This window comes from Paenibacillus sp. FSL H8-0079, assembly GCF_037991315.1.
GTDB lineage: Bacteria > Bacillota > Bacilli > Paenibacillales > Paenibacillaceae > Paenibacillus.
Map to the genome: position 1 here is coordinate 2364534 of NZ_CP150300.1, position 230686 is coordinate 2595219.

A 230686-nucleotide genomic window follows, 5' to 3' on the forward strand; every position below is an offset into this window, starting at 1 on the left:
TCTGGGTGGCAGGTTCTTGCAGGGAATAGGCGCAGCCGGCGCATTTCCTATTGTCATTCCATTGGTTGGAGATATGTTCAAAGATGAGAACGAGGTAAGTAAAAGCCTGGGAATCATCGAGACCTCGAATACGTTTGGTAAAGTCATAAGTCCGATTCTGGGTGCAGCGCTGGCGGTCTGGTTGTGGTATGCGCCATTTATGGCTATCCCTGTACTTTGTGTGCTTTCGTTGATCCTGGTTATTTTCTTGGTCAAAACACCCAAGAAAAAAGAAAAACCGCCTACCTTTACGGAATTCGTGGCTTCCATTCGTGACGTACTGAAAGAAAAGGGACGCTGGTTGTATGCGCTGTTTGCAATCGGCGGTATTTGCATGTTTGTCATTTTTGGCGTGCTTTATTACCTATCCGAGACGCTCGAAAGCGAATTTGCCTTGAAAGGTGTTCTTAAAGGGCTTGTTCTTGCTATTCCGCTGGCAGCGCTATGTCTGTCTTCATTTCTGGCAGGGAAGTGGATTGGCAAGAACAAAACGCGAATGAAATGGCTTGGCTTCACAGGGCTTGCGCTTCTGACGGTATCCCTTGGCGTTATAGGTTTATTCGATAATATCTATGTTGTAGTAGGTCTTTTCACATTGGGAAGTGCCGGAATAGGTGCAACGTTGCCGTGTCTGGACGCCTTGATTACAGAGGGAGTGGACAAGAAACAGCGGGGCACGATCACAGCTCTATTCAGCAGTATGCGCTTCATTGGCGTATCTCTCGGTCCACCTGTGGTGTCTTTGCTAATTGGATCTCATCATTTTCTGCTTTTTGGTGTGCTCGCCGCTTCTGGTGCAGTGGGCGGATTACTCACTTTGTTCGCAGTCAAGCCAGATCACGGCGACCAACCTACTTCAGGAAGCGAGCCAAAACAGGATGAAACACCTATGGATGTGATCGAGACGAGTAGAGGGTATGCTCCAATAGGTCGCAAAAAAAGTCCATTCTAGATAGAAGGTTTCTGATAAGCCATGTTCATTCCAATGTTGCCTTAAGGTTAAACAACCGAATCTGTTCCGATAAAAAAACGCGTTTACGCCAAAGAAAGCAGATATTTTTGCTTTCTCGGTGTAAACGCGTTTCTCGTTTCTATGAGTAGAATGATTAACCAATCATTCGTGTCTGCTTTTATTCGGATGGCTCCCTTCAGTGTTGCTGGTTCCAGATTGTGAATTCTTGGATTGATCTTGGTCTGGCTCATGTTCCGTTGCAGGGATATGAGTATGAGCGAGCAGTGCATGAGGTTCAATGGAGAAGCTGCCGCTTCGTTTGCCCTGAATCAGATATATAAGCAAGAACAGAATCATGAACATCACGGAGTAACGATACATATCGGTATAACTGGTTATGGACGCAATGGCACCGAGCAGAAGTGCGCCAGTTGCAATACCCAGATCGAGCGAGTTTAGAAACATACCGTTAGCCATACCCCGCTGAGAAGGAGATACAACCTGAATCATCCAGGTCTGCAGAGACGACTGCATGGAACCATAGCCAATCCCGTAGATAAAAGCAGCAATGAACAGGGTGGACATGGAGGTTGCGTATGAGAGCAGAATGAGCCCGATAGCAATAAATATGGCCCCTGGAATTAACAGTGCTTTTGGACCTTTGTTATCATAGATTCGTCCTGCAAATGGTCTAACCAGTAGCACAGCGAGTGCATTGAACAAAAAGAACAGCGCAGGATTGGCCAGATTGGCCTCCTTACCATACAAGACGATGAATCCGACAAGCCCGCCATAGGTGATGGACAAAAGGCAATTCAACACACTGGGCAGAATCAGCTTGCGGTTGAAAGGCGTCTTCTGCTTTGGTTGCGAACCTGAGGCACTTGCTGTAGCCTGTGGCATAATGGTCGCACTGTTATCGGTTCTGGCAGCTTTTTTGCGTGTCAGCGTATAACTCAGTGGATAGATGACAACGAGGACACCCGCAGTACATAACATCAGGGTTATGAATCCTGCACCCTGGAGCAGAGTGACCCCTATAATTGGACCCATAGACATAGCCAAGCTAGTCGAGAGCCCGAAGTAACCCATACCTTCACCCATTCGTTTAACGGGCACAATGTCCGAGGCCATCGTTGGAAAAGCGGTACTACTCATACCAAACCCGATACCAAACAACATTCTCAGCAACAAGAGCACAGCTATACCCGCAGCAAAATAATAGCCGAGCGTTGCCAGCAGGGCTATGGACAGGCCTATATAAATCATGGCGTTACGAAGGCCCTTCTCTAGTGCTTTGGCGGAATAAAGACGGGCTGCAATGGCACTTAGTGCAAACAGACAGGTGAAGAGACTGACCTCAAACGCATTCGCGTGAAATCGTTCCTGAACGTAGGACGGAAGTGGAGAGACGATCATGTGCAGCTGCAAGAATAGCAAAAAGTTGCACAGCATTAGCAGAATAAAATCGGTGGTCCAGAGTCTAACTTGTGTGGATTGTTCTTTCATGATGATGTATTCCCCCTGAGTTGTGATTCATTACAGATTGCGGTTAATGAGGGAAAGAGTATGTTTAAATGCTTCCATCTGGTCTTCCGATACACCTTCAGCAAGTTCTTTATTCATTTCTCTTTCGATCGGAACGAGGATATCAATTAACGCTTTGCCTTCCTTGGTGAGATATAACAGATAGGCTCTGCGATCCTGTTCGCTGGTCCGGCGTTCTACCCAACCCTTTTTCTCAAGCAGATCAATAATCCGGGCAGTGGTGGGTTGGTCTTTGAAGACACGTGCAGCGAGCTCCTTTTGATTCACACCTTCACCTCGGTCAACATTAAAAAGGACAGAAAATTGCTCTGTCGTAATATCATAAGGTTTGAATCGCGTTGCAAGTAAAGCTGATGCTTTACGATGTGTGAAACCTAGCATGAATCCAACAGATTGCTCCAGTGTATAATCCATGTAATTGTGAGACCTCGCTTTCCGTCATAAAAATGTTCCAATCAATTAGTTGTTATAACAACTATATGGCAAACAAGTATTTTTGTCAAAATGAAATATTCTCATATCGAACCAACGTGTACGCTGTGCAATGATCCAAAAATACTGTTAGAATAGTAATGAAACCGCTCCTATGGAATCAATGTCCAGAGTGCTTCAAGAATGGAGAAAACCAATTCGCTCTAACCGATGTTGGAGATGACCAAGGAGAGCTGTGCATGCTAAAAAATATTCCTGCAATAATCCCTCCGGAGTTACTCAAAATCATGTCTGAAATGGGGCATGGAGACGAGCTGGTTCTGGCTGATGGCAATTTCCCGGCAGCCAGTCATGCCAAGCGACTGGTACGCTGTGATGCATTGGGAGTCGTTGAACTATTGGAAGCCATCCTGCAATTATATCCACTGGATACCTATGCCGAGCGTCCCGCTGCTGTCATGCAGGTTGTGGAAGGGGATCAGGTGATCCCGATCATATGGGAAGACTACCGCCGGTTGATTGAAGAATACGAAGGCATTACGGATGCGTTCGATCATGAAGATCGATTTGATTTTTATGAACGTGCTTCGCGTGCCTATGTGATTGTTGCAACTGGTGAGCGCGCGCAATATGCCAATCTGATTTTGAAGAAAGGCGTCATTTTCCCCGATGCTGATCCTGGTCAGGAACAGCAAAATGCTGGATCGAACTCGAACTGAAGAATTAGGGCGACGGAGCAGCAGATGCTTTGGTCGCCTTTTTATTTTTATTTTTGCCAATACGAAGTCAATATAACAATTGTACTTAATTTCCATGGACTCGATAAGCAAGATGCAAATTGGAAGGGCGTATGAATGAATAGCCAATCAATGTCCAAGATACTACAAACTTTGATGCAGATGATGAATGGGGAAAGGGAAGGGATTGTTTTACAATAGAAAGGCACACAAACGATGAGACGATCGGTCTCTATCCCAAAGGAGTTGAATGATAGTGCAGCACCGAATCAGACATGCAGGTCTTGCGGATCTTAACGAAGTGGTACGATTGTTCAATGAGTACAGGATGTTCTACAACCAACATGCTGACATTGAGGCAGCATGTCAGTATATTAAAGAACGAATGGAACGCGATGAATCAGTAATTTTGGTAGCAGAAACAGATGTGGTAAGTGATCAGGGGGCAGATGAAAGTAACGGTAGATCACTCTCGAATAGCTTTATTTGTACTGGATTCGTTCAGCTATATCCCAGTTTCAGTTCGGTATCGATGGGGTCTGTCTGGGTGCTTAATGATCTATATGTGCATCGGGATTATCGTCAGCAAGGTATTGCCAGGAAGCTCTTGCAAGCAGCCAAGCAATTGGCATCTGAGCGAGGAGTTCTTCGTATATCACTCTCTACTGAATTAACTAACAAGCAAGCGCAAGCTTTATATGAATCCGAAGGATATGCACAGGATACCAAATTCATGTATTATGAACTTAATGTATAAGAGGTTGCTCAAAAAGACGCATTATATAAATGAATGGCAGAATCGTGTCTTCGGAAAAGAGGGAGGGGAGTCGCAACATGATGCAGTGGATTGCCATGATCACGATGTTGATTGATCATATAGGGGCTGTCTTTTTTCCGCATATTATAGAACTGAGAATCATAGGTCGCATCGCTTTTCCAATCTATGCTTTTGCAGTGTATATCGGGTATAAACATACACGAGACGTACAAAAATACATATGGCGGTTGTTCTGGATTGCAGTTATATCGCAAGTGCCGTTCATGGCCGCGTTTAATCATTACTCTTTGAATGTAGTATGGACCCTGTGGTCAGCTCTTTTGGTACTTTTTGTTATCGATAAGTTGCCATCCCGTCTATTGTCTATACCAATCGTCATTGGAGCAGGTTGGTTCATGGAAATTAGCCAGATGGATTACGGGATGTATGGGTTATTATTGGTCCTGTTATTCCGTTATTTCCAGGGTCCTGTACTTGTCGTGGCACATGTCGTGTTAAATGCACTATATCTTTTGCTGCATAACAGCTCTGTGCAAATGTATAGTGTGCTGGCAACCGCTGGCATTGCCATTGCTCAGTACTACCAAGCAGGATTCCGCATGAAGGGGCCGCGTTGGGTGTGGCGTTATTTCTATCCAGCGCATCTCGCCATCATTGCAATAATCCGCTGGGTGTAAAAGATTGATCTAGAAACGCTAAATATGTCTGAAAATGCGAAGTAAAGAAGCCACCTTCTCGTCAGTGAATGACGATGAGGTGGCTTCTGCGTGTTCCTATTAGTTAAAGTTGAACTTCACGGAACTTACTCCATTGCTGTAGAAGTGCCGTTATGGCGCCGGATTGCAGACGGGAAATATCCAATCTGAACGGCGTAGTCTAACATGGCGGAGATGAAGCGATCATCTGTTTTCGCACATGAGATTCCGGCAGGTTCCACATAAGCCGTTGTGACAGGGCAGGCATAGACATAAGCTGAATCCTTGGCTCCGTCTCCTTCAAGCTGTGCAATAGCCAACTGAAGAGCTTCCGGTTCTTTGCTGATGCTAGCATCGAATAACCAACGTGTGTAATCCGCGATAGGTAGCGTTTCGACTTCATAACCAGCCCGATTCACCGAACGGATCAGCTCATCATAGCGGATTGGCTCCGGATTACAGATGTGGAATACACGACCGGCTGTATCCTGACGCAAGGCCAGATGAACAATGGCTTCACTTGCATAATCGATAGGTGTAAAATCAACCATCCAATCAGCAGCAGGCGCCTTGCCGAGCAATAACATCGCTTTGAACATACGATAGAAGGCGTTGCTATCAATATTGGACTGGAAGCGTCCAGTCTCAGAGTGACACGTGAGATTACCTGCACGATAGATGCTGACAGGTACCCCTTCCTCTGCCGCAATCATGAGCACTTTCTCGGCTTCAAGCTTGCTGTCCGAATACAGGTTGTCCACATGCAAGTCAGCCGGGAACCGATCATATTGCAGTGAGGATTCCCATTGTCCGCTGAGTGCGAGATCTTCCGGAATACCCATCGTGGATACATGGTGGAAGGAAGCCCCTGGTTTGCTGCGAATCAGTTCCAACAATGCGACTGTTCCTGCCACGTTCGTTTTGGCGAACTGCTCGGCATCCCCAAAATGACGTACGTCTGCAGCACAGTGGATGACACGGTCAATTCGTTCCTGGACATAAGCCGTTTGTTCAGCCGACAGACCGAGATTAGGTTGTTCGAGATCCCCTTCAATAATCTCCACGCGAGCCGCGAGTTGATCAGTCAGTTGTTTGCCGAAATATCCTTCCAGCACTTTAGTCAAACGTTCCATTGCAGTTATTCCATTGGATGGTCGACGAACAAGGGCGTAGATTCGTGTACTGGAATTCAGAATTAACTGTTGCAGCACATGAGAGCCCAGATAACCAGTTGCTCCGGTCAGTAACACATGCTCAGCTTCACGAATGAGCGGATACCCCAACTGGGGTGTTAGCTCCACAGGGTGTTCGGATAATTGTGTAATCATGCCATCCGTCACTGCCGAATGTGTAACTTCTGCTGCACTTTGAGATAGTACTTCCACGCGACGAGCGAGAGCACGGACTGTTTTCTCAGCAAAGAAGTCGGCAATTTTCAGCTGTGGATAATACGGCTTCAGAATGACCAGTACATGAATGACCCGGAGAGAATCACCACCTACATTGAAGAAGCTGTCTTCGACACCGAAGTCATCGTGCTGAAGAATTTCTTTCCATGCGTCCAGGATAATGGATTCCGTTTCCGTCTCAGGCATGACCCGATCAGGGCGATCTTCATGTCGTTCCACATGAGGCAGGGATACCATCGCTTTGCGATTGATTTTCCCAGTCGGAGCAATCGGCATTTCATCCAGCTGACAGATCCACTTTGGTACAAAATAGGAAGGCAGTTTTTCTGTCAATTCTGCCTTGATATCCGCAACAGATAGGGTACTGCCATCTTTCGATGTAAAGTAACCCACCAGCATATTTTGTCCGTCGGATTCTTTCTTCGGAATGACGGCAACGTTCTGGATCTGATCCAGGCGAGCAAAGTGATCTTCAATCTCTCCGATCTCAATCCGGTGACCACGAATTTTTAGCTGTGAGTCACTGCGACCGACATATTCCAGTAACCCCGTGTCCAGCAATTTGGCAATATCGCCAGACTTGTAGATTTTCTCACCTATCGCAAACGGATTCTCAATGAATGCTTGTTCTGTTCGTTCTGGCTGATTCAGATAACCTTTGGCCAGTGCAGGGGTAGAAATATATACCTCACCAGGTACACCTACCGGACAGAGCTGATGTTCTTCATTCACAATGTATACTTTGTAGTTATGAATCGGTTTACCGATAGGGATATTCACTACATGTTCGGGAACTTGCTCACTGATGCGGTGAGTGGCTGTGGCTACTGTACATTCGGTAGGTCCGTACACATTAACAATATCAATCTGGTTTCCGAATTTGCGCTGGAAGGCACGAACCTGTTCACCATAGAGAGCTTCTCCGGCTACAGTAATGATTCTGACTTTGGCCAACTTGTGGAAACCTTCTTCAGATAAGTAGGAAGCGAGCTGATTAAAGAAAATCGTAGGCAGTATTGTAATGATGGTTGTTCCTGTCCGTTCAATTGCACTTGCGAATTCTTCAACAGATACGCGTTCTTCCGCAGACAACAGATATAATTCTGCTCCATAGAACAAGGCGCCAATGGTATCCCACACGGATGCATCGAAGCTGTATGTAGCAAACTGGGTTAACACATCACCTGGTTGAATGTCACAATCACGCTGAACGACACTGCCAAGATTGGTTACACCCCGATGGGCAATCAGCGCACCTTTGGGCTTACCTGTTGACCCTGACGTATAGATGATATACGCAAGATCATCTGGCTGAATATCGAGATTGGGGTTGCTTGCTGCAAATCCGGCTAGACGACCATCCACAGCGAGAATCTGGCGGACAGTAGCTATACTGGAGAACAAGCTGGAAGCTTGGTCATAAGAAGCCTCCGTTGTCAGAACGAATGATGACGCCGTATCTTCCACAATATAGCTGTTACGTTCTTGTGGATGCTCTGGGTCGATCGGAACATATGCACCACCTGCCTTTAGAATACCGAGCAGGGAGATGATGGTTTCCAGACTTCGATCCATAAAGATACTGACGAATTCACCTTTTTGCAATCCATTGGATATTAGAACACGTGCAACCTGATTAGCTCTTTCATTCAATTCTCTGTACGTATAACGTGCGGATGGCGAGGTAATCGCCGGTGAATCCGGATATGCTGCCGCCGTTGCTTCAAACCAGCCGTGAACCGTCTGATTCGCTGGTTCGAGAACGGAAGTATCATTCATTTCACGGTACAGCAACCGATCAGAGGCGGAAAGAATATCCACCGCACCGATTGCTTTTTCACCGTCACGCAAGAGGGCAAGTAGAAGAGTCTGATAGTATTCTGCATATCTCAACACGGTAGACTCTTTCAACAGTGAACTGTCATAGAACAGATCGAGAATGAGCATGTTCTGGTCATCTCGAACGTTCCAATTCAATATTTGAGGCGCTTGAGGCAACTGTACGCTATTCAGCATAAACAACGTTTCAGGATATCCACCGGTTTGCAGCGTGTAGTCAATCTTGAGCTGCTCTGAAACCTGATGACATAGTTCGCCAAAGGTCAATTTGCCTTGAATCTGTAATGAGAGATAGGAAGCTGCCTGATCGGGAGCTAGTACACCTATGGCAAGTTCCTGTTCAGCTGACAATCGGAATAACAAGGCTGCATAAGCTGAGAGGAGTACCGGGTACACCATCTGTTCTCCAAACTTCTGTTTAAGATCACGACTCAGAGAAGCATGTAATGTAATTTGAGCAGATTGATAAGAGAATGATTGTTGACGTCGCCCAAAATCCAGTGGAATCTGCAGAACCGGCAAGCTAGATTCCATGGAATGGGAAGATGATGATTGGTTTTCAATCACTTCAGTTATTCCTCCTTGGTTCAAACCGAATGTTTGTGGATTTGAATTATTGTTTGCTTACATTAAAATGAGAGATCAGTTCTTGGAGTTCCTCAGACATGTTATTAAGGCGTGTGGAGGAGTCTACCAGTGTAATCAAAGATGCTTTTTGCTCATCAACCGATGAGGAGATTTGTTCACTGCTATTTGCTGTCTTACTTACGCTTGAAGACAAGTCATCTGCTGTAGCGGTCATTTCCTCCGTACCTGCAGAGATTTCCTCTGTCGCGCTTGAAACTTCCTGAATCTGATTAGACACTTTTTTCGCTGCTTCTAAAATATCTTCGAACAATTGTCCTGTTTGATCGGCTACACTGAGCCCTGTATCTACTTCTGACGTACCTTGTTCCATAGCACGTACAGCTTGTTTAATTCCAGCTTGAATCTCTTGGATCAATACGCCCACCTGGCTGGTCGCTTGTTCAGACTGCTCGGCAAGTTTGCGTACTTCACCTGCGACAACTGCAAATCCTCTTCCTTCTTCACCGACACGTGCTGCTTCAATGGATGCATTAAGGGCCAGCAAGTTCGTCTGGCTTGAGATTCCCGAGATAATATTAAGAATATCGCCGATTTCCTGTGAACGACTCTCCAGAACATCAATGGCAGAAGCTGTATTCTTAACCGATTCCGTAATCAGATTCATCTGCTCAGATACCTGACGGACAACGCTGTTACCTTGTTGTGAACGACGTTCCATCTCATAGGCTTCATCCGCTACACTTGCGGAGCTGCTGGCAATCGTCTGGATTACAGTAGCCATCTCGGACATGGCACGTGCACTATCCCGGGTTGCCTGTTCCTGTGAACGAATGTTGGACGTGATTTGGGTAACGTTGTTATTGATAGAATCTGCATTCTCACTGTTACGTTCAGAAACTTCATATAGTTCTTTGGCAGATTGATTCACTTCTTGTGATGTGATTTGCACTTTTACGATAGTATCGTTGATTTTGCGAACCATCGTGTTGAACTTCTCGTTAACGAGTCCCAGATCGTCCTTGCCTGTCGGAATGTTGACATTCAAATTACCCCGACTTACGTCATCAATTCCTTTGATCAAGTGACGGATAGGGGAAAGTGTGTTTTTAACCACAAGGTATTGGATAATCAGGAATAATAGCAAGAAGGCCACCAAGATGATAATTCCGTTCTTAAGCAAGGAGTTCAGTCCTGCCGGTACGGCTGTTGCATCTGCATCGATGGCAAAATAGGAGAAGATCTTTCCGTTGCTGTCTTTAATTGGATATGCAATGGTTGTCCATGTTCCGAAATCATCAGAATAGAACGTTGTGAAGGTTGGACGATCCGTATTGAGCATTTCTTTCAGTGCATTGGCTACAACGACTGGCTGCTCATACATGTCACCGATATTTACGTTCTCGCTTTGAAAAGCCTCTCTTAGGTTGGTCGGCATCGCTACAAGGGAAGTTAACCTCTTGTTATCGCCACCAAGTTCAACACCGAAGATGTAGGCTTGTGCAATGTTAGGATAATATTCTTGCATTTCATCGAAATACGCTCGTAATTTTGTTTGTGTTGCTCCATCATAGCTGCCTTCCGCAATAGCAGCTTGTACTTCGGTGGGATTGATATCTTCAGCCCACTTTTTAGTAATTTGTTCCACCTGTCCATGCAGCTGATCAACAAGAACTGTTTTTTGAAAATAGTAACTGCTTGCAATCAGTGCTACCCCGATGATAATGATATTGGTAAATGAGAGTAACAAGTTTTTGGAGAAAAACGACATGCTTTTCCAACTTAATGATTTCACTAAATTCCACTCCTGATCTTCTTTAAATTAAGAAACTTTAGGGTTGCTTTGGTACAGTGAACTAGATCATTCCGTTATCCCCTCCAAAGGAAATTTATGCGACCATGGTCTTGGTTTATTAGTCGCTTTCGTAGAGACTTATGTACCGTATGAACCATAGGTGTCTAATTATTAAAACACATCTATAATTAATATGTCGTATAAAATGTCGTTAAATTGAATAGTATCGTTAAATTTTTTTTAATATTTTACGTATTTATGGACATATCTGATGAATTATAGGTATTTAGAACTGTTTATTTAAAAATTTCCCATTTTTTAGCTTCATTCTGTATTCTATAACATGGTGGGCAAAAATACATCCTTAAACATTGGAAAAAATAAGATCAAAGATGCAACATAAGGCACGGATATACATCGGAAGCGGTTTTATCTATAATAACTACATATGCATTTCTCAAATTATGAGCAGGCGGGGGTTTATAGATGAATCTTAAACAAATAGCAGCGGAGCGTGCGGCAGAATATGTTGAAGATGGGATGAAGGTTGGATTAGGTACAGGTTCAACAGCTTATTATGCCATCTGCCGAATCGGTGAGCGGGTACGCGATGGATTGAATATTCAAGCGGTTGCCACTTCGGAAGCTTCGGACAAGCTTGCTCGGGAATGGGGTATTCCCATCGTTCCATTTGACCAGATTGGACGTCTGGATCTGACCATTGATGGCGCAGATGAAGTAGATCCCGAATTTAACCTGATTAAAGGTGGCGGCGGGGCTCTTTTGCGTGAAAAAATCGTGGCGGCCAATAGTGACAAACTGATTATTGTAGCGGATGGCAGCAAATCAGTGCAAAAGTTGGGTGAATTCCCGTTGCCAGTTGAGGTTGTTCCATTTGCTTCAGAGTGGACCTACCAGGCGCTCGAAAAACTGGGGTGTCGACCACAGTGGCGCATGGATGGAGAGCAGCGTTATCTGACAGACAACGGAAACCTGATTGCGGATTGCCACATGGAAGTGATTGATCATGCTGCAGAACTGAATGTTCAATTGAACATGTTACCAGGTGTTGTTGATAACGGACTATTTGTGGATATGGCTAGCACAGTCATTCTTGCCAATGCAGACGGAAGTATCGAAGAGCTTCATCGTTCTTAAAATGGAAGAGGGTTCGGGTTGGACTGACCACATGGTCTGGCAATGAACGAATGATGCGTTCGGCTGCAAAAGCCGGATTACAGGTGGAGGGGCGAATGCGGAAGTGTCGTATCGTTCGCGGGGAGTACTATGATTCAATTCGTATGGGAATGCTTCGCGAGGAGTGGGAGCAGAAGCTGTCCTCTAATGCGAGCCGAAATGTAAACAACTGATGGAGGATTATTGAAATGCTGAACACGGAGGACAACCGGGAACTGTCTTTACAATTATTCGTGGTTCTTGTTCGAGCCTACAATTCTGTGACCTCACGTTCCAATCGGGACATCCAGAGTCACGGACTGAATACGACAGAATTTGGTGTACTTGATTTGTTATATCATAAGGGACCGCAGGCTTTGCAAAAGATCGGTGAAAAGGTGTTAATGTCCAGTGGTAATATTACGTATGTTGTAGATAAGTTGCAAAATAAAAATCTGCTGTTTCGTCGGCCATCCAAGGAAGATCGGCGTGTTATTTACGCTGAATTAACCGAGGAAGGAAGGCAACTGTTCACAGAGATATTTCCTCAACATCATCAGGTCATTATTGATGCTTTGGAGGGACTTGATCCTTCCGAGAAAGTGGATGCGATTAAGATGTTGAAGAAACTGGGACTGGCTGCAGAAGGGAAAACTGACTTGCGTTCTTAACGCAGGTCAGTTTTTTTTATGAAAATCGAAAGGTGCAGACAAATACTGGCTGAGTGACTTGCACCCTTCTCCATAATATAGGAAGATTATTCTATACATTCATAGCGTAAATACATGCTCATTGAAAGTTCATGTATAATGGAATAACTATTAAGGTCGGAATGGATGGATTGGATAAGTAGAGGAACCTATCCCGAATGGAAGTTAGCTAACATCGATCTCATTCCAGATTAGTCACGAATGATGAATGAGGTGTGAAGCGGGTAGAGGAGGGGGCGTCTATGAGTCATCAAGAAGCAGGAGAACGTTTACTTCAAGAAGCAGGTAATTTGGCTGATAAAATAACGGAGAAACAGTATCTCAGGCAGCCCGATTTACTTGAGCGATTTGGGGAGAACGGAAAAATGCGAACCAAACAGGATTCTCAGTACAGCTTGAACTACTTGGCTGAAAGTGCGCTTGTACAGAGTCCTGAACTGTTTACGCATTATATTGCTTGGCTGAAAGTTCTACTTAAGGGTTACAAGGTATCGTCAGAAGACTTGGCGATGAATCTCCATCTGATTAAAGAGACATTGGAAGAGGAATTTGACCATCCGTCAAAGGCGTTTCTGCTCGATTATTTGGAGATGGGAATATATAGAACAACACAAATAGAGCCACAAGCGGGTTACATTAACGAATCCATGCCATATGGAGAGGCCGCACAATCGTACTTGCAGTGTTTGCTTGAGAATAAACGGAAAGAAGCCTTCGAGATCATTGAAACTCAGTTAGAAGCCGGAGTGACGATTCGTGATATTTACCGATATATCTTTCAGCCCACCCAATACGAAATTGGTCGATTGTGGCAATGCAATCGGATCAGTGTGGGGCAGGAACACTTTTGTACGGCAGCGACCCAATCATTCATATCACGTCTCTATTCTTCCTGGTTGATTCATACAGGCCAGGAGAAAAAGCTGGTTGCCACCTGTGTAGGCAGTGAACAACATGAGATCGGACTACGTATGCTCACAGATGTGTTCGAGATGGAAGGTTGGGATACGCACTATCTGGGAGCCAATGTTCCCAATGGAAGTGTAGTAGAGGCCATAGAACGCCATCAGGGCGATATTGTTGCGATCTCTGTTACGATGACGTATCATCTTCATCTGGCGAAAGAGTTGATTTCTCTGATTCGTCATCACCCGGCAACGGCGCATGTGAAGGTTATGGTAGGGGGATATCCATTTAATATTGATCAGGAGTTGTGGAAAACGATAGGAGCAGATGGTTATGCGCCAGGAGCCGATGAAGCGGTTGCGGTTGCAGAACAATTGCTGGCTCAGCCAGATACATGTAATCATCTTGATATGGTTAGGGATTAGGAGAGGGATGATGTGTTGTCTAATGAGAACGGAGAGATACAGAGGCTACGCAGAACGATTGAGCAGTTATCGGATCAGATGATCCGTAGCAGAGAGCAGGAGGAACGGACTCTTGCGGAATTCTCGGATATGAATAATGAACTGGTCACACTACAGCGTTTGCTTGCGAAGAACAATAACAGCCTTGAAGCTGCACGTCAGCAAGCAGTAAATGCAGGTGAATCCAAAAGCACATTTATTGCAGGGATCAGTCATGATTTTCGTACGCCATTAAATGGTATATTGGGGATGGCTGAGATGCTTAAGCTTTCTCCATTGTCTGAAGAACAGGAGAATTCCGTTTCTGTTATACAGGATGCTGCCAGACTGCTGCTTAAGCTGATTCAGGATCTACTGGATGTGTCCAAACTTGAGGCGGGTCAGATGCAACTTGAACTGGGAGAAGTGCATCTGCATGAGACGATAAATTATATTGTTCGTTTGCTCGAACCCCAAGTCAGAAAGAATGGAAATCAGTTGTCAATTGATTGTGATCCCAGAATCTCTGTCTTACTTGAAGGAGATTCAACGCGAATTACGCAGATTCTAATCAATCTAATTCAGAATGCGAACAAATTCACATCAGAAGGCTCTGTAGGAATACGAGTCGCTCTTGTTAAAGATGATGAGAGTACACAAACGATTCGATTTGAAGTTGAAGACACGGGCATTGGTATTTCGGAAGAAGATCAGACCCGATTATTCCAACCCTACATGCAGACCGAACGAGGACGCTCGAGAGAGTATGAAGGAACAGGTCTTGGACTATCAATCTGCAGATCGCTCGTTATCCTAATGGAAGGTCAGATTGGAGTAGACAGTATAGAGGGTGAAGGATCAACATTCTGGTTCGAACTTGCACTGGGCAAGAAACACGTTAACCAGTCCGTTCACGAGTCTAGCACATCTTCGTCTCAGCAGATTCAAGACCAGGTTGTGCGTGATGAAGCTCCTTCCGTATCTGTCTTGCTGGCCGATGATAATGTCATTAACCGGCAGCTTGTGATGTTGCAGCTCAAAAAATTGGGAATAACCCAAGTGGACGCCGTCTCGAATGGGGAAGAGGCAGTAGCCGCTTTTCTTAGCAAAAAATACAGTTTGATTCTCATGGACTATATGATGCCATTAATGGACGGCTTGGAAGCAACACGCAAAATCCGTTCGATAGAAATGGATGAAATGCGTCATACCACGCCAATCATTGCGATGACTGGAAATGTCATGCAAGGAGAGAAAGACAAGTGTATGGAAGCCGGGATGAATGATTTCATTGGCAAACCGTTCACACTGGAGATTCTAAGTACGATGATCCAGAAGTGGCAGCAATCGTCTGAACCGACAGAGGTACTCAATATGAGCATCGTGCATGAGATCGCGGAATTGAACACAGATGGTGATCGTACACTCCTCAGTATGTTATTGGACATGTATCGAACTGACACACCTGGCAAGATCGAAGTGCTGCGCAGACATATTGTCACGGGGGACCATTTAGCAGCAACCGAGGTAGCCCATGATTTGAAATCAGGGAGTTTGAGTCTGGGGATTCGTTATCTATCGACTTTGTTCGCCCAGATAGAGCAGTTCGCGAAGGAAGAGCAGTCACGTAAAGCAGAACCGTTGCTTGATGCTTTGCTCCCCGCCTATCAAGCGGCATGTGCTGCGCTGCAACGAGTAAGTAAAGATTGATCACATCTTAATTAGGAAAGAAAGGTAGGACACGTTCATGTTATTCTACGTATTTGGGGCTCTAGTCCTGATCGTTCTTGCTCTTCTATGGGCAGGTGGGCTCTACTTTTTCAAAACTGCCATTCGTCGTACGCCCAAAACATTTTTGGTAGACAACCCGAATCTGATGCCTGAGCCAGACAATGAAATTATCAGCAGTGCTGCTGACCTGAAGTGGCTGGATGCTCAGCCTACAGAAGAGATATCTGTACAATCACATGATGGATTAAAACTGCACGGTACATGGCTTAGTTCCAATAGCGGGTCAGATCAGACCGTTATTCTGGCACATGGCTATTCTGGGAAAGGCCGAGAAATGGCTGGTTTTGCCCGATTCTATGCGGAGAAGCATGGATATAACGTGTTAATGCCGGATGACCGGGGTCATGGACAGAGTGAAGGTGACATCATTGGTTTCGGCTGGTTAGATCGGAAGGATTATGTTCAGTGGACCAACTGGGTGCTTGCAAAAGTGGGTACACAAGGGGAAATCATATTGCATGGCATATCCATGGGAGGAGCAACCGTACTGATGACAGGTGGTGAATCCCTGCCGATTCAGGTGAAAGCGATTGTCTCTGATTGTGCGTATACATCTGTGGAAGAAGAACTGACGTTCCAGTTGAAACAATTATACAAGCTTCCTGCATTTCCGTTTATACCTGTCACCAGTCTAATCTCCAGGTGGAAAGCAGGATATTCCTTCAGGGAGGCATCCGCTCTCAAGCAACTTGCCAAAGTCAACGTGCCTGTGCTGTTCATCCATGGTGAGGCCGATACGTTCGTACCAACGGAAATGGTGTATAGGTTGTATGAAGCTTGCCCAACCGAAAAGGAATTGCTGACCGTTCCCCATGCGGGTCATGGCACAGCGTTTCAAGTGGATCGTACCGGATATGAAGCGGTGCTGGAATCCTTCTTAGAAAAGAAACTGTCACCTTCGAGCTTCGTATCCGAAAGTTCAGAAGTTAAGTGAAACTGTGACCTTGAGCCATGCACATCTCTCATGAAAAGGTATGTGGGAATGAAGTGATTCCTGTGTGGCATTTCGGGTATTAAGTAGAAGTGCAGTTGATTTTCTAAACGATGGGGGTGTCTTGATGGGCAATGATAAATTTGAGGCTGCGCGAAAAGCAGAGGCAGGTTATCATTCCAACTTCTATCAGAATAATGAATTATTCGCCTCCGGCACCTGGATGTCGAGGCCCATGCCTATGGTGATGGATATGCTGGAACGTCTACTTGCTCACAAGCAGGAACTGCATGTTCTCGATCTGGGATGCGGAGTCGGGAGACATGCCATACCGATTGCACAGCGTCTTGCCGAGACCAACAGTGAAGTCATCGGTGTGGATTTACTGGATGAGGCGGTAGACGGACTTCGCAAGTATGCGAAAGAATATCAGGTCGATCATATCGTGCAGGCAGTAAAAGCAGACGTTGAGCATTATGCTGTTCAGGCAAACTATTTTGATTATATTGCTGCTTGTTCTTGTCTGGAGCATGTGTCCAATAAGCAAGCTTTCATTGAAGCACTTGAACGATTACAAGCGGGAACCCAAACAGGTGGTATTCATTGTATTACGATGAGTACCAATGTGGAAGAAACAGAAATGAACACAGGCCGTGAGATCGATCCGTTAATTGAACTGAACTTGCCGACAGTTGAAGCGATCGCTTTGCTGGAGGATGCCTACAAAGGCTGGAATATTCTGCTTCAGGAACATGTTACACAGACGATTGAAGAGGAAAAGTATGATGAACCGACACAATTTCGTTGTGAACTGCTTCGTTTTGCTGTACAAAAGCAATAAACTCTCTGCCGGGACCTTACAATGGACCCGGCACTCTTAATGTATGGTCGGAAGGGAGATGGTTAAGGATGAATACATATGTAATAGGGATGGATGGAGGAGGGAGCCACACGCGTGTGGCTGTCGCAGATCAGAACGGGAAGATTTTATCCTATGTGCAAAAGAATGGTTGCAACCGCTATCACGATACCCATGCCGAGCAAAATGTGCTGGAGGGTATCGCTGAAGCTATAACTCAGGCTGGAGTCCAATTAGATCAGATCGCTGCCATTCAGGCAGGAATGGCGGGTCTGAATCGGTCTGAAGATACAGTTTGGGCGGAGGCATTACTCGCTCGAACGGGGATTACAGGCAGAATCAGTGCAGTAAACGATACGCTCATCGCACATACAGCGGCATTCAACGGTGAGCCAGGTATTGTCGCCATTGGAGGTACAGGCTCTCTGATCCTTGGCAGAACGGAACAGGGAGCTTGGCTCCGCAACGATCAGTTCGGTCATTATGCGCCGACAGCAGCACGTTTTTTGGCTTACGACACGGTTCATTCCATACTGGCAGGACGTTATGAGTCGCAGGATCAAGAATGGATTGAGCAGGTGTTAACGTATTGGCATGTAAGCTCTATTCGAGAGCTTGCTGATCTGGGAGTGTCTGGTTTTGCTGAAAATAAACAGGCTACCAATCGAAGATTTGGTCAAATGGCACCTTTGGTGACTGAAGCAGCTGCCCGGAATATTCCCCTCGCAGTTAGGGTGTGCGACTCGGCTGCTGACACGGCTGTTGTGGGCATCCTGATGCTGGCATCCTGTTTCGATCAGCCAACAGTGTCCATGACGCTTACCGGAAGCTGTCTAAGTTCATCATATATGGTGGATGCTGTTCAGAAAGGACTGGATGCTGCCTATAGGCCCAAAGGGAAAAGAATTCAATACATAACCAGTAACTTGCCGGCAGTTGGGGGCGCACTGCTGGATGCCTATCATTTGGCGCAGATCAACGTATCGGATAACATCTCAACTGTGCTTCAATCGGAGCTGAATCGGCACACGACTTGAACTTTTAGAGGCTAACGACTACAATACGATAACGGAAACAAGCAAGGTATAGGAGGAATCAAGGTGTTAATTAATCTGAAATCACGCATACAGGAGCCGGAAGTGCAGGAGCTGTTGTCTTACTCGGTCTTTCCTGATCCGGATCATCTGAACCGTGCGTTGCAACAATATGTAGAGAAAGACGAATTGCAAATGGGCGGTTACGAAGATGAGGGACAATTGATCGGTCTGATTGGATATGAGAAGACAGGAACAAGTGAGGTTACCATTCATCATATCTCGGTTTTGCCTGAAAACCGCTTTAAAAATTATGGACGTGGTATGATCTCACAACTGTTGGCAACATACAACCCTGATAGACTGATTGCTGAGACCGAGCTGGAAGCCGTCGAGTTTTATCGGAATACGGGGTTTGTGGTATATAGTCTGGGTGAATTATACCCAGGTGTGGAGCGATTCCGTTGTGTGCTTGAAAAAGAGGAAGATACAGACGAAGAGTAGCACAGAGGCATTTTATTACTTTAAGAAATATATGGATCATAATCATTACAGGATGTTGGATTTGGCAATGAGCTGAGTCGGACGTCCTGTTTTTTTGTCGTTTTCATCAAAAAAGCAGGAAAAAAGTATTGCTTTATAAGATTGTTTCATTATAGAATAGTTTCACAGAAGAATAGTTCGTTAAGTGAACTATATTGATTCGGAAAGGAGAATGAAGAATGAACAGACCAGATGCGAAAAGTTTGGTGAACCGCTATTTGGATGCTTCTTTTCTGGTAAACAAGCGGTTTGATACGCGGATACGCGAACAAGTGGGGCTGACGATAACGACCGATCAGTTCTGCGCACTTCGTCTGATTGAGGAGAAACCTTCCTGCACACCCTCTGATCTGGCAGAGCTTCTGTGCATAGGCAAGAGCAGCATTACTGCTTTGGTCAACAAGTTGGTGGATCGCGATCTGGTCCATCGGGCTGGCGATGAACGCGACCGCAGGGTTGTGTATTTGACATTAACGGACAACGGACGGGAAGTGTACAGGGAAACGGAAAAAGAAATTCAGCAGATTCTGGAGCCATATCTGGTTCATTTTAAACCGGAAGAGGTTCGTAATTTCATTGAATCTTTTGAGAAGCTTGCAGCTTTGCTAACGCATGAAGGAGGACAGGAGAACGAATGAGAGCGATATTGAAAGCACGATGGTGGTTAATGGGGCTATGGGTTGTTGTAGCTGCCGTATTAATGTTTACCGCCCCTAACATGAGTGAACTGATTCGGGAAAAGGGACAGTTTTCGGTTCCGGAAGGATACTCTTCCACCCAGGCAGCAGCGATTCTGAATGAAGCTGCAGCGCAAAAAGGAGAACAGCAAGGCAGCCAGATCGCTCTTGTATTTTATAATCCGGATGGTCTAGGTACCACGGGAAAACAAGAGGCAGAGAAGGCTATTAAGAACTTGGAAGCCGACAAGCAGAAGTTGGGCATTCTGTCCATTCTGGAACCTTTCTCTCAGCCTGAGTTATCCGAGAAGATGATCTCAGCTGACGGCAAAACCATTCTAACGTCGCTATCCATTGATCAGGGAGATCGTACGGTCAAGGAAATGCGGGAAGACCTGAATGAAGCATTGAAATCTGTCAATGTGGAGCACTACATAACCGGTAAAGGTCTGATCGACGAAGATACCATTGAAAGTTCCCAAGAGGGGCTTAAGAAATCGGAATATATTACTGTTGTCTTTATTTTACTCATTCTGTTCCTGGTGTTCCGTTCGTTTGTAGCTCCGTTTGTACCGCTACTGACGGTGGGGATCAGCTACATAGTATCGCAACAGATTGTCGCATTTCTGGTGGATGGGCTCGACTTCCCGATATCCACGTTTACACAGATATTTATGGTCGCAGTCATGTTCGGGATTGGTACGGATTACTGCATCCTGTTGATCAGTCGGTTCAAGGAAGAACTGGCTCATCATGAGAATACGTGGGATGCCATCATTGCAACCTATCGTACTGCCGGTAAAACGGTACTCTTCTCCGCACTTGCCGTGCTGGTTGGATTCATTGCCATTGGCTTTGCCCAGTTTATGTTGTACCGCTCTGCGGTTGCCGTAGCTGTAGGTATTGCTGTGATGATGCTTGCCTTGGTGACCATCGTACCATTCTTCATGGCGGTGCTAGGCAAGAAGCTATTCTGGCCGTCGAAGGGTTCACTTGATCATGCCGAGAGCAAGATCTATGGTGCAGCGGGTCGCTTCTCGCTGAAACGTCCATGGGCTGCGCTGCTCATCGTGGCAGCTGTCTGTGTGCCACTTCTGGCAACCTACGATGGTAAACTGTCGTTCAACAGTCTCGATGAGATTGGTGAGAAGTATGATTCAGTAAAAGCATTCAACATTATCTCCAACAGCTTCGGTCCGGGTGAATCATTGCCAGGTCAGATCGTTATTCAGAACGATGAAGCGATGGATAATGCGAAATATATGGCCGTTGCTGAGAAAATTAGCAGGGAAGTAGAGAAAGTGCCCGGGATCTCCGGTGTCCGCAGTATGACACGACCTACGGGTGATGAGATCAAAGATTTTGAAGTTACACAGCAAGTGGGAACATTATCGGATGGACTGGGTGAAGGCAAGACGGGTCTGGACAAAATCCGTGATGGTCTGAGTGAAGCCAGCAGTCAGTTAAGTAAAAATGAACCACAGTTAAAAGAAGCTGCCGATGGGGCAGGTGAACTTACCAAAGGAACCACCCAGTTGCAATCGGGTATCACGCAACTCAGTGAGGGACTTGGGCAGATTGAAAAAGGTATTCGAGATGGTTCCGCAGGTGCGGGTGATCTGAAAGCAGGACTGCAGCAAGCCAAAACGAGCGCAGATCAACTTGCTCAAGCGAACAATCAGTTGCTTGAAGCCTATCGTCAGGCGGGAGCAGGAGTCGCTGCATTGGGCGATGGAACCCATGAACTGGAGCAACAGCTTAATGGGGTTTCAACGGCTTTAACCAGTCTGTCCGAATCCTTCACAGCACTTGAAGAGAGGTATCCTGAATTACAGCAAGATGCTGATTACCAGCGTATCAAAGGTACGATTGGTGAAACAGGTTCTGGCACAGCGCAGCTTGCTCAAGGTTTGGGTCAGATTAAGACCAAGCTGGGAGAAGCCGCTGCTGGAATTAATCAGGCCAATGAAGGCTTTGCTTCCGCAGCAGCCGGACAGAAGGCGCTTGCCGATGGTCTAAGCCAGATTGTAACGGGAATCAGTCAGCTTGAGACAGGTCTGAAACAGGCCGCTGATGGTCAAGGAAAAGTCATTAAGGAGATACCTTCCATCCAGAACGGTCTTGGTCAGCTTCAAGGTGGACAGGAGAAAATCCAGCAAGGCTTCTCGGATCTGAGTGGACAGCTGACACAATTGACAGATGGGTTGAATCAAAGTGTCGATGGTATTAAACAGGTATCCGGAGGACTGGATTCAGCGCAGGACTACCTGAAGCAATTACAAAATTCACCGGATTCCGATCTGGCAGGCTGGTACGTTCCTGATGAAGCACTGAACAGCAAAGACTTCACACAGGTATTTGATACGTATCTGTCCCAAGATCGGAAGACGATGACGATTGATGTTATTTTCGCCGAAAATCCATACGGAACCGAAGCTATTGATCGTGTGCCTGACATTGAGGCGGCTGTACATCGTGCGGTACAAGGCAGTACGCTTGAAAAAGCAGACATCGCCATAGGCGGAGTTACGAGTACATTTGCAGATCTGCAGGAGATCTCGAATAACGACTATACACGTACTGTAATGCTGATGCTGGCGGGTACATTCATTATTCTGGTCGTGCTGCTTCGCTCGGTCATTATGCCATTGTATCTGATCGTTTCCTTATTACTGGCTTATTTCACATCGATGGCGTTAACCGAAGTGATCTTTGTTAATATCCTCGGATTCGCAGGTATTAGCTGGGTTACTCCGTTCTTCGGATTTGTCATGCTGATTGCACTCGGTGTGGATTATAGCATCTTCCTGATGGACCGTTTCAATGAGAACAAGGGCATGAAGGTACAGGATGCGATGTTGTACGCGATGAAGAACATGGGGACTGTTATCCTCTCTGCAGCGGTCATTCTGAGCGGTACATTTGCTGCGATGTATCCATCCGGTGTTCTCTCGATGATGCAGATTGCCACAGTAGTCCTTAGCGGATTGATCTTGTACTCTCTGCTGTTCCTACCATTCTTCGTCCCAGTGATGGTGAAGATGTTTGGCCGGGCCAACTGGTGGCCGTTCCCTAACAAGGAACAATCAGATTCCGTTGATTCGGATCGGACCATAGGCATGTAATGCCTTGCAATGGATTAGGCTCTGCCGCGTTATGCGGCAGGGCTTTTTCTTTTTTTACCTCTACAGGAAAACTACAATCTTGTGCAAAAAGAAAGGTGCATGCCTAAGGACACCATCCCGCGCCTTGTCTTGCCGCTCATCATAAGATATAGAGCAGTTCATTATTGTTCAGAGAAATCACAGCAGAGAGGGGCGACGGGATGGTATATCGATATGTGGCTATAGGTGATTCATTAACGGTAGGTACAGGAGCGTTGCTGGGCACCGGCTTTGTTCCTTTATATCGGCGAATGGCCGAAATGAATGTTCGTACGTTTGTATCCATGGAAAATATGGGCGTGAATGGACTGACGTCGGGGGAAATGTTGCAGATGATCTCTTCGCATCCCCGTGTGCGGCAATCACTTCGTGAAGCAGATATCATTACCATATCCATTGGCGGGAATGATCTGATTCGTACGTTTAAAGCAAGTAACGGCATTCCAAATGCCAGCAAAATGACACAGGTGCTCGGAGAAACCCGCAGTAATGTATCCCAGATCATGCGACACATTCGGCAGTTAAAGGGAAACAGTGAGTATATGGTCCGATCCATCGGATTGTACAACCCGTATCCACAAGCGACGGAAGCTGCGTACTGGGTGCGACAATATAATTCGTTTTTGAATGGAGCGGGATCAGGAAACTATGCGTGTGCTCAGGTCTATGACAGGTTTGAAGGTCGTGAACGTGAACTGTTGTTTTGGGATAGAGTGCATCCTAATGCAAGAGGGTATCGTGTCATCGCGGAGCAGCTTAATCGGACCGGATATTATCCGTTCTCTTGATCACTTTCGAACAGAACTATATAAGTTGAACTAAAGATTAGAAATCTATGGTAAAGATTTCGTGGCTAAATGTCGAAGTAATATAGATAATGACTTCAGACAGGCAGGGGAATCTAATGGACCATAGCGCATCTTTTCAAGAGATTGAAACCGCGATGAAGCAAGCGAAAAAACGGCGGATGTACGAACGATATCAAACCCTATATTTGTATCTACAAGGAACAGAAATCGAACAAATTGCCCAGACTATCAATCGAGCTACGAAAACCGTAAAAGGTTACATTGAGACGTATCAAACCGGAGGGCTTTCCGGTCTCCAAATGAATCACTCACCAGGTGCGCCTGTTCGATTAACTTCAGAACAACAAGAACAGTTGAAACAAATGATCGTGAGCTCCGTTCCACATGATGTAGGCTTTACGGCACGGCACAATTGGACACTGGAGATCATTGCTGCCCTGATTGAGCGGGAATTTGGCGTAACGTATTCGCTTCGTGGTATCTCCAAAATGATGCATCGCCAGGGACTAAGTTACACCAAACCAACGTATACCTTGGCAGCGGCGAACGAAGAAAAACAACGAGTATTTACAGAAATCACGTTTCCCGACTTAAAAAAAGAGTGATGAAGGATGAAATTCAGCACGTCCTTTTTGAAGACGAATCCATGATTCGCGACTACCAAGCGATTCAGAAAACGTGGTTTCTCCGCGGCAAGCAACGGATTATTCCAACCACAGGTAAGCATCGTGGAGTCAAACTGCTCGCAACCGTGGACTACGAAACAGGCAAGATTGTGTGGCAGGAAGATGAGCAGTATACAGCAGAAACATTTCTACGTTTCTTGAAAAAAGTTGTAGATGAATACCCCACAGGCACAATTGTGATGATATTGGACAATGCCCGAATCCACCATGCCAAGCTGCTAATCCCGTTTCTCTCGGAGATGGAAGACCGACTTGAGCTCGTTTTCTTGCCTCCTTACAGCCCTCAACTGAATGCAGTCGAGGGGTTATGGAAATGGCTTAAATCCGTTGTAATTAACAACGTCTTCTACCACACGGTCACTGAAATTCGCATCAACGTGCAGCAATTCATGGACGAGATTATGAAAGTGCCTTTGACGATCATTGACCGGCTCTGTGTCAGGTTCTAAACCATCGTTTCTTTAGTTCAATTTATTATAGACCGAGCGATGGACTTCCTTTAAGATAAATAGAAGACAGTTCCATTTTGTGAGATAAAGGGGTTAATATTTGGTGCAAAACATCGATTCCGGTTCCCTCCATCATTCAGAGCAGCAGCGTATATCCGAAGTGTTGGCCTTATATGGTTTCACATCGGACTGGAAAGGTGAGCGTGGAAAGGGTGGAATGAATAATTCTACCTATATGCTCGATGTAGACGGGGCAAGTTACGTACTGAGACAATATGAAACACATAATGATCCGATGAAAATCGCCTTTGAACACGAGGTGCTGGAAGCCCTCCAACGTTCGGATTTTAAGCTTGATACACCTTCACCTGTAAGACGGTTATCTGGTGAGGGAGGTACATTTCTTGCTGTAAAAGATAACCTCACAGGTCACACCAAAATCGCGACTCTGTTTCATTATAGGGAAGGTGTCAATCCCATCTGGCATACACCAGATCAATTGCTAGGGCTCGGTAAAGCGGCGGGGGCGCTGTCTTCTGTTATGGCTACGCTGGATATAGCACTTGAACCTGTATATCCACCATATTATCGAATTCAGGATGCGTATCCGCTCTGTTCACCAGAACGATTATTACAGTTATGTACATCGCCGCCGGAGCAATTGGTCGCATGTGCGAATGAACTGAAGCAGTTGAGGCATGTGCTGCCAGAACTGTTTGAAGCCTTGCGGGGTATGGAACAGTTGCCGCATCAATTGGTTCATGGGGATGTGAATGCCTCGAATGTGTTGGCAGATCAGCAGGGTGAAATCTGTGTCATTTTGGATTTTGAATTTGCCACATGGGATTTGCGGGTAATGGAACTGGCTGTTCCGATGTCTGACCTACTTACCATGGACAAGAGTGAAGATTGGATGTGGCAGGCACAAGAGGGACTGATCAGGGGATTTCGGGAACGGGTCCATTTGGAACCGGAAGAGTTGGTAGCCATACCGCGTTTGATTCTGCTACGCAGTCTGGATGTGGTCATGCATTTCATCAGTCGTATGTTCGAAGGTACAGATGAGCCGGAAGTGGCTGTGGATCAGATTGTGAAGCTCAAACACCGGATCGACTGGATGCGTCTTCATGAAGACCGACTGCGTGAGATATTGGTGTATTAAAATCATGTCTATAAATAAAGTGCACAGTTTCTGCTTCTCAAACGAGGGCAGAGATCAGTGCACTTTATTTATTGGTTAGAAGAGTTATATATTTGCGTGTTATAGCGTAAATCGAACGATTCTACAATCCACGCTTGCGGAACCAACTGCGGACAGCCCAGCGGCGCTCCTGACGTTTCTTGTATTTGGGCAATGAACGATACACGTTCAAGGATTGCTCGTATGCCTGCTTCGCATCTGTATTGCGTCCGAGAGAACGATGAACCGAGCCGAGCAGATAATAAGCTTCACTGGAAGAGGAATGAATCTCCTGAAACTGATGCACATAATCCAGCGCTTTGTCCTCATGCGTATCTTTGAAAGCTCCAGCAAGAGTGAGATACGGACGACCGTACTTGACTCTGGGGTTGATCTCGAGGGCTTGTAAAATGTGACGTTCGCCTTTTTCGATGTTTCCCAAATGAAGCTCAGTTGTCCCTAATGCCTCCCAGTACTCAGCTGATTGCTCGTATGGGCGTTCCAGTTCAAGCAATAACGCATGTGCCTCACTGTAACGTTTGCGTTCAATCAGCAGGCGAGCCAGCTCCAACTTGGAAGAAACTTCATTGGGACTCATCGCAAGCTGTTGCCGAAGCCGGGAGATGTTACGCATACGTTTGAGCGGTTTCGTGAAGCTTGGGAATACGCCAACATAGCGACGATCCAGAAAGTACAGTATAACGAGTAAAATCAGAATGGCAATGAACGGATTACCTATAATCCGCCACAGAAGGCCAAAGATAAGAAATTTAATAAGCACAAGGTCAACTCCATTTATGATGTAATCGCGTTTCGTACACTTAAAATATACTTCGATTGATCCAGCGGGTTAATCCCTCTCCGTTTGCGAGCATGAGTCACATCCGCAGGACAATCCTGATATCCGGCAAACGAAGTCGTAAACACCCCGCGACCGCTTGTCTCGGAACGCAGCTTCACTGGATAATCCATTGAGGTGGCAAGAGGCATGAGCCCTTCAATAATACAACGCCCGTTACCGATGGCGGGGGCTTCGAAGGTTGCCCGCATATGGACCAGATCGCTGAGGGCTTTTCCGCCATATTCCTCCGGGACCGTAAGTCTGAACTGAAGGAGGGGTTCCAACAACGTAGTACCTGTTCTAGCCAATCCATCCATGATTCCCATAGGCGTGGCTACGACAAAATCCAGCGGATGGGTATGCCAGACATGATGTTCCCCTTCCACCAGCGTGATTCGTAGATCGGTTACTTCCCAACCGAGCATACCTTGAGACAAGGCTTCCGGAATCCGCCGTTCGACTTCATTCTGATAACGTAGCAGCAGATCATCTGTCCTTACGGTTGAGGCATAGATCAGACCGCTTCCGCGAGGCAAAGGTTCAATCTTGAAGCGGAGGATGGCCCAGCAGGGCTTAGGCATCGTATAGGCGATGTAACCTTCTCCAGCTGCACGAGGCGTTTCCTTATAGATAACGGATGGCGGATCAAACACGACATCTAATCCGAAACGACTCAGCAACAGGCTGGATAAAATCTCAAGCTGAATGGTCCCCATGACCTTGAGATGCAGTTCTCGTTCCTCCGGCAACCATTGCAGGTCGAGTAAGGGGTCTTCATCCGTCAACTCTTGCAATGCTGCGACAAGATCGGGGTAACGTGCCGGGTCCTTGCCATGTACTTGTACGGTCAGCAAAGGTACAGCCATCTGTGGCAGAGGAGGTACACCCTCAGGATTGCCGATAATGTCACCCACATGGGTGTCACTCAGTCCGTACAGCGTAGCGATCTGCCCCGCGTGAACGGCACCGGTATCCGCCCATTTTCGTCCATCCATGCGGCGAATCTGCGTTATTTTCTCTTCAAGCTCCCGCGTCGAATTTTGGATGGTATCCCGGTTGTGGAGACTACCACCATACATGCGGACGTAGGCCGTGCGTCCCATCGTGCGGTCACGTTCAATCTTGAAGACAACACCCGATACGGGAGAATCCACTGGCTGTGCAGGTGGGGGCAGGAATGCAAGGACTGCGTCCAGCAATGCCGTGACGCCAATTCCTTTGCCGGAAGCACCATAACACACAGGGAACATCTCACCCTGATGCACATACCGCAGGAATGCCTCATTCAGATCCCTTTGCGATAACGGAGTCTCCTGGATGTAGGCTTCCATGACTTCTTCGTCCAACTCGGCAAGCATCTCGAACAGACCTGGAATGGAAGGTATGCCACCGGACAGCGTATCTTGATTCTCATTCCATAGGGAGTCGATGCCATGAAATGACTCTTCGTGGCGTTGATACGTTTGGATTTCGCATGCGAAGGGGGACAGGGTGGAACGGATCTGCTCCATTACCGCTGGGGCAGACGCGCCAATCCGATCCATTTTATTAATATAGATGATGGTAGGGATGCGAAGTGAACGAAGGGCATGCCAGATGGCTTCACTCTGGGACTGAATCCCCTCCACTGCGGATAGAATCAGAATAGCGCCATCCATTACGCGCAGTGCTCGCTCTACTTCGGAGCTGAAATCAATATGCCCAGGCGTATCAATGAGGTCAATGATGGTGTTCTTCCAGATCAGGGAGGTCATAGCTGCTTGGACGGATATGCCACGTTCTTTCTCAATGTCCAGCGAGTCTGTGGCTGTTGTTCCGTCATCCACACGTCCCGGACTGCGGACAACACCACTCTCATATAACATATGCTCGGTGGTGGTTGTTTTCCCCGCATCCACATGGGCGAAGATGCCGATATTCCTGCGATTTAATTCGTTTAACATGGAATGTTAAGCTCCTCTGACAACGGAATGCAATGTTTCCGACAAGTAATAATCCAGATTATCATACCACATCTTCCATATGGAAGAATATGTGGATATATATGATTAGGGTGTGTCTCCAAACTCGTGGAGTTTTCAGATACACGCCCTAGAGCCCGGGACCTATGCTACGGGCTGTTTCTATTTTAACGTGAACTGTTCATGGTTCTGCGGTAAGCTGCGGGTGTTGTGCCGGTTAATTTTTTGAATTGACGGTAAAAGTGGGGCAGGCTGTCAAACCCGCAAGCATCAGCAACGGCTGCCATCGTCTCATCGCCTTGCACCAGGTGCTCTTTCGCCATAATAACCCTTCGCGCTAATGCGTAATCCGTTAGAGTCATACCCGTGTATCGTTTGAAGGCACGACTGAAATGGGCAGGGGATACCGCGGCATACTGAGCCAGTTCATGCAGGGAAAGGCCATTTCGAAGGTTGTCATCAATATGAGAGATCGTAGAAGAGAGCCACGAGGGACCTGGAGTGGATTTACTCGGATTCGCAGGCCCCGAGGCTTCCAGACGTTCCAGAAAAATAAGCAATAGTTGCAGCCTTAACAGGGCCGCATGTGCACTCAGATGATGTCCGAGCTGAAATTCGGTCTGAATATCATCAATAAGGGCGGCGACCTGTGATCGCTCCTTCGTGTCCAGATGTCTCTTATACACCCGTTGTCTGCGGCAACGTTCAAACAGACTTAGCAAGGAAGAAGTAGCTCCCCCAGCCGTCGATGCTAGCATTCCCGGGCTGAAGAACAATGCGGAAGATGTGACAGGATTGCCTGCATCCGGCAAGGCGCGGTGAACCGTGCTACCCGGAATAATGAACAGATCTCCTTCCTGCATATCCTCAAGTCCTGTATCAATAAAGATGCTGCCCTGACCACGATATACATAGATGATCTCATGCCAATCGTGAAGGTGATCCGGCAATTCGTTCTGAGGGGATTTTGTGTCGCTGTACACCAGGCGGAACGGAATACCGGATTCTGCCTGAATAGTCGTACGAACAGGTGAACGCTCCATAGAGACTCCTTTCCAAACCAGCGTCTTCAACAAGATGTCATAGCTAGTCATGAGAGAGTATATTTACCGCAATATAAGCAATTTAATTTCCTTTTATTGATGATACAATGAATTTAAAGCGTTTACAATAAAAGGGTGCTAAGCCTTGAGCTGCATTCCGATAGTACAAATAATCGATGAGGTGAGTGTCCATGTCGGCAAGCACGAAACGACCAAGGTTGAAGCTGAATTTGCTTGGGAGCGATGGTCAGCGCAAGTGCAAGGAGATTATGGAGCGTCCCGTGAAGGTTTTGCAGATTGGAGAAGGTAATTTCTTGCGGGGATTTGCAGACTGGATGCTTTATGAGAGTGCCAGACAAGGCAAATTTCATGGAAGTGTAGCTGTTACCCAGCCACGACCGGGAGGCAAGGCCAAACTGGAGCAGATTCGCGATCAGGATGGGTTATATACCATGATCACGCGTGGGCTGTCTCAAGGGAAGCCGGTTGAGCGGACAGAGTTGATCTCCATTTTCTCACAGTGTATCAATCCGTATGAGGAATGGGATGCCTTTCTGAACTTGGCGGAGCTGCCTTCACTTGAGTTCGTTATTTCCAATACAACTGAATCAGGATTGAAATATATGCAGGCAGACTATATCGAGGGTGAACCCGTTCAATCATTTCCGGGGAAATTAACGGTTTTCCTGCATCAGCGATATTTGAAATTTGATGGGGATCCATCCAGAGGTTTGATTCATCTGCCATGCGAGCTGCTCGAAGGCAATGGTGATGTGTTGCGCAGTTGTGTCCTTCGTCACAGCGAAGATTATGGGTATTCGGATGGCTTCCGCTCATGGATCGAGAACCATAATCACTTCCTGAACAATCTGGTAGATCGAATCGTCACAGGTGCACCGACCCAGGAGGAAGCCGATTCCCTGACGAATCGCTGGGGTTATGAGGACCAGTTGATTAATACGGCAGAGCCATATCATTTCTGGGCCATTCAGGGTGATGAATCATTGGACAAAAAGCTACCCCTCAAGCAAGCGGGCCTCAATGTACATTGGGTGAAGGATCTGAAGCCGTTTCAGATACGCAAGGTTCGGATTTTGAATGGAGCACATACCCTAATGTCATCACTCGGAATTCTGCAAGGCAAGCAACATGTGAGAGAGACGATGGAAGATTCACATTTTGGCCCATGGATCCGGGAAGCTGTACATCAGGAGATCGTACCTGCTCTGAATATGCCAGATCATCAGCTGGATCAGTACGCGGAAGAAGTATTCGAACGTTTCCTTAACCCGTATATTGATCACAAATTGCAAGATATTGCATTAAATATGATCGGAAAATTCAAGGTTCGTGTGCTGCCTACATTGCTATCCTATAAAGAAAATCAGGGCAGCTGGCCAGAACGTTTAATTCAGGGGTTTGCTGGATTACTGTGTCTCTATCGTCCTGTAAATACGCCGGAAGGTTACAAGGCACAACGACTGAATGGGGAGCACATTCTGCTGCGGGATGACCCGGATGTCCTGGCTGCTTTGGCTGCACACTGGGAAGGTTATGACACGCTTAACAGGGATCAGAACCAACTGGGTGACCGGGTAGCGGCTGTGTTGTCGGATACCCTGATCTGGGGCGAGAATCTAGATGCAAGAGAGGGGCTGCGTGCAGCACTTGTTCATGAAATCGGTTTGTTGGAAGGTGAAGGGAAATGAACACCACAAGTATAGTAAATGATTGGATTGCCATTCAACCACAGGATGATGTCATTATAGCGCTTCGGGATTATGCCAAAGGAGAACGCATTACCCTGCCAGACGGAGTTTCTTTTACCTTGCTAGATGACGTGCCCAAAGGGCATAAGATTGCTGTGCATACCCTGGCACCGGGTGATGATGTGATGAAGTATGGTTTCTCCATCGGCATTGCTAAAGAGCAGATTGAGCAGGGAAGCTGGATTCATAGTCACAACTTGAAGACGGGTCTGCACGGATTGCTTGAATATGAATACCAACCGGGGGCCCAGGTTCAGACGGACATGCCTCCGGAACATCTACTCTCATTCGATGGATATTTGCGTCCCAATGGTGAAGCGGGTATCCGTAATGAAATCTGGATTGTGAATACGGTCGGGTGTATCAATAAAGTGTGTGAAGCATTGGCGCGTATGGGTCATTCTCAATTTGGAAGCCGGGTAGATGGGGTATATCACTTTCCACATCCATTCGGGTGTTCACAGCTTGGCGATGATCTGAAGTATACACAACAGTTGCTGGCCTCCTTGGTGGAGCATCCGAATGCAGGGGGCGTGCTCGTTATCGGTCTGGGCTGTGAGAACAACCAAGTAGACGAGTTCCGTGAATGTATTGCTCCGGAATACCGAGGCAAAGTACGGTTTCTCAAAGCGCAGGAAGCGGATGACGAGCTTGAGGAAGGGCTTCGAATGATGGAAGAACTTGTGGAGATCGTCGAACATGAACAACGGCAGCCGCTTCCGCTCAGTAAACTCAAAATTGGTTTGAAGTGTGGCGGTTCCGATGGTTTATCTGGCATTACAGCCAATCCGCTGGTCGGTGCAGTTGCGGATATGCTGGTTGCTGCCGGGGGTACGGCTATTCTGACGGAAGTTCCGGAGATGTTTGGTGCGGAGACGATCTTAATGAACCGGGCTGCCAATGAGCAGGTGTTTCACGATTTGGTGGACCTCGTGAACGGCTTCAAGCAATATTTTGTGAACCATGGCCAGAACATCTATGAGAATCCTTCACCTGGGAATAAGGCTGGTGGCATCACAACGCTAGAGGAAAAGTCACTTGGATGTACGCAAAAGGGAGGACGTTCTTCCGTAGTCGACGTTCTACGTTATGGCAAACGTGTATCTCAAACCGGTCTGAACATTGTAGAAGCACCGGGTAATGACCTGGTGTCTGTAACGGCGCTGTCTGCGGCCGGTGCACATATTGTGCTCTTCACAACAGGGCGGGGGACTCCCTTCGGAGGTCCGGTACCTACCGTCAAGATTGCGACCCAATCCGATCTGGCGAATCGCAAAAAACACTGGATTGACTTCAACGCGGGCCAGCTGTTGGAAGGGCGCACGATGGATGAGGTCAAAGTACAGCTGTTCAGTCAACTGATTGACATTGCTTCAGGACGGTCACACACACTCAGTGAGCAGCATGGATTCCGAGAGATTGCCATATTCAAGGATGGCGTAATTCTCTGAACCCATTCTGGCTGGATGTTGTTTATCGTCTGCAATATCATCTGCGATATATTATATGATGAACTGCAGCCAATTCCGGTTGAAATGTGCACTACAACCGGGATTGGCTTTATTTAGATTCCATGGATGCCAAGGGCTTTGGCGATGCTTGATAATGCGGCTGGTGAAGCATGTTGTTGCAGTTGAGCAACCAGCAGTTCACGCGCCTCTGCAACGCTACCTTCAAACGGCTTAATACCGTGACGTTCCATCCAGTGACCAGCAGTCTCGTATGCGGAGCTGTTCCAGGCAACTTTGCCTTCCGAGAGCCCTTCTTTTTCTTTGGTGCCACTGATCACAATGGCTGCACAGCCCTGAAGGTCCAGAAGTCCGCGGTCAAATGCTTTTTTGTCTTCTTTTGCTCCGAATCCTGCCTGAGAACGAAGGGCACGTCCATCGATACCTTCCTGTTCTGCAACTAACGCATGGAGTTTGAATGCTTCACGGGACAATAGACCTGCTTCATACTGTTCCTCGATGCTTCTAGAGTCGGCAAGCAGTCGGTGTATCCAAGGGAAGTATTCATTCGAGATAAGAAGCGCTTTCTTTTTGACGAACTTTCCATATGCAGCAACGCCCTCTTCAGCCAGGCGTGAACGCCATAACCAGGGATCCAATTCATCATCCTTGTGCCAATGTTCTTTGGGGGTTAGCGATGACAGTGAAGGGTATTCGGTAAATAGGGGAGCAAGAGGCAGCAGTCCTATAGACTGGATACGCTGTACTGCTTCTTCGTACGTTACAACGGGTTCATATGTCATGATATCAGCAGGCTCCTTTAGGCAGTATGGTGAAGCAATTACTTGGTTGAAGCAAGGTATATCCGGCTTACTTCCTCGGCATGCTGACGAATCTCGCTGCGAAGTTGGAGAGGTTCGATCACTTCGGCTTCACGTCCCAATCGGTAAAAGAATCGTACGGCCCAGTCCCACTCTCCTGGTGGACAAAGGAATGACAATTCCCAGAGATCCGGGGCAATTTCAATCATCTTTTCGCCGATATGCTCGTCCTGTTCAGCTTCAATCATTCCCCGATAACTTAGTCGCACTGTAACCCGGGTTAGCGGCTGCTCTGGAGGGAGCGGCCTGCTCTGCTGTTGCTGCGCGTGTTCGTTCAGCACCTGTGCATCCTGTGATTCGATCGCCTTGACATCGATAATTCGGTCGATACGGAACAGACGCTGTTCACCATGTTCGATGGAATATGCTTCACAGTACCAGAAGCCGGAGGAAGCATATACTCGTGTGGGACAGACACGCAACCATCGCTGACGTGATACGGAGCGATACAGCACATTCAGCCACCCATGTTCGGGTATGCATGCCAGGAGTGCATCCAGATGAGGAAGGATGTAATTGCGGTCCGGAATATGATGATGCAGCTGTTGGAGCATGGGATCTATTCGCGACATGATATCATCCGGAATGATGGCCTTAACTTTGTTCATCAGGGTCCAGCGTTTCTCATGAAAGGGTGTGTCGGCGTAGCGACTTAGACCTTCAAGAGCGAATATGAGCGTCGCTGCTTCAACCGGGTCCAGCTGTAATGGGGGCAATACGTAACCCTCCATAAGTCTGAAACCGCCTCCCGGACCGGAAATGGCAATAATGGGCACATTCATCTCGGAGAGGGACTGAATATCCCGTAGAATGGTGCGACGGGAAACTTCAAATTTCTCGCCCAATGAGTGTGCCGTTTCGTGACCATGCTGTAATGCCATAACGATGGCAGCAAGCCGATTTGTTCTGTTCATGTCAGCCACTCCGTTTCGATCTTTGCGCCGCCGGAAAGTGATGTCGTAGTTATAATTCTATTGTAACAGCTTATAAGTGACATCATGAGTGTCACCAATATTTCAACTGTTCATTAATTTATAATGGATCAGCATCAGGATTCACAAGCATGTTCCGGCAGGCGTTGTTAAAATGTGTTTCTCGTCCAATTCGCTTTGCATACTGATATTTCCTTCTATCAAAAAGACCAAAGATCATGCCAAAAACCCGCATCCGGTGTAGACGGATACGGGAAGTAGCAGCTTTTGGCTTACAGAAGATGATAAAGGTCTGGAATCTATACCAATATGCTCATTGAAGACAAAAATAAGCTTAAAAGGGATGAACATGTGACACTTTGTATCACGTGTTTTTCCTTTGTATATATAATTCTATATATTACCAATGTAGCGAAATACCTTATTTCATTTCAAGCAATTGTACCCCACGGGCTTCAATCTCAACGCTACCCGAAATTTCGCGATCGGTGAGCAGATCATGTGCCTTGGCTGTGCCCAGATCATAGGATTGTGTGGAAGCGTTATGGTTCATGACGAACAGGTAGGGTTTGCCGTCTTTGGTACGTGCGCTTACTTCAACACCTTCCGGTGTCTCAAGCAAGGACTCTACGCTCTTGGCTGTTGCAAGCTGTCCCAGCAAACCATCGAGGAAACGTTCATCCGGGTCGGATGCAACGTACCAGGCTTCACCTTCACCATAGGTGTTACGTGTTACAACAGGCATGCCTTTATAAAAATCGTCTCCATACTCCGCGATGACTTCAGCTCCTTCACTGTGCAGCAGGTCACACAGTATGCCGCAGCCATACTCTCCTTGAAGATCGCCGTAGGCTTCTTTGAGGACTATGCTGTTCTTTTGTTCAGGCAGCAGGGCATCAATCTCTTCCACCCAGATTCCGAGCAGCTTACGTAACTCTCCCGGATACCCACCTGTGGTCACGAGGTCGTTCTCATTGACAATGCCGCTGAAGAAGGTCGTCAGGAATGTTCCACCTGCTTCAACATACTTCTCCAGTTTGGCGGCAAAACCTGGTTTAACCATGTAAAGGACAGGCGCGAGAACGATGTCGTATTTGCTAATATCCGTATCCACACTGACGATATCTACCTGTATGTTGCGGCGGAAGAAAGCGGCGTAATATTTATGAATCTGATCTACATAATTCAGGGCAACCGTAGGTCCACTTGATTTTTCAATGGCCCACCAGTTATCCCAGTCGAACACAATGGCTACTTTGGATTCAACAGATGCATCCAGCGTGGTGTCACCAAGGATCTGCAATTCCTTGCCCAGCTCAGCGACTTCGCGGAATACACGTGTGTTCTCGTGACCAGCATGTTCAATAACTGCACCATGATACTTCTCACAGGCACCGATGGAGCGGCGAAGCTGGAAGAACATAATGGTATCGGCCCCATGCGCAACAGACTGGTAACTCCATAGACGCATGACGCCAGGGCGTTTCAGTGAGTTATATGGCTGCCAGTTCTGCTGACTTGGTGTTTGCTCCATCAGCATGAAAGGTTGACCATCTTTCAGTCCGCGCATAAGGTCATGGGCCATTGCCGTGAAGCTGACGGGTGTTGCGAGACCAGGATAACTGTCCCAGGAGACGATATCCATATATTTTGCCCATTTGAAATAGTCCAACTGCTTGAAGAATCCCATCAGATTGGTAGTCACGACAGAGTCGGGAATGTGTTTCTTGATTGCATCGTACTCCAACCGATAACAGTCTAGCATGCTGTCGGAGTTGAATCGGGAGTAGTCCAGAGAGATTCCCTGGAACGTGGAGTTATTGTTACCCCAGTGTTCGCTCAGGTTGCTCGGTAGAACAATCTCGTCCCAATCGTAGAAGGTATGCCCCCAGAAATTCGTGTTCCATGCTTTGTTGACCTGTTCCAGGGTCTGATAGCGTTCTTTCAGATACACCCTGAATGCTTTCTCACAGTTGTCACAGTAACAGTCACCGCCATATTCATTGGAGATGTGCCATACGAGAACTGCGGGGTGATCCTTGTATCGTTCAGCCAGTTTATCTGCAATCTTCTCGGAATATTTGCGATAGGTCGGGCTGTTGGGACAGGAATTATGGCGCCCACCGAATTTGCGTTTGCGTCCATCGGCATCTACACGAAGTACGTCTGGATATTTCTTCGCCATCCAAGCCGGATGGGCAGCAGTGCTCGTCGCCAGGCATATATAGACACCATTTTCATATAGACGGTTAATTAGTTGGTCCAGTTCTTCAAAATGATAAGTAACTTCATCAGGCTGAATCAGTGCCCATGAAAATACGTTGATTGTGGCAATATCAATGCCTGCCAATTGGAACATGCGCAGGTCTTCAAGGTGGGTTTCGTGATCCCACTGTTCCGGGTTATAATCGCCCCCGTAGAACATTTTGGGCAGTTTGCTGCTAATCAATGTGTTCACCTCTTGTATAAGAATAATCCTATACTATATGATACATATGACTTTTAAAATATAATAAAAGTAATGAACTATATAAGAATACGGAAGTATATTTCGGCTTATATCCAAGGAGGCATCGCATGTTTATCTCACCCCGACATCAACGATATTTCATGACATCACGTGATCAGCCGCTACCCCTTTATATTGAGAGCCTTGGCTATAATGGCAATCAAGAGAAGGTGTCCAGACCTGTGGGGTATCCATGTTACCACTGGCTTCAGACCGTGAAGGGAGCGGGGGAATTCAGATTTGCCGGGTCCACGGTCATACTGGGGGAAACATCGGGTATTTTGTTGCCGCCGAATGAGCCACATGAATATGTGCGCGCTCAGGGAGAGTGGGAGACACTTTACATTACATTTGGCGGTTCGCAGTGTCCGGGAATTATGGAGTCGCTGGGTCTGGGTGAAGCGGCGTTCCATCAGTGGGAGCAGTGCAGCCCGTTCAACGATTATGGCCAGGAAGTGCTGGATTCGATCAGCAGTGATCAGGATTTGTCAGGACTCGAAGCGTCAGCGGATATATACCGATTTCTGATTTTGCTCAAAAAACATGGCATGACAGGCAATCGGTCTTCGATCTCACATGCCGTGGAGAGACTCGCTCCGCTCATTGCATTCATGGAACAGCACTATGCGAATCCCGAAATTGGTCTCGAACATATGGCTACTGTGACGGGGATCTCATCCAGACATCTGAACACTTTGTTCAAACAATCTTTTGGCATGACCGCTTATAGTTATTTCATTTTGCTTCGTATTCGCAAATCTAAGGAGATCATGACCGGCGATACTGCCCTGACAATCCGGGAAACCGCAGTTCGGGTCGGCTTTCGGGATTCAAGCCATTTTGTTGCTACCTTTCGCAGGATTGAGGGGGTGACCCCCGAACAGTTCCGTAATTTGTACTAACTTGTACTCAAATGATTAAAAAGTGATGCCAGGAAGGTATTGATGCATGGGGGTCATTGCCGTTATGATGGTATCGATTCCTGAGATTCGAAAACGTTTAAACGGACACCTTGTATCCGTTCTACCTAGAGAGGATGATTGAAGATGACAACAACGATACCCTTATGGGACCATGCTGCACCGTATGCAGCCCAAGGCCATGAAGACGAAATGCCACATTTGATTCCATTTATTCAGCCCGGTTCCGAGAGCGCTGTCATTGTGTGTCCTGGTGGCGGCTATGGATTTTTGGCGGATCACGAAGGTGCTCCAATAGCCGAGCTGTTGAACCGTGCGGGCATCAGCGCATTTGTCCTGAAATATCGCGTAGCGCCTCACCAGCATCCTGCACCGATAACAGATGGTCAGCGTGCCATACGTTATGTTCGTGCGCATGCCGAGCAGTATGGCATCAATCCTGCCAAGATTGCCGTACTTGGTTTCTCCGCAGGCGGGCATCTTACAGCAACACTAGGAACGTTGTATGACGAGGGGCAACCGGATCATGAGGACCTCATTGAACGCCAAAGTTCACGCCCGGATCGGGTTATCCTCTGTTATCCGGTCATTACGATGGAGTCTTATGGACATGCTGGTTCCCGTGAAAATTTGCTTGGGCCGAATGCGTCTGCTGAGCAGATCAAGGCATTCAGTGCGGAACAACAGGTGAGAGCGGATGCTCCAGAAGCGTTCATCTGGCATACTAGCGATGACCAGGCAGTACCTGTGGAGAATAGCTTGCGTTACGCACTTGCACTAGGTGCGCATGGCATTCCCTATGACTTGCACGTTTTTGAGAAAGGTTCACATGGTCTCGGATTGGCCGAAGACAACCATGCGGTTCGGGCATGGTCTGATCTATGCTTGACGTGGCTTAAAAATCAAGGCTGGTAATCATATTAGCGCTCTTGAGCGAAGGAGAAAATGACGATGAAATTGCAGAAAAATGACAAGCTTCTGTTTATCGGAGATTCGATTACGGATTGTGGTCGGGAACATCCTGTAGGCGAGGGCAGTTCAGGTCTGGGCCATGGTTATGTTGCGCAAGTCCATGCACTGTTGCGGTCCATCTATCCGGAATTGATGTTGCGTATCCAGAATGTGGGTAATGGTGGAAATACGATCCGTGATCTGAAACAGCGCTGGGATCGTGATGTGCTGGACCTAAAACCGGATTGGTTGACGATCATGATCGGCATTAACGATGTATGGCGTCAGTTCGACAACCCATTGTCAACAGACTCCCATGTATTTCTGGAAGAATACGAATCCACATTGCGTGAACTGGTGGCTTCGGTTCGTCCCAATCTGAAGGGTCTGGTACTGATGTCTCCTTACTATCTTGAGGCCAATCCGGAAGACCCGATGCGGGCAACGATGGATATTTACGGAGAAGCGGTACGCAGGGTAGCCAGCGAGTATGATGCGGTGTATGTGGATACACAGGCTGCATTTGCTCCATTTTGGGATCATTTCTATACGGCTGTGCTGACTTATGACCGGGTACATCCGGATGCAACAGGCCATATGGTACTGTCCAAAGCATTCTTGGATGCTATCGGATTTGAATGGTCAGGCGGCGTCAAATCTTAAAAAGGACGTGATGGCATGAGCGACGTAACTGTAGCAGTACAAACTCCGGCATTGCTGGGTGAAGGCCCAAGCTGGGATGCGGAGAACAATCGATTACTGTGGGTAGATATTGAAAGCTTCAAGTTGCATGTGTATGATCCGGTTACAGGGCAGGATCAGGCTTATGATGTCGGTGAACATGTCGGCGCGGTTGTTCCGTATCGTGGTGACGAGGTTGTGGTTGCTTTACGTAGTGGATTCCACACGTATAATCTGCTTACGGGTGAGCTGCATGCCATTGAGGACCCTGAACAAGATAAGGGTACCAATCGTTTTAATGATGGCAAATGTGATGCACAGGGGCGCTTCTGGGCAGGCACGATGAGCTTGAATAATGAGAGTGAAGCCGGATCACTGTATTGTTTGGAACAAGGACAACCTGTGCGCACGATGGTACAAGGCGTGTCTACATCCAACGGCCTGGGCTGGAGTCCGGATCGACAGACCATGTATTATATTGATACCCCGACACGTGCTATTGACCGGTTTGATTTTGATCTGGCAGCCGGTACGATACAGAATAGGACAAGCGTCATTCACATACCCGAAGAATTCGGTTTTCCGGATGGCATGACGGTCGATGGTGAAGGAATGTTGTGGGTTGCGCACTGGGGTGGAGGAAGAGTCACACGCTGGAACCCGGATACATCAGAACTGTTACAGCAGATCGAAATACCCGCAGATCAAGTAACATCCTGCTGTTTTGGTGGACCGGAGCTTGAAGATTTGTACATTACAACAGCACGTACCGGGATTAAGGAAGAACGTCTGAATGAGACACCGGATGCTGGCTCACTTTTTGTCATCAGACCAGGGGTTAAAGGCCAGGAGACTCACGCGTATGGTAGCCAGAAATAAACGGTTGCAAGTCATGCAGTGAACTTCTGACTAGTTTTCCGGAAGAAACGATTCTACTTTTTGAGCTTTCATATGAAATGTCGAAAGATGCTGCTAAAACAGCATCTTTTTTGTTGTATAAACAAGATAAAACACTGAAAATATTTTACATAAATAGGAATTTAGACGAAGGGGTTTGGCATTTGCCATCGAATGTTATTTATTGAGAGTATTATCCATATAACGACGAAATAAGAGTTGTTTTGTAAGCGCTTAACAAAAGGGCTGAAAGGGGGTGAGATTTCTTGTAATCATGCATGCATGAATTCGTCTGACACGCCATCATCAGCACGATGAGACAGCGGGAAGACCGGAATACATTTACCAAGTTGAAGAGGAGGCTGTGTAAAAATGAGAACGTTTATGGGGAAATTACGGATCATGAGTCTGACGGTTGCCGTGGTAACGGCTTCGCTAGGAGGACTCGCTGGAACCACAGCAGCGGCACCGAGTGAGGCTTATGAGTGGAAAAATGTAGTGACTGGCGCAGGAGGCGGATTTGTACCGGGTATCATTTTCAACGAGTCGGAAAAGGATCTGATCTATGCCCGTACCGATATTGGGGGAGCTTATCGCTGGAATGCGGCTAACGAGAGCTGGATCCCGTTAACGGATTTTGTTGGCTGGGATGATTGGAACAAAAACGGTGTAGACGCGCTGGCTACGGACCCGGTTGATCCCGATCGGGTGTACATGGCAGTTGGGACGTATACGAATTCATGGGACAAAAATAATGGCTCTATCTTGCGCTCTACAGACCGTGGAGATACATGGCAGACCACAACACTTCCGTTCAAAGTTGGCGGCAACATGCCGGGACGTTCGATGGGAGAACGTCTGACCGTGGACCCGAATGATAACAGTATCCTGTATTTCGGTGCACGAAGTGGTCATGGACTTTGGAAAAGTACCGATTACGGTGTGACCTGGAACGAAATCACAAGCTTCCCGAATCCGGGAAATTATGTGCAAGATCCTTCGAATGAATATACCAGTGACATTGTAGGTCTGGCATGGGTTACGTTAGACAAAACAACAGGTTCGGCAGGGCAGGCAACTCAGACAATCTATGTGGGTGTTGCTGATAAAGATCAAAGCGTATATCGCAGCACGAATGGTGGTCTGACTTGGTCAGCTGTTGCTGGTCAACCTACAGGTTATATTCCGCATCATGGTGTGCTTGATTCCGATGGAAGCCTTTATATCACGTATAGCGATGGTGTGGGACCCTATGATGGGGAGGAAGGTGACGTATGGAAACTGAACACATCGACAGGTGTCTGGACCAACATCAGCCCTGTGCCAAGCAGCAGCACGGATAATTATTTTGGATATGGCGGGTTGGCTGTCGATGCACAGAATCCCGGTACATTGATGGTTGCGACATTGAATTCATGGTGGCCGGATGCCACCTTGTTCCGCAGTACAGATAGTGGAGCGACGTGGACGCGCATATGGGAATTCGACGGATATCCGAACCGGAAACTACGGTATACACAGGATATTTCGGCAGCGCCATGGCTCACATTTGGGATCACGCCTGCCCCGCCCGAACCATCTCCAAAACTGGGCTGGATGATCGGTGATCTGGAGATTGATCCATTTGATTCGGATCGCATGATGTATGGAACAGGTGCTACGATCTATGGAACGAAGAACCTGACGGACTGGGATGATGATAAAAAAATCAATATTTCAGTGATGGCGAAGGGTGTCGAGGAGATTGCCGTACTGGATCTAATCAGCCCGCCAAGTGGTGCGCATTTGTTAAGTGGAGTGGGGGATGTTTCAGGATTCCGTCATAACAATCTAGATCAGGCTCCAGCTACCATATTTACGAGTCCGAACTATTCTTCCACAGAAAGTCTGGATTTTGCAGAGTTAAGTCCGAATACGATGGTTCGCGTAGGTAAAGCAGATTATGCTGCTGATCCAAATGCAAAATCCATTGGTTTATCCAGTGATGGAGGTACAACGTGGTATAAAGCCAATGCAGAACCTGCTGGCACAACTGGAGGGGGAACTGTAGCCATCTCTGCGAATGGTAACCGACTGGTATGGAGCACGTCAGACAAAGGCGTACATTATTCGACTGGCGGTAATTCCTGGACGGCAAGTACGGGCATACCTGCACAGGCGAAAGTGATTTCGGATCGTGTAAACCCTAACAAATTCTATGGATTTGCAGCGGGTAAAATCTATGTGAGTGTGAATGGTGGTGCTTCCTTCACGGCATCGCTTGCGACTGGACTTCCGATCGAAGGAAATGCAGATCTGGATGCCGTTCCGGGTGTGGAAGGCGAACTGTGGTTTGCTGGCGGTAGTGAGGAAGAAGGTCCTTACGGATTGTGGCATTCCACGGATTCAGGAGCGACATTCACGAAGCTTGCCAATGTAGAGGAAGCAGATAGTATCGGTTTTGGTAAAGCTGCCCCTGGTCAGAGCGTTGTCGCGTTATACACGGTTGCACAGATCGATGGAACACGTGGATTCTTCCGCTCCGATGACGGTGGGGCCAATTGGGTTCGGATCAACGATGACCAGCATCAGTATGCTCGTGTAACCACGATTACGGGTGATCCGCGTCTGTATGGAAGAGTATATCTCGGAACGAATGGCCGCGGAATTTTGTATGCTGACCGTGTTGGAGGTAACAATGGCGGAGGAGACGGCGGGGGTACACCAGTGACCAACTCTGTGATTACACCGGTCACTGCCGAATTTGATCGCAAAGCAGACAGTCAGGTTAACATTCCAGTCACGTTAACGCTGAACGGTAATACACTTGTATCCATTCGTAATGGGAATGCAACGCTGGTTTCAGGTACAGATTACACGTTAACAGGCAATGAGGTCATATTGAGTAAAAACTATCTGGCTTCACTGCCAAATGGCGCAGCGGCACTAACCTTTCAATTCAGCGCAGGCACTCAGGCGACCTTGAATCTGCTCATCAAAGATACGACAGCTGCATCAGCTGGAACCATACGCATTGAGATGTTTAATAGCAACATTTCGGCGACGGGCAGCTCCATCAGTCCCAAATTCAAACTGACGAATACGGGCACTACAGCATTGAATCTGTCCGATGTGAAAATCAGATACTACTACACGATTAACGGTGATCAGCCTCAGAACTTCTTCGCTGACTGGGCGACAGCTGGCAGTGCGAATGTAACAGGCACGTTCAGTGCACTCAACCCAGTACGGACAGGTGCTGACCACGTACTTGAGATCGGCTTTACGGCTTCGGCCGGAACACTGAATGCGGGACAAAGCACGGAAATCCACACTCGCATCTCCAAGAGCAATTGGACCAACTATACACAAACCGATGATTACTCCTTTGCAGCTAGTCAGACTTCCTATACGGACTGGACCAAAGTTACCGGTCATATAGCGGGAAGTCTTCAGTGGGGAATCGAACCTTAAGTGTGCGATGTAACGAAATAAAGGGTTGAAAATAGGAGTCCTGATTCGCCAAATGATCGAAAGGCGATTCAGGGCTTCTTATTTTGTCGAAATATAGTGTAAACTATAGAGAGTTACCATTGCTTAAACAATCGTTTTAGGATATAAAAAGATGTACAATTAATTTAAAATTAATGTAACCGCTAACACTGGAAAGTGTTTATAACCGATATATAATAGATGGTATAGCCTGTACAGATATAGAGAAAAGATTAGACAAGGGGGTCGCGATCATGAACCGGTTATGCAAGGTGCTGATTGTTGACGATGAGTTTCTGGTAAGACAGGGCATAAAGCACCATATGAACTGGGAAGCCGAAGGATTTATCATTGTGGGTGAAGCTTCCAACGGTGAAGAAGGATTACAGCAGGTGAGTCTGTTAAAACCGGATATTGTGATTACCGACATTGTCATGCCTGTCATGGATGGCGAGACTTTTGTCCGTACACTAAAAGCCAGTAATCCGCAGATTGAAGTGATTGTACTTAGCAGCTTCAGTGAATTCGAATATGTACGTTCAACGCTTCAGCACGGGGCAGCAGATTATATTTTGAAACCGAAGCTGGATACGAATGAATTATTACAGGTCCTTCAACGCACAGCAGGTAAAATTCCGGAGCTACAGTTTGAGCCGTCGCATGATGGCTGGAGACTCGGTCAACTGATGGAGAAGATGCTGTCCGGATTTACACTGGACGAAGACAGCGAGATGCCGATGCTTCGAGACACCTTTCCGCACGAATCTTTTCGCTTGTTAGTGTATAGACCGATGGACGCTGACGGGAATCCACTGAAGCTGGATCAGGAACAGATCGAATCCAGGCTCCGCAGTGATCTGCCTGAAGTGGAATGTGCAATGGTTCCGGCAGAGGGCACACTGCCCGTCATGCTTCTCAATGTCGATCCTGCGCGAGATGAATGGATGGTTGAACGGATCAGACAGCTAGCTAGTGAAAATGCAGCGGGACAAGGTAATCCTGGATGGGTGCTGAGTGACAGCTTTACTTCATTTGAACAGATGGGTATCGTATACCGTGAACGCCTGATCAAGCTAATGGAGTATCGCTTCTATTATAAGGATCGACCAATCTTGGTGTATGGTGAACTTCCGCCGATGCATCCGGCAGGTTATCAGTTCAATGTGAATATGTTTTTGCAGCATGTGAAGCGTAACCGGGTTGAAGCGGCAAGAGAGTACTTGCAGGATCACGCGACAACCCTTGGACGGGATTATATTGCGGATGTGTTTGAGATCAAGTCCTTCCTCGGTAACCTGATCTTCAACGTAACGATTACCCTCGCGGATATGGATGTTCAGTCTGCAGGCCTTGAAGAGAGCAAATATACGTATTTTAAAAATGTGGATGGGGCTTCAAGTCTGTCTGAAGTCATGACCGTGCTTGATCAATTCATGATGGAAGTTCAGGAGTGTGCTGTCGGTACAGGTGGAAAACGAAGTGATCCGAATATGAAGATGCTGCTGGATTACATGCATGAGCATTTTGATCAGCCGCTTGGGCTAACTGAAGTAGCCAAGCACTTTCATTTTAATCCATCGTACTTATCCAGCTATTTCTCATCTCACAAAAAAGAAGGATTCAATGAATATTTGAATAAAATTCGGATTGAAAAAGCCGAGGAACTGCTCCGATCCGATGATGTAACGATCTCGGAGATTAGCAGCATGGTAGGGTATTCCGATCATAGTTACTTTTGCAAAGTGTTCAAAAAATTCACCGGACTATCACCAAGCCGATACCGGCGCAAATTCTGGGCATAAAGTCAGAAGGATAAGATCATGAAGAAATGGATGAACCAATTATCTCGTCTCGGATTATTTCCCAAGTTGTTTCTGGTTATGGTCGTCAGTATCGTTCTCGTCTCTGTACTCATCTTATGGACGACCATTCACATGTCCACCAATCTGTTTACCGAGACGTTTAGTATCACGAACTCTAAGGTGCTTAACCAGATCAAGACGAATTTTGAATCATTTAATGAAGCTATTGCTGCCGTATCCAACAATGTGACGCAGAGTGGAGCGATTCGAGGATTCCTGTCCGAAGGGGATGCCGACTCCCTCACCATGGCGAAATCCTTCTATAATATGAGGGAAACGATGGACCGGATTCAATCCATAACAGAATCCTACGAAGTAGGGATAACGATTATCGGGATTAATGGACGCAGCTACTCCACCAATCGTGCCCACCTTCAGATGTCAGTGGATGAATTGAAACAGGAGCCGATCACGATGGAAGCCGCTGAGACGCCAAGTCGTCTTATCTTTGATGATTACCAAAACGATGAAACTGTCGGAAGTCAGCAGATGGTTTCTGCCACGAAGGCGTTGACAGATCGAACTCGCAGCCGAATATATGGTACGCTCTATGTCACTATGAGGGAGGATGCATTCCGGCAGTTCTATGCCAGCTTTACAAGTCGAGGCAATGACGTAGTCATTATGAACGAAAAAGGTGAGATTGTATCTTCGAATCGTGAAGACTGGATCGGGACAACCCAGCTGGATTTGTTATCGTATGCCCGAGAAATGAACAAAAACTCTCCGAGAAGTATCAATGCCCGTGTGATGGATCAGGATAGCGTTGTTCTATCCGAGTATTTACCGTTCTATCGGTTTTACATTGTCAATGTAGTGGATAAGGATCTGGCGATGGGTCAACTCATCGACATGAAGACGGTTGCCCTGATCTGTGCAGCTATTGTCGTGGGAGCACTCATCCTCGTGTTTCTCATCACCAGCCAGATTACCAAGTCACTGCGCAGGCTTGTGAAGCAGATGTCCAACATTACGAAAAGTGACCTGGACAACTATATTCCGGTCAGCGGAAGTTACGAGAGCAGGCAGCTGGGCCATGCTTACAATTACATGCTTGATGAACTGCATGATTATGTGGATCAGCTAGTACAGACCCAACGTGAACAACGTAACGCAGAACTTGCGGCATTACAGAGTCAGATTAATCCTCACTTCTTGTACAATACCCTTGCCTCTGTCAAAGTTCTGGTACAACAAGGTAACAAGGACAGGGCAGCAGAGACGATTAACGCATTAATTGGATTGCTGCAAAATACGATCAGTGATGTGAGTCAGACTGTTACAGTGGAACAAGAAGTCGAGAATTTGAAAAATTATGTCTTCATTAATCACGTCAGATATGGTGGTCGGATTAAAGCAGCCTTCTACGTCGCTCCGGATTGTACTCACTACCATGTACCGAAGCTGGTGATTCAGCCGTTTATCGAGAATGCTTTTTTCCATGGATTTATCAAAAAAGAAACGGGTACGATTCATGTCATGGTTTCCAGAGCGGGAGAATCCCTCATCTGTGAGATTATGGACAATGGTGATGGAATTGAAGGGCTTGTGATGGGAGAAACGTTGCCCAATCCAAAGAACAATCGACAACTGTTCAGCGGTATCGGCATTCGTAATGTGCATGATCGCATTGAGCTATTATATGGTTCACCTTACGGTGTCACCATTATGAGCAATGTCGGTGAAGGAACGAGAGTGACCGTTACACTGCCTTTAATCACGAGTTGAGTTGAAATCTAATCCAACTAAATACACCCGAAAATGCGATCCCTCGCTTCTGTATTTATACAGAGGCGGGGGATTTTCACGTGTCAGAGGTAAAGCGAAATACATATTTGTACTATTTCAAGATCAAGAAATTACAAAATCAAAAGAAATTACAAAAAACCAAATTTAATGCAAACGGTTTCTGTAAAGGTTTTCATTGTGGCAATAAGATGACAAATCCGTACAAAATTATTACTAACGAATGGAGATATGGGAATGATAAGATGAATACATCGAAAGCAACCGCTTTCAGAAAACGCAAACAAATTACACACAAAGAGGTTGAAGGGGAGTTGAATGTTTTGAAAAAAATGTGGGTATTGATGCTCGTTACAGTATTGCTGTTGTCTGCATGTTCATCCGGTGGTGGAGGTAATTCCGCTAGTGGTGGTGACGAAAAAACAAATGAAATTACGGTCTGGGCTTGGGACAAAGCTTTTAACGTTGCTGCAATGGAAACAGCAAAAGAAGCATACCAAAAAGCAAATCCTGATGTAAAAATTAACATCATTGAATACGCTCAAGCTGATATCATTCAGAAACTGAACACAGGTCTTAACTCCGGAACTGCCAGCGGTCTTCCAAACGTAGTTCTGATTGAAGACTATCGCTCACAAAGCTTCCTGAATGCATATCCTGATGCGTTCAAAGATCTGTCTTCCAGTATCACGGCTTCCGATTTTGCAGATTACAAACTCGGACCAACAGCGTTTGATGGCAAACAATACGGAGTACCATTTGACTCCGGCGTTGCTGGCTTGTACTACAGAACTGACTTGCTCGAAGAAGCAGGCTACAAAGCTGCTGACTTGCAAGACATCACTTGGGATGACTACATCCAAATTGGTAAAGACGTAAAAGCTAAAACAGGTAAAGAGCTTCTTTCTCTTGACCCGAATGACCTTGGTTTGATTCGTATGATGATCCAAACTGCAGGTAAATGGTATTCCGCAGAAGATGGTAAAACACCTGACATTGCTACTAACGCTGCACTGAAAGAAGCTTTCATCACATACAAAGCGATGATGGATGCCAACATTGTTAAATTGCACTCTGACTGGAGTCAATTCGTTGCCAACGCCAATAACGGTAGCGTAGCAACAATTCCTACAGGTAACTGGTTCTCACCATCTGTACGTCAAGAAGCTTCCCAATCCGGTAAATGGGCTGTGGCTCCAATTCCGAAAATGGCTGGTCAATCAAACTCTGTTCACGCATCCAATTTGGGTGGTAGCTCTTGGTATGTGATGAACAACGTTCCTGGTGCAGATCAAGCAGCTGATTTTGTAGCAAAAACATTTGGTTCTGACAAACAATTGTATCAAGATCTGTTGAACAACATCGGCGCAATTGGTACGTACAAACCAGCAGTTGATGGCGAAGCTTATGCGAAAGCAGACGAGTACTTCGGCGGACAAAAAATCTTCACAGACTTTGCGAATTGGACAAAAGAAATTCCAAGCGTAAACTATGGTATCAACACATATGCCATTGAAGATATTCTGGTTGTAGAAATGCAAGCATTCCTGAACGGTAAATCAATCGATGACGTTCTGGCTGATGCACAAAAACAAGCTGAAGCACAATTAAACTAAGATACCCAAGGTAACTTATAGAACCCTAGGAAACATCGGAGCCGTCTCCCATGTCCGGCGCAAGTCGAACCGGATATGGCGAGAGGCTCCGTGGGTTCTACCCATGTTCCATGGAGAGAGAGGAGCCATACTGTGAAAGCCATGAATACAGGAGACAGTCTCCAAAAGAAAAATAATTTGACTGGATGGGCTTTTGTTTTGCTGGCTGTTGTCGGGATTGTTGCATTTTACTTCTACCCGATGGTTCAAGCGCTGCTCTTATCGTTCAAGTCTGGTGTAGGAGCCAATCTTGAATTTACGGGCCTTTCTAACTACAAAAGATTGTTAGTTGATACAACGTTCCGTACAGCATTATCGAATACATTTATCTACTTGATTATTCAAGTGCCTGTAATGATTATTCTTGGTTTGTTTATTTCCGTATTGCTGAATGACAGCACACTACGCTTCCGGAGCTTCTTCCGTACAGCGATTTTCTTGCCTTGTGTAACTTCATTGGTAGCGTACTCTGTTGTATTCAAATATTTGTTCGCACCAGATGGAATGGTGAATCAATTCCTGATGGGCTTGCACATTATTGGCGATCCAATTCAATGGATCACAGACCCGTTCTGGGCTAAAATTACGATCATAATCGCCGTTACTTGGCGTTGGACCGGATATAACATGATTTTCTATCTGTCATCCCTGCAAAACATCGATCAATCGATCTATGAAGCTGCAAGAATTGACGGAGCGAATGCTTTTACACAATTCTTCAAAATCACAGTACCTTTGCTGAAACCGATTATCCTCTTCACGTCGATCACATCAACGATTGGTACATTGCAAATCTTCGATGAGATCATGAATATTACCAAAGGTGGTCCAGGTAATGCGACCATGTCGATTTCACAATACATCTACAACCTTTCGTTCAAATATTCACCGGACTTCGGTTATGCAGCAACAGTGTCGTATTCCATCGTAATCTTGATTATTGTATTGTCCATTATCCAGTTTAAAGTGGCAGGTGATAATAAAAATGGCTAAAGCTAAAGCAAAACGGATTTTCACGTATGTGTTCTTATCCATCGTCGCCTTTGTATCCATTTTCCCATTTTTCTGGATGCTGGTCAGTGCAACAAATGCATCAGTTGATGTAACGAAGGGCAGATTGCTGCCGGGTTCAGCCTTCCTTGATAACTTCAACAAATTGATTGAATCGACGAATCTGGTACAGGCTCTCGGAAACTCGGCGATTATCTCTGTAATCTCCACTGTCTTGGCGCTGTTTATTGGTTCCATGGCAGGTTATGGCTTCGAGGTATATCGCACGAAGTCCCGTGATATCGTGTTTAATATCCTGTTGTTATCCATGATGATCCCGTTTGCAGCGATCATGGTACCACTGTATCGTATGTTCGCAACCATCTCGGGAGTAGCACCAGTTATCGGAATCAACACGATGGCAGCGGTTATCCTGCCAACCATCGCAACAGCGTTCCTGATCTTCTTCTTCCGTCAGAACACCAAAATGTTCCCGAAAGACTTGCTGGAAGCTGGACGTATTGATGGTTTGAGTGAACTCGGCATCTTCTTGAAGATCTATATGCCAACCATGAAAACAACATATGCAGCGGCAGCAATCATTACATTCATGAGTAGCTGGAACAACTATCTGTGGCCACTCATTGTATTGCAAACACCTGACCAACAAACGATTCCATTGTTGATCTCGAATCTTGGTGCTGGTTATTCTCCGGATTACGGAGTAATCATGACAGCGATCGTTATTGCAACACTACCTACAGCAATCGTATTCTTCATCATGCAGAAACATTTTGTTGCAGGTATGGTAGGTTCCGTGAAGTAATGAAAACAGCATAATCCGTGCGAATGACGGGTGCAGGAAAGAAGAGAGGACGCCAGTTATGGCGTACCTCTGTCTTTTTTGTCTATGTAAAGCAAAAAGGAAATCCAGATGAAACCTTGAATAAGTCAAACTATAACGTTTTAAAGGGAGAGAGAGCCGATGAAAGCAACAAAGGCAGATATCAACTGGTTGGGAGACGTAAGTGTATTTGAGGTGAACCGTCTTCATGCCTATTCCGATCACCGTTATTACCAAACAATGGATGAGGCTGTAGGTTCAGGCGCGATGTCTATGCGTTATGATCTGAATGGTACGTGGAAATTCAACTATGCAATTCGTCCAGACAGCCGTTCTGAGTTTTTCTATACATCCGATTTCTCCAGTGAAGGCTGGGATGATATTGAAGTTCCGGGGCATATCCAGCTGCAAGGATACGGACAGATTCAATATGTAAATACACAATATCCTTGGGATGGCTTGAATGAAATTCGTCCGCCGGCATTGCCACAGGACAAAAATCCCGTAGGTAGTTACATTCGCACATTCCACTTGCCGACAGGTTGGGAGTCGAATCCGGTATATATTTCTTTCCAAGGTGTAGAGTCTGCATTCTATGTATGGCTTAACGGACAATTCGTAGGATATGGAGAGGACAGCTTCACGCCGTCTGACTTTGACCTGACGCCATTCCTTCAGGATGGAGAGAACAAACTCGCGGTTGAGGTGTATCAACGTAGCACGGGCAGCTGGCTGGAAGATCAGGATTTCTGGCGTTTCTCCGGCATTTTCAGAGATGTGTATCTGTACACCGTCCCAACTGCACACGTACGTGATGTTCATGTTCGCACAGATCTGGACAAGTCCTATACGAACGGTACATTGCAGCTAGACTTGAAACTGGAAGGAAAAGCCGTTGCTGGAGCACGTGTAGAGGCTGAACTTCGTGATCGTGAAGGCAATACCGTTAATACGTTTGAATCCAAAGTTAATGATGGACAAGTAAGTCTTCGTGAAGACATTGGTACAGTGAACCTGTGGAGCGCAGAGATTCCATACTTGTATCATCTCTATATTCGTGTATATGATGCTGCGGGTGCACTGGTTGAGGTTGTTCCTCAAGCCGTTGGTTTCCGTACATTTGAAATGATTGACAAAGTGATGCACATCAACGGTAAACGTATCGTATTCAAAGGTGTGAATCGCCATGAGTTCAACCCGCGTCGTGGACGTGCAGTTACGAAGGAAGACATGCTGTGGGATGTTCGTACCATCAAACAGAATAATATGAATGCTGTACGTACGTCACACTATCCAAATCAAAGCCTCTGGTATGAGCTGTGTGATGAATATGGACTCTATGTTATTGACGAGATGAATTTGGAGACACACGGATCTTGGCAGAAGCTTGGTGCCGTTGAGCCTTCTTGGGTTATTCCAGGTGACAAACCGGAATGGCATGATATCGTTATGGACCGCGCTGTATCCATGGTAGAACGGGACAAAAATCATCCGTCCATTCTGATCTGGTCATGTGGTAACGAATCACATGGTGGTGAAGTCATCTACAAAGTATCCCAATACTTCAAATCGGCTGATCCAACACGTCTGGTGCATTATGAAGGTGTATTCCATGATCGCCGTTTCGATGAGACAAGTGATATGGAGACTCGCATGTATGCCAAACCGGCTGACATTGAGGAATTCCTGAATGCGAATCCGACCAAGCCTTATATTAGCTGTGAGTACATGCACGCCATGGGTAACTCTATTGGTGGTATGCACAAATATACGGAGTTGGAAGACAAATACCCAATGTATCAAGGTGGATTCATTTGGGATTACATCGACCAATCCATTTACAAAAAAGACCGTTACGGCAAAGAGTTCCTCGCTTATGGCGGAGATTTCGGTGATCGTCCATCAGACTATTCGTTCTGTGGCAACGGTATCGTTCATGCTGACCGTAAAGTAACTGCGAAAATGCAGGAGGTCAAATTCCTGTATCAAAACATCAAGCTGTTCCCGGACCGTGATGGCGTTAAAATCGTGAACGGTAATCTGTTCGCAGATACATCTGAGCTGGAACTGGTATACAGCCTGGAGCGCGAGGGACATGAAGTGCTGCGTGGAACACTGGAAGTCAACGTGGAGGCGCAAAGCGAGACGGTTGTGAAACTTCCTTTGGATCCGGCATCTTTGGTTGGCGGCGAGTATGCTGTGAACACTGCACTTGTGTTGAAAGCTGCTACACTGTGGGCTGACAAAGGCGAAGAAGTGGCATTTGGACAGTTTATTTTCACACAGGATCAGGTAAATGATGCAGTTGAAGTGGATATGAACCTTGTGAGTAATGTACAAGTTATTGAAGGTGACGTGAATATTGGTGTTCGTGCTGGCAAGACGCATGCGCTATTCTCCAAACAGTTTGGTACACTGGTTTCCCTGAAATTGTCCGGTCGTGAGACCATTGCCGTACCACCTGCACCGCTCTTCTGGCGTGCAATGACGGATAATGACAAAGGCATGGCGATGGGCTTCGAACTGGGTGCCTGGTATGCAGCGAGCCTGATGCCACGTTCTGTAGAGTGGAAAGCAGAACAGAAACCGAATCAATACCGGATCGAGTTCACATACAAGCTCAACATTTCGGCGGATGTACAAGTGAAAGTGGTCTATACTGTGCATGCAGATGGAAGCGTGCGTGTGCATAATACGTACAAAGGTACAGCCGGATTGCCAAACCTGCCAATCCATGCATTGTCCTTCAGAACATCACCTGACTTCGAAAACGTGGAATGGCTCGCGATGGGACCCGAAGAAAACTATGCAGACCGCGCATTTGGCGCACGTCTCGGTATCCACGGCAGCAAGGTAGCTGATACTGTAGCTCCATATCTGGTACCACAGGAATCGGGCAACCGCACTGGCGTACGTTGGGCCAAATTGACAGACAACGCGGGACGTGGCTTCAAAATTGAAGCATCCGGAACTCCGGTTGAGCTGAATGTTTCACCATATACGGCATTTGAGCTGGAGAACGCACAACATGCATACGAATTGCCTCCTGTGCACTATACGGTCGTAACTGTAGCAGGTAAACAAATGGGTGTCGGCGGTGATGATAGCTGGGGTGCTCCAGTTCATCCTGAATATCTGATCCCTTCAGACGGCGAACTGACATTTGAATTTGTTATTCGTGCACTGTAAATAAAAAAAAATTGCAATAAAGGACAGAGGCCTTCGCTTGTTGGAGGTCTCTGTTTTGTTATGTCCAGGAATGGCTTGAGATGTGATGTATGAAACCGTTCTCTCTCCGGCCACGTAATGTACAAGATAGGAAACATAAGAGGGGGTTCAAGATGAGTAGAAAAGCAAAGACAGGTATATGGGTGACGGTGTTGGTCTTTCTGGGCATCATTGTTGGATGTTTCATATGGTATTTCAATACGGCTTCGGGTGAACGTGCCCTCAAAACGATGAGATCCAATAACTCGGGCGGCTTGGAGCGGGTCGTTAAAGTGTACAGCAATAATGGTGAATTGATTCAGACCTATGATGGCAAAATTGACGTGCAAGATACGGAATACGGCAATAAAGTATTATTCGATCTCAATGGGAAACGTGTCGTGATCTATAATGCAACGATTGTTGTTGAAGAGAAGTAAAGCGTAAATTGTCAGTCTTGAAGAAGCGCTAGTTCCGAATTTGCAATGACACCCTATTGCTTATAAGGTAAAATTAAGGAAATGATATAAGGGTCGGGTGAGATTTTTATGATGGATATGTACCTCATAATCACTGTTGCAATTTTGGGAATGATTCTGTTCTATAGCTTGATCGCTTATTTCTTGATTCGTTTCATTTCGAGAAAAGCATTCAAGCTTACGTTAACCAAATATGAAATGACGGAGATTATGACTTGGCTCGCCGTGCTGTTTATTACCTTCATGATGATTAAGAATGGTTCGATAAATCTTCTCTTACCGGTTGTTTTACTTATCATTCCATTGATCAATTTGCGAAGGTCTAATCGGAAACATCGAGAGATGAATTAGTATAGCTTCCTGAGTTGGGGTAATGAACAAGGAGGAGTTTAGTGATGATTCTGGGCCGATCAACTGACACTTCAGGTTTAACGCAGGTTGCCAATCTTTCGGATGAGTTGCAGTCTGTTTTTGATCAAGCAGAAAGCAAATATCAAGTAGTTGATATTGAACTCTTCTTTGTTTTCAGATGCCTTCCTGAGGAATACGAGAGAAGGTCCACGGTCAGGCATGTGAAGAAGGAGAATGTCATCTATTTCGATCTGGTGGTCAGCGAGGACCGGTATAAGACATTAAGCAAAAGCAAACAACGGTATGCGTTAAGCCATGAGTTTTATGCTTTTTTGAGTGAGAAGCTTCAGAAATACAAGATTGAACATCTAAACGTGAATGAATTTATCGCAGATATGGGTATGTGGCTTAGGGAGATTGGATGGTTGCAGACTGAAGAGGAAGCCGAAATAAGTGAATTTGAAGAAAAGTATAACTAATAAAATTAATTAAAACATAAACAACAAAAAGAAGCCCTCTTTCGAGAGCTTCTTTTTCATGGGAGAGGAGAAACCGGACGAAGAGCTTATGGGGAAACGTAAGTCTTCTCCGCGGTTGTCTACGACACTTGTGATGTCGATAATTATAGAATCGCCCGATTGTTTCCTTTTTATACATATGCGTCAACAATTCGTCAACAATTTTCCAAGAGAAATGAAGACCGCACATTTTTCAAACCGAACCCGAATGTGGTACGATAGCCGTATCAATAAACTTACATAGAGAAAAGGTGACTCGTCAGTGAGAGTGGTATCTGGGAGTGCGAAAGGCAGGCCGCTAAAGGCTGTTCCTGGCACAGGCACGCGACCGACCACCGACAAGGTGAAGGAAGCGTTATTTAGCATGGTTGGTCCTTATTTTGAGGGCGGCACAGCATTGGATCTGTTTGCAGGCAGTGGAGGTCTCGGTATTGAGGCGCTAAGCCGCGGCATGGACAAGGCTGTTTTTGTTGATTTGGAATCGAAAAGTATTGAAGTCATCCGCATGAATCTGAAGGCGACCAAGCTGGAAGACCAGGCGGCTGTATACCGTAATGATGCAGGTCGTGCATTAAAGGCACTCGCCAAGCGAGGCACAACGTTCGATCTGGTGTTTCTCGACCCGCCATATCGCATGAAGAACGGGCACGAGTTGATGTTGACCATGCACGAACTGGAACTTCTGGAACCCGAAGCAACCATCGTGCTTGAATATGAATCCAAACATGATTACCCTGAGCAATTCGGCCCGTTTGAACAAACGCGCAAGGCTTTGTATGGGGAGACGGCAGTATCCATCTATTATTATGCGCCTGAAGCAGTTGAAGATGGAGAATCCATTACACCGGAAGAGGAGGCTCCTCATGACTGAAATGATACATCGACAGGAACGGATCGCCGTATATCCTGGGAGTTTTGATCCCGTAACGATGGGGCATCTGGACATTATCGCCAGAGCGTCGAAGCAATTTGATCGCGTCATTGTGGCTGTGTTGAACAATATGAGCAAAAATCCGCTGTTTACGGTGGAGGAACGCAAGGAACTGATCACAGAAGTAACCCGCCATCTACCGAATGTGGAGGTAGACAGTTTCCGCGATCTGACGGCCAATTACGTCCGGCAAAAGGAAGCTCAGGTCATCGTTCGCGGTATCCGCTCGGTAACTGATTTTGAATACGAGTTGCAATTGGCATCGACCAACAGCAAGTTGAATCCGGATGCGGAAACGATATTTATGATGACGAATCCAAAGTATTCCTATTTAAGTTCCAGTATCGTTAAAGAAATCGCTCATTATCATGGAGATGTAACAGATCTTGTATCACCTGAAGTGGAAGTTGCGCTCCGTCAGAAAATCAGCGAGAAAACCGGCGGTTAAACCAGAAGGTAAGACCCGATAGACTAATCATGATTGCAAGAAGTAACGCTAGACCCATGCATGCAACAGGGAAAGCGCTCCATATGGCGTTATTTGTGTATGTGTTGCCTGGATTATGTATGAATAGCCAACTGATTGGTGTCGACAGGTCCTGGTCTGCATTCGTCTGTAATGTGGTCCAGGCTTGTGTGCTATATCGACTGAACGGCATCCAGAGGAACAGACTGATAAAAAAGGCGATGATCCCATGAGTCAGACGAACTCCGGCAAAGTACAACATGGATTTGCTGTCGGGTCCAGTTGCTTTCAGGACAGCAGAGACTTGCAGATGGGAGCATAGTCCACCCCATCCCAAAACAGCTGCAAGCAGGGACATCAGCAGGGCAGGTGTAAGTGAAGTTTGGCTCAAATGGTAGGTGCCCAAATGAAGCTCCAAAAAGGCTGGCCACAGCGCGGCAGAAGAACCAGGAGTCAGATAAAGGGAGAGTAGTCGGATAAATACGGCAAAACCGATCATGTATCCTCCGGTCATCATCAAAGTTTGCACAGCCTGGGATACGGTGTCACCCAGAAGTTTGCCAAATCCTCTCCCATCACGACTATGAGCTTCCCTGGCTGCAAGCGTCATCTCAGACCATATATTGCGCCGTTTCAACGTAGTATGGTGAGGGGGGATGGATGAGGGACTTGTGGAACTTGCAGGAATGACAGGCTGAGAACCAATAGAGTTGCTCTCTGTCTGTGCTGCTGCTGAGCCATCTGGACCTTTATGCTTACCCGGTGTAGGCAGGAGACGCACTGCAAGGATGGCAGCAACCCAGCCGCTGATCCAGTGAATCACTAAGAGGAAATATCCGGCGGCAGGCTGGTGTAGAAAAGCAGCACCAACGACCAGGATGACCATCATCGGATTGGCAAAATGAGCTGCTGCTGCAAGGACAACCGCCTGCTTGGCGGTAATTTGTCTATCCTGAAATAAGCGGGATACCGCATCTGCTCCTGCGGGGAATCCGCCGCACATGCCAATAGCGATAGCGAGTCCAGCACTGCCTGGAAGTCTGAACCAGCGTTGCATCAATGGTCCGAGCAAGGCACCGATCGCGTGGGTGAAGCCAAACGCATTGAGCATTTGGGATAACATCAGGAAGGGCAGCATGGCAGGGAAGATGATTTTCCACCATATATCCAGACCTTGAATAGAGGCATCAAACGCTTCTTTGGGGGAAGCAACTACTGCAATGACCAGTGCTAAAGCGCCAGTACTTAGAAGTATCGTTCGTAACGGGCCAGAGTCTCTAACCTCGCTCTGTATTGTCATCGTTTCACCTCATATCAAATAACGCCGATTTGGCATCTGAATCGTTATGGACGGCCGAATGACGCCCGAAGGGCGGTTCGGCCTTGACCGGACAGGCTATGGTATACAGCGGCCTATCCGGCCTGTACCATTGTATGCACAGGTACCAGAGTGATAGACTTGAAATAAATATTAAAAAACTGAGCTGAGTATCTGCATGACAAAGAGTGCGAAACCAAACCGGAGAATAAAAATATTCAAAAGCTGGTATTGCGAGCGCTAATAAGTGTAGAGTTCAGCTTATATAGAGATACAAAGAACGGAGGCTCATGCGATGAATCGGATTCGGAAATCTGGCGGATTCAGAGCTTCGATCTTTGTGATCGTGGTGGCTCTGGTTGTCTATGTTGCCGTGTACATGCCAACGCCATATATTATCTACATGCCTGGCAGTGCAGATGAAGTAAAACCAATGGTAACCGTTAAGGGCGGGGACCAGGATGAACGCGGTGTATTTATGATGACGACTGTGTCGGCAACGTATGCCAATGTGTTTTTGCTAGGAACCTCTCTGTTCAATCAAAATGCTCAAGTGGATAAAAAGGAAGATCGACTGCGCGGCAAAAGCGAAGCGGAATACTCTGCCGAACAGGTGTGGTTCATGAGTGACTCACAATCCTCCGCAATGGAGGCTGCATATGAGCAGGCTGGCGTGGCTTACTCTATTGTACCTGAACATATCTTTGTATTTGGACTGTCCGAAGATCCGAAACCGGAAGGAGACATTGCTCCGGGAGATATTATTCTGGGAGTGAACGGAACAGCTACGCCGGATAATACGGTGCTTTCTGCCCAGTTAAAAGATAAAAAGGTTGGAGACTCGGTCGAAATGCAACTGGAACGTGGTGGAGAGACCATTAGCCGGGACGTGAAACTGATTCAGGTCAAAGACAGTAAAACGGGTGAAACCCGCCCGGGACTCGGTGTAATGATTGGTGCGGTTCAGAAGGTGAAAGCGGAAGATCCGGACAAACAGATCTCTTTCACCGATACCCAGGTTGGTGGTCCGTCTGCCGGATTGATGTTTACGTTGGAGATCTATAACCAGTTAACACCTGGAGATCTGACCAAGGGTCATCGAATTGCGGGTACTGGTACCATTACCAAGGACGGTGTGGTGGGTGCGATCGGTGGTGTAGTGCACAAGATTGTAGCCGCTGACCGGAAAGAAGCGGAGATCTTCTTCGTGCCGAAGGATAACTATAAGGAAGCAGCAGCCAAGGCTGAGCAGATCGGAACTAAGATGAAACTTGTGCCTGTAAGCACGGTGGATGATGCGCTGGCTTACCTGAAAACTCTGTCTGTGAAATCATAGGATAATGATTGGGTGGGAAGAGTTGAAACGGATCGTTGGGAAGAACGGCTGAAATCAAAAGAATGGATTGCAATGAAATGTGATCAAGAGATTTGAGAAGATCAACAGAAGTTAATAAGTAAATCCCCTTGTTGCAATGTGCCTGAGTGGCGCGCAACAAGGGGATTTTTTACTTGTATAGTTGAGTGTCGAATAGCGGATATCAATGATCTGTTTGATGATGGAATGAGAAGCTCTTTAGGAGATTAAGCCTTATGGTCAAAAGCGGGTTATAGTCTCACAGGTGACTCATAGTAATCACTGAACATCCTGCGTGTGTCCTTATGCTCGCAAGCGAGTCCATAGGCTACCTGAGCTTGTATATCCAGTTCAAGCTGATTGTGTGTGAACGTCGACGGTTTCAGCACAACAGGAAGCGACGCGGTCTTCTTCATCTGTTTAAGCAGGCTCTGTCCTTGAGCATTGAATCCAAGTACACGGAGATATCCGGGTCCGGCAGCCAATTGATCTGGTGAACACTCGGCTTTGGTGTGATTCAGGAGCAGGTGGGCGAGCATACGCTGGAGCTTTGTGCGTGTGTAACGTTTGGTCTTCAGTGCATTCAGGAGTGCTTCGACTGAAGGCTCCGGGAGCTGAGCGAGTGTACGGGTCAGCCGGTGTTCCAGGCCTTCCGTGACTTCGGCGATGCGTTCCAGTTCGGAGGTACGTCGGGTGGCCGCAAGGTGCAACAGCGGCTGTGCAAAGCGCTCCCAGTGTATGGGAGCGCGCCCTTCCTGCCATTCGCGATGCAGAATGGCAAGGGTTGCCGCCGGCACGTATGGCGCGGCGGCATCGGGCCCGTCCGCCATCAGCAGGCGGCGGACGGCTGTGGCACTGGCGATCGCCCCCGGCCCGGGCGTCGCCTCATGATACGCGGCACCGGTACGCGCCGCCGTAAAGGGCTGGATCGCGCTGCCGAGTCGTTGCAGCGCGATCAGGTAGTGCAGCCCAAGCGAATTGTTGGGCTGCTCCAGCAGTGCAGCGGCGTCCTGAGCATCGACGCCGCCGGGCGCCAGCGCTGCCGCCGCGCCTGCGTACGCGGCGGGGTAGCTGGCGCCTTCCCGCAGGCGGCGCGCGATGTCCTCGCGCATCCCTGCGGGCTCGACAGCCAGCACGCGCGCAATGCGCTGCAGGCTGTCCAGGTCGCCGGACTCGCTGCCGAAGCAGAGCGAGTCCACCACGCCGGTGCGGTGCAGCAGCGATACCGCACCGAAGGCAAACCACTCTGCCGGTTGTACCGCGTAAGCCACCGGCAGTTCAAGCACCAGATCTGCGCCTGCGTGCAGCGCCATTTCGGTGCGCGCCCTTTTACCCACGATGGCGGGTTCGCCACGTTGGAGAAAAGGGCCGCTCATAACTGCAACAACGGCGTCTGCGCCGCTTAGCCGCCGAGCTTCCTGCAAATGATAGACATGCCCATTGTGCAAGGGGTTATATTCAACAATGACGCCTACGGCTTTCATGATTAGACGTACTCCTTTCGATTGGATAACCGAGTATGTATAACATCCATTCCATCATAGGCGATGACCTCTATTAGATCAAATCACCGAATCTGTCAGACCAATGAAAAAAGGCACAAATCCAACATCAGCAGATGTCAGACCGTGCCTTCAAGCATAAGTCCTATGATATTAAAATGGTGCGAAGAAGCTGGTGACCGCATTTTAATATTTAATGAACCGTATTTCACCACCTTATTAGACTACCTGATTTTGCATATAACTTGTCATATTCAGAACGTTTAGACACTCTCCGGTGCGGGAGAAAGACTAGCTTTGGGTCCGAAAAATTCATAATGAATGTTGTCTGCTGCAACACCAAGCGCCAGAAGCTCCGTATAGATTGCCCGCATAAACGAAACTGGCCCACACAGATAATAAGTGGAATCCAGTTCATCAATCACTTGACGAAGCCAGGTGGCATCCATGTAACCTTCCTTATGAAAACACTCATTTTCGCGATCAGAATCCTCAGGTTGTGTATAACAATAATAAGCTTGAACACCCTGATTACATTCGACAAGACTGTTCACATGATCACGGAAAGCGTGAGATTGACCATTTGGACTTGCATGTAAAAAAGTAATTTCACGGTTATCGTTTACTTGAACCAGCGTGTTTAACATACTGATCATTGGCGTTAAGCCAACGCCGCCACTAAGCAGCACAACAGGACGTTTATCCTCTGTATTCAACGTGAAGTCGCCAGCAGGAGCCGATAGTTCCACTTGACTGCCTTCTTCAATGTGATCGTGGAGATGCGTAGAGATAACTCCGTCAGGTCGCTCTAATACACCTCGCTCACGTTTAACGGAAATACGATAGTAGGGTTTACCCGGGGTGTCTGAAAGGCTATACTGACGAATCTGGGTAAATGACTGTGCCTCTGGCTGGATTTTGATACTAATATATTGTCCGGGTTCATAGCTGGCAATAGGCTGACCATCGTCTGGAACAAGATAAAAGGACGTGATGACTTCGCTTTCCTGCACTTTCTTGGCAACCTTGAAAGTACGAAATCCTTCCCAGCCACCCGTCTGGTTTTCCGCTTCCGTATACATATCCTGTTCGATCCCGATGAAGGCGTCTGCAATGACGTTGTAGGCTTCGCCCCACGCTGTGATAATTTCATCCGTTGCCGCGTCTCCAAGCACATCTTTGATGGCTTGCAGCAGATAGGTGCCGACAATCGCATATTGCTCGGGAACGATACCCAGGCTGCGATGTTTATGTGCAACTTGCCGGACGGCAGGCAGGATGGAGGACAGATTATCGATATGCAGGGCAGCGGTGTATACCATATTGGCGAGAGCGGCTTGCTGTCGTCCCTGTTTCTGATTTGCGTGATTGAAAATATTCAGCAGTTCCGGATGAGCTGTAAACATCGTTTCATAGAAATGGCGTGTGATCGCTTCGCCGTGGACTTCAAGTACGGGGACTGTAGATTTAATGACTCTAATTGTGTGCTCGTTTAACATACATTTTCCCTCCCGATATAATATGAAATAGTTGGATAATAAATCGGTCATGGAGCTGATCGTGCTTCGGTTTATAGCAAGTATAGATAGGGGGCAAGCGGGTCTGTGTGACATAGATCACACTAAACGTTAACGAAATGTGACCGCTATTTGCAAGGAACTACAACTAAAATGACGACTTGTAGTTTATCTTGAAGTGAGTCTATAATAGACCAGATGGAGTAAACGGTTCTGAGCCATTGATTTTAAAATAGGGTGTAAAGTTAAAAGTGTTGACAAACGTCTTGAAAAATCGGTATAATGATTTTTGTTTGTTAAGTCAATTTCATAATACTTTTAACGATGAATCGTCAGAATACATACAGTCAGGATTTATTGCTTTACAAAAGCAGGCTTGACCTGTATAACTGTCGTGATACGTTTGATACGAATTATGAAATTGGTTTCGTTTGGAGTGATGGAAATGTTAATGCCATTTCGCAAAGTGGCTACCAGTGATGGTCCCCTGAAGTTTAACGAACAGTGGGAGATCAAGGAACTGGTTTCTAACCGACAAGATATCACAGCCGTTACCCCGCTGACTGCGGACTTATCTGCAGAATTCAGAGAAGGTGACGTTGTGGATGTTCATGGCAAGCTGACTGTAGGAGTGGACATGTTGTGCTCCCGTTGTCTTAAGCCAATCAATGAACATTTTCATATTGATTTTCATGAGCAATTCAAGCAGGGAAAACAGCCAAAGGAATTACACGAAGACGATGATACACTCTATGTGGATGGAGATAGCATTGATCTGAAGGGTTGTGCCGAGGAAGCTTTTCTGCTGGATCTTCCGTTTATACCGCTATGTAGCGATACATGCAAAGGGTTATGCCCTAAGTGTGGCCATGAGCTGAACGAAGGTGACTGTGGTTGTGATAACGAGGTTATCGATCCGCGGCTTGCAGGGCTCAAGGATTTTTTTAAATGAGCATGATTGAAAATCGAACATTTTAAGACTACCTGCAAAGGTTGATTTTGATAAGGAGGTGGGAATAATGGCAGTACCTCAACGGAGAACGTCCAAGACGCGTCGCGACAAACGTCGCACTCACTTTAAATTGGCTGTACCGGGCATGGTGAAATGTGAACAATGTGGCGAACTTAAACTTAGTCACCACGTGTGCAAAGTGTGCGGAACGTACAAAGCAAGAGAGATCATCTCTCAATAATAGTTGGACATTAAGTAGCACTTCATTTCGATGAGGTGCTACTTTTTTTGGATTAAAGGGTGTCGGCAGAATGAGTTAGTAGGCATGAAATCCGTGTGCCACAAGGGTGAATTGTTTTTGTTAGGCCAGCCTTTCTTTTTGACACCGGATGAGATATACTATAGTTTAGTACCAGGTTCTAAGATTTGACGTTACATATAGATGAACCATGATCCGTTTGAGAACGACCCTGGTGACCAGGGATGCAACTATAGAAGCAACAGGAAAGAATGGTTGAACTGGCCGGATGGGACGGTTCCGTAAACGATACAGCGGGGGGTGTCAGGCATCGAACGTGTACCGAAGAGACAGAGGCAACAGCAGTTAACCAAAATGATAGAAGAAAACCCGTTTGTGACGGATCAGGAACTTACGCGCCAATTGAAGGTGAGTATTCAGACGATTCGTCTTGACAGGCTGGAACTTGGAATACCCGAACTTCGGGAGCGGATGAAACTTATGGCAGAGCGCTCGTATGATCAGGTACGTTCGTTGCCCCTGCATGAGATTATCGGTGATATAGTGGATTTGCAGCTGGACAAAAGCGGGATTTCCTTGTTTGAGATTAAGGAAGAACACGTGTTTTCCAGAACAGGCATTGCACGTGGACACTATGTCTTTGCACAGGCTAACTCTTTGGCTGTAGCGATTATTAATGACGAGATCGCGTTGACTGCATCAGCAGACATTCGTTTTGTCCGCTCGGTTCATTTGGGAGAGAAGTGTATTGCGAAGGCTTATGTGAGATCGATTCCCGGTCAAAAGGGCAAAGCCAAAGTGGAAGTATTCACCTATGTAGGTGAAGAGATGGTGTTTCAAGGCAACTTTGTAATCTACCATTCAGGTGGAGAAGACAGCGGAGAAGGAGGTCATTTGGAATGAAAATCGTCATTGATGCCATGGGAGGCGACAATGCACCTGCATCAACGGTAGAAGGTGCGATTGCCGCAGCCACGGAATGGGCGGATACACAGATCGTCCTGATCGGCGATGAAGCCAAGCTGGAGCCTCTTTTGAGTCAGTCAGGTGTGAGACCTGCCAATCTGACGGTCCGGCATGCTTCCGAAGTTATTGGATCGGATGATGAACCCGTTAAAGCTGTACGTCGCAAGAAGGATGCCTCCATGGTGGTAGCGGGCCGCATGCTGAAAGAGGGCGAGGCGGACGCGATGATCTCGGCGGGCAATACCGGAGCGCTGATGACAGCGGGTTTGCTTGTTGTAGGTCGTATGGAAGGCATTGAACGCCCGGCGCTTGCACCCATGATTCCAACGATTGATGATGTGGGAGTACTTGCGCTTGATCTTGGAGCGAATATGGATGCCAAGCCGGAGCATCTTGCACAATATGGCCTGATGGGCAGTTTGTATCGGCAAAAAGTACAGGGCATAGAATCTCCAAGAGTGGGCTTGCTCAATGTAGGAACAGAACCAGGCAAGGGAAATGAGTTGACCAAACATGCATATCCTTTACTGGAGCAACTCCCAATTCGGTTTGTCGGTAATGTAGAGGCACGTGATGTGCTGACCGGTGCTTGTGATGTGCTTGTATGTGACGGTTTTGCAGGAAATATACTGCTGAAATCGCTGGAAGGCACAGCAGGTGCCATTTTCGCCTTGCTTAAGGAACAATTCTCATCTTCTCTCAAAAGTAAACTGGCTGCGGCTGTACTGATGCCTGAGCTACGTGGGTTGAAACGGAAGCTGGATTATACGGAGCATGGCGGAGCGCCGCTCCTCGGTTTGAGCAGACTGGTTGTGAAAAGTCATGGATCTGCTGATGGCAATGCCATCAAAAATGCTGTGCGCCAAGCTCGGATTGCAGTGCAGAATCAGCTGGTAGAGAGCATATCTAAGGAAATTAGCGGGAAGTGAGTGACGACATGAATAATTTGCGCCCAGTAGGGATTATTGGTACAGGGAAGTATGTGCCTGAGAAAATTTTGACGAATAGCGACCTGGAGAAAATGGTCGATACCAATGACGAGTGGATCGTCAGTCGTACAGGAATCAAAGAGCGTCATATTGCTGCACCCGATCAGGCAACTTCCGATTTGGCATATGAAGCGGCTATTAAAGCCCTTGAATCTGCAGGCATGACAGGCAGTGATCTTGATCTGATTATTGTTGCAACCATTACTCCGGATTCTTCGTTCCCATCGACAGCCTGCATTCTGCAGGACAAACTGGGTGCAAAAGGTGCGGCGGCATTCGATTTGTCAGCTGCATGTTCCGGATTTGTATATGGTTTGGCGAGTGCTACGAGCTTCATCCAGAGTGGCATGTACAACAACGCACTTGTTATTGGTGCGGATTGCTTGTCTCGTATTACGGATTATACAGACCGTAACACATGTGTCCTCTTTGGTGATGGCGCAGGAGCAGTGGTCGTTGGTGAAGTTCCGGAAGGCCGTGGCTTCAAAGCATTCGATCTTGGCGCAGAAGGTGCTGGCGGTAGTCTTCTTCAGATGGAAGGCGGCGGTTCCCGTTTGCCTGCTACCGCAGAGACCGTTGAAAATAAAAAGCATTACATCTATATGAACGGTCGTGAAGTATTCAAGTTTGCGGTACGTGTCATGGGTACGGCTACGATCGAGGTATTGCGCAAGGCTGGTATGGAGCGTACGGATGTGGATCTGTTTGTTCCTCACCAAGCGAATATTCGGATTATCCAATCTGCCATGCAGCGACTTGAACTTCCTGAAGAGAAAGTTGTAGTCAACGTGGATAAGTATGCAAACACATCTGCTGCTTCCATTCCACTTGCTTTGGTAGAAGCAGCCGAGGAAGGTCGTATGAAAGCCGGAGATACCGTTCTGATGGTTGGATTCGGTGGCGGTCTGACATGGGGCGCATCCGTACTCGTTTGGTAAAATAGACAGCTGGGAGATGAATGGGATGGGTAAAATAGCATTTGTATTTCCCGGTCAGGGATCACAGGCTGTAGGTATGGCGAAAGACGCATATGAGTCCGTGCCTGCGGCAACCGAGATTTTTCGTACAGCGGATGAAACATTGGGTTTCTCGCTGAGCAATCTTGTATTTGAAGGACCAGAGACCGAGTTGAAACAGACATCAAATACACAACCGGCTCTGTTGACAGCAAGTATTGCCTTGCTTGAAGCTTTCAAAGAAAAAGGAATTCAGCCTGACTATACGGCTGGACACAGTCTGGGAGAATACAGTGCACTAGTGGCAGCAGGCGTTCTTTCGTTTGCTGATGCAGTGAGCATTGTACGGGCGCGTGGTCAGTATATGGAACAGGCAGTACCGGGTGGACAAGGAGCGATGGCTGCTGTGTTGGGTGCGGATCGGGAAGCGCTGGGGGTGCTTTGCCGTGACGTATCTGAAAGTGGTCATGCGGTTGAACTTGCCAATATCAATTGTCCTGGACAAATCGTCGTTTCCGGTGTGAAGGAAGGCGTAGCTGCGGTCGCGGAACGAGTGAAAGAAGCTGGCGGCAAACGCGCCATTCTACTTGAAGTAAGCGGCCCGTTCCACTCTTCATTGATGAAGGGTGCAGCTGAGAAGCTGGAAGAAAAACTGAAAACCGTCACGTTCTCACCGGCAGCGGTCCCTGTAGTCGCTAATGTGACTGCAAGACCTGCAGAGAATGGACAAGTTCAGGATTTGTTAACAGCTCAGGTCTATTCTCCTGTATTATGGGAAGACAGTGTGACATGGCTTATTGAGCAAGGCGTGGATACGTTCATCGAGATTGGATCTGGCAGTGTATTGACCGGTTTGATTAAAAAAACAGATAAAACCGTAAAACTGTATAATGTGAACAGTCTTGAAACGCTCGAAGCAACGGCAAGTGAATTAGAAGGAGTTATATGAGTTAAACTAAACTTTTTACACGAGAACGGAGAGGACAGAAAAAACTGAAGAAGCGGAGCGTGCGCCTTTATCACCGGATTTTCCCTTTAGAAAAGGGAATCAAAAAAATCTGGGGATAACAGCGATCGGAAGTTTATTCTGTCATCGGATTGGCAAGTGTAAACATTCTTTGGTTGAACTGATATAGATTTGGGGAAAGGAGGAATGATTATGTCTAAACCATTAGAAGGTAAAAATGCACTCGTTACCGGGGCATCCCGTGGCATTGGGCGCAGTATTGCACTGGCACTAGCTGAGGCTGGAGCGAACGTAGCCGTGAATTATGCGGGCAGTCAAGCGGCAGCTGAGGAAGTGGCGGAAGCGATTCGTGCCAAAGGAGTCAAGGCAATTACACTTCAAGCCAATGTTGGCCTGATGGATGAAGCTGAACAAATGGTCAAAGCTACACTCGAAGCATGGGGCAACGTTGATATTCTGGTGAACAATGCCGGGATTACCCGTGATAATCTGATCATGCGTATGAAAGAGGAAGAATTCGATCAGGTTATTGAAACCAATCTCAAAGGTGTGTTTAACTGCCTTAAGGCGGTTACACGTCCAATGATGAAACAACGGTCGGGAAGAATTATCAATATCTCCTCGGTTGTAGGTGTGCTCGGTAATGCTGGACAAGCGAACTATGTTGCTGCCAAGGCAGGAGTCATTGGCCTGACGAAGGCATCTGCTCGTGAACTGGCTTCTCGTGGAATCACAGTTAACTGTGTTGCACCAGGTTTCATTGAGACAGATATGACAAAAGAGTTGTCCCAGGAGCTGGTGGACGGTATGCTAAGTGGTATTCCGTTGTCCCGTTTGGGTCAGCCGGATGAAATCGCCGGTGTAGTTACTTTCCTGGCCTCACAGGCTTCATCTTATATGACAGGGCAGACGCTGCATGTTGATGGTGGCATGTACATGTAATTCTTCCCGGACTTGAACAATAGTCGGGGAACAGGCGCTGGACGATCCGAAATGCCGGAAAAAGGCCGGGTTCCCCGGCCGGGAGCCGCATATGTCTTCTATGGCATTTTGCCTGCGATTCTCGTATAATACCAAAGAAGGAGGTGAACCGGATGTCCGATGTATTGGAGCGTGTAAAACGCATCGTCGTCGACCGCTTGGGCGCAGACGAAGCTGAAGTTACACTTGAAGCATCTTTCAAAGAAGATTTGGGTGCTGATTCTTTGGATGTAGTGGAATTGGTCATGGAATTGGAAGATGAATTTGATTTGGAAATCTCTGATGAAGATGCAGAAAAAATCACGACCGTAGGTGAAGTTGTTAAGTACATACAATCTCATACCTAAAGTCATTTTAGTCCCGCACATGTTTTCGAACAGGCGGGACTTCTCATCATTCATTGGTTTTTCTCATTCCGCAAGCAGCTCTACTCAAGCAGGTCTACCGATCTTGGTTGAATAGATGCCTGTTTGCGGATATTCCCACAAAATACTTGCGTAATGCAGTCGATATAGAGGTGAGTCGGTTTGAAACAAAGAGTAGTAATTACCGGAATGGGCGTAATGACATCGCTCGGAAAAGATTTGGAAACGTTCTGGGGCAGTTTAATGGCAGGTAAGTCCGGAATCTCTCAGATTGAGGCGTTTGATGTAAGTGAATACACGACACAGATTGCAGCCGAGATCAAGGATTTCAACCCGGAAGAATACATGGATCGCAAGGATGCTCGCAAAATGGACCGTTTTGTACAGTTTGCTGTTGCAGCTGGTTTTAAAGCCGTTGAAGACAGTGGTCTGAAAATTAACGAGAACATTGATGCAGAGCGTTTTGGTGTATCTATCGGATCAGGTATTGGCGGATTGGGAACTTGGGAGGACCAACATAATGCATTGCTGCAAAAAGGTCCAAAACGGGTAAGTCCATTCTTCATTCCCATGATGATCTCGAACATGGCTTCAGGCCAAATGTCCATTTCTCTTGGTGCCAAAGGGCCTAACATTAACGTTGTTACCGCTTGTGCAACAGGTACACACTCCATCGGAGATTCCTTCAAGCTGATTGCCAATGGTGATGCAGATGCCATGATCTGTGGTGGTGCGGAAGCAACAATCAGACCAACGGGTCTTGCAGGGTTCTGTGCGATGCGCGCAATGTCAACACGTAATGACGATCCTGCGAAATCAAGCCGTCCTTTTGATACAGATCGTGATGGTTTTGTAATGGGCGAAGGCGCGGGCGTTCTGATTCTGGAATCCCTGGAACATGCTCAAAAACGTGGTGCACGTATTTATGGTGAAGTGATCGGTTACGGTCTGACTGGCGATGCACATCACATGACAGAACCAGATCCGGACGGAGCAGCACGTTGCATGAAGATGGCACTTCGTAATGCGGGTATTGAGCCTGAAGAAGTGGATTACATCAATGCACACGGAACTTCGACACCTGTAGGCGACAGATCCGAAACGCTTGCGATCAAAAAGGCGTTTGGTGACCATGCGTACAAGCTCGCAGTGAGTTCTACTAAATCCATGACGGGCCACATGCTTGGCGCTGCTGGTGGTGTAGAAGCGGTCATCTGCGGATTGTCACTGACACATCAGACACTGGCTCCAACGATTAACCTGGAAAATCAGGATCCGGAATGTGATCTGGATTATGTACCAAATGTTCCACGTCAAACTAAAGTCAATATTGCCATGTCCAATTCATTTGGATTCGGCGGTCACAATGCCACCATTATTCTCAAAAAATTTGAAGCATAAGGGGCTAGTTCGTTTGAGTGAAGATCTGAAGCAGTTACAACACAAACTTCAAATCAAATTTGACAACAGGCAGCTTTTAAAACAAGCGTTTACCCATGCTTCTTATGTAAACGAACACCGGTTCAGTCAGCATCAGGACAACGAGCGTCTGGAGTTTCTGGGCGATGCCGTGCTGGAACTGACTGTATCGGAATACTTGTATCATTTGTATCCTAACCGTCCGGAAGGTGAATTAACTAAGCTGCGGGCATCTATTGTCTGTGAGCCTTCCCTCGTCAAATTTGCTGAAGCGTTGGGTTTTGGGCAGTATGTACTTCTTGGTAAAGGTGAGGAACTAACTGGAGGACGGACACGGCCGGCTCTGCTGGCAGATGTGTTTGAATCTTTCATTGGTGCATTGTATCTGGATCAGGGGCTTGCGCCTGTTCGGACATTTCTCGACCAGCATGTATTCCCATTAATCGTTCTGGGCAGCAAGCTGCAAATGAGTGATTACAAAACGGAACTGCAGGAACTTACTCAGCATCACAATATGGGAGCTTTGGAATACCGTATCGTTGAGGAACGGGGACCTGCCCATGAACGTGAGTTTGTCTCGGAGGTCCATATGGGTCAAGAACGGCTTGGCAGAGGTACAGGGCGTTCCAAAAAGGAAGCGGAACAACAGGCTGCATCTGCAGCACTTGATCGACTGAAGCTTCCGGAAGCCGGAGCTTAACCGATAGCGCATAGACAAACGAAGAGCAAAGAGCAGCCCGCGGGTCCGCCCCGGCGGAAGTAATCGGCCGGACTGCTTTTTGCTCTTTTTTTTGTAAAGAGGTTCAGGGGGAGTTATCCTGATCGTTAACTAAATAAGTTGAACCTTGTTTTGGTTCAATTTATTTAGGCGCTTGAATGCAATACTTGAAATTTGCAAGAGGAGGTGACGAGAAACCCTATGTTTTTAAAACGGATTGAATTGGGTGGATTCAAGTCATTCGCCGACAAAACGGAGATGGAATTCGTTCGTGGCATTACGGCTGTTGTAGGTCCGAACGGAAGTGGAAAGAGTAATATATCGGACGGCATCCGCTGGGTTCTGGGGGAACAAAGTGCCAAGTCGCTGCGTGGTGGCAAGATGGAAGATATCATCTTTGCAGGTAGTGACGCACGGAAGGCCGTTAATTTCGGTGAAGTTTCGTTAACGCTCGATAACGAGGATCACGCACTTGCATTGGATTTCGGTGAAGTGACGGTGACTCGTCGTGTACATCGCAGCGGAGACAGCGAATATTTTATCAACAAGCAATCTTGTCGTTTGAAGGATATCACGGAGTTGTTTATGGATACCGGCATTGGTAAAGAAGCCTACTCGATTATTGGACAGGGACGAATCGAAGAGATTCTGAGTACCCGTTCAGAGGATCGCAGGGGCATTTTTGAAGAGGCTTCAGGTATTGTTAAATATAAATCCCGCAAGCGGGATGCTACGCGCAAACTGGATGAGACAGAGCAGAATTTGCTGCGGATTCATGATCTCGTGACCGAGCTGGAAGATCAGATTGGTCCGCTTAAGGAACAATCGGAGAAAGCAATCCATTATAAGGAACTTCGTTCACAGCTCAAATCGCAGGAAATTTCCATGTATGTGTATCAGATTGAACAGATTCATGCGTCCTGGAGTAAGGCAAATGAGCGACTGCAATCGCTAAAACAGGAAGAAGTTGGACTCGCAGCGATTGTCTCTACGCATGATGCCAAGCTGGAAAATGATCGGAATGCGCTGCGTATCCTGGAAACAGAGACAGAGCAACTGCAATCCGCCTTATTGCAATTCAGTGAAGCGACGGAGAAAAGTGAAGGGCTTGGGGAACTGCTCAAGGAACGCTCGCACCATCTGCAAACGAATCAGGAGCAGCTCAAAGTAACGCTTACGGCTAGTGAAGAGAGACATCGCGAACGGGAAACCGAGCTGCTTGCACTGCGTGAGAAGTTTGGCAAGCTTGAGCATGAACTGAATGATGTGAGAAATCAGTTGTCCCAGGAAGAGGCCAAACTCATTGGTGTTACAGGTGGCATTAGCCAACAGCAAGAGGAAAGCCTCAAAGGCAACTTGCTGGAACTGATGAATCAGATGGCCCAGACACGAAATGAAATTCGTTACGTGGACCAGCAGAAAGAAACGCTGGAGCGCAGAATGAATCGCGCGGCTGAGGAATCTGGAAAATGGGAAGATCAGAAAGAGACCCTGGAAAGTCGCAAAGCGGACATTGAGAAAAAGGTTGTTCGTTTGGGCAAAGAAATCAGTGATCTACGTGGTGGTTATATTACGGAAAGCGAACGACTCCAGTCGCTGCAGAAGCTGCTCGAAGAAAGTCGGGGCACAGTCCGTAAATGGGAACAGAAACGTGAAGCTCAGGTCTCCCGCCGCGATACGATGAAAGAGATGCAGGATGATTTTGACGGATTCATGCTGGGTGTCAAAGAGGTGCTCAAGGCTTCACGCAAAGGCACACTAAACGGTGTTCATGGAGCTGTTGCTGAACTCGTCAAAGTTCCCGAGAAGATTGAACTTGCGGTAGAGACAGCGATGGGAGCATCCTTGCAGCATGTGGTCATGGAAAATGAATCAGTTTCCAGACAGGCGATCGCTTTCCTTAAGCAACGTCAATTGGGCCGTGCAACGTTCCTGCCTCTGGATGTCATTCGTCCACGTGCCATTGGCGCGGCTGAACGTTCCATGATTGAAGGCATGGAGGGCTTTGTGGGGATCGGTGCTGATCTCGTACAATTCGAATCCAAGTATGCTTCGATCATTGGCAGTCTGTTAGGTAATGTTATTATTGCCGAAACGCTGGAGGTCGCGAACAAAATTGCGGCTCGTTGCCAGTATCGTTTCCGGGTCGTGACGCTTGAAGGCGACGTGGTTAATGCAGGTGGTTCCATGACGGGTGGTAGCCAGCATAAGAAAAATGTGAGTCTGCTCAGTCGGAAACGTCAACTGGATCAGCTCGACCAGGATATTTTGGATACGGAAAATCAGATTGTGAAACTGCATCGTAGTGTGGATGATGTAAAAGTTCAACTGGAGCAGTGTCAGGACAAACTGGACGAACTTCGTCAGTCCGGTGACGATACCCGAAATGCAGAACAGCAGGCTTCGATGGAAATGAAACAGGTAGAGCATGAGCTTCGCCACGTGCTTGAACAGGTTGCTGTTGCCGGGCAGGAGAAGAGCGGGTTTACCGAAGAGATCAAAGAGCTAGATACCGCTCGCATCGTCGCTGTGAAGAAGCTGGAGCAGCTTGAAGAGGAAGAAAAAGCGACTCATCGTGCCATCCATGCAGCTGAGTTTGCTCGGAAAGCCAATGAATCCGCGAAGGAAGAATTGCAGAGCCAACTCACTGAATTGAAAGTACGGGAAGGCAAGCTCGATCAGGAGCGATTCTCCAATGGGGAACAATTGCGGCGTCTGGAGCGGGAAGTGGAGTCGCTGGTGAAAGATCTTCGTCAGAATCGCACGTTGCTGGCTTCGATGGAGGCAGATCTCAAGAAAACACAGACCGAGAGTGTCAAGCAGATTGAAGATCTGAATCAGTACAAGCTGAAAAAAGCAGAAGCATCACAGGAGCTGGACTTCAAACGTGCTGCCCGAAGTGAGTTGTCGAAAAAGCTTGAGCTTGCCGAGAGCGAAACGAAAGAACAGCGCACGCAGTTGAAAGCGGTGGAAGAGCAGATGCGACAGACGGAAATTTCCGTGAACCGGCTGGATGTTGAGCTGGAAAATATACTGCGGAAGCTGACGGATGAATACGAACTGGGCTATGAACTGGCTAAAGAGCGTTATCCTGTACCGGAAGATGTGGAACATACACAGGCTGAGGTACAGAAGCTCAAGCGCAGTATATCTGCTTTGGGTGAGGTTAACCTGGGAGCGATTGAGGAGTTCCAGCGAGTTAATGAGCGATATGAGTTCCTGAGTGAACAGAAGAATGACCTGGTGGAAGCTAAAACTACGTTGTATCAGGTTATACGGGAAATGGAAGACGAGATGGCGAAGCGATTCAAAATCACGTTTGATGCGATCCGCCGTGAGTTCGGTACCGTGTTTACCAAGCTGTTTGGTGGGGGACGTGCTGACCTTGTTCTGATGGACCCTGAACGTTTGCTCGATACGGGAATAGATATTGTTGCTCAGCCACCAGGTAAGAAACTGCAAAACCTGCAGCTGTTATCTGGTGGGGAGCGGGCTTTGACCGCGATGGCTTTGTTATTTGCCATTCTGCATGTCAAACCTGTACCGTTCTGTGTGCTGGATGAAGTTGAGGCAGCATTGGATGAAGCCAACGTGGTACGTTTTGCCCAGTACTTGCGTGAGTTCTCTGAACAAACCCAGTTCATCGTCGTTACCCATCGTAAAGGTACAATGGAAGAAGCGGATGTGCTGTACGGTGTTACCATGGAAGAGGGCGGCGTATCCAAGCTCGTTTCGGTTAAACTGGAAGATGAAGAAGCTGTAATTGCCTGATCTGATCCAAACCTGCGAGACACATGAACTCATTGTATTCATTCAAATTTGATTTAGATTGAGCATCATTATCAAACGCTCAGATTATGTACACGATGGAGGGGCTTTATGAGTTTTTTTAAGAAGCTTAGAGACAGCATTGCAAGCAAAACGGAGTCAGTGACCAAACAGTTCAAGGATGGATTGGAAAAGACACGTAAAGGGCTTGTGGAAAAAGTGTCGGATCTCGTTATCCGCCGCAAAAAAATCGATGAAGAGTTCTATGAAGAATTGGAAGAGATTCTTATTGGAGCAGACGTTGGTGTGAATACGGTTATGAATCTGATCGAAGATCTGCGCGTTGAGGTGAAAAAACGTAAAATTGAGGACGCGGCTGAACTGCAGCCTGTATTGTCCGAGAAACTGACGGATCTTCTTCGCAGTGAACAGAACAATGAATTGAAAATGAACCCGGATGGCATTACCGTCATTTTGTTCGTCGGCGTTAACGGTGTTGGTAAAACAACAACGATTGGCAAGCTGGCTCATCGCTTTAAACAACAAGGTAAAAAAGTCATCATGGCAGCTGGAGATACGTTCCGTGCCGGAGCTATCGAACAGTTGGAAGTATGGGGACAACGTGCCGGTGTAGATGTTATCAAGCAGCAGTCCGGTTCAGATCCAGCAGCTGTTATGTATGATGCGGTGCAGGCAGCGAAGCAACGGGGCGCAGATGTTCTCCTCTGTGATACAGCAGGTCGTCTGCAAAATAAATCGAACCTGATGGACGAGCTTAACAAGATCTATCGTGTCATTCAGCGTGAAATTCCGGAAGCTCCGCATGAGGTACTGATGGTACTGGATGCAACAACAGGCCAAAATGCCTTGAATCAGGCTAAACTTTTCGGTGAGAAAAGCGGCGTAACTGGTCTGGTACTGACGAAACTGGATGGTACAGCTAAAGGCGGAATCGTTGTTGCGATCCGTCAGGAGTTGGACTTGCCAGTAAAACTCGTGGGACTGGGTGAGAAGATTGACGATCTGCAGCCATTCGATTCGGAGCAATTTGTGCATGCCTTGTTCGCCGGATTGATCCAGGAACAGCCAGCTGAAAGTGCTGAAGAAGAGGAAGCTAATTCCTAGATCTTAATAAATAGAATAAATGAGTAGCGTTAACCGTATTGCCAGTGATATACGTGATAAGTGTCACGTGTAATGTCACTGGCAATACGTGTATAATGGGAATAAAGAAGGTAATGCTTAAAGGGTTAGAAAGGACGGTTGAAATGGCCAATACTTATACCTATTCTCGCCGTGAAGAAGTCGCCAATGCGGTGACACATGGAATCGGCGCTGCACTCAGTGTAGCTGCACTGGTGCTATTGATTGTATTTTCAAGTATCAAAGGCACGGCTTGGCATGTGGTCAGTTTCACGATCTATGGGATCACCATGTTACTGCTCTATACGAGCTCCACACTCGTGCATGCATGGAAAGATGGAAAAGTGAAAGATTTATTTGAGATTTTTGATCATTCATCTATTTATTTGTTTATTGCCGGATCATATACTCCACTTTTGTTTATTGCTGTTCGCGGCACACTTGGATGGACCCTGTTCGGTATAATCTGGGGAATCGCATTATTCGGCGTGATCTTTAAGGCGTTTTTCACTAAAAAGTTTTTATTCATGTCCACGATTTTCTATATTGCGATGGGCTGGCTCATCGTTATTGCCTGGCAACCGCTTATGGCTGCCATTCCTACAGGCGGAATCGTGTTGCTGGTAGCTGGAGGTCTGATGTATACACTGGGGACGCTTTTTTATGTGTGGCGTGGATTTCCATACCACCATGCGATTTGGCATCTCTTTGTGTTAGCAGGCAGTATTCTTCATTTCTTCATGGTACTGCTGTACTTGACACCACTTCGCTAGATCACATAAACGGATGCATCTCCACTGGCTGAGACGCATTCGTTTTTCTTTTACATAGAGGTAGAGTGTAAAGGTTATAGATCGGGGTTTGCTTGTCATGTAAAAGGGCAGAAATCACCGGTTTAGCATCGAAATGGGACGTGATCTTAGCTGTTTTTATTGTGACAAGTATTTTTGCTTGACAACCTGATTTGTTTTAGGTATTATTAGGAACGTTGCAAGAGTGTAAAGTGTTTTTCCTTGACGAAGGGAGTGCCCCGATGTGAGTCAAGAAAATCGGCTTGAGAAGACAAACCGGATTAACTTACTGTTTGCTTTTTACGAATTGTTACTTACTGAGAAACAGCAGACTTTTCTAAAGTATTACTTTCATGACGATTTTTCACTTGGTGAAATTGCAGCCGAGTTTGAAATCAGCCGCCAGGCGGTATACGAGCATATCAAGCGTGCCGAACAAGTGCTGGAAAATTACGAAAGCAAGCTAGCCTTGCTGGAAAAGCATGAACGGCGTAATCGCAATCTTGAAGATTTGCAAAATGCATTGGAACGCGCAGGCGTCTCCATTGATAACAACAAACAAATACACGATATTGTTGCCCAGCTCAGCGAATGAGAAGATCATAACGGGTGGGTGGAACTTATCGGTCTTGAAAACAGTATTAAAGTCAAGGAGGTGGGATCATGGCATTTGAAGGATTAACGACCCGATTACAGAATGTGTTCAGTAAGCTGCGCGGCAAAGGCAAGGTATCTGATGAAGATGTAGCCGAGGCTATGCGCGAGGTACGTCTGGCATTGCTCGAAGCGGATGTAAACTTCAAAGTGGTCAAGGAATTCATCGCCAAGGTGAAAGAGAAGGCTGTCGGCAAAGAAGTGATGGAGAGCTTCACGCCAGGAATGGTCATCATCGACATCGTTAACAAGGAACTAACGGATTTGATGGGTGGAAGCCAGGCGAAACTGGCTAAAGCGAACAAACCGCCTACGGTGCTGATGATGGTTGGTTTGCAGGGTGCTGGTAAAACAACTACATCTGGTAAACTGGCTAAAATGCTGCAAAAGCAAAACAGCAGACCATTGCTTGTTGCAGGCGATATTTATCGTCCGGCAGCGATCAAACAGTTGCAAGTACTTGGCGAGCAGATCAAAGCGCCGGTATTCACACTGGGAGATCAGACAAGCCCTGTGGAGATTGCACGTCAAGGTCTTCAACATGCCAAAGATAACGGTAATGACTATGTCATTATCGATACGGCTGGACGTCTGCATGTCGATGAAGAGCTGATGGAAGAACTTCGCCAGATTCACAGCGTAGTGAATCCGGATGAAGTCCTGCTTGTCGTAGACAGCATGACAGGTCAGGATGCGGTTAACGTAGCAGAACACTTTAACCAGCAATTGAATCTGACCGGGGTTGTCCTGACTAAGCTGGATGGCGACACTCGTGGTGGTGCCGCACTTTCCGTCAAAGCAGTTACGGGTTGTCCAATCAAGTTTGCTTCTCTTGGAGAGAAACTTGACGCTTTGGAGCCATTCCATCCAGAACGTATGGCTTCACGGATTCTCGGTATGGGTGATATGTTATCTCTGATCGAGAAAGCACAATTAAACATTGATACCGATAAAGCTAAGGAAATGGAACGGAAGATGCGTAATGCAGAATTCACGTTTGAAGATTTCCTGGAGCAGATGGATCAGGTGAAAAAGCTGGGACCAATCGATCAGATCATGGATATGATCCCTGGCATGGGTAAGATGAAACAAGCTAAGGACCTGAAGGTTGATGATAAACAAATGGGCCGGATCGAAGCGATCGTCTACTCAATGACGACTGAAGAGAAACGCAACCCGGACATGATCAACCATAGCCGCCGGAAACGTATTGCTACAGGTAGTGGAACATCACTGGCCGAAGTAAACCGTCTGATCAAGCAATTTGATGAGATGCGCCGCATGATGAAACAGTTCTCGGATATGATGGGACCTAAAGGCGGCGGTAAAAACAAAGCTATGAAGCAGCTTAAAGGTATGGGTAAAGGAATGAAGTTTCCTTTCCGTTGATTAAGCGAAGCTAAATCATATACAGATTTCATTGAAGGAGGTGAATTTTCAAATGGCAGTTCGTATTCGTCTGAAACGTATGGGTGCTCACAAAGCTCCTTTCTACCGCGTAGTGGTATCGGATTCCCGTTCCCCACGTGACGGTCGTTTTATCGAGGAGATCGGTTACTACAACCCGGTTGAACAACCGGCTGTTGTTAAGATCGATGAAGATAAAGCATTGGCATGGCTTCAAAACGGTGCACAAGCATCTGACACTGTCCGCAACTTGCTTAGCAAAGCGGGCGTGATGAAGAAGTTCCACGAGTCTAAATTATCTAAATAAAGTGCTGATTCGGAGGGTCATCTATGGAAGAATTAGTAAGCATAATTGCTAAGGCTTTGGTCGATCATCCGGAAGATGTGACGGTTCGGACGGTTGAGAAAGACCGGCTTGTCGTTTATGAGTTAACTGTTCATCCTGACGATGTCGGGAAGGTAATTGGTAAACAGGGACGAATCGCAAAATCTCTTCGCACGGTCGTCACATCAGCAGCAGTTAAGATGGATAAACGGGTTACCGTTGATATCATATCTTAAAGATATACGAAAGGGGGTTAGGATGCATGTCCTAGCCCCTTTTCGTGCATGCTGAACTTAATATGTTGGATTAGATATTGAATTAAAATATTTTTGGGTATGAGTGACTTCGGAGCAGTGCAGGGGACGGGATCGATTCTGGAGAAGCGTCAGGATAACAGCGATCGAAAGAACGAACCGTCGCCGGAACGACCGTACGAGAGTCGAAGTAGCTGTTTAGTTTGATTTAATTTCGTAGGAGGAAATATGGCAGAGTTTATGAATGTAGGTAAAATCGTCAATACGCATGGAATTCGCGGCGAGGTAAGAATCATGCCTTTAACTGATTTCCCGGAAGTGCGTTTTGCTAAAAATGCGGAGTTGTTTTTCTTTACACCAGATAATCATCCAGTCATGGTTAACGTGGAATCTTCACGTTTGCATAAGAATATGTATATTCTTCGTCTGAAAGAGTATGGCAATATTAATGAAGTAGAGAAGTTTAAGGGCGGCGTGGCCAAAGTGTTGAAAGAGAATCTGGCTGAATTGGAGGAAGGTGAATACTACTTCCATCAAATCGTTGGGTGTTCCGTCATCACCGAAGAGGGTGAAACGCTCGGAACCATCTCTGAAATTTTGACTCCAGGTGCTAATGATGTATGGGTTGTCAAAACGCCAGCAGGTAAAGAAGTACTGATTCCCGTTATTGATGATGTAGTACTTGATGTGGACATCGAACAGCAGCAAGTGAAGATTCACCTGATGGAAGGGCTGCTGTAACATGAAAGTGGATGTATTAACACTATTCCCCGAGATGTTTGACGGCGTATTCGGAGCAAGCATTCTGGGTAAAGCCCAAACGAAGGGGCTGGTGTCCCTCGGTGCAACGAACTTCCGTAATTATGCGACGAATAAGCACAATACGGTCGATGACGCTCCTTACGGTGGGGGTGGAGGCATGGTGCTGAAACCAGATCCGATCTTTGCTGCTGTTGAAGATGTGCTGGAACAACGCGGAGAAGCCGCGGCAACCATGAAAGCTCCACGTATCATTTTAATGTGTCCGCAAGGTGAGACGTTTACACAGAAAAAAGCAGAAGAACTTGTACAGGAAGATCATCTGATTTTTATATGTGGACATTATGAAGGTTACGATGAGCGAATCCGCGAATTTCTCGTAACGGATGAACTATCCATTGGTGATTATGTACTCACTGGTGGGGAGTTGCCAGCAATGGTTGCCATTGATAGTATCGTACGTCTTATTCCCGGTGTGCTTGGCAATGAGACAAGCGCAGTAACCGATTCATTCAGCACTGGACTCCTCGAATATCCACACTACACACGTCCACCTGAGTTTAGAGGTATGAAAGTACCGGATATGCTGTTGTCAGGGCATCACCTGAACATTGAGGCGTGGCGCAGAGAGCAGTCTTTGCTTCGTACGTTAGAGCGTAGACCGGAGATGTTGGAAACGGCGGATTTGACGAACAAAGAACGCATTTGGTTGAAAAAGATACGCTCAAACCGTAAAAATAGTACAGAGTAAATAGATGCAACGTATAAACCCGTAAATATATCTTTTTATAGAGTTCGAAAAGCTAACCTAGATACCACAGGTTGGCTTTTTTTTGTTTTTATTGTAAGAAGAAAGCTGGATTTCGATGGGACTATCCTATAAAATGGAGATATATTTTAAAACAGAGTTTCATCAAATGAAACAAAAGGCGGTGTATGAATGACTTACAATATTATTGGTCTTGATCATATTCAGCTCGCAGCACCAGAAGGCTGTGAGGTGGAGGCGCGTTATTTTTTCAATAACCTGTTGGGCTGGACGGAGATTCCTAAACCTGAAGCTCTAAGAAAACGGGGTGGTGTATGGTTTGAGTGTGGCAGACACCAAGTTCATATTGGCGTACAAAAAGATTTCATTCCCGCTACAAAAGCTCATCCGGCATTTCATGTACAACATTTGGATCAGTTGCGTGATCATCTGAATCATAACCATATTCATATTGTCGATGATGAAGCAAGGATAGATAAAGGTGTAAGACGTTTCTACATAAATGATCCTTTTGGCAATCGTCTTGAGTTCTTAGAGCGGGTATAAATCATACGTTTAAATTGTTTATTTTGAACGTAAACACTTTTTTGCAGCTTTGAACATTTTTGCATGAGCACATAATAGGGTTGTAAAAATCAGGGGTTTTCTTTATGGTGAACTCAGCTGTAATGGGAATGTTAACGATACGCTGAGGAGGAAGATGATGAGCAATCAGCCTTATGAAATCGCCAGAGTAGATATTAGCGAAGCCGGAGAACGCTGCAAAATGCTTTTGGGAGATCTGAATGGAGACGGCAGACTTGAGATGTTGCTTGTACAGGCAGATGGGGGCATAGACGATCGGTATGTTCCGCATCAGGTATGTTGTTTGACTGCATTTGATCTGGAAGGAACATTGATATGGCAGGTGGGAACGCCTGATCCGAATGCAGGAGGTCTGGGCTCAGACTATCCCGCTCAGATCGCAGATTGGGATGGTGACGGAAATAATGAAGTATTGTGTGTAATGGACAAACGATTCCTCGTGTTGAATGGTGAGACTGGAGAGATTAAAGAAACACGTGATCTGCCAGGTGATGAAGCACATGACTGCATTATTCTTGCCAACCTGACGGGTAACCAGCAGAAAATGGACATTATATTGAAAGACCGCTATAAGACGTTATGGGCACTTGACCATGATTTTAATTTGTTATGGAAGCATGAAGGAAATCCGGGGCATTTTCCATGGGTATATGATATCGATGGAGACGGGAAGGATGAAGTGATGGCCGGATATGACATGCTGGATCATGATGGGACGTTATTATGGTCTTGTCAAAATCTTGACGATCATGCCGACTGTATATGGTTTGGAGATGTTGACGGCGATGGGCAAGTCGAGGTAGTCATTGGTGGCAGTGTCACGGTCATGATGGACCGCTACGGTAATGAGAAATGGCGTTATGAAGATTCGATTGAATCACAGCATATTGCACTGGGCCATTTTTGTACTGGAATGGAAGGTTTACAGATTGCAGGCTTGGACCGGATTGTCCGAGGGGATGAGCATGGTAAGGATGGAATGTTCATGCTGAATAGCGCAGGGGAAGAAATTTGGAAGGAAAATCGCACGACTCGTGGCTGGTTAACCATTATAGAGCCTGTATGTAACTGGGATGAAGGTGGACTTGATTATATTTTGGCGTATCGCCGAGGTGGAGATGTATTGCCTGCTTTGGTGGATGGAAATATGAAAACGGTTACTGAATTCCCGAAAGAGGGATATGCAGTGCATGCAGACCTGGTTCAGACGGGGAAAGAACAGATCATCATCTATGACGCACAGGAAGCAGTAGTTTACGCCAATTCTCCGATGACACTATCATTACTGGGTGCAAAAAGAGCCAAGCCACAGCTGAAAAGGCTGTATAGCTCGACTCTGTATCCAGGCGGTGAAGTTAAACTCTAGATTTCAATGGTCATTCTCCAATGCAGGTAATCCATTCTGCGGACTGGATTCAGGCTGAAGCAAGGACGCCAGGTCAGTACCTGTCGTGACCGTCAAGCGAGATAGTTTCATAGGTTGATCTCCTGGATGCACAAATCCGGACTTTACTGTAAATGCCATGCGATAACCATGTTGCTGTAACTTGTATATCATCTGTGTACTGGTATAACCAAAAGGATAGGCCAGATAAGGTGTGTCTATTCCGGTTTGCTTCATTTGCTGAATATCATCATCCAGAAGACTGGTGTCCAGACCGACAGGCACACTGTTGCCACAGCGCATGAATCCCTTGTGATGCAGGTTATAGGTATGGCTATTGAATTCAAATACATCAGTTGCCGCCTGCATCTCTGGTTTGGAGATGAAACTGTTTTTGGCAGGGTCAAATACCGAAGGTTGCTCCTGAATTTTACTGCCTATGACAAACAGCGAGGCATGAAAATTATATTTTTGAAGCACAGGGTAAGCTAACGTATAGTTGTTCTGGTATCCATCATCAAAGGTAATTACAATGGACTTTTGTGGTAGCGAGATATTCCCATTAACATATTGTTCAAGCTGGTCCAGTGTAATCGTACGGTAGCCTTCATCGTGCAGGTATTTCATATTTTGCTCGAAATCCTCCAGATTAATGATGGATTTATTATCTGTCTCGTGATTATTCAATTTGGGCTCTATGTAGTGATACATCAGTACAGGAACTTCTGTAGCCGTACCTTGTTCCATCTTGAAGGTAGAACGATCCAGCGCAGATTGGTTAGTAAATTCAGTGTGTGACAGCTGGAATGCTTTACCTTTGACCATATCCCAGGAGGTACAGGCTTTGTGTGACATGGCATTCGTCGGATGAGTTACGGCATAGGCATATAGTGTAATGGAGCATGTGAGCATGGCGAGTATAGCAAGCGTGATCTTTTTCCAATATTTCATGAGTCTTGGGGTTCTCCTTTAAAGTGGTCATTAAGTTATATCATAGACGATATTTCTATACGGGAGGTTACAGTATTTTTTCCTGTATCAGGTTGACTTGCAGATGAGAGCGTTGATTCACTGTCCATATGGGAGAATGTATTTTAGAATGAAGTTAACATGTGATGGATGAGTTTCAGAGTGGCAGATTAATCAATAGGCATTTGTTTAATTTCTCTTGTGTTTTGATATGCTGCGTGATACAATAAGTCTGTTATGTGGAATACGGCGGTCCTCTATGGATGATGAAGGAGACAAGGTGATCTCTGGAAGAAGTATGAACGCCTGTATGGAAGGAGGGAGTCATAGATGAATATCGTTCAAGCGATTACACAAGAACAACTTCGCAAGGATCTTCCGAGTTTTCGTCCTGGTGACACTTTGAAAGTGCACGTTAAGGTAATCGAGGGAACTCGCGAGCGTATCCAATTGTTCGAAGGTGTTGTGATTAAACGCCGTGGTGGTGGAATCAGTGAGACTTTTACAGTTCGTAAAATTTCTTACGGTGTAGGTGTGGAAAGAGCTTTCCCGCTTCATTCCCCAAAAATCGATAGAATCGAAGTGGCTCGCCGTGGTAAAGTTCGTCGTGCGAAGCTTTATTATCTTCGTGAACTACGCGGTAAAGCAGCGAGAATTAAAGAAATTCGTTAATATAACGGATACCGGGAAGGGCTTGGAGACAAGCCCTTTTCGTTTTTGTCCGGGAAAAGTTGAACCGGAGGTACACTTCCGAGTAAAATGGTATGGCAACACATGCGGGGAATAGTCCGGGAGGCTTGTAAAATCAGTTATTGAAGTGTGTGTTCAAAAGACCGGTTTCAGTACCGACTTTTTGAACAACCTCTTGAAGGCATTTGAATTGTGGATTAAATGTACTGTAATGCTTGGAGAAAGATTACATAACTGATGTGAATATTTTGTATCCACCCCATGAGAGATTGGTTGGATCGATGCAGAATGCTGGATGTGTGTACTGCTATAAACATGTACTGTGAAGAGAGGAAGATCTTGAATGGAACAAGAAGTTCAACATGACCGGGGCAATCCTGCCGAAGAGAAAGACAGTCGATCCAAAAAAGCTAAAAATGAAATTGTTGAATGGCTTAAAGCCATCGTTATCGCATTAGTTCTCGTTATTCTGATTCGGTGGTTGCTCTTCAAACCGTTTGTTGTGGATGGTCCGTCCATGCAGCCGAACTTTGAAACAGGTGAACGTGTGATCGTCAACGAAATCTTATATGATATCAGAGAACCGAAACGCGGTGAGGTTATCGTCTTCCACGTACCAACCGAAGGTCGAGATTTCATTAAACGTGTTATTGCTGTAGAAGGTGATACGGTGGAGGTTCAGGACGATACCGTAATGGTTAACGGTAAAAAGGTTGATGAAACGTATATTCAAGGAGCCATTGATGCAGCTGAAGCAAATGGTGGAACATATAACGTGAAGGATTTCCCGAATGAACAGTTCCCTGATGGCAAAGTGCCGGCAGGTCATGTGTTTGTTATGGGAGACAACCGTCCAAATAGTACAGACAGCCGTATGATCGGTTATGTTTCGTTAGAAGATATTATTGGTCGTGCAGATGTTATTTTCTGGCCGATCGGTGAGATCAAGTGGATCAACCACTGAAATTGAAGTAAATAATGAGGTGAAGACAAGGTGACGATACAATGGTTTCCAGGTCATATGACTCGAGCCAGACGCCAGATTCAGGATAAGTTAAAGCTCATCGACGTGGTCATCGAACTGTTGGATGCCCGTCTGCCTGTCTCCAGCCGTAATCCGATGATTGACGAAATATTGCTGGATAAACCCCGGATGATTTTGTTGAACAAGTCGGATTTGGCAGATGCCAAAGTGACGCAAGAATGGATTGAATATTTTAAAAAAGAGGGAATTACCGCCTTTCCTGTGGATGCCTCGACAGGCACTAATGTTAAAGACATTCCGGTACAGGCGAAGCTTCTTCTGAAAGAAAAAATTGATCGTCAAATTGCTAAAGGAATTAACCCTCGTGCGGTTCGCGGATTGATTGTGGGTATTCCGAATGTTGGTAAATCAACACTGATTAACCGACTGGCTGGACGGAGTATTGCGTTAACAGGAGATCGTCCTGGTGTGACGAAGGGGCAGCAGTGGATTAAGGTAGGCAAAGAAATGGAGCTATTGGATACTCCAGGTATTCTTTGGCCCAAGTTCGAAGATCAAAATGTAGGTTATCGTCTTGCTGTAACAGGTGCGATCAAAGAGGAAATTCTGAATGCAGAGGATATCGCCTTTTTTGGAATCAGCTACCTGATGCGTTATTACTGGGACGCCCTGGAAAAGAGATACGGACTTCAGGAGTTCTCCAAGGATGCAGATGATTCAGACAGTGTTATTGCGATTATGGAACAAGTCGGCCGTATCCGTGGATGTGTTGTAAGCGGTGGACGTATTGATCTGGAAAAGGCATCACGAGCATTTCTGCGTGAACTGCGAGCCGGTAAAATGGGACGTTTCTCTATGGAAGCTCCCTATTAAAAAAATGGACTCTACACGATGAAGATCATTGTCTTCATTTGTTCATTTCATATATACAAGTGCCGAAAGAAGCGGCCGTTACCGGATTACCGGGAGCGGTCGTTTTTTGTGTATACAAACGCGGAAGTAGAGCTGGAACATACGTAGAAAACGATAAAATGGAAGAGGTTTGAAGAACAGTACGCTTTATGGAATTGGCTGACCTATATATCAGGTGCATCTAAATCGTGCTATGATAAATGGTGGTGCAATTTAAATTAGACGAGGTCTGATATATTCAATTTAAACCATCAAATACCGATAAATGAAGACATCACTATCTTTATATTATAAATCTCAAGGAAAAGTTTTACTGAGAGAGACAGGTTGTACAGAACAAAAGACAGAGGATCTACGTCTATATTATAAAAAGTTGTAAGTGATACGTATGCTGAAAAAGCGTGGGTAGAGGAGATGAGCGTTATGGTTGAAAATAATGAAGAGATCGGGTTGAATCTACTGGATACTCCGATTGGACCAAAGAAGAAAAAAGAAGTCAGTGAACCTCGAGATCTGTTGCTCTATGAGCGGGAGTATTGGGACAGTGGATTTGAACGTATTGCTGGTATTGATGAGGTGGGACGGGGCTGTTTGTTTGGGGATGTTGTGGCAGCGGCGGTTATTTTACCGAAGGATCTCATCCTGGAAGGCGTGAATGACTCCAAGAAATTAACGGAGAAAAAACGTGATGCATTATATGACGTCATTATGGAAAAAGCGCTGGCGGTAGGTATCGGGTATGCGGATGCAGAGACAATTGATCGGCTTAACATCAAACAGGCTGCGAGACTTGCGATGAAACGTGCGGTTGAAGCATTGGGAGAAACTCCTGATTATATGCTGGTGGATGCCGAGAAGGTGGATGTGAATGTACCTCAACTGTCCATTATTAAAGGGGATGCTAATAGTCAATCGATCGCAGCGGCATCTATTATTGCCAAGGTAACGCGAGATCGGCTGTGTAAGGAAGAATGGGATACGTTATATCCGGAATATGGTTTGTCGATACATAAAGGATATGCAACAAAAGTTCATCGGGAGCAAATTATGGCATTGGGGGCAACCCCGATGCATCGGCGCAGTTTTCTGGGCAACCTGCTTGGAGAGCAGCAATCTTTGTTTTAACACAGGTTTGAAGAAAGGAGGGGGAGAGATTTGAATATCGGTTCCATGATAAAGGGGTTAATGGGAGACAGTAAGCCCGGCAATGCCAAACCGCTTGAATTAAAGGAAGGTCAGGTGGTTCGTGGCTCCGTCGTTAGTGTATCCGATGATGGGGGAGAAGCAGTTCTGCAGATTCAAGGTGTGCAAGTGCGCGCCAAGTTGGAGACTCCACTCCGTCCGGGTGAGACCACGTTGCTTCAAGTGCAACCTCCAGGTGAAAATGGCATAACGGTAATGAAACCTATGACGGGTACACTTGCTGAGCTGCCACAAGCTTCGCTGAACAACCTGCTTAAGGATGTAGGACTGCCGGATACAAAAGGGAACCGGGAACTGTTACTTGCCATGCAGCGTAGCGGATTGCCGCTAACGAAGGATAATGTGGCTATGGTCCAGAATATGATGACTGCTAAACCTGCACAGGTCCCTGTGGAAGAATGGGTGCAGGCGACGGGAATTGCTTTTCAGCGTGGTCTTCCGGTTACGGCGGAAACAGTAAAAGGATTACACCAGACGGTGTTTGGCCCCCCTCTGCACCAGTTGTTAAGCGGGTTGGCTGACCAGTTGGAAACGATGCTGACTCAAACAACAGGTAAACCACTATTGCCTGGAGAACAATCTGCTGCGTTGAAACCAGCAGTCGTGGCTGGTGCACCTGTTGTACCGAATGCTCCACAGACGGAAGAAGGATTGGTTGCATCAGGCAATGGTCGTCAGGTGACTGGAACGGGAACACCTGCTTTGTCAACGCAACAAGGACAAGCGGCGTTGGCAGGTGGTATATCCATGACGGATGGCGGGGCAGAGGATGCAGGTACTGCGGTTAAAGGAAACGTGCAGACCGGCGGAGGCACCGGAAATGCTGAAGCCGGGGCAAAGGCAGTTGCCAGCAACGTTGAAACGGCTGGCAAAGGGGGTGCAGGTATTCCGTCTGGAACTGGAATACCTGGAGAGAGCCCGCGCGGGGCTGACGCGGGGCAGGCTGGGAGCCGCCCGGGTACAGCGGGGGCGGCAGCAGAATCTGTGGCTGGCCGTGTAATTGCAGGCCAGCCTGAAACAGCCGCGGCCGGGCGGACTGACGGCCGCGCTGAAACGCCTGCTGCTGCGGGGGCACCGTCCGCAGCAGCGCCTACGGCAGCGCAGCTGGCGCCCAAGCTGCTGGCGCTGCTGGACGCTTTGCGCAGCGCGTCCACTGCCGCACCGGCACAGCCTGGTGCGGCAGCACAGGCCGCCCCTGCATTGCAGGGCGGCCAGGCGGCTGCGGCTGCCGGAGGCGTGCCGCAGCCGTTGCCAGCCGGCGCTGATGCGCCGCCGGCTGGCGGTAGTGCCGCAGCACCTGCGGGAGCTGCGGCACTACCCGCGCCTGTCACCCACGAGGGGGACCCGTGGGTGGGGCGCGTGCTGAAGCTGCTCGGTGCGGAGCACGAGCAGCAGGCCGTTCACGGCGCGGCAGCGCAGCCGCGCGTGGGGGATGCGGCGAGTCCGGCGAATGCGGACACGCTGAAGGGCTTGCTGCTGCAGCTTGCCAGCAGCGACGGTGCGACGGCGGCACTCAAGGATGCCGCCGGACAAGCGGTGCAATATCTGACAGGTCAGCAGTTATTGCTGACGACAGATCGCAGTGCTACGTTTGCACAGATGCACTGGTTTATTCCGATCACCGGACCGGACGGGGAAGAAACAGCTTCCGTTCAGATTCAATCACGTCGTGGACCTCGTGGAGAGCTGGATGCGTCCAACTGCCGTCTATGGTTCGATCTGGACATGAAAAGTCTTGGGCCTACACTGGTAGATGTCCATGTGGTTAACAACATTGTCAGTCTGCGTGTATTGAATGATCGCGAAGGAATGGGACCGCTCCTGGAGAGCGGAAGAGAGGTAATCCATCAGGCATTGGACAAGCTGGGCTATCAATTGCTGACCTTCAAGGCTGAACCATGGCCTGTGGGCCAGGAGCCGGGCGCGGAGCGGAAAATGACGGCCTCGGATTATAGTCCTGAACGTTACAAAGGGGTGGACTTGAAGGTATGAAAGACGAGTCGTCACAACCGGACCTGCTCTCCAAAAAAGCGGTTGCCCTAAAATATGTTCCTGGAGAGAGCGAAGCACCCGTTGTGGTAGCGAAGGGCCGCGGCAAAGTGGCAGAAGCCATTCTGGATAAAGCCAAGGAAAACGGGGTGGCTGTTCAGGAGGATGCAGCACTTGTGGAAGTACTCTCCAAGTTGGATCTGGATGAACAGATTCCAGCAGAACTGTATCAGCTGGTCGCAGAGGTTCTAACGTATGTCTATCGTGCAGATCGACTGGCTTCGGGACGTGAGGAAGATGAATCATGGTAGAACATAGATCAGGCAAGGCTCCGGGACTGAAGCTTACACGACAACAGAAGGGCCGATTAGGCGAAGAAGCCGCCTGTCACTGGTTGCGAGAGAACGACTATCGGATCATCAGACAGAACTGGCGTTGTCGTAGCGGTGAGATTGACATCATTGCTTCCTGCGAGGGCCTGATTGTTTTTGTGGAAGTAAGAAGCAGAAGTGGAGCCGCTCAGTATGGTACACCTCAGGAGTCGGTCGATATGCGTAAAATGCAGCAGGTGCGTTCAACCGCATCCGTTTATTTGCAAATGACAGGAGAGACGGATCAACAGATCCGTTTTGATGTAATTGCTGTGATGCTTGATCAAGCGGGAGAGACGGTCTCGGTGAATCATATTGTTAATGCATTTTAAGAAAGATACTCAAAGTTATTGCTGTATCAAAAAGAAGATACGATATGTATCTTTTCTTGGTGTGAATCCATAGGTTATTTCAAAGTACAAGTTTAATTATATCTTATCTTTTCATTCGTTTTAGTTTTGAAATTAGTTAATATGTTAAAGCCGCAGATCCTCATCATACAGGAGCTGCGGCTTTTTTGATTTAACTATGAAATCACGAAACAGAGGACAGAGCATCAATAATAAAATCATTTTATTTCAGAAATTTGTAGATACAAAATGTATCATTTGTAATAAACTAAGAAAGTTGAAATTTAAAGAGAGGTTGGTGGGATGTATGAAAGAGCTTCAGAGTACTTCGAACAACACAGTAAAACAAGTATGGGAGTGCCCTCGGATGGAAGTGCTGGATATCAGCGAGACCATGAACGGTGGACAGGGGATTTGGCAATATGTTTGGGACGGAGAATTCTGGAAGCTTGAACTTATGGTCAGTTAATTAAAGAGGCTAAAGAGGAATGTTTGATCCATAAAAATAAATGGTGAGGTGTAGTGAGAAGATGCAGACAAGTATCAAACGGATAATTCGACTAAGTACACTATCTTTATGTTTCATTTTGTTTGGGATCATGTATTCCGGAGTTTCTTATGCAGCCGAACCACCTAGCCAGGCAAGTGTGTCAGGTAAAGTTATTGATCGTCAGGGATTACCTGTCAAGGACGCTACTGTCAAGTATTGGCTTGATTATCGTGGGGATACGTCAGAGAAAAGCGTGAAGACGGATGGGAATGGACGGTATCGTATTATAGAGTCCGTTGAAGACAATACGGACATTACTTTTGTAGTTGAAGCAGAGGGTTATGTGACGTACAGACACTATAGCTCCTACGGATTGTCCGGTGGAGAACAAATATAGCTAGATTTTTATATTTATGAACCCTCCACGATTGTGGGAACTGTCAAAGATCAGGCAGGCAGACCTGTTCCAGATGCTCGCATAAAAGTGACAAGTGTCTTTGATCGTATAGTGAAAACGGATCAGCAAGGTCGATATGCGGTTACAGGAATTGATTACGCCTATAATCCGAACACTGCAATTTGGGTAGATGCCGATGATTATATGCTATATGAACAGGATCGCTTGGGTGTCCGTGAGGGAGGAACCTTAAGATTGGATGTTGTTTTGACTGAAGCAGCACACGTGCGGGGAAAAGTTGTAGATGAGTCGGGCAATCCAGTAAGTGGGGCTAAAGTTAATGCTGGAGGTTCGGCAACAACAGATGCTCAAGGCAACTATTTTATAAAGCGCGTGCCAACAGGGACCAGAACAATAACGGGGGAGGCAACCGGATACTTAAAATCGAGCCAAAGTGTTACCCTCGTACAAGGAGATCGGAATACGTTTAATATCGTACTTAAGAAAGATGCAGACATTACACCTCCAGTAACCAAGTACAGATTAGTTCCTATTACAGATACAGTTAATGGGAAGCTATACATCAAAGGATTTACATTTAGACTACAGGCAACAGACGAAGTCAAAGGTTCAGGTGTGAAGACGACACAATATCGAATTAATGGAGGGGCATGGAAGAACTATGAAGGACCCGTCAAGTTTTATGCCCCTGATGTCAAGGTGGTAGAGTACTATAGTACAGATGTTGCAGGTAACCAGGAGAAGTACAATAAAATGGACTTTGTTAATGGCACATTTGAAGGGAATGGCACGTTTGAAGGGGAGAGTTACGATTGATTACTCGTTGATATGACATGTGAAACATGTGAATAAAAAAGGCTCTGACTTGAAGATCCCTCGTGGTGTATCAAGATTCAGAGTCGTCTTTTCTGTTCGTTATGACCTTAACGGTAATGACCTCTGCCCCTCCTTTGAATCTCGTGATCAGATAGGTGTATAATCAAGAATGTAATCTGGCGTTCTAATCTTTTGATTTGTCATAAACGAAAACGAATTGTTCCAGACCGTAAGCCATCTTTACGGGTACAGATCATAATTATAAACAGGGAGGTACGGCCGATGAGTAAAGCTACGAAAACAACGAATGAAGTCAGAAATGCGATTGAAAACCGTCGTACGGTGAAGAAATTTAAAAAAGAAGCTGTTCCTACACAGCAAATCATAGAGTTGCTGGACACCGCAGTCTGGGCTCCTAACCATAAACTGCGTGAACCTTGGAGATTTTTGTTGTTTACCGGAAATGGACGGAAGAAACTGGCTGAGGCTATTGATGCAGAAATGGGAGAAGACAATAAATTCTCAGCCAATATTATGCAAGTTCCATCTGTTATGCTTGTCGTGCTGGAAGAAGATCCAAGACAGAATATCTGGGACGAAGACTTCGCTGCGGTCAGTGCATTGGTTCAGAACTTTATGCTTGCAGCCTGGAGTGAAGACATTGGTACGTTCTGGGTGACCAAGCCATTCCTGTACGCTCCCAAATTCCGCAAACCGCTTGGAATAGAGGCGGGTGAGAAGATTATAGGTATGATCTATATGGGATATCCTGATGTTATTCCTTCTGCCAAAGAACGTACGCCAGCCAAGGATAAACTGACTCTTTTTGAATAATAAATTATTAAAAACCTTAGCTATCTATGATCCCTTATGTTTCAGGGAAATCCACGTACAAGTACCTTTCTTCACAGAAGAGAAGGGCTTGTACGTTTTTTGTCATGTTGGCGTATCCGCATTGTAGAATCTGCATAAGGAATCCTTCTCGATCTTCCTCTGCTGTTTACAGTCTCATGCCCATTTCACTGTCTTTGGGTAAATCGGCCTGTTCTTTCCTCCATATGCTTCTAAAATAGCTTCAAAATAAATTAAGATCCAATTGACGATACTGGATGGCTTCAGCCACATGAGCTGTCATAATTTCACCATCATGGTCCAGATCGGCAATCGTCTGTGCCATCTTGATAATCCGATCATGTGCACGCATGCTCAAGTTTAACGTTTGTAGTGTTTGCTCTAGCAGTTGCTCTGCCTCTTGAGGGAGATGGATCGTTCGTCGCAAAAGCGTGCCCGAAAGCTGGCTATTCCAACGGACTGAACTTTGGGCATAACGTGCAGCCTGAATTTGATGAGCATGGATGACTTTTGCCTGCATTTCTGCAGAGGAAGGTGAGGCAGCTGATTTACGCCACTCGCCTGGTGGAGGAACCTCGACCTGAAGATCGATACGATCCAGCAATGGTCCTGAAATTTTGGCTCGGTACGCGGCAACACGGGCTGGACTGCATATACAGCGCTGCTCCTCCGAATGAGCGGACAAATATCCGCAGGGGCAGGGATTCATGGAACATGCGAGCATAAACTGGGCGGGAAAGGTGAATGCTGCCCGCGCCCGACTAATCGTCACTGTGCGATCCTCTAACGGTTGCCTTAATACCTCCAATACCTGGCGCTGGAACTCAGGTAATTCATCCAGAAACAATATCCCCCGGTGGGCCAGGCTCACTTCACCCGGTTTCGGAATACCACCGCCTCCAATTAGACCAGAGGTAGATATCGTGTGATGCGGGGAGCGAAAAGGTCTGTCTGCAATCAGGCCTTGAGGGGCTTCCTTCAATTTGCCTGCGGCACTTAATACTTTGGTGACTTCCAACGCTTCATCTTCTGACAAAGGAGGAAGGATGGAAGGCAGACGTTTGATTAACATCGTTTTGCCCGTGCCTGGCGGTCCAACGAGCAATATGTTATGCATGCCTGCTGCAGCAATCATAAGCGCGCGTTTTACATGATGCTGCCCCAGAACATCGCTATAGTCATCTGCGCAAAATGACGTTTGTTCCGGCCTTCTATCCACCACCCTTTGAGTCTTATCTGTTGTAGGAGTAGCGAGGTGAGCATAATTTTTTAATACGACCGGTCCTGCATTAGCTTTATTTGACACTCCAACCGAACTCGCAGATTGATCTAAGTTTTCCGGTGCGATATCTTGCAAATGGCGAATGCCAAACACTTGAATACCTCGAATCAGTGACGCTTCCTCCACATTATCCAATGGAAGGAGCACGGACGTAAAGCCTTGCCGTTTGGCCAGATCCACCATGGATAAAATGCCAGGCACTGACCTGATCGAACCGTCCAATGCCAGTTCGCCAACGACTAATGTTCGTTCCTGAGGAGGGAGTACAAGCTGGCCACTTGTCATAAGTAAACCAATAGCAATGGCCAGATCAAAGGAAGACCCTTCCTTGCGCAGATCAGCGGGGGCCAGATTGATTGTGATTCGCTGTAACGGATACTGATATCCACAGTTTTTAATCGCTGCACGAACACGTTCAACGGCCTCACGAATGGCTGAATCTGGTAATCCGATGATGGACGTTTGTGGCAGACCATTGGATAGATCGGTTTCCACCTCAATCAGAACGCCATCAATTCCGTACAAACACGCACTATGCAATTTCCCGTACATAACAAAGAAACACCTCACTCGATTCTTGACTCCGCATAACACGGGCCAGTCTACGAATTAAGGTGCTTCCTCAGCTTCTACTAAGCATTTTATATAAAAGGAATCATGGAGTCAACCTGTCAATATCATCGCTGTAATCATCATTCCTGATCCCTGGATTTTATTTCTGGAAAGAAATCATTAGATAGCTTTTATAAAATGATTTCCGTATAAACTTGCATTATAGTTATCGAATTCGGCTCTAGAGAGAGTGAATCTATTCGCTGGACTTATCTATTATTGTTGTTAAATCATGTGAATATACTGTTGGTCATCTATTCATAATTATATTTTACACAATCTAATTTAACATAATTAAATTGAAAGGTAAAATCATTTGTGCTCAATTATTCTGTTTTTTTTCTAATTTGTGATAAGATAGATTTGTAGTTCCTTTCTTATGAGGAATAGATTGCACAATAGGCAGGTGAGAAAGACATATGCAGACGGACAGTTTGAAGCTGGATAACCAATTATGCTTTGCCATATATGCTTGTTCACGTGAGATTACGAAGATGTACCAGCCTTATCTGGAGGTGCTCGGCGTAACGTATTCACAGTATCTGGTTCTAATGGTGTTGTGGGAACGTGAAGAATGCACGGTTAAGGAGATCGGGGAGGCGCTATACCTTGATTCGGGAACATTGACACCACTTCTCAAACGTTTGCAGTCGGCAGGACTTATTAATCGCGAACGCTCGGCTCAGGATGAACGTAAAGTATTAATTACACTAACCGACTCCGGCCGTGAGCTTCGGAATAAGGCATTGTCGGTACCTGCATCCATTCAGGGAGACGCGTGTTTGAACAGCACGGAGTTTGAAGCTTTACTGGGTCAGTTCAAAGGATTACTGGAAAAAGTGCACGAAACCAACACGAACGCAGCCAAAAAATAGAATGTAGCATTGAATCGAGGAAACCTTAGCTTTTTGCTAAGGTTTTTTCCATATATACCCAAACATTCACAATATGGGATCATACTCATATCAAAATACTGTCTATTAATCATTACTTTTTTAAGGAAAGCGTTTTAAAAACGTGTTACAATGAATTGGGTTTAAGTGAAAATAGTCAACATTTGTCTTTTGTTAGTCTACCAACCCGCCTTGTTGCAGTCACGTTGATAGGAGGATTCGAGAATGAATATCCATGAATATCAAGGAAAAGAAGTACTGAAACAGTATGGAGTTACCGTTCCAAACGGAAAGGTTGCTTATACAGTCGATGAAGCGGTTGCGGCCGCAGAGGCATTGGGCAGTCCGGTGACTGTTGTTAAAGCGCAAATTCACGCAGGTGGCCGGGGTAAAGCTGGCGGCGTAAAAGTAGCGAAGAGCACGGATGAAGTTCGTGCCTATGCTTCCGAAATTCTGGGTAAAGTATTGGTGACACACCAGACTGGACCAGAAGGCAAAGAAGTGAAACGTCTTCTGATTGAAGAAGGATGCGATATCCGCAAAGAGTATTATGTGGGTGTTGTTGTGGACCGTGCCACAGGCCGTGTAGTTATGATGGCTTCCGAAGAAGGCGGTACTGAGATTGAAGAAGTAGCTGAAGCTACACCTGAGAAAATTTTCAAAGAAATTATTGACCCAGCTATTGGGTTGCAAGTGTTCCAGGCGCGTAAACTGGCTTACAGCATCAAGATTCCGAATGAACTGGTGAACAAAGCCGTTAAGTTCATGCTCGCGTTGTACACAGCTTTTGTCGAAAAAGATTGCTCTATTGCCGAGATCAATCCTCTCGTTGTTACCGGAGATGGAAACGTTATCGCGCTGGATGCGAAATTAAACTTTGACTCCAACGCTTTGTTCCGTCACAAAGATATTTTGGAACTGCGTGACCTGGATGAAGAGGATGAAAAAGAAATCGAAGCTTCCAAATACGACCTCAGCTACATAGCACTTGATGGCAACATCGGCTGTATGGTCAATGGTGCGGGACTTGCGATGGCGACGATGGACATTATCAAATACTACGGTGGAGACCCCGCCAACTTCCTTGACGTTGGGGGCGGTGCAACAACGGAGAAGGTGACTGAAGCATTTAAGATCATTTTGTCCGATGCCAAAGTAGCTGGAATCTTTGTTAACATCTTCGGTGGCATCATGCGCTGTGATGTTATCGCCAACGGTGTTGTTGAAGCGGCGAAGCAACTTGGCCTGACCAAACCGCTGGTTGTTCGTCTTGAAGGAACTAACGTGGAGCTTGGCAAACGTATTTTGGGCGAATCTGGCCTGAATATTGTTCCTGCTGATTCCATGGCCGATGGTGCACAGAAAATTGTTGCCCTCGTAAAATAAGTTCATTCCTTAGTACCGGAGCTGTCCGGGAATTGAAAAATAACCGTAAGGATGTGAAGCAACGTGAGTATTTTGATTGATAAAAATACAAAAGTCATTACGCAAGGCATTACGGGTTCAACGGGAATGTTCCACACGAAGGGCGCATTGGACTACGGAACCCAGATGGTAGGCGGAGTTACACCGGGTAAAGGCGGAACGAATGTGGATATCACGCTGGAAGACGGTACAGTAGCCAGTCTGCCGGTGTTCAACACTGTGCAGGAAGCGAAGGAAGCTACAGGCGCAACAGCGAGCGTCATTTACGTTCCTCCGGCATTTGCGGCAGATTCCATTATGGAAGCTGTTGATGCAGAGCTGGATCTTGTGATCTGTATTACGGAAGGTATTCCGGTTCTTGACATGATCAAAGTTGACCGTTTCATGGAAGGTAAAGATACCGTCCTGATCGGACCGAACTGTCCAGGTGTCATTACACCGGGCGAATGTAAAATCGGGATCATGCCTGGTTATATCCACATGGCGGGGCACGTTGGCGTTGTTTCCCGTAGTGGAACACTTACGTATGAAGCCGTTCATCAACTGACGACTCGTGGCATTGGACAATCTTCTGCTGTAGGAATCGGGGGAGACCCTGTAAAAGGCTCCGAGTTCATTGATATCCTGAAACGGTTCAATGAAGATCCACAGACTCATGCGGTCATCATGATTGGTGAGATTGGTGGTACGGCTGAAGAGGATGCTGCAGATTGGGTACGTGAGAACATGACCAAACCGGTTGTTGGCTTTATCGGTGGCGTAACAGCGCCTCCAGGCAAACGGATGGGTCATGCTGGCGCTATTATCTCTGGCGGTAAAGGTACAGCCAAAGAGAAGATTGCGAAGCTGGAATCTTGCGGTATCAAAGTAGCACCAACGCCTGCTGAGATGGGCTCGACTTTGGTGAGTGTACTTGAAGAGCGCGGTATTTTGAATTTGTGCACGACACATTAATTCTTTTTCGTTATAATAGAAGAAACGGCTCGGAAATGATTTGTTTCTGCTAGACCGACTATTATGGTTACGGAAAAGGTAAGCAACCTTTTGCCCTTAAACAGGGCGAAGGGTTGCTTTTTTGCGTTTTTTTTAACGTGAAAAGGGTGAGGAATTGTTTCTCATCTGCGTAAACGCTTGCATTCCGTGATCACTTAACACACAATATGAGGGAAGATACTCTTCCCGCTCTGGGAGGTTTATGGTATGGAAGAAGGATGGATCTTGTTTGGGTTGCATGAGATGGAGGGTATTGGCAGGAAAACAATCTCAAAACTGGTTCTGGGACAACATCAATGGTCCGATCTTTTGAATTATGAAGAAGGTGACTGGACTGCGGCAGGTTTGCGCAAAGATCAGGCTGCCCGTTTAGCGAGTCAATTTACGCTCAACTGGATCGAACGTAAAAGAGAACACGTTTACAATCAAGGGATAGAGGTTATTACTTATCTGGATCAGAATTATCCCATATTAATGAAGGAAACCGTTCAACCTCCCTGGGTAATGTATGGTCGAGGTGATATAAGTTTGCTACACAACTCGTCCATTGCGATGGTGGGAACTCGTATGCCAACCGTGTATGGGCGCAAAGTTGGTGAGAAGCTGGCAGAACAATTATGCAGTGCAGGGCTTACGATTGTAAGCGGGCTTGCCCGCGGTATTGATAGCGTATGTCATGAGGCAGTATTACGTGCTAAAGGAAAAACGATTGCCGTATTCGGAACAGGGATTGATAATATATACCCACCCGAAAATACAAGCCTTGCTGAACGAATCGCAGAGACGGGTCTGCTTTTGTCGGAATATCCACCAGGTACGAGAGCGCGCCAAGGACTATTTCCGGAACGGAATCGAATCATTGCCGGTTTGACGCTGGGGACATTGGTCGTTGAGGCTGACATTCGCAGTGGTTCGCTCATCACAGCAGATGCTGCTCTTGAAGCAGGCAGGGATGTATTTGCTGTTCCTGGACCCATCACATCGCCGAAGAGTCGGGGCGCTCACAATCTAATCCGTCAAGGTGCCAAATTGGTCACATGTGCAGCAGATGTTTTGGAAGAGTATCGTTTGGACTTGCCAAATGCAGAACAACTTCCTTACAATAGAGGACGTTCGGCAGAAACACCTGAGCCTTCCAGGCAAGGGATATTCGCTGAGGTTAAGCTCTCTCCAGATGAACAACGTGTGATTTATCTGTTGGAACAGGAGGAGCAATCGTTAGATCAACTGGTTGAACAGCTAGGTTGGGATTTTGGACATTTGCATTCAGTTCTGTTATCTTTAATCATAAAAAAGCAGATTAGCCAATTACCAGGCACCAAATATGCGAGGGTATGACGATGCTACAACCTATGTAGCGTGTGGAAATATATAATTAGCTGAAGTTATCAACCTATGCATAGGCTTACAGAAACAGTTACATGACAGTTTCATGACTGAGAGGAGGATGAACCTATGGCGGATGCACTCGTAATCGTGGAGTCGCCCTCAAAGGCGAAGACGATAGGCAAATATTTAGGCAGCAAGTTCATCGTGAAAGCTTCGATGGGACATGTTCGCGATTTGCCAAAGAGTCAGATCGGCGTTGAGGTAGAGAATGATTTTAATCCGAAATATATTACGATCCGCGGCAAAGGTTCAATTTTGAAAGAACTGAAGGATGCACGGAAGAAAGTGAAAAAAGTGTATCTCGCAGCTGACCCGGATCGCGAAGGTGAGGCTATCGCATGGCATTTGGCCCATGCCCTTGAACTGGACGATACGGCAGATTGCCGGGTTGTATTTAATGAAATTACAAAACAGGCGGTCAAAGATGCGTTCAAAACGCCGCGGAAAATCAATATGGATTTGGTTAACGCGCAGCAGGCAAGACGTATTCTGGATCGGCTCGTTGGATATAAAATTAGTCCATTATTATGGAAAAAAGTTAAAAAAGGTTTGTCCGCAGGCCGGGTTCAGTCCGTGGCTGTTAAAATCATTTTAGATCGTGAAAATGAAATCGATGATTTTGAGCCGGAAGAATACTGGAGCATTACCGCCAAACTGACAGCAGACGGCAATCCGTTTGAAGCCAAGTTTCATAAACTGAACGGGGCCAAAACAGAGCTGGGTAGTGAAGCGGAAGTGCAAGCCATTCTGAAACAGATCGAAGGTGCAGACTTTACGATCAAGGAAGTCAAAGAGAAGGAACGGAGTCGGAACCCTTCCGCGCCGTTTACCACGAGTTCTTTGCAACAGGAAGCAGCGCGTAAATTGAATTTCAGAGCTTCCAAGACGATGTCGGTCGCCCAACAACTATATGAAGGTGTAGACCTTGGAAAAGAAGGCACAGTAGGTCTCATCACGTATATGCGTACGGACTCCACACGTATTGCGGCATCTGCACAAGAAGAAGCCAAAGAATACATCGTTGGGAAGTACGGGGAGCCATTTGCACCAGAAACTCCACGGAATTATTCCAAAAAAGCAGCTAATGCTCAGGATGCGCATGAAGCGATTCGTCCAACTTCAATTTTACGTGATCCGGATTCAATCAAGTCATTCATGAGTCGTGATCAGTTCCGGTTGTATAAATTGGTTTGGGAACGTTTTGTAGCGAGCCAGATGTCTTCGGCTATCCTGGATACACTCTCTGTAGATATTGCTGCGGGGGACACGATTTTCCGTGCAGCAGGTTCGAAGGTTCGATTCCAGGGTTTCATGAAGGTATATGTTGAAGGAAACGACGATGGTACCACCGAAGAAGATCGTCTGCTGCCTCCGCTGAAAAGTGGAGATGTGCTTGAGAAGCAGGAGATTGAGCCAAAACAGCATTTTACACAACCGCCGCCACGATATACGGAGGCAAGGTTGGTTAAGACGCTTGAGGAATTGGGTATAGGGCGTCCGAGTACATATGCGCCAACACTGGAGACCATTCAGAAGCGTGGATATGTTGCGATAGAGGAAAAGAAATTCATGCCGACCGAGTTGGGTGAACTGGTCATCGAACAGATGGAAGAGTTTTTCCCAGAAATCCTGAATGTAGAGTTTACCGCAAACATGGAAGGTGATCTTGACCATGTGGAGGAAGGTTCCGAGGATTGGGTTAAAGTACTCGCAGAATTCTACGAATCTTTCGAGAAACGGCTTGAGTATGCGGAAGAAGAGATGAAAGAAATCGAGATCGAAGACGAAGTGTCGGATGAGATCTGTGAGAAGTGCGGCAAACCGCTTGTTTATAAACTCGGACGTTTTGGCAAGTTTCTTGCTTGCTCTGGCTTCCCTGATTGCCGGAATACCAAACCGATTATCAAGGATATTGGCGTAACTTGTCCGAAGTGTAAGGAAGGCCATGTTGTTGAGCGTCGTAGTAAAAAGGGACGTATTTTCTACGGTTGTGACAAGTATCCTGAATGTGATTTTGTCTCATGGGACAGACCTTCAGCCAAACCATGTCCAAGTTGTGGATCGCTAATGATTGAAAAGCGGAACAAAAAGGGAGCCCGATTGCAGTGTACATCATGTGATCATCAGGAGCCGGTGGATGAACCGGATGACGAATCAGCGGATTAGTATATATGGGGGTAAATGATTTTGACGAATGAACAACAAGTAACCGTTATTGGTGCCGGGCTGGCAGGAACAGAAGCTGCCTGGCAGATCGCAAGCCGCGGCGTACGCGTGAAATTATACGAGATGAGACCTGTGGTGAAAACGCCAGCTCATCATACAGATAAATTTGCAGAACTGGTGTGCAGTAACTCGCTGCGTGCCAATGGATTGACGAATGCAGTTGGTGTGTTAAAAGAAGAAATGAGAATGCTCAATTCTCTCGTATTGTCTGCGGCAGACAAGCACGCCGTTCCAGCAGGTGGAGCACTTGCTGTGGACCGGGACGGCTTCTCAGGTGAGATTACTTCTACGCTGCACCAGCATCCGCTCATCGAAGTGGTGAATGAAGAACTAACTTCCTTGCCGGAAGATGGCATCGTTGTTGTTGCAACGGGTCCATTGACTTCACCGGCATTGTCTGAGCAAATTAAGGCACTTATGGGTGAAGAATATTTCTACTTCTATGATGCAGCAGCACCGATCATTGAAAAAGATTCAATTGATATGAACAAGGTGTATCTAGCCTCCCGTTATGATAAGGGTGAAGCAGCATATCTGAACTGTCCGATGACGGAAGAAGAGTTTGATGTCTTCTATGAAGCTCTCATTACTGCTGAGGTTGCTCAATTGAAAGAGTTTGAGAAAGAAATCTACTTTGAAGGCTGCATGCCAATCGAAGTGATGATGAAACGTGGAAAACAGACGGCTCTGTTTGGTCCTATGAAACCAGTAGGTCTGGTTAACCCGCATACAGGAGAGTTGCCACATGCGGTTGTTCAGCTTAGACAGGACAATGCTGCGGGAACGTTGTATAACCTGGTAGGCTTCCAGACGCATCTGAAATGGGGAGAACAAAAACGTGTCTTTTCCCTCATACCTGGACTTGAAAATGCAGAGTTCGTACGTTATGGCGTAATGCACCGCAATACATTTATTAATTCTCCTAAACTGCTTCTTCCGACGTATCAGTTTAAAGAGCGTCCAAACCTGTTCTTTGCAGGTCAGATGACAGGTGTAGAAGGATATGTGGAATCTGCTGCATCAGGGCTTATTGCCGGCATGAACGCAGCCAAAGCAGCTCTTGGACAGGAACTGGTAGTATTACCGGTAGAAACAACACTTGGCAGTATGGCTCAGTATATTACAACAGCTGACTTCAAACACTTCCAGCCAATGAATGCAAACTTTGGTTTGTTGCCGAAGCTGGAAACGAAAATCCGTAACAAAAAGGAAAAAAATGAAGCTCTTGCACAGCGTGCCCTGGATGGTATCACCAGTTTTGCTGAGGCAGAAGGTCTAACCGTTCCGGAACGCGTATAAATTATTCGTGGGAGGAGGCTGATATCATGGATATGTCATTTCATGCTACAACGATCTGTGCTGTTCGTCATAATGGTAAAGCAGCAATCGCTGGTGATGGTCAGGTGACCATGGGCCAAAGCGTTGTGATGAAGAATACAGCCAAGAAGGTAAGACGATTGTACCGCGGACAGGTTGTTGCCGGGTTTGCCGGTTCTGTGGCGGATGCCATCACCCTCTTTGAGAAGTTCGAAGGCAAGCTGGAGGAGCACCATGGTAACCTGCAGCGTGCTGCCGTAGAGCTTGCCAAGGATTGGCGTCAGGATCGAATCTTGCGTAAGCTTGAGGCATTGTTGATTGTAATGGACAAAACAGGTATGCTGCTGATTTCAGGCGGCGGCGAAATTATTGAGCCCGATGATGACGTTATTGCTATCGGATCAGGTGGGAACTTTGCCTTATCTGCAGCGCGTGCATTGAAACGTCATGCTGTGAACCTGGAAGCGAAGGACATTGCGCGCGAATCGCTTCAGATTGCCTCGGAGCTTTGTGTGTATACGAACAGCAATATTATTGTAGAAGAGTTATAAGTCAAAGAAATCTCCCGTAGTGGAGCATGATTCTGTAATCTGCTCCAGGACGTCTAGGGGATTCTTTGTCCTTATTACGTAAGATAAATTCAGCATACTGGTAGGAGGGAAGCAATATGAATACTCAAGCGCTAACACCGAGACAGATTGTTGCAGAGCTTGACAAGTATATTGTAGGTCAAAAGAAAGCCAAAAAATCGGTAGCGGTAGCCCTTCGTAATCGTTATCGGCGTAGCCTTTTACCTGAGCATACTCAGGACGACATTGTACCTAAAAATATCCTGATGATTGGACCTACCGGTGTGGGTAAAACGGAAATCGCCCGTCGACTTGCTAAACTGGTGGGTGCGCCATTTGTAAAAGTGGAAGCTACCAAGTTCACCGAAGTGGGTTACGTTGGCCGTGATGTTGAATCAATGGTGCGTGATCTGATTGAAACATCACTGCGGATGGTGAAGCTGGAACGAACTGAAAAAGTGAAGGACAAAGCTGAAGAAGCTGCCAATGAACGAATTGTACATATTCTGGCTCCCTCACAGTCCAAGTCCAAGAATCAACGCAATCCTTTTGAGATGATCTTTGGCAATAATGGTAACAACGTTCAGGAACAGGATGAACCAGAACCGGATACAGGAGTTGCGGAGCGTCGACGCAAGATCAAATTTGATCTGTTGTCCGGCAAGTTGGAGGATGACATCATTGAGATCGATGTGGAAGATACCGCACCTAACATGATGGACATGTTTGCTGGTCAGGGTAATGATCAGATGGGCATGAATATGCAGGAGATGTTTGGCAGCTTGTTACCTCGTCGTACGAAAAAACGTAAGCTCGCCATTAAAGAAGCGCGCAAAGTGTTGATTCAAGAAGAAGCCGGCAAATTGATTGATATGGATGATGTTACCCAGGAGTCCATTCGCCGGGCAGAGCAGACAGGTATCATTTTCATTGATGAAATCGACAAGGTCGCGAGTCAAGGACGCGGTAGCGGTCCGGATGTATCCCGTGAGGGTGTTCAACGGGACATTCTGCCTATCGTCGAAGGTTCAACGGTAATGACGAAGTATGGCCCTGTCAAAACGGATTATATTCTGTTTATGGCAGCTGGCGCATTCCACGTCGCTAAACCTTCTGATCTGATTCCCGAGCTTCAGGGACGCTTCCCTATTCGTGTGGAACTGAGCAGTCTTACACTGGAGGAGTTTGTATCCATTCTGACTGAGCCGCAAAATGCATTGACCAAGCAGTATGTTGATCTACTGCGCACCGAAAATATTGAGATTGAGTTCTCGGATGATGCCATTCGTGAGATTGCCAAATTGGCTGAATCCGTCAATCAAAATACAGAAAATATAGGTGCCCGCCGCTTGCATACAATCTTGGAAAAGCTTTTGGAGGATTTATCCTTTGAAGCACCTGAGCTTACGCTGGAACGCATGGTGATTACTCCGGAGTATGTACGTGAGAAATTGAATGATATTGCACTTGATCGTGATTTAAGTCAGTATATCCTGTAACATAGGTTTAGTAATGTTTTTGTTTAATTAATTGTATCAATGAACGGCATGCACTGGAAATTAGAGAGCACTTACGAGATCGACGAAGGTCATCATTCCTTAATCGAATCGCAAATGTCATCTTTTCAGAGGCATGTCGTTTATTTTTGCTTATATCTACAGAATTATGATGCTGTAACCGATAAAAGATGTGAGGTTGTTATACGGATCGACAAAACCTAGGACTTGTGCCGCATGTATACCAAGTTAAACCCTATCGGAGTGGTGGTTATTCCTCGTTTTTATATCCAGTGATTCCCATTACAAGAAGTTTTCTTATTCCAAGTCTGGTCATCGGTTTAGTTTACAGAATGGTAAATGTTGCGTAAATGCGCAAAAATAGAAATTGTAGAAAAGTTTGAAGCAAGCAATTGTTTTCTAGACATTAAATTATAATGACCCTGCTTAATTGTTAAGAAAGTGTTGGGCAGGAAAGGCGTGAAATCTTAATTCGTGGAGGATAACTTGTCAATTGATTAATATACAGCTTCGTATGTATACCTACCATATAGTCTCTAAACCCTTATTGTAACGGTAAAAAATTCTAACATAATCGAGTATGAAATATTAGGAATTCTACATAATTACGGGCGTTATACAGTCATGTGGAGACGCTAAAGGTTTTTTTTATTTAAAAAATGTTTAAGAAGAATCAGGGAGAGTATTAACAGACTTTTGATTTGGGACTGATCATTTACGAAAAAATTCATAATTTGCAGAAAATACACAAAAAGGCCCGTCTTTCAGAAAAGATAGGGCTTTTTTCTTATTGTAATATATCCCAAACTCGAAGAAACTTATGTTATACGACAACATCAGTGTTAATTCTACTTAAGTCCTAGAAAACCGTGTAAAAGCGAATGTTTTTGTCGAAAAAACATAAGAATTTTCAAGGGGAAAGATTCAATCTTTTTCCATAACTTCTAAAGAGAGGAGGGAGATTGTGAATCTTTTAAACGATATTAGCTTTAAAAGATTGCAAGGTGCACTCGATGCATCCAACATCAGACAACGAACGATTGCTGACAACATCGCGAATGCCGATACCCCGTATTTCAAGCGCTCGAACGTTTCTTTTGAAGAAATGTTGCAGGGGCAAATGAATGGAGATATGCCTGTTCTTAAAGGTAAAGTAACTGATGCAAGGCATTTTGTCATAGGTCCTTCCTCTTCCGTACCAACGCCAGTAGTTAATATGGACCAGTCCACGTCCATGAATAACAACGAAAACAATGTCGATATAGACAGAGAAATGAGTCTTCTGGCGGAGAATCAGTTGCGTTACAACGCTTATATCCAGCAAGTGAACGAACAAATTAAAATCATGCGTGTTAGCGTGGAAGGGAGATAACCTAAATTGAACATTAGTAATAGTTTTAGTATCAGTGCATCAGCGCTGACGGCTCAACGCTTGCGGATGGACGTTATATCTTCCAACATTGCGAACGCAGAGACGACGCGCGCGAGCGTATCCAATGGTGAGGCGGTTCCTTACAAACGCAAAATGGTGGTGCTTGAACCGAATAAAACGTCTTTTGGTACCATGCTACAAAATCAGATGCGAGGCAACGGTTCAGGAGATGGCGTCAGGGTCACTGAGATTCGCGAAGATCAGTCACCATTGAAACCTGTCTACGATCCTTCTCATCCAGATGCCAACGCAGAGGGATATGTATTTATGCCTAACGTGGATATTGCGAAAGAAATGGTCGACATGATCTCAGCTTCGCGTTCCTATGAGGCAAACGTAACAGCATTGAATTCAACTAAAGCGATGATTTCTAAGGCTTTAGAGATTGGAAGATAATCTGCTTTGAAATAAAAACAATAAATATATAAACCAGTCATGAAGGGGAGGGACATTAATGATTCAGAACAACATGTTTAGCACTCAGGGGATACAGCCGCTACAGATGAAGAGCGCAACCGAAAGCAAGCCTTCTACACCAGCCGAAACCATTCAGAGCTTCGGTACATACTTACAGAACGCATTAGGGTCCGTCGCTGCACAGGAGACTCAATCGCATGAGATGGCGAATCAATTTTTGGTCGGAAACGCGAACGTGGATCAAGTGATGATTGCTTCTGAACAGGCCTTGTTAAGCCTACAACTCACAACTCAAGTCCGAAACAAAGTGGTCGAAGCATACCAGGAAATTATGCGAACGCAATTATAAAATAATCTACTTGCGCTCAGGCAATAGCGCTGATCATTACAACAAGCAGCTGCGATGCTGCTCCTGATCGTCGACCTATCGAACGGCTAGGGTTGCGTAAGGACAGACTAAGCAAAGTTTCGGATGGGGTGACAGAGTGAATGAGAGAATCGCCCAGTACAGGGACAAGGGGTCCCAGTATTGGAATAGTTTCAGCAAAAAGCAAAAAGTATTATTTATATCCACCTTCCTATTTCTGATTTTGGCTGCAGTTGTTCTCACGATGCAATTGTCCAAGACCGAATATGAAGTTGCGTTCACAGATTTGAATGCAAGTGATTCAGCAGGTGTTATCAGTTATCTCGATTCATCTAGTATTCCATATAAATTAAGTTCAGATGGCAAGACGATATCCGTGCCAAGCACGAGTGTTGCGATTGCAAAAGTGAATGTCGGATCTCAAGGGATTATTCAGAATGGTTCGCTGGGATACAAGTCATTCGAGGAATCATCATCCCCTATCGGGATGACGGATAAAGAGTTTGATGTAAAGTACAACAATGCGTTAAACGGAGAAGTCGAACAGTTGCTTCAGCGGATGCAAGGGATACAAGATGCTAAAGTGCTGGTCAATATGCCGAAAGATAATATCTTTGCTGGTTTAGAAGAACGGGATAAAGCGTCAGCATCGGTAGCTCTCCAATTTAAACCGGGTTATCACCCAAATCAGGCAGCGGTAGATGGATACTTTAACTTGGTTAAGACCGCAATTCCTAATCTACCTATTGAGAACATCACGATTACCAATACGGATGAAGCAGAACTGATTCCAACTGCCCGAGGTGGTAGTGGCGGGTTGTCTTCTGAAGTTCAAGAAAATATGGCATTGCAGAAGAAATTTGAAAACGATGTTCGTAATAATGTGAAGCAATTTCTTTCTCAAATTGTAGGCGAAGACAAGGTTAATGTTTTGGTAGCCTCCAAGCTTAATTTTGACAAAGAAACACGTAAAGAAAATATCGTCACACCCGTTGATGTAGAGAACATGAAAGGCATCGAGATCAGTGTGCAGGAGATTCAGAAGAGTTACACTGGGGCAAGCAACCCGACAGGTGGTGTTGCTGGTACAGGGCAAGAGGAGGTTCCAGGTTATCCATCAGCTGATGGAGCAGGGAATTCCACATCTGAAGAGTCATCAAGCACCATAAACTACGATGTTAATCGCATAGCCAAGGATATTATTTCCAGTCCTTATACTGTAAAAGATTTAACCATTAACGTTGCAGTTGAACCACCAGATGGGGAAACAGAAATTCAGGGACCGGTTCAAGATGCAATTGAGAACATTTTGGTTAACATTGTTCGCGCTTCATTGGCAGACTCAGGTACTGAAATAAGTGACGCGGATCTGACAAAGAAAGTTTCAGTCATGTCACAAGGTTTCCAGACTGCATCGGCAGCAAATACAGGCTTCCAGTTGTCTTCGACCATGATGTGGGGTGGAGGCGCACTCATAGCGGCATTGATCGCAGCGGTTGTGATTTTGCTAGTACGCCGTCGCCGCAAACAAAACGAAGTAGAAGAAGAAGAGATTCCTCTTCCAATAGCAACAGAGTTCCCGTCCATTACGCTGGACAGTGTAACGAACGAAAGTCAGGTGCGCAAACAATTGGAAAGTTTGGCCAAGAAAAAGCCAGACGAATTCGTCAATTTGTTGCGTACATGGCTGGCTGACGAATAGAGGTGAACGCATTGGCAAAGGCAAGCAGTCAAGGTTTGAGTGGCAGACAAAAAGCAGCAATATTGTTGATTACATTAGGTCCGGAAGTATCGGCACAGATATTCAAACATCTGCGTGATGAGGAGATCGAGCAACTCACGCTGGAGATTGCTAACGTTCGCAAAGTTGATTCTTCCGAGAAGGACATGATCATGGCGGAGTTTCACCAGATCTGTCTGGCACAGGAATATATCTCTCAGGGCGGTATCAATTATGCGAGAGAGATCCTGGAGAAAGCTTTGGGTTCTTCCAAAGCACTTGAAGTTATTAATCGTTTGACGGCTACGTTACAGGTCAGACCGTTTGACTTTGCACGCAAAGCGGATCCAAATCAAATTTTGAACTTTATTCAGAATGAAAGTCCGCAAACGATCGCGCTGGTTCTGTCTTATCTCCAGTTCGAACAGGCTGCAGCGATTCTGTCATCTTTGCCACAAGAGAAGCAGGCAGATGTCGCTCGCCGCGTGGCAGTTATGGACAGTACTTCGCCAGAAGTTATCTCTCAAGTGGAGCGGGTTCTGGAACAGAAGCTATCTTCTACCGTGACGCAGGATTACACAAATGCGGGTGGTATCGAATCGATCGTTCAGATTCTAAATGGAGTCGATCGTGGTACAGAGCGTACCATTTTGGACTCGCTCGAAATTCAGGATCCAGAGCTTGCTGAGGAAATCAAAAAACGCATGTTTGTATTCGAAGATATCGTCAATGTGGATGATCGTTCGATTCAGCGTATTATTCGCGATATTGATAACGCAGATCTGCAACTCGCACTCAAAGTGGCAAGCGAAGAAGTTCGGGATGCCGTGTTCCGGAACATGTCGAAACGGATGTCCGAGACATTCAAAGAAGAGATGGAGTTCATGGGACCTGTGCGGTTGCGTGATGTTGAGGAAGCTCAAACACGCATCGTAGGAACGATACGCAGATTGGAAGAAGCCGGTGAGATCATTATCGCACGCGGTGGAGGAGATGATATCATTGTCTAATTTGATTAAATCTTTCCAGTATGTACCTGTTGATGACCGCAAAAGACTTGAAAATCATAATCATTATGGTGGTACTGAGGAGTCTGAAACGGAATTAAATGGTGAAAGTGCTGAAGGTTCTGAAGCAGAAACGCTTCAAGCACGCGTGGACGAAGAAACACAACGTCTTACCGCAGAGATGCTGGAAGATGCCAAGGAGTTTGCAGAAAAGCAAGTACGTGAAGCTTCAGAAGAAGCAGAGCGCATGCTTCAAGAAGCCCGTGAACAGATCGATACCTGGTGGCAGGAACAAAGACAACAGGATGAACATTTGACCGAAGCACTTCGTTCACAAGGTTTCCAACAGGGTTTTGAAGAAGGCAAAGTACAGGCTGAACTGGATCTCCAGGTGATGATCGAAAAGATGATGAAGGAAGCTCAGGAAGTGCTTCAGGAAGCTTATGTAGCAAAAGATCAGATTATTCAGGAAGCCGAACCATTTCTTGTTGATCTCGCTTGCGGGATTGCTGAGAAAGTCATTGATAAACAACTTACCATTGAACCCGATCACACGTTGGAACTGATTCGTCAGAGTTTGTCACGTAAACGGGAACAGGGCTTGATCACACTGTGTGTGGCTCCTGATCAATTTACATTTGTACAGGCAGCTCGTGAAGAATTGTCTCTATCCATCGACTCTCAGGCAGAATTACAGATTTTGCCTGATTCGACGGTCAAAGATAAAGGATGTGTTATCCGTTCTTCGTTCGGAAGTGTGGATGCGAGAATTGACACACAGCTTGCTGAGATTAAAAAAGAACTGGTCCGCATAGCACTTGAGGATGAGGAGCGAAAAAATCAACATGAAGGTTCTTAGTTCACAGCGATATATGGAACATTTGCGGCAATTTGATCCCGTGCGCATTAACGGTAAGGTTACTCAGGTCATTGGTCTTATGGTCGAGTCCGAAGGGCCAGATGCAAGTATCGGTGACGTATGTTACATCTACCCTGGTAAGTCGGCCAAGCCTCTCCAGGCTGAAGTCGTTGGGTTTCGAGATAACAAAGTGCTGCTTATGCCACTAGGTGAACTGCAATCTATCGGTCCTGGTTGTGATGTAGTCGGTACGGGGAAGCCGCTCGGCGTTCAGGTAGGCTCTGAATTACTCGGTAAAGTCTTGGACGGACTTGGACAACCGCTAGATGGTTCGCTCCTTCCATCCAGAATGCCGATGTACTCTACATCCAATACACCGGTCAATCCAATGGATCGTCCGCGTGTACTTGAAACTATGGGTGTTGGTGTAAGAGCGATCGACGGATTGTTGACCGTAGGTAAGGGACAGCGTGTAGGTATTTTTGCCGGCTCAGGTGTTGGTAAGAGTACATTGATGGGCATGATCGCTCGTAATACAGCGGCGGATGTCAATGTCATTGCGCTTGTAGGTGAGCGTGGACGTGAGGTTCGCGACTTTATTGAACGGGATCTGGGTCCGGAAGGATTGGAACGCTCCGTAGTCATTGTTGCAACATCAGATCAGCCTGCCCTGATTCGGATCAAGGGAGCGGTTATTGCAACCACTATTGCAGAGTATTTCCGGGACCGTGGAATGAATGTGATGCTGATGATGGACTCGGTTACCCGATATGCGATGGCTCAAAGGGAAGTTGGTTTAGCTGTAGGTGAACCTCCGGCAATGAGAGGATATACTCCATCGGTATTTGCGAGTTTGCCCAAATTGCTTGAACGTGCGGGTACAGGGCCTACAGGCTCGATTACTGCTTTTTACACCGTTCTGGTTGACGGGGATGACATGAACGAACCGATCGCCGATGCGGTAAGGGGTATACTGGATGGCCACATTGTGTTAAACCGATCCATTGCGAATAAAGGTCATTTTCCTGCGATCGATGTGTTGGCCAGCATAAGTCGTGTCATGAAGGATATTGCCCCGGAAGAGCAGTTGGAAGCCGTCAATAATATGAAACGTTTGATGGCTGTCTATAAAGAATCAGAAGATTTGATCAATATTGGAGCTTACCAGCGGGGATCAAATGCAGCCATAGATGAATCGATAGACCAGATTGATAGCATATGGAACTTTACAAAGCAGAAAGTCGATGAGAAAGTCACCTTAAGTGAAGTGCAGGAACGTTTGATTCTTGAATTTGCAAGGAGATGAATGGGTAAACGATGAAATTTCGATATCATTTCCAGAAAGTTGTTGACCTAAAGAGTAATGAGAAAACACAGGCAGAGTGGATGTTATCCACAGCGATCGGTAAACTTCAGACGGAGGAAGAGCATCTGATACAACTTCTGAACGATAGAAGTAACCTGGTGGGGATTATCCAATCTGCTACGGAAAATACAGCGTCTGTAAACAGTCTGCAGGAGATGCAGCGTTATGTACATCACCTTGACGAGTGCATTTCACGCAAAAACAGTGATGTTAAACATGCTCAGGTCAATGTGCAACGGAATCAGACCTTTCTAAACGGTAAGATGATTGACGAAAAAGTATGGGTTGGAGCAAGGGACAAGGCGAAAATCAAATTTCAGCAGGAGATGCTCCTTCGGGAACAGAACGATCTGGACGAGATGGCTACTGTACGCTTCGCTGCCAAAGCCGGACGCGCGAATTGATGTGAGCCGGACGCGAAGTTGTCTCGTGAAGGAGGAATGAACGATGGCTGTTAAAGACGATAGCGACATGGAAAAAGAGTCGGGAGGCGGTTGGGAAAAATTTCTCATGATCTCAATCCCGATTGTATTCACGGTAGTATTGCTCGGCGTATTGCTTACGCTTTTTAATGTAGATATTCGTAACAATTTATTTGAATTTGCCAACAAGATTCCGGTAGTTAAGGAATGGGTACCTGATCCTGTGCTGGATCCTGAGAAAAAGAAGCTGGAGAAGAGCGAGCAGCAGGTTGAAAGTGCTGAAGCGACAATCGAAAAGCTGAAGTCCCAAGTAACTGCCAAAGAAACAGAGCTCAAGGCAGCACAAGAAGCGACAACAACTGAAGCGAAGAAAGCGACGGACCTTCAGAAGAAGTTGGATGATGCAGAAAAAGCTGCTGAAACCGCTACGGCGGCAACGCCGGAAACGGAATCGGATTATCAAAAGCAAATAAAAGATTTAGCTAAAATGTATGCGGATATGAGCCCGAGCAAAGCTGCACCGATTTTGCAAAACATGACGAATGAGGAAATGGTACTGTTGTTGAATGCCATGCAATCATCTGCTCGGACTAAGGTGCTTGAAAAGATGGACCCGAAAACAGCCGCCGATGTCACCATGATGATGAAGGATGCCAAACCGTCCGGAGATCTTGCACTGGATGCACTGCAGTCCAGATTGAAGAAAGAAACCGAAGCAACATCCACTGCAGCAACAACGACGAGCAAAAACTTGGATAAAAACCAGCTGAGTCAAACATTTGCTTCGATGTCTGCTTCAAGTGGTGCCAAGCTTCTATTGGAAACATACAAGTTAAGTCCTGATAAAACATTGACGATCCTGAATTCAGTGGACGATGCGACACGCTCTCAATTGCTTGAAAACATGTCTTCTGAGGATTCGGTGGAAACTGCAAAGATTTTGAACAGATTAATGGGCAACAGGTAGATCTGATTAGACTGATGGAACCGAGAGGAGGTGAAAATAAATGTCGATCGTATACCAAATGACATCTACAGCATCTGCAAAAGCCGCAGGAACTGGTCAGACGACTGGAGCACAATCAAAAGGTTCAACTGCAGGTGCTGGCGGTGAATTTTTGCAAACTCTTGCACAGTCACTATCCGGAGGATCTACAGAAGGTGATAGTTCAAGCGCTACAGGAAGCTTAACAGCAAATCCACTGGTGTTTTCCTTTGCCCCAAGTGAAGAGGGGGAAGAGACCTCAATCGCGGATATACTGAATTCGTTGTTCACGGACTTGGATTCTCTTGACGAAGCTTTGGAAAATGACCCATCTCTACTTGCAGGCTTACAGACTCTGATTCAACAGATGTATACACAACTAAATGATGCTTCTGGTACTAACACAGAAGGTTCCGATGAGTCTTCTGATGGAGCTGGAAGTGCCAATACAGTACCTGTAATTGAACTCTCGCAGCATCCGGCAGCGGTACGTTTTGTTTTGCAGGATATGCTTACACAATTAGTAGCTGCAATGAATGAACCAGAGAGTACTGTTGCGAAGAACGCTCCCGAATTTAAGTATTTGCTACAATCTCTGCAGAGTCAGCTTCAAGAGGCTGGAGTGGATACCACTAGCAACAAAGGGTGGACTGAACTGAAATCCATACTGGATACATTGACTGCAGTTAAGGATCAGGCAGTACAAGTCGCTCCAGTCACTTCACTTCAAACGTCCAAACAGGATTCAGTCGTACCACAAGTTCTTGTTGCGGCAGCCGCAAATGCTGGAATTCAGGTGAAAGGTGACACGGAGGCGACATCTGCTGCAAATGCAGGTTCAGAAGTGGATCACTCAACTATCATTACTGCAGGAGAATTATCCTTGCGTACATCAGGTACAACAGCAGGAAAACCGGCTGAACCTGTCATGCAAACATCACAATTTGCCAAAGAAATGACACAGTTTGTTGTCAGCAAGCTGGATATTGTACAGCAAAAAGGATTTTCTGAGGCAACCATCTCACTTCGTCCTGAGCATCTAGGGAAACTGGATGTACAAATTACTTTGCAGAACGGGCAATTGGTTGCAAGGTTCATGACAGAGCATACGATGGCCAAAGACATGCTTGAACAACAAATGATGCAGCTCCGTTCTTCACTTCAAGCTCAGGGGATTCAAGTAGAACGACTTGAGGTTACGCAGAACAGTTCAATCGGATCACAGATGTATCAGGATGGAGGACGTCAGCCGGGAAGTAACTCTCAGCAACAGCGTCGTTCGCGTGAGCGTGAGGAACAATCGGATGATGCTATAGCTACAGCAGGCATTCAAGAAGAATTGCGTAATTGGCGTAGCGAGCAAGTCGAAGGAAATGAATTGCAAAGAGATACGTTTAGTGCAAAGGCTTAAATAGAAATGAGGTGAGCAAATGGCTAATGAAATTGTTTCAACCAATAATACCTGGCCGAACTATTCGGCAGCTAATAAAGCAACCACAAGTGCTGCAACAAAAGAATTGGGGAAAGATCAGTTTCTAAAAATCCTGATTACCCAGCTGCAGAACCAAGATCCGATGCAGCCGATGGAGGATAAGGAATTTATCGCTCAAATGGCACAGTTCAGCTCAGTGGAACAACTGGTCAATATTTCGACTCAACTCAAAACGTTGAATCAGTCACTTGGTGCGGTATCCGGCATGATTGGCATGGAGGTAAGTTGGCTTTCTTCTAATAAAGCGGACAACGGAACTCTTCGACAGGGTATTGTGGATTCCATCATTGTAAGAGATAGCGTTCAATACGCGAAAGTGGGCAATGACGAGATTAAGCTGGATGAGATTATTCAGGTGAATTATCCAAAACAGGCAGAAGAGAATCAAACTCCGGTAGATAACGTTCAGAATGTAACCACTGAATCGAACGAGAGCCAGGAAGCTGAATCAGCTGCTGAAACGGGTGATCCAGAAGATAGCGGTAAAACGATATGAGTGATCGCATAACGGTTGGACAATTATATGCAGGCCCGATTACTCCGAATATGCTTCAAAGACCCAAAACGGGAGAAGGCTCAGCTATACCCGAAAAGCCTTTTGCTAAGGTCCTGGAAGATAATCTTCTAAAATTGAGTAATCATGCTGCCAAGCGATTGGAACAGCGTGGTATTGAACTCAAAACGGAGCAAATGGAACAGATTGGTTCTGCTTTGGACAAAGCTGCTGCCAAGGGAGCCAAAGAGTCATTGATTTTGATGCAGGATATGGCTTTTATCGTCAATGTCAAAAATCGTACAGTGGTTACAGCTATGGATAGTGAGAGCATGAAGGATAATGTCTTCACTCAGATTGATAGTGCCGTAATCATTTCTTAACCGGTTGGCCCTTCTCGGGAGCCGGAATGCCGCTGACCGACTGATGCGGTAACCAAATGAAGACTGGGAGGATTTTTTAAAATGATAAAATCAATGTACTCAGGCGTTTCCGGGATGCGGGGTTTTCAAACAAAACTCGACGTAATTGGTAACAATATTGCGAACGTGAACACGGTTGGCTTCAAAGGCAGTCGAGTTATGTTCAAGGATATTATGAGCCAAACTACGGCAGGGGTAACTGCCCCTGGCGATGCAACTGGTGGTGTCAATGCGAAACAAATTGGTCTTGGTGTAACCGTAGGTTCAATTGATACGCTGCATCTGGCGGGAAGTCCAATGACAACGAATAATCCAACAGATCTTCGTATTAATGGAGATGGATTCTTTCTTGTACGTTTGAGTGAAGATCAAGAAGTACCCTACCTGACTCGTGCGGGGGATTTTCATGTGGATGCTGCTCGTAACCTTTTGACATCGGATGGATTGTTTGTTCTGGATAACGGTGGTGGAAATATTACTATTCCAGATGACGTCGTTTCCTTCACTATTGGCCAGGATGGAACGATTAACCAGACGATGGCAGACGGAACCATCGAAGCGGGTCCACAGATTGGGATAGGTAAAGTTGTCAATCCGGAGGGCCTTGAGAAAATTGGAGGCAATTTGTACCGTATGACAGCGAACGCGAATCCGGATGGGGCGCTTGAACCATTGACAGCGAACAGTGCTGAGGACGGAACAGGAGCAATCATTGCTGGACAGCTCGAAATGTCTAATGTGGATTTGACTGGAGAGTTTACTGAGATGATCGTAGCTCAGCGTGGATTCCAGGCAAACTCACGGATCATTACAACGTCTGATGAAATACTTCAGGAAGTTGTTAACCTGAAACGTTAATAGCTGATTGGTGATTTTTAAAATGTGGAGGAGCTTGCTCCTCCCACTCTGATCGAGGGGGCTTAGCATGATTTCGGTTACGCGGTTAAATGGTTCTCCCATGTGGTTAAATGCGCTGATGGTTGAGATTGTGGAAGAAACGCCGGACACGTATGTTACTCTGGTAACTGGAAAGAGACTGATTGTGCTTGAGAAGGCCGATGAAGTTATTTCCAAAATTAAAGATTACAACCGTGAAATCGGGGTTCAGGCAGCCACTATCAAAGTGCAGCAAACGGAGGAATCCTGATGAAAAAGATGATGCCCTGGCTTGCAACAATGTTGCTGGCAATAACACTCATTGTGGTGGTTGTGTTTGTATTTATGCAAGGACAGAATGGGACTAAGAATGACACACATACTGCTGCGGCTTCTGAAGCTAAGAAGATGACTGCGGATGAGATTGTAGAAGTTTCCTCAGAGCTTGGAGAAATTAAAACCAACTTGGCTGATACAGATCATGTTGTAGTCGTCAGCTTCTCATTCAAGTTGTCAGACAAAACAGCGAAAGAAGATTTCGAGAAAATTAAAGAAATTACAGTGAAGCCCATTATCATTCAGACGTTTGCGGATACCAAGTCTGAGGAGCTGGCTACAGCGAAGGGCCGAGTACAATTTAATGAGAGATTAACTGGACTCATTAATGAAGCTTTACCTGAAGGTAAGTTGAGCAGCACTAGTTTTTCAGCTTTTGTGATGGCGCCAATGTAAATGAACAGAACACGCTGTAGACCTGTAAGGGGGTGAGAACATGGTGGATGTATTATCACAAAATGAGATTGATGCCCTATTAGCAGCCCTTTCTTCTGGCGAAATGGACGCAGAAGAATTGAAGAAGGAAGATACTCAGAAGAAAATTAGATCGTACGATTTTAAGCGGGCAGTGCGTTTTTCCAAAGACCATATTCGAAGCTTGACTCGTATTCACGAAAACTTTGCACGCTTTCTCACCACTTATTTTTCAGCCCAACTGCGGACGTTCGTTCAAATCAATGTCGTTCAGGTCGAACAGTTGCCTTATGATGAGTTTATCCGTTCTATTCCTAAGATGACGATATTGAACATTTTTGAAGCGGAGCCACTACAGGGACGAATGGTAATGGAAGTTCATCCGAACGTGGGATATGCGATGTTGGATCGCCTGCTTGGTGGAACCGGAAGTGCTCCGACCAAGATCGCATCGATGACGGAGATTGAGACGACCATCATGGAACGAATATTCAGTCGTGCATTTGAAAGTTTGCAAGAAGCATGGAAGACCGTGTTGGATATTACCCCAAGGATGGAAGCGCTCGAGACCAATCCGCAATTTATGCAGATTGTATCTCCCAATGAGACCATTGCTCTGATCTCACTCAGTACCAAAATTGGTGACACGACAGGCATGATCAATCTGTGTATTCCGCATGTCGTTCTTGAACCTATTATGTCACGGTTGTCAACTCATCAGTGGTTTGTTTCAGAGAAGAAAACGAGAGCTCCAGAAGAATATGAAGCTCTAAGAGAACGTGTGAACAAAGCCAAATTACCCATCGTTGCAGAATTGGGAGAATCCAAAATTTCAATTGCAGAATTTTTGGGTCTGTCTGTTGGGGATGTCATTACGTTAAACAAACCAGTTGATGAGGGACTTTCCATTAAAGTGGGTGACAAACTGAAATACATGGGCAGTCCGGGAACAATCAAGGACCGTGTGGCTGTGCAAATAGACGAGATTGTCACCGAAGGAGTTGAAGAATTTGACGAGTAAGGATTATTTATCCCAAGAAGAAATCGATGCTTTGCTCAGGCAATCCGAATCAATAAACAACTCGGAACCTGCTGAGAAGACGGTTGATGATTATTTGACCGAGCTGGAGCAGGACGCCTTGGGGGAGATTGGTAACATTACATTTGGTAGCGCGGCAACAGCTTTGTCCACGCTGTTGGGCCTAAAAGTAGATATTACAACACCTAAGGTTTCCATCATTAGTCGAACGCAGTTTGAAGAAGCTTTTCCAAAGCCACATGTTGCCGTTCATGTGAATTACGTGGATGGATTCGAAGGCATTAACTCACTCGTCATTAAGAAGAGAGATGCTCAAGTCATCGCTGATTTGATGTTGGGTGGCGAAGGAAATCCGGCTGATGAAGAACTGAATGAAATCCATATTAGTGCCGTACAGGAAGCGATGAATCAGATGATGGGTTCCTCTGCAACCTCAATGTCAACGATCTTCAACCGTTTTGTGAATATTTCTCCTCCTGGGATCGATATTCTCAATTTGGAGAGTGGTGAGGGTGTTAGTAATCTTCCTGAAGATGAGACCCTGATTCAAGTTTCATTTCGTCTATTAATAGGGGATCTGATCGATTCCAATCTGATGCAGTTGCTTCCAGTACATTTTGCCAAAAACATGGTAGAGATGCTGATTGGAGGCGCTCAGGAGTCAACTGCAAGCGAACCAGCAGCACTGACACCTGAACCAGCACCAGCAGCTGTAGCAGCAACGCCACCACCGGTTGCGGAGCAACCACCCGTTCAGCACCAGCAGCCTCCACAGGCTCCACAACAGCCTGCTCAGGACTATAACGGATACGGACAGGCTCCAATGGGTATGCCGCAAGGGATGCCGCCACAGCAGCCGTATGGCATGCCGCCGCAGCAACCTTATGGTGCACCTCAACATTATGGTGGAATGCCAAATAGGAATGTTAACGTACAGCCAGTTCAATTCGCCAATTTGCAAAATGGGGCGTATGGTCAGGTTGACGAAAACAATTTGAATTTATTGATGGACATTCCCCTTAAAGTCACCGTAGAATTAGGAAGGACCCAGAAGCAAATTAAAGATATTTTGGAACTGTCACAGGGTTCGATTGTCGAACTGGATAAGTTAGCCGGTGAACCTGTCGATATTTTGGTGAATAACAAACTGATCGCCAAGGGAGAAGTTGTCGTTATTGACGAAAACTTTGGTGTTCGTGTTATAGATATCGTTAGCCAATGGGACCGAATTCAGAAATTACAATAAGCACAATTTAGGGAGGACTTGAATCAAGATGGCAAACCGAATTTTAGTCGTAGACGACGCTGCATTTATGAGAATGATGATCCGGGACATTTTGTCCAAAAATGGATATGAGGTTGTTGGTGAGGCACAAGATGGCTCACAAGCAATTGAGAAATTTAAAGAGCTTCGTCCGGATCTGATCACAATGGATATTACGATGCCTGAGATGGACGGCATTGCAGCTTTGAAAGAAATCAAGAAGATTGATGCTAACGCAAAAGTGATTATGTGCTCTGCGATGGGTCAACAAGCGATGGTAATCGACGCTATTCAAGCAGGTGCCAAAGACTTTATCGTTAAACCTTTCCAATCTGACCGGGTTATCGAAGCTATTAGCAAGACACTGGGCGTTTAAGAGACATGATGATGGCTCAGGGTGATATTCCAGGAGGAGCTGGCGTAGGAAGCAATTATTATTTACAGCTTGTATGGGTGATTGTTGTCCTGGCCGTCATCCTGGTCCTTATCGTTTATCTGATCCGTTTTTTAAACAAACGGAATCAGCAAATGTTCCGGCACGGCACAATTCGTACCCTTGGCGGGGTCGGACTGGGACAAAACAAGTCGTTGCAAATTATGGAAATTGGTGGAAGTGTATATCTGCTTGGTGTAGGTGAAGATATCCAGTTGATAGATAAGGTTTCGGATTTGGAAGAGGCGCAAAGGATCATTGATTCATTCGAACGAGATGCCGCTGCACAACAAGGGAATCTCTCGCCTCTCATTGCCAAGCTCACAAAACGCTTCCGTAAAGATGAACCGCCGCGGGAAATGGAACTGGAGGACACAACTTCTTTTCACGAAATGTTTGAATCCAAACTTCGGCAGATGCCTAACCGTAAAGAGAAGATGGAGAAGTTCCTGGATAAAGACAATACTACAGATCGGTCGAGGGATTCATGAAGAAAAAGATTTGGTTAGCGTGTTGTTTGATGGGACTTATCAGTCTGGCATCTGTCACGGTTGCCTTTGCCGAACCGATTCCGAATATTGATATTCAAATCGGAAACGGTGACGGAGGGACACCAAGCACGAGTTCACTGTCCATTATTCTATTAATTACGGTGCTTAGCATTGCACCAGCAATGCTTGTACTGATGACCAGTTTTACTCGAATTGTGATTGTGCTCGGTTTTGTACGTACATCGTTGGGCACACAACAAATGCCACCCAATCAGGTGCTGGTTGGTTTGGCGCTGTTTCTGACACTTTTCATTATGTCGCCTACGTTGTCTTCCATAAATCAGGTAGCGCTTCAGCCCTATCTCCAGGGAGATCTTACGCAAACCGAGGCACTTGAAAAAGCAGCGGATCCCATCAAGAAATTTATGTTTTCTCACACCAGAGAAAAAGATCTGTTGCTGTTTATGAAATACAATCAGACTGAACAGCCAAATACCTACCAGGATATTCCGATTACTGTTATGGTGCCGGCATATGTAATCAGTGAGTTGAAGACAGCGTTCCAGATGGGGTTTATGATTTTCATTCCGTTTCTGGTTATAGATATTGTTGTCGCGAGTACACTCATGGCAATGGGGATGATGATGCTTCCGCCAGTCATGATCTCATTACCTTTCAAAATACTGCTCTTTGTCCTTGTGGACGGGTGGTATCTGGTAGTCAAGTCACTGTTGCTGAGTTTTAATACTTGAGCCGTAAGGTTAAAGGAGGACGGTCATGACTTCGGAATTTATTATCGGTCTGGCCGGGAAAGCGGTATACACGTCATTGCTGGCCAGCGCACCCATGCTTATACTTGCTCTGGTTGTAGGACTTGCAATCAGTATTTTCCAAGCGACAACTCAGATTCAGGAACAAACATTGGCTTTTGTACCCAAAATTATTGCTGTACTTCTGGCAATACTTGTGTTCGGACCTTGGATCTTGAACATATTGCTTGATTTCACGTATAACATTCTCGACAATCTCTACAGATACATAGGGTAGGCTTTAGCAGATGGAGACATTATTGCAAAGTTTCCCTGTCGCTCTGCTTATGTTTTGTCGAATCACATCATTTTTTGTAACTGCGCCGGTCTTTTCAGCTCGAAATGTCCCGACTTCAGTTAAAATTGGTATCTCTGCATTTGTTACATTGTCTGTCTATCTGATTTATGGAATAGATCAGACCGTACCCACAGACATGAGCTACGTTTTATTGATTATCAGAGAGATTCTCATTGGCCTGCTTTTAGGTTTTGTTGCTTATCTGTTAATGACGGCTGTACAGACTGCAGGAACTTTTATCGATCTTCAGATCGGATTTGGTATGGCTAATGTATTTGATCCAATGACAGGCGCTTCAGCACCGCTTACGGGTAACTTAAAGTATGCATTTGCTATGCTTCTGTTTCTGACGATGAATGGCCACCATTATTTACTGGATGCGATAGTTTACAGTTACCGATGGGTTCCGTTATCAAATGTATTTCTTCTACGGTTGGCAGATGGAAGTATTGCTGAATTTTTGATTCGGACATTAGGTCAATCATTCATGTTGGCTTTTCAGATGTCGGCTCCGATTATAGTGGCGTTGTTTTTGACGGATGTAGGTTTGGGGTTTTTGGCAAAAACCGCTCCTCAATTTAATGTGTTTGCAGTCGGATTGCCACTTAAATTACTTGTTGGTCTTGCTATTTTGCTTTTGCTGGTTCCCAGTTTCTCCTTTATATTTAGTCAATTGTTCGAAGCGATATTCAGATCCATGGAAAAATTGCTTGGAACCATTGGACAAAGGCCGGGCTGAGTGAAACGGAGGATAAGACTCGGATGAAACTTCAACTCGACCTCCAGTTGTTTTCAGGGGAGAAGACGGAGAAAGCTACCCCGAAAAAGAGACAGGATGCACGTAAAAAAGGACAGGTTGTCAAAAGTCCGGAGATATCTGGTGCTTCGATTCTCCTGTTCTCGTTTTTGATCTTGACAGTCTTCGGTGATTTTTACAAGGAACGTACAGTTCGACTGTTTACAGATATTTTTATCAACCGGCTAAACATGAATATTACCGATGAAAATGTAATGATGCTTATGATGCGCTATGGCATTGAAGTGATGTTACTCCTTGCTCCGGTATTGTTAGGTGCGGTTCTAGTTGCTTTAATCGTTAACTACATGCAGGTTGGTTTTCTGCTCGTGGGCGAAGGATTGAAGCCGAAACTGGAGAAGTTGGATCCGATTAAAGGATTCAAAAATATTTTCTCTATGCGCTCTGTGGTCGAATTTGCGAAGTCCATTTTGAAAATGTCCATCATCGGTTATCTTGTTTACAGCACAATTATAAGCTACCAATCCGATATTGCCTCACTTTCTCACTTTTCATTGGATGCTATTTTACACTTTGCTGCATCCATCACGTTAAGTCTGGGTGTTAAGATTGCTGTTGCACTTATGGTACTTGCAATATTGGATTACATGTACCAAAAGTATGATAATGAGAAAAAACTCCGTATGTCCAAGCAAGACATCAAAGACGAGTACAAGAAAATGGAAGGCGATCCGCTGATCAAAGGTAAAATTCGGGAACGTCAGCGTCGTATGGCTATGCAGCGTATGATGCAGGAAGTACCGAATGCGGATGTAATCATAACGAACCCGACTCACTTTGCGGTTGCGCTAAAGTACGAGGGATCTGAGATGGAGGCTCCGCAGATTATTGCCAAAGGTCAGGACTATGTCGCCTTGCGTATTAAGGAAATAGCCAAAGAGCATGGTGTTATTACAATGGAAAACAAGCCGCTGGCACGGGCATTATTCCAGAGAGCCGAGATTGGTGATGCCATACCGGCCGATTTGTTTCAAGCGGTAGCTGAAGTGCTGGCTTATGTATATAAACTAAAGGGCAGAACGAAATAAAAGGGGATCGGAGGCCGTACATTCATTGAAAACAAAAGATTTAGCTGTCCTTGCGGGTATTATCGGCATTGTGTTGATGATGATTCTCCCGATCCCAATCTGGCTATTGGATATGCTGCTCGTCGTCAATATTTCAATTGCACTGATGATACTCCTTGTTGCCATGAACAGCAAAGAAGCATTGCAGTTTTCTATTTTTCCAGCTTTACTGCTAATTACTACTCTATTCCGACTTGCATTGAACATTTCGACAACCAAGCTAATCCTTGGTGAAGGGGATGCTGGAGCCGTTGTTGCTACCTTTGGTAGCTGGATTGCCGGAGGGCAAATTGCGATTGGTTTTGTTGTGTTCCTGATCCTGGTTGTCGTTCAGTTTATCGTTATTACCAAGGGTTCGGAGCGTGTAGCTGAAGTTGCTGCCCGATTCACCCTCGATGCGATGCCAGGTAAACAAATGAGTATTGATGCGGATCTGAATGCGGGTCTGATCAACGAGCAACAAGCTCGTGAGCGTCGTTCCAAAATTGAACGCGAAGCCGATTTCTATGGAGCGATGGATGGAGCAAGTAAGTTTGTAAAAGGAGACGCAATTGCAAGTATTATCATCCTCCTGATTAATCTGATTGGTGGATTCATCATCGGGATGACTGTGCATGGTCTTGATTTTGCTGAGTCACTTGCGACGTACTCCGTTCTAACTATAGGAGATGGATTGGTCAGCCAGATTCCTGCCCTTCTTATTTCAACGGCAGCAGGTCTCATCGTTACAAGAGCATCATCTGAAGGAAACTTGGCAGAGGATATTACGGGGCAACTGTTTACATATCCAATACTCATTTATATTGTAGCTTTCGTTATTGCCATGCTCGGTTTCTTCACACCTATTCATATTATTACCACACTTCCGTTGGCAGGCGTGCTGGCATTTGCCGCATGGCGCATGCAGAATAATTTGAATTTGAAACAGGAAGCGGAAGAACAGCTGGAAGAAGAACAGCAGATTGAAGAGGTCAGAAGTCCTGAAAGTGTAATTAACCTGCTTCAGGTTGACCCTATTGAGTTTGAATTTGGTTATGGTTTAATCCCACTGGCTGATAATCAGCAGGGCGGGGACTTATTGGATCGGATCATTATGATTCGGAGGCAGTGTGCTCTTGAACTGGGGTTGGTTGTTCCGGTCATACGGATACGAGATAATATCCAGCTCAGACCTAATGAGTATGTTATCAAAATCAAGGGGAACGTGGTAGGCGGCGGAGAACTGTTATTGAATCACTACCTTGCCATGAGTCCAGGCTATGATGAGGAGTCCGTGACAGGTATTGAAACGACAGAGCCTGCTTTTGGACTTCCGGCACTGTGGATTGATGAAGTAACCAAAGACAGAGCGGAGCTTGCAGGGTATACGGTTGTAGATCCGCCATCTGTTGTGGCGACACATCTGACTGAATTGATTAAGAAACATGCGCATGAGTTACTTGGAAGACAAGAGACGAAAGCGCTTGTGGATAATCTCAGAGAGAACTATTCTGCATTGGTGGATGAACTAATTCCTTCCCTACTCTCCATTGGTGATGTGCAGAAAGTGCTTGCCAAGTTATTGCGTGAGAAAATATCTATTCGTGATATGGTTACCATCTTCGAGACACTGGCTGACTATGGTACGTATACGAAGGACCCGGATGTGCTGACTGAATACGTCAGACAATCCCTCTCACGTCAGATTACTCAGCAGTTTTCACAGAAAGGCGAGACGCTTCGAGTGATCACGGTGGGACCTGGTCTTGAGAAGAAAATTGCTGAAAGTGTGCAGCAATCCGATCAAGGCAGCTATCTTGCGTTAGACCCTGTTTCTACACAAAGTGTATATCAGAAGCTGAGTGAACAAGTGAACCGTTTGATTCAATCAGGTCAACAACCTGTTGTATTAACTTCTCCAACCATTCGGATGTATCTGCGTCAGGTTATTGAACGTACTATGCAGGACATTCCTGTGCTTTCCTACAGCGAGTTGGAGCCGAATGTTGAAATTCAAAGTATCGGGGTGGTGAACTTATGAGAGTAAAACAATACGTTGTTGAGACCATGCCCGAAGCTATGCTTCAAATTCGCAAAGACCTGGGAAGTGATGCCGTCATTCTGTCCACTAAAGAGATTAAGGTGGGCGGTGTGATGGGAATGTTTCGCAAGAAACGGATCGAAGTTGTAGCTGCAGTGGATAAGGAAGAAAACAAGCAAACGACGAAGCCAGCACAAAATCAATTCACACCTGTACCTCGTGCGTTTGTACCTGAGGCCTATCGCCAAACAGCTCGTTCGTTTGTTGCTGCTTCTGATGAGTCGGCTACAACGAATACAGCTGATCAAAGTGCTCAGGAAAAATCTGCGGCTGCGTCGTCTATGTTTGAATCGAGTAATATCGGTTCAGACATAGATAGTAGCTTAGGTTCTTCGAGCACGGATCATAAACCGCGACCGCAAGGGGCGGATTTTTCGGGTTCAACAACTGCCACGAAGCATGCGGGCTCAGACCTGCAGCAGGATAAGTTGATGACTGAATTGCAGGATCTTAAACAGATGGTGACCAAGCTTTCAAAGCAAGGTACTTCTGCGGACCCTGTGCCAGAGGAACTGTATACGATCCGAGAGCGTTTGACAGAACAAGAGGTTTGGCCTGAAGTATGGGAATCCTGGTTCGATTCGATACAAGCAAAATGGTCTGAGAATGGATTGAATGAACAGGATGTAGAACAAGCGGTAAAACTTGAGGTCATGCACTTTTTGGAAGAACGTATTGATGAAGGCATTCTTCCTACCACTCGAATCGTCTATGTAGCTGGCCCAACCGGTGTAGGGAAAACGACGACAATTGCGAAATTAGCCGCTGAACAAATGTTCAAAAAACAGCGTAAAGTTGGATTCATTACATCTGACACGTATCGGATCTCAGCGGTAGAACAGCTTAGAACGTATGCTTCTATATTAAATGTTCCACTTGAGGTGGTACAATCGCCCGGTGATACACAACGTGCAATCTCTCGTTTAGAGCATTGTGACTTGATCTTTATGGATACAGCAGGTAGAAACTACAGAAATGAATTACTTGTCTCGGAACTGCAAAGTTTGCTTGCTCCTGTCGAGAATAGTGAAACCTTTTTGGTCATGAGCATGACTTCCAAAAGTGCTGATATGGTTCAGATTACAGAACATTTCAGCAAATATGTCCTGGATAAGGTGATTTTTACCAAAATGGATGAGACTGGGAGCTGCGGTCCGCTATTTAACCTGCTACATCGTTTTCCACTCAAGCTTGCATATGTTGCAAATGGACAAAATGTTCCAGACGATTTGTTGAAGCCGGATGCAGATTCGTTGTCTAAACAGTTGCTGGGAGAATGGACACAATGAAGGATCAGGCAGCTTCACTTCGAAGTATGGTGTCGGAGCCATTGGAAATGGAAGGCATTGAGCGAGCTAACCGTTCCTCTAAAATCATTACTGTGGCCAGTGGTAAGGGAGGTGTTGGGAAATCCAATTTTACACTAAACTTTGCACTGGCATTACAGGCTTTAGGGAAAAGGGTACTTGTGTTTGATGCTGATATTGGAATGGCTAATATCGATGTTCTTATGGGTACGTCTTCATCCTATAATCTTTACCACCTGTTGTACCGACAAAAATCCATAAGGGAGATCATACAACTGGGTGCCAGCGGCTTGCCTTACATTGCTGGAGGGTCAGGCATGAAAGAGTTGTTTTCATTGTCTGACCGTGATCTGGAGTTCTTCGCCAGTCAAGTGGAGGATATTGCCCAGGAAATGGACTATGTCATTTTCGATACAGGGGCAGGTCTTTCCAGAGAGAATATGACGTTTATCGGTGCTGCCGATGAATGCCTGATTATAACCACACCTGAACCGACTTCAATAACCGATGCTTACGCTTTAGTCAAAGTTATGCACGGCCAGGAAAATGCTACACCCTTTCGGATGATCGTTAACCGGGTGGAAGACGAACGGGAAGCGGAACGGGTGGCAGATAAAATAGCTGGAGTAGCAAGGCGGTTTTTGCAGACGGATATTCCGCTACTTGGGTATATATCAGAAGATGCCCAGGTAGTCAAGGCGGTTAAAAGACAAATGCCCTATAGTCTGGCGTATCCCAATGCCAAAGCCTCCAAAGATATAGAGAAACTTGCTCTTCGTTATTTGGCTGTACCTGCAACTCCGGAATCCGGAACCTTGACAGGAATCAGGGGATTTATGAATAAGTGGCTTAAACGTACAACATGATTTCTGAATAAAGGAAACAGGGGTGACACAACATGGCGGTGTATCAAGTATTGGTTGTCGATGATTCCGCTTTTATGCGTAAGATTGTTACGGATTTAATTGAAGCGGATTCGGAATTCAAGGTAACGGCAACGGCATCAAACGGTAGGGAAGCGATTCAAAAATCGCTAGAATTGAAACCTGATATTATCACAATGGACGTTGAGATGCCCGAAATGAATGGGTTGGACGCATTAAAATCAATTATGAAGGAATCCTTCGTTCCTGTGATTATGCTATCTGGTATCAATGAACAAGGCATGAAAGAAACCATTATGGCGCTTGAAGCAGGGGCATTTGACTTCATTCGCAAACCATCCATTGTACATGACCAGGATATCGCTCAAGTCGGCAAAGCCTTGGTTGAACGCATGCGTGCTGCGATGAATGAGATCAAACGAAAAGCTGATCGTGATTTATCCATGAAAAATAGAGACATGTTGCGAGGAACAGTAGCTCCCCCGACTCAGCCAGTGCAGAAAGAAATGCCAGCTAGGGATCGAGTGGAGCCTGTGAAAAAAACGATCGAACCTGCTCAGACAAGTCAACGCTCTATACAAGAGCGAACTGAAGTCTTTCAGGCCAAATCAAAGAAACCAATTGCGCCAGTATCACCTTCGAAACCAGGCCGCGTAGAGAATAGAACGGAGCCTTTACCGAAGTCAGAGCGTAACTCGGGGACAAATGCAGAAAAAGCAGTGAGGTCAGCTAATCCAGTACAGACTCCTAAGGAAATTCGACTACCTAATGCAGCTCGAGTGGCAGCTGATCAAATAGCAGCAACTTCTGCCTCTGCAAAAACCAAGGATTTAACCAAGTCTAATCTTGTTCCAAAAGGTGCAGGGGGCCCAGAAGGGCCATTCAACAAGCTTGTGGCAATAGGTTGTTCTACGGGTGGGCCTAGAGCTCTCAAGACATTGCTCGAGCAGTTGCCTGCTGATTTGCCAGCACCGGTCATTATTGTGCAGCATATGCCGCCCAATTTCACCCGTTCTCTGGCTCAACGATTGAATACGTTCAGTCCACTGCATGTGGTTGAAGCTGAAGAGGGCATGGTTCTGAAAAAAGGGACTGCCTATATAGCACCCGGCGGATTCCATGTGAAAGTTAACAAAACAGCGGACGGGAAGTTTATCGTGAAGTTGACTGAAGATCAACCAGTGAATGGACATAGACCTTCAGTGGATACGATGTTTGAGTCACTTCTGCCGTTTACATCTTTACAAAGGCATCTTGTTTTGCTGACAGGAATGGGCAGTGATGGAGCTCGTATGATGAAGAGATTATACGAAGCAGGAGTTACATCAACCTTTGCCGAGAATGAAGAAACATGTGTTGTATATGGTATGCCGCGTTCTGCTGTAGAGCTGCAATGCGTTCGACATCTTCTGCCACTGCAGGAGATTGCGTCTAAACTTGTTCAAGCAGTGAAATAACGGAGTGTAACTCACGGAGGAGGTGCCTCACAATGGACATGAACCAATATTTATCTATGTTTATTGATGAGTCTAATGATCATCTGCAATCCCTTAACGAAAACATGCTTCAACTTGAAGGCAATCCGGAAGATCTGGGAATAGTTCAGGTCATTTTCCGTTCTGCTCATACCCTGAAGGGTATGGCGGCAACAATGGGCTTCGAAGATTTGGCATCATTGACACATAAAATGGAAAATGTGCTGGACCTGGTGCGTAATGAGAAGTTGAAAATGCAAGATTTCATTTTTGATACCATGTTCAAGAGTCTGGATGCTTTGGAAACTATGGTTCAGGATATTACCGAAGGTGGACAAGGTAAAGCGGATGTGTCCGCTATCGTAGCTTCACTTCAGGCAATTGAAAATGGTGAAATGACAAGCGGAGATGCGCCTGCAACTGAAAAAAACAAATCGGCTAACGCTTTAATTGCGTCGGCTGTGGAGCTGGATGAATTCCAATATTCAGTGCTGGATCAGTCGATTGCTGAAGGTCACCGTGTATTTTATGTAGATGTGCTTGTAAGTGAGCATAGCCAGTTAAAAGGTGTTCGGGCTTATATGGTCTTTGATATGCTCGAGCGTTCAGGTGAAGTCGTAAAGGCTTACCCATCCGTTCAGGATATTGAGCAGGAGAAGTTTGAGCGCAGTTTCTCGTTGTATTACATAACAACTAAAGAGGCGCACGAACTGGAAGAAGGCATCATGAGTATCTCTGAAATTGAAAGTGCGAAGCTGATCCAATTGGATCAGGAGACTCTTCAGCAGATGGCTAATCAGGTCGCAGCCACAGTTGAAGCACCAATCGCACCGACTATTGTAGCTGAGGTTGCTTCACCAGATAAGAATTCTGCATCCAATGAAGAAGCCAAGACGGCACCAGCCAAAACAGCTGCGCCGAAACAAGCTGCGGCACCTTCACGTACCATTCGTGTCGATATTGAACGCCTCGATGTATTGATGAACTTGTTCAGTGAATTGTTGATTGACCGTTCCCGTCTGGAGCAACTGGCCAGTGAGACAGGTAACAATGATTTATCCGATACGGTAGCACATTTAAGCAGAGTAAGCACGGATTTGCAAAACATTGTATTGAAATTGCGGATGGTTCCGGTAGATACCGTATTTAATCGATTCCCGCGTATGATCCGTGATTTGGCTAAGACACTTGATAAAAAAATTGATCTGGTCATTACAGGTGCTGAGACGGAACTGGATCGTACGGTAATTGATGAGATTGGTGATCCCCTTGTGCATTTGCTGCGTAATGCGGTTGACCATGGTGTTGAATCCATTGCAGAGCGTGTAGCTGCAGGTAAACCAGAGATGGGTACAGTAAACCTGCGCGCCTTCCACAGTGGAAATCACGTATTTATCGAGATTGAAGATGATGGTAAAGGAATCTATCGCGACAAGCTTCTGAAAACCGCGATCAAACGTGGAGTTGTAACTGAAGAACAAGGTGCCAAGATGAGCGACGATGAAGTGAATCAACTGTTGTTCGCACCTGGTTTTAGTACTGCGGATGTTATTTCAGATATCTCCGGCAGAGGCGTTGGTTTAGATGTAGTAAAATCGAAAATCACTTCGCTTGGCGGTAATGTAACGATTCATTCGACTCCAGGCAAAGGCACGAACTTCTCTGTTCAGCTTCCGTTGACTCTTTCCATTATCGCTGCAATGCTTGTACGACTTGGTTCAGAGAAATACGCTGTTCCATTGTCCTCCATTGTAGAGACAGCGATTGTACAGCGTGAGCAGGTTCGCAATATTCATGGCAATAAAATGATCACGTTCCGTGAGTCACTGATTCCATACTTGTCCTTGAGCGAAGTGTTCTCCGTACCGGATTTCAATGATGCTGATGAGCAGGAAACAGAAATTGTCGTAATTCGCAAAGGTGACCGTCTTGCAGCCGTAGCTGTTGAGGAATTTATTGGACAGAGTGAGATTGTTCTCAAATCAATGGGAACGTATCTGCCTGCTATTGAAGGAATCTCTGGAGCAACCATACTCGGAGATGGACAAGTAGCCCTGATTCTTGATCCTAATGCATTTATTAAATAAGCATATAGCTAAGTCTTACATTTAATAGGGGGGTTTTTTACATGGAAGAAGAGTTGAAAGTCATCGTCTTTAAATTGGGTACCGAAGAGTATGGTATTGAGGTAGATAAGGTTCAGACGATTGAGCGCATGATGCCAATTACCCGTGTTCCCAAGACACTTTCCTTTGTAAAAGGAGTAATTAATCTACGTGGTGTTGTAATCCCGGTCATTGATCTACGCGGTCGTTTCTCCCTTCCGGAATCGGAGTATACGGACCAGACTCGTATTGTTATCGTAGGTGTAGACGACATGCAAGTTGGCTTTATCGTAGATTCTGCCAATGATGTTATTGATATCAAGAGCAGTGCGATCGATAGCCCACCAGAAGTGGTTGGCGGCGTCAAAGCGAGATATCTGCGTGGTGTGGCCAAATTGGAGGATTCACGCTTGCTGATTATGCTTAACTTGAACGAAGTATTAAATAAAAGCGAGATTGTACAGCTGGAAAGTGTTGAGGGCTAGTACCGTGGAAATGTTCAACCGATTTGAGGTATTCCAGATGGATGTGCTCAAAGAGGTCGGTAACATTGGAGCAGGCAACGCCGCAACGGCGTTGTCTCAACTCCTCAACAGACCGATTGACATGGGTGTACCTACAGTACAAATGCTCCCGTTTGAAGAAGTTGCTGAAAAAGTGGGCGGAGATGAACGCATCGTTGTTACCGTATTTCTTCGTGTAGAAGGGGAAGCACCGGGAAATCTTTTCTTTATGATGACACCAGAGGCTGCTAAAATGTTGTTGAATAGACTTGCTGGATTTGATTTGAAAGAAGGACTCGCTTTCACAGATATGGAGCAATCAGCCCTTTCCGAAATTGGAAATATTTTGGCTGGATCATATCTTTCTTCTTTGGCAGATTTCACGAAGTTGTCCATGTATCCAACCGTCCCTGGACTTGCTATTGATATGGCGGGTGCCATTCTGAGCTATGGCTTGCTGCAATTCGGCGAGATGGGTGACGATGCATTGTTGATTGACACATCTTTCTTTGAAGGTGAAGATCAGGTTGAGGGTCAGTTTTTCCTGATTCCAGATCCGCCATCATTTGCAAAGATATTTGAATCGCTAGGGGTGCCACTGAGCCATGATTGAGGACAAAAGCGTCGTTAAAGTCGGTATGGCGGATTTAAACATCGCTCATCTTCCTGGCGTAATCCGTACGACTGGCCTGGGCTCGTGTGTGGGATTAACAATGTATGACCCACATTTGAAACTGGCTGGAATGGCGCATGTCATGCTTCCTACTTCCGAGATTGCCCGTGAAGGGAAACTGAACACAGCCAAATATGCAGATACGGCGTTGCCTGAGCTTTTGGAAAAAATGATAAAATTAGGCGCTGCTCGCTCTCGTATCGTTTCTAAAATGGCTGGAGGCTCTCAGATGTTTGCCTTTGCCGGTGCTGGGGATACGATGCGCATTGGACCAAGGAATGCAGATTCTTGTCGAGAGTGGCTGCAAAAACTCAATATCCCCCTTCTTGCAGAAGATACGGGTGGTAATTATGGACGAACGATTGAAATGGATTGTGAAACTGGCCTTTTGACTATTCGAAGTGTACAAATGGGTGTAAAGGAACTATAAGACTATGATAGGAAACTACCGCATTAATCTAGGAGCAGGCATCGTTGGATTTATTCTTACTTTTTTTGTAGCTTACAGCAGCAATGTGCTGACGACCAGTTTAATTCGCGGATTGATCGGATTCGTAGCCTGGTTTGTCCTTGCATATGGTTTACGTTGGGGATTGGGATTGCTGCTGAACCCTCAGCCCCAGGGAAATGGATATGGTTATGATTCACCAAATGCTCAAGATCAAAGAGGTTCACAGGTGGACATCAAACTCGAAGACGATGGACAAGAGCTGAATGAATTGCTCAAGAGTGGACAGAGCGCCTCCTCTGGAGACGATCTTCCGCCATCTGAGACGAAAGCTCCAACGGGATTCGCCCCTTTGGATCCGCCTAAACTTGTCCGGACAAAGGATCCGGAGGAATTGGCGCAGGCCGTTCGTCACCTGACAGACAAATAAGGAGGGTGAAAGCAATTGAACGAGCGTAAAGCTTCACATTTGAACCATTCTGATCTGTGGGAAAAGTGGAAAGAGCATGGAGATCTTGAAGCCAAGAAAACTTTGATTGAAAAGTATCTCCATATTGTAAATTATGTTTCCGGCCGTCTGGCAGTCGGTTTGCCTAAAAATGTTCCTAAAGATGACTTGGAGAGTAATGGCGTTATGGGATTGATTGATGCATTGGAGAAATTCGACTATGAACGTGGTCTGCAATTTGAAACCTATGCATCATGGAGGGTCCGCGGAGCCATACTTGACGGTCTGCGTCAAGGTGATTGGGTTCCGCGTTCTGTGCGGGAGAAGGCCAAACGGATTGAAGACGCCTACCAGCAGCTGGAACAAAGCTATCTCAGGTCCGTTAGTGATGAGGAAATGAGTGAGTATCTGGACGTGTCGACCAAAGATTTTCAACATATGCTTCAGGAAGTGGCAGTCATGTCACTTTGCTCGCTGGAGGACCCAATTCGTGAAGAAGAGTCTGAGACACGTCTGTCTTTAATGGTGGATGAGAAAGCTAAAAATCCGGATTATAAAGTGAATGAGTTTTATTTGAAGGAAGCTTTGGTGCAAGGGTTGGACAAGTTGACGGTAAAAGAGCGGACAGTTGTTTCACTCTTGTATTACGAAGACCTTTCTCTTAGTGAAATTGCGGAGGTTATGTCTCTTTCTCCGTCTCGTATATCCCAGTTACATTCCAAGGCAATATTACGATTACGCGGCACATTGGACAAACAGAAAGATTTGTTGATGCGTAAAGATTAATAGAGAGAAGTAATATATTGGAGTTTGGGGAGTGGAAAGTCTAAAAGGGGGAAGAACTGGAGTGACACAGCGGACTGCTTTGGAACAATGTTTAAACATTGTTTTATCGGACGACAAATGCACAGCCTACCTTGAATTTTCCAAAGAGGAAGAAGGCTTTGCCTGCACGATCGATGAACTTGAACAATTTGTGGCGAACAAGGGCATCAAGCAAGGTGTATTACGAGAGGCATTATTGCTTTTTGTGAGTAACCCTGAAACCTATGTAAAAGATAAATATAAAATTGCCCAAGGTGTTGCTCCTATTCAGGGAACAGATGGATTCATCAAGATCCTGATAGGGATGGACGATACGAACGAGCGACGACCGCTCGAATCGGAAGATGGAACCGTTGATTACAAAGAAGTGACCCGGTTAAACAATGTTCGTAGTGGTCAGATCATTGCAGAGCGAATTGCTCCTGGCGATGGTATACCAGGCAGGGCAGTAACAGGTGAGGAAATTCCTTATCGTCCCGGAAAAGAAGCTCGGTTTAAAGTTGGGAAAAACGTTGTGATTAACCCGGACGGATCTGCGATGTATGCTGCACTGGATGGGCTCGTTACCAAAACGGACGGTAACAAACTGAATGTATTTCCGGTTTATGAAGTCAATGGAGACGTTGACTACAATAACGGTAATATCGACTTTGTAGGCACAGTTGTCATACGAGGCAACGTACTTACCGGATTTAAAGTAAAAGCAGCAGGTGATATTCGTGTCGTCGGAGGTGTCGAAGGAGCGGACCTGGAAGCAGGTGGTTCAATCGAAATTACCGGTGGCATTATTGGTTATAACAAAGGACTTGTACACGCAGGCCATAATGTTAAATGTACCTTTATTCAAGAAGGCAACGTGGATGCAGGTGAAGATGTACTGGTTTCCCAAAGTATTATGCACTCCAATATTCGTGCTGCCCATGGTGTCATCTGTGCAGGAACCAAAGGTCTTATCGTTGGCGGCTCAATCCAGGCTGGTAAGAACGTCTCAGCGCGTGTTGTAGGCAACAGTATGTCCACGGTCACTGCCATTGAAGTTGGTGTGTTGCCGAGGCTGCGTAACGAACTGAATGATTTGCGCAAGGAAGTTAGAGAGCAGATGGATTCCTTGGACAAAACGAAGAAGGCTTTGACATTGTTGGATCAGTTAGCTGCCGCTGGACAATTAAGCCCAGATAAGATGTCGATGCGAATCAAGCTGAATGCTACGCAGAAATCTGCTCTTCGTATAAGTGAAGAAACGAAAATGCGTATCTTCGAAATTGAAAAGGAACTTGAAGATACAAGTATGGCTCGTGTTGATATTTTGAAGACGATTTATGGAGGCTCTAAAATAGTTATCGGCAGATACACGAAATTTATTAAAGATCCAGTCAGTCGAATTTCATTTTATTATCACGATGGCGATATTACGATGGTTCCATACGTTTAAGTACAGCATTCAGGCACATGAAGAAATCCATTCGAAACCGTGAGGTGAGCGTATGAGTTTCAAAGCAGTGGAGTTGCAGATTGCGGTACCACGAACAAGCGAGGCAGGGCGTTATCAGAGTGAGGCCCAGCAGAGACCGGTTACAGATCAGAATCTCTTGGCAGAGCAAACGGCGAAAGAAGCAAACGAAGCAAGGCAACGAAGTGAAGCAATGGACGAAACTTCACAGACTTCGGTGCGTGATGGTCATACCCATGATGAGAATCAGCAGAGTGGTTCTGATGGACAGGAAACTGCGCAGGTTCAGGAAACCGTCAAACCTGCGGAGCACCCTTACAAAGGAAAACACATTGATCTATCTTTATAACAGGTGATTGTGATGGACATGCAGTCTTACGTACCGATGGTTGAACTAGAAGGAGAGAACCCAATTTGTCACCATGGATCATCATTGTCATATTAGGAGCCTGCGCTATTGCCTACGCATATATCATGCCCCGGAAAAACAAGGCGCAGGAGCCTGGGCATCAACTGGTGCAGGAGATGGAATCTACGCTTGAACATTACATGACCGAGATCGAAAATGATAATGATGCTCTCATTCAGCGTGTAGCTGAAATGAAAGGAGAAGCGACAGCAGCCGATCAACGTATGCAATCGCAACTCCAGGAATTACAGCAGCGGTTGGATCAGCTGGAGCAGAGCAAAAAGAACGAACCTTTCGCATCACCTTTCCCACACTCAGGTAATATACCCGTACAAGCTTCCGAAGGTTTGCAAGCACAAGCGCTCGTGAAAAGTGTGCAAGCAGAGGCGGCCCAGCAGGCGTTAGAAGCAGATCTACCGACCAGCAAAGTCGAATCTATGCCTGGGCGTGAATCGATTAAAGATCGATATGCAGAACTCTTTAATTTACATGCAGAGGGTAAGTCGATGGATGCCATATCCAAGCAGACAGGTATTCAGCGTGGTGAGGTACAGTTAATACTGCAACTGGCAGAACGGGAGGAAAGCTAAGTCATGGACAAGCGATCCTTATGGATTGGTCTGGGGAGCGGTATGATTATTGGTGCAGTTTTGCTTCAACTGGCCACAGTAGGACAAAATGCATTATCTGATAGTAATCTTGACCCTGAGCAGACCGCCAATATGACGAAAGAACAGCTGGAAACAGTCGCGAAAAGCCTGGATATGAAGTTGGTAGGTTCTGAAGAGGAATTATACACAGAAGCTGAGTGGGTGGCGAAGAAAAAGCAGGAGAGCAGTGAGTTACAGGGGAAAACAGCAACACCGCCTGAGACAGTAACCTCTGCGGAGACACCTACCGAGCCTGAGAAGCCACAAGAGCCTGCTACAAGTGAAGTTGAAGGGCAGAAAGAGATAACTGAGCCGAAAACAACAGAACCTGCAACACCGAGCAATCCGAAAGGCGCAACGGTATCATTCAAAGTGCGTTCTGGCAATAGTCTGGCGATCGTTGCAGCGAACCTAAAAACCGCCGGAATCGTTGATGATGCACAAGCTTTCATAAAGGCTGGCAAAGCTGAACGAATCAACACCAAAATCCAAGTGGGTACTTATGCGCTTGAAAAAGGCGAGAGTTTCAAATCCATTATCGCAAAAATTACGAAAGAACCGTCAAGCTGAGCATGCTCGGACAGGACGGTTTTTTGCGTATTTAATCGTATAATTTGAAAAACCAATAATAAGTATTGTTGAGTTTCAGTTGAAGTATAGATTGCTAGGTTAAAAGCAATAAGTATAGAAGAAGATTTAGTTTCAAAGAGTGTTGCATCAGGTTGTCAGTTGTGCTATATTAGATAACGGTGTTAAAACACACGCATGTGCTAATTTTGTTGAGGGTGCTTTCCTGATGGAGAGTCTTGGCGAAAAATGATGCCGGCGGAGGACACAATAAAACCATATTAGGAGGTGTGTGAAGATGGCAGTAATCTCCATGAAGCAGCTTCTCGAAGCTGGGGTACACTTCGGTCACCAGACTCGTCGTTGGAACCCAAAAATGGATCGTTATATCTTCACTGAAAGAAACGGAATTTACATCATCGATTTGCAAAAGACGGTGAAAAAAGTCGAAGAGGCTTACAATTTCGTTAAAGGAATCGCAGGAGAGAATGGTAAAATTCTTTTCGTGGGTACTAAGAAACAAGCTCAAGATTCCGTTAAAGAAGAAGCTGAACGTGCTGGTCAATTCTACATTAACCAACGCTGGCTCGGCGGTACCCTGACTAACTTCCAAACTATTCAAAAACGTATTGATCGTTTGAAACAGTTGGAAGCTTGGGAAGAAGACGGTACATTCGCTGTATTGCCTAAAAAAGAAGTAATCTTGCTTCGCAAAGAAAAAGATCGTCTGGAGAAATTCTTGGGCGGTATTAAAAATATGAAAGGCCTGCCAAGCGCCCTGTTCATCATCGATCCACGCAAAGAGCGTATCGCTGTTGCGGAAGCTCGCAAATTGGGTATCCCAATTGTTGGTATCGTTGATACTAACTGCGATCCGGACGAGATCGATTATGTTATCCCAGGTAATGACGACGCGATTCGCGCTGTTAAATTGCTGACAGGTAAAATGGCTGACGCTGTAATCGAAGCTAACCAAGGCGAAGAAACTTCCGCTTAATAGATTCGAACATATGCAATAAACTAAATGAAAAGGGTGGTTGGCAGGTGGATAACCTCTCACTGCCCTTTTTTTAGAGTGTACGTACAATACTTAATTTTGGAGGGGATTTATAATGGCAGTTAATGCGAGTGCGGTAAAAGAACTTCGCGAAAGAACGGGCGCTGGTATGCTCGATTGTAAGAAAGCACTGGAAGAAGCAAACGGTGATGTAACGAAAGCAGCTGAATTGTTGCGTGAGAAAGGTCTTTCTGCAGCAGCAAGCAAAGCGGGCCGTGCAGCAACTGAAGGCGTTGTAGAATCTTACATCCACGCTGGTGGACGTATTGGTGTCTTGGTTGAAGTTAACTGTGAAACAGACTTCGTAGGTAAAACGGATCAATTTAAGGATTTTGTTAAAGATGTAGCTATGCAAATCGCTGCAGCTAATCCTAAATTTGTTACACGCGAAGAAGTTCCTACAGAAGAGCTGGAAAAAGAAAAAGAAATTCTGAAAGCTCAAGCTCTTAACGAAGGCAAACCAGAGAAAATCATTGAAAAAATGGTTGAAGGCCGTATCGGTAAATACTACGAAGAGTATTGCCTGCTGGAACAAACTTTCGTTAAAGATCCAGACAAAACGATTTCCCAATTGCTGAACGAAAAAATCAGCCAAATTGGTGAAAACATCTCCATCCGTCGTTTCGTTCGTTACGAACTGGGTGAAGGTCTTGAGAAAAAAGTAGACAACTTCGTAGAAGAAGTAATGTCCCAAGTAAACAAATAAGACGGTTTTTAAAACCGGCAAGCAGGATTGATTTTCGAAGATATAAGAATGATGAAACTTCGAAGCGTAAACTCCCTTATATCCCAGGAAAACAGTGCCTTACCGGTTAAACGTTTTTCCTAAAAGAGCGGAACACAACTGTGTTCCTTTCTTTTTAAGCAGGAGGCCATGCGCGAGAAGTTTTGTTGGTTGAACACCGAGCGTGTTCAATTCAAAGTGGAGGGTGAATAATTGGAACAGCCAGTATTTAAACGTGTTGTCTTAAAGGTCAGCGGAGAGTCTCTTTCCGGTCAAAACGGCTACGGTATTGATGCAGATACGATCTCGTCGATTGCCCAACAGGTAAAAGAGGTTGTTGCACTTGGTGTACAAGTTGCTATTGTATGTGGTGGCGGAAACATCTGGCGTGGAATTGCCGGTAGCGAAAACGGCATCGATCGTGCAACTGCAGATTATATGGGTATGCTGGCGACGGTAATGAATTCGTTAGCACTCCAGGATGCTTTGGAACAGATTGAAGTACCAACGCGTGTACAGACATCTATTGCAATGCAACAGATTGCAGAGCCTTATATTCGTCGTAGAGCTATTCGTCATCTGGAGAAAGGCCGGGTCGTTATTTTTGCAGCAGGTACAGGTAACCCGTTCTTTTCCACTGATACAACAGCAGCACTGCGCGCAGCGGAGATTGAAGCAGAAGTTATCTTGATGGCCAAAAACAAAGTCGATGGTGTATACTCAGCAGATCCGTTTAAGGACAGTACAGCTGTGAAATTTGATCAGTTGACTTACATGGATATTCTTAACAAAGACCTTGGTGTAATGGATTCGACGGCATCCTCGCTTTGTAAGGACAACAACATCCCGTTGATCGTATTTGCCATTACGGAACAAGGTAACATCAAGCGTGTTGTTCTGGGCGAACGTATCGGAACAATCGTTAAAGGGAGTGTAGATTAATGCCACAAGCGGTTAAACAACATGCCGAAGAGCGTATGGAAAAAGCAATTCAAGCATTGCGTCGTGACTTGGCTTCTTTGCGTGCAGGCCGTGCAACTCCAGCTCTTCTGGACCGAATTCAGGTAGAGTATTATGGGGCAATGACGCCATTGAATCAACTTGCTAATATCAGTACTCCGGATTCCCGTACACTGATGATTCAGCCTTGGGACAAATCTTCCATGGGTGACATCGAGCGTGCCATCATGAAATCGGATCTGGGGCTTACTCCAGCGAATGATGGTAGCATGATCCGTTTGTCTATTCCGGCATTGACGGAAGAGCGCAGAGCGGAACTTGTGAAGCTGACGAAGAAGTTCGGTGAAGAAGGTAAAGTAGCGATTCGTAACATTCGCCGTGACGCGAATGATGACATCAAGAAAATGGAGAAGTCAGACATTTCCGAGGATGAATCCCGGAGACATCAGGACGATATCCAAAAATCGACTGACAAGTTTATTGCTGAAGTCGATAAGGTACTTGCTGCCAAAGAAAAAGAAATCATGGAAGTGTAAGACAAGCGCAGCCCCTCCAATACGGTGGGGTTTTGTCTCTTTTTCCAAGCTTCAGATGAAGAAACTTCAGGGATTTTGGAGGAACAGGAATGATCAAACGGGTTCGGTCGTGGTGGAATGGGGCTGACAAGCAGGAAACGCTGACTATATCCGAGGACAATATCCCGCAGCACGTCGCCATCATCATGGACGGCAATGGACGATGGGCCAAACGTTTGGGACTCCCGCGTATAGCCGGGCACCAAAATGGCATGAAGGCGGTCAAACGTGCGACCATCGCGGCGGATGAACTGGGCATCAAATATCTGACGATGTACGCTTTTTCGACAGAAAACTGGACGCGTCCAAAAGAAGAAGTGGATTTTCTGATGCGACTTCCGCAAGAATTTCTGGCTATAGAGCTGGATGAACTTATAGAAAAAAATGTGCGCATTCGCATGATGGGCCAAGAGGAACATTTACCTTCTCATACCATCAATGCCTTGCGGGAAGCCATTCGTCTTACGGAACATAATACAGGTCTCGTTTTGAACTTTGCAATGAACTATGGAAGTCGTCGTGAAATGACGGACTGTGTTAAACAGATCGCTCTGCAGGTGAAATCGGGGGAACTATCGGCAGAGGATATAACACCTGAACTCATTGATAGACATATGCTGACGGTTGACATGCCCGATCCGGATTTGTTGATCCGGACGAGCGGAGAGTTGAGATTAAGCAACTTTATGCTTTGGCAACTTGCATATAGTGAATTATGGTTTACGGATATATACTGGCCCGAATTTGGCAAAAAGCATTTGCTTGAAGCAGTAGCCGAATATCAGCGCAGAACAAGGCGTTACGGCGGTTTGAAATAGATGGAGGATGAAGCCGTTGAAACAGCGATTAACGACAGGAATCATAGCAGGTGTGTTGTTTTTAGGTTTTTGCATGCTGGGCGGACCCTGGTACCATGGTTTGGTATTGCTTATGGCTCTCATCGGTTATTATGAATTTGTTAAAATGACCGGGGTGATGCCTTTTTCAGGTGTGGCCCTGATTGGATATGCAGGTGTGTTTGCCATTGTGTTTCCTTGGGAAATGCTTTGGGAGGCAAGGCCGCTATCCTTGTTTCAGGTCATCTGGATTGTAATGCTTGTATTGATGACAGCTTCGGTTGTCACCAAGAATAAGGTTCCCGTGAATACAGTAGCCATGCTTTTCCTCGGCGTTTTGTATATAGGGATCGGTTTTTATTACATTGCAGAATCCAGACATCTGCATCATGGATTGTTCTGGACGTTCCTGTTGCTGGGCTCCATATGGGCCAGTGATGCAGGGGCTTATTTTGTAGGGAAACTAATTGGTAAAAACAAACTGTGGCCTTCCATCAGTCCAAACAAGACTATAGAGGGTGCACTGGGTGGCATCGTGATTGCAATTGTCACATCTGTTGTTTTTGCATTAGTGTCAGATGGTTTGCTTTCCTGGCAGAGAGCGATTGTGATCGGAATTGCCTGTGCAGTCGTAGGTCAGATGGGTGACTTGATCCAGTCTGCATACAAACGTGTATATAATATTAAGGATTCAGGCAGTCTTCTCCCAGGGCATGGAGGCATTCTTGATCGGTGCGACAGCTGGATTGTTGTTTTCCCATTCGTACATATACTAATGCTACTGCCCTACTAAAGAAGAACATGAGTCTGAGATAACAGCCTTGTTCGCCGTAGGCATTGGATAAATAAAGATGAGGTGCAGCATGAAAAAAATTGCGATTCTCGGGTCGACCGGTTCCATTGGAACCCAGACACTAGATGTAGTAGACATGCATCCAGAGCTCTTTCAAGTGGAAGGACTGGCTGCCGGAGGCAATACAGACCTGCTGATTGAACAAACCAAGCGTTACCGACCAAAGAAAGTCTCGGTGGGGTCCAAAGAATTGGCCGAGCAGGTAGCTCCATATTTGCCAGCAGGAACGCAACTGTTTTACGGCAACGAAGGACTCGTTGAAGTTGCGGCAGGAACCGATGCACATACGGTTGTTACAGCGGTGGTGGGGAGTGTTGGATTGGAGTCAACGCTTGCTGCCATAGACGCGGGCAAACAGATCGGACTGGCTAACAAGGAGACATTGGTTACAGCGGGGCATATTGTCACAACAAGAGCGGTTGCCAAGGGAGTCTCTTTATTGCCCGTTGATAGTGAGCACTCTGCTATATTCCAATGCTTAAATGGTGAAAACAGAGAACGCCTGACAGGAATCACGCTCACCGCTTCAGGCGGATCGTTCCGTGATCTTACCCGTGAACAGTTGAAGAACGTGACTATAGAGGATGCGCTTAAACATCCGAATTGGTCAATGGGTTCCAAAATCACGATAGACTCGGCAACGATGGTAAACAAGGGACTTGAGGTCATTGAAGCGCATTGGTTATTTGGTCTTCGATATGATCAGATTAACGTATTGCTTCACCCGGAGAGCGTTATTCATTCCTATGTGGAATTTGATGACACCAGCATCATCGCTCAACTGGGTAATCCGGACATGCGAGTTCCCATTCAATATGCATTGACTTATCCTGACCGTTTGCCATCCCCAGCACAGCGGCTGTCTCTTGCTCAAGCTGGGAAATTACATTTCCGTGAGATGGATATGGAACGGTTCCCATGTTTAAGAATGGCGTATGAGTGTGGTAAAATGGGAGGAACCGCAACAACGGCGTTTAATGCAGCCAACGAGGTTGCTGTAGCCCGTTTCTTGCGTAAAGAGATTTCATTCCTTAAAATAGAAGATATTATTGCTTCTGTGCTGGAAGCACACCACAATGTGGACGAGCCTGATCTGCAGGAGATCGCCCGATGTGATCAGGAGAGTCGCAAGCTTGCGTCCAGTCTGTAATCTCTTTTTTCATAACAAAATGGAAGAAGTGATTCTCTTGTGCGGTATCAGAGAATAATGATAATCTAGAGGGACAGACTGCGGTATGTGCCGTGAAGGAGGATGGATAGGGATTGGAAACCATACAAGTGGTATTTCTAACGGTGCTCATGTTCTTTGTCATCGTGACGGTTCATGAATGGGGGCATTATTACTTTGCCAAACGCGCCGGTATTCTTGTACGGGAATTTGCGATCGGTTTTGGTCCCAAATTGTTCTCATATAAAAGAAACGAGACCCAGTTTACATTGCGTTTGTTGCCTTTTGGTGGATATGCACGGATGGCAGGTGAAGATCCGGAACTGGTAGAGATCCAGGAAGGACAGACCATTGCGGTAAGATCAGCGGATGACCAGGTGAAGATGATCTATCTGGACCAGCTGGATAACCGTAAAAATGTAATACGTGGTGAAGTCATCTCCATTGATATGGAGAGAGCGCTGAAGCTTCAACTCGATGTAGATGGAGAGATTCAGGAGTATCGTATACATCCCCAAGCGATGTTGGTAAGTCGTGGTAAACAAACGCAGATTGCACCGAAAGATCGTCAATTCGGCAGCAAAACCGTTGGACAGCGTGCATTGGCTATTTTTGCGGGACCTCTGATGAACTTTATCTTGGCATTTGTGCTGTTTGCTGTATATGCGCAGATGGCAGGAGTTCCAGTGGAAAATCCGAAGAATCTTGAAATTGGTGAAGTGCTTGAAGGTGGGGCAGCCGATCAGGCGAACCTGCAAAAGGGCGATATTATCGAAACCATCAATGGTACTGCTATTGGTACGGATTCACAAAAAATGGTGACGATGATTGCCGATTCCAAAGACAAGCCGATGGAATGGACGCTAACTCGGGGGAATGAAACGTTTAATATAACGATTACTCCACGTGCAATAGAAGGGCAAGAGGGCGGAAAAGTGGGAATCGTGCCTACGTTACCGACTCGGTCCGTTGGATTTGTAGAGACCTTTACGGTATCAGGGGTAGCCATGGTTGATACCACCAAAGTGATATTTGAAGGGTTCAAACATCTGATCAATCAATTCAACATGGACGATATTGGTGGGCCTGTTCGTACGTTTGAAGTGACAGGGCAAATTGCTAAACAAGGAATTGAGCAGTTAACGAGATGGGCAGCCATTTTGAGTCTGTACCTTGGGATTTTTAACCTGTTACCAATACCTGCATTGGACGGTAGCCGTCTGGTGTTTTTGGGAATTGAAGCGCTGCGCGGCAGACCTGTTGATCCAAACCGCGAAGGCATGGTGCATTTCATTGGATTTGCGATGTTGTTTGTGTTGATGCTGGCAGTAACTTACAATGATATATTACGTTTAATTAACGGATAATTACGGTTGGACTACGCTCTGGACATTCAGAGATAGTCGTTATGGGAGGACGCTGGAGTCTTATGTCAAAGGAAAATGATAAACAATTCGTGACTGAAATCACACCACAGGGTGAGGATTTCTCACGCTGGTATATTGATGTTATCAAAAAAGCTGATCTCATGGATTATGCACCGGTACGCGGATGTATTGTGTTCAAGCCAGACGGTTTTGAAATCTGGGAACACATCAAGGACGAGTTGGATCGTCGTTTCCGTGAAACGGGTCATCGCAATGCGTATTTCCCGATGTTCATTCCTGAGAGCTTCTTCCAAAAGGAAAAAGAGCACGTGGAAGGCTTTAACCCTGAATTACCATGGGTTACGGAAGCTGGAGGAGAGAAGCTGGAAGAACGTCTGGCAATCCGTCCTACATCCGAAACGATTATTGGTCACATGTATTCCAAATGGATTCAGTCTTATCGGGATCTTCCGGTATTGATCAATCAGTGGGCTAACGTAGTTCGTTGGGAAAAAAGAACGTTGCCGTTCCTTCGCACAAGTGAGTTCCTGTGGCAGGAAGGTCACACTGCGCATGAGACCGAAGAAGAAGCACGTGAAGAAACGATGAAAATGCTTGAGATATATCGTGAAGTGGTTGAGGAGTATTTGGCTATTCCTGTAATTGTAGGTCAGAAAACCAAATCCGAGAAGTTTGCGGGTGCGGTGGATACCTACTCGATCGAAGCCATGATGAAGGATGGACGCGCTGTACAAGCAGGTACATCACACTACATGGGAACGAACTTTGCAAAAGCATTTGAAATCCAGTATCTTAGTCGGAACAATGTGCTGGAACTGGCTTACACCACTTCATGGGGAGTAAGCACACGTTTGATTGGTGCGTTGATTATGGTTCATGGAGATGACCGTGGTCTGGTACTTCCTCCTAAAGTAGCGCCAACGCAAGTGGTCATGATTCCAATTGGACCTCCGAAAACGCGTGATGCTGTTGTGGGACGTGCAGATGAGTTGTTCACTGAGTTGAAACAAGCTGGAGTCCGTGTGAAAATGGATGATCGAAGCGATGTTCGCCCAGGTTGGAAATTCAATGAATACGAGATGCGCGGTGTTCCGATTCGTCTGGAAATTGGTCCACGTGATATGGAAAATGGCGTTTGTGTACTCGTATCACGCATCACAGGTGAGAAAAAAGTGGTAGAACAGGCGAACCTGGTAGAAGAAATCCAGTCTATGCTGACACAAATTCAGATAGATATGCTGGAACGTGCTCGCACATTTATGTCGGATAACTTCTACTCCGTGGATACACTGGATGAGATGAAAGAACTGATGGAAAATAAACGCGGGTTTACACTGGCTGGCTGGTGCGGTTCAGAAGCTTGCGAAGATAAAGTAAGAGAAGTTACAGGCGCAACAACCCGGAACATTCCGTTCCAGCCTGCGGAAGAAAAGCATACGTGCCTGGCTTGTGGTGAACAGGCAGAACACACGGTTGTGTTTGCAAGAGCGTATTAAGTCAGGATAACCTGACTATATACATTGAACTAAACATTTACATGAGAACGTAGAGAACAGAAATAACCTGAAGAAGCGGAGCGTTCGCCTTTATCCCCGGATTTTCCCCTTTGTAAATGGGAATCAAAAAATCTGGGGGTAACAGCGATCGGAAGGTTGTTCTGTTATCGGAGTGGTAAGTGTAAATATCTTTTTGTTCAATGTATATAATGGCACGTACGGACTGTAAGAGTAATGAATGGAGAGCTTCTGTCGGATAAAATGAGTCGGTGCGAGTTCGGATCGGTGACATTTTTGAATGCAGGGGCTTTTCATGCTTTAAGGGGGTACAAGGAGGAACACGATGAGCGGATTCGAGGAGAAGAGAAAACGATTTGAGTTGTTGATGAAACAGGCGGAGCTGCCGGCTGGTCTGTTAGAGCCCTATTTTTTGGATGGATGGATTGAACAAGTAGAGACCAACCGAAGTAATCGGGAATGGAATATTCTGATTGCAAAGGATACGTTGGTACCCGCTCCGATCTATCGCACTTTTTGCCTGCATATTCAGGAGAAGATGAATCATATTGCCAAAATTTCATTTGGTTTCAAATATACGGACAAGGTACAGAGTGGTGATATCGTCAGTGAATATTGGAATCTGTTTCTGGAGTGGGTTACACGTGAGATTCCATCTGTGAATGGTTGGATGAACCGGACTACGTTTGAATGTGAAGCGGATCTTTTGCAACTGACGATGAGTGACGCAACGTCGATGGAATTGGCTCGCAAGAAACAGATTGATCAGGCGATCACGACGTTCTATGACAAGTATTTTCATCTACCTCTTCGCATCAAGATGCAAGTGGGCGAAGTGGCCAACAATAAAGAGGCGATGGAGCAGTTCCAGGCCAAAAAACGTGTTGAGGAACTTGAAGTCATCGAGAAGATGATGAGTGAAGTAGACACAGAAATCCCGGTGGATGAGGAACAAGGCGATGTGCGTTTGCAAATGGGCTATGATATTAAAGAGCCAGCAGTGCCTATGCAGGAAATCCAGGATGAAGAGAAAAAGGTCACGCTTCAAGGTTCGGTGTTTGGTCTGGATCGTAAAGAACTGCGAAACGGAAATACGTTGTTTACATTCTATCTGACCGACTTCACGGACTCCATGCAAATGAAGATGTTTGCCAAAACAAAAGAGGATGTTAAAATTCTCAGTTTGCTGGCTAACGGTAAATGGGTAAAAGTGCGTGGTCGTGTAGAGTATGACCGGTTTATGCAAATTCCTGAACTGGCCATGATTCCTTCAGATTTGATTGAAGTCAAAGCACCGCCATCTCGCAAAGATAATGCACCAGAGAAACGGGTGGAGTTCCATTTGCACTCTACGATGAGTACAATGGATGCTGTAACTTCGATCGACAAATACGTTAAAATGGCGGCAGAGTGGGGACATAAGGCGATTGCGGTCAGTGATCATGGTGGTGTACAAGTATATCCCGAGGCTTCCAAGGCTGCTAAGAAAAACGGAATTAAAATGATCTACGGCCTAGAGGCTAATGTAGTGAATGACTCTGTTGCGGTCGTCATGGCTCCACAGCCATTGGATCTCCAAACAGCGACATACATTGTATTTGATATCGAGACCACGGGTCTTTCGGTTACGCAGAACAAAATTATTGAGATTGCCGCTGTGAAGATGCAAGATGGTAAAGAAATTGACCGGTATGCGACGTTTGTAAATCCGCATGAACGCATTCCCTACAACATTCAGCAATTGACTAATATTAATGATGACATGGTAAAAGACGCACCTGAGCTGGAGCCTGTTATCCGTGATTTCGTGCAGTTTGCTGGAGATGGTGTACTTGTTGCGCATAATGCACGTTTTGATATGGGCTTTATTCAGGCTTCCCTGAAACAAATTGGAATGCCAGAGCTTCCTAACCCTGTTCTTGACACGTTGGAACTGGCGCGATTGTTATTCCCAAAAAATAAGAACCACCGTCTGAATACGATGGCGGATAAATATAAGGTTGGACTGGAAAGCCATCACCGGGCTATTGACGATACAGTTGCGCTCGCGGGTATACTGATCGGATTATTAAATGATGCTGCCCAGATGAAAGGGTTGACGAGGCTCGATCGCCTGAACGATTATGTAGGTGTCGACTTGTCGAATACAAGACCTTTCCATTGCGGAATCTATGCACTGAATGAAGTCGGTAAGAAAAACCTATATAAATTGGTATCTCTCTCTCATACGGAACATTTCAAGCGGGTACCGTGCATTCCCAAATCGAAACTGATCAATTTGCGTGAAGGCCTCGTTATTATATCGGGCTGTGAAAAAGGTGAATTCTTTGAAGCGGTGCTTAACAAATCGCTCGAAGAAGCGGAAGAGATCGCCGAGTTCTATGACATACTGGAGATCCAACCACTTACAATGTATATGCACTTGGTAGATAAAGGCTTGGTGGCTACTCCTGAAGAAATCAAAACAGCGATCCGTAAAGTCATTGATATAGGCGCAAAATTTAATAAACCAGTCATAGCCACAGGTAACGTGCACTATTTGGAACCGCGTGACAAGTTATATCGGGATATCACCATTCACGGAATTACAGGTTTTAGTCCACTCAAAGATCAACGTAAACCGGATGCACATTTCAGAACGACAGAGGAAATGCTTGAAGAGTTCAAGTTCCTCGGCCAAGACAAAGCTTATGAGGTTGTCGTTACCAATACAATTGAATTGTCTGACCGATTTGAGGAAATTAAGCTCTTCCCGGACAAACTGTTTACTCCGATTCTGGAAGGTGCGGACGATGAAATCCGTAATACCTGCTATGACACTGCCAAGTCCATCTATGGCGAAGAATTACCGGAAGTCATCGTGGCACGGCTGGAGAAAGAACTGATTCCAATTATTAAATACGGGTTCTCTGCCAACTATCTAATCTCGGAACGATTGGTTAAAAAATCGAATCAGGATGGTTATCTCGTAGGTTCGCGGGGATCGGTTGGTTCCTCTGTCGTTGCTACATTCCTGGGTATATCCGAAGTTAATCCATTGCCTGCTCATTATATATGTGTGAATTCGGAATGCAAACACAGCGAATGGTTCCTGGATGGTAGTGTTCGGAGTGGATTTGACCTTCCCGAGAAAGAATGTCCGGATTGTGGTAAGAAACTTAAAGGAGAAGGCCAGGACATCCCGTTTGAGACCTTCCTTGGGTTTAAAGGAGATAAAGTTCCCGATATTGACTTGAACTTCTCTGGTGATTATCAGCCTCACGCACATAACTACACGAAAGTGCTATTTAGTGAGAAAAGTGTTTTCCGTGCGGGGACCATTGGTACGGTGGCTGAGAAAACAGCATTTGGTTTTGCCAAGAAGTATGAGGAACAGCATCAGAAGAAATGGCGTGGAGCTGAATTGAATCGTTTGGCCTCTGGTTGTACTGGGGTGAAACGGAGTACTGGACAGCATCCCGGCGGTATTGTCGTAGTACCTGATTATATCGAGGTCGAAGACGTTACACCTGTTCAGTTTCCGGCTGACGACGTTAATGCGGAGTGGAAAACGACACACTTTGATTATCATGCTTTTGAAGAAAACTTGCTGAAACTTGATATTCTGGGGCACGATGATCCAACTATGATGCGGATGTTGCAGGATTTGACAGGGGTCGATCCGACGTCCATTCCGATGAATGATCCCAAAGTCATGAGCATGTTTAACTCAACCGAAGCTTTGGGCGTTACACCGGAACAGATTCGGTCACCAGTAGCAACGTTTGGCGTGCCGGAGATGGGGACGAAGTTCGTACGTCAGATGCTTGTCGAATCTCAGCCGACATCTTTTGCCGATTTACTGCAAATTTCCGGTTTGTCCCATGGTACAGGGGTATGGCTTGGAAACGCTCAGGATCTGATTAAGAACGGAACGTGCAACATTAAGACGGTAATCGGTTGTCGGGATGACATCATGTTGTTCCTGATCTATAAAACGGGAATGGATGCAAGTCTGGCCTTTAAGATTACCGAGAGTGTTCGTAAGGGACGTGGTCTGCCACAGGAATGGATTGACGAGATGAAGAATTGCAAAGTGCCTCAATGGTACATTGATTCTTGTCTCAAAATCCAGTACATGTTTCCGAAGGCTCACGCGGCCGCTTATGTTATTTCGGCAGTACGTACGGCATTCTTCAAGCTATATCATCCGATTGAATATTACGCAACCTACTTTACCGTTCGGGCGGATGAGATCGATATTGAACTGATGTGTCAGGGATATGACGCAATCTATCGGAAAATTACGGAGATCGAGCAATTAGGTTTCCAGGCACCACCGAAAGAGAAAAACATGCTGCCTGTCCTTGAAATGGGTCTAGAAATGGCAGCACGCGGATTCTCGTTGAAACCTATTGATTTATACCGTTCGGAAGCGACGAAGTTCATCGTTGACGGAAAAACACTAATCCCTCCATTTTCAGCTTTGGCAGGAATCGGGGATAATGCAGCTCGCAATATCGCTGCGGCAAGAGATCATGGTGAATTCCTGTCGGTGGAAGATTTCCAACAGAAATCGAAAGCGAGTAAGACGATTGTTGAACTCCTGTCGAATATGGGATGTTTCCGTGGCTTGCCAGAGAGCAATCAGCTTTCCCTGTTCTAGGATTAGATTTGAATCAGGGAACAGGCATTAATCGGTGATACGTAATTTTTTCTTCATTAGTAAGTAATCTGCCTGAAAGATCGCTTACTTGTCACTATTACCAGACTATGTTATAATTTTTGAAGTGAACGAGATAGTACGAATTTCTAAAGAGTGGGGAAACCCACTCTTTAGTCTTTGGTATACAAGAATCTTGGGTATTTAATAATCTGCCAGTGCTATTTTGCTGGTGTAACCTAAGTTGGAGGTTATTGGTTTTGAGCACAACGAACATTAAATCTACCGTGGAAGAAATGATCCAACCCTACTTGAACGAACAAGGCTTCGAGCTGGTTGACATCGAATACGTCAAAGAAGGCAGCAACTGGTTTTTACGGGTGTATGTCGACAAAGAGGGTGGCATCGACATCGACGATTGCGTCTTGATCAGCGAAAAGCTGAGCGCCAAGCTGGATGAGAACGATCCGATTCCAACCATCTATTTCCTTGAAGTGTCTTCTCCCGGTGCGGAGCGTCCACTGAAAAAACCTGAGGACGTTACCAAAGCTGTAGGCAAAAATGTTTTTGTAACAACCTACGAACCGGTGAACGGATTGAAGGAATTTGAAGGCAAGCTGTTATCCTTTGATGACGGAGAACTCCTGATCGAAGCAGGGAAGAAACAGCATGCTATTTCTTATGATAAGGTTGCCAGTGCGCGCCTAGCTATTTTGTTTTAAGTGCCTTGTTCACTTTATTAATGAAAAAGACACATCTCACGATAACGGCAAGGTGCTCATGAGTTCAGAGCCTTTCGCCGTTTTACGTATGAGATGCCATGTTTGAAAGGGGGATCAACATTCATGAGTATGGATTTTATTGAAGCAATGAATGAATTGGAACGGGAAAAAGGGATCAGCAAGGATGTGCTATTTGAAGCGATCGAGGCTGCACTAATTTCCAGCTACAAGCGGAATTTCAACACGGCCCAGAATGTGCGTGTTGACATGAACCGTAATACGGGAGTTATTCGGGTGTATGCCCGTAAATTGATCGTGGAAGAAGTCCTGGATTCACGTACCGAAATTTCATTGCCTGCTGCACGAGAAATCAACCCACACTTCCAGCTGGAAGATATTGCGGAGATTGAAGTTACGCCGCGTGATTTCGGACGTATCGCCGCACAGACTGCCAAACAGGTAGTGACCCAGCGGATTCGTGAAGCCGAACGCGGCCTGATCTACAACGCTTTCGTAGATAAGGAAGAAGATATCGTTACGGGAGTGGTGCAGCGTCAGGATTTGCGCAATATCTACATCGATCTGGGCAAAATCGAAGCGGCTTTACCGCTAACCGAATTGATGCCGAACGAGAAGTTTGTTCATGGTGACCGTATTAAGGCGTATATCACCAAGGTCGAGAATACGACCAAAGGGCCGCAAATCATTTTGTCCCGTACCCATCCGGGGCTCTTGAAACGTCTCTTTGAACTGGAAGTGCCTGAGATCTTTGACGGTGTAGTTGAAATTCGCTCCGTCGCTCGCGAAGCAGGGTTCCGCTCCAAGATTGCCGTACACTCCCGCAACGAGGAAGTTGATCCAGTTGGATCATGTGTAGGTCCTAAGGGAATGCGCGTGCAGACCATTGTGGGTGAGCTGCGCGGTGAAAAAATCGACATCGTTCGTTTCTCCGATCAGGTAGACGAATATGTGGCTAATGCACTGAGTCCTTCCAAAGTATTGGAAGTTCATGTATTTGAGGAAGAAAAGATGGCTCGGGTTATCGTTCCGGACTATCAACTTTCGCTCGCTATTGGTATTAAAGGCCAAAATGCAAGATTGGCAGCCAAATTAACCGGCTGGAAAATCGACATTAAGAGCGAGAGCCAGGCGGAACAGGAATTCGGCAGAGAAAAAGATTCTTCTTCTGAAATGCATCAGGATTCCGTCTCCGTCGACTAAAGTAAAGTACGGGGGGCGCTGACGTATGAAACCAAAAAAAGTGCCGCTGCGCAAATGTGTGGCATGCCAAGAAATGATGCCCAAAAAGCAGCTGATCCGCATCGTTAAAACGCCAGAGGATGAAGTGCTGATCGATTTGACTGGCAAAAAATCCGGACGTGGTGCCTATTTATGCGGCAAAGAGTCCTGTTTTAAGCTCGCACTCAAAAACCGGGCTTTGGATCGGGCGTTAAAAGGCAAAGTTTCACCTGAAATTTACGAGCAATTAGCAGCTGACTTCATCGCGGTTGAAGATGAATTCAAAGCAGCACAGGAGCGTGAACATGACTAATATTAAAACGCTGTCTTATCTGGGACTTTCTATGCGTGCAGGTAAACTTGTAACAGGTGAAGAAATTGTACTTAAAGCGATCCGTTCTTCCGAGGCTAAAATGGTTATTGTTGCGGGTGACGCCTCAGCCAATACACAAAAGAAATTTCGCGATAAATGTGGAACGTATAAGGTTCCTCTGTTGATCGGATTTGACCGGGATAGTCTAGGTTCAAGTATCGGTAAAGACACGCGTGTTGTTCTTGCAGTAACGGATCGAGGGTTTGCAAAAATGATCTCCAAGCAAGTCGGTATAATGTCGGAGGTGGAGTATATTGAGTAAACAAGAAAACAAGGATAAATTGCGAGTTTATGAATATGCGAAGTCCCTTAATATGAGTAGTAAAGAAATTATAACCATTCTTAAAAAGCTGGAAATTCCCGTAAACAATCATATGAGTGTCATGGAGAATGGTTCAGTCGGTAAGGTGGAACAATTTTTTAAAGATATAAAATCCACTGCTGCTTCGAAACAAGGCAACGATGCAAAACCAGTTGCTACTTCGGCAGTACGCAGTGACAAACCAGTGGACAGCAACAAGCCGGCCGGCGGAGTGAACACGCCGAAGAGCAGTAACCCATCCGGTAGTCCCGTACAAACAAAAATACAACAGGAAAAGCAGGTAGGTATGAACAATAGACCAAATTCCAACAATAACAATGGCACCCAAAGACCCAGCGGCCAAGACAGCCGCAACAGAACGAACTCTTCCCAAGGCTCAAGCCAAGGAGGACAATCAACTAACCGTCCAAGACCAGCTCAAGGTGGACAAAGCAGTACTGCATCCCGTCCGCAAGGATCGGGTCAACGTCCGAATAACAGCGGTGGCGGTCAAGTAAGAACTTCAGGACCTAACAGTGGTGGTAATACAGGTACTGCTGGCAACCGTAGCGGTGGCCAAGGTCAGAGCCAAGGACAAGGCCAACGTAGAAGCGGCCCAGGTGGTACTACTGGCAGCAACAACAACAACAATAGTGGTAACCGTTCGAACAGCGGTGGCGGTGGACGTCGTTATGATGACAACCGTGGCGGCAACTTCCGTGGTAACCGTGGTGGCAAGAACAACCGCAACAGAAATCAACAACAGTACCAACAACGTGAGAAAATTGATAACACACCTAAGAAAATCATCGTTCGTGGTGATATGACCGTTGGTGAAACAGCGAAGTTGCTCCATAAGGATGCTTCCGAAGTTATCAAAAAACTCATCGCTATGGGCGTTATGGCAACAATCAACCAAGAACTTGATATCGAAACGATCCTTTTGCTTTCAGGTGAATTCGGTGTTGAGGTTGAAGTGAAGATTGTGCTTGAAGATGACCGTTTCGAAACACTGGAAGAAAATGATGATGCTGCTGACTTGCAGGCTCGTCCACCAGTAGTTACAATCATGGGTCACGTTGACCATGGTAAAACAACTTTGCTTGATGCCATTCGTTCCACGAATGTAACAGGCGGCGAAGCAGGCGGAATCACGCAACATATCGGTGCATACCAAGTCGAAATCAACAGCAAAAAGATCACGTTCTTGGATACTCCGGGTCACGAAGCGTTTACAGCGATGCGTGCACGTGGTGCACAGGTTACGGATATGACGATTATTGTTGTAGCAGCAGATGACGGCGTTATGCCACAAACCATTGAGGCCATTAACCATGCTAAAGCAGCTGGGCTTCCAATTATCGTTGCTGTCAATAAAATCGACAAACCGGGCGCTGATCCGGATAAAGTAAAACAAGAATTAACTAACTATGAACTCGTTCCTGAAGAGTGGGGCGGAGATACCATTTTTGTTAACGTGTCAGCGAAACAAAGAATGGGTCTGGAAGGTCTGCTTGAAATGATTCTGCTCGTTGCAGAAGTGAACGAATACAAAGCGAACCCGGACAAACGTGCCCGTGGTACGGTGATTGAAGCCGAGCTGGATAAAGGACGTGGCCCAGTTGCCCGTATTCTCGTACAGCACGGTACATTGAAAGTCGGAGATGCTTTCGTAGCAGGTAACTGCTTCGGTCGTGTTCGTGCAATGGTCAATGACAAAGGTCGCCGTTTGAAAGAAGCTGGACCTTCAACACCTGTAGAAATCACAGGTCTGACTGAAGTTCCAGGTGCGGGAGATCCATTCATGGTGTTTGAAGATGAGCGCAAAGCGCGTTCCATCGCTGACAAACGTGCGATTACACAACGTGAATCCGATCTGGGTACACATACTCGCGTAACGTTGGATGATCTGTTCCAGCACATCAAAGATGGCGAGATCAAAGATCTGAACGTAATCATCAAAGGTGACGTACAAGGTTCGGTTGAAGCATTGAAAGGTTCCCTTGCGAAGATCGAAGTTGAAGGTGTACGCGTGAAAATCATTCATAGCGGCGCTGGTGCAATCACTGAGTCCGACATCATTTTGGCTGCAGCATCCAATGCCATCGTAATTGGTTTCAACGTTCGTCCTGATAACCAGGCGAAAGCAACTGCAGATCAAGAGCAAGTAGACATTCGTCTGCATCGCGTAATCTACAGTGTTATCGAAGAAATTGAACAAGCGATGAAAGGAATGCTTGATCCGATCTTCAAAGAAAAAGTTATCGGTCATGCTGAAGTTCGTAGCACGTTCTCCATCAGTAAAGTGGGTACCATCGCTGGTTGTATGGTTACCTCGGGTAAAATTACGCGTTCTGCGGAAGCACGCCTGATTCGTGATGGCATCGTCCTTTACGAAGGTAAGTTGGATTCCCTGAAACGCTATAAAGATGATGCCAAAGAAGTAGCCCAAGGCTACGAGTGCGGTATCACACTGGATAAATACAATGATCTCAAAGAGGGCGACGTTATCGAAGCCTTCATTATGGAGACAGTACAACGATAAGCAAGGAAGCATGAGGTGAACAACGATGGCTAAGATTCGTACAGGTAGAGTGGGCGAGCAGATCAAGAAAGAAATAAGTCTGCTCATCCAGTCTGAACTGAAAGATCCACGTATCGGCTTTATTACGGTAACGGGAGTCGAAGTGACAGGAGACTTGTCGCAAGCCAAAGTTTATCTGAGTGTCTTCGGTGAACAGGAACAAAAAGATAACACGCTCAAAGCTCTGGCAAAAGCAAATGGATTTTTGCGTTCCGAGCTGGGCAAACGTATCCGTTTCCGGCATGTTCCCGAGTTGATATTCAAGATTGACGAATCCATCGCTTATGGTAGCCGAATTGAGAAGCTGCTTGGCGATATTGGTTCCGACAAGAACGAATCCCAGTAACAGAATAGAGGAGACGGCAATGCACACTTATGAACAGGCGCTCCAGGCCGGAAAGCAATTTCTGCTGGAGCATGATGATTACCTGGTCGTGTCGCATGTACAGCCGGACGGTGACGCAGTCAGCTCGACGGTAACGGTGGGCTGGCTGCTGTCATGTCTGGGTAAGACATTCACGATGATTAATGAAGGCGAAATTCCACAACGCATGCAATTTTTGTGGGAAGCCGGCAACATTGTGAACATGACCGAACAACCACCGCAGCGAAAATATAAAGCTGTTATCTGTGTGGATTGTGCAGACTTTGCCAGAGTAGGCTTGACGCGTCATTATTTCGAAGAAGATGCTGTGATTTTGAATATTGATCATCATCCTACGAATGATGCTTACGGTACAGTCAACATCATTAAGTCAGATGCTGCTGCAACGGCTGAAATTTTGTTCGATTTTCTTAACCTGTTCCAAGTAGCATGGGACAAAGATGTTGCAACGGCAGTCTATACAGGATTGCTTACGGACACAGGTGGGTTTCGCTATGCCAATACGAGTCCAAATGTAATGACAACGGCCTCCAGATTGCTTGAACATGGCGTGGATGGACCCTATCTCGCCCAGACTTTGTTGGAGCAGGTGACTCTTCCACAAGTTCGGATTTTGAATCAAGCACTATCAAGCCTGAAGATGACAGATGATGGCAAGATAGCCTGGGTTGTTATAACACCAGATGATATGGTCGCGTGTGGAGCAGCTAATGAAGATCTTGAAGGGGTAGTGAACTATCCGCGCAACATTCAGGGCGTGGAGGTTGGTATCTTTTTCAAAGTCATCAACGAGAATGCCGTCAAGGTTTCTCTGCGTTCGGCTGGCAAGATTGATGTTGCTGCATTAGCACAGACCTTTGGCGGAGGCGGGCATGTACTCGCAGCCGGATGTCGTCTGGAAGGCAGACTTGAAGATATTGTAGCAAAAGTACTGAAGCAGGTGAATTCACAATGGTAAAGCCCTTTGAAGGTGTACTTCCGGTATATAAACCGGCGGGATTTACTTCTCATGATGTTGTAGCCAAAATGCGTCGCATTCTCAAGATGAAGCGCATTGGGCATACTGGCACACTGGACCCACAAGTTACAGGCGTTCTGCCGCTCTGTCTTGGACGGGCGACACGCGTGGTAGAGTATATGCAGGAGCTTCCAAAGGAATATCTGGCTACGCTCAGATTGGGACTGTCTACTGATACAGAGGATATGACAGGGGAAGTCATTGAGCGGGCTGAAACGACTGTGGAAGTAACACAGGAACAGGTTCAACAGGTGCTAGAGCAGTTCCTGGGCACGATCTCTCAAGTGCCACCCATGTATTCTGCGGTAAAGGTAGACGGTAAACGTCTCTATGAGCTTGCTCGTGAAGGAAAAACGGTAGAGCGTAAGAGCCGTGAGGTCACAATCTATGAGCTTGAGCTTACAGGGATTGAGACTCAGGGTGAAACCACCGATATATCCTTCCGGGCCTTGTGTTCAAAAGGTACCTATATTCGGACGTTGTGTGTAGACATCGGCCGACAACTCGGATATCCATCGACCATGGTTCGACTCGAGCGTACGATCTCGGCAGGTATCTCTGCAGATCGTTGTCTTCGTATTGAAGAAGTGGAACAACTTATGGCCGATGGGACTTTGGCTGAGGCGCTGATTCCTGTTGACGAGGCTATTGCGTCGATTCCATCCCACAAGGTTGGAGAAGAACAGACCAAAGGAGCACTTCAAGGTCAGAAACTGTCTGCACGTCTTCTGGAACCGCCTGTAGAGCAACCTGGTTTGCTGCGGTTGTATGCTCAGGATGGTACGTTTCTGGGGATATTTGAACGGGATGAACTAAAACCAACGGTGAGGGCAGTTAAAGTCTTTTTGCCGGAATAAAGAGGTCTCGGGCTTGGAGTTGTGGTGATGCTCAAGCTTGGCCTATCAAGTGAAATGCAGGTGAATGATTGTGAAAACCGTAATGCTAACCTATCCGCAGACGTTACATTCGACTGAGCTGAGCACACTTCCCCAAGTGCTCGCGATTGGTCAATTCGACGGACTGCATCTCGGACATGCAAGTGTCATTTTATCAGCTGTCCGCATTGCGCGGGAAACGGGCATGCAGGCAGCGGTCATGACCTTTCATCCACATCCGAAGGAAGTTATGCGCAAAGGGGATTACGAGGGTTATTTAACTCCCTTGAGAGATAAAGAAGACATCTTGGCAGGAATGGGTGTTGATGTGCTCTATGTGGTGGAGTTCAATGAAAACTTCTCACGGCTGACGCCGCAACAATTCGTACACGACCTGTTGATTCCTCTTCAGACACGAACAGCGGTGGTTGGTTTTGACTTCCGTTTCGGTCACAAGGGTGCAGGAGATGAGCAACTTCTTCGTACATTGGGAGAAGGAGAAATGACGGTGGAAACCGTTCCTCCATTCCTGTTAAATGGTGAAAAAGTGAGCAGTTCTCTCATTCGTGGCCTGTTGAAGCGTGGGGAGATGGATGAGGCCAGTCAGTGGCTTGGCCGACCTTACAGCATCAGAGGAACCGTAATTCACGGGGAGAAGCGTGGACGAACCATTGGATTTCCGACAGCCAACCTTGAACTCACGGACCATTACGTTACACCGTCGAAGGGTGTTTACGCTGTTCGTGTGCAGCATGGAGAACAGGAACTGCATGGCGTAATGAATCTCGGTGTGAAACCTACGTTTCACGAAAGCGGGATGAAACCTACGTTTGAAGTGCACCTGCTTGATTTTGATGGACACTTGTATGACCAGGAACTAAAGGTTGAGCTCGTTCACTATATTCGTGCAGAGCGAAAGTTTGACTCCATTGATGCATTAATTAGCCAGATTCGTGAAGATGCATTGACTGCCGGCCGCCTGTTATCTTAAGCTTCAGGATTAAATGCATGTTTACATTTACTTTGACTGGGCAATTATGATATACTGTACTACGTTGTCGATTGAGACAACAATAACCTTGGCTTGGTTGCTTGCTCTCACCGGCGGTGACGAGGCTAATGGCGATTATATTGAAGGAGGTGAACAGGATGGCATTGACTCAAGAACGTAAACAACAACTGATCGACGAGCACAAAACTCACGAGTCCGATACAGGATCTCCAGAGGTGCAAGTTGCTATCCTTACGGAAAACATCAGAAGTTTGACAGACCACTTGCGTACGCATAAGAAAGACCACCACTCACGTCGTGGACTTTTGAAAATGGTAGGTCAACGTCGTAAGCTTTTGGCTTACGTGAAAAACAAAGATGTTAAACGTTACAGCGCACTGATCGAAAAACTCGGATTGCGTCGTTAATTATCGTACATGTTTTCAAAACCAACCTGGCTGTTATCCGTCATTCTTTTGTCTAAAAGGACAAGCGGAACTACAGCCGGGTTGTTTTGTAGATGAACATGTTGCCATATATTTGTAGATGGGGCTCCGTGAGGAGCTTTTGTTGTGCAGATTAGCATGTTGCAAGATGATACATAGCTAATGAATGCAGGACAAGCAGGAAATACTGTGAATATGCAGAATCCATTGAATTAGGAACGAATAAAAGGAGGGGTTTCATGGAACAGCGTGTTGAAATGCAGCTTGGTGGAAGAAAGCTTACGCTTGAAACCGGGCGTTTGGCCAAACAGGCTAATGCTGCAGTTAAGGTAACATACGGGGATACCGTTGTATTGTGTACCGTGACAGCATCAAGTGAGCCGAAAGATTTGGACTTTTTCCCATTAACGGTGAACTATGAAGAAAGATTGTACGCCGTAGGTAAAATCCCGGGTGGATTTATTAAACGTGAAGGCAGACCAAGTGAGAAAGCCATTCTTTCAAGCCGTCTGACAGACCGTCCAATTCGTCCATTGTTCCCGGAAGGCTTCCGGAATGATGTACAAGTTCTGAATATCGTTATGAGTGTGGACCAGGATTGCGAACCACAAATCGCTGCAATGATCGGTACATCAGCTGCACTGAGCATCTCGGATGTCCCATTCAGCGGACCAATTGGTGGCGTGAAAGTTGGACGTATCGATGGCGAGTTCATCATAAACCCAACGATTGCACAGCTTGAAGTTAGTGAGCTTGAGCTGGTTGTTGCAGGAACCAAGGATGCCATCATGATGGTAGAGGCCGAAGCAAACGAATTACCGGAAGAAGTAATGCTTGAAGCAATCATGTTTGGACATGATGAGATCCAAAATATTATTGCTGTAATCGAACAACTTGTGCAAGTTGCTGGAAAAGAAAAAATGGCTGTTAAGTTGCGTACCGTTAATGCTGAAGTAAACAGCAGTGTGCGTGAATTCGCCAGCGCTCGTCTGGTCGAAGCGGTTAAAATCGCCGAGAAGCATGCTCGTCAAGATGCAATCGATGTAGTGAATGACGATACCGTTGCTCACTTTGAAGAGAAATATATTGAAAGTCCGGAATTGTTCAAAGACGTGAAGGAAGTTCTGCACGATATCGTCAAAGAAGAAGTTCGCCGTTTGATCACGCATGATAAAGTTCGTCCGGATGGACGTGGACTTGCTGAAATTCGCCCAATTGAATGTGATACATCTCTGCTGCCACGTGCACATGGTACAGGACTGTTTACGCGCGGTCAAACGCAAGCACTTAGCGTTTGTACACTCGGTGCACTGGGTGATGTTCAGATTTTGGACGGAATCAGTCTTGAAGAAACGAAACGATTCATGCATCACTATAACTTCCCACCATTCAGCGTAGGTGAAGCTCGTCCATTGCGTGCTCCAGGCCGTCGTGAAATCGGACATGGTGCTTTGGGTGAACGTGCTCTTTCCAAAGTAATCCCTTCCGAAACGGATTTCCCATACACGATTCGTTTGGTATCTGAAGTTCTGGAATCCAACGGCTCATCATCTCAGGCTAGTATCTGTGCCAGCACTTTAGCTATGATGGATGCAGGTGTTCCAATCAAAGCTCCGGTTGCAGGTGTGGCTATGGGTCTGATCAAAGATGGTGATCATGTATCCATTCTGAGTGATATTCAGGGTATGGAAGATCACCTGGGTGACATGGACTTCAAGGTAGCAGGAACACCAGAAGGCGTAACCGCAATTCAAATGGACATAAAAATTGCTGGTATTAATCGTCAAATTTTGTCTGATGCATTGGCGCAAGCCAAAGAAGGTCGTATGCACATTTTGGGCAAAATGAACGAGATTTTGAAAACTCCACGTGAGCAATTATCACAATATGCGCCTAAAATTACAACGATGCATATCAATCCGGACAAAATCCGTGATGTGATCGGTGCAGGTGGTAAAATTATCAATAAAATCATCGAAGAAACCGGTGTTAAAATTGATATTGAACAGGATGGACGTGTCTTTATCGCTTCTTCCAACCAGGAGATGAATGATAAAGCTAAATCGATCATCGAAGGTATTGTACGTGAAGTACTAGTCGGCGAGATTTATGTCGGTAAAGTAAAACGTGTTGAGAAATTCGGTGCTTTCGTTGAAGTACTTCCGAACAAAGAAGGTCTGGTACACATTTCACAACTGTCAACAGAACGTGTTGCCAAAGTGGAAGATGTTGTAGCCATTGGTGATTCCATTACGGTAAAAGTAACGGAAATTGACCCACAAGGTCGAATCAACTTGTCCCGCAAAGCAGTTTTGACTGCTGAAGCTCCGGCTCAATCCTAGGATACCGAAGCGACAGGTTATAAATGGATATATTGAATGAAGAGACAGAATGTGAATTTCTGGCTCTTTTTTTAACGTTTAAATACGTAAAGCAAGGATGAAATCATGGCTTTCTATTCATATTTTCGCCCTTGTCCTCATATGATGGGGACAAAGACGGCGGGAGGATGGAGCTGTGGGAAACCAATCCAAAAAGCTGGCGGCTGTTCTGGCGGGTGTGACTGCGGTCATATTGATCGGACAAGTTGGCAGTGTACGTACATACATTACGGAGATCCGTGATGGGCCAGGTACGCAAAATGCTTTTGACATGTTCAAGGAAGCAACTGGAGAAGATGCGCTGTTGTCTGCGATTCGGGATAAAGCGGCTGAAACGAAAATTGCTCCGGTAAATGCCAGAGTGGATCGGGTATGGAAAGCGATTCCTGGTTATAATGGCATGGAGATTGATGTGGAAGCGACATACCGTAAGGCGCTGAGTGGAACGTTGAATACCAAAATAGCGTATGTCTACCGTCAGATTGAGCCGGAGATCCAGCTTAAGGATTTGGGTGCACATCCGATCTATCGTGGGAATGCGAGCAAACCGATGGTTTCTTTTATGATTAATGTTGCCTGGGGGAATGAATTTATTATACCGATGCTGGATACGCTCGATGCCGAGAAAGTCAAGGCCACTTTTTTTCTGGATGGAAGCTGGTTAAGCAAAAACGTTGAACTGGCCAAAGAAATTCAGAAGCGTGGGCATGAGTTGTCCAATCATGCGTATTCTCACCCTAACATGAGTCGATTGAGCGCAGAGAGGGCCAAGCTGGAAATTAGCAAAACCCAGGATCTGCTCCATAAAACACTCGGTGTGGATAATCGTTGGTTTGCCCCGCCTTCCGGTGATTTTAATCAAAAGACCGTAGACATTGCTTCATCCATGGGGCTGCAAACCGTGTTATGGACAGTGGATACTGTGGATTGGCGTAAACCAAGCTCAGATGCCGTTGTCGCTAAAATTGCGAAAAATACTGAGGCCGGTACATTAGTTTTAATGCACCCTACCGCTGCTTCTTCCGGTGCTTTAAAGGGTATGATTCATTCTATACGGGCCAAAGGTTTGGTGCTCGGAACCGTAAGTGAGACGTTGTCTTCGGAACGTGTAATTGCATCTGCGGTTGAGTGAACGTTGTTTTTTTGTTAATATCAAAAAGTTGGAACCAAATGTCGATTTCAATTTCAAGGTTGAGATCAAGGCAATTATAGAGATGTAGGAGGGCCAACCATGAAAAAAATTCAGCTGGGCAATGGCCTCAGAGTTGTCATGGAACAGATACCGACCTGCCGTTCTGTGTCTTTCGGAATATGGGTCAAGACAGGTTCACGCAATGAGCAGCCTGCGAGTAACGGAGTATCACATTTTATTGAGCACATGTTGTTCAAAGGAACGGATCGTTATGATGCGAAGGCAATTGCGGAGCAGTTCGATGCGATCGGTGGTAACGTGAATGCGTTCACTTCCAAAGAATACACATGTTATTATGCTAAAGTGTTGGATGAACATTTGCCGATTGCGGTGGATGTGTTGTCCGATATGTTTTTCCGCTCCAAAATGGATGATGGTGAATTGATCAAGGAGAAAAACGTCATTCTGGAAGAAATCTCGATGTATGAAGATACGCCAGATGATATGGTTCATGATCTGATGGCCTTGGCCGCATATGGTGAGCATCCACTCGCATACCCTATTCTGGGTACGGAAGAACGCCTCAAAGCGATGGATTCAAGCCATCTGCGTGCATATATGAAGGAGCATTACACAATTGAGAACACGGTCATTAGTATCGCGGGTAATATTGATGACAGTGTAATCGAACTGATGGAGAAGCATTTTGGTGCTTTTGATGTAAATGGAGTAACGGAAGCAGTTACGATGCCGGCATTCCAAAGCGGACAGCTCTTTCACAAAAAGAAAACGGAACAGAATCATATCTGTATCTCGTTCCCGGGCTGTAAAATCGGAGATCCGCTTCAATTCGCTATGGTTGTTCTGAATAACGCCATTGGTGGAGGCATGAGCTCCAGACTGTTCCAGGAAATTCGTGAGAAACGGGGTCTTGCGTACTCCGTGTATTCCTATCATAGCTCTCATGCGGACAGTGGACTTTTCACGATATACGCGGGTACAGCACCGAAACAGACAAAAGAAGTGCTTGACCTGACCAAAGAGGTTCTGCGCGACCTGGCTGTAAATGGCTTGTCTGAAGATGAACTTCGTAAAGGAAAAGAACAGCTGAAGGGTAGCCTGATTCTTAGCTTGGAAAGCACAGGCAGTCGTATGAATCGTCTGGGTAAAAACGAGCTGATGCTTGGAAGACATCATACGCTGGATGAGATGATCACCAAGATTGAGCAAGTGACGATGGACGATATTAACGCGGTACTTGATCTGATGTTTGCCGAGCCGTTTGCACTTGCTATGGTTGGCGCTTCAGATAAGACGATTGCTGGATTGAGAAGGGATGATTTTGTTGCATTACGTTCAAATACAGAAACTGCCGGGCAATGAAGATATTAAGTTGCCACAAAAAATGTCGGAGCTGGCATCCGGCTTTGATGTAGTAGCTGCACTTCAGGAGGACGTTGTCCTGCAACCGGGTCAGCGCACGCTGATCCCAACTGGACTTGCGATGGCAATGCCAGCTGGATTGGAAGCTCAGATCCGTCCTCGGAGCGGACTGGCTTTCAAACATGGAATTACCTGTCTCAACACGCCGGGTACTATCGATGCGGATTATCGCGGAGAAGTTAAAGTGCTGTTGATTAATCTCGGTCAAGAACCGTTCACGATTGTACGGGGAGAGCGCATCGCACAGATCGTCTTCCAGACCGTGCCTGCGATTGAATTGACGGAAGTGAATGAACTTTCGGAAACGGTACGTGGCGAAGGCGGATTCGGTCATACGGGGAAATAATCAGCGTAAATATATCCATTCTTTAGAGTCGTCCCTAACAGGGGCGGCTCTTTTTTGCATTCGAGAAACGGACAGTGTAGTGCAATTATTGTTTTCACCCCGCTGTGGGCCCCTGCATACGATAAGGCATACATGTGGTGAAAGGAGTGACGTCCCGATGCTGACCGGAGTCCGGATTGTAGTCCTGGGCGGAGATGCGCGGCAGCTTGAAGTCATTCAAAAGTGCGCTGAGCTGGATGCAACGGTAAGTGTAGTGGGTTTCGATAAAATGGAGCGTTCCATTCCGGGTATCGAACACCAGGAACTGGAGGACGAAGTGTTTGCTTCGGCAGATGTACTGGTACTGCCTGTCGTCGGTTGCGATGATCAGGGAAAAGTAAGCACTTCGTTCAGTGACACGCCGATCTATTTGAAAAAGGAACATGTTGCAGCATTGCCGGAGCATTGCATTGTGTTCACAGGTATGGCGAAGCCGTTCCTGCGTGAACTTTGTCTAGATAACGGGCTGAGACTTGTTGAAGTACTTGATCGTGATGATATTGCACTTTACAACTCTATTCCAACAGCTGAGGGAGCCATCGCCATAGCTATTCGGGAGACGGACTTCACAATCCATGGTTCGGAATGCATCGTGCTTGGCATCGGTCGAACAGGGTTCACAATGGCCAAAACACTGCAGGGACTTGGGGCAAATGTACGGGTAGGGATCAGGCGGGAAGAGGATGTTGCTCGCGCGACTATAATGGGCTGGAAGCCTTTCATGACAACGGATTTGGCCGCTCAAACCGGGGAAGTTGACTTGCTTTTTAATACGATACCGACTATGATAATCACAGCACAAATCCTGTCCAGAATGCCGCAAAAGGCTGTCATTATCGACCTCGCATCCGCTCCTGGCGGCTGTGATTTCAGGTATGCCGACAAACGCGGTATCAAAGCGCTACTTGCGCCTGGCCTCCCCGGCATTGTTGCTCCAAAAACGGCTGGCGGCATTATTGCCGACGCGTTGATCCGTTTGCTTTTGGAAGAACAGAACGCACGGGAGGTTAAATCATGAACTGGCAGGGAAAAACGGTAGGTTATGCAATTACGGGTTCTCATTGTACGTTTGAAGAGGTTATGCCGGTAATTAGCCGCTTCGTGGCTGAAGGCGCCAACGTCATTCCGATTATTTCCAATTCGGTGCTGACGACGGATACACGCTTCGGTACGGCGCAAAATTGGCAAAAACAGTTGAAAGATATAACAGGTAATGATATCATTTCTACAATTGTTGAAGCGGAGCCATTAGGGCCTTCCAAGCTGCTTGATGTGCTGGTTATTGCTCCATGCACAGGGAATACCACAAGCAAGCTGGCTAATGCGATGACCGACAGTCCAGTGTTGATGGCAGCCAAAGCGCAGATGCGCAATCAGCGTCCGCTCGTGCTCGCCATTTCCACGAATGACGGTCTGGGCTTGAATGCTGCGAATATCGCAAAATTGCTCGTGGCCAAATATTTGTATTTTGTGCCATTCGGGCAAGACGATCCAGTGAAAAAACCAAACTCGTTAGTCGCCAAAATGGAACTGATTCCAGAGGCTTGCTGGAGTGCGCTTGAGGGCAAACAGCTTCAGCCGATGATTGTGGAGCGTTCTTCACAGGTTTGATGGAATGATGACAGGGTGACAACGTTTATGCGCTTGGAGAAATGAATAAGGGGTTTGAGAGACAAAGAAAATCATGGGGGACGATATGCTGGCTTGAACAGCTGCTTGTGTCCACGTTCCTGTCTATAAGGGCATTCCTGCTTGCCGACAGTAAAGGTTAAGCAAGCGGGAGAGGTCTATTGTGAATGTATGCGTCATGATCTCGATAACAACCGCGACCTTTGATTTGCGATTGTCCAAGACAATTTCAAAAAAAACAAGGAGCGGCATGGAATGCCGTATAAATTGCTGAAATTATCGCATCAGAACGCTCCCTAGAGTGATCCATTTGTTGATTTGACCCGTGTCCAGTCTTCTTGCGTACACAAATGGAGGAATAAAGATGCGTATCATGGTACAGAAGTTCGGAGGCACTTCTCTCTCCACTGTTCAGGCGAGAGAGCATGTGCTCCGTCACGTTAAACGTGAACTTGAGGCAGGATTGAGTCTGGTCATCGTGGTGTCTGCGATGGGGCGCCGCGGCGAGCCATATGCGACCGATACGTTGCTGGACTGGGCTGCACAGAACGGAAACGCACTATCCGCACGCGAAAAGGATTTACTGCTGTGCTGTGGTGAAATCATATCTGCGACGACTTTGAGCAGTTTGCTCGAACATGAAGGCATTCCAACTACAGTGCTGACCGGTGCACAAGCAGGTTTTGTGACGGACGACAATTTCGGGAATGCCCGGATATTGGATGTCCGTCCTGTTCGTGTGTTGGAGCAGCTTCAGCTTGGCCGGGTCGTTATTGTAACCGGATTCCAAGGTCAGACGGAGAACGGAGACTTCACGACACTGGGTCGTGGGGGAAGTGATACGTCTGCAACAGCTCTCGGTGCAGCATTACGTGCCGAAATGGTGGATATCTACACAGATGTGAACGGGATTCTCACGGCCGATCCACGGATTGTTGAGGATGCGCGTCCACTGACTGTTGTGAGCTATGCAGAGATCTGTAACATGGCCCACCACGGGGCCAAGGTAATCCATCCACGTGCGGTCGAGATTGCGATGCAATCCCAGATACCTGTACGGGTAAGATCTACTTTTGCAGACACGGAAGGAACGCTGGTTACGCATCCGGAAGGATTCCAGGATGTGCAGACAGGCATTGTTGACCGTTATGTAACAGGTATCGCCTATGTGAGCAATGTAACGCAAATTACGGTGGATGTACCTGGTGGTGCAGATCGATTGCAACTAAAAGTATTCAAAACCATGGCCGAGAATTCAATCAGCGTTGATTTTATTAATGTTACCCCCTCGGGAGTTGTCTATACAGTTTTTGACAGTGATTCCGAGAAAGCCATACATGTATTACAGGAGATAGGTCTCAAGCCACAAAGCCTGTCCGGTTGTGCCAAAGTTTCCGTCATTGGCGGAGGCATTAATGGTGTACCTGGAATTATGGCTCGCATCGTCGAGTCCTTGACACTGGCAGACATTCAGATCCTGCAATCGGCAGATTCGAATACAACGATCTGGGTACTCGTAAAAAAAGAAGATATGGTTCAGGCCCTGAGGGCACTTCACGCCTCATTCGAACTTCATTTGTAAGCAACTGAAGTTCGAGGAGCCAAACCTGTTTTGAAGGAGGAATCGAATTGGACTTTGGAAGATTGATTACAGCAATGGTCACTCCGTTCAATGAACAAGGAGAGATTCATTGGGAGGAAACGGCACGTCTAATCGACTATTTGATTGTAGATCAAAAGTCGGAGACGCTCGTGGTTTCCGGAACAACAGGGGAGTCTCCAACACTTAGTGATACTGAGAAAGTTCAATTATTCGAATTTGCAGTGAAACATGCGGCCGGTCGGTGCAAAATTATAGCCGGTACGGGAAGCAACAACACGGCACATTCCATCCATTTGACACAGGAAGCTGAACGTGCCGGAGTGGATGGCATATTGCTGGTTGTTCCGTATTACAACAAACCGAGTCAAGAAGGTCTCTTCAAACATTTTGAGGCCATTGCGGGCTCAACCAAGCTGCCTGTTATGCTCTACAACGTGCCTGGGCGTACAGTAACCAGCCTGTCAGCCGCTACAACACTTCGTCTGGCCCAGATTCCTAACATCGTAGCTACGAAGGAATGTGCGTCTATGGAGCAGGTTACGCTGATTGCAGCAAGTGCTCCGGAGCACTTTAGAGTGTATTCCGGTGATGATGCTTCAGGCTTGCCAGCGATTGCAGTTGGTGCCCATGGGATCGTCAGCGTGGCGAGTCATGTCGTAGGGGCAGAAATGAAGAAAATGATCGATGCCTTCTATGGCGGCGCGCCTGTTCAAGCTGCTCAGATTCATCAGCAGCTGTTCCCGGTGTTTAAAGGTCTGTTTGAGTGTCCACAACCTCTACCAAACCCGGTTGCGGTGAAATATGCGCTGACATTGCGTGGTTTGAACGTTGGATCTGTACGCTTGCCCCTTATTCCGCCAACGGAAGAGGAGCAGGTCTATATCAAAGGTCTGCTTAATTTGTAATCATTTAGGTTGCATATGGAACTATTTTATTAATCATGAGAATTTCCATCAGATCAGCAAAAGAACCGCTCCTCTTATTTGAGGTTGCGGTTCTTTTTTTGACGAGTAATGTGAGGTTTCTTTTTCATTGCTAAGGGGAAACCTACAGGTTAACGAGAGAGTGACTTGTTTTTTTTGTTTTTAATCATGTATAATGATGTCAAGTGACTGGGTGCGGTATTTTTTTGAAATTGAAAGCGACATCGTTTCGTGGTGTGGCTTTGCGGTGAAAAAGGAAGGAACGGCTAAGAGGGAATTTCAAATCCAACTTGTTGGGTGAAAGGGAATAACTTCGAAGAACTTCTTCCAGATATCGTGAATAAAGGTGTTCTTTTGCATTCATCCCGATAGGTGGGTATGTAATGTATGGACTACTTTTCTTAACTTACAATAAATAATAAGGTACGACGTCCAACTACCATAGGAGGTTTAGATTCATTTGTCTAAGAAAAATAATAACGATAAACTGATGATTTTTGCATTGGGCGGCGTAGGCGAGATTGGTAAAAATATGTACGTCATCCAATACGCTAACGACATTGTAGTCGTAGATGCTGGTCTTAAATTCCCTGAAGAAGATATGCTTGGTATTGATATTGTCATCCCTGACATTTCTTACCTGACTGAGAACCGTGACAAAGTAAGAGGAATTATCCTTACTCACGGACATGAGGATCACATTGGTGGTCTGCCATATGTTCTCAAACATCTGAATGTTCCTGTATACGGAACAAGACTCACGCTTGGACTTGTAGAAAACAAGCTGAAAGAAGCGAACTTGCTGGGTGAAACAAAACGTATTCTGATTGATGCGGATTCCGAGATTCAACTTGGAACTGCATTGAAAGCATCGTTCTTCGCTACTAACCATAGTATTCCGGATTCCGTTGGTGTATGTGTCGAAACACCGGAAGGTGCAGTTGTTCACACAGGTGACTTCAAATTTGACCACACTCCAGTCAATGGTCAATATGCAGATCTTCAGCGTATGGCACAGATCGGAACGAATGGCGTACTTGCGCTGTTGTCCGACAGTACGAATGCTGAGAAACCTGGATTCACACCATCGGAGAAAAATGTGGGTATTGTTCTGGAAGATATCTTCCGTAAAGCAAGTCAACGCGTTGTTGTAGCGACATTTGCTTCCAACGTACACCGTATCCAACAGGTAATCAACGCAGCAGAAGTAACTGGACGTAAAGTTGCAGTTATCGGACGCAGCATGGTCAATGTTGTCGGTATTGCTTCGGAACTGGGTTACCTTGAGATTCCAGACGGCATGATCATTGAACCCGAAGAAGTAGGCAAGATGGCTGCTGATCGTGTCGTGATTCTCTGCACAGGAAGCCAAGGCGAACCAATGTCAGCACTGACACGTATGGCTCGTTCCACGCACCGTAAAGTGGACATCCTGCCAGGAGACACTGTCATTATCGCAGCAACACCGGTTCCGGGTAATGAGAAATATGTAGGCCGTACGATTGATGAACTGTTCCGTCTGGGCGCTAACGTGCATTACAGCGGTGCTAACAGTGGCGTTCACGTATCTGGTCACGGTAGCCAGGAAGAGCTCAAACTGATGCTCAACCTGATGAAACCGAAATTCTTCTTGCCGATTCACGGTGAATTCCGTATGCAGCGTCGCCACGCGGTTCTTGCTGAATCTGTAGGTGTAGAACCTGAGAACATTTTCATTACGGATATCGGTGAAGTGATTGAAATTCAAGGTGGAGCAGCGCGTAGAGCAGGAAAAGTTACTGCAGGTAATGTGTTGATCGACGGCTTGGGTGTAGGCGATGTGGGTAACATTGTACTTCGTGACCGTAAATTGCTGTCACAAGATGGTATCCTCGTTGTCGTGGTAACACTGAGCAAACAGGATGGAAAAATTGTTTCCGGTCCTGACATCATCTCTCGCGGATTTGTGTATGTACGCGAATCGGAAGGACTACTGGATGAGGCCAACCGGATCGTTAGCAGCACATTGCAGAAGTTGATGAGTGAGAACGTTAACGAGTGGGCTTCACTCAAAACGAATGTTAAAGATGCACTGGGACGCTTCCTGTATGAGCAAACTCGTCGTAGACCGATGATTTTGCCAATCATTATGGAAGTTTAAAATAGGCTAAACAAAAACATATATTCAGGCACACAGTCGCCCCTTCTCTACGAGTAATATTGGACGGTTCCTCGTAGAGAAGGGGCTTTTTTTGCGTTTTTCAGGGTAATCGCCAATATGTGAAGCAATTTGATGTGTCGGGTATAAGGCGGTTGGAAAAATCCCCATACTAAGGAAATACATTAAATGTTTCTGGAGAAGGGGATTAATGAAATGAATGAACGTATGAATGGCAAGCAGGCGTCAAAATCCAATCAGCCGGAGGTTGAAGCACCGGAGATCCCGTTGCAAGAGGACAAGGATATCTCTCCTGTTACGGAGACTATTCAGCAATTTGGGCAGACACAGTCGCCAGCAGGTGAATCGAACATTTTCTGTATGACGATCATCGGACAGGTGGAAGGGCATTTAATTTTGCCACCACAAAACAAAACAACAAAGTATGAGCATATCATTCCACAGCTAGTGGCTGCAGAACAGAATCAGCGTATTGAAGGTATTCTGATCATTCTGAACACGGTAGGTGGAGATGTAGAAGCGGGTCTGGCCATTGCAGAGATGATTGCTTCCCTGAGCAAACCTACGGTGACTGTGGTCATTGGTGGAGGGCATAGCATTGGAGTACCGATTGCGGTAGCTTCAACGTATTCCTTGATTGCCGGAAGTGCAACGATGACGATCCATCCCATCCGTATGAACGGACTTGTCATTGGTGTACCTCAGACGTTTGAGTATATGGAGAAAATGCAGGAACGGGTTGTTCGATTCGTGACTTCTCATTCGAATATCTCTGAAGAGATGTTCAAAGAACTGATGTTTAAGACTGGCGAGTTGAATCGGGATATTGGTACAGCTGTAGGAAGTGCAGATGCAGTGAAACATGGATTGATGGATGCAGTGGGTGGGATTGGACAGGCTATTGCTCAGTTAAATCAGCTCATAGGAGACAAGAGACAAACCCTGCAGGCGGGAGGTTATACACAATGACACTATACACCGTGATGCCTCCTGAACAACTCTGGTCTGGAATGTGGAAAGAGGGCGAAGATACGAGGGAGATCAAGATGAATGGTTTGTTAATGCAAGTGAGGCCTGTGAATGACAATGAAGCCGTTATTGTGCGTTTACTGGATTGTCCGCTTGAAGCCTATCTCAATCCTGCCAATATGCCAGGTTCGACCATTCCGCTTTCAGGTAACTTGGGATCAGCATAACGCGACGAATTCAGACAAATTGAGCAGAAAAAGAACATATGTACGGACTATATTTGTATGGTATAATATTCTTCTGGGGGTGACCTGATTTTGGCCAGAAGAAAAAAGAGGAAAAAAAAGGGCGCTGGTTTTAGTGGCGTTTTAAAATATGAAATTTACGGAATTGTGCTGATTACCCTTGCTGTTATTGCATTATCGGGTGAAGCCACCGTTGGACGTTCGCTTTCCAAGATGTTCGGACTGATGCTTGGTAAGTTTTATTTTGCGATTCCACTTGTTGGTATTTATTATGGTCTCATGGTGATGATTCACCGGAAATGGCCGAGTGGCTGGACCACGCGCAAGACAGGACTTGTTTTGCTGGTCTTTGCTTTAACCCTGATGAGTACCGTCTCTGCAATGCACCAGAAGCTCATTCCGGTGGGTGCGCTTGAGCCTGGTGCTGTGATTACACAGGTACATAATGATATGCAAACCGAGTTGCTAACCCCTGCTGCGCCAGGTGAGAGGGACTCCATGCTTAACAAGGATATCAGCGGTGGTTATCTCGGGGCTGGGCAATTTGCCCTGTTCCTGTGGCTGTTCGGTAGCCTTGGGGCAAGACTCATCATGATCGTAATGTTTGTCATCAGCTTTATGCTGATTACGAATCTTTCTTATGTGGATCTGATTCGAATATTTCGAACGAAGGTCTGGGATGCCGGGAGTTCAATGTACAAAAAATTGGAGTCGAGGTCCTCTGCACGTTCTGCTACAGCTCCTGATGCCAGGAAGAAAGGGAATACCCGTAAAGTGGTACCTGTCCCTGTTGAAGATGATGAAGACGAGTATGAGGATGAATTAGAGGAACAGCATCTGCCTAAACGAAAAGCACCAATATTCTTCCAATTGTTTGGAAAATGGGGAGCTGACCGGGAACAGGCGAAATCAGGACGTGAAATCGATCAGGCGGATTCGGCAGAAACAGAACAGATTGTATACCGCGCCGAACAAGATCACCGTCCAGATGCTTGGCAGGATGCAACCGAAGACGTAGCGAATAAGTCCGCTTCATCACATGTTCCCGTTCAGGCTAAACCTAACTCTGCGCCGATTATTCGAGACTTTTTCGAGCATGTCAGAGCAGAAGATGCAAGTATTGAAGATGATCTGGATGATGCTTATCCATTCCCGGATGATCTCACCGATACCAACGCAGTTCAAGAGGGCGAGCATGCCATTAAAATAACAGATGAACTGGTAGAGACAGAGTGGTCTGCATCCGATGCGGGAACGGGCGTGCCGAATGCAGTGGATGACATTCAGAGTGGAGAAGAAGTGCCGAATGATACAACGCCGGGAACAGATAGTCCAACTCCCGAGGGGCAGGACGCACAACCAATCAAACCACCGCCTCCGCCACCGAAGCCGTACAAGCTGCCTTCATTCCGTCTCCTTGCCAAGCCGAACAACGGGAGCAAGGCGGGTGACCAGAAGGATTACATGCAGACAGCGCGCAAACTGGAAGCCACACTGGAAAGTTTCGGTGTTCGCGCCAAAGTACTTGAAGTGGTTCGGGGCCCTGCGGTTACAAGGTATGAGATTCAGCCCGATATTGGTGTCAAAGTCAGCAGGATTGTCAGTCTAACGGATGATATCGCGTTGGCTCTGGCGGCAAAAGATATCCGGATGGAAGCGCCGATTCCCGGGAAGTCCGCTATAGGTATCGAGGTACCTAATGGCGAGGTGTCGGTTGTAACGATGCGTGAAGTAATGGAGACAGCAACGTTCCAGGATGCAGAATCCAAAGTGACCATTGCATTTGGCCGAGATATCTCCGGACAGACGATCATTGGTAACTTGGCTCGTATGCCCCATTTGCTGGTCGCAGGTGCTACAGGTTCCGGTAAGTCGGTATGTATCAACGGAATTATTACCAGCATATTGTACAAAGCGAAGCCGGATGAAGTGAAGTTCTTGATGGTCGATCCCAAGATGGTTGAGTTGAACGTATATAACGGAATTCCTCATCTGATGGCACCGGTAGTAACAGATCCCAAACGAGCATCACTTGCGCTCAAAAAGATCGTGGTTGAGATGGAGAAAAGATATGAACTATTCTCCAAATCCGGTACGCGGAACGTTGAAGGCTACAACAATCTGATGAAAGATAATCCTGCGGCTGTTCTACCGTATATCGTTGTTATTGTGGACGAGCTTGCAGATCTCATGATGGTTGCAGCCGGAGATGTGGAAGATGCGATTGCGCGGCTTGCCCAGATGGCTCGTGCAGCCGGCATCCACTTGATTATTGCCACACAACGTCCTTCCGTTGACGTTATTACCGGGGTAATCAAGGCTAACATTCCTTCCCGGATTGCCTTCGGCGTATCCTCCCAAGTCGATTCCCGAACGATTCTGGATATGGGTGGGGCTGAGAAACTGTTGGGCCGTGGAGACATGTTGTTCATGCCAATGGGCGCATCAAAACCGGTTCGTGTACAAGGTGCATTTATGAGCGATGAAGAAGTCGAGAATATTGTAAACTACGTACGTGGTCAAGGTGAGGCGCAGTATGATGAGTCCCTTGTACCTGAGGTGGACGACTCTATCCAGGCTGAAGATGAAGTACAGGACGAGTTATACGAAAAGGCAGTACAGATTATTCTGGAGGCCAAGCAAGCGTCTGTTTCTCTGCTACAACGTCGAATGCGAGTAGGATACACCCGTGCCGCACGTTTAATTGACTCGATGGAAGCTCGGGGTGTAATCGGTCCTTACGAGGGTAGCAAACCAAGGGAAGTACTGGTTTCACTTGAACAGTATCAGCAGAATAAAATAAGCTCGTAGTGTAACATGTAACATGGTTACAACGAATCGTTTAAGCCCTCAACCTTATTGGTTGAGGGCTTTTTGCTTACCCATCGGACTGAAGTTTTGCCATCTACTCCAAAGATCGGATGTTTTGGTGCATAGGAAGCAAGCAGGCTTGTCATAATAACATTAGCGATTCTGTTAATCCCACAAGAGAAAGGTAGAGCACAGTCGATGCGAAAAATGAATCTATGGCTTTTCACTGCTATTTTGCTGATATCCGCATTGGGAATTCGTTATTTGCTTCCTGGGAATACAGCAACTGAAAGTTCAACCGAACATACACCACAGGTAGAAGAAAAGGCCTTGCCTACGTTTAGCAGCAGTACAGTGAAATATGGAAGTTACGGTCAGGATGTATATGAGCTTCAGGGGCGTCTGAAGTACCTGGGGTTTTACAATGGTAAAATCGACAGTAATTTTGGCAGCAGCACGCTGAAATCCGTTAAATGGTTTCAATCCGAGTTTGGCATGAAGGCAGATGGTGTGGTTGGATCGGAAACCAAGCTCAAGCTGTACAATGCTTCAACCAAATGGTCTCCAACAGAACCGCCACTTCATAAGGAATCCTCAGGTGGGGGTGGGGGTGGGGGCAGCAGCAACAACACAGCAGACAAAGAGCAGGATAATATGGGGTCTGCTAATGCACTTGGTCTCTCGGAGAATGAACTCAAAATTATGGCTAACGCAGTCTATGGTGAGGCCCGGGGGGAACCGTTCGAAGGTCAAGTTGCAGTAGCAGCAGTAATTCTGAATCGCGTAAATTCACCAAGTTTTCCAAGTACGCCCTCTGGCGTAATCTTTCAGCCAGGTGCATTTACGGCTGTAGCGGACGGACAGATATACCTGGAACCGAACGCACAAGCCAAAAAGGCAGTTGAACAAGCATTGAATGGCTGGGACCCGTCGGGCGGATGCCTCTATTATTTTAATCCGAAGACAGCAACATCCAAATGGATTTGGACCCGTCCACAGGTGAAAACAATCGGTCAGCATATTTTTTGTATGTGATGATGTTGGAAGCAACCAGAAGGCGTGACTTCGGTTGCTTCTTGCCTTTTGATTGGGTTAAAATGGTTGTTACGTTTAAGCTTGAACATAAGTACACGATAAATGACGCCGTAAAGGGGTTTTGACATTTGAATACATCAGGATTCGAACGAGGCAGCAAGAGAGAGTTTCGTATACATGTGCTTCCGACCAAACGTTTCAAAACGTTCGCTATATCGCTATATGCAGGAGTTCCTTTACGGGAAGATACGGTAACCAAAGTAGCGCTGACACCATTTGTTCTGCGGCGCGGCACGGAGTCCTATCCGGAAACAACGCAATTTCGTGAACAACTGGAACATCTGTATGGAGCCGGTTTTGGTTTTGACGTGTATAAACGCGGGGATTACCAGATTGTACAGTTCCGTATGGATACCATTAATGATTCCTTCGTTGGAGGGGATGAGCAGCTGCTGGATCGTTCATTTGCCTTCCTTGGAGAGGTTCTTACCCGACCTGCACAGGAAAATGGACATTTCAGGACGTCTTATGTACAAGCAGAGCGAGAGACGGTTCGGAAAAAGCTGGAGTCGATCGTGAATGATAAAATGCGCTATGCCGCTGAACGCAGTATTGAGGAAATGTGCAAGAACGAGCCGTATCGTCTTCACCCACTGGGAGAGCGCAAGGATCTGCCTGGGATTGAGCCTGACACACTGACTGCATCTTATCAAGAGTGGTTACAGCAGGCGAGTATGGATCTGTATGTGGTGGGTGATACGACACTGGAGGAGGTTGAGAACCTCGTTCAGCGTCATTTCAATGTGGATCGAACATCTTCTTCTGATTACCAGACACAGGCAGCGGTTCGAGGAGACAAGGAAGTAGAGACTGTAGTTGAGCGACTGAATGTGGGTCAGGGAAAACTTAATATGGGACTTCGCACATCGATCACCTATGGAGATCCTCAGTATGCAGCAGCACTAATGTACAACGGGATTCTCGGCGGGTATCCGCATTCCAAGCTGTTTGTGAATGTACGTGAAAAAGAAAGCCTGGCGTATTACGCGTCTTCGCGCTATGACGGACATAAGGGCATTGCGACGATTCAATCCGGGATTGAAATCCCCAACTATGAGAAGGCTGTCACCATCATCAAACAACAGCTGGAAGAAATGAAAAGTGGAACCATCAGTGATCTGGAAATGTCCCAAACCAAAGCGATGATTCGTAACCTGCTTAAGGAAATGCAGGATTCTGCCTTTGAAATGATCGCTTATGATTTCAATCGGCAGTTGTCTGGCAAAGAGAGAACAGCTGAAGAATTGTTGGCTCAGGTAGAACACATTAGCAAGGAAGATGTTCGTGAGGCGGCAGAACAATTCCGTCTGGATACGATTTATTTCTTGCGGGACGAGAAGGAGGAATAATCGGTGGAGAGCATTCGGTATGAGCATTTGCAGGAGACACTATATTACGAAGTGATGGATAACGGACTGCATGTCTATATTTTGCCTAAACCGGGATTCCAGAAAACGTATGCAACGTTTGCAACCAAGTATGGATCGGTGGATAATCATTTTCAGGTTGAAGGGCAGGAAGAAGTGAAGGTCCCGGATGGGATTGCGCATTTTCTGGAGCATAAAATGTTCGAAGAACCAACGGGCGATATTTTTGCGACGTTTGCGTCTCATGGTGCCTCAGCTAACGCCTTTACAAGCTTTGATCAGACGGTTTATTTGTTTTCAGCGACCGAATATGTGAATGAAAATATACAAACATTAGTCGACTTTGTGCAAAATCCTTACTTCACGGATCAAAATGTGGAAAAGGAAAAAGGCATTATTGGACAGGAAATTAACATGTACGCAGATAATCCGGATTGGCGTGTTTATTTTGGACTGATCGAAGCCATGTATCAGAAACATCCGGTGCATATCGATATCGCAGGAACGGTGGAATCCATCAGTACGATCACGAAGGAAACGCTGTATTCCTGCTATAATTCCTTTTATCACCCGAGCAATATGCTCTTGTTCGTGGTGGGTGGTGTAGACCCCCAGCAAGTCATTGATATGGTTCGTTCGAACCAGGAACAGAAGGATTATAAGCCACAGGGGAGTATTCAACGCTTCTTTGAACAGGAGCCTGAGCACGTAGGAGAAGCTAGAAGGGAAGCGAAACTGGCGGTTTCCCTGCCCAAATGTTTATTTGGATTTAAAGAGACGGACGTTGGACTCACTGGAGAAAAACTGTTACGGCGAGATACGACAACGCAGTTGATGATGGATCTTCTGTTCGGCTCAAGCACGCGGCTATTTCAAAAGCTCTACGATGAAGACCTGATCTCGGACAGCTTTGGACATGAGTATAACAGTTCGCCGCAATACGCGTTTTCAGCCATTGGTGGTGATACGAAAGACCCGGATCAACTGCTCGCGCGCGTACGTGAAGAAGTGGATGCTATTGTGCAAAAAGGGTTTGATTCTACGGATTTCGAACGTTCACGTAAAAAGAAAATAGGCGGATATTTGCGTATGCTCAATTCTCCGGAGAACATTGCACATGAATTTACACGTCAGCAATTCCGTGGCGGTGATTTCTTCAATATGCTTCCGCTCTACGAATCGATTACACTGGAAGATGTGAATCTCAGACTGAGAGAGCATATTCGTTGGGATCAACTGGCTGTATCGCTAGTCGTGAGTCCTTGATATGGAGAGGGGAACAGGACAATTGAAGGCAATCGGGGAAATGACTGTACTGGTTACTGGAGCAAGCGGTGGCATCGGAGCGGCTATCGCAGAACGTTTCGCCAGAGTCGGGATGAATGTTGTAATACACTATATGAAATCGCATGAAGCAGCAAATGAAGCGGCCCGACGATGCATGGAACAGGGCAGTGGCAAGATCATGACCGTGTCTGCGGATCTTCGCAGCCGGGAACAGATTGAACGTATGCGTGAGAAGCTGGAGTCACACAATCTCATGCCAGATATCCTTGTAAACAACGCAGGAATCTCGCACTATGGAATGTTGTCTGATGTTACAGAGGAGATCTGGGACGAAGTGATGGCGATTAACCTGAAAGGTACGTTTATGTGTACACAGGAAATGATGCCTCACATGATCTCCCAAAGGTATGGCCGAATCATTAATGTGTCGTCGATCTGGGGCCTGTCTGGTGCCTCTTGTGAGGTGTTGTATTCCACAACAAAGGGCGGGGTAAATGCATTCACCAAGGCCCTTGCTAAAGAACTGGCACCTTCTGGAGTAACGGTGAATGCTGTGGCTCCTGGCGCAGTTCAGACATCCATGTTGAACCATCTGGATCAAAGTGAACTGAAGATGCTGGAAGAGGAAATCCCGGCGGGAAGACTTGCACAACCTGATGAAATCTCATCACTGGTTTATTTTCTGGCCCTCCCTGAATCGGGTTATATCAATGGCCAGATCATCAGTCCAAATGGTGGATGGTTAACGTAAAACAGCAAGAAAACTTGACTGGTTGTGAACGAAACAGGTGAAGGTTGCTTGAGAAGCGACCCTCTTCCGGATTATTTTCAAAATGCTCGTATATAAAATGTCTCGAAAGCACATATTACAACTGTTGATTTTAAATCTCATGCGACAGCTAAGGAGGATTTATCATGTCAACAGAAAAAACAGTGCTCTCCAGTTTTGACACATGGAAGAAGTTCCTGGGTGACCGCGTACTGCAAGCGGAGAAGATGGGGATGAGTGAAGATACCATTAACAAACTTGCGTATGAAATCGGTGACTTCCTCGATGAGAAAGTCGATCCGGCGAACCATTCCAACCGGGCATTGAAAGAATTATGGGATGTCGGCGATGCAGATGAGCGTCGTACGATTGCGTGCCTGATGGTCAAATTGGCCAAACAAAACGCATAAGATTTCAGATGAAGAGCTCCCGCAAGGGGGCTTTTCTCTAATGATTACAAACGGATTACAGAGCTGTTCTTGTAATTCATTTTCATTTTATATATCATTAACGTGACCCATTTTTAGAAGATGTCTCAGATTGTTGTCCAGTGGACACGTTCTGTTGCTGTCGAATAATGTGGAATAATGCATTACGGGGTGTTGAAATGGAATCTAAACAATGGTACATGGAATATAAAATACATAAGAACAGACCCGGTTTGTTAGGCGATATTGCCTCTATGCTGGGGATGCTTGAAGTGAATATATTGACCATTAACGGTGTTGAAGGCAAAACTCGAGGCATGCTGCTTGAATCGGATGATGATGAAAAAATCCGTTTGCTTGGTGAAATGCTTGGCAAAGTAAACAGCATCACCGTATCGGCTTTGCGTCAACCTAAATTGGTGGATATTTTGGCCGTGCGTCATGGCAGATACATTGACCGTGACTCAGATGATCGCAAGACATTTCGTTTTACACGAGATGAACTTGGGTTACTTGTGGACTTTTTGGGTGAAGTATTTAAGAGGGAAGGCAATCAGGTCATCGGTTTGCGCGGAATGCCTCGTGTTGGCAAAACGGAGTCTATTATTGCGGGTAGCGTATGTGCAATGAAGCGATGGACGTTTGTTTCCTCCACACTTCTTCGTCAGACGATAAGGAGTCAAATGTCCGAAGACGAATTGAACCCGAACAATGTCTTCATCATTGACGGAATTGTAAGTACGATTCGTTCCAGTGAGCGGCATTACAACCTGTTGCAGGATATTATGTCCATGCCTAGCACCAAAGTTATTGAACATCCGGATATTTTTGTACAGGAATCCGAATATGATTTTAATGATTTTGATATTATTATTGAATTGCGTAACATTCCGAATGAAGAAATTATTTATGATACGTTTACGGCTAGCTACACCGACGAATTGTAAGGAACCGTACGGAATCATGGAATAGATTAGTAACAACTCAAGAGATAAACATAAGGAGGAGATGGCATGTCTGAACTGGGTCAGCAGTTAAGAGAGGCCCGGCTGCAAAAAGGGATGAGTCTTGACGATGTACAGGAAATGACAAAAATTCGCAAGAGGTATCTGGAGGCCATAGAAGCAGGAGACTACAAAGTGCTGCCGGGCAGCTTCTATGTGCGTGCATTCATTAAAACCTATGCGGAGACTGTGGGACTGAACCCTGATGAGCTGCTGGAGGGACATAAAAAAGACGTACCGGCAGAAGAGGCGGAAGCAACGATGGAACCGGTTATTCAGAAGCGTTCCAGCCGTCCGGTTGAACGTAGTAATCGATGGATGTCTGTCGCACTGATGTGGACCTTCCCGATTCTGATTGTCGTTTTATTGTATGCATACGTTGTGTTGAACAAGGATGATCCTGCAGATAATCCGGGGCTGGATTCGGTCAAAATTACTGACAGTCAGGAACAGCCTGAGGATAAACCGGATCAACCTGCCGACAACGGACAGGCGTCTAACCCTCCTGCGACGGATTCAGGCACTGAAGGTACTGGTGAAGGTGACGCTGGTGGTAACGGTGGCGGTACGGACACAGAAGGACAGACAGACGGTCAAACGGATGGAACTGAGGAAGAACCAGAACCACCTGTCGATAATTCATCTTCTACTGTAACGGTTGCAGAAGATGGGAAATCAGGAAATATTACGAACTTTAAAGTTAACGGAAGTGCAGGCCAGCCCGTAACGGTTACGATTAAAGCAACAGGCCATAGCTGGCTGGAAGTTTACAAAGGTGAAAACTCTAGCGGAGAGAAACTGGAGTATGGTAATACTGCCGAAGGCGACAGCTTTACCTTTGAGCTGGATAGTGCAGGCATGTACATTAAGTCCGGTTACGCTGCTGCGACCACGATTGAGGTGGGGGGGCAAGTTGTAACGGATGGCAAAGCGACCAATCGGATCCGTCTGCAGCTTGGTGAAGACAGTGGCAGTACTGCTTCATCCACAGGCGTTGAAAATGGATCAACGGACAGTACAGAAGGTACCACTGGTAGCGAATAACCGGGTCAACCGCAGGAGACAATAACGTTGTCTTAACTTGCAGTTAACTTTTGGTGAAGTGAGGTGGATGGCTATGACAGTCAGCTGGATCGTAACCGGTTTAGGGATCATTGTCAGCCTCCTGGGTTATTACCTGACTCCAAGTGCTTGGGGTTACGGAATATTGGGTTTTGGACTTGCACATGTGCTTCTGGGTGTGCTCGATATGTTCAGACAGCCCAACCGCAGCCGCTATTAGTTGGAAGCTGGGCCAGCAAGCATTTTTGGCAGCCACTTCATGTGGAGGTCAAAAATGCTTTTTTCTTTGTACAACATGGCTTGAAATTAGACTTTTGCTTAAGGTATCCTCTATAATGTTACAGAACATACGATTAACTGAAAGGGTGACTGGTTTGAGTTCAGAAAATTCATTTGATATCGTGTCCAAAATGGACTTGCAAGAACTGACAAATGCCGTTACACAAACCGAGAAGGAAATTGGCACTCGTTATGACTTCAAGGGCAGCAAGAGCAGTCTGAAACTGGATAAGGATGCGTTAACGATCGTATCTGATGATGAGACCAAACTCAAGGCTGTCATTGATGTGCTGCAATCCAAAATGGCGAAGCGTGGTCTACCATTGAAAAACATTGATTATGCCAAAGTAGAGCCAGCGTCTTCTGGTACAGTCCGTCAGCGTTTGAATTTCAAACAGGGCATTGATCAGGACATCGCTAAGAAAATCAATATCCTGATTCGGGACTCCAAGATGAAAGTGAAGAGTCAGATTCAGGGAGACCAGCTGCGGGTAACTGGTAAGAGTAAAAATGATTTGCAAGCAGTAATGCAGCTGCTAAATGGTGCTAACCTGCCTCTGGATTTGCAATATACAAATTTCAAGTAATATGGCCTTTTTGTAGCAAAAGTGTTTTTTGACACGTTATTGGGCGTATATTATACTAAGTGTGCATTGCTGGCAGTCATGCATCAAGTCCAGTCCTCATCGTTTGCTGACTTTGTGAAAAGCAGTACATCTTTTGGAAGTCACCGGAACGTTTAAAGCGGTTTTGCTTTTGAGCGGTTGACTTTATTTTTTGCGTTTCTACATAGTGGGATCATGTTCATTTGGATTGACATTGAAACTGTACATTTCATGTTCCGGATGATGATAACGGGATTATGATGAATGTTTGGAGTAATGGAGGATATGAGGGAGGGCGTCTTGTGAATTTACCCAACCGGATTACGCTTGCACGAATTTGCTTAATCCCTTTTTTGATGGTGTTCCTGCTCGTGGATTTTCCATTTTATCCAGAGCCGCTTCAGCTTGGAAGCTTTTCGCTTCCGTATAATCAACTGATTGCTGCTGTTATTTTTATCATCGCCGCAAGCACAGATGGAATTGATGGATATCTTGCGCGGAAAAATAACATGGTTACCAATCTGGGGAAACTGCTCGATCCACTCGCAGACAAGCTGTTAGTTACTGCAGTATTGATCTCGCTTGTGGAGATGGGCAAGCTGGATTCCTGGATTGCAGTTGTTATTATTAGTCGTGAGTTTGCAGTCACCGGCTTGCGTCAAATTGCATTGCTGGATGGTTCGGTTGTTGCCGCCAGTGCGTGGGGTAAGCTGAAAACGGTAGTGCAGATTGTGGCGATTGTGCTGTTGCTGTTGAACAATTTCCCGTTTTCATACACGGGTATTCACGTCGATATTATCGCGGTATGGGCAGCAGCGCTTATTACCATCTGGTCGGGTATCGATTACTTTATCAAAAACAAAAACCTGCTTCATTTAACAAAAGCATAATTATTTGTTGATAAAATGGGTAATCATGAAGGAAGCATTGGGTCAGGGGCAATAGGAATTTATCCTATTGCCCTTTGATCACTCACCATGTGTACAAGGAGGATGCTCAATGAAGGCAGAAATCATTGCAGTTGGCACAGAGCTACTGCTTGGACAAATCGTCAATACCAATGCCAGATACCTATCCCGTGAATTGGCTGCGATGGGGATCGATGTATATTTCCAAACGGTGGTTGGGGATAACCTGAATCGGCTCAGTGAAGCCATTCGCATTGCGCAGGGCCGCGCAGACGTTATTTTATTCTCCGGCGGCATTGGGCCTACCCAAGATGATCTGACCAAGGATGCGCTTGCAGCTGTTCTTAACCGGAAATTGCATATCGATCGAATGGCTATGGACAAAATCGAGAGCTTTTTCAGAGATCGTAATGTCGATATGACAGAGAATAACCGACGTCAGGCGATCGTTATTGATGGCGGGACACCTCTGGCCAATGAAACAGGTCTTGCGGCAGGAAATGCGATCTCTGACAATGATAAATATTATGTTGTGATGCCTGGACCACCTAAAGAGCTGATTCCAATGTTTGAACAGGAAGTCAAGCCTTGGCTGTTCCAGCATGTACTCACAGAAGAAATGCCGATCTATTCCCGAATGCTCAAATTCGCAGGTATTGGTGAATCTGCTCTGGAAGATCGACTTCTGGATCTGATTGACGCGCAGACAGACCCTACGATTGCTCCTTACGCGAGCGAAGGTGAAGTTACAGTACGTGTCTCCACCAAGGCCGCCAGTGAGGGAGAGGCGAAGCTGAAGCTGGATGCGATGGAGGTCCAGATTCGGGAGCGTTTGACAGAACATCTCTACGCGAACGAGGATGTGCCTATAGAGTACACAATTGTAACTATGATGTCTGACATGGGTCTGACGCTTAGCGCTGCTGAGAGCTGTACAGGAGGGCTTGTCATGCAAAGTCTGACTTCTGTACCCGGAAGTGCGTCGATGCTTAAAGGTGGCATTGTGTGTTACTCCAATGAAATTAAAGAAAAGCTGCTGAATGTGCCTCATGATTATCTGGAAGGTGAAGATGCACCTGGGGCAGTAAGTCCGGAGGTTGCAAAAGTGCTTGCCGAACAGATCCGCATGATTGGCGATGCTGACTTTGGCCTGGCCGTTACCGGTGTAGCTGGACCGGGATATTCAGAACGCAAGCCACCTGGACTTGTCTTTATTGCTCTTGCTGAACGTGGAAAAGAAACGGAAATTCATGAGCTGCGCATCAATGGTAATCGTGAGACGGTTCGCATTCGTTCAGCTAAAGCGATTCTCTATCGCTTATGGCAAAAACTTGTGGCAATGGATTGATTAGTTAACCACTTGGATTGCATTTATAGTTCCAAGCAAGTATAATTAAGGAAGACGGAAGAACCGTAGAATTAGGCTTTACAGCCTTGTTTACGGTTCTTTTTTCTGTTTAATGGAAAGTTTCTTAGAGGAAGAGGCGCCTCGGCCTTTACAAAAAAAACGAATGTATGTTCGAAAAAAAGCTTGGCAAACGTGTTAAAACAAGGTATCATTATCTTATAAACAGTAAAGGGTGTGAGCTTATTGTCAGACCGTCGTGCCGCGCTTGATATGGCGCTCCGTCAAATAGAGAAGCAATTTGGTAAAGGATCCATCATGAAACTGGGTGAGTCCACTCATATGAACGTGGAAATTATTCCCAGCGGTTCCTTGGCTTTGGATATTGCATTAGGAACAGGCGGCTTGCCTAAAGGCCGTATTGTTGAAATATATGGACCTGAATCCTCTGGTAAAACAACCGTAGCATTGCATGCTATCGCTGAAGTACAAAGAGCGGGTGGACAAGCTGCATTTATCGATGCCGAGCATGCTCTTGACCCACAATACGCAAGCAAATTGGGTGTTAATATTGATGAATTGCTTCTGTCTCAGCCAGATACGGGTGAGCAAGGGCTGGAAATTGCAGAAGCTCTTGTACGCAGTGGTGCAGTAGATATCGTCGTTATTGACTCTGTAGCCGCATTGGTTCCAAAAGCAGAGATTGAAGGCGAAATGGGTGATTCACACGTTGGTTTGCAAGCGCGTTTGATGTCTCAGGCGCTGCGTAAACTGTCTGGTGCAATCAGTAAATCCAAAACAATCGCAATCTTCATTAACCAGCTTCGTGAGAAAGTCGGCGTTATGTTTGGTAACCCGGAAACAACACCTGGTGGTCGTGCTCTGAAGTTTTATTCCACAGTACGTCTGGATGTGCGTCGTATTGAGAGTATCAAATCAGGCAATGACATGATTGGTAACCGTACTCGTATTAAAGTGGTGAAAAACAAAGTGGCACCTCCGTTTAAACAAGCGGAAGTGGATATCATGTATGGCGAGGGTATCTCGAGAGAAGGCAGTATCATTGACATTGGTACAGAGCTGGACATCGTTAATAAAAGTGGTGCATGGTACTCCTACGAAGGCGAGCGTTTAGGACAAGGCCGTGAGAACGCGAAGCAGTTCATGAAAGAGCATAAAGATATTGCTGACATCATTGAACAAAAAATTCGTGTAGCCAGTAACTTGGTTACTGCAGTCCCTGCGCCAACTAGTGAAGAGCAACAAAAAGAAGCAGCAGAAGAACAAGAATTGTTTGAAATCAACGAGTAATCCTCCTGATTCCTCCCTTACAGGGAGGTACCCGAGGGTGTTGCCCTCTGGACTTCGTAAACTTGTCTGATTGAGCTTGGCTCGATCTGGATAAGAGATTATGGTGGGAGTGCTCTCGTTGTCTAACAGCCCCTGTCCCAATGGACAGGGGCTGTTAGCACGCTGACTGTCAGCGGTAAGTGTAGAGATAAAGGTCGGGCTGAGTTCCCGGCCTTTTGTATTAGCATTCGCTGTCTTCTGTGAAGATGCGCTTAGTGTAGTCAAAATGAAAATGTTATGAAAGGGGAGACCTGAATGGATCAACATGACGAGGATTTATATGAAGAAGCAGAACAGGATGGCCTATCCCAATTTCCGGACAACGAAGAACTTATTATTACACGTGTAGAACGAACGAAGAGCAGGCAAGCTCGTTATCGAATCACTTTTGGCATCCACTCCATTACGGTTCTTGAAGATGTAATGATTAAATACAGGATGACGCAAGGCAATACGTTCATGAAAAAGGATCTGGAAGAAATCATTTTAGCTGACGAGCGACAGCGGACGTATGCACAGTCTCTGCGCTTTTTGGAGCATAAACCGCGTACGCGTCATGAGTTAAGTCAGAAACTTCGGCAGAAGGAGTTTGCTGCACCTTTGATTGAAGAGACGCTGGATCGGCTTGAGCAGGAGAACCTGGTGGATGACGATCTATTTGCGAAGGAATGGACAAGACAGCGTATGGAGGGCAAGCGGAAGGGAAAACTGTGGATAAGGCAAGAGCTGCGTCAAAAGGGCATTGCCAATGATCTCATTGTTGAGGCACTAGAGGGTATTAGTACAGATGCGGAATTTGAGACTGCTCTGAGCGCCGGACGCAAAAAGTGGAATCAGGTCAAAGGGGACGTCAAAGAGAAGAAACATAAAACGCTTCCCTTCCTAATGAGACGTGGTTTTTCAATGGATATGGTGCGCCGGGTCGTGAATTGTTTAATTGAAGAAGATGAGGCTGGAGACCCTGAAGATGACGAAGCGTTGTTATGGGATTAGCAGACTAGAGTCTCTATACTGCATTCTCTTGACAATTTCTTTCGTCAAATACTAAAATGGACATGAGTCTGTAAGAAATGGACAACCCTTTTTCCTTCCAAAAAAGCGGTTTCGGTTTCTTAAGATTTATACCATTCTTAATTATGGGTTCGCTGGAAACAGTGAATAGTACGTGGAAACATGTACATGTGAAATGAAAATCGGCGGGGGATCGCCGTGAGTATTCGTTATTCCCAAACATATGTAAGGTTTGAAAACTGCAAATTGACCCAAGGAATGCCTTGGAGGAACCAACGAGGAGGTGAACAGTATGAATCCTGCAATCACGATCGCTCTCGTTGTGGCCGCGCTAATCATTGGGTTCGGAGTAGGGTATTTTATTCGCAAATCTCTTGCAGAGGCTAAAATCTCTAGTGCGGAACAAGCTGCCGTACAAATCGTGGAGAACGCGAAGAAAGAGGCAGAGGCACTGAAGAAAGAAACGGTGCTGGAAGCGAAGGATGAAATCCATCGCATTCGTGCTGAAGCTGAAAAAGACACTCGTGAACGTCGGAATGAAATTCAACGACAAGAAAGACGATTGTTGCAAAAAGAAGAGTCGCTGGATAAAAAATTGGAATCACTCGAACGTAAAGAAGAGCAAGTGGCTAACAAAGAGAAACGAATTGATGAGACTCAGCAGCAGATCGAAATGATCTACAAAAACCAGGTGACGGAGCTGGAACGTATATCCAACCTCACTATGGAAGACGCACGCAGTATCATACTGTCCAACGTAGAACAGGAAGTTCGTCATGAGACGGCTCAAATGATCAAGGACATTGAACAACAAGCGAAGGAAGAAGCGGACAAAAAGTCCCGCGAGATTATTACACTCGCCATCCAACGTTGTGCGGCTGACCACGTAGCGGAAACAACCGTATCTGTTGTTACCCTGCCAAATGAAGAAATGAAAGGCCGGATTATCGGTCGTGAAGGACGTAACATCCGTGCGCTTGAAACCCTTACAGGGATTGACCTCATTATCGATGATACGCCAGAAGCTGTTATTCTGTCGGGCTTTGACCCGATTCGCCGTGAAATCGCCCGTACTGCCCTGGAGAAACTGGTGGCTGATGGACGTATTCACCCGGCACGGATTGAAGAGATGGTTGAGAAATCCCGCAAGGAAGTGGATGAGCGCATCCGTGAATACGGTGAGCAAGCTACCTTTGAAGTGGGCGTGCATGGTCTGCATCCGGATCTGATCAAAATTTTGGGCCGGTTGAAGTTCCGTACAAGTTACGGTCAGAACGTCTTGAAACATTCCATGGAAGTCGCTTATCTGGCTGGACTGATGGCTGGCGAACTCGGAGAAGACGTAACTCTGGCAAGACGTGCAGGTCTATTGCATGACATCGGTAAAGCGCTGGATCACGAAGTGGAAGGATCACACGTCGAAATTGGCGTGGAACTGGCGAAGAAATACAAAGAACATCCGGTTGTAATCAACAGTATCGCGTCCCATCACGGAGATTGCGAAGCGACTTCGGTCATTGCCATGTTGGTTGGCGCAGCAGATGCGCTCTCCGCAGCAAGACCAGGCGCACGCCGCGAAACGCTGGAAACGTATATCAAACGACTGGAGAAGCTGGAAGAGATCTCAGAATCCTTCGAAGGTGTCGAGAAATCGTACGCCATTCAGGCCGGACGCGAAGTTCGCGTTATGGTACAGCCTGAGAAGATCGATGATGCTGAAGCCTTCCGCTTAGCCCGTGACATCACGAAGATGATTGAGAATGAACTCGACTATCCGGGTCACATCAAAGTCACCGTCATCCGGGAAACCCGTGCGGTTGAATACGCAAAATAGAGCAAAACGGAAAAGTGGCCGCAGTAGTGGGCCACTTTTCCTGTTGATAGCCTGTTAAAAGGCTTTTTGTACAAACTAACAAATTATGGAGCATGAGATAGAGTCCTGCAAAGGTTCAACATTCGAAGAAGAGGACTTTGCAGGAATTGAGGAGGCAGTAATCAATGAAAGTTTTGTTTATTGGTGACATTGTAGGCAACGTGGGACGTAAAGCATTAAAGGAAAATTTACCGTACCTGAAATCGAAGTATAAGCCACATGTGGTCATTGTAAATGGTGAAAATGCGGCAGCGGGTCGCGGAATTACCGGTGCAATCGCGAATGAGTTTTTCAACTGGGGTGTACATGGTATTACACTTGGTAATCATACCTGGGACAATAAGGATATTTTTGATTTTATAGATGATGAGCCGCGCATGATTCGTCCAGCGAACTTTCCACCAGGAACACCCGGACGAGGATACACGGTTGTCAAAGGTGAAGGAAAAGAGCTAGCGATTGTCAATCTGCAAGGAAGAACGTTCCTGCCTGCCCTGGATTGTCCATTCCGTGTGGCTGATGAGATTGTAGACGAGCTACGCCAAGACTATAAATGTATTCTGGTCGATATGCATGCCGAAGCGACGTCAGAAAAGATTGCCATGGGATGGCATCTGGATGGACGTGCGTCGCTCGTTGTAGGTACACATACGCATGTGCAGAGTAACGATGATCGGATTTTGCCTGGAGGAACGGCTTACTTGACAGATGCGGGCATGGTAGGGCCGCGTGACGGCATATTGGGCATGGAGCGTGAGGCCGTACTACGTAAGTTCTACACTCAGCTCCCTGTACGTTTCGTTGTGGATGACGGCAAATGGCATTTCCATGGTGTCTTAGTAGAAATTGATGAAGCCACAGGTGCGGCAACACGCATCGAAAAAATTCGTCTGATGGAGGACGAGTGGCGCATGGAATAGGGGTATTGTCCCATTTTGCAGGGAAACCCGTCTAAAAAGAAGGAATTTTTTTGCCTCCCGCGAATAACATCTAGTAAGTGGAAACAAACTTTCAACATTCCCAGGGAGGTACTTACCATGGATGTATTAAAAGTTTCAGCAAAGTCCAATCCTAATTCTGTAGCCGGCGCTCTTGCAGGGGTTCTTCGTGAACGTGGAAATGCTGAACTGCAGGCAATTGGAGCGGGAGCACTGAACCAAGCCATCAAAGCGGTAGCAATAGCCCGGGGATTTGTAGCACCAAGCGGAGTTGACCTGATTTGTATTCCAGCTTTTACAGACATTGTGATCGACGGCGAGGACCGAACGGCCATTAAGCTGATTGTGGAGCCCAGATAATACATGCAGTATGCATTGAACCTGTTTACGATGATGTAGACAGGTTTTTTTGCGTTTTTTTTGTAACAAAATATAAAAGGAGGGTTAACGATGTCCTTGTCGGATTGGCGTGTAGCTGATTTACACTGTGATGCACTGAGCAAAATATTGATGCAGCCTGCTCTTTCATTCGAAGATGCTCCACAACTGGATGTGAATTTGCAACGCTTGAAAGACGGTAAAGTAGGCTTGCAGGCTTTCGCCATCTACTTGCCTGAAGTACTTGGCAGTGGCAAGTTTGAACATGTGATGGGGCAATTGGAGATCTATCGTAAGCGTGTAGAGAGAAGCCAGAAGCTGCCTGACGGCACACAGACGTTGTTATGGCGTGAACAGGTGGCTCAGGTGGGTCAAACAGAGGGTCCGTGGGGATTAATCACACTGGAGGGTGTAGACGGTCTGGAAGGCAACCTGTTCTATCTGGAGTTATGTTATCAGATGGGCGTTCGAATTGTTGGACTTACGTGGAACTATTCCAATTGGGCGGCTGATGGAATTATGGAGAAGCGTGGAGCGGGTCTGACCGAGAAGGGAAAGGAACTGGTACGTCGGTGTAACAAAATCGGAATACTGTTAGATGTGTCACATCTGACGGAAAAAGGTTTCTGGGAACTGACTGACTTGAGTGAACGTCCTTTTATCGCTTCCCATTCCAACAGCTATAGCGTATGTCCGCATGTGCGTAATCTGAAAGATGATCAGATTCAGGCCATCATTGCCCGAGAAGGGCGGATCGGACTAACCTTTGTCCCTTGGTTTGTTAAACAGGAAGGGGAAGTGCATATAGAAGACCTGCTACCTCATATCGAGCAGATCTGTTCTCTCGGCGGGCAGCATCATCTGATGATGGGGTCTGATTTTGATGGAATTTCATCGTACATTGAGGGACTCGAACATGCAGGGCATTACCCGAGACTGACGGAAATCCTGCTCAAACATTATGATGAACAATTGGTACGTGGCTGGTTGTGGGGGAATGCCATGAGTTATCTGGGGGAACACTTGCCAGAGAGCAATCCGCAGATGAATGGGGCTTCCTTGTAATAGTGAAGTGCTGTGTGTGACTGAAAGGTTATAATGAATTTTTCCAAATAAAGGCGGGAAATGATGGTGAAATATGTGTATTTCATGAATTTTCACCAGTTCGTTTTCATTTCACTTCAAAAAGGGGTATAATACCATTGGATTGTTAAGAGCCTGAGTACAGGCCATAGATAAACAAGGAGTGAAATTTACGATGAGTAAAACAGTACCTGTGGGCGTATCTGCCCGTCACATTCATGTATCCCAAGAGCACGTTGAAATTTTGTTTGGTAAAGGTTATGAACTGACTGAATTTAAAGCTCTGTCCCAGCCTGGCCAATACGCTGCTAACGAAACTGTAGCGGTAATTGGTTCGAAAGGACAGTTTGATAAAGTGCGTATCCTTGGACCTGTTCGCCCTGAAACGCAACTGGAGATCTCCATGACAGATTCATTTGCCATTGGTGTTAAAGCACCTGTACGTGAATCCGGAAGCATTGAAGGCACACCGGGAATCACGATTAAAGGACCTGCTGGCGAAGTAACAATTGATAAAGGTGTTATCGTTGCTGCTCGTCACATCCACTTCCATACTTCTGACGCTGCTAAATGGGGTATCGAGGACAAACAATTGCTGAAAGTTCGCTTGAGTGGAGATCGTGGTCTGGTACTGGAAAATGTACTGGCTCGTGTATCCGATTCTTTCGCACTGGACATGCATATTGATACAGATGAAGCTAACGCTGCTGGCGCTCGTAATGGCGACACTGCTGAAATCATCGACTAATAACATGAACAGCCTTCAGCCGCGAATTACGCGGTCTGAATAACGTATAAACCTGAGCACAGCCAACGAGGTCGGTTAATTCCAACCCTGATGGCAAGGCTCAGGTTTTTTATTTGTTTTTGGAGAGTTCTTCTGAGCCTTGCAGGTTTCGGATTAGACGAAGGCGCATGTGGTTTGGATGTGGAACTACAGCCCAATTCATGCTATAATTTGCTGTAATGCTCTTTTGCTGTTCCAAGCAAGAAATTCATGTGGAACAGGGATGGATGAACGATTTTTTATTAATAGAGGCTGTAAGGAGTGACCGAAGGAAATGGCTAAAGACTCAAAAAAGGATTACTCCCAATATTTTGATTTCTCCGATGCCAAAGTAATTTCGCAAGATGAATTCAGCAAAAAGATAAGAATCCGGGGCCGTGAGATTAACATCAAATCGGAACCCAATCATCGTCAGGAGAAACAGCGGGGCAAGGAAGACGTCCAGGTGCTTTACGAAAATGCCGTTCCCGATGAACTGAAAAACATAGGGAAAGGCAAACATTATATTGTATATACGTATGGATGTCAGATGAACGAGCATGACTCGGAGACCATCAAAGGTCTGCTTGAGTCTATGGGATATCAGGCTACAGAGGATCGCAAAGAGGCTGATATTATTCTGCTCAATACGTGTGCCATACGGGAAAATGCGGAAGATAAGGTGTTTGGTGAGCTTGGTCACCTGAAAACGCTAAAACTCGAACGTCCGGGATTGTTACTTGGCGTATGCGGGTGTATGTCCCAGGAGGAAGGCGTCGTCAACCGGATCATGCAGAAGCATGGATTTGTGGATATGATCTTCGGTACACATAATGTGCACCGGTTGCCACATCTGATCCAGGAAGCACTATTCAACAAAGAAATGGTTGTTGAAGTATGGTCCAAGGAAGGCGATATTATTGAGAACCTGCCGAAGAAACGTGAGGGTATGCGCGGTTGGGTAAACATTATGTATGGCTGCGACAAGTTTTGTACATATTGCATCGTTCCGTTCACACGGGGCAAAGAACGCAGCCGTCGTCCGGAAGATGTCATTGCCGAAGTACGGGATTTGGCACGCCAGGGATTCAAGGAAATCACCCTGCTTGGTCAAAATGTGAATGCGTACGGCAAAGATTTCACCGACCTGAACTACAGCTTTGGTGATTTAATGGATGCCATCCGCCAAATCGATATTCCGCGAGTACGTTTTACAACCAGTCACCCACGTGACTTTGATGATCGCTTGATTGAAGTGTTGGCCAAGGGCGGAAACCTGGTGGAGCACATTCATCTTCCGGTGCAGTCTGGCAGTTCGGAAGTACTCAAGCGTATGAGCCGCAAGTATAGCCGGGAACACTATTTGAACCTGGCTGGAAAAATTAAAACGGCCATTCCGGAAGTCGTTTTGACAACGGATATTATTGTTGGTTTCCCTGGGGAAACGGAAGAACAATTTGAAGATACACTTTCCCTTGTTCGTGAAGTAGGGTATGATTTTGCTTATACCTTTATCTATTCCCCGCGTGAAGGTACCCCTGCTGCGGTGATGGAGGATAACGTACCGATGGAAGTGAAGAAGGAACGTTTGAAACGCTTGAATGAAACCATCAACGAATACAGCCATCGAAGCAATGAAGAGCAACGCGGCAAAATCGTTGAAGTACTCGTTGAAGGCGAGAGCAAACGGAATTCCGAAGTTCTGGCGGGACGAACCCGCAGCAACAAGCTGGTGCATTTTGAAGGACCCAAAGATTTGATCGGTACTTTCGTACAAGTGGAAATCACCGATCCGATGACTTTTTATATTCGGGGCAACCTGCTCTCTGAGCCGGTAGCTGCCAATCAGTAATACACACACACAAATAAGATGAATGATTTTTTGCACTTAGCGGGGTTACGCCGAGCGTAGCGAAGGTGACGGAATCGATTCTGTAGAAGCGAAGCGTTCGCCTTTGTCTCCGAATTTTAACCTTGAACAATCTCAATCGAAAAAATTCGGAGACAACAGCGATCAAAAGAACGATCCGACACCGCAGCGGTCACTTAGCAGTCGACTGAGCTTAATGCAACATTGAGTTTTCATCTTATATCATCTCATAGAATGGAGCGATTTCAGTGGCGCAGGAAGAAGTGCAGTACAACCATTATGGAATGCCTACCTACGATACGCGCAATCTGGTCATACGCGACGACATTATGGGAAAAGCCAAAGAATTGGCTGATATGCTCGGAACGAGTGAGGAAGTTAGACAGTTTCAACAGGCTGAAACCAAAATTCGGGATCATGAGCGCATCCAGCAATTGATTACAACCATCAAGAAGAAACAAAAAGAGATCGTTGCTTTTGAAAGCTTCAAAAATGTGGAGATGGTCAGCAAAATTGAACAGGAAATTGACGATCTGCAAAGCGAACTGGACAGTATTCCATTGGTTACGGAATTCCAGCAGAGCCAAAGCGATATCAACTACTTGCTTCAGCTTGTGATCTCTGTAATCCGGGATACGGTTTCCGAAAAAGTGAACGTGGAGGCTGGAACGGATTCACCTCCGACCAGTTGCGGTTAAATGACGGAAGGGTGCGGACGCAGTCCGCGCCTTTTTTGACATTACATTATTATCGTTAACATGGGGTGGCTATCGCCAGTACTCGGAATATACTTCCAAGCAAAGCTCCACGATGTGGGGTTATTTTGTGTGGCGCGCTGATTTTTAATGATAAAGGCACATGACATCAAGAGCTTGATACGTACAGTGCAATAAAGGAGAAATGAATAATGAGTATTTTGGACAAAATGGTGGAAGACGGAGACGGACGGTTCTGGGGCTTTCTCGGCTGTCGTTATATTAAAGGAGACGGCAAAGAAGTACAGATCGCGCTGACAGCAGGTGAACATCATACGAACTCCATGGGGATTATTCATGGGGGTGTATTGACTTCACTGATGGACCAGGCGATGGGTATGGTCGCAACAGCAGCAATGGAAGTAGATGGCTGTGTGACAACGAATCTGAACGTTCATTTTCTCGCACCCATGAAACAAGGGGAATTAACGGTTACAGCTACGGTACTGCATCAGGCTGGACGCAGTGTTACGACTCAATCGGAAGTACGTGATGCGTCGGGCACGTTGGGATGCATGGCTACGGCGACATTCCGTATAGCACGTCCAAGAACATAACGCAGGAATCCCGTAGTTGACAAAAGATATTATTATGTCATAATGAAATTATCAAAATGAAAATAGTCGGTGGTGCCCATGAGCGAAAACTACGAACACTTCAATGCAGAGAGCGACGAACAGGCAGCACGTGCCTATAGTTCCAAGAAATATCGTACACCCGATGGTGTTCCTGCGGATATCGTTATGTTCACCTTGACCAAGCGGGAGCGCAAGACGGTGACGAAGACACTTCCCATTCGGGAACTGAAAGTGATGCTGATCAAACGCAAAGGCTGGCCTTTTGCCGGTAGATGGGCATTACCGGGTGGATTCTGTCAGGAGAACGAGTCCATCTATGGTGCAGCAAAGCGTGAACTGATGGAAGAGACAGGTGTGGACGGTGGGCATCTGGAATACTTGAATGTATACAGTCAGCCGGGTCGTGACCCGAGGGGCTGGATTATCTCTCATGCATTTTTCGCACTTGTAGAAGAATGGATGCTGGATCAACGCCAAGCGGCAGATGATGCTGAGGATGTTGGATTGTTCACGATTCAGGAGGCGCTGCAAGAACTGGAGCTGGCCTTTGATCACAGAACAATCATCGAAGATGCTTATCGACGTATTCAACAACAGATGCTGGAAACGACGATTGCTCGTCAGTTCCTACCACGAGATTTTACATTAAGTGAATTATATCAGGTTATTCAAAGTGTTGTACCGGATTTTGAAGAACCAAACTTTATTCGCAAGATCACGTCTACCCGCAGTCGCAAAGGCATTGTGGAAGAAGTACGGGATGAAGAGGGTAATCTGGTGAGTTCTAACCAGTACTCACAGCGTCCGGCGCAGCTATATCGTTTTACAGAACTGGTACCACGCCTATCCATCTATACGTAATAATGTGTAGGTGTGTCAATGTGAATTGAATCAGGATCAACCATTTCTGGGCTAAGGGAGTGTTGACGATGAAAGCACTAATTGTCATTGATTTTACGCAGGATTTTGTGACAGGTTCTTTGCCTGTAGGTCAGCCGGCAGTAGAGATCGAAGAGACGATTGCAGCTGTAACAGAGGCCTATTGTAAGAACAAACATGAGGTAATCATGGCTGTGGATCTGCACGAAGAGAATGACCCGTATCACCCGGAGACTGCGCTTTTCCCACCTCATAACATCCGAAATACAGAGGGAAGACAGTTGTATGGTCGTCTTGCCCAAGTGATGGAGGAACGGAAAACGGATATTCGGTGGATGGATAAGACAAGGTACAGCGCATTCTGTGGGACAGATCTGGAACTCAGACTGCGTGCACGTGGCATTACAGATATTGCACTCATTGGCGTATGTACGGATATTTGTGTATTGCATACGGCAGTGGATGCTTACAATAAAGGTTTTCATATTACGGTATATGAAGATGCTGTGGCCAGCTTCAATCCGGCAGGACATGAGTGGGCGCTCGGACATTTTCGTTCCAGCCTTGGTGCCTCGGTGGTTAAGGCAAGCGAGACGGTCTTGGCGTGATTTAATCAATATTCATGTCTGGTGACCTAATGTTAGGAACCGGATGAATGTGGTGAATGGTGTATAGGGTTGTACGGGAGACTTGTTTTTGTTAATTACGGATGAACAGAATCATGAAGAATAAGTCTCCATATGTTAACCCGTGTCCACAGGTGAAATCTGCGGGCACGAGCGGAAGTCAGAGAGGATGAGACAAATGCAGACGACTAGCCTGGCTTTACATACGGATAAATATCAGATCAATATGATGTACGCCCATTGGGTGAATGGTACACACAAGCGGAAGGCCGTATTTGAAGCCTATTTCCGTAAGCTTCCATTTGGCAATGGATATGCGGTATTTGCCGGATTGGAACGAATTGTGAACTATATCAGCCAGCTTCGGTTTACGATGGACGACATCAAATTTTTATCCAAACAAGAGGAAAATTACGATCCGGTCTTTCTGGAAGAGTTGCTCCAGTTTTCATTTCTGGGGACAATTCATTCGATGAAGGAAGGTGCAATTGTTTTCCCTGACGAACCGCTCATTCGGGTAGAAGGCTCCATTATGGAGACACAATTGGTGGAGACGGCGATACTTAACTTCATGAATTATCAGACGTTGATTGCAACCAAGGCTTCGCGGATCAAACAAGTAGCACAACAGGATACCTTACTCGAATTCGGTACACGGCGTGCACAGGAAGCCGATGCTGCCATCTGGGGCGCACGTGCGTCATATGTGGCAGGATTCCATGCAACGTCCAATATGCTGGCCGGAGAGCGCTTCGGGATTCCAACAGCAGGTACACATGCCCATTCCTGGGTACAGAGCTTTATGAGCGAGCAGGAAGCGTTTGACGTGTATGCTAAAGTGTTGCCTGATCAGGTTACGCTGCTGGTCGATACCTTTGACACGTTGAACAGTGGCGTACCTCACGCCATCAAGACAGCCAAGAAGCTGGAGAGCCAAGGCAAAAAGATGAATGCGATTCGTCTGGACAGTGGTGACCTTGCGTACTTGTCGATTCAGGCACGTCAGATGTTGGATGAGGCTGGCTTGGATTATGTGAAAATTGTGGCATCCAATGATTTGGATGAGAATACGATTTTTAACCTGAAGGCTCAGGGAGCTCGAATTGATACATGGGGTGTCGGCACACAGTTGATTACCGCCTCTGACCAGCCATCTTTGGGTGGAGTATACAAATTGGTAGAGCGTGAAGTGGACGGTGCCATGCTGCCTACGATCAAAATATCTGCCAATCCTGAAAAAGTGTCCACTCCAGGTAAAAAGGAAGTGTTCCGGATCATTGATCCGAAGCATGGCAAGGCGATTGCAGATTATATCTGCTATCCAGAGGAAGAACAGCCGCTACAGGGTGGACCGCTCAAGCTGTTCAACCCGCTACACCCTTATCTGAAAAAGACCGTTACCCGCTACGAAGCGGTCAATATGCTGGAGCCGATCTTTGTGAACGGACGCAAAGTGTATGAGCTGCCTAATTTGGATGAGATTCGGGCGTACCATAAGGAACAGATGAATCTATTCTGGCCTGAATACCAACGGAAGCTCAACCCGGAGATCTATCGTGTGAACATCAGCCCTGCGGCATGGAATATGAAGCAGAAGCTCATTGCAGAACATGTGAAATCCACAGAGGAATAATTCACACATACAATATGCAGAGAGGCATAACCAGTGAGGAGTACTGGTTATGCCTTTTTGAAGATCATAGAATTATACGTTTTCAGCGGAGCTGAACGATTCGATGATTGCAAGAAAAACTTCAGCTAAATGCGGTCTGTCTTCTATGAAAGTATGTCGATAGACTTTTTTCTTATATGATCCTGATGATGTGAATCAGGAGTGTAAGAAATCTCATGGACAGACTGCCCAGGTAGCAGGCTATACTGGAATTTGTCTTGTTCAGTTCAAGAGGTTGTTCAAAATTAGACTTTTGAACACGTATTTAGAGGGAGAAAAGCAGTAATTATTTCTCGGGAAAGCGCAGGAAGCGCCAAATACTGCGTGGTACTGAGACTGGTTTGTTTCTCAGAATTACCCTTGTGCAATGGTCGGAGTGTCCAGTATTGTTTCAATCCCATAGTTGCCGGGGATGAAAGTAAGAGGAGGTGCAGACATGAGATGGATATTAGGACTGGTCTGGATCGCTTTTATTGCCTATGCAGTGTTGTTGGCACCGGGGCAGTCACCTGGAAGTGATCCGATATTCAAAGAACTGATCACATTGCAAAGCAAGGAGCCTTGGTTGCTTACTGTATTTTCGTGGTTAGGTATTTTCCCGGCAGTTTATGCCTGTATGCTGTTAAGAACATCTGTGAAAGAACGAAGTGGCCGTGTACCCGCTTGGCCTTTTGTCTTGTTTTCTTTTGGACTGGGTGCATTTGCCTTGCTTCCTTATTATGCGTGGTCATCATCTGCGCATAGAGCTTCAGGTTACGCAAGCTTACATTTTGGTCGTCAGCGGGAGTCGGGAATTGGACGGGTAACAGCCCACAAGCTGACGCATATAGTTCTTCTGTTGTTAACGCTGGGGACAGCCTTCTATGCAGTGACGCAAGGTCATCCGGATGTATTTATGGACGCGTTCAATCAATCTTCCTTTGTACATATCATGACGATTGATTTTGTTCTACTGACCTTACTTTCCATGATTGCGATATACAGGGATGCTAAAGCGAGTCGACGTTCACCAGCTTGGGCAGCGGCAGGCATCATCCCCATTGTGGGTCCACTGATCTATCTGTTGACGCTAAGGAGAGACAGAGCTTGATCATTAACTAACATCAGGAAGAAGAATCTAATGATAAAAGGTAGCCATTAAGCCTGAATGCGAACAATTCATGTGCTTAATGGAAAAATATATGAAAGTCGAAGAAGGAGTGGCTATCGATGAAAAACCATTTTAACGCATATGTTGTCCGTAAAGAAGAACAGGGCGGTGTCAAAGCTGCTATTGAGCAACTGAAGAAGGAAGATCTACCAAATGGAGATGTAACGATACAGGTGCAGTACTCCAGTGTCAATTATAAAGACGGACTTGCTACCCTTGAAAAGGGCGGTGTCGTTCGTGAATATCCGATGGTACCGGGCATCGATCTGGCAGGAACGGTAGAGGAATCGGTAAGCGGACGTTTTGCACCGGGAGATCGGGTGATCAGTACAGGATTTGAACCAGGCGTATCCCATTACGGAGGGTACAGCGAGTATGCTCGACTGCGCAGTGAATGGCTGGTGCCTCTGCCACCGGGTCTCAGTGAGAAAGAAGCTATGGCGATTGGAACCGCAGGATTTACGGCTGCACTTTCGGTAGATGCGCTGTTACAGGCTGGAGTCACACCGGAGATGGGCAAGGTTCTGGTTACGGGTGCAACAGGTGGCGTTGGCAGTATGGCAGTTGCGATTCTGGCGAAGCTTGGTTTCGAAGTAACAGCCAGCACAGGCAAGAAGGAGCAGGAAGAGCCATTGCTTCGAAACTTGGGGGCATCAGAGGTTATAACTCGTGAAGAAGCTGATGCTCCAGCTAAAGGAGCCATGGGGAAACAGTTATGGGCGGGAGTGGTTGATCCAACAGGAGGCCCGGCACTCGCGGAGCGATTGAAACAGATTCAATACGGAGGTGCGGTTGCGGTATCCGGGTTAACCGGAGGCACAGCTTTTGAATCTACGGTACTTCCGTTTATTTTACGTGGTATCCAGCTTATTGGTATAGATTCTGTATATTGTCCGATGGAACGGCGGGAACAGGTATGGAAACTGCTCGGCGGAGAATGGAAACCGGAGCGTGCGTTGGAACTGGGAATACGGGAAATTTCCTTAGACCAGTTGCCTCATACACTGGAGACGATACTCCAAGGTGGTGCAGTAGGTCGGACCGTGGTCCATACGATATCAGATCTGCCAGCCGAATAAGATTCTTTGTGCTTAGACATGCTAATTCTACCTGAATGGGTCACAGTACACGTGGCTGGAAAGGAAGGATTGGCATGTGGTTTGGTAGAGAAGACCGAAGTCTGGTAGGAAGAACAATCAAGTCGGTACTAGTAAGTGCAATGTTGATCACGAGTATCTGGTCCCTGGTGGCTTGTTCAGCATCATCCATTGAACAGGAGCGAAAGGTCTATACGCGTGAAGCGACGAATGAAGGAAATGTGCGGGCACAGAGTCAAGGACATGGATTAAACGGTGCATTGGTGAATGAGATCAGTAAGAGTTTTGAAGCAAAGGGCATCCAGCTGATGAATAACATGTCTGCCGATGACGATCATGGTGGGATCTCTTATATGTAACTTGTTGAATGGAAGTGGCAGACACATTGTGAAGGTCCATATTTTCAGTGATAAGACAGCACGGGATGCCGGTATGAAACAAATGTATAGTGAGAATGGTGATGCGGCTGTCTTGGAGAATGTGCTTGGCCGGACAACGATTCGCAGCAAAGATTACGTTTCACTGGTGTATACGGCTTCTGGTGGGGAAAAGGATGAGTATGAGCAGGACGTTATGCAGGTGTTCCAACATGTGTTGGAGCAATTAAGGTAGGAGAAGATGGGAGCACCAAACCTTTCAATTCGTACCGTACAGCTGTAAATAAACCCGAAAAGGGGCTGTCTCAAAAGCCCTTGAAAAAAGTATAGGCAAAAAGAAATACCACGCATACGTTCAAAAAAGGACAAAGCAGAGGTTTATTCTGCTTTGTCCTTTTTGCGTTTTTCTGTCAATGTGGCTTTTTTGAGTAGATTGTGGGCAAGGCAAAGCCACCCAACCTCCAGGCTCACTTTTTGCAAGCCGCGAAGCAGGAATCTTCGGAATCCCCGGTTATTTTTAATTTGTCCAAACACACTCTCAGGCTCCGTCATGCGCCGAACTGAAAGGGTATATCCTTCCTCACTACGTAACCGTTCCCGCATCTCGTTTTTTTGACGCATATAGGTAAGACTGACGGTAATCTCCCGATTGCCTTTCGCTGTTGTGCATTTGGTTTTCAGGGGACATTCGCTACAGTCTGCACTTCGATAATGGCGGGTTCGAATCGCGTAGCCACTCTCCGTGACCGCCTGACTTTCATACCGGAATGGTAACGTTTGCCCTGCCGCACAGGTCCATGTATCTTCGGTTTCGTTGTAGCTCCAGTGGTCCACTTTGCCCAGCGCTTGCTTCCATGCCCTCGTTTTCTCTTTATGGTATGTTCCGTATTTGACGATGCCGTGGATGTTTTTTTCTTCCAAATAGCTGTAATTTTCTTCGCTTCCATACCCGGCATCGGCAATGACGGTTTTCACTCTTTTACCAAGCTGCTCTTCCAGATGATCCAGGTGCGGTTTCAGACATTTGGTGTCCGTGGGCCGCTGGTGTACACTGTAGCCCAATACAAACTGGTTTTCCGTTCCGATTTGTACATTGTATCCAGGCTTTAGTTGACCATTTCGCATGTGGTCTTCTTTCATTCGCATGAACGTCGCATCTGGATCGGTTTTGCTGTAACTGCCCCGCTCACCAGCAGTTTGGATCTGATGCTCATACTTTTGCAACCGGGGCAGGAAGTCTTTGCACAACTGTCGCACCGCTTTTTTTAATGTTTTGCTCTTCGGTTTTTCGCTTAGCTTTTCCTCCAATTGCTTGACGGCTTGTTCCAGTTTTTCCGCAGTGAGAGCCGAGACTTCGCCAAGTTCAGGCAGGTCGGTTCCGGTGTGGAGGGTATCTTCTTCGTTTTCCGCTTCTTCGATGGCTTGAAACAAGGTATGTACTTTTTCTTGCAGCTTGGCCTGGTGCTTGACGACGGCTTTTTTCCACACAAAGGTGTAGCGATTCGCATTCGCTTCAAGCTTGGTTCCGTCCAAAAAATAGTGATCCAAGGACACGTATTGCTCCTGAACCAACAGCTCCAGCACATGGGTAAACACAGTTTCCAAGACCTCTTTCATCCGCTCGGAACGAAAGCGATTAATGGTCCGGAAATCCGGTTGTTGCCGCCCGGCTATCCACATGAACATGATATTTTCGCGAACCGCCTTGGCAATTTGCCGGGAAGAATAGATGCGCTGGGTGTAGGCGTAGATGATGATTTTGGTGAGCATTTTGGGATGATAGCTATGGCGACCCCCGCCAGGATACGCCGAGTTAAAAATGGAATCGCTGAGGCGATTGATTGCGTTATTCACAACACGAACGAGGTGATTTTTGGGGATATCTGTCTCCAAATCCATTGGCAAGAAAAGTTGATCCATGGTATATTGAATGTACAAAGAAACCGTCTCCTTTCAAATGGTGGGTCGCACTTCCATTTTACCAAGGAACGGTTTCTTTTTGTTTTACAATTTTGAAAACAGAGCTGTCTCTAGCCATTTTATGACTTATGGGACAGCCCCTTATATATTTCACGCATGACATGCCGCAGTTCAGGCAAAATGAGTTTTTCCATGGCCAATTTGACAGCTCCTTTGGAGCCCGGCATGGAGAAGACGGCTGTGCGTCCAATCGTTCCGGCGACGGCTCTGCTCAGGATGGCAGCGGAACCGATATCCTCGGTGTAACTCAGAAAACGGAAGATCTCACCGAAGCCCGGCAGTTCCTTGTCGAGCAGTGAGGACACCGCTTCGTAGGTCGTATCTCGGGGTGCAATCCCTGTTCCGCCACTGAGCAGCACGGCTTCGATATCATCACGAACGGCTGCATCTTGCAGGATGCTTCGAATGTTCTCCGTTTCATCTGGCGTAATGATGTATTCAACAATCTGATAACCTGCTTCATTCAGAAGCTGATGCATGAGCTGGCCGCTGGTATCGGTGTCTTTGGTGCGTGTGTCCGACACCGTAACAATCATGCACGATACCGTGTCAGGAGCTTCCTGGCGATGTTGTTCCACTGAATTGGTCATGAAACTTCCTCCTTCAATCAACATGTCCTCATAGCATAGACCATCCGTTAGAATCAGGCAATGTACTGGGGAAGAGTTGAACGTTATTGCACAACGAATGCAGGTGGTGTACACTCGCTAGATATAGATAGACTAGGTTACAAGAGGATAATCAGAGAGGTGTTTAAGCATGAACGAAACGATTTTAAAAGAAAAATCCATACCTGTATATATACTGTCAGGCTTTTTGGGAAGTGGCAAAACAACACTGCTTGTTCAGTTGATCGAACATTGGCAACAGCAGGGATTGCTTCCCGCAGTAGTGATGAATGAGTTGGGCGAAGTTAATTTGGATGGTCAGATTGTGGATTCCACCGTTCCGATGACGGAGATGTTAGGTGGATGTATTTGTTGTACCGTACGTGGCGACTTGGGATTGCAGCTTGCTGAACTTGTTCAGGAGGAATCCCCGGATGTGATCATCATAGAAGCAACGGGTGCGGCAAATCCAATGGAAATTTTGGATGCGGTCACCGAGACTTCACTCTACATGCGATTGGAACTGAAAAGCCTCATTACCGTTGTGGATGCAGCGCATCTATCTGGATTGTACCAGGAGCAGAAGGGGCAGACCTTCAAACTGATGCAGGAGCAGATTCGTTGTGCGTCTGTGCTTCTCTTGAACAAAACAGATCGGGTGAGTGCACAGGAACTGCAAGATTTGGAGCAGCTTTTGGCAAAATGGAATGGCTTCGCACCTGTAATACCTACGGTCAAATGTGCGGTGGAGATGGATCTGTTGCTTCGCAGCGGGGCAGACGTGCACGTCCATGACTCAGCTTCTGAAGCAGGTAAGCATGCTCACCAAGAGCATCATGTGCATTCGGAAGCCTGTGGCGCATATGGATGCAGTCATGGACATGAACATGAACATACACATCATACAGTCCAAGATGATGCTCCGAATGCTGACGCATCCCATAGCCATATTCATGACCATTCTCATGAGCATTCCGCTCCTCATGCATCACATGAACATGTCATGGTGTATACACATTATTTCAGTCATCCGGTGAACAGCGAAGCGTTTGAACAATTTGTATCCGCATTGCCACGGGATGTATATCGAGCGAAAGGCATTTTATCCTTTAGCGACACGGCGAGCCGCTTCTGGTTCCAGTATGCTTACCGTGAATCGGATTATATGAAGATCACACCTCAGGGAGATGTCCCTAATGTGGCTGTGTTTATAGGTGAACATTTTGACCAAACTGTCATTCGTGACCAATTACTGGAATTGGAAGCGATAAAGTAGGCTAGATGATTCAATGTTCCTCCGTACTGGGTATTAAGAAGCATAGCAAACTTTGCCTGGGAGGTAACTTTAAATGACACAACAACAATATCAACAATGTATCGATGCTTGCCTGGAGTGTATGAATGCTTGCAACGTATGTTACATATCGAGCTTGAAAGAATATGATCTGGCGATGCTGCGTGATTGCATTCGTTTGAATCGGGAATGTGCGGAGATTTGCAGTTTTGCTGCACAAGCGATGACACGTGGAAGTGATTTCATTGCCGAAATATGCGAATTGTGTGTGAAAGCTTGTGAAGCTTGTGCCGCAGAGTGTGGTAAACACCAGCATAGTCATTGCCAAGCGTGTGCAGAGGCGTGCCGCAGATGTGCAGAAGCTTGCCGGTTGATGGCAGTCGTAGCGTAAATATCATTTCTCCGGAATATATAATTAAAACGGATAATATGTTGGTCCCCTAAGGAAAGCAACGAACACAGGCATCTGAGACGATGTGCCTATATGTTGCCTTCAGTAGGGGATTTTTAATGCAGGTTGCCAAGTCTGATTATGGTATGTATAATGATGGCAATGAATTGAAACGAAGAATATCAATGATCGGGAGAGTAGCCAGATCCATACATGACAGCGAGCCGGGAGAGGTGGAAGCCGGTATGACATGACCTGAGTGAAACGCACCCGTGAGATGGTTATCCGAAAAGATATATACATCCTGATCGTGGATGTACGATATCTGTCTGAGGGTAACTCGGCTTGCGACCGTTATACGCATCGAGCGGAGCAGGTTCTACTGGCATGCATGTTGATGCACATCAGGAGTAACTGTTCACTTAGAGTGGTACCGCGGGAACTGTTAAGTCAGCTCTCGTCTCTTATTTAGAGACGAGAGCTTTTTTTTGTGTTTATTTTCAGCCAATAATGAATGGATAAGGAGTGTTCGACATGTTGATGAAGCAGGCTGCAGCCGATATTGCCCCTTTAACGGGATTGAATGAAAAAGAGGTTATGAGATTACTGGAGGTCCCACCGCAGGCGGATATGGGGGATGCAGCATTCCCTTGTTTTGTATTGGCGAAGTCATTAAAAAAAGCACCCGCAGTCATTGCGACCGAGCTCGCAACTGGATTGCAGGCCTCTGGAATTGAAGCGACTCCTGCCGGGCCGTATGTAAATATCCGTTTCAATCGGGAGAAGCTCGCGCCGAATCTGCTAAAAGAACTGGGGGATGCCACATTCGGTAAGCTTCAACTTGGTCAAGGTTCACGTGTCGTGATTGATATGTCTTCCCCTAACATCGCAAAACCCTTCGGAATCGGACATTTGCGTTCTACTGTAATTGGTGCAGCACTGTATCGGTTGTATAACGAAGCGGGTTATACCTCCGTAAGCGTGAATCATCTGGGAGATTGGGGCACCCAGTTTGGCAAGCAGATCACAGCGTACAAACGGTGGGTTAATGAGGAAGCCTTGCAGGCAGACCCGATCCGTGCGTCCCTGGAGCTTTATGTCCGCTTCCATGATGAGGCGGAGAACGATCCTTCACTGGAGATTGAGGCACGGGACTGGTTCCGCAAGCTGGAGCAAGGGGATGAAGAAGCACAGCGGTTATGGTCGTTCTTTGTGGAAGTAAGCATGAAGGAATTCAACAAGATGTATGAACGTCTGAATGTACAATTCGACCATACGCTGGGGGAGAGCTTTTACAATGACAAGATGGGCGCGGTGGTTGAAGAACTCAAGGCGAAAGGTTTACTTGAAGATAGTGATGGAGCGCTTGTGGTACGTCTGGAGGACGAGAACATGCCTCCGTGTCTCATTATCAAAAAAGACGGCACAACAATCTACCCTACACGGGATTTGGCTACAGCGGTCTATCGTCATGAGGTGATGAAGGCAGATCGGTTGTTATATGTGGTCGGAGGCGAGCAGAAGCTTCATTTCCGTCAGGTATTTGCAGTCCTAGCCCGGATGGGGCATGAATGGTCTGCGAAGTGTGAACATATCCCGTTTGGATTAATGCGTTTTGAGGGACGGAAAATGTCTACGCGTCGGGGTAAAGTTGTCTTTTTACAGGAAGTATTGGATGAGGCGGTTGCTCGTGCACTACAGATTATTCAGGAGAAAAACCCGAATCTGGAGAACCCTCAGAAGGTGGCCGAGGCGGTCGGTGTTGGTGCCATTATCTTCGGTGATCTGCGTAATAATCGGCTTAATGACGTGGACTTCTCATTGGAAGATGCGGTGAGTTTTGAAGGGGAGACCGGACCTTATGTACAATATACGCATGCTCGGATTCAAAGTGTACTTGCCAAAGCTGAAGAGGCGATCCGTGTGGAAAATGAAAATCCTTTGAGTAACCCCAGCCTTGCGCATGGTAAGAATGACACAGTGACCACTCCATCCCATATCGGAGATAACTCATGGGTCTTGCTGAAATTGCTGACTGATTATCCCGAGTATCTGGAAAAAGCAATTCATCGGAATGAGCCTTCGGTCATTGCCAAATATACAATAAATGTCGCTCAAGCGTTCAACCGCTTCTATCACGCTGAACGGATTGCAGATGCGCCATCCGATGTAAGATCTTTCCGGGTGGCCTTGGCTGAACGGACTGCCGAACGCCTCGCGCACAGTCTGTATTTGCTTGGTGTGCAGGCTCCGGAACGGATGTGATCCCAATGACATGGAGTACACGTGGTCTTTTCAAGAAGTCCGATCAAGCTACACTAGACTCATCAGGTCGAGGTATAGTGCTTCAACAAGTGAGCAAGCGATTAGGTACTGCTCAGGTGCTGAATCAAATTAAACTGGAAGTGAAGCAGGGCGAATGTGCTGTGCTTGTTGGCAGAAACGGTTCTGGCAAAAGCACGTTGCTACGTATATTGGCGGGCAGTTTGTTACCTGATACAGGATCGATCCAGCGCACAATGAAGGGTTCTGATGGATATGCAGTAGATGGCCTGCCACGGTTACCCTTTACCGCTGGAGAGTACTTGTGGGACATGGGACGGATTCGGGGCATCCGCCCCGAAATACTGCGTGAGCGGATTAGAGAACTTAGTGAACTTTTATATCTGGATACCGCGATCGATCAGAAGTTACCCTTATTATCCAAGGGCACATTGCAAAAAGTAAATTTGATTCAGGCCCTGTTACCTGGACCGGGTGGTCTTTTGCTGCTGGATGAACCGTTGTCAGGCTTGGATATCCCAGCTCAAGAGGCAATTGTATCCTTATTGGGACAATGGAAGGTTGAAGGAACATCCATCGTTACAGCTTGCCATGAACCATTGCTTATTGAACGTTTGGCAGACCAAGTGATGGTATTGCAGAAAGGTCGCGTACTCCGCTACTGGAGTCGTGAGGATTTATTACAAGCCGGCGAGCCAGTTGTACATATTCAAAGTCTGACGGAAACTGAAGAGGATTTGGCTAACGATCCATCCATTTTAAAACAATCGGGAGTGCTGTCTTTAGTTCGTAATACAAGCTCGGAAAAATCAAATTCTTGGTTGTGGGATTGGAAAGTGGTTCCGAAATCAACAGATGATGTTCTCAGAATGATTCTGGCATCCGGAGGTTCGGTTGTGTCTGTACAACAGGAAGAAAGTCAATTACATATGGAAAGTCTGCTGGAAGGACAACATCCAGCTGCACATGCGAGTCGTAGAGGTGTCATTGAATCTGTGGGCTTAGGCTCTTTCATGGAAGATGAGGGGGGAGAAGTCCAATGATCTATCTAACCCGATATATGTTAAGGCATCACATCCGCTCACAGAAATATTTTGCACCGGTCATCTTTTATATCATTACCATGTTGCTGATCTATTCCTACAAACCTAATCCTATTGCGGACAGTTACAGTGTCACGGCGATGCTGTTATTTCTGGCAGCTGCTTGGCTCGGAGTAATGGTGATGAATACGGAACCTGCGAGGCAGTATCACCTGCTTGTCCTTCATGCAGGAAGCAGACGTAAGGTTGCAATGGGCCAATTCATCTGTGCCTGGATAATGCAATTCATACTCACCGCAATCACTGTGCTGTATCCCGTGTTCGCGGGGATGTTCGATAGACAGCCCACAGGTGAGGAGTGGATGATGGCTTGGTTAGGACATCTGGGGCTATCACTGCTGGGATTAGGTATCGGTGTATTTTTTCAAAAATCATACATTCCCATGCTCAGTCGTAGTATGCCGGCCCTCATTATTGTACTATTACTATCATTTATCCAGGGTTCCGTAAGTGAACGTCTACCTGATTCGTTACAATGGCTTGGCCGTATTCTGCCACCAGCCTTTTATCAGGTTCGTGAGATGATGTTATTCGATGAATCAAAAATGAGCTCCTTTGTTTCGGTTACGCTATGGACTGTGCTCTATGCATCTGGGTTACTAATCATCCATGTGTGGCTGTCCGGAAGAAGAGATTTACGGAGTTAGAAGCCGCGCTTCCCGATAACTTGAATGTTGCTCTTGGTTTGGTTAGGATAGAGGGACATGGAATGGATAACATGGTACGGTTGAAGGGGGCGCTCGCATATGCAAAATACAGACATCCAGAATGGTGACATGCTGGACAGCGAACACTCCAGGGAATTGTTTGCCTATTACGGATTGGCCGTGTACTATGGTCAGGCGCTTGAACAGCAACTGGTCAATCTGATTTTATTAATGAAAATGTCTCAGGGCAAGGCCGTGTCTGAAGAGGATCTGGAAGATCTGTACGAACGAAAGATGAGCAGTTCATTGGGGCAACTCATCCATGAGGTACGCCATCATTTTACCTTTTCTGAGGAAGAGACTCACCAATTGAATGAATTGTGGCAGCAACGTAATCGTATCGTACATCACTACTTCAAGGAACGAATCCATGAGACGTTCAGTCCGGAAGGACGATCACGCATGATTAAGGAATTGGAGGATTTCAAAGACCGCGCTCAGGAGCTGGAGATCAGTCTTCAGCAATATACGGGTGCCTGGATTGCAGAGCTTGGTCTGGATGCCGAATCCGCAGCAGCTTTGCAAACGCTGGAACGTATGCATGCCGAGAGCATGCACGCAAGGGCTTTGGAAGAGAATGAATGAAAAGCAAACGGAAACCGAAACGCTGGATTGTAATCACGGCTCTAGCTATAGTATTGCTTGGAATTCTATGGACTGTGGTTACGGCAGTGCGTATATCAGCATATACGGATGAGGATTCGTCCAGGATATCGGATGCAGCGATCATTCTGGGTGCAGCCGTGGAGGGAGATAACCCTTCACCTGTATTTCGTGAACGTATTGAACATGGGATTGAATTATACCGTCAGGGTACCGTTCGAAACCTGCTTTTTACAGGCGGGTCAAGTGGTGATGGAGAGCATACGGAAGCTGAAGTTGGTCGGAAGTATGCTATTGCCCATGGCGTAGATCCAGCGGACATTCGCGTAGAGACCGAATCTCGAATCACCGAGGAGAATCTGATCCATTCAATTCCAATAGGTGAACAGGCCGATTATGAAACGTATACGATTGTGAGTGATCCTTTACATATGAAACGGGCCATGAAGCTGGCTGCTGGACTGGGTATGGATGCTGTACCCTCTCCGACACGTACAACGGCTTACCGAACTTGGCGCAGCAAGTTTCCTTTTCTCGCAAGAGAGACCGTGATGTACATGGGGTATACGATCAAAGGATGGATAGACAGTCCGCAGCAGCCATGAAGGTTGCGCGCGGATTGTTTTTTTTGTCTGAGCGAAATACACAGTATCGGAGCATAGCTCCAGATAAAAATAAAAAACCGATCTGCACTGCAAACTGTGGTCATACCCCTGTCAAGTAGACAGATGAAAAAAAGCTATGCTGCCAGCGCGCATCGATATTCAATCGGTGCGCGTTGTTTGAGTTTGGCTTGAAAGCGTCGGTAGTCATATCAAGACGCTGGGAAAAGTATAAAAGAAAGAATACTGTATACTCTAGATACCACTACAGGTAGAATGAGAAAAAGCGAAATTGATCCGAAATTAAATGAAATTGTTTATGTCGACTGAGATTTGGAGGTGTCAATAGTATATTATGATAAATGAAGAATTAATTCTAAACACATTTAAGGATTCTTGGGTATATAATAGGATTATAAAAGTAGTTTATGGTGTTGAGGAAGATTTTTACAATAATTTTGTTGGGAATCTTGATCTGACTTTCAAAGTAACTCTTTTAAGTTCAATGGAACCTTTTAAACTAAAAATTCGCTATCATGAAATAAATGATCTGACAATTCACAAAGCCTTAACTTTTCCATTAACCAAAGGTCTGATTATTCGAGATTTGAAAAAAGAAGGGATTGTAAGTTGGCAAGAATACCATGTACATGATGATAGCGGGTACGGTGAAAACGATGGATTTCAATTCATTGATTTCTATTGTAAGGCTATTGAAGTAATTTCTGTGAAAAAATTCTATGAATTAGATTAAGTGTGTTTAAAGAAGAATAGGCACTGTTGAGATAATAGATAAAACTAATTCAGAGCACACTATAATACAAGGAACGATTTTTAAGAAAATAGCATGTAAGTTCTAAATTTTACCAGGCATTCATCAACTAGTTAGAAATGTAGATTACAAATCGCCTGTTCCTCTATCTGATGATCTTAAAGAGGTGTTGGAAAGAAATAATATTAAAGGGGTTCAATTTACTTAGAGTTAAAAACCTTGACTGGCTTTACGCCTTTCTGGTCATACCCCTGTCAAGTAGACAGATGAAAAAAGCTATGCTGCCAGCGTCATCGATATTCAATCGGTGCGCGTTGTTTGAGTTTGGCTTGAAAGCGTCGGTAGTTGTAATTGTACAAGTAATCTTCCACGGCTTGTCGAATCTCGGCTTCTGAATTACACTGGTTAAGGTACAGCTTCTCTGTTTTGAGATGCGAAAAGAAAGATTCGATGCACGCGTTACTGGAACGGGGGATTCCTGTAATCGATAATAGGCGTGTAATGCCATGCGAGCAGCGCAATTCGTCTATGATATCGTAGTTCTCCCGTTGGCTCAGTGCTTCTCCTTTACTAGATTTGGAGACCGCTTTTTTAAATAATCTACCTGTGCTTGAAGGTAGTCCCGTTCTTCTTCTACACTGCTAAAGGCAGTACGAGGCCGTCCTTTCAGTGGATTCGGAACATTGTTTTTTCGCTCATCGAACGTTTCCCCGTTTATCCATTTTTTTACCCACACCTTCAGTTGTGAACAGTTTCTAATTCCATCGCGATCAGCGACCACCTTGTAGCTTGAAGAACCTTCGACATAGGATCTAACCGCATTCAATTTAAATTCTTCGGTATACGTGTGAAATGTTTGTCCTTTTTTGGCCATAAAAATATCCCCTCCAAGTGTCACTTGAACCCTCATGATAACATGAAGGTTTTTTCAAGTGTCTACTTAAAGGGGGTAATACCAGCCCCTAAGGTAGCCGTGTAGATCGGTTTTTGTGTTGCTTGTTGAGCGCATATCATTTCTGATTAGTTTAGTACAAGAATTTCTGTATTAACTATATTATGCATTGCCTCCGGCAAAGGAGGTTGAGGTTGGAATGATCTCGCCCGACGGATTCTCGCTGGTTGCACCCGCTGCTGCTTGTGCACCTTGCTGGAGCTGATACATCTTATAATAGCGGCCTTTAAGCTCCATCAGTTCATCATGTGCACCTTGCTCGACGATACGCCCGCGATGCAGAACCAGAATCTGATCTGCCGAACGAATAGTGGAAAGACGGTGAGCAATGATAAAGGTGGTACGTCCTTTTTTGAGGACTTCGAGTGCGTTCTGAATCAAAGCTTCTGTTTCCGTATCAATATTGGCTGTCGCTTCATCCAAAATGAGGATGGCGGGATCAAACGCCAGTGCCCGAGCAAAGGAGATCAATTGGCGTTGCCCAGCAGACAATGTACTTCCTTTTTCGATGACAGGTTCGTCAAAGCCTTGAGGGAGATGAGCCAGTATACGTTCAGCTCCTACATCCCGCAGCGCCTGTTCAATACGTTCACGGGAGATCTTCTCATCACCGAGACTAACATTGGAAGCAATCGTACCTGTGAACAGATACGGGTCTTGCAGTACGATACCCATGTGCTCCCGAATCCACTGTTTGGGCAGATCCTTGACGTTCTGACCGTCGATCGTGATCTTGCCTTTTTGCGGATCATAGAACCGGAACAGCAGGTTGATGATCGAGCTTTTACCGGAACCGGTATGACCGACCAGAGCGACCGTCTGACCTTGCGATGCTTTAAACGAGATATTGTTGAGCACGAAGTCCTTTTTATAAGCAAAGGATACATCGTCAAATACAACATTTCCCTTGTATCTTGGCATAGAGCCATCGGTTACGGCTTCTCCCTTTTCATCCATCAGCTCAAAGACGCGACCGGCGGATACGAGAGAGGAGTCCAGGTTGGCGAGCTGATTCACCATGCCGGTAATCGGCTGGAACAAGCGGCCCAGGACATCGACGAAGGCATACAGAACACCCAATGAGATAATACTTGTGCCATCCAACACGCTAGAACCGAAGTACCACAGCACAACTGCAAAGGCGATATTCCGTAATACGTTAACCAGGTTGTGTGAGGTGAAGGCATTCAGGTTAAGCATTTTGTTCTGGTGTTTCATATAGTCATCATTCAGATCTTCGAATTCCTGCTTGGTTTGTTTCTGATGGCGGAATACGCGGATAATGGACATCCCCTGAATGGACTCGTTAATGATCGCATTGATCTCACTCAGCCTTGACCGAATGATCGTGTTGTAGCGAGTAGCGAATTTGCGATAGAGTACAATCCACGCAATGAGCATCGGCACCACGAATAACGAGATCAGACCCAGGCGAACATCAAGCAGGAAGAGTGCGACGTAGACACCCATAATCGTGATGATCCCTGAGAAAAAGTTCGAAAGAACAGCAACGAATAGATCCTTGACGGCCTCTGTATCGTTCGTGACCCGAGATACAACTTTACCTGCGGGCAGATTATCAAAAAAGTGCACCGGCAGTCGCTGAATATGGGCATACACATCGTTACGCAGTCTTTGAATGACTTTATTGGCTGAGGACTGCAGCCAGAATGTTTTACCGAACTCCATAATGACCGAGATCACGAGGAAGATCATGTAGTACATAATTAATTGATAGATGCTGGGCATCTCCGGTTTGTAAAAAGCAAAGAGTTCACCAGCGGACAGGGGTGCTGCCGCATATTGTCCTGTCACTTCGCCTGCGCGTGTAACCGTGAGGGTTCCATCCGCATAGACGCGGTCTCCGTCAGGTGCACTTACCGGTTCGTTTACAAAATAAAAACTTCTACCTGCTTGTAATACTCGCACTTCAGAACCTTTGCTTTCATCTGGTTCGAACAAGCCTTCGCGTTTGTAGTTCTTACCGTTGTAGACTGCGGCTTCATCCGAAGCGGTCGTCTCATAGAAAGGCTGCTCAATCGCGAGCAAATGATTGTCGATCATGGATTTGGCAATGAATGGCCCGGCGAGCTCGGCCGCAACACCAATGGTAAGCATAATTAATGCAGCGATAAATGTTCCTTTGGCTTTTAAGGCGTAATCAAGCAGCCTTTTGCCTGTATTAGACTTCAATGAATTGACCTCCTACGTGGACAAATTGGACTCGACCTGTTGCCGTTCATACTGTTCACGGTACCAGCCGTTCATGGCTAACAGTTCCTGGTGAGTACCTTCTTCCGTAATTTTCCCGTGCTCCAGTACGATGATTCGGTCAGCATGTTCGATAGCGGACAGGCGATGCGTCGAGATCAGCGTAGTTTTACCCGAGCGTTTGTTGCGAATATTTTCAATGATTTTAGCTTCAGTACGTGCATCGACCGCAGATAAGGCATCATCAAGGATCAGAATATCAGGGTTAGCAATAAAGGCACGCGCCAGCGATACCCGCTGTTTCTGTCCACCGGACAGAGAGATTCCTTTTTCACCAACAAGTGTATCCAGTCCATCCGATAAGGTTCCCAGATCCCCGTCAAAAGCGGCGGTACGAATGGCTTCCATGATCACTTCATCACTGGCACCATGCTTACCGAATTGAATGTTCTGACGAACTGATTTGGAGAACAGGACTTGTTCCTGTGGTACGTACCCGATCCAGCTGTGCAAGTCATCTTTGGCGATATCCTGAATCGGATGACCAGAGATGCTTAATGTGCCCGAACCGGCAGGGTATTCATGAAGCAGTTGTTTGAGCAAAGTAGACTTACCACTACCTGTACGGCCCACAACACCCAATGTCTGACCCCGTCGCAGCGAAAAGCTGATATGACTAAGATTGTCGACAGTGGAGCTAGGGTAACGGAAGGTAACATCCTGCATCGCAATTTCTTCCGGATTCGTAACGTGAGCAGGTTGCTCCACATCTTGTACGGCAGGTTCTACGGATAAAGTCTCGTTGACCCGATCAAGTGAAGCGCTACCGCGCTGCATCAGGTTAATTAATTCGCCGATGGCGAACATAGGCCAGATCATCATCCCCAGGTACATATTGAACGATACGAGATCCCCCAGGGTAATTTCATTATGAAATACAAGATATATGCCGTAGGCAAGTGCAATCACATAACTGAGTCCAACGAAGAGTCGGATGGTGGGTTCAAATAGGGCATCCATTCTGGCAACAGCCAGGTTTTTACGATATACATCTTCGGTCACATCGGCGAACCGTTTCTCATCCAGACGTTCCTGCACATAGGCACGCACGACACGAATACCGGCGATGGATTCCAGCACCTGGTCATTCATATCTCCGAATGCATCCTGTGCCAGAGTGTAACGTTGATGTACAGCTTTACCATAGATCATCATGGCAATGGCGATAAAAGGTAATGGCAGGATTGCCGCCAAGGTCAGTTTCCAACTGACCAAAAAACCCATGGCGAACAATACAGTGGCTAGAAAGGCCGTAGAGTCTGTTAAGGTCAGCATGCCGAAGCCTGCTGTAGTAGCAATGGAACGAAGATCATTGGTGGCCCGAGCCATCAGATCTCCTGTTCTGTTTTTCTCAAAAAAGGGCGGAGTCATCCGTAACAAGTGGTCCATGAAGCGTGAACGAAGCAGCCGTTCCACCAGATTGGCTCCACCGAACAGTTTGTGCATCCAAACGTATGTAACCAGATAGATAATGATGACCGTTCCCAGAATAAGCAAGATATAACGGGTAAGTGAGGTGCCGGTAATGGAACCGCGCACAATCTCGTCGATGGCATTGCCAAGAAGACGGGGAGGCAGCAGTTCGGCAACGCCCACCAGGATGAGCAAAATGACACCGGTCAGGTATCGTTTGCGTTCCAGCCGGAAGAACCAGGCCAGGTTTTTAAGTACAGAGAACAAGTGTTATCCCTTCCTTTCAATGTCCGTGAAATGCAGATTCCGTTCATGTATGCCGAAATGTACCCACAAAAAAAGACATACCGCACGCAGGCGGTATGTCTTCATATAATCATACGGCAGCATGGCTCCGAGAACAGAGCCGCCACCATACATAAGTTCGATTGTGAGTAAACATCACAGAGGTTCTAATGAAAGAACGCCTTGTCATGCCGACTTATGAACAGAATAATGATTTCGGGTGTACTCCGGTATTTAATTGTGTGCTGAATTGACCTATCATATGTTTGTTAAACACCGTAATCACCCTTTCTTTTTTTGGAAATAAATGCAATGTAGACCTCGTATGTTTGCATCTTAACATCGGCTTTTACAATCTGTCAAACATTTTTCACAACTTATTTTGTCTTTATGTGGTCACTGGGGTTTGTGTTCAGGTCCTTGTAGAGATATGATGGAACATATATATACAGAAGGAGCTGACACCAAATGAGTACCATACATGTATCCGATCAAGCTGCTCGCTGGTACAAGGAAGAACTGAATTTGAACGAGGGAGACAGCATCCGATTTTTTGCCCGTTATAGCTCTGGCGGAGGTCTTCATCCTGGATTTTCGCTCGGCATTGCTGTGGAGAAACCAAGACATCCTGCGGATCAAACCGAAGTGTCGGGGATTCAATTTTTTATGGAAGATCACGATTATTGGTATCTGAAAGGGCACCAACTGCATGTGGATATCGTTGATGAAGGTCAGGATATCGAATATCGTTATACCGAAGTATAGGGTGTGTCTGTAAAGCAATAGATGAATCACAGGTGGCCACCGGCTTCCGAGTAGGAGGAGGGGATAAGCAGTGAACCTGCCAGCCCGAGATTTGGCCCAATATATCGCAAAACGCTCTCATATTGTTGTAAAAGCGGCGGTGCGGGCTGAGAACGAACAAGGTGAATTGCTGCTGATTCAGCACGCTGAGCATGGTCATTGGCGTATGCCAGCCGGTGAGATGCGTCCGGGTGAAGCCATTGAAGATGCCGCACATCGGGAGCTATGGGAAGAGACAGGTTGGACTACTGATATCATGACACTGGAAGGTCTGTATTCAGGGCCTGATCTTCGGTATGTACATTCGAGCGGAGATGAAGAGTATTATGTCATTGCCTTGTTCCGGACACAGATCATTCAGGATGACCTTGTGGAATCACGTGTAAATAGTGATGCGGGTCTGAAGTTTTTTGCGCTGGAGTCGTTACCACCTCTGAATGAGATTAGCCGAATCCTGTTAACGCAGGATATTGCGGAATAAAATAAGTGTTGACGCAAAAATGACCTCGGTATCCACGACAAAGTGGGTACTGAGGTCATTTTTTTGTCCGATTTCCGTGCACTCCATGTATGAATTACACCTGATCCAGTGGTTCATCATCCATCGCAAAATCAAAATCATCAATATCAAATACCTGTACAGGTGATTCCGATTCAATAATACGTGCGATCAGTTCAACCTGATCGGTGAGAATCGGGATACTCAGGCGCTGAGATGTCAGCAGCAGTTCGGTCTCAATGGGATCGAAATATTCCCCGTACTGTGCCGTATCTATTGCATTGATAATGGCAATGGATACTTGGTCACCAAATAAAATGGAGGGGCTTTTGGCCCATGGAACAAGTAATGCACGCTCTATTTTTTTCTTATTCAGCGGTTCCTCGAAATAAGAAATCATTTCATTGATTTTGGATTTCACATGCTGATCATCTGCCGGGTTATCCATCATGGGATCAGGACTGGTCTGGAATTCATATAGCTCAAGGATGGTGGTATAAGGAACAATATATTCAACAGGCGCGGGCGGCGCTAGCAATTGACCGTAAATGGCCACCATCACGGCTTCTGTAATAAACTGACGTGACATGGTTCCTTAATCCTCCTGCGCCATTAATAGTTGCAAAGTGAATCTATAATTTCCTGCAACAGCATAACCACAAAATGGATTATTCTGCTGTAGACTCGTGTACATAATTTGCATGAATAGAAGTATATCACACAACGGTGGGAAATACAGCCAATCTGCAGAGCATGTCAGGTTACACCCGTACAACCTGGATCAGGATTTGCCCAGTAGCAATGATAAAATTCCCGCCGCAATCAATGGACCCACAGGTACACCCTTGAACAGGGCAACCCCAAGTACCGTTCCGATTAACAGCCCTGCAACGACAGTTGGCTGTGTACCCATCAGCGTAGCGCCACGTCCTCCAAGATATGCCACCAGTAATCCTACGCCAATGGCGAGCAGTGATTTCCAGTGCAGGAAAGACTCACCGATCGTCTGCAGACTCATCTTGCCACTGGCAAGAGGTGCCATCACACCAATGGTCAGAATGATAATGCCCAGTGTAAGTCCGTATTTTTCAAGCCATGGAAATGCCTGATTCAGGTTCAGGACGCGTAGCAACAACAGAAATACCATCGCTACGGTCACCGGTGTGTTGTTGCTGATAATGCCGAGGGCCGCAAATCCGAGCAACAGCAGGGAAGTCATGTCCATGGTCTTCATTTCCCTTCAGTCTGTCCACGTTGTCTGCTAACGATATGTTCCGCAATGTACCTTCCATGCCAGCGTCCGGATTCAATAAAGACCTCATTGGCATTACGCCCCGAAGCGATGACTCCGCCCACGTATATACCAGGTACGCTGCTTTCCATCGTTTGCGCATCATACACGGGTTTATCCATATCATCGGACATCTCTACACCTACGGAAGCGAGCAGATGGCGATCCGGGCGGAAACCGGTCATGGCCAGAACAAAGTCGTTATCCAGTTCACTTGTGGAACCATCCGTGTGTATCAGACGAATCGAATCATCCAATATTTCATTCACGCGTGATTCTAGATGCAGTGTGATACGGCCTTTCGTCACCATGCTCTCGAATAGCGGACGTACCCATGGTTTGATGTGTTCTGACAGACCACTGCCGCGATAAACCATATCAATATGTGCTCCGACACGAACCAGTTCCATAGCCGCGTCCACCGCGGAGTTGCTTCCACCAATAATGGCAACACGCGTACGGGTATAAGGGTGGGCTTCCCGGAAGTAGTGGGTTACTTTATCTTTGTCTTCTCCAGGGATGCCCAGATAGTTAGGATGGTCAAAATAACCAGTAGCTACAACTACATTACGTCCAACATGTACGATGGCCTCCCCGCGTCGATTGAGCGTATGTACCTCAAACGTGCCATCATCTTTACGTTTGATCTCACGGGCTTCCTCATAGTTATGAACACGCAGTCCAAAATGTTCGGCTACCCTGCGATAATAGGCAAGTGCTTCATAACGAAACGGTTTATCATTAGGTGTGCTGAACGGAACGTTTCCGATTTCAAGCAGCGGGGCTGTGCTGAAAAACTGCATATGGGTTGGATACAGATAAATAGATTGAACGATATTGTATTTCTCAACGATCACAGCGGACAGTCCCAGCCGCTCACATTCAATGGCAGCAGACAGACCGCATGGGCCTCCGCCGATAATAATGACATCTTCCATGTTCTTAATCCTCCTTATTTCAAGCAATATAATCCTACCGTAAATAACGGGTTAATGCCAGTTCAAGCGTGAGTTTAACTCATACAGGCTTCCTTGAATCCAAAGGATTGACGTGCAGAGAAGAAAAGACTAATATCAAATTAGATATATATCTAATCGAAAGCGAGATGAACGATGATGCAGCTGGAGAAAATTGTGGCTTATCATAAAGCGTTGGCTGACCCGACCCGGCTTCGCATGCTGCTGTTGTTGGCACAGGGTGAACTGCACGGACAGGCACTTGCCGAGCGGCTGAATCTGTCACAGCCAACCGTGACACATCATGCATCCAAGCTGAGAGAGGCAGCGCTGATTAAGGAAAGACGGGAGAAAAATACAGTGTATTTCACACTCAATCCTTCGTTTATCCGCGAAAATGCACAGGCTTCGGTTGATTTTATCTTTAATCGAGAGGAGGTTACGGATATGAGTGATGTGAACGAAACATTGAAAGCGTCTGTTATGAGAAATTTTTTCTCCAAAGATGGACGACTGCGTCAGATTCCGGCTCAATACAAGAAAAAGTTGATTGTACTTGGTCATCTGGTAGAGCAACTTGAATTTGGTCGGAAGTACACAGAGAAAGAAATCAATACATTTATACAGAAGTATCATGAAGATTTCGCCACCATTCGGCGGGAATTTATCATGCATCAGTTCATGTATCGGGAAGAGGAGATCTATGAATTGAATCCGAAGGAAATGTGGACGCGTTGGGATCAGGTCCAATAGAGTAGCCTGGTAAAAATAGTTTGGGCTTGACAACTGCGAAGCTCAGTGTGTAACATAATGGATAATTCTACAAGGGAGGCGATTGTTAATGACAAACTTAAATGCAGTATACGTTAATTTGAATATGAACAGCGTCTCCGGAACGGATCAATGCATGTAATTTTGCGTTAGATGGGTAGTGCTATCCATTGTAACGTGAAGTGACGTAACATGCACAGAAGAAGCCACGGGTGACGCACCCGCGGCTTTTTTGTTTGCCAATAAAAGGGTGTTCCTGAATGGTTTATATCGGAGGGTTAAGTACTTTATCCGGTAGATCTACAAGAAGGGATGATCTTTAATTCGGCTAACTACTTATTGCCGCGGGTGTATTTCTACTCGTGGTTTTTTGTTTTGATCTGAACCGGAGATGATGGTTCACTCGGCTTGAATGAAGTAAACAACTTATTTTGGGAGGAATTTTTATTTTAGATAACCATATTGAGAAGTACGGCTGGTCTGCAAAGTGGCAGGAACTGTGGCAAGAGACAGGGATGGAAGAGCAGGAGAGAAAGCCAGCCAGAATTATCGCAGACCATGGACAACTGCAACGTTTGATTACAGAAGAGGGCGAATGCTGGGGAAGAATTTCGGGCCGAATGCGTCATGATAGTCTGGAGACCAGCTTGGTACCAGCGGTTGGGGATTGGGTGGCCATTACAGGTCAGGCAGGTGAAGAAGCAATTATTCACCATCTGGTGCCACGTCGGAGCAGGGTATCGAGACAGGCGGCAGGTCCGGTGACCAAGGAACAATTAATCGCCGCAAACGTAGATATACTGCTGATCGTTGCAGCACTTAATCATGATTTCAACCTTAGACGACTCGAAAGATACGTGCTGATGGCCTGGAATGGTGGCGTAAGGCCAGTCATTGTCTTGAGTAAAAGTGATCTGTGCAACAATGTGGAAGTACAGATCCGAAGTGTAGAAGGGATTGCTCCAGGCGTTGAAGTGCTTGCGATATCTGCAGTGGAGGGTCAAGGTAAATCCTTACTGGAACGATACTTGCAGCCAGGGCTGACTGTTGCGCTCACAGGATCTTCTGGCAGTGGCAAGTCTACGCTGGTGAACTGGATGATGGGTGAGGATGTGCAGCTTACGCAATCCGTCCGCGAGGGAGATAGTCGTGGGAGACATACGACAACACACCGGGAGATGTTTGTACTTCCACAGGGAGCCGTATTGATTGATACTCCAGGAATGCGCGAGCTTAATCTCTGGGATGAGGGCAATGATGGGCTGTCGCATGCGTTTGGAGAAATTGAAGAACTTGCGGCCACGTGCAGATTTCTGGATTGCAGTCATACGCGGGAAGCTGGATGTGCAGTGAAAGAGGCCGTACAGGATGGTTCATTGGATGAAAAAAGACTGAATAATTATCTGAAAATGCAGAAGGAATTGCAATATCAGCAACGCAAGGAAGAAGTGGCATCCAGAAGGCGTACCGCTTCCAGCAAACCGGTCAATAGTCGCAAACCCAAGCACTCCCGTAGTGTGAAAGAGTGGGAGGAAGCCTGAAATCAGGCGGGCATCATCCGGTATCTTGCATAAGATAGGTCAGGAGGGATGTCATTATGCCAGATTACAGGATTATTGTAGATCTGTCTGACCACATGTTATATCTTCTGGACGGCAATCAGGTGATTAAGGGCTATCCTGTGGCCACCGGCAAGATGCTCACGCAAACTCCAAACGGGGAGTTCACTATTATTAACAAACAATCGAATCCAGGTGGGCCATTTGGCGTGCTCTGGATGGGGCTGTCTGCTCCCCATTATGGCATACACGGAACCAATGAGCCCTGGTTTATTGGCAAATCCGTCTCCCATGGTTGTATACGCATGTACAACTCGGATGTACTGGATCTGTCTTCCAAGGTATCTGTAGGCACGAGAGTAACGATCCGGCCGTAGGGCCGGATTTTACTTTATAAGAGGTAGTTCCAAAAGTCCACTTTTGATTACGAATCCTGCCTAGCGGCATCAGGACTGAAGTGGATGAATTTGGAATTATATAAAGAAGAACATATAATATGGTAAAGTTGCGGCAGTTACGAGAGAAAGCGAGTGATAGCCATGCAGATCAGGCAGGCGCGTGAAGGGGATGCGCAGGGAATAGCCCATGTACATACAGAGAGTTGGAAAACAACATATCGCGGAATTGTGCCCGACGATTTTTTGGATCATTTGACTATAGAATCAAGATTGTCTCAGTGGGAGAAGACTATTCGTTCTGGCGAAAAGGATCAGATCCTGGTGGTAGCTGAACAGGATGATGGGAACATTGTCGGATTTGCTTGTGGGGGTAAGGAACGTGAAGGCAAATTAGCTTATGATGGAGAGCTGTACGCCATATATTTGCTGAAGGAAGTGCAACAAACGGGTCTAGGTCAGCGAATGGCAACACATGTGGTTCATCATCTGCGAACCCTTAATATGAAAAGTTTGATCATATGGGCCTTGGAGCGTAATTCAGCTTGTCGCTTCTATGAGAAGATGGGAGGTACTCCAGTCCATACACAGTCCATCCGCATCGCTGGTCAAGATTTGATTGAAGTTGGCTACGGATGGGAAGATATGAGCTTCTTTGGAGACAAAAAGCCTGCCTGACAGATGAATGACGTGCAGGAGGTTGCAGAATAGTATGGATGGTGTTGTTTCCTTAAGCTTAGGGAATGAAGGTTAATTCAGGTCTACGCGTTTGCGTAATTCTGTACAAGGTTAATGATGTATTACACCGTATTGCAGGTGTGACATTCAAACTTGATCAGGAGGCGTATATTCCAATGACTTTAATGGACACCGAACATACAACATGGACGAAACAATATATTAATGGCCAATGGGTAGAGGGCTCCGGCGAGAAAACAATGGAGAATATCAACCCTTATACGGGAGAAGTTATTGCCACGTGGCGCTCTTCCAATAAGAAAGACATAGATAAAGCTTACGAGTCGGCTCAGAAAAATTCGATAGAATGGGCGAAGTCTCTGCCCGCTGAGAAGGAAGAAGTATTGCGTAAAGTTTCTTCCCTGATGGCAGAGCGGAAAGAGGAAATCATTCAGCTGTTGATCACGGAATCCGGGAGTACCCGCATCAAATCGGAGGCGGAGTTCGCAGCTGCCAAACGCATTGTGGACGAAGCAGCCTCTTTTCCCTATCGGATGAAGGGTGAGATTATCCCGTCCAATACTCCTGGCAAAGAGAACCGTGTGGTTCGTGAACCCAAGGGAGTGATTGGTGTCATCGGACCATGGAATTTCCCTTTGCATCTATGCCTGCGATCCGTAGCTCCGGCGATTGCTCTTGGTAATGGTGTGGTTATTAAACCAGCATCGGACACTCCGATTACGGCAGGCTGGCTTATTGCCGATTTGTTTGAACAAGCTGGTCTGCCTGAGGGCGTACTGAATGTCGTTGCTGGAAGTGGCAGCGAGATCGGGGATTACTTTGTCGCTCATCCGGTTCCGAAAGTGATTTCATTTACGGGTTCCACAGAAGTTGGACAGGGGATCGGTAAATTGGCGGGTGAACATTTAAAAGAAATGGCACTGGAGCTAGGTGGTAATAACGCCATGGTTGTGCTGGAAGATGCGGATATTGAACGTGCTGCCGAAGCTGCGATCTTTGGCAAGTTTCTGCATCAGGGACAGATCTGCATGGCTCTGAATCGTATCATTGTGCATGCCGATATTTACGACAAATTCGTCGATTCATTTGTTGCCAAAACGAAGAATGTGCAGGCAGGTGATCCAGCGGATGCCAAAACACTGGTGGGTCCTCTCATTCGGGAAAAAGAGGTAGAACGATTACTGGAGCTTGTGAACAAATCCAAAGCTGAAGGAGCGCGGTTATTGCTCGGAGGAACCAGTAAAGGCAGTGTGTTGTCTCCTACTGTACTTGCCGATGTCAAATCTGAACAGGATATCGTGCAGCAGGAACTGTTTGGTCCAGTGGCAGTAATCATGAAGGCGCAGGATGAACAGGAAGCTGTACGTTTGGCGAATAATACTCCGTATGGACTTAGTGGTTCCGTATTCACCACAGATCTGAATCGAGGATATCAGGTTGCCCAGCGAATTGAGTCTGGCATGGTACATGTTAATGATCAGTCTGTGAACGATGAAGCACATGTGATGTTTGGCGGTGAGAAAGCATCGGGAATTGGACGCTTCGGCGGTGATTGGGCGATTGAGAAGTTTACACGTACGCGTTGGATCAGTATTCAGCACCAGTATCGGGATTATCCTGGAGTATTATAAGTCGAAAAATAGTGAATTAACAGGGTCTCTTTTGGATGATTGCAACGGGTTACTGATAGATCGACAAATCATGCGAAAGTCCGTCTCCAGCTTGGTGGTACGGGCTTTTTGCACAATTGTACACCTCACAAAAATACTGTTTCACATGAGAGTGAAAAATCTGTTTGGGGCTGTCTCTATCTGGTTATTTATGGATACACGGAAGAACCGATCCGTAAATCCAATGGCAAAGGGGCCTTAAAATTCATGTCCATTGACCGCTTTATTCTGAGGAAGCTGAATACCTGTCAGGAAGAACATACACGTGCCAATTTGGTTAGACTGTTTGTTATTCGTATTCGTAAAGCCGAGATTGCGGAAGAACATGATGCCGCCTATGTCCTAAGCAAACTGAATTGAGTGATGACCGGTATTGATCCGCGATCCACTGTTGACGTGTATACACCTCAAAAAAGGAAGCTTGTCTATATAAACTGTACCTTATAGAGTAGACACTTTAAAAAGTCTCTCTATGGGGTACAGTTTAATAACGACAGCTTCCTTTTTCATGTCTTGTAATGAACACGGCTTAATGGACTTCTTTTAATATAACGATAGAGCAAGGGAGTCATTTTCACTGCGACTGTGGAGAATGGCTTCTCCATTGACAATCTCAATACTAATTAAAGAATGCAGACATTTTTGGAGTGCGCGTTTACCGTTGCTAATTTTATGCTCCAGAGCACTGCTAAGCAATCTTAATGTCTTCTGCATAGGTTGTTTGTTTTCTTGATTAAAGTATACAGGGATTGATTTGTTTTGAAAGGTTATTAGGGTTCTCACTTGAAATCACCTCACGGTTGTTATTTCATACAGGTAATATTAAATACCAATGCTTAAAATTACCTTAAAATCAGCTTATGAAAACATAAAGGTGGGTAATGTTTGAAAAGTGTTCACAATTAGATTGTGGGCGAAGGAATAAAAGTCCTGAAAAACGGAACTTAATTACCATTTAAATGGAACAAAAACAAAAAGTTTCGCATCCTCGCAAGTTTTAACTGCATAACTGCCACGAAAGTTCTGAGTCGAATGTACGATATTTTAATATATACGTGGGTCATATGTAACAAAATTACAGGTGGCACATTGCAAACAGGGTGTTTATGTAAGAAAATAGGGTTGATATAACGATTCATTCTCTTTTTTTTGATTTAATCTGACATTAGGACAATTTACATATGAGACCATGGGAGGGATTCAGATGATTCTAACCGTGTATTCCGGCCGCGAGGAAGGCGAATGGTTCGACATCGAGGTTCCGGACGAATGTACCATTGAACATTTGAAGACATTACTCGGCGTTCGGATTTTTGGACAGGCACCGGGAGACGGCATTCAGTACATCCTTGAGGCCAAGTTTCCGGAAGGTCTGTGGTTCTCTCCGCAGAACACGCAGCAGTTAATGGAAACAGGGCTGCGACAAGGTAGTTGCGTCCGTGTCCAGCGGGCTTTTTCAACGACTTCGGAAGAAGCGCCTGTATACGGAAGACGTTCATTGTTTCAGCAGGACAGCAACGAATAGGGCTTTTGAACGTATACATTCTATTGAACGAACTAAAGGAGGTCTTCTCTTCGTGAATGTGTTATATCAGCGTTCTCCAAGAATGACACCGGTTCTCAAGGAAGAGGGACTCGAAATACTCAGGCCTCCAACAGAACCGAGCAAACCCACGTTTTCCATGATATCCATTATTGTGCCGATCATGATGACTATGGTCAGCATTGGTTTCTACGTATATATCAACATGACCGGCAAAATGAACAACAGCAATTATATGATGTTTCAGATGATGACGGTCATGATGATGCTTACTTCTTACACCATTCCATTCTTCGTGTATTTGAGCAACAAGAAATCATATCGCAAAAAATTGGAAGAACGCAAAACCATGTACCTTGCTCAACTCGAAAAACACCGGGAAGAATTGAAGGAAGCGCAGGCGGAGCAAGTAAAGAGCCTGTACGAAATTCATGGTGATCCGGGTGTGTGTCTTCAAGTGGTGAAGAACCGGAACAGTTCCTTGTGGGAACGTTCACCAGAGGACGATGATTTCCTTCAGGTGCGTATTGGTACGGGAGAGATTCCATTCCGAATCAAACTTCAGGTTCCGCGGATTGATGGTTACGAGAAGGATGAGCTGATTGAAGCGGCCCATGAACTTGCGGCTGAATTCCAGACGGTACCGGATGCTTCCATTACATTGCCTTTGTTCCAATCAAAGGTTATGGGACTGGTCGGTGATCGGGAGGAAGTTCTTGCTTCCCTGCGAGTCATCATCTCACAGCTGACAGTACGGCATTCACCAGATGAACTCAAGCTTGCTGCTTTCTATGAAGAGAAGGACAGTAAGGAGTGGGATTGGCTCCGCTGGATGCCCCATATCTGGGATGAAGACCAGGGACAACGCTATATGGCCGACAGGCACAGCGGTGCGCATCAATTGGCGGACAGCTTGTTTTCCGTGTTGAACCGGCGCCGTAACAATAAGGAAGACCGTTACAAGAAAAGCGTGCAAACGCCGTGTTACGTTGTGATTCTCTCCGATACGCAATTAATTGAAGAAGAACCGTTGCTTCCTCTGCTGCTGGAGTCGGCTCAGGAGATTGATGTATGCACCATCATACTGGCTAATCGCAAAGAGTCTCTACCGATGCATTGTCAGTTGATTATGGATGCCTCCAAAGGCAAAGGTGTGTATATCAAAAAAACGGAAGATGCAGATGTTATTCAACAAACGTACAATCCTGATGTGATCTCGAAAGAGATGGCAGAGGCGCTTTCCCGTTATATGTCACCGATCCGGTTGAAGCGTTCATCTGCTTCGGATATCCCGCAAGTGCTCCCGTTATTGGATATGCTGAGCACATCACGGGTGGAGGATCTGGATGTGGTGTCGAGGTGGGGACAGACGAGATATCCTGATACGCTACCCGTACCAATGGGTGTAAGAGCTGGCGGCAAGAAAATTGCGATTAATCTGCATGACAAAATTGAACGTCAGGGTCATGGTCCTCACGGTCTGATTGCAGGTACAACCGGTTCAGGTAAAAGTGAGGTCATCCAGTCCATCGTAGCCTCACTGGCTGCTGAATTCCATCCACATGATCTGGCCTTCATGCTGATTGACTATAAGGGTGGCGGGATGTCCAACACTTTTGTCGATCTGCCTCATGTGGTCGGTACAATCACCAATCTGGATGGAAATCTGATTGAGCGGGCGAATATCTCACTTCGTGCCGAATTGGTCAGAAGGCAAAAGATATTAAATGATGCGGGAAACCTCCAGCACATTGATGAATATTACAAAATTTTGCGTTCCAGACATGAACAGCCACTGCCACATCTGGTCATT

215 protein-coding genes and 1 pseudogene (2 of these 216 only partly in view) are annotated in these 230686 nt (G+C 46.2%); 192 read left to right on the top strand and 24 right to left on the bottom strand.

Annotated elements, in window-relative coordinates:
- Positions 1-991, top strand: the 3' portion of a protein-coding gene (locus tag MHI06_RS10715) for an MFS transporter (RefSeq protein WP_340401447.1). 311 nt of this gene lie to the left of the window's left edge; only the last 991 of its 1302 coding nucleotides appear in the window; its start codon lies off the left edge, out of view; its stop codon occupies positions 989-991.
- 162 nt (positions 992-1153) lie between these two features.
- On the opposite strand, the gene MHI06_RS10720 is transcribed toward MHI06_RS10715, so the two are convergent.
- Together MHI06_RS10720 and MHI06_RS10725 are read right to left on the bottom strand one after the other, a co-directional pair.
- The gene (locus MHI06_RS10720) at positions 1154-2500 is read right to left on the bottom strand and encodes an MFS transporter (protein ID WP_340401448.1); all 1347 of its coding nucleotides are present in this window, start codon (positions 2498-2500) and stop codon (positions 1154-1156) included.
- A 30-nt stretch (positions 2501-2530) separates the two neighbouring features.
- On the bottom strand, positions 2531-2953 hold the full coding sequence (locus MHI06_RS10725; RefSeq protein WP_340401449.1) for a MarR family transcriptional regulator: 423 nt from the start codon (positions 2951-2953) through the stop codon (positions 2531-2533).
- A gap of 257 nt (positions 2954-3210) precedes the next feature.
- On the opposite strand from MHI06_RS10725, the gene MHI06_RS10730 reads away from it, so the two are divergent.
- From MHI06_RS10730 to MHI06_RS10740, 3 genes are all read left to right on the top strand, one after another.
- A complete protein-coding gene (locus MHI06_RS10730; RefSeq protein WP_340401450.1) occupies positions 3211-3690 on the top strand; it encodes an RbsD/FucU domain-containing protein in 480 nt (159 codons plus the stop codon).
- Positions 3691-3958: 268 nt separating this feature from the next.
- Positions 3959-4465, top strand: coding sequence for a GNAT family N-acetyltransferase (locus MHI06_RS10735; RefSeq protein WP_340401451.1), 507 nt, complete (start codon positions 3959-3961; stop codon positions 4463-4465).
- A gap of 77 nt (positions 4466-4542) precedes the next feature.
- A complete protein-coding gene (locus MHI06_RS10740) occupies positions 4543-5163 on the top strand; it encodes a TraX family protein (RefSeq protein WP_340401452.1) in 621 nt (206 codons plus the stop codon).
- A gap of 125 nt (positions 5164-5288) precedes the next feature.
- Here MHI06_RS10740 and MHI06_RS10745 read toward each other — a convergent pair whose 3' ends face one another.
- Together MHI06_RS10745 and MHI06_RS10750 are read right to left on the bottom strand one after the other, a co-directional pair.
- Positions 5289-8963 carry an amino acid adenylation domain-containing protein gene (locus MHI06_RS10745; RefSeq protein WP_340402090.1) on the bottom strand — a complete coding sequence of 1225 codons (3675 nt, stop codon included), beginning with the start codon at positions 8961-8963 and terminating at the stop codon, positions 5289-5291.
- Between the two features lie 79 nt (positions 8964-9042).
- Positions 9043-10785: a methyl-accepting chemotaxis protein gene (locus tag MHI06_RS10750; protein ID WP_169479119.1), complete on the bottom strand. Its 1743-nt coding sequence runs from the start codon at positions 10783-10785 to the stop codon at positions 9043-9045.
- A gap of 510 nt (positions 10786-11295) precedes the next feature.
- On the opposite strand from MHI06_RS10750, the gene rpiA reads away from it, so the two are divergent.
- The 14 genes and pseudogenes from rpiA (at position 11296) to MHI06_RS10820 (ending at position 26149) form a co-directional block, all read left to right on the top strand.
- Complete coding sequence (gene rpiA, locus MHI06_RS10755; protein WP_340401453.1) at positions 11296-11967, top strand: ribose-5-phosphate isomerase RpiA; 672 nt, start codon at positions 11296-11298, stop codon at positions 11965-11967.
- 14 nt (positions 11968-11981) lie between these two features.
- Positions 11982-12179, top strand: a pseudogene (locus tag MHI06_RS10760) (GNAT family protein); the annotation flags it as partial.
- 15 nt (positions 12180-12194) lie between these two features.
- Positions 12195-12656, top strand: coding sequence for a MarR family transcriptional regulator (locus MHI06_RS10765; protein WP_062833727.1), 462 nt, complete (start codon positions 12195-12197; stop codon positions 12654-12656).
- A 281-nt stretch (positions 12657-12937) separates the two neighbouring features.
- Complete coding sequence (locus MHI06_RS10770; protein WP_340401454.1) at positions 12938-14026, top strand: cobalamin-dependent protein; 1089 nt, start codon at positions 12938-12940, stop codon at positions 14024-14026.
- A gap of 12 nt (positions 14027-14038) precedes the next feature.
- Positions 14039-15754 (top strand): ATP-binding protein, encoded by a 1716-nt coding sequence (locus MHI06_RS10775; RefSeq protein WP_340401455.1) that lies wholly within the window; start codon positions 14039-14041, stop codon positions 15752-15754.
- Positions 15755-15791: 37 nt separating this feature from the next.
- Positions 15792-16769, top strand: a complete 978-nt coding sequence (locus MHI06_RS10780; protein WP_340401456.1) for an alpha/beta hydrolase — start codon at positions 15792-15794, stop codon at positions 16767-16769.
- Positions 16770-16893: 124 nt separating this feature from the next.
- Positions 16894-17607, top strand: a complete 714-nt coding sequence (locus tag MHI06_RS10785; protein WP_340401457.1) for a class I SAM-dependent methyltransferase — start codon at positions 16894-16896, stop codon at positions 17605-17607.
- Positions 17608-17675: 68 nt separating this feature from the next.
- Positions 17676-18662, top strand: a complete 987-nt coding sequence (locus MHI06_RS10790; protein ID WP_340401459.1) for a BadF/BadG/BcrA/BcrD ATPase family protein — start codon at positions 17676-17678, stop codon at positions 18660-18662.
- Between the two features lie 63 nt (positions 18663-18725).
- Positions 18726-19163 (top strand): GNAT family N-acetyltransferase, encoded by a 438-nt coding sequence (locus MHI06_RS10795; RefSeq protein WP_036609514.1) that lies wholly within the window; start codon positions 18726-18728, stop codon positions 19161-19163.
- Between the two features lie 218 nt (positions 19164-19381).
- Positions 19382-19840, top strand: coding sequence for a MarR family transcriptional regulator (locus MHI06_RS10800; protein WP_340401460.1), 459 nt, complete (start codon positions 19382-19384; stop codon positions 19838-19840).
- The gene (locus MHI06_RS10805) at positions 19837-23004 is read left to right on the top strand and encodes an MMPL family transporter (protein ID WP_340401461.1); all 3168 of its coding nucleotides are present in this window, start codon (positions 19837-19839) and stop codon (positions 23002-23004) included. The genes MHI06_RS10800 and MHI06_RS10805 overlap by 4 nt, the downstream gene beginning before the upstream one ends.
- Before the next feature lie 200 nt (positions 23005-23204).
- Complete coding sequence (locus MHI06_RS10810) at positions 23205-23831, top strand: GDSL-type esterase/lipase family protein (RefSeq protein WP_062833735.1); 627 nt, start codon at positions 23205-23207, stop codon at positions 23829-23831.
- Between the two features lie 116 nt (positions 23832-23947).
- Positions 23948-24987, top strand: a protein-coding gene (locus MHI06_RS10815) for an IS630 family transposase (protein ID WP_340401462.1) whose coding sequence is annotated in 2 segments (ribosomal slippage) — positions 23948-24451 and positions 24454-24987 — 1038 coding nt in all. Because the reading frame shifts where the segments join, the coding sequence is not laid out codon by codon here.
- Between the two features lie 103 nt (positions 24988-25090).
- Complete coding sequence (locus tag MHI06_RS10820) at positions 25091-26149, top strand: phosphotransferase (RefSeq protein ID WP_340401463.1); 1059 nt, start codon at positions 25091-25093, stop codon at positions 26147-26149.
- Positions 26150-26270: 121 nt separating this feature from the next.
- Here MHI06_RS10820 and MHI06_RS10825 read toward each other — a convergent pair whose 3' ends face one another.
- From MHI06_RS10825 to MHI06_RS10835, 3 genes are all read right to left on the bottom strand, one after another.
- The gene (locus MHI06_RS10825; protein WP_340401464.1) at positions 26271-26948 is read right to left on the bottom strand and encodes a tetratricopeptide repeat protein; all 678 of its coding nucleotides are present in this window, start codon (positions 26946-26948) and stop codon (positions 26271-26273) included.
- A gap of 14 nt (positions 26949-26962) precedes the next feature.
- Positions 26963-28951 (bottom strand): translation factor GTPase family protein, encoded by a 1989-nt coding sequence (locus tag MHI06_RS10830; protein ID WP_340401465.1) that lies wholly within the window; start codon positions 28949-28951, stop codon positions 26963-26965.
- 185 nt (positions 28952-29136) lie between these two features.
- Entirely contained in the window at positions 29137-30012 is an 876-nt protein-coding gene (locus MHI06_RS10835; RefSeq protein ID WP_340401466.1) for an AraC family transcriptional regulator, read from the bottom strand.
- A 191-nt stretch (positions 30013-30203) separates the two neighbouring features.
- Between MHI06_RS10835 and MHI06_RS10840 the strand changes: the two genes are divergently transcribed.
- A complete protein-coding gene (locus MHI06_RS10840) occupies positions 30204-31721 on the top strand; it encodes a tagaturonate reductase (protein WP_340401467.1) in 1518 nt (505 codons plus the stop codon).
- Positions 31718-33232 (top strand): altronate dehydratase family protein, encoded by a 1515-nt coding sequence (locus MHI06_RS10845; RefSeq protein ID WP_340401468.1) that lies wholly within the window; start codon positions 31718-31720, stop codon positions 33230-33232. Before MHI06_RS10840 ends, MHI06_RS10845 begins: the two co-directional genes overlap by 4 nt.
- A gap of 113 nt (positions 33233-33345) precedes the next feature.
- Here MHI06_RS10845 and MHI06_RS10850 read toward each other — a convergent pair whose 3' ends face one another.
- The 3 genes from MHI06_RS10850 to MHI06_RS10860 form a co-directional block, all read right to left on the bottom strand.
- Positions 33346-34032, bottom strand: a complete 687-nt coding sequence (locus MHI06_RS10850; RefSeq protein ID WP_340401469.1) for a hypothetical protein — start codon at positions 34030-34032, stop codon at positions 33346-33348.
- A gap of 38 nt (positions 34033-34070) precedes the next feature.
- Positions 34071-35024 (bottom strand): WYL domain-containing protein, encoded by a 954-nt coding sequence (locus tag MHI06_RS10855; RefSeq protein WP_169478531.1) that lies wholly within the window; start codon positions 35022-35024, stop codon positions 34071-34073.
- A gap of 439 nt (positions 35025-35463) precedes the next feature.
- Positions 35464-37491 (bottom strand): beta-galactosidase, encoded by a 2028-nt coding sequence (locus MHI06_RS10860; RefSeq protein ID WP_340401470.1) that lies wholly within the window; start codon positions 37489-37491, stop codon positions 35464-35466.
- A 128-nt stretch (positions 37492-37619) separates the two neighbouring features.
- On the opposite strand from MHI06_RS10860, the gene MHI06_RS10865 reads away from it, so the two are divergent.
- The 15 genes from MHI06_RS10865 (at position 37620) to coaD (ending at position 57502) form a co-directional block, all read left to right on the top strand.
- Positions 37620-38453, top strand: a complete 834-nt coding sequence (locus tag MHI06_RS10865; protein WP_340401471.1) for an AraC family transcriptional regulator — start codon at positions 37620-37622, stop codon at positions 38451-38453.
- 144 nt (positions 38454-38597) lie between these two features.
- Positions 38598-39386: an alpha/beta hydrolase gene (locus MHI06_RS10870; RefSeq protein ID WP_340401472.1), complete on the top strand. Its 789-nt coding sequence runs from the start codon at positions 38598-38600 to the stop codon at positions 39384-39386.
- A gap of 36 nt (positions 39387-39422) precedes the next feature.
- Complete coding sequence (locus MHI06_RS10875; RefSeq protein ID WP_169478527.1) at positions 39423-40085, top strand: SGNH/GDSL hydrolase family protein; 663 nt, start codon at positions 39423-39425, stop codon at positions 40083-40085.
- A 15-nt stretch (positions 40086-40100) separates the two neighbouring features.
- A complete protein-coding gene (locus MHI06_RS10880; RefSeq protein ID WP_340401473.1) occupies positions 40101-40982 on the top strand; it encodes an SMP-30/gluconolactonase/LRE family protein in 882 nt (293 codons plus the stop codon).
- Positions 40983-41402: 420 nt separating this feature from the next.
- On the top strand, positions 41403-44453 hold the full coding sequence (locus MHI06_RS10885) for a X2-like carbohydrate binding domain-containing protein (protein WP_340402091.1): 3051 nt from the start codon (positions 41403-41405) through the stop codon (positions 44451-44453).
- A 272-nt stretch (positions 44454-44725) separates the two neighbouring features.
- Entirely contained in the window at positions 44726-46273 is a 1548-nt protein-coding gene (locus MHI06_RS10890; protein ID WP_169478525.1) for a response regulator transcription factor, read from the top strand.
- 18 nt (positions 46274-46291) lie between these two features.
- A complete protein-coding gene (locus tag MHI06_RS10895) occupies positions 46292-48061 on the top strand; it encodes a sensor histidine kinase (RefSeq protein ID WP_340401474.1) in 1770 nt (589 codons plus the stop codon).
- A 350-nt stretch (positions 48062-48411) separates the two neighbouring features.
- Entirely contained in the window at positions 48412-49695 is a 1284-nt protein-coding gene (locus tag MHI06_RS10900; protein WP_340402092.1) for an extracellular solute-binding protein, read from the top strand.
- Between the two features lie 141 nt (positions 49696-49836).
- Positions 49837-50727, top strand: a complete 891-nt coding sequence (locus tag MHI06_RS10905; RefSeq protein WP_340402093.1) for a sugar ABC transporter permease — start codon at positions 49837-49839, stop codon at positions 50725-50727.
- Positions 50720-51550: a carbohydrate ABC transporter permease gene (locus tag MHI06_RS10910; RefSeq protein ID WP_340401475.1), complete on the top strand. Its 831-nt coding sequence runs from the start codon at positions 50720-50722 to the stop codon at positions 51548-51550. Before MHI06_RS10905 ends, MHI06_RS10910 begins: the two co-directional genes overlap by 8 nt.
- A 159-nt stretch (positions 51551-51709) precedes the next feature.
- Positions 51710-54757 (top strand): glycoside hydrolase family 2 TIM barrel-domain containing protein, encoded by a 3048-nt coding sequence (locus MHI06_RS10915; protein WP_340401476.1) that lies wholly within the window; start codon positions 51710-51712, stop codon positions 54755-54757.
- A gap of 152 nt (positions 54758-54909) precedes the next feature.
- Positions 54910-55215, top strand: coding sequence for a hypothetical protein (locus MHI06_RS10920; RefSeq protein WP_340401477.1), 306 nt, complete (start codon positions 54910-54912; stop codon positions 55213-55215).
- A 434-nt stretch (positions 55216-55649) separates the two neighbouring features.
- Positions 55650-56084: a hypothetical protein gene (locus tag MHI06_RS10925; RefSeq protein ID WP_340401478.1), complete on the top strand. Its 435-nt coding sequence runs from the start codon at positions 55650-55652 to the stop codon at positions 56082-56084.
- Positions 56085-56385: 301 nt separating this feature from the next.
- Positions 56386-56994, top strand: coding sequence for a 16S rRNA (guanine(966)-N(2))-methyltransferase RsmD (gene rsmD / locus MHI06_RS10930; protein ID WP_036609474.1), 609 nt, complete (start codon positions 56386-56388; stop codon positions 56992-56994).
- A gap of 1 nt (position 56995) precedes the next feature.
- A complete protein-coding gene (gene coaD / locus MHI06_RS10935) occupies positions 56996-57502 on the top strand; it encodes a pantetheine-phosphate adenylyltransferase (protein WP_169479115.1) in 507 nt (168 codons plus the stop codon).
- Here coaD and MHI06_RS10940 read toward each other — a convergent pair.
- Entirely contained in the window at positions 57480-58820 is a 1341-nt protein-coding gene (locus MHI06_RS10940; protein WP_340401479.1) for a nucleoside recognition domain-containing protein, read from the bottom strand. The two genes, coaD and MHI06_RS10940, sit on opposite strands and share 23 nt — an antisense overlap.
- A 313-nt stretch (positions 58821-59133) precedes the next feature.
- Here MHI06_RS10940 and MHI06_RS10945 point away from each other — a divergent pair, with 313 nt between their 5' ends.
- On the top strand, positions 59134-60174 hold the full coding sequence (locus tag MHI06_RS10945) for a SepM family pheromone-processing serine protease (protein ID WP_169478519.1): 1041 nt from the start codon (positions 59134-59136) through the stop codon (positions 60172-60174).
- 269 nt (positions 60175-60443) lie between these two features.
- On the opposite strand, the gene MHI06_RS10950 is transcribed toward MHI06_RS10945, so the two are convergent.
- On the bottom strand, positions 60444-61676 hold the full coding sequence (locus MHI06_RS10950; RefSeq protein WP_340401480.1) for a nucleotidyltransferase: 1233 nt from the start codon (positions 61674-61676) through the stop codon (positions 60444-60446).
- Between the two features lie 281 nt (positions 61677-61957).
- Complete coding sequence (hmpA, locus tag MHI06_RS10955; protein ID WP_340401481.1) at positions 61958-63193, bottom strand: NO-inducible flavohemoprotein; 1236 nt, start codon at positions 63191-63193, stop codon at positions 61958-61960.
- 463 nt (positions 63194-63656) lie between these two features.
- On the opposite strand from hmpA, the gene MHI06_RS10960 reads away from it, so the two are divergent.
- The 21 genes from MHI06_RS10960 (at position 63657) to MHI06_RS11060 (ending at position 83604) form a co-directional block, all read left to right on the top strand.
- Positions 63657-64163: a DUF177 domain-containing protein gene (locus MHI06_RS10960; protein WP_340401482.1), complete on the top strand. Its 507-nt coding sequence runs from the start codon at positions 63657-63659 to the stop codon at positions 64161-64163.
- 67 nt (positions 64164-64230) lie between these two features.
- Positions 64231-64404: a 50S ribosomal protein L32 gene (gene rpmF / locus MHI06_RS10965; RefSeq protein WP_017689233.1), complete on the top strand. Its 174-nt coding sequence runs from the start codon at positions 64231-64233 to the stop codon at positions 64402-64404.
- Between the two features lie 372 nt (positions 64405-64776).
- A complete protein-coding gene (gene fapR / locus MHI06_RS10970; RefSeq protein WP_062833760.1) occupies positions 64777-65325 on the top strand; it encodes a transcription factor FapR in 549 nt (182 codons plus the stop codon).
- Positions 65322-66317: a phosphate acyltransferase PlsX gene (plsX, locus tag MHI06_RS10975; protein ID WP_017689231.1), complete on the top strand. Its 996-nt coding sequence runs from the start codon at positions 65322-65324 to the stop codon at positions 66315-66317. Before fapR ends, plsX begins: the two co-directional genes overlap by 4 nt.
- Positions 66318-66325: 8 nt before the next feature.
- Complete coding sequence (locus MHI06_RS10980) at positions 66326-67315, top strand: beta-ketoacyl-ACP synthase III (protein ID WP_145319004.1); 990 nt, start codon at positions 66326-66328, stop codon at positions 67313-67315.
- 25 nt (positions 67316-67340) lie between these two features.
- Entirely contained in the window at positions 67341-68282 is a 942-nt protein-coding gene (fabD, locus tag MHI06_RS10985; protein WP_340401483.1) for an ACP S-malonyltransferase, read from the top strand.
- A gap of 210 nt (positions 68283-68492) precedes the next feature.
- On the top strand, positions 68493-69242 hold the full coding sequence (gene fabG, locus MHI06_RS10990) for a 3-oxoacyl-[acyl-carrier-protein] reductase (RefSeq protein ID WP_017689228.1): 750 nt from the start codon (positions 68493-68495) through the stop codon (positions 69240-69242).
- A gap of 152 nt (positions 69243-69394) precedes the next feature.
- Positions 69395-69628 carry an acyl carrier protein gene (gene acpP / locus MHI06_RS10995; protein ID WP_017689227.1) on the top strand — a complete coding sequence of 78 codons (234 nt, stop codon included), beginning with the start codon at positions 69395-69397 and terminating at the stop codon, positions 69626-69628.
- Positions 69629-69808: 180 nt separating this feature from the next.
- The gene (gene fabF, locus MHI06_RS11000; RefSeq protein WP_169478514.1) at positions 69809-71047 is read left to right on the top strand and encodes a beta-ketoacyl-ACP synthase II; all 1239 of its coding nucleotides are present in this window, start codon (positions 69809-69811) and stop codon (positions 71045-71047) included.
- A gap of 13 nt (positions 71048-71060) precedes the next feature.
- Positions 71061-71765: a ribonuclease III gene (gene rnc / locus MHI06_RS11005; protein WP_036670338.1), complete on the top strand. Its 705-nt coding sequence runs from the start codon at positions 71061-71063 to the stop codon at positions 71763-71765.
- A gap of 219 nt (positions 71766-71984) precedes the next feature.
- Positions 71985-75554, top strand: coding sequence for a chromosome segregation protein SMC (gene smc, locus MHI06_RS11010; protein WP_340401484.1), 3570 nt, complete (start codon positions 71985-71987; stop codon positions 75552-75554).
- Between the two features lie 108 nt (positions 75555-75662).
- The gene (gene ftsY / locus MHI06_RS11015) at positions 75663-76676 is read left to right on the top strand and encodes a signal recognition particle-docking protein FtsY (RefSeq protein WP_169478512.1); all 1014 of its coding nucleotides are present in this window, start codon (positions 75663-75665) and stop codon (positions 76674-76676) included.
- Positions 76677-76819: 143 nt separating this feature from the next.
- A complete protein-coding gene (locus MHI06_RS11020) occupies positions 76820-77467 on the top strand; it encodes a hemolysin III family protein (RefSeq protein ID WP_062833766.1) in 648 nt (215 codons plus the stop codon).
- Positions 77468-77729: 262 nt separating this feature from the next.
- A complete protein-coding gene (ylxM, locus tag MHI06_RS11025; RefSeq protein ID WP_169478510.1) occupies positions 77730-78080 on the top strand; it encodes a YlxM family DNA-binding protein in 351 nt (116 codons plus the stop codon).
- 68 nt (positions 78081-78148) lie between these two features.
- Entirely contained in the window at positions 78149-79528 is a 1380-nt protein-coding gene (ffh, locus tag MHI06_RS11030; RefSeq protein ID WP_017689220.1) for a signal recognition particle protein, read from the top strand.
- Between the two features lie 52 nt (positions 79529-79580).
- A complete protein-coding gene (gene rpsP, locus MHI06_RS11035) occupies positions 79581-79853 on the top strand; it encodes a 30S ribosomal protein S16 (protein WP_017689219.1) in 273 nt (90 codons plus the stop codon).
- A 23-nt stretch (positions 79854-79876) separates the two neighbouring features.
- Positions 79877-80107, top strand: coding sequence for a KH domain-containing protein (locus tag MHI06_RS11040; protein WP_017689218.1), 231 nt, complete (start codon positions 79877-79879; stop codon positions 80105-80107).
- A 246-nt stretch (positions 80108-80353) separates the two neighbouring features.
- A complete protein-coding gene (rimM, locus tag MHI06_RS11045) occupies positions 80354-80866 on the top strand; it encodes a ribosome maturation factor RimM (RefSeq protein ID WP_169478509.1) in 513 nt (170 codons plus the stop codon).
- Between the two features lies 1 nt (position 80867).
- Positions 80868-81635 carry a tRNA (guanosine(37)-N1)-methyltransferase TrmD gene (gene trmD, locus MHI06_RS11050; protein ID WP_340401485.1) on the top strand — a complete coding sequence of 256 codons (768 nt, stop codon included), beginning with the start codon at positions 80868-80870 and terminating at the stop codon, positions 81633-81635.
- A 189-nt stretch (positions 81636-81824) separates the two neighbouring features.
- Positions 81825-82199 (top strand): glyoxalase, encoded by a 375-nt coding sequence (locus tag MHI06_RS11055; RefSeq protein ID WP_340401486.1) that lies wholly within the window; start codon positions 81825-81827, stop codon positions 82197-82199.
- Positions 82200-82356: 157 nt separating this feature from the next.
- Positions 82357-83604, top strand: a complete 1248-nt coding sequence (locus MHI06_RS11060; RefSeq protein ID WP_340401487.1) for a hypothetical protein — start codon at positions 82357-82359, stop codon at positions 83602-83604.
- A gap of 3 nt (positions 83605-83607) precedes the next feature.
- Here the strand turns inward: MHI06_RS11060 and MHI06_RS11065 are convergent, their stop codons facing one another.
- Positions 83608-84573 (bottom strand): polysaccharide deacetylase family protein, encoded by a 966-nt coding sequence (locus MHI06_RS11065; protein ID WP_340401488.1) that lies wholly within the window; start codon positions 84571-84573, stop codon positions 83608-83610.
- A 348-nt stretch (positions 84574-84921) separates the two neighbouring features.
- On the opposite strand from MHI06_RS11065, the gene rplS reads away from it, so the two are divergent.
- The 11 genes from rplS to MHI06_RS11120 all read left to right on the top strand — a co-directional run bounded on the left by rplS (position 84922) and on the right by MHI06_RS11120 (position 93649).
- The gene (rplS, locus tag MHI06_RS11070; RefSeq protein ID WP_017689212.1) at positions 84922-85263 is read left to right on the top strand and encodes a 50S ribosomal protein L19; all 342 of its coding nucleotides are present in this window, start codon (positions 84922-84924) and stop codon (positions 85261-85263) included.
- Between the two features lie 361 nt (positions 85264-85624).
- Complete coding sequence (gene lepB / locus MHI06_RS11075; protein ID WP_062833773.1) at positions 85625-86245, top strand: signal peptidase I; 621 nt, start codon at positions 85625-85627, stop codon at positions 86243-86245.
- A gap of 30 nt (positions 86246-86275) precedes the next feature.
- A complete protein-coding gene (gene ylqF / locus MHI06_RS11080) occupies positions 86276-87139 on the top strand; it encodes a ribosome biogenesis GTPase YlqF (RefSeq protein WP_340401489.1) in 864 nt (287 codons plus the stop codon).
- Positions 87140-87601: 462 nt separating this feature from the next.
- Positions 87602-88303 carry a ribonuclease HII gene (locus MHI06_RS11085; protein WP_081745912.1) on the top strand — a complete coding sequence of 234 codons (702 nt, stop codon included), beginning with the start codon at positions 87602-87604 and terminating at the stop codon, positions 88301-88303.
- Positions 88304-88333: 30 nt separating this feature from the next.
- On the top strand, positions 88334-90373 hold the full coding sequence (locus tag MHI06_RS11090; RefSeq protein ID WP_340401490.1) for a DNA ligase: 2040 nt from the start codon (positions 88334-88336) through the stop codon (positions 90371-90373).
- Complete coding sequence (locus MHI06_RS11095) at positions 90370-90681, top strand: EscU/YscU/HrcU family type III secretion system export apparatus switch protein (protein WP_169478501.1); 312 nt, start codon at positions 90370-90372, stop codon at positions 90679-90681. Before MHI06_RS11090 ends, MHI06_RS11095 begins: the two co-directional genes overlap by 4 nt.
- A complete protein-coding gene (locus MHI06_RS11100) occupies positions 90675-91073 on the top strand; it encodes a YraN family protein (protein WP_340401491.1) in 399 nt (132 codons plus the stop codon). The genes MHI06_RS11095 and MHI06_RS11100 overlap by 7 nt, the downstream gene beginning before the upstream one ends.
- 325 nt (positions 91074-91398) lie before the next feature.
- Positions 91399-91560 (top strand): paeninodin family lasso peptide, encoded by a 162-nt coding sequence (locus MHI06_RS11105; RefSeq protein ID WP_169478499.1) that lies wholly within the window; start codon positions 91399-91401, stop codon positions 91558-91560.
- Positions 91561-91621: 61 nt separating this feature from the next.
- Positions 91622-91978, top strand: a complete 357-nt coding sequence (locus MHI06_RS11110) for a carboxypeptidase-like regulatory domain-containing protein (protein ID WP_340401493.1) — start codon at positions 91622-91624, stop codon at positions 91976-91978.
- Between the two features lie 33 nt (positions 91979-92011).
- Positions 92012-92815, top strand: coding sequence for a carboxypeptidase-like regulatory domain-containing protein (locus tag MHI06_RS11115; RefSeq protein ID WP_340401494.1), 804 nt, complete (start codon positions 92012-92014; stop codon positions 92813-92815).
- A 282-nt stretch (positions 92816-93097) separates the two neighbouring features.
- A complete protein-coding gene (locus MHI06_RS11120) occupies positions 93098-93649 on the top strand; it encodes a nitroreductase (RefSeq protein ID WP_340401495.1) in 552 nt (183 codons plus the stop codon).
- A gap of 241 nt (positions 93650-93890) precedes the next feature.
- On the opposite strand, the gene MHI06_RS11125 is transcribed toward MHI06_RS11120, so the two are convergent.
- The gene (locus MHI06_RS11125; protein ID WP_340401496.1) at positions 93891-95501 is read right to left on the bottom strand and encodes a YifB family Mg chelatase-like AAA ATPase; all 1611 of its coding nucleotides are present in this window, start codon (positions 95499-95501) and stop codon (positions 93891-93893) included.
- Between the two features lie 479 nt (positions 95502-95980).
- Between MHI06_RS11125 and MHI06_RS11130 the strand changes: the two genes are divergently transcribed.
- The 105 genes from MHI06_RS11130 to MHI06_RS11650 all read left to right on the top strand — a co-directional run bounded on the left by MHI06_RS11130 (position 95981) and on the right by MHI06_RS11650 (position 203657).
- On the top strand, positions 95981-96436 hold the full coding sequence (locus MHI06_RS11130) for a MarR family transcriptional regulator (RefSeq protein ID WP_169478495.1): 456 nt from the start codon (positions 95981-95983) through the stop codon (positions 96434-96436).
- A 243-nt stretch (positions 96437-96679) separates the two neighbouring features.
- The gene (gene sucC, locus MHI06_RS11135) at positions 96680-97840 is read left to right on the top strand and encodes an ADP-forming succinate--CoA ligase subunit beta (RefSeq protein WP_036609384.1); all 1161 of its coding nucleotides are present in this window, start codon (positions 96680-96682) and stop codon (positions 97838-97840) included.
- A gap of 63 nt (positions 97841-97903) precedes the next feature.
- Positions 97904-98833 carry a succinate--CoA ligase subunit alpha gene (gene sucD / locus MHI06_RS11140; RefSeq protein ID WP_074094556.1) on the top strand — a complete coding sequence of 310 codons (930 nt, stop codon included), beginning with the start codon at positions 97904-97906 and terminating at the stop codon, positions 98831-98833.
- Between the two features lie 246 nt (positions 98834-99079).
- The gene (dprA, locus tag MHI06_RS11145; RefSeq protein WP_340401497.1) at positions 99080-100210 is read left to right on the top strand and encodes a DNA-processing protein DprA; all 1131 of its coding nucleotides are present in this window, start codon (positions 99080-99082) and stop codon (positions 100208-100210) included.
- Between the two features lie 117 nt (positions 100211-100327).
- Entirely contained in the window at positions 100328-102427 is a 2100-nt protein-coding gene (gene topA / locus MHI06_RS11150; RefSeq protein WP_340401498.1) for a type I DNA topoisomerase, read from the top strand.
- A 21-nt stretch (positions 102428-102448) separates the two neighbouring features.
- A complete protein-coding gene (trmFO, locus tag MHI06_RS11155) occupies positions 102449-103786 on the top strand; it encodes an FADH(2)-oxidizing methylenetetrahydrofolate--tRNA-(uracil(54)-C(5))-methyltransferase TrmFO (RefSeq protein WP_076208908.1) in 1338 nt (445 codons plus the stop codon).
- Positions 103787-103812: 26 nt separating this feature from the next.
- Positions 103813-104355, top strand: coding sequence for an ATP-dependent protease subunit HslV (gene hslV, locus MHI06_RS11160; protein ID WP_062833786.1), 543 nt, complete (start codon positions 103813-103815; stop codon positions 104353-104355).
- Between the two features lie 116 nt (positions 104356-104471).
- Positions 104472-105872: an ATP-dependent protease ATPase subunit HslU gene (gene hslU / locus MHI06_RS11165; RefSeq protein ID WP_062833787.1), complete on the top strand. Its 1401-nt coding sequence runs from the start codon at positions 104472-104474 to the stop codon at positions 105870-105872.
- Between the two features lie 982 nt (positions 105873-106854).
- The gene (gene flgB / locus MHI06_RS11170) at positions 106855-107262 is read left to right on the top strand and encodes a flagellar basal body rod protein FlgB (protein ID WP_340401499.1); all 408 of its coding nucleotides are present in this window, start codon (positions 106855-106857) and stop codon (positions 107260-107262) included.
- A gap of 6 nt (positions 107263-107268) precedes the next feature.
- Positions 107269-107718 (top strand): flagellar basal body rod protein FlgC, encoded by a 450-nt coding sequence (flgC, locus tag MHI06_RS11175; protein WP_076330664.1) that lies wholly within the window; start codon positions 107269-107271, stop codon positions 107716-107718.
- 58 nt (positions 107719-107776) lie between these two features.
- The gene (gene fliE, locus MHI06_RS11180; protein ID WP_340401500.1) at positions 107777-108088 is read left to right on the top strand and encodes a flagellar hook-basal body complex protein FliE; all 312 of its coding nucleotides are present in this window, start codon (positions 107777-107779) and stop codon (positions 108086-108088) included.
- A gap of 136 nt (positions 108089-108224) precedes the next feature.
- Complete coding sequence (gene fliF / locus MHI06_RS11185) at positions 108225-109808, top strand: flagellar basal-body MS-ring/collar protein FliF (protein ID WP_169478490.1); 1584 nt, start codon at positions 108225-108227, stop codon at positions 109806-109808.
- Positions 109809-109819: 11 nt separating this feature from the next.
- A complete protein-coding gene (fliG, locus tag MHI06_RS11190) occupies positions 109820-110836 on the top strand; it encodes a flagellar motor switch protein FliG (RefSeq protein WP_169478489.1) in 1017 nt (338 codons plus the stop codon).
- Positions 110829-111692 (top strand): FliH/SctL family protein, encoded by an 864-nt coding sequence (locus tag MHI06_RS11195; protein WP_340401501.1) that lies wholly within the window; start codon positions 110829-110831, stop codon positions 111690-111692. The genes fliG and MHI06_RS11195 overlap by 8 nt, the downstream gene beginning before the upstream one ends.
- Positions 111679-112998 (top strand): flagellar protein export ATPase FliI, encoded by a 1320-nt coding sequence (gene fliI / locus MHI06_RS11200; protein ID WP_036609365.1) that lies wholly within the window; start codon positions 111679-111681, stop codon positions 112996-112998. The genes MHI06_RS11195 and fliI overlap by 14 nt, the downstream gene beginning before the upstream one ends.
- Before the next feature lie 11 nt (positions 112999-113009).
- The gene (gene fliJ, locus MHI06_RS11205) at positions 113010-113462 is read left to right on the top strand and encodes a flagellar export protein FliJ (protein ID WP_169478487.1); all 453 of its coding nucleotides are present in this window, start codon (positions 113010-113012) and stop codon (positions 113460-113462) included.
- Between the two features lie 43 nt (positions 113463-113505).
- The gene (locus tag MHI06_RS11210; protein WP_340401502.1) at positions 113506-114447 is read left to right on the top strand and encodes a DUF4088 family protein; all 942 of its coding nucleotides are present in this window, start codon (positions 113506-113508) and stop codon (positions 114445-114447) included.
- Between the two features lie 40 nt (positions 114448-114487).
- Positions 114488-115876, top strand: coding sequence for a flagellar hook-length control protein FliK (locus MHI06_RS11215; RefSeq protein ID WP_340401503.1), 1389 nt, complete (start codon positions 114488-114490; stop codon positions 115874-115876).
- 19 nt (positions 115877-115895) lie between these two features.
- Entirely contained in the window at positions 115896-116453 is a 558-nt protein-coding gene (locus tag MHI06_RS11220; protein ID WP_169478484.1) for a flagellar hook capping FlgD N-terminal domain-containing protein, read from the top strand.
- Entirely contained in the window at positions 116450-116833 is a 384-nt protein-coding gene (locus tag MHI06_RS11225) for a TIGR02530 family flagellar biosynthesis protein (RefSeq protein ID WP_169478483.1), read from the top strand. The genes MHI06_RS11220 and MHI06_RS11225 overlap by 4 nt, the downstream gene beginning before the upstream one ends.
- An 81-nt stretch (positions 116834-116914) precedes the next feature.
- On the top strand, positions 116915-117730 hold the full coding sequence (gene flgG / locus MHI06_RS11230) for a flagellar basal body rod protein FlgG (protein ID WP_340401504.1): 816 nt from the start codon (positions 116915-116917) through the stop codon (positions 117728-117730).
- A 67-nt stretch (positions 117731-117797) separates the two neighbouring features.
- Positions 117798-118019, top strand: a complete 222-nt coding sequence (locus MHI06_RS11235; protein ID WP_169478481.1) for a flagellar FlbD family protein — start codon at positions 117798-117800, stop codon at positions 118017-118019.
- A complete protein-coding gene (locus MHI06_RS11240; RefSeq protein WP_062833798.1) occupies positions 118019-118480 on the top strand; it encodes a flagellar basal body-associated FliL family protein in 462 nt (153 codons plus the stop codon). Before MHI06_RS11235 ends, MHI06_RS11240 begins: the two co-directional genes overlap by 1 nt.
- A 40-nt stretch (positions 118481-118520) precedes the next feature.
- Positions 118521-119519, top strand: a complete 999-nt coding sequence (fliM, locus tag MHI06_RS11245) for a flagellar motor switch protein FliM (RefSeq protein ID WP_340401505.1) — start codon at positions 118521-118523, stop codon at positions 119517-119519.
- On the top strand, positions 119509-120783 hold the full coding sequence (fliY, locus tag MHI06_RS11250; RefSeq protein WP_340401506.1) for a flagellar motor switch phosphatase FliY: 1275 nt from the start codon (positions 119509-119511) through the stop codon (positions 120781-120783). The genes fliM and fliY overlap by 11 nt, the downstream gene beginning before the upstream one ends.
- Before the next feature lie 28 nt (positions 120784-120811).
- Positions 120812-121177 carry a response regulator gene (locus MHI06_RS11255; protein WP_017689175.1) on the top strand — a complete coding sequence of 122 codons (366 nt, stop codon included), beginning with the start codon at positions 120812-120814 and terminating at the stop codon, positions 121175-121177.
- Positions 121178-121188: 11 nt separating this feature from the next.
- Positions 121189-121725, top strand: a complete 537-nt coding sequence (locus MHI06_RS11260; protein ID WP_340402094.1) for a flagellar biosynthetic protein FliO — start codon at positions 121189-121191, stop codon at positions 121723-121725.
- Positions 121722-122477, top strand: coding sequence for a flagellar type III secretion system pore protein FliP (gene fliP / locus MHI06_RS11265; RefSeq protein ID WP_340401507.1), 756 nt, complete (start codon positions 121722-121724; stop codon positions 122475-122477). Before MHI06_RS11260 ends, fliP begins: the two co-directional genes overlap by 4 nt.
- A gap of 25 nt (positions 122478-122502) precedes the next feature.
- Complete coding sequence (gene fliQ, locus MHI06_RS11270; protein WP_169478477.1) at positions 122503-122772, top strand: flagellar biosynthesis protein FliQ; 270 nt, start codon at positions 122503-122505, stop codon at positions 122770-122772.
- Positions 122773-122782: 10 nt separating this feature from the next.
- Positions 122783-123571, top strand: a complete 789-nt coding sequence (fliR, locus tag MHI06_RS11275) for a flagellar biosynthetic protein FliR (RefSeq protein ID WP_340401508.1) — start codon at positions 122783-122785, stop codon at positions 123569-123571.
- Positions 123572-123594: 23 nt separating this feature from the next.
- Entirely contained in the window at positions 123595-124677 is a 1083-nt protein-coding gene (flhB, locus tag MHI06_RS11280) for a flagellar biosynthesis protein FlhB (protein WP_340401509.1), read from the top strand.
- Positions 124678-124702: 25 nt separating this feature from the next.
- The gene (flhA, locus tag MHI06_RS11285; RefSeq protein ID WP_169478475.1) at positions 124703-126736 is read left to right on the top strand and encodes a flagellar biosynthesis protein FlhA; all 2034 of its coding nucleotides are present in this window, start codon (positions 124703-124705) and stop codon (positions 126734-126736) included.
- Positions 126733-128085 (top strand): flagellar biosynthesis protein FlhF, encoded by a 1353-nt coding sequence (gene flhF, locus MHI06_RS11290; protein ID WP_340401510.1) that lies wholly within the window; start codon positions 126733-126735, stop codon positions 128083-128085. The genes flhA and flhF overlap by 4 nt, the downstream gene beginning before the upstream one ends.
- Positions 128082-128969, top strand: coding sequence for a MinD/ParA family protein (locus MHI06_RS11295; RefSeq protein WP_340401511.1), 888 nt, complete (start codon positions 128082-128084; stop codon positions 128967-128969). Before flhF ends, MHI06_RS11295 begins: the two co-directional genes overlap by 4 nt.
- A 32-nt stretch (positions 128970-129001) precedes the next feature.
- The gene (gene cheB / locus MHI06_RS11300) at positions 129002-130444 is read left to right on the top strand and encodes a chemotaxis-specific protein-glutamate methyltransferase CheB (protein ID WP_340401512.1); all 1443 of its coding nucleotides are present in this window, start codon (positions 129002-129004) and stop codon (positions 130442-130444) included.
- 32 nt (positions 130445-130476) lie between these two features.
- Positions 130477-132549, top strand: coding sequence for a chemotaxis protein CheA (locus tag MHI06_RS11305; protein WP_340401513.1), 2073 nt, complete (start codon positions 130477-130479; stop codon positions 132547-132549).
- Between the two features lie 41 nt (positions 132550-132590).
- Positions 132591-133052, top strand: coding sequence for a chemotaxis protein CheW (locus MHI06_RS11310; RefSeq protein WP_062833811.1), 462 nt, complete (start codon positions 132591-132593; stop codon positions 133050-133052).
- Between the two features lie 10 nt (positions 133053-133062).
- The gene (locus MHI06_RS11315) at positions 133063-133683 is read left to right on the top strand and encodes a chemotaxis protein CheC (protein WP_139331862.1); all 621 of its coding nucleotides are present in this window, start codon (positions 133063-133065) and stop codon (positions 133681-133683) included.
- A complete protein-coding gene (locus tag MHI06_RS11320) occupies positions 133676-134173 on the top strand; it encodes a chemotaxis protein CheD (RefSeq protein WP_169478470.1) in 498 nt (165 codons plus the stop codon). Before MHI06_RS11315 ends, MHI06_RS11320 begins: the two co-directional genes overlap by 8 nt.
- 4 nt (positions 134174-134177) lie before the next feature.
- Positions 134178-134621: a hypothetical protein gene (locus tag MHI06_RS11325; protein WP_340401514.1), complete on the top strand. Its 444-nt coding sequence runs from the start codon at positions 134178-134180 to the stop codon at positions 134619-134621.
- Positions 134622-134636: 15 nt separating this feature from the next.
- Positions 134637-135425: a FliA/WhiG family RNA polymerase sigma factor gene (locus tag MHI06_RS11330; RefSeq protein WP_017689160.1), complete on the top strand. Its 789-nt coding sequence runs from the start codon at positions 134637-134639 to the stop codon at positions 135423-135425.
- A gap of 61 nt (positions 135426-135486) precedes the next feature.
- Positions 135487-136896, top strand: coding sequence for a FapA family protein (locus MHI06_RS11335; RefSeq protein ID WP_169478468.1), 1410 nt, complete (start codon positions 135487-135489; stop codon positions 136894-136896).
- 52 nt (positions 136897-136948) lie between these two features.
- Complete coding sequence (locus MHI06_RS11340) at positions 136949-137263, top strand: hypothetical protein (RefSeq protein ID WP_169478467.1); 315 nt, start codon at positions 136949-136951, stop codon at positions 137261-137263.
- Between the two features lie 65 nt (positions 137264-137328).
- Positions 137329-137913 carry a hypothetical protein gene (locus MHI06_RS11345; RefSeq protein WP_340401515.1) on the top strand — a complete coding sequence of 195 codons (585 nt, stop codon included), beginning with the start codon at positions 137329-137331 and terminating at the stop codon, positions 137911-137913.
- Positions 137914-137916: 3 nt separating this feature from the next.
- Positions 137917-138543 carry a hypothetical protein gene (locus tag MHI06_RS11350; protein ID WP_340401516.1) on the top strand — a complete coding sequence of 209 codons (627 nt, stop codon included), beginning with the start codon at positions 137917-137919 and terminating at the stop codon, positions 138541-138543.
- A gap of 295 nt (positions 138544-138838) precedes the next feature.
- Positions 138839-139537 carry a 30S ribosomal protein S2 gene (rpsB, locus tag MHI06_RS11355; protein ID WP_017689155.1) on the top strand — a complete coding sequence of 233 codons (699 nt, stop codon included), beginning with the start codon at positions 138839-138841 and terminating at the stop codon, positions 139535-139537.
- 115 nt (positions 139538-139652) lie between these two features.
- Positions 139653-140303 (top strand): translation elongation factor Ts, encoded by a 651-nt coding sequence (tsf, locus tag MHI06_RS11360; protein WP_169478464.1) that lies wholly within the window; start codon positions 139653-139655, stop codon positions 140301-140303.
- Between the two features lie 231 nt (positions 140304-140534).
- Positions 140535-141263 carry a UMP kinase gene (pyrH, locus tag MHI06_RS11365; RefSeq protein ID WP_017689153.1) on the top strand — a complete coding sequence of 243 codons (729 nt, stop codon included), beginning with the start codon at positions 140535-140537 and terminating at the stop codon, positions 141261-141263.
- On the top strand, positions 141263-141817 hold the full coding sequence (gene frr / locus MHI06_RS11370) for a ribosome recycling factor (RefSeq protein WP_100529402.1): 555 nt from the start codon (positions 141263-141265) through the stop codon (positions 141815-141817). The genes pyrH and frr overlap by 1 nt, the downstream gene beginning before the upstream one ends.
- A gap of 89 nt (positions 141818-141906) precedes the next feature.
- Positions 141907-142674 carry an isoprenyl transferase gene (locus MHI06_RS11375; RefSeq protein WP_017689151.1) on the top strand — a complete coding sequence of 256 codons (768 nt, stop codon included), beginning with the start codon at positions 141907-141909 and terminating at the stop codon, positions 142672-142674.
- Positions 142675-142690: 16 nt separating this feature from the next.
- On the top strand, positions 142691-143485 hold the full coding sequence (locus MHI06_RS11380; RefSeq protein ID WP_062833821.1) for a phosphatidate cytidylyltransferase: 795 nt from the start codon (positions 142691-142693) through the stop codon (positions 143483-143485).
- Positions 143486-143555: 70 nt separating this feature from the next.
- Positions 143556-144695: a 1-deoxy-D-xylulose-5-phosphate reductoisomerase gene (locus MHI06_RS11385; RefSeq protein WP_340401517.1), complete on the top strand. Its 1140-nt coding sequence runs from the start codon at positions 143556-143558 to the stop codon at positions 144693-144695.
- Between the two features lie 113 nt (positions 144696-144808).
- Positions 144809-146080: an RIP metalloprotease RseP gene (gene rseP / locus MHI06_RS11390; protein WP_340401518.1), complete on the top strand. Its 1272-nt coding sequence runs from the start codon at positions 144809-144811 to the stop codon at positions 146078-146080.
- Between the two features lie 62 nt (positions 146081-146142).
- On the top strand, positions 146143-147597 hold the full coding sequence (gene proS, locus MHI06_RS11395) for a proline--tRNA ligase (protein ID WP_340401519.1): 1455 nt from the start codon (positions 146143-146145) through the stop codon (positions 147595-147597).
- A 343-nt stretch (positions 147598-147940) separates the two neighbouring features.
- The gene (locus tag MHI06_RS11400; protein ID WP_340401520.1) at positions 147941-152260 is read left to right on the top strand and encodes a PolC-type DNA polymerase III; all 4320 of its coding nucleotides are present in this window, start codon (positions 147941-147943) and stop codon (positions 152258-152260) included.
- Positions 152261-152517: 257 nt separating this feature from the next.
- Positions 152518-152979, top strand: a complete 462-nt coding sequence (gene rimP / locus MHI06_RS11405; RefSeq protein ID WP_340401521.1) for a ribosome maturation factor RimP — start codon at positions 152518-152520, stop codon at positions 152977-152979.
- Between the two features lie 123 nt (positions 152980-153102).
- On the top strand, positions 153103-154200 hold the full coding sequence (gene nusA / locus MHI06_RS11410) for a transcription termination factor NusA (RefSeq protein ID WP_062833827.1): 1098 nt from the start codon (positions 153103-153105) through the stop codon (positions 154198-154200).
- Between the two features lie 25 nt (positions 154201-154225).
- Positions 154226-154531 carry a YlxR family protein gene (locus MHI06_RS11415; protein WP_017689143.1) on the top strand — a complete coding sequence of 102 codons (306 nt, stop codon included), beginning with the start codon at positions 154226-154228 and terminating at the stop codon, positions 154529-154531.
- Entirely contained in the window at positions 154524-154853 is a 330-nt protein-coding gene (locus tag MHI06_RS11420) for a ribosomal L7Ae/L30e/S12e/Gadd45 family protein (protein WP_017689142.1), read from the top strand. Before MHI06_RS11415 ends, MHI06_RS11420 begins: the two co-directional genes overlap by 8 nt.
- Positions 154846-157437 carry a translation initiation factor IF-2 gene (gene infB, locus MHI06_RS11425; RefSeq protein ID WP_340401522.1) on the top strand — a complete coding sequence of 864 codons (2592 nt, stop codon included), beginning with the start codon at positions 154846-154848 and terminating at the stop codon, positions 157435-157437. Before MHI06_RS11420 ends, infB begins: the two co-directional genes overlap by 8 nt.
- A 25-nt stretch (positions 157438-157462) precedes the next feature.
- Positions 157463-157822 carry a 30S ribosome-binding factor RbfA gene (gene rbfA, locus MHI06_RS11430; RefSeq protein ID WP_017689140.1) on the top strand — a complete coding sequence of 120 codons (360 nt, stop codon included), beginning with the start codon at positions 157463-157465 and terminating at the stop codon, positions 157820-157822.
- A 19-nt stretch (positions 157823-157841) separates the two neighbouring features.
- Entirely contained in the window at positions 157842-158819 is a 978-nt protein-coding gene (locus tag MHI06_RS11435; RefSeq protein WP_340401523.1) for a bifunctional oligoribonuclease/PAP phosphatase NrnA, read from the top strand.
- Entirely contained in the window at positions 158813-159736 is a 924-nt protein-coding gene (truB, locus tag MHI06_RS11440) for a tRNA pseudouridine(55) synthase TruB (protein ID WP_169478457.1), read from the top strand. Before MHI06_RS11435 ends, truB begins: the two co-directional genes overlap by 7 nt.
- Before the next feature lie 82 nt (positions 159737-159818).
- Complete coding sequence (locus MHI06_RS11445) at positions 159819-160745, top strand: bifunctional riboflavin kinase/FAD synthetase (protein ID WP_169479112.1); 927 nt, start codon at positions 159819-159821, stop codon at positions 160743-160745.
- Positions 160746-160903: 158 nt separating this feature from the next.
- Positions 160904-161173: a 30S ribosomal protein S15 gene (rpsO, locus tag MHI06_RS11450; protein WP_056700672.1), complete on the top strand. Its 270-nt coding sequence runs from the start codon at positions 160904-160906 to the stop codon at positions 161171-161173.
- A gap of 257 nt (positions 161174-161430) precedes the next feature.
- Positions 161431-163533 carry a polyribonucleotide nucleotidyltransferase gene (pnp, locus tag MHI06_RS11455; protein WP_340401524.1) on the top strand — a complete coding sequence of 701 codons (2103 nt, stop codon included), beginning with the start codon at positions 161431-161433 and terminating at the stop codon, positions 163531-163533.
- A 175-nt stretch (positions 163534-163708) separates the two neighbouring features.
- Positions 163709-164704 (top strand): polysaccharide deacetylase family protein, encoded by a 996-nt coding sequence (locus MHI06_RS11460; RefSeq protein WP_340401525.1) that lies wholly within the window; start codon positions 163709-163711, stop codon positions 164702-164704.
- 99 nt (positions 164705-164803) lie between these two features.
- Positions 164804-166087: a pitrilysin family protein gene (locus tag MHI06_RS11465; RefSeq protein ID WP_340401526.1), complete on the top strand. Its 1284-nt coding sequence runs from the start codon at positions 164804-164806 to the stop codon at positions 166085-166087.
- A complete protein-coding gene (dut, locus tag MHI06_RS11470) occupies positions 166047-166493 on the top strand; it encodes a dUTP diphosphatase (RefSeq protein WP_340401527.1) in 447 nt (148 codons plus the stop codon). The genes MHI06_RS11465 and dut overlap by 41 nt, the downstream gene beginning before the upstream one ends.
- 157 nt (positions 166494-166650) lie before the next feature.
- On the top strand, positions 166651-167550 hold the full coding sequence (gene dpsA, locus MHI06_RS11475; protein ID WP_062833835.1) for a dipicolinate synthase subunit DpsA: 900 nt from the start codon (positions 166651-166653) through the stop codon (positions 167548-167550).
- Positions 167547-168143 (top strand): dipicolinate synthase subunit B, encoded by a 597-nt coding sequence (locus MHI06_RS11480; RefSeq protein ID WP_340401528.1) that lies wholly within the window; start codon positions 167547-167549, stop codon positions 168141-168143. Before dpsA ends, MHI06_RS11480 begins: the two co-directional genes overlap by 4 nt.
- Before the next feature lie 382 nt (positions 168144-168525).
- A complete protein-coding gene (gene dapG / locus MHI06_RS11485) occupies positions 168526-169743 on the top strand; it encodes an aspartate kinase (protein WP_062833837.1) in 1218 nt (405 codons plus the stop codon).
- A gap of 47 nt (positions 169744-169790) precedes the next feature.
- On the top strand, positions 169791-170669 hold the full coding sequence (gene dapA, locus MHI06_RS11490; protein ID WP_169478454.1) for a 4-hydroxy-tetrahydrodipicolinate synthase: 879 nt from the start codon (positions 169791-169793) through the stop codon (positions 170667-170669).
- Positions 170670-171147: 478 nt separating this feature from the next.
- Positions 171148-172827, top strand: coding sequence for a ribonuclease J (locus MHI06_RS11495; protein WP_062833839.1), 1680 nt, complete (start codon positions 171148-171150; stop codon positions 172825-172827).
- A 213-nt stretch (positions 172828-173040) separates the two neighbouring features.
- Positions 173041-173814 (top strand): ATP-dependent Clp protease proteolytic subunit, encoded by a 774-nt coding sequence (locus tag MHI06_RS11500; RefSeq protein WP_340401529.1) that lies wholly within the window; start codon positions 173041-173043, stop codon positions 173812-173814.
- Positions 173811-174041 carry a YlzJ-like family protein gene (locus MHI06_RS11505; protein WP_036609282.1) on the top strand — a complete coding sequence of 77 codons (231 nt, stop codon included), beginning with the start codon at positions 173811-173813 and terminating at the stop codon, positions 174039-174041. The genes MHI06_RS11500 and MHI06_RS11505 overlap by 4 nt, the downstream gene beginning before the upstream one ends.
- A gap of 90 nt (positions 174042-174131) precedes the next feature.
- Positions 174132-176870, top strand: a complete 2739-nt coding sequence (locus MHI06_RS11510) for a DNA translocase FtsK (RefSeq protein WP_340401530.1) — start codon at positions 174132-174134, stop codon at positions 176868-176870.
- A 198-nt stretch (positions 176871-177068) separates the two neighbouring features.
- Positions 177069-177905, top strand: coding sequence for a spore cortex-lytic enzyme (sleB, locus tag MHI06_RS11515; protein WP_340401531.1), 837 nt, complete (start codon positions 177069-177071; stop codon positions 177903-177905).
- A gap of 128 nt (positions 177906-178033) precedes the next feature.
- Positions 178034-179314 (top strand): pitrilysin family protein, encoded by a 1281-nt coding sequence (locus MHI06_RS11520; RefSeq protein WP_169478451.1) that lies wholly within the window; start codon positions 178034-178036, stop codon positions 179312-179314.
- A gap of 3 nt (positions 179315-179317) precedes the next feature.
- On the top strand, positions 179318-180598 hold the full coding sequence (locus tag MHI06_RS11525; protein WP_169478450.1) for a pitrilysin family protein: 1281 nt from the start codon (positions 179318-179320) through the stop codon (positions 180596-180598).
- Position 180599: 1 nt separating this feature from the next.
- Positions 180600-181370, top strand: coding sequence for a 3-oxoacyl-ACP reductase FabG (gene fabG, locus MHI06_RS11530; protein WP_026081137.1), 771 nt, complete (start codon positions 180600-180602; stop codon positions 181368-181370).
- A 164-nt stretch (positions 181371-181534) separates the two neighbouring features.
- Positions 181535-181798 (top strand): DUF3243 domain-containing protein, encoded by a 264-nt coding sequence (locus MHI06_RS11535; RefSeq protein WP_062833846.1) that lies wholly within the window; start codon positions 181535-181537, stop codon positions 181796-181798.
- A 197-nt stretch (positions 181799-181995) separates the two neighbouring features.
- Positions 181996-182763 carry a DUF3388 domain-containing protein gene (locus tag MHI06_RS11540; protein WP_036609270.1) on the top strand — a complete coding sequence of 256 codons (768 nt, stop codon included), beginning with the start codon at positions 181996-181998 and terminating at the stop codon, positions 182761-182763.
- Positions 182764-182829: 66 nt separating this feature from the next.
- Positions 182830-183864 carry a RodZ family helix-turn-helix domain-containing protein gene (locus MHI06_RS11545; RefSeq protein ID WP_340401532.1) on the top strand — a complete coding sequence of 345 codons (1035 nt, stop codon included), beginning with the start codon at positions 182830-182832 and terminating at the stop codon, positions 183862-183864.
- A 73-nt stretch (positions 183865-183937) separates the two neighbouring features.
- Entirely contained in the window at positions 183938-184102 is a 165-nt protein-coding gene (locus MHI06_RS11550; protein ID WP_167350848.1) for a hypothetical protein, read from the top strand.
- 154 nt (positions 184103-184256) lie between these two features.
- Positions 184257-184748: a YajQ family cyclic di-GMP-binding protein gene (locus MHI06_RS11555; RefSeq protein WP_017689115.1), complete on the top strand. Its 492-nt coding sequence runs from the start codon at positions 184257-184259 to the stop codon at positions 184746-184748.
- A gap of 320 nt (positions 184749-185068) precedes the next feature.
- Positions 185069-185656, top strand: a complete 588-nt coding sequence (gene pgsA, locus MHI06_RS11560; protein WP_062833849.1) for a CDP-diacylglycerol--glycerol-3-phosphate 3-phosphatidyltransferase — start codon at positions 185069-185071, stop codon at positions 185654-185656.
- A gap of 109 nt (positions 185657-185765) precedes the next feature.
- Entirely contained in the window at positions 185766-187022 is a 1257-nt protein-coding gene (locus MHI06_RS11565; protein WP_062833850.1) for a competence/damage-inducible protein A, read from the top strand.
- Positions 187023-187265: 243 nt separating this feature from the next.
- Positions 187266-188330: a recombinase RecA gene (gene recA / locus MHI06_RS11570; protein ID WP_036609261.1), complete on the top strand. Its 1065-nt coding sequence runs from the start codon at positions 187266-187268 to the stop codon at positions 188328-188330.
- A 294-nt stretch (positions 188331-188624) separates the two neighbouring features.
- Complete coding sequence (locus MHI06_RS11575) at positions 188625-189362, top strand: regulatory protein RecX (RefSeq protein WP_340401533.1); 738 nt, start codon at positions 188625-188627, stop codon at positions 189360-189362.
- Positions 189363-189672: 310 nt separating this feature from the next.
- Positions 189673-191214, top strand: coding sequence for a ribonuclease Y (rny, locus tag MHI06_RS11580; protein WP_036609258.1), 1542 nt, complete (start codon positions 189673-189675; stop codon positions 191212-191214).
- Between the two features lie 164 nt (positions 191215-191378).
- The gene (locus tag MHI06_RS11585) at positions 191379-192173 is read left to right on the top strand and encodes a TIGR00282 family metallophosphoesterase (protein ID WP_062833853.1); all 795 of its coding nucleotides are present in this window, start codon (positions 191379-191381) and stop codon (positions 192171-192173) included.
- Positions 192174-192290: 117 nt separating this feature from the next.
- Positions 192291-192551, top strand: a complete 261-nt coding sequence (locus MHI06_RS11590; protein ID WP_007430104.1) for a stage V sporulation protein S — start codon at positions 192291-192293, stop codon at positions 192549-192551.
- A gap of 90 nt (positions 192552-192641) precedes the next feature.
- Positions 192642-193634, top strand: coding sequence for a dipeptidase (locus tag MHI06_RS11595; protein ID WP_340401534.1), 993 nt, complete (start codon positions 192642-192644; stop codon positions 193632-193634).
- A gap of 193 nt (positions 193635-193827) precedes the next feature.
- Entirely contained in the window at positions 193828-194400 is a 573-nt protein-coding gene (locus tag MHI06_RS11600) for a phosphate propanoyltransferase (RefSeq protein ID WP_062833854.1), read from the top strand.
- Between the two features lie 313 nt (positions 194401-194713).
- The gene (gene miaB / locus MHI06_RS11605; protein WP_340401535.1) at positions 194714-196270 is read left to right on the top strand and encodes a tRNA (N6-isopentenyl adenosine(37)-C2)-methylthiotransferase MiaB; all 1557 of its coding nucleotides are present in this window, start codon (positions 194714-194716) and stop codon (positions 196268-196270) included.
- Positions 196271-196536: 266 nt separating this feature from the next.
- On the top strand, positions 196537-196986 hold the full coding sequence (locus MHI06_RS11610) for a YlbF family regulator (RefSeq protein ID WP_169478444.1): 450 nt from the start codon (positions 196537-196539) through the stop codon (positions 196984-196986).
- A 209-nt stretch (positions 196987-197195) separates the two neighbouring features.
- A complete protein-coding gene (locus tag MHI06_RS11615) occupies positions 197196-197600 on the top strand; it encodes a PaaI family thioesterase (protein ID WP_036609249.1) in 405 nt (134 codons plus the stop codon).
- Positions 197601-197678: 78 nt separating this feature from the next.
- On the top strand, positions 197679-198482 hold the full coding sequence (locus MHI06_RS11620; RefSeq protein WP_062833857.1) for an NUDIX domain-containing protein: 804 nt from the start codon (positions 197679-197681) through the stop codon (positions 198480-198482).
- 68 nt (positions 198483-198550) lie between these two features.
- A complete protein-coding gene (locus MHI06_RS11625; protein WP_169478442.1) occupies positions 198551-199108 on the top strand; it encodes an isochorismatase family cysteine hydrolase in 558 nt (185 codons plus the stop codon).
- Positions 199109-199304: 196 nt separating this feature from the next.
- The gene (locus MHI06_RS11630; protein WP_169478441.1) at positions 199305-200759 is read left to right on the top strand and encodes a nicotinate phosphoribosyltransferase; all 1455 of its coding nucleotides are present in this window, start codon (positions 199305-199307) and stop codon (positions 200757-200759) included.
- 475 nt (positions 200760-201234) lie between these two features.
- A complete protein-coding gene (locus tag MHI06_RS11635; protein WP_340401536.1) occupies positions 201235-201888 on the top strand; it encodes a hypothetical protein in 654 nt (217 codons plus the stop codon).
- A 119-nt stretch (positions 201889-202007) separates the two neighbouring features.
- Complete coding sequence (locus MHI06_RS11640) at positions 202008-203027, top strand: oxidoreductase (RefSeq protein ID WP_340401537.1); 1020 nt, start codon at positions 202008-202010, stop codon at positions 203025-203027.
- A gap of 74 nt (positions 203028-203101) precedes the next feature.
- A complete protein-coding gene (locus MHI06_RS11645; RefSeq protein WP_340401538.1) occupies positions 203102-203404 on the top strand; it encodes a hypothetical protein in 303 nt (100 codons plus the stop codon).
- 28 nt (positions 203405-203432) lie between these two features.
- On the top strand, positions 203433-203657 hold the full coding sequence (locus MHI06_RS11650) for a hypothetical protein (RefSeq protein ID WP_340401539.1): 225 nt from the start codon (positions 203433-203435) through the stop codon (positions 203655-203657).
- Positions 203658-203800: 143 nt separating this feature from the next.
- Here MHI06_RS11650 and MHI06_RS11655 read toward each other — a convergent pair whose 3' ends face one another.
- Together MHI06_RS11655 and MHI06_RS11660 are read right to left on the bottom strand one after the other, a co-directional pair.
- Positions 203801-205360, bottom strand: coding sequence for an IS1182 family transposase (locus MHI06_RS11655; protein WP_340398831.1), 1560 nt, complete (start codon positions 205358-205360; stop codon positions 203801-203803).
- A gap of 101 nt (positions 205361-205461) precedes the next feature.
- Positions 205462-205992 (bottom strand): MogA/MoaB family molybdenum cofactor biosynthesis protein, encoded by a 531-nt coding sequence (locus MHI06_RS11660; protein ID WP_340401540.1) that lies wholly within the window; start codon positions 205990-205992, stop codon positions 205462-205464.
- A gap of 169 nt (positions 205993-206161) precedes the next feature.
- Between MHI06_RS11660 and MHI06_RS11665 the strand changes: the two genes are divergently transcribed.
- The 9 genes from MHI06_RS11665 to MHI06_RS11705 all read left to right on the top strand — a co-directional run bounded on the left by MHI06_RS11665 (position 206162) and on the right by MHI06_RS11705 (position 213747).
- Complete coding sequence (locus MHI06_RS11665; RefSeq protein ID WP_340401541.1) at positions 206162-207286, top strand: GTP-binding protein; 1125 nt, start codon at positions 206162-206164, stop codon at positions 207284-207286.
- Positions 207287-207359: 73 nt separating this feature from the next.
- Positions 207360-207695 carry a four-helix bundle copper-binding protein gene (locus MHI06_RS11670; protein ID WP_169478435.1) on the top strand — a complete coding sequence of 112 codons (336 nt, stop codon included), beginning with the start codon at positions 207360-207362 and terminating at the stop codon, positions 207693-207695.
- 119 nt (positions 207696-207814) lie between these two features.
- A complete protein-coding gene (locus tag MHI06_RS11675; protein WP_340401542.1) occupies positions 207815-207949 on the top strand; it encodes a hypothetical protein in 135 nt (44 codons plus the stop codon).
- A 280-nt stretch (positions 207950-208229) separates the two neighbouring features.
- Positions 208230-209960: an arginine--tRNA ligase gene (gene argS, locus MHI06_RS11680; protein WP_340401543.1), complete on the top strand. Its 1731-nt coding sequence runs from the start codon at positions 208230-208232 to the stop codon at positions 209958-209960.
- Positions 209961-209965: 5 nt separating this feature from the next.
- A complete protein-coding gene (locus MHI06_RS11685; protein ID WP_340401544.1) occupies positions 209966-211021 on the top strand; it encodes an ATP-binding cassette domain-containing protein in 1056 nt (351 codons plus the stop codon).
- Positions 211018-211728 (top strand): hypothetical protein, encoded by a 711-nt coding sequence (locus tag MHI06_RS11690; protein ID WP_340401545.1) that lies wholly within the window; start codon positions 211018-211020, stop codon positions 211726-211728. The genes MHI06_RS11685 and MHI06_RS11690 overlap by 4 nt, the downstream gene beginning before the upstream one ends.
- A gap of 99 nt (positions 211729-211827) precedes the next feature.
- Positions 211828-212373, top strand: coding sequence for a hypothetical protein (locus MHI06_RS11695; protein WP_062833868.1), 546 nt, complete (start codon positions 211828-211830; stop codon positions 212371-212373).
- Positions 212370-212996 (top strand): YdcF family protein, encoded by a 627-nt coding sequence (locus MHI06_RS11700; protein WP_340401546.1) that lies wholly within the window; start codon positions 212370-212372, stop codon positions 212994-212996. The genes MHI06_RS11695 and MHI06_RS11700 overlap by 4 nt, the downstream gene beginning before the upstream one ends.
- 352 nt (positions 212997-213348) lie before the next feature.
- The gene (locus MHI06_RS11705) at positions 213349-213747 is read left to right on the top strand and encodes a hypothetical protein (RefSeq protein WP_340401547.1); all 399 of its coding nucleotides are present in this window, start codon (positions 213349-213351) and stop codon (positions 213745-213747) included.
- A gap of 571 nt (positions 213748-214318) precedes the next feature.
- Here the strand turns inward: MHI06_RS11705 and MHI06_RS11710 are convergent.
- From MHI06_RS11710 to MHI06_RS11720, 3 genes are all read right to left on the bottom strand, one after another.
- Positions 214319-214639: a transposase gene (locus MHI06_RS11710; protein ID WP_340401548.1), complete on the bottom strand. Its 321-nt coding sequence runs from the start codon at positions 214637-214639 to the stop codon at positions 214319-214321.
- A gap of 180 nt (positions 214640-214819) precedes the next feature.
- On the bottom strand, positions 214820-216910 hold the full coding sequence (locus tag MHI06_RS11715) for an ABC transporter ATP-binding protein (RefSeq protein ID WP_169478429.1): 2091 nt from the start codon (positions 216908-216910) through the stop codon (positions 214820-214822).
- Between the two features lie 12 nt (positions 216911-216922).
- The gene (locus tag MHI06_RS11720) at positions 216923-218668 is read right to left on the bottom strand and encodes an ABC transporter transmembrane domain-containing protein (RefSeq protein ID WP_340401549.1); all 1746 of its coding nucleotides are present in this window, start codon (positions 218666-218668) and stop codon (positions 216923-216925) included.
- A 486-nt stretch (positions 218669-219154) separates the two neighbouring features.
- Between MHI06_RS11720 and MHI06_RS11725 the strand changes: the two genes are divergently transcribed.
- A complete protein-coding gene (locus MHI06_RS11725; protein WP_036609218.1) occupies positions 219155-219451 on the top strand; it encodes a HesB/YadR/YfhF family protein in 297 nt (98 codons plus the stop codon).
- Between the two features lie 70 nt (positions 219452-219521).
- A complete protein-coding gene (locus tag MHI06_RS11730) occupies positions 219522-219971 on the top strand; it encodes an NUDIX domain-containing protein (RefSeq protein ID WP_169478427.1) in 450 nt (149 codons plus the stop codon).
- A gap of 94 nt (positions 219972-220065) precedes the next feature.
- Here MHI06_RS11730 and MHI06_RS11735 read toward each other — a convergent pair whose 3' ends face one another.
- The 3 genes from MHI06_RS11735 to MHI06_RS11745 form a co-directional block, all read right to left on the bottom strand.
- On the bottom strand, positions 220066-220578 hold the full coding sequence (locus MHI06_RS11735; protein WP_036609214.1) for a hypothetical protein: 513 nt from the start codon (positions 220576-220578) through the stop codon (positions 220066-220068).
- 192 nt (positions 220579-220770) lie between these two features.
- Positions 220771-221214: a DUF441 domain-containing protein gene (locus tag MHI06_RS11740; RefSeq protein ID WP_169478426.1), complete on the bottom strand. Its 444-nt coding sequence runs from the start codon at positions 221212-221214 to the stop codon at positions 220771-220773.
- Between the two features lie 5 nt (positions 221215-221219).
- Positions 221220-222218 (bottom strand): YpdA family putative bacillithiol disulfide reductase, encoded by a 999-nt coding sequence (locus MHI06_RS11745; RefSeq protein ID WP_169478425.1) that lies wholly within the window; start codon positions 222216-222218, stop codon positions 221220-221222.
- 177 nt (positions 222219-222395) lie between these two features.
- On the opposite strand from MHI06_RS11745, the gene MHI06_RS11750 reads away from it, so the two are divergent.
- The 6 genes from MHI06_RS11750 to MHI06_RS11775 all read left to right on the top strand — a co-directional run bounded on the left by MHI06_RS11750 (position 222396) and on the right by MHI06_RS11775 (position 227690).
- Entirely contained in the window at positions 222396-222989 is a 594-nt protein-coding gene (locus MHI06_RS11750) for a metalloregulator ArsR/SmtB family transcription factor (RefSeq protein WP_340402095.1), read from the top strand.
- A gap of 449 nt (positions 222990-223438) precedes the next feature.
- Positions 223439-224548: a ribosome small subunit-dependent GTPase A gene (gene rsgA / locus MHI06_RS11755; protein ID WP_340401550.1), complete on the top strand. Its 1110-nt coding sequence runs from the start codon at positions 223439-223441 to the stop codon at positions 224546-224548.
- Positions 224549-224604: 56 nt separating this feature from the next.
- Positions 224605-224943, top strand: coding sequence for a L,D-transpeptidase (locus MHI06_RS11760; protein WP_340401551.1), 339 nt, complete (start codon positions 224605-224607; stop codon positions 224941-224943).
- A gap of 162 nt (positions 224944-225105) precedes the next feature.
- Entirely contained in the window at positions 225106-225639 is a 534-nt protein-coding gene (locus tag MHI06_RS11765; protein WP_340402096.1) for a GNAT family N-acetyltransferase, read from the top strand.
- 176 nt (positions 225640-225815) lie between these two features.
- On the top strand, positions 225816-227291 hold the full coding sequence (locus MHI06_RS11770; RefSeq protein ID WP_340401552.1) for an aldehyde dehydrogenase family protein: 1476 nt from the start codon (positions 225816-225818) through the stop codon (positions 227289-227291).
- Positions 227292-227537: 246 nt separating this feature from the next.
- A complete protein-coding gene (locus tag MHI06_RS11775) occupies positions 227538-227690 on the top strand; it encodes a hypothetical protein (protein WP_167350850.1) in 153 nt (50 codons plus the stop codon).
- A gap of 183 nt (positions 227691-227873) precedes the next feature.
- Here MHI06_RS11775 and MHI06_RS11780 read toward each other — a convergent pair whose 3' ends face one another.
- Positions 227874-228113 (bottom strand): hypothetical protein, encoded by a 240-nt coding sequence (locus tag MHI06_RS11780; protein WP_076330720.1) that lies wholly within the window; start codon positions 228111-228113, stop codon positions 227874-227876.
- A 421-nt stretch (positions 228114-228534) separates the two neighbouring features.
- Between MHI06_RS11780 and MHI06_RS11785 the strand changes: the two genes are divergently transcribed.
- Complete coding sequence (locus tag MHI06_RS11785; RefSeq protein WP_169478422.1) at positions 228535-228855, top strand: hypothetical protein; 321 nt, start codon at positions 228535-228537, stop codon at positions 228853-228855.
- Positions 228856-228907: 52 nt separating this feature from the next.
- A protein-coding gene (gene essC / locus MHI06_RS11790; protein ID WP_340401553.1) for a type VII secretion protein EssC crosses the window boundary here: on the top strand, positions 228908-230686 show its 5' end (the start). It continues 2226 nt past the right edge of the window; the window shows 1779 of its 4005 coding nt (coding positions 1-1779); it begins with the start codon at positions 228908-228910; its stop codon lies off the right edge, out of view.

Bases quoted from the DNA above. Each gene is read 5' to 3' on its own strand.
- MHI06_RS10720 (WP_340401448.1), bottom strand. From the start codon at position 2,500: ATGAAAGAACAATCCACACAAGTTAGACTCTGGACCACCGATTTTATT.
- MHI06_RS10725 (WP_340401449.1), bottom strand. From the start codon at position 2,953: ATGGATTATACACTGGAGCAATCTGTTGGATTCATGCTAGGTTTCACA.
- MHI06_RS10730 (WP_340401450.1), top strand. From the start codon at position 3,211: ATGCTAAAAAATATTCCTGCAATAATCCCTCCGGAGTTACTCAAAATC.
- MHI06_RS10735 (WP_340401451.1), top strand. From the start codon at position 3,959: ATGATAGTGCAGCACCGAATCAGACATGCAGGTCTTGCGGATCTTAAC.
- MHI06_RS10740 (WP_340401452.1), top strand. From the start codon at position 4,543: ATGATGCAGTGGATTGCCATGATCACGATGTTGATTGATCATATAGGG.
- MHI06_RS10745 (WP_340402090.1), bottom strand. From the start codon at position 8,963: ATGGAATCTAGCTTGCCGGTTCTGCAGATTCCACTGGATTTTGGGCGA.
- MHI06_RS10750 (WP_169479119.1), bottom strand. From the start codon at position 10,785: ATGTCGTTTTTCTCCAAAAACTTGTTACTCTCATTTACCAATATCATT.
- rpiA (WP_340401453.1), top strand. From the start codon at position 11,296: ATGAATCTTAAACAAATAGCAGCGGAGCGTGCGGCAGAATATGTTGAA.
- MHI06_RS10765 (WP_062833727.1), top strand. From the start codon at position 12,195: ATGCTGAACACGGAGGACAACCGGGAACTGTCTTTACAATTATTCGTG.
- MHI06_RS10770 (WP_340401454.1), top strand. From the start codon at position 12,938: ATGAGTCATCAAGAAGCAGGAGAACGTTTACTTCAAGAAGCAGGTAAT.
- MHI06_RS10780 (WP_340401456.1), top strand. From the start codon at position 15,792: ATGTTATTCTACGTATTTGGGGCTCTAGTCCTGATCGTTCTTGCTCTT.
- MHI06_RS10785 (WP_340401457.1), top strand. From the start codon at position 16,894: ATGGGCAATGATAAATTTGAGGCTGCGCGAAAAGCAGAGGCAGGTTAT.
- MHI06_RS10790 (WP_340401459.1), top strand. From the start codon at position 17,676: ATGAATACATATGTAATAGGGATGGATGGAGGAGGGAGCCACACGCGT.
- MHI06_RS10800 (WP_340401460.1), top strand. From the start codon at position 19,382: ATGAACAGACCAGATGCGAAAAGTTTGGTGAACCGCTATTTGGATGCT.
- MHI06_RS10805 (WP_340401461.1), top strand. From the start codon at position 19,837: ATGAGAGCGATATTGAAAGCACGATGGTGGTTAATGGGGCTATGGGTT.
- MHI06_RS10810 (WP_062833735.1), top strand. From the start codon at position 23,205: ATGGTATATCGATATGTGGCTATAGGTGATTCATTAACGGTAGGTACA.
- MHI06_RS10830 (WP_340401465.1), bottom strand. From the start codon at position 28,951: ATGTTAAACGAATTAAATCGCAGGAATATCGGCATCTTCGCCCATGTG.
- MHI06_RS10835 (WP_340401466.1), bottom strand. From the start codon at position 30,012: ATGGAGCGTTCACCTGTTCGTACGACTATTCAGGCAGAATCCGGTATT.
- MHI06_RS10840 (WP_340401467.1), top strand. From the start codon at position 30,204: ATGTCGGCAAGCACGAAACGACCAAGGTTGAAGCTGAATTTGCTTGGG.
- MHI06_RS10845 (WP_340401468.1), top strand. From the start codon at position 31,718: ATGAACACCACAAGTATAGTAAATGATTGGATTGCCATTCAACCACAG.
- MHI06_RS10850 (WP_340401469.1), bottom strand. From the start codon at position 34,032: ATGACATATGAACCCGTTGTAACGTACGAAGAAGCAGTACAGCGTATC.
- MHI06_RS10855 (WP_169478531.1), bottom strand. From the start codon at position 35,024: ATGAACAGAACAAATCGGCTTGCTGCCATCGTTATGGCATTACAGCAT.
- MHI06_RS10865 (WP_340401471.1), top strand. From the start codon at position 37,620: ATGTTTATCTCACCCCGACATCAACGATATTTCATGACATCACGTGAT.
- MHI06_RS10870 (WP_340401472.1), top strand. From the start codon at position 38,598: ATGACAACAACGATACCCTTATGGGACCATGCTGCACCGTATGCAGCC.
- MHI06_RS10875 (WP_169478527.1), top strand. From the start codon at position 39,423: ATGAAATTGCAGAAAAATGACAAGCTTCTGTTTATCGGAGATTCGATT.
- MHI06_RS10880 (WP_340401473.1), top strand. From the start codon at position 40,101: ATGAGCGACGTAACTGTAGCAGTACAAACTCCGGCATTGCTGGGTGAA.
- MHI06_RS10885 (WP_340402091.1), top strand. From the start codon at position 41,403: ATGAGTCTGACGGTTGCCGTGGTAACGGCTTCGCTAGGAGGACTCGCT.
- MHI06_RS10890 (WP_169478525.1), top strand. From the start codon at position 44,726: ATGAACCGGTTATGCAAGGTGCTGATTGTTGACGATGAGTTTCTGGTA.
- MHI06_RS10895 (WP_340401474.1), top strand. From the start codon at position 46,292: ATGAAGAAATGGATGAACCAATTATCTCGTCTCGGATTATTTCCCAAG.
- MHI06_RS10900 (WP_340402092.1), top strand. From the start codon at position 48,412: ATGTGGGTATTGATGCTCGTTACAGTATTGCTGTTGTCTGCATGTTCA.
- MHI06_RS10905 (WP_340402093.1), top strand. From the start codon at position 49,837: ATGAATACAGGAGACAGTCTCCAAAAGAAAAATAATTTGACTGGATGG.
- MHI06_RS10910 (WP_340401475.1), top strand. From the start codon at position 50,720: ATGGCTAAAGCTAAAGCAAAACGGATTTTCACGTATGTGTTCTTATCC.
- MHI06_RS10915 (WP_340401476.1), top strand. From the start codon at position 51,710: ATGAAAGCAACAAAGGCAGATATCAACTGGTTGGGAGACGTAAGTGTA.
- MHI06_RS10920 (WP_340401477.1), top strand. From the start codon at position 54,910: ATGAGTAGAAAAGCAAAGACAGGTATATGGGTGACGGTGTTGGTCTTT.
- MHI06_RS10925 (WP_340401478.1), top strand. From the start codon at position 55,650: ATGATTCTGGGCCGATCAACTGACACTTCAGGTTTAACGCAGGTTGCC.
- coaD (WP_169479115.1), top strand. From the start codon at position 56,996: ATGATACATCGACAGGAACGGATCGCCGTATATCCTGGGAGTTTTGAT.
- MHI06_RS10940 (WP_340401479.1), bottom strand. From the start codon at position 58,820: ATGACAATACAGAGCGAGGTTAGAGACTCTGGCCCGTTACGAACGATA.
- MHI06_RS10945 (WP_169478519.1), top strand. From the start codon at position 59,134: ATGAATCGGATTCGGAAATCTGGCGGATTCAGAGCTTCGATCTTTGTG.
- MHI06_RS10950 (WP_340401480.1), bottom strand. From the start codon at position 61,676: ATGAAAGCCGTAGGCGTCATTGTTGAATATAACCCCTTGCACAATGGG.
- hmpA (WP_340401481.1), bottom strand. From the start codon at position 63,193: ATGTTAAACGAGCACACAATTAGAGTCATTAAATCTACAGTCCCCGTA.
- MHI06_RS10960 (WP_340401482.1), top strand. From the start codon at position 63,657: ATGTTAATGCCATTTCGCAAAGTGGCTACCAGTGATGGTCCCCTGAAG.
- rpmF (WP_017689233.1), top strand. From the start codon at position 64,231: ATGGCAGTACCTCAACGGAGAACGTCCAAGACGCGTCGCGACAAACGT.
- fapR (WP_062833760.1), top strand. From the start codon at position 64,777: ATGATAGAAGAAAACCCGTTTGTGACGGATCAGGAACTTACGCGCCAA.
- plsX (WP_017689231.1), top strand. From the start codon at position 65,322: ATGAAAATCGTCATTGATGCCATGGGAGGCGACAATGCACCTGCATCA.
- MHI06_RS10980 (WP_145319004.1), top strand. From the start codon at position 66,326: ATGAATAATTTGCGCCCAGTAGGGATTATTGGTACAGGGAAGTATGTG.
- fabD (WP_340401483.1), top strand. From the start codon at position 67,341: ATGGGTAAAATAGCATTTGTATTTCCCGGTCAGGGATCACAGGCTGTA.
- fabG (WP_017689228.1), top strand. From the start codon at position 68,493: ATGTCTAAACCATTAGAAGGTAAAAATGCACTCGTTACCGGGGCATCC.
- acpP (WP_017689227.1), top strand. From the start codon at position 69,395: ATGTCCGATGTATTGGAGCGTGTAAAACGCATCGTCGTCGACCGCTTG.
- smc (WP_340401484.1), top strand. From the start codon at position 71,985: ATGTTTTTAAAACGGATTGAATTGGGTGGATTCAAGTCATTCGCCGAC.
- ftsY (WP_169478512.1), top strand. From the start codon at position 75,663: ATGAGTTTTTTTAAGAAGCTTAGAGACAGCATTGCAAGCAAAACGGAG.
- MHI06_RS11020 (WP_062833766.1), top strand. From the start codon at position 76,820: ATGGCCAATACTTATACCTATTCTCGCCGTGAAGAAGTCGCCAATGCG.
- ffh (WP_017689220.1), top strand. From the start codon at position 78,149: ATGGCATTTGAAGGATTAACGACCCGATTACAGAATGTGTTCAGTAAG.
- rpsP (WP_017689219.1), top strand. From the start codon at position 79,581: ATGGCAGTTCGTATTCGTCTGAAACGTATGGGTGCTCACAAAGCTCCT.
- MHI06_RS11040 (WP_017689218.1), top strand. From the start codon at position 79,877: ATGGAAGAATTAGTAAGCATAATTGCTAAGGCTTTGGTCGATCATCCG.
- rimM (WP_169478509.1), top strand. From the start codon at position 80,354: ATGGCAGAGTTTATGAATGTAGGTAAAATCGTCAATACGCATGGAATT.
- trmD (WP_340401485.1), top strand. From the start codon at position 80,868: ATGAAAGTGGATGTATTAACACTATTCCCCGAGATGTTTGACGGCGTA.
- MHI06_RS11055 (WP_340401486.1), top strand. From the start codon at position 81,825: ATGACTTACAATATTATTGGTCTTGATCATATTCAGCTCGCAGCACCA.
- MHI06_RS11060 (WP_340401487.1), top strand. From the start codon at position 82,357: ATGAGCAATCAGCCTTATGAAATCGCCAGAGTAGATATTAGCGAAGCC.
- MHI06_RS11065 (WP_340401488.1), bottom strand. From the start codon at position 84,573: ATGAAATATTGGAAAAAGATCACGCTTGCTATACTCGCCATGCTCACA.
- rplS (WP_017689212.1), top strand. From the start codon at position 84,922: ATGAATATCGTTCAAGCGATTACACAAGAACAACTTCGCAAGGATCTT.
- lepB (WP_062833773.1), top strand. From the start codon at position 85,625: ATGGAACAAGAAGTTCAACATGACCGGGGCAATCCTGCCGAAGAGAAA.
- MHI06_RS11085 (WP_081745912.1), top strand. From the start codon at position 87,602: ATGGTTGAAAATAATGAAGAGATCGGGTTGAATCTACTGGATACTCCG.
- MHI06_RS11095 (WP_169478501.1), top strand. From the start codon at position 90,370: ATGAAAGACGAGTCGTCACAACCGGACCTGCTCTCCAAAAAAGCGGTT.
- MHI06_RS11100 (WP_340401491.1), top strand. From the start codon at position 90,675: ATGGTAGAACATAGATCAGGCAAGGCTCCGGGACTGAAGCTTACACGA.
- MHI06_RS11105 (WP_169478499.1), top strand. From the start codon at position 91,399: ATGAAAGAGCTTCAGAGTACTTCGAACAACACAGTAAAACAAGTATGG.
- MHI06_RS11110 (WP_340401493.1), top strand. From the start codon at position 91,622: ATGCAGACAAGTATCAAACGGATAATTCGACTAAGTACACTATCTTTA.
- MHI06_RS11120 (WP_340401495.1), top strand. From the start codon at position 93,098: ATGAGTAAAGCTACGAAAACAACGAATGAAGTCAGAAATGCGATTGAA.
- MHI06_RS11125 (WP_340401496.1), bottom strand. From the start codon at position 95,501: ATGTACGGGAAATTGCATAGTGCGTGTTTGTACGGAATTGATGGCGTT.
- MHI06_RS11130 (WP_169478495.1), top strand. From the start codon at position 95,981: ATGCAGACGGACAGTTTGAAGCTGGATAACCAATTATGCTTTGCCATA.
- sucC (WP_036609384.1), top strand. From the start codon at position 96,680: ATGAATATCCATGAATATCAAGGAAAAGAAGTACTGAAACAGTATGGA.
- dprA (WP_340401497.1), top strand. From the start codon at position 99,080: ATGGAAGAAGGATGGATCTTGTTTGGGTTGCATGAGATGGAGGGTATT.
- topA (WP_340401498.1), top strand. From the start codon at position 100,328: ATGGCGGATGCACTCGTAATCGTGGAGTCGCCCTCAAAGGCGAAGACG.
- hslV (WP_062833786.1), top strand. From the start codon at position 103,813: ATGGATATGTCATTTCATGCTACAACGATCTGTGCTGTTCGTCATAAT.
- hslU (WP_062833787.1), top strand. From the start codon at position 104,472: ATGAATACTCAAGCGCTAACACCGAGACAGATTGTTGCAGAGCTTGAC.
- fliE (WP_340401500.1), top strand. From the start codon at position 107,777: ATGATTCAGAACAACATGTTTAGCACTCAGGGGATACAGCCGCTACAG.
- fliI (WP_036609365.1), top strand. From the start codon at position 111,679: ATGAAGGTTCTTAGTTCACAGCGATATATGGAACATTTGCGGCAATTT.
- fliJ (WP_169478487.1), top strand. From the start codon at position 113,010: ATGAAATTTCGATATCATTTCCAGAAAGTTGTTGACCTAAAGAGTAAT.
- MHI06_RS11210 (WP_340401502.1), top strand. From the start codon at position 113,506: ATGGCTGTTAAAGACGATAGCGACATGGAAAAAGAGTCGGGAGGCGGT.
- MHI06_RS11215 (WP_340401503.1), top strand. From the start codon at position 114,488: ATGTCGATCGTATACCAAATGACATCTACAGCATCTGCAAAAGCCGCA.
- MHI06_RS11220 (WP_169478484.1), top strand. From the start codon at position 115,896: ATGGCTAATGAAATTGTTTCAACCAATAATACCTGGCCGAACTATTCG.
- MHI06_RS11225 (WP_169478483.1), top strand. From the start codon at position 116,450: ATGAGTGATCGCATAACGGTTGGACAATTATATGCAGGCCCGATTACT.
- flgG (WP_340401504.1), top strand. From the start codon at position 116,915: ATGATAAAATCAATGTACTCAGGCGTTTCCGGGATGCGGGGTTTTCAA.
- MHI06_RS11235 (WP_169478481.1), top strand. From the start codon at position 117,798: ATGATTTCGGTTACGCGGTTAAATGGTTCTCCCATGTGGTTAAATGCG.
- MHI06_RS11240 (WP_062833798.1), top strand. From the start codon at position 118,019: ATGAAAAAGATGATGCCCTGGCTTGCAACAATGTTGCTGGCAATAACA.
- fliM (WP_340401505.1), top strand. From the start codon at position 118,521: ATGGTGGATGTATTATCACAAAATGAGATTGATGCCCTATTAGCAGCC.
- MHI06_RS11255 (WP_017689175.1), top strand. From the start codon at position 120,812: ATGGCAAACCGAATTTTAGTCGTAGACGACGCTGCATTTATGAGAATG.
- MHI06_RS11260 (WP_340402094.1), top strand. From the start codon at position 121,189: ATGGCTCAGGGTGATATTCCAGGAGGAGCTGGCGTAGGAAGCAATTAT.
- fliP (WP_340401507.1), top strand. From the start codon at position 121,722: ATGAAGAAAAAGATTTGGTTAGCGTGTTGTTTGATGGGACTTATCAGT.
- fliQ (WP_169478477.1), top strand. From the start codon at position 122,503: ATGACTTCGGAATTTATTATCGGTCTGGCCGGGAAAGCGGTATACACG.
- fliR (WP_340401508.1), top strand. From the start codon at position 122,783: ATGGAGACATTATTGCAAAGTTTCCCTGTCGCTCTGCTTATGTTTTGT.
- flhB (WP_340401509.1), top strand. From the start codon at position 123,595: ATGAAACTTCAACTCGACCTCCAGTTGTTTTCAGGGGAGAAGACGGAG.
- flhF (WP_340401510.1), top strand. From the start codon at position 126,733: ATGAGAGTAAAACAATACGTTGTTGAGACCATGCCCGAAGCTATGCTT.
- MHI06_RS11295 (WP_340401511.1), top strand. From the start codon at position 128,082: ATGAAGGATCAGGCAGCTTCACTTCGAAGTATGGTGTCGGAGCCATTG.
- cheB (WP_340401512.1), top strand. From the start codon at position 129,002: ATGGCGGTGTATCAAGTATTGGTTGTCGATGATTCCGCTTTTATGCGT.
- MHI06_RS11305 (WP_340401513.1), top strand. From the start codon at position 130,477: ATGGACATGAACCAATATTTATCTATGTTTATTGATGAGTCTAATGAT.
- MHI06_RS11310 (WP_062833811.1), top strand. From the start codon at position 132,591: ATGGAAGAAGAGTTGAAAGTCATCGTCTTTAAATTGGGTACCGAAGAG.
- MHI06_RS11315 (WP_139331862.1), top strand. From the start codon at position 133,063: ATGTTCAACCGATTTGAGGTATTCCAGATGGATGTGCTCAAAGAGGTC.
- MHI06_RS11320 (WP_169478470.1), top strand. From the start codon at position 133,676: ATGATTGAGGACAAAAGCGTCGTTAAAGTCGGTATGGCGGATTTAAAC.
- MHI06_RS11325 (WP_340401514.1), top strand. From the start codon at position 134,178: ATGATAGGAAACTACCGCATTAATCTAGGAGCAGGCATCGTTGGATTT.
- MHI06_RS11340 (WP_169478467.1), top strand. From the start codon at position 136,949: ATGAGTTTCAAAGCAGTGGAGTTGCAGATTGCGGTACCACGAACAAGC.
- MHI06_RS11350 (WP_340401516.1), top strand. From the start codon at position 137,917: ATGGACAAGCGATCCTTATGGATTGGTCTGGGGAGCGGTATGATTATT.
- rpsB (WP_017689155.1), top strand. From the start codon at position 138,839: ATGGCAGTAATCTCCATGAAGCAGCTTCTCGAAGCTGGGGTACACTTC.
- tsf (WP_169478464.1), top strand. From the start codon at position 139,653: ATGGCAGTTAATGCGAGTGCGGTAAAAGAACTTCGCGAAAGAACGGGC.
- frr (WP_100529402.1), top strand. From the start codon at position 141,263: ATGCCACAAGCGGTTAAACAACATGCCGAAGAGCGTATGGAAAAAGCA.
- MHI06_RS11375 (WP_017689151.1), top strand. From the start codon at position 141,907: ATGATCAAACGGGTTCGGTCGTGGTGGAATGGGGCTGACAAGCAGGAA.
- MHI06_RS11385 (WP_340401517.1), top strand. From the start codon at position 143,556: ATGAAAAAAATTGCGATTCTCGGGTCGACCGGTTCCATTGGAACCCAG.
- proS (WP_340401519.1), top strand. From the start codon at position 146,143: ATGTCAAAGGAAAATGATAAACAATTCGTGACTGAAATCACACCACAG.
- MHI06_RS11400 (WP_340401520.1), top strand. From the start codon at position 147,941: ATGAGCGGATTCGAGGAGAAGAGAAAACGATTTGAGTTGTTGATGAAA.
- nusA (WP_062833827.1), top strand. From the start codon at position 153,103: ATGAGTATGGATTTTATTGAAGCAATGAATGAATTGGAACGGGAAAAA.
- MHI06_RS11415 (WP_017689143.1), top strand. From the start codon at position 154,226: ATGAAACCAAAAAAAGTGCCGCTGCGCAAATGTGTGGCATGCCAAGAA.
- MHI06_RS11420 (WP_017689142.1), top strand. From the start codon at position 154,524: ATGACTAATATTAAAACGCTGTCTTATCTGGGACTTTCTATGCGTGCA.
- rbfA (WP_017689140.1), top strand. From the start codon at position 157,463: ATGGCTAAGATTCGTACAGGTAGAGTGGGCGAGCAGATCAAGAAAGAA.
- MHI06_RS11435 (WP_340401523.1), top strand. From the start codon at position 157,842: ATGCACACTTATGAACAGGCGCTCCAGGCCGGAAAGCAATTTCTGCTG.
- truB (WP_169478457.1), top strand. From the start codon at position 158,813: ATGGTAAAGCCCTTTGAAGGTGTACTTCCGGTATATAAACCGGCGGGA.
- MHI06_RS11445 (WP_169479112.1), top strand. From the start codon at position 159,819: ATGCTAACCTATCCGCAGACGTTACATTCGACTGAGCTGAGCACACTT.
- rpsO (WP_056700672.1), top strand. From the start codon at position 160,904: ATGGCATTGACTCAAGAACGTAAACAACAACTGATCGACGAGCACAAA.
- pnp (WP_340401524.1), top strand. From the start codon at position 161,431: ATGGAACAGCGTGTTGAAATGCAGCTTGGTGGAAGAAAGCTTACGCTT.
- MHI06_RS11465 (WP_340401526.1), top strand. From the start codon at position 164,804: ATGAAAAAAATTCAGCTGGGCAATGGCCTCAGAGTTGTCATGGAACAG.
- dpsA (WP_062833835.1), top strand. From the start codon at position 166,651: ATGCTGACCGGAGTCCGGATTGTAGTCCTGGGCGGAGATGCGCGGCAG.
- MHI06_RS11480 (WP_340401528.1), top strand. From the start codon at position 167,547: ATGAACTGGCAGGGAAAAACGGTAGGTTATGCAATTACGGGTTCTCAT.
- dapG (WP_062833837.1), top strand. From the start codon at position 168,526: ATGCGTATCATGGTACAGAAGTTCGGAGGCACTTCTCTCTCCACTGTT.
- MHI06_RS11500 (WP_340401529.1), top strand. From the start codon at position 173,041: ATGAATGAACGTATGAATGGCAAGCAGGCGTCAAAATCCAATCAGCCG.
- MHI06_RS11505 (WP_036609282.1), top strand. From the start codon at position 173,811: ATGACACTATACACCGTGATGCCTCCTGAACAACTCTGGTCTGGAATG.
- sleB (WP_340401531.1), top strand. From the start codon at position 177,069: ATGCGAAAAATGAATCTATGGCTTTTCACTGCTATTTTGCTGATATCC.
- fabG (WP_026081137.1), top strand. From the start codon at position 180,600: ATGGAGAGGGGAACAGGACAATTGAAGGCAATCGGGGAAATGACTGTA.
- MHI06_RS11535 (WP_062833846.1), top strand. From the start codon at position 181,535: ATGTCAACAGAAAAAACAGTGCTCTCCAGTTTTGACACATGGAAGAAG.
- MHI06_RS11540 (WP_036609270.1), top strand. From the start codon at position 181,996: ATGGAATCTAAACAATGGTACATGGAATATAAAATACATAAGAACAGA.
- MHI06_RS11545 (WP_340401532.1), top strand. From the start codon at position 182,830: ATGTCTGAACTGGGTCAGCAGTTAAGAGAGGCCCGGCTGCAAAAAGGG.
- MHI06_RS11550 (WP_167350848.1), top strand. From the start codon at position 183,938: ATGACAGTCAGCTGGATCGTAACCGGTTTAGGGATCATTGTCAGCCTC.
- MHI06_RS11565 (WP_062833850.1), top strand. From the start codon at position 185,766: ATGAAGGCAGAAATCATTGCAGTTGGCACAGAGCTACTGCTTGGACAA.
- MHI06_RS11575 (WP_340401533.1), top strand. From the start codon at position 188,625: ATGGATCAACATGACGAGGATTTATATGAAGAAGCAGAACAGGATGGC.
- rny (WP_036609258.1), top strand. From the start codon at position 189,673: ATGAATCCTGCAATCACGATCGCTCTCGTTGTGGCCGCGCTAATCATT.
- MHI06_RS11585 (WP_062833853.1), top strand. From the start codon at position 191,379: ATGAAAGTTTTGTTTATTGGTGACATTGTAGGCAACGTGGGACGTAAA.
- MHI06_RS11590 (WP_007430104.1), top strand. From the start codon at position 192,291: ATGGATGTATTAAAAGTTTCAGCAAAGTCCAATCCTAATTCTGTAGCC.
- MHI06_RS11595 (WP_340401534.1), top strand. From the start codon at position 192,642: ATGTCCTTGTCGGATTGGCGTGTAGCTGATTTACACTGTGATGCACTG.
- MHI06_RS11600 (WP_062833854.1), top strand. From the start codon at position 193,828: ATGAGTAAAACAGTACCTGTGGGCGTATCTGCCCGTCACATTCATGTA.
- miaB (WP_340401535.1), top strand. From the start codon at position 194,714: ATGGCTAAAGACTCAAAAAAGGATTACTCCCAATATTTTGATTTCTCC.
- MHI06_RS11615 (WP_036609249.1), top strand. From the start codon at position 197,196: ATGAGTATTTTGGACAAAATGGTGGAAGACGGAGACGGACGGTTCTGG.
- MHI06_RS11620 (WP_062833857.1), top strand. From the start codon at position 197,679: ATGAGCGAAAACTACGAACACTTCAATGCAGAGAGCGACGAACAGGCA.
- MHI06_RS11625 (WP_169478442.1), top strand. From the start codon at position 198,551: ATGAAAGCACTAATTGTCATTGATTTTACGCAGGATTTTGTGACAGGT.
- MHI06_RS11630 (WP_169478441.1), top strand. From the start codon at position 199,305: ATGCAGACGACTAGCCTGGCTTTACATACGGATAAATATCAGATCAAT.
- MHI06_RS11635 (WP_340401536.1), top strand. From the start codon at position 201,235: ATGAGATGGATATTAGGACTGGTCTGGATCGCTTTTATTGCCTATGCA.
- MHI06_RS11640 (WP_340401537.1), top strand. From the start codon at position 202,008: ATGAAAAACCATTTTAACGCATATGTTGTCCGTAAAGAAGAACAGGGC.
- MHI06_RS11645 (WP_340401538.1), top strand. From the start codon at position 203,102: ATGTGGTTTGGTAGAGAAGACCGAAGTCTGGTAGGAAGAACAATCAAG.
- MHI06_RS11660 (WP_340401540.1), bottom strand. From the start codon at position 205,992: ATGACCAATTCAGTGGAACAACATCGCCAGGAAGCTCCTGACACGGTA.
- MHI06_RS11665 (WP_340401541.1), top strand. From the start codon at position 206,162: ATGAACGAAACGATTTTAAAAGAAAAATCCATACCTGTATATATACTG.
- MHI06_RS11670 (WP_169478435.1), top strand. From the start codon at position 207,360: ATGACACAACAACAATATCAACAATGTATCGATGCTTGCCTGGAGTGT.
- MHI06_RS11675 (WP_340401542.1), top strand. From the start codon at position 207,815: ATGCAGGTTGCCAAGTCTGATTATGGTATGTATAATGATGGCAATGAA.
- argS (WP_340401543.1), top strand. From the start codon at position 208,230: ATGTTGATGAAGCAGGCTGCAGCCGATATTGCCCCTTTAACGGGATTG.
- MHI06_RS11685 (WP_340401544.1), top strand. From the start codon at position 209,966: ATGACATGGAGTACACGTGGTCTTTTCAAGAAGTCCGATCAAGCTACA.
- MHI06_RS11690 (WP_340401545.1), top strand. From the start codon at position 211,018: ATGATCTATCTAACCCGATATATGTTAAGGCATCACATCCGCTCACAG.
- MHI06_RS11695 (WP_062833868.1), top strand. From the start codon at position 211,828: ATGCAAAATACAGACATCCAGAATGGTGACATGCTGGACAGCGAACAC.
- MHI06_RS11700 (WP_340401546.1), top strand. From the start codon at position 212,370: ATGAAAAGCAAACGGAAACCGAAACGCTGGATTGTAATCACGGCTCTA.
- MHI06_RS11705 (WP_340401547.1), top strand. From the start codon at position 213,349: ATGATAAATGAAGAATTAATTCTAAACACATTTAAGGATTCTTGGGTA.
- MHI06_RS11710 (WP_340401548.1), bottom strand. From the start codon at position 214,639: ATGGCCAAAAAAGGACAAACATTTCACACGTATACCGAAGAATTTAAA.
- MHI06_RS11725 (WP_036609218.1), top strand. From the start codon at position 219,155: ATGAGTACCATACATGTATCCGATCAAGCTGCTCGCTGGTACAAGGAA.
- MHI06_RS11735 (WP_036609214.1), bottom strand. From the start codon at position 220,578: ATGTCACGTCAGTTTATTACAGAAGCCGTGATGGTGGCCATTTACGGT.
- MHI06_RS11740 (WP_169478426.1), bottom strand. From the start codon at position 221,214: ATGGACATGACTTCCCTGCTGTTGCTCGGATTTGCGGCCCTCGGCATT.
- MHI06_RS11745 (WP_169478425.1), bottom strand. From the start codon at position 222,218: ATGGAAGATGTCATTATTATCGGCGGAGGCCCATGCGGTCTGTCTGCT.
- MHI06_RS11750 (WP_340402095.1), top strand. From the start codon at position 222,396: ATGCAGCTGGAGAAAATTGTGGCTTATCATAAAGCGTTGGCTGACCCG.
- MHI06_RS11760 (WP_340401551.1), top strand. From the start codon at position 224,605: ATGCCAGATTACAGGATTATTGTAGATCTGTCTGACCACATGTTATAT.
- MHI06_RS11765 (WP_340402096.1), top strand. From the start codon at position 225,106: ATGCAGATCAGGCAGGCGCGTGAAGGGGATGCGCAGGGAATAGCCCAT.
- MHI06_RS11770 (WP_340401552.1), top strand. From the start codon at position 225,816: ATGACTTTAATGGACACCGAACATACAACATGGACGAAACAATATATT.
- MHI06_RS11775 (WP_167350850.1), top strand. From the start codon at position 227,538: ATGTCCATTGACCGCTTTATTCTGAGGAAGCTGAATACCTGTCAGGAA.
- MHI06_RS11785 (WP_169478422.1), top strand. From the start codon at position 228,535: ATGATTCTAACCGTGTATTCCGGCCGCGAGGAAGGCGAATGGTTCGAC.